The organism is Pseudomonas sp. So3.2b (assembly GCF_019464415.1).
Lineage (GTDB): Bacteria > Pseudomonadota > Gammaproteobacteria > Pseudomonadales > Pseudomonadaceae > Aquipseudomonas > Aquipseudomonas shahriarae.
The window spans coordinates 5,785,232-6,011,004 of record NZ_CP080494.1 but is presented as its reverse complement, the minus strand read 5'-3'; the positions used below and the strand labels follow the sequence as shown (position 1 = coordinate 6,011,004).

Genomic DNA, 225,773 nt, shown 5'->3' with positions numbered 1-225,773 from the left:
TGCTGTTCATCCTCGATGACCACGCTGCGCCGGCACGCGGCGCAGTCGATCAGCAGCTCGGCGATCAGGCGTGCGGCGCTTTGCTGGCGCGCCTGGCGTTGGGCCTCCTGGTCGAGAATCAGCCGCTCCAACTGTGGCCGTGAGCTTTCCAGCAACAGGGCCAGGCTTTCATACAGCCGCCGCTCGCCATCTTCTGGGGGCGCCACGCTGTCAAAGCGCACCAACGCATGCAGGCCCAGGCGGGCCAGGGCTTCGCGCCAGTCCGGCTCGCGGTGTTCGGCGCTGCTGACAAAGTTGAGCACCGGCAGCAGCGGTTTGCCGCAACTGGCCAGCACTTGCAGCTCGTCGCGGTACTTGGCCAGCACCGGTTCCCGGGCGTCGATCACGTACAGGCCGGCGTCGGACGCCAATAACTGGCGCAGCACCTTGGCCTCCTGCTCAAAGCGCTGGCGGGCTTCGCTGCCTTCGAGGAAGCGCGCCAGGCGGGCCGGGCCATCCAGGCGTTCGCCGGGGCGGTCGAGGCGCTCCAGGTAATCGAGCAGGGCGATGGCATCTTCCAGGCCCGGCGTGTCGTACAGCTCCAGCAAGGCTTCACCGTCCACCGACAGGCGTGCGCCTTCGACATGCCGGGTGGTGCTGGGGCGGTGGGACACTTCGCCAAAGCCCACGTCCCGGGTCAGGGTGCGCAGCAGCGAGGTCTTGCCGACGTTGGTGTGGCCGACCACGGCCAGTTTCAGGGGTTTAGTCATGGCCCGTCTCCAGCCAGGTGAGCGGCGCGCAGTCGGCGAAGGGGAGGTCCAGTTGCTGCAAGGCCGTGTGCCAATCGCCAAGGCGCTCGGCATCCAGCGCCTGGCCCGGTGGCGCTTGCAACAGCCAGACCCGGGTGGCGCTGGCGCTGCGGGCCAGCTCGCCAATCAGCGCGAGGCTGCCGCGATCCGGCGAGCGGCGCGGGTCGCAGGCGATCACCAGGCGTGCGGGTGGGAAGCGGGTCAGTTGCTCCAGTAGTTTGTGGCGAGACTCACGGCTGTCGAGGATGCCGGCGTCCTTGACCATGGCCGGAAGTTTGGGCGGCCAGGGGTGCTGGTCGTCGAGTTCGATGGCCACCAGCAGGGCGCCATCGCTGTGCAGTTCGCTGGCACCGCCGCTGACGTGGTGCAACTGCTCAGGCGCGGCATCGCTGACGCCAAGGCGTTCGCTGCTGGGCATCAAGGCATCGCGCAAGTGGCTGTAGCCGGGCAGGTTGAGGTCCAGGCCCAAGGCCGCGCGCCCGCGTTTCCAGCGCCATAGGCACAACAGGGCGAGAATCAACCGGGGCAGCAGGCCATAGACCAGCAACACCCCCACCAGCCACGCAGCCCAGGCCTGGCGGGCGCTTTCGATAGTCAGCGCCGAATCGCCGCTGGTGCGAATCATCTCCACGCTGGGCACGCTGAAGCCGAGCAGTGCGGGCAGGCTGCCCAGGGCCTGGGTCACGCTGACAAAGGTGTCGGCCCCGAGAATGGTGGTTTCCCAGACAAACCCGTAGCGCCGGGTGGCCATCAAGGTCAGCAGGATCACCAGCGCGCTGCACAGCGCCAGCAGCCACAGGCCATTGACCAGCACGCCGACCGCCCAGCGGTTGAGCTTCTGGCGTTGCAGCAGCAACAACAGCGCCGGCGCCAGTTGTGCGGCCTTGGCATCGCGGGCAAGTTTTTCGCTGAGCCACAACCACAGGCGGCCGAGGCTGGCGCTGTGTTCGCCGGCAAACAACAGGCCCAGGGCCCAGCTCAGCAGCAGGATCAGGTTCAAGCCCAGCAGGCTGCCCAGGGCCCAGAACACATTGACCGGGGCTTGGCCGTTGCCCAGGGCGGCGAAGGCCAGGCCGGCGCCGCTGACGATGGCCAGCACCATCAGCACCATCAGCGCCAGGCGTGCGCCTTGCAGCCAGTGGAGCAGGGCGGCGCGCAGGCCGTCACGTTCGGCCAGCCACAGTGCGCGGTTTTGAATGCGCGTCGGCAGATCGCCGCCGTGGCTGCGGGCCAGGCGATTGGCTTCCTGGTCTTCCAGGGGGCCAGCGTGTTCTTCACGCAGGCGCACGGTTTCCGTCAGCCAGAGTGTGTGCAGAGGTGTAAGTGCAGTCACGCGCCATCCTGTTGTGTCAGTGAGCCTGGAGCATAACCGCTGGCCCGCGCCTCTGGTATTCTCGTCGCCATGAAAAAAACTCTCCCTTTAAGCCTGATCGCAGCCCTCGGTGAAAACCGCGTGATCGGCGTCGACAACAGCATGCCCTGGCATTTGCCGGGGGATTTCAAATATTTCAAGGCCACCACCCTGGGCAAGCCGATCATCATGGGGCGCAAGACCTGGGATTCCCTGGGTCGACCGTTGCCGGGTCGCTTGAACATTGTGGTCAGCCGTCAGACCGATTTGGTGCTCGAAGGTGCGGAAGTTTTTCCGTCCCTCGATGCAGCCGTGGCGCGGGCCGAGGCCTGGGCGTTGGAGCAGGGCGTGGATGAGCTGATGCTGATCGGCGGCGCGCAGCTGTATACGCAGGGGCTGGAGCAGGCGGATCGCCTGTATTTGACGCGGGTGGAGTTGAGCCCGCAAGGGGATGCGTGGTTTCCGCAGTTTGATACCCGCCAATGGAAGCTGGTGTCGAATGTGCAGAATCCGGCTGAAGGTGACAAGCCGGCCTATAACTTCGAAGTTTGGGAAAAAGCCTAAAAGCATCGCGGGCAAGCCCACTCCCACAGTTGACCGATTTTTACTGAAGAAACCGGTTCAACTGTGGGAGCGGGCTTGCCCGCGATAGCGGTCTATCAGGCCTGCGCCAACTCAGCATGCTCATCGGCATTGAGCAGCTCTTTATCCGTCTGCTGCATGATCTGGCTGGTAATCGCCCCCGCCGTCATCGAACCATTCACGTTCAACGCCGTACGGCCCATGTCGATCAGCGGCTCCACGGAAATCAGCAGCGCCACCAACGCCACCGGCAAGCCCATGGCCGGCAGCACGATCAGCGCGGCAAACGTCGCACCGCCGCCCACGCCCGCTACACCGGCCGAGCTCAGGGTCACAATCGCCACCAGGGTGGCGATCCACAGCGGGTCCAGGGGGTTGATGCCCACAGTCGGCGCCACCATCACGGCCAGCATCGCCGGGTACAGGCCGGCACAGCCGTTCTGGCCAATCGTCGCACCGAACGAGGCGGCGAAGCTGGCGATGGACTGCGGGATGCCCAGGCGGCGGGTCTGCGCTTCGATGCTCAGCGGGATGCTCGCCGCGCTGGAGCGGCTGGTGAAGGCAAAGGTCAGCACCGGCCATACCTTGCGGAAGAAGCGCAGCGGGTTGATCCCGGCCAGGGACAGCAGCAGGCCGTGGACCACGAACATCAGCCCCAGCGCCAGGTAGGACACCAGCACGAAACTGCCGAGCTTGATGATGTCTTGCAGGTTGGAACTGGCGACCACTTTGGTCATCAGCGCCAGTACGCCGTAAGGGGTCAGCTTCATCACCAGGCGCACCAGGCGCATCACCCAGGCTTGCAGGGTGTCGATGGCGTTGACCACTTTCTGACCTTTTTCCACGTCGTCCTTGAGCAGTTGCAGCGCGGCAACCCCCAGGAACGCGGCGAAGATCACCACACTGATAATCGACGTCGGCTTGGCCCGGGCCAGGTCGGCGAACGGGTTTTGCGGGATAAACGACAGCAGCAACTGCGGGATATTCAGGTCGGCGACCTTGCCTGCGTAGTCACTCTGGATCACCTGCAGGCGCGCCAACTCCTGGGTGCCGGCCACCAGGCCTTCGGCGGTGAGGCCAAACAGGTTGGTCAGGCCGATACCGATCAGCGCCGCAATGGCGGTGGTGAACAGCAGCGTGCCAATGGTCAGGAAGCTGATCTTGCCCAGGGACGCGGCGTTATGCAGGCGGGCCACGGCGCTGAGGATCGAGGCGAACACCAGCGGGATCACGATCATCTGCAACAGTTGCACATAACCATTGCCCACCAGGTCGAACCAACTGATCGAGGCCTTGAGTACCGGGTGACCAGCACCATAAATGGTGTGCAGGATCACACCAAAAACCACCCCGAGCACCAGTGCCAGCAGGACCTTCTTGGCCAGGCTCCAGTGGCTGTGACGGGTTTGGGCCAGGCCTAGCAGTAACGCCAGGAACACCAGCAAATTGAGAATCAGCGGCAGATTCATTGAAGCTCCAATTAAATGGCTGCCAGTCGCCTGAGCGTGCGACTGCGAACCGGAAAGCCTAACAGCTTGAAATATATTGATTTAATACCTTTATGGAATGACTACTGTCGTTTTTGGAATAAGGCTTTGGCGCCCAGGCGTATGCCGGTGGCGGTATCAGGACGCAGACGGTCGTGCTGGTGCCGGGAACGGTCATAAGGATTTGTTAGCGTTTATGCCTTTCACTCAGGGAGAAAACGCACATGAAGCTCGCGCCGAGACTGTTTGCCGCCGCGCTATGCCTGGGGCTTGTCAGCCAGGTCATGGCCGCCACCGAGTTGAAACACTGGCCGGCACCCGCCGCCAAGCAACTCAACGAAATGATTGCCGCCAACGCCAACAAGGGCAATTACGCGGTGTTCGACATGGACAACACCAGCTACCGCTTCGACCTCGAAGAGTCACTGTTGCCGTACATGGAAAACAAGGGCCTGATCACCCGCGACAGTCTCGATCCGTCGCTCAAACTTATGCCGTTCAAAGACACTGCTGACCATAAGGAAAGTCTGTTCAGTTACTACTATCGCCTGTGCGAAGTGGACGACATGGTCTGCTACCCGTGGGTCGCCCAGGTGTTTTCAGGCTTTACCCTCAAGGAACTCAAGGGCTACGTCGATGAACTGATGGCCTCCGGCAAACCGGTGCCGGTCACCTACTTCGAAGGCGACGTGGTGAAGAACATGGAGGTGCAGCCGCCGAAAATCTTCACCGGCCAGACCGAGTTGTACAACAAGCTGATGGAAAACGGCATCGACGTGTACGTGATGACCGCTGCCTCTGAAGAGCTGGTGCGCATGGTCGCCTCGGATCCGAAGTACGGCTACAACGTCAAGCCGCAGAACGTCATTGGCGTCAGCCTGTTGCTCAAGGACCGCAAGACTGGCGAGCTGACCACCGCCCGCAAGCAGATCAGCGCCGGCAAATACGACGAAAAGGCCAACCTCGGCCTGGAACTGACCCCCTACCTGTGGACCCCGGCAACCTGGATGGCCGGCAAGCATGCGGCGATCCTCACCTACATCGACGAGTGGAAAAAACCGGTGCTGGTCGGCGGCGACACCCCCACTAGCGACGGCTACATGCTGTTTCACGATGTGGACGTGGCCAAGGGTGGCATCCACTTGTGGATCAACCGCAAGGACAAGTACATGACCCAGATTAACGGCATGATGGCCAAGCATGCGGCGGCCCAGGCCAAGGAAGGGTTACCGGTGACGGCGGATAAGAACTGGGTGATCGTCAAGCCGGAGGCGATTCAATAAGGCCCCGCCACAGAGTTGCCAGGCTTTACCGTTGGGTGTAGAAAGGACCATCACGCTTTAATGCATTGTATGCGGTGCATTTGAGTGATTTTTCATGTTTTGCATTGTATAGGATGCAATTTAGCGTGGATGAATTAGGTCTTTTAATCAAACAATTGCGTAAAGCCGCTGGCCTCTCACAGACCCAGCTTGCGCAACGGCACGGGATGAGTCGTGCAACCATCTCTGGGATCGAGAACAACAGCATCCCGGAAGTGGGGATTCGCAAGGTTGCCGCGATCCTTGAGGGCTTGGGATACGAATTGACCGCGACTCCCAGGCGTCGGCGCATGACGCTCGATGAGCTGAAATCAGGACGCATCCATGACCAGGCACAATGACCGACTGTCCATCGGCACTGGTGGTGTGGTGGCAGGAACACTCGGCCGGAGCGAAGAAAACAGGCACGATTCGGTTTTCTCGTATAACGATGCGGTGGCCGAAGAGAATGCCGTCTCCTTGACGATGCCGGTGCGCCTGGAGAGTTACAACTGGGAGTACGGCATCCATCCGCTGTTCGAGATGCACCTTCCCGAGGGGTATCTCAAAGACGAGCTCGTGCGGCGTTTCAGCAAGTCAGTACGCGGCTTCGACGACCTGGCATTGCTGGGTATCGTTGGGCCACACCAGCTTGGCCGAATCAGCATTGTCCACGCTGGCGGTGAGGCATCGCTGCCGCAGATCAACCTGTCTGAACTGTTGGTCCATGACGGGGCAAACGATCTCTTCAGTGACCTATTGCGAACCTACGCCGCCTACTCCGGGGTTTCGGGCGTTCAGCCGAAAGTGCTGGTGCGCGATATTGACGAGATGGCGCCTGATATGGCGCGGTTTACCCACCGGGGTGTCACGCACCTGGTGAAGGCGTTCAATGAACAAGACTTCCCTCAGTTGGCGGCCAACGAGTTTTTTTGCATGCGGGCGGCATTGCACTGCGGCCTTGAAGTGCCGGTTTTTCAACTGAGCAAAAACGCGAAATTCCTTGTTGTGCAACGGTTCGACGTCAGTGATGGCGCCTACCTCGGGTTTGAGGATATGTGCGTTCTGTCAGGGTTGGCGACGCGCAGGAAGTACGACGGGACTTACCAGGGATGCGCCAGGCTGATCAAGTCTTATGTCACGCCAAGCCGGGTAACCAAGGCGCTGGAAGATTTTTTCATGATGGTGGCGCTCTCTGCCGGTATCCAGAATGGTGACGGGCACCTGAAAAACTTCGGTGTGCTTTATGAGAACTGTGCCGAAGAGGCTGACATCTGGCTCGCGCCGGCCTACGACCTGGTGACCACCACGGTCTACCAGGGCAGCGACATCATGGCCCTCTTGCTGGACGGTTCTAAGGCCTGGCCCAAACGCAAGATGCTGGTCCAGTTCGGTCGCCGTTCGTGCAATCTGACAGAGGCGCGCTGCAATGAGTTGCTCGCCAGGGTGCAGGATGGCATGAGCCGCGCAATGACGGAGCTTTTGGCCTATCGAAGTACTCATCCCGCGTTTGAAGGGGTGGCAGACAAGATGGTTGCTGCATGGTCGGCAGGTTTGGCCAGGAGTATCGCCCCGGGGTAATTTGCGCGATTTCTTCGGCGCAAAAAAATGCCCCGCACTTGGCGGGGCATTTTTATGGGCGGGGCTTACAGGCCGTCGAGCATGGCCTTGTTACGCACTGCACCCTTGTCGGCACTGGTGGCCAGCAGGGCGTAAGCCTTCAGGGCGGTGGTGACTTTGCGCGGACGCTTCTCCACCGGCTTCCAGCCTTTCTTGTCCTGCTCGACCCGGCGTGCCGCCAGTTCTTCATCGCTGATCAACAGGTTGATCGAGCGGTTCGGAATGTCGATCAGCACCTTGTCGCCATCCTGCACCAGGCCAATCGCGCCACCGGCAGCGGCTTCTGGCGAAGCGTGGCCGATGGACAGGCCCGAAGTACCGCCGGAGAAGCGCCCGTCGGTCAGCAGCGCACAGGCTTTGCCCAGGCCCTTGGACTTCAGGTACGAGGTCGGGTAGAGCATTTCCTGCATACCCGGGCCGCCTTTCGGGCCTTCGTAGCGGATGATTACGATGTCGCCTTCTTTCACTTCGTCGGCGAGGATGCCGCGTACCGAGCTGTCCTGACTTTCGTAGATCTTGGCGCGACCTTCGAACACATGGATCGACTCATCCACGCCAGCGGTCTTCACCACGCAGCCGTCGAGGGCGATGTTGCCGTACAGCACAGCCAGGCCGCCTTCTTTGGAGTAGGCGTGTTCGACACTGCGGATGCAGCCATTTTCACGGTCGTCGTCCAGGGTGTCCCAACGGGTCGACTGGCTGAAAGCAGTTTGCGTCGGGATGCCAGCCGGGCCTGCCTTGAAGAAGGTGTGCACGGCTTCGTCGTCAGTCAGGGTGATGTCCCACTTGGCGATGCCCTCGGCCAGGGATTTGCTGTGCACGGTCGGCAGGTCGGTGTGCAACAGGCCGCCACGGGCCAGGGAGCCTAAGATCGAGAAGATCCCGCCGGCGCGGTGCACGTCTTCCATGTGGTACTTCTGGATGTTCGGCGCGACCTTGCACAACTGCGGCACGTGGCGGGACAGGCGGTCGATGTCGCGCAGGTCGAAGTCGATCTCGGCTTCTTGCGCTGCGGCCAGCAAGTGCAGGATGGTGTTGGTGGAACCGCCCATGGCGATATCCAGGGTCATGGCGTTTTCGAACGCCTTGAAGTTGGCGATATTGCGCGGCAATACCGACTCATCGTTCTCGGTGTAGTAACGCTTGCACAGCTCGACGATGGTACGGCCGGCCTGCAAGAACAACTGCTCGCGGTCGCTGTGGGTGGCCAGGGTCGAACCGTTGCCCGGCAAGGCCAGGCCCAGGGCTTCCACCAGGCAGTTCATCGAGTTGGCGGTGAACATGCCGGAGCACGAACCGCAGGTCGGGCAGGCGCTGCGCTCGTATTCCGCGACCTTCTCGTCAGAAGCGCTGGAATCGGCGGCGATGACCATGGCGTCAACCAGGTCCAGGCCGTGGGAGGCGAGCTTGGTCTTGCCGGCTTCCATCGGGCCGCCAGAGACGAAAATCACCGGGATGTTCAGGCGCAGGGCGGCCATCAGCATGCCAGGGGTGATCTTGTCGCAGTTGGAGATGCAGACGATGGCGTCGGCGCAGTGGGCGTTGACCATGTATTCCACGGAGTCGGCGATGATCTCGCGGCTCGGCAGGGAATACAGCATGCCGTCATGGCCCATGGCGATGCCGTCATCCACGGCGATGGTGTTGAATTCTTTTGCTACGCCGCCAGCACGTTCGATCTCGCGGGCGACCAGTTGGCCCAGGTCCTTGAGGTGGACGTGGCCCGGTACGAATTGGGTGAACGAGTTGGCAATCGCGATGATCGGCTTCTTGAAGTCGTCATCTTTCATCCCCGTGGCACGCCACAGTGCGCGGGCGCCGGCCATGTTGCGGCCATGGGTGGATGTTTTCGAGCGGTAATCTGGCATTGGAGCACTCCGGGCGGCTAATCAAGTACTAAAGGGGAGTGAGCTTCTAATTGACGACTGGAACACCCGAAAAATGGCCGTGTGTCCGGAAGTTGCCACTCGCGTCGCGGGATCGCCGCTTGCTTGGGCCTCGAGCTCATAAACCCGCCGGGGGATGACTGGCGATGAATAGGGTCGATTCTACACCGCTGGCGTCGGGAGGGAATGGCGAGAAGCATGTCCCGGGGCTTTATCGCCCGACCCTCGTATTTGTCAGCCAGCCCCAGAGGCTGAAGGCGATGAAGCTTGCGGCAATGGTCATCAGCAAATGCGTTCCGGTTTGCGCAAGGGCGGCGCTGCTGATCGCGGCCGTGAGGAACATGATGCTGTTGCCCGCCGAGGCGGCCGTGCCCGCGCTGCTTGAGAACAACAGCATCGCCGCCGAAATCGCCGCCGGGCGCACCAGGGTCACGGCCAGGGCGCTGATCAGCATCGGGATCAGCAGGGTTATGGTGGTGATGGCGTCAAGGCTGACGATCAGCATCAGTAGCACACCGGCCACCAGCAGTAACCCCAGGCCGATATTGATTTGCCGGGACAGCGAGATGCGTTTTTGCAGAAACGAGGCCACCACGCCGCCCAGCAGATAGGCCACGCCGTAGACCATCAGCACCAGGGCGTACTGGTATTCGGAGAGTTTCAGCCCATCCATGAACATCAGGGGGGTGACACTGATCAAGGCGAAGTAGCAGGCGAACACCAGTGCGGCGATCCACCAGTAGCGCAGGAAGTCCCGGTTGCCGGCCACGGCTTTCAAGGTGGCGATGATCGACACCGGTGCGCGATGGGGGCTGGCGGACTTGGACGGCAGGATGCACAGCGCATGGATCAACATGGCCAATGCCATCACTGCGAACCCGTAGAAGCTGCCTTGCCAGTCAAAGGTGGTTTGCAGCCAGGAGCCGATCAGCGGCGAAAGGGCGACGAACGAGCCGCTCAGGGTCATGTAATACAGGCGCACGCGAGCCCGGTCCTGCTCCTCGAACAGGTCTTCCACCAGGGCGTGGCCCAGCACGAAGAAGCCACAGCCCATGGCCTGCACGCTGCGAAACAGCAGGAAGGTCAGGTAGTCCGATGCCAGCGTGCAGCCTATCGCCCCGAGGATCGACAGTGTGATGCAGCCAAGCAGGACTTCCTTGCGCCCCCATTTATCCGAGAGTGGGCCGGCGATCAGTTGGGAGACCGAAAAAACCAGGGTAAACAGGCTGATGGACAGCGCGACATTGGCGCTGGGCGTGTCGAACCTGGCGGCGAGGGCCGGAAATGAAGGCAGCAGGATATTGATCGGGAAGAAGCTGATCAGGGCAATGCAGGTGATGAGGATGAAGCGGGAAAGATACTGGCGTTTGGCTGGGCCATCGAGGACGGGCGAGCAGGTGGAGTCAGACATTGTTTTTGTTTTCCGCAGTGAAGCCAGAAACCGATACTAGTCTGCAAAAAGTGGAATTCAATCAAAACCTTTGAAGGAAATTTCCTGGGGGCGCGTGGCTGGCGACGGTAGGAAAAATCTTTCTGACACTGCACAAAAAAAGGTGGGAGCTGGCAAGCCCACTCCCACCTTTGATCTGCATGTTACTTAGCTATTGGGCAACAACCGGCACGTAATGCTCTTGATGTAGCGCGTCTCGGCAATCGCCGGGTGCACCGGGTGGTCCGGGCCCTGGCCACCACGCTCCAGCATCTGGATATTGCGGTCCAGGTGGCGGGCGCTGGTCAGCAGGATGTTTTGCAGGTCGTCTTCCGGCAGGTGCATGGAGCACGAGGCGCTGACCAGGATGCCGTCCTTGCTGAGCAGGCGCATGGCTTGCTCATTGAGGCGGCGGTAAGCGCCTTCGCCGTTTTTCATGTCTTTTTTGCGTTTGATGAAGGCCGGTGGGTCGGCGACGATCACGTCGAAGCGCTCTTCGCTGGCTTTCAATTCTTTCAACGCTTCAAACACGTCGCCTTCGATGCAGGTCATCTTCTCGGCAACGCCGTTCAGCGCGGCGTTGCGCTCTACGCCATCCAGAGCAAAGGCCGAGGCATCGACGCAGAACACTTCACTGGCGCCAAACGCGGCAGCTTGCACGCCCCAGCCGCCGATGTAGCTGTACAGGTCGAGCACGCGCTTGCCTTTGGCATACGGGGCCAGGCGTGCACGGTTCATGCGGTGGTCGTAGAACCAACCGGTCTTCTGGCCCTGGATCACCGGGGCTTCGAATTGCACGCCGTTTTCTTCCAGGGCAACCCATTCAGGGACCAGGCCGAACACGGTTTCGACGTAGCGGTTGAGGCCTTCGGCGTCGCGCGCGGCGGAATCGTTCTTGAACAGGATGCCGCTGGGCTTGAGCACTTGGGTCAGCGCGGCGATCACGTCTTCTTTATGGGCTTCCATGGTCGCCGAAGCGATCTGCACCACCAGGATATCGCCGAAACGGTCGACCACCAGGCCCGGCAGCAGGTCGGAGTCGCCGTAGACCAGGCGGTAGAACGGCTTGTCGAACAGGCGGTCGCGCAGGGACAGGGCGACATTCAGGCGGTGCACCAGCAGCGACTTGTCCAGCGGCAACTTGATGTCGCGCGACAGCAGGCGCGCGCAGATCAGGTTGTTCGGGCTCATGGCCACGATGCCCAGGGTCTTGCCGCCGGCCGCTTCGAGGATGGCCTGGTCGCCTGCCTGGAAGCCGTGGAGTGGGGTGGCGGCCACGTCGATTTCGTTGCTGTAGACCCACAGGTGGCCGTTGCGCAAACGACGATCGGCGTTGGCTTTGAGACGCAGGCTTGGCAGGGACATGACGTCGCTCCGGAAAAAAGAGCGGGAGTATACCCTTTGCGCGCCCGTTCATGTGGGAGCTGGCTTGCCTGCGATGCAGACGGCGCGGTGTATCTGACGTACGGCGGCGATGCAATCGCAGGCGAGCCAGCTCCCCTATTGGATCGGGGTTCGGTTCGGGTTTTTGAGGTGTCGGTCAGCTTTGCTTAGAGGTTAGAATTCGCGCCTAGTCCAGAGTATGTACCTATGTCCCAAGAGCTTTCCGCCGAACAGATCCAGCAGGCCCTGCAAGGCATCAGCGTGCCGCCCCAACCGCAAATCATGGTGGATTTGCAGATGGAGCAGTACATGCCCGATCCGGACCTGGAGGTGATTGCGCGGCTGATCTCCCAGGACCCGGGCCTCTCCGGCTCGTTGCTGAAAATCGTCAACTCGCCGTATTACGGCCTGAGCAACAAGATTGCCTCGATCCAGCGCGCGGTGAACCTGTTGGGCAGCCGCTCGATCGTCAACCTGATCAACGCCCAGTCGATCAAGGGCGAGATGAGCGATGACACCATCGTCACCCTCAACCGGTTCTGGGACACCGCCCAGGACGTGGCGATGACCTGCCTGACCCTGGCCAAGCGCACCGGCTCCCAGGCGGTGGACGAAGCCTATGCCCTGGGGCTGTTCCACGATTGTGGCGTGCCGCTGATGCTCAAGCGTTTCCCGGACTACATGAGCGTGCTGGAAGATTCCTACGCCAAGGCGGGGCCCGATTGTCGGGTGGTCGACACCGAGAACCGCGCGTTCCACACCAACCATGCGGTGGTGGGCTATTACACCGCCAAGTCCTGGCGCCTGCCGGAGCATGTGACCAACGCCATCGCCAACCACCACAATGCCCTGGCGATTTTCAGCGATGAGTCGGCGCGTAACAGCCCGCTGAAAAACCTGCTGGCGATCCTGAAGATGGCCGAGCATATCTGCGCGTCCTATCGGGTACTGGGCAACCAGACGGTGGACCATGAATGGGACAGCATCGGCCACCTGGTGCTGGATTACGTGGGCCTGTCGGACTACGACTTCGAGAACCTGAAGTTGTCGATCCGCGAGTTGGGCGCGCACTAACCTTTCTATCGCGAGACGAATATGCCTGAGCTGCCAGAAGTCGAAACCACCCGGCGCGGAATTGCGCCGCACCTGGAAGGCCAGCGGGTCAGCCGCGTGGTGGTGCGTGAACGGCGCCTGCGCTGGCCGATCCCCGAAGACCTGGATGTGCGCCTGTCCGGGCAGCGCATCGTGCTGGTGGAGCGGCGGGCCAAGTACCTGCTGATCAACGCCGAAGTCGGCACCTTGATCAGCCACTTGGGCATGTCGGGCAATTTGCGCCTGGTGGAAGTCGGTCTACCGGCAGCCAAGCATGAGCATGTGGACATCGAACTGGAGTCGGGCCTGGCCCTGCGCTACACCGACCCCCGGCGCTTTGGCGCGATGCTCTGGAGCCAGGACCCGCACAACCACGAACTGCTGCTGCGCCTGGGACCGGAGCCGTTGACCGACCTGTTTGATGGCGAGCGCCTGTTCCAGCTGTCCCGTGGGCGCTCGATGGCGGTCAAGCCGTTCATCATGGACAACGCGGTGGTGGTGGGAGTGGGCAATATCTACGCGACCGAGGCGCTGTTTGCCGCCGGGATCGACCCGCGCCGGGAGGCCAAGGGCATTTCCCGTGGGCGTTACCTGAAGCTGGCGATCGAGATCAAACGCATCCTCGCGGCCGCCATCGAGCGCGGCGGTACGACATTGCGCGACTTTATCGGTGGCGATGGGCAGCCGGGGTATTTCCAGCAGGAACTGTTCGTCTACGGCCGGGGTGGCGAGGCGTGCAAGGTCTGCGGGAGCGAATTGCGCAATGTGATGCTGGGGCAGCGGGCGAGTGTGTTTTGCCCCAAGTGCCAGAGCTGATTGTGTGTGACGGCGGCTGCCGTCATCGCGGGCAAGCCCGCTCCCACATTTTGCTTTGTGAATACCTTCAAATGTGGGAGCTGGCTTGCCTGCGATGAGGCCCGCCCAGCCACCACAAGGTCTCAGGCCTTGCCGGTAATCAACCGGTACTTCTCCATCAACTGCTCTTCAGTCTCAGGGTGTGCCTCATCCAGGGGGATGCAATCGACCGGGCACACTTGCTGGCACTGGGGTTCGTCGTAGTGGCCGACACACTGGGTGCACAGGTTGGGGTCGATCACGTAGATCTCTTCACCCTGGGAAATGGCAGCGTTCGGGCACTCGGGTTCGCAGACGTCGCAGTTGATGCAATCGTCGGTGATGATCAGGGACATGGAAACTCCTGCCAGGGCGCTCTGCCAAGGCATCTGAAAAACTAATGCGCGCAATTGTGCCGCATTGGCGCCCGCAGTGCGAGCGGGCGCCGGTCGAGCGGTCTTACTTCTTGAAGCGCAGCGTCAGCGCATCGGCGACCGCAGGGTGCACAAACTTGGTGATATCCCCGCCCAATGCCGCGATTTCCCGGACCAGGGTCGAAGAAATGAACGAATAACGTTCCGACGGCGTAAGAAACAGGCTCTCAACGTCCGGCGCCAGTTGGCGGTTCATATTGGCCAGCTGGAATTCATACTCGAAGTCCGACACCGCCCGCAGCCCGCGCAGGAATACATTGGCGTTCTGCTCCTTGGCGAAGTGTGCCAGCAGCGTCGAAAAGCCCACCACTTCCACGTTAGGCAGGTGCTTGGTGACCTCACGGGCCAGCTCCACGCGCTGTTCCAGGGGAAACAGCGGGTTTTTCTTGGGGCTGGCCGCGACCGCGATGATCACATGGTCGAACAAGCGCGAGGCGCGTTCGACCAGATCGCCATGGCCTTTGGTAATCGGGTCGAAGGTACCTGGGTACAACACTCGGTTCATCGCGTCGTCCTGGCGGAGTCCGTTGGGGAACCGGATGGTATCGCAGCCATCCCGGTCGGCCAAGTCAACTTATTCAGAAGAAAGCACTATAGACACCGCGAATACCTGGTTTTTTCATGCTGTTTTCAGACGTTCGGCCAGCGCCGTCGCCAGTTGCGCGGTCAGGCCGTACACCGAAAGCTGGGGGTTGGCGCCGATACTGGTGGGGAACAGCGAGCCATCGTGGATCGACAGGTTGCGCAGTTGGTGATGCCGGCCAAGGCTGTCGGCCACGGCATTTTTCGGCTCTTCGCCCATGGCGCAACCGCCCATCACATGGGCGCTGCCCAGGCAGGTGCGATGCAGCTCCAGGTTCAGGCCGTCGATCAGGCTGCGGGCCTCGGCCAGTGTGCTGACGTAGCGCGCATCGTGGTGCAGTGGCTTGACCGACTTGGCGCCGGCGGCGAACTGGATCTCGGCCATGCTATGAAACGCCCGGCGCAGGCCGTCCCAGGCGTAGGGCGAGACCTCATAGTCGAGCACCGGCGTGCCATCGCCGCGCAGGCCGACGCTGCCGCCCTGGCTGTCGGGGTGGAAGCCGTCCCGCAGCAGCGCCAGCATCGCGTGGGTCTTGGGCAACTGGCTCATGTCCAGGGCGTTTTGCGTGCCATACCCCCCGAACAACGTGCTGGCCAGCGCCGGGTGCAAGGGTGGCGCTTCGAGCTTGTAGGACATTTTACCGGTGGTGCCGTCCTGCCATTGGAAGTGGTCGGAGTAGATCGACTGCGGCGCGCCGTAGAACGGGTTGATCACCTCATCGAACAGCCCCGCGGAAAAATTCACCAGATGCAGGAAGGTGCGCTTGCCCAGGCGCGAATGCGGGTCGGGTGCGTCCGAGCGCATCAACAGCGCCGGGCTGTTGATGCCGCCGCCGGCCAGCACGTAATGCTTGGCTTTGACCGTGATCTTGCGGCCGGTGGGCGCGACGCAACGGGAGTCCATGGCCACGCATTCGAGGCTGGTGATGGTATCGCCACTGAACTTCAAGCGCTCGGCGCGGGCCAGGTAGAGCAACTCGCCGCCTTGCTCCAGGGTCGAGGGAATGGTGGTCACCAGCATTGATTGCTTGGCGTTGACCGGGCAGCCCATGCCGCAATAGCCCAGGTTGAAGCAGCCGCGCACGTTGCGCGGGATCACATGCCAGCTGTAGCCGAGCTTTTCGCAGCCTTTGCGGATCACATCGTTGTTGGGGTTGGGCGGCAGGGCCCAGGGTGCGATGCCCAGGCGCTGCTCCATCTTTTCAAACCACGGCGCCATCTCGGCGCTGCTGTGGCCCTTGACCGCGTACTCGCTGGCCCAGTGAGCCAGGGTCGGGTCGGGCGTGCGAAAGCTCGAGGTCCAGTTGATCAGCGTGGTGCCGCCCACGGCGCGGCCCTGCAGGATGGTGATGGCGCCGTCCTTGCTCATGCGCCCGATGCCTTCCTGATACAGGCTGGCGTAGGCCTCGTCTTCCAGCAGCTTGAAATCGCTGCTGGTCTTGAGCGGGCCTTCTTCGATCAACAGCACTTTGTAGCCAGCGGCGCTGAGGATTTCTGCGGTGGTGCCACCGCCTGCGCCGCTGCCGATGATCGCGACATCGGCCTCCAGCACCAGGTCCTGGTCGAGGGCGGCGCCGTTATGGGTCTTCCAGCCGCGGGCCATGCCATCGCGGAACACATCAGGTACGGGCATCAGCTTGTTCTCTTATTGTTATGGCTACGGAGTGGCTATCAACGTGGGTTACCCAGGCTAGATCCTCGGTGGCCCGGGGTACCCGCAATGGGCCCAGGACTCGGGCCGGAAGTACCAGGCCATGATCACCAGCTTGAGCAGCGAGCCCTGGCCCATGCGCAGCAGGTTGAGGAAGCTGTTTTCCCAGCGATGCAGGAAGTTGCGGATCTGCTCGCTGCTGGCGTTTTCCCAACTGCCCCAGATGCCGGTCAGCGGGCCACGGGTGACGGCCATGCCCAGTACGTCGAACAACTGCTGGGTCAGCTTGAACATCTCCGGTGACAGGTGCTGCAGGCTGTAATCGAGTTTTTTCAGGGTGTCTTCAATGCCTGCCGCCACCACCTCGGCGCTGGCCGCGCCTTCGAGCAACACCGGGATCACTGCGCGCAAAAACGGCAGGTCGCTGTTGCGCAACATGGCAAAGCCGCTGGCGGGGGTACTGCTGGAGCAGCCGCTGAGGCTGGCGCCAAGGCCGGCGGTGGCCAGGAAGGCGCTGGCGCACAGGCCGATTTTCAAGACGCCGCGCCGCGACAGCGCGGGTGATTCAGTCAGGCTAGGGTTCATTTTTATTGTTGTCCCGGTGGTAACGGTTTTAGCGCACGAACAGCTTCTGGATCAGTTTCTGGATGGCTTTGCCATACGGCGGGTAAATCAGCTTGGCCGCATTCAGGCGCTGCTTGATCAGCACCCCCTTGGCCTTGCTGAAGGTGAGAAAACCCTCATGGCCATGGTAGTGGCCCATACCCGACGGGCCGATGCCGCCAAACGGCATATCGTCCTGGGCCACATGCAGCAGGGTGTCGTTCAGGCACACGCCGCCGGAATGGGTTTCGTGGAGTACGCGATTCTGTTCGGCCTTGTTGTAGCCGAAGTAATACAACGCCAGCGGGCGCGGGCGCTGGTTGATGTAGGCAAAGGCCTGGTCGATGCCGCGATAGGGCACGATGGGCAGCACCGGGCCGAAAATCTCGTCCTGCATCACGGTCATCTCATCGCTGACATTCAGCAGCAGGCTATGGGCCATGCGCCGGGCCTGGCCCTGGTCGTAGAGCGGCAACAGGGTCGCGCCCTTGTCGGTGGCGTCCTTGATGTAGGCATTGAGCCGGGCGAGTTGTCGCTCGTTGATGATTGCGGTGTAGTCCGGGTTGTCGGCCAGGGTCGGATAAAACCCGCGTACCGCCTGGGTGTAGGCCTCGACGAAACCGTCCACCCGGTCTTCGGGAACCAGCACGTAGTCCGGCGCCACACAGGTTTGCCCGGCATTCAGCGCCTTGCCGAATGCGATCCGTTCGGCGGCGTCTTTGAGTGGTACATCGGCCGAGACAATGGCTGGGGATTTGCCGCCCAGCTCCAGGGTGACTGGGGTCAGGTGCTCGGCGGCGGCGCGCATCACATGCTTGCCGATGCTGGTGGCCCCGGTGAACAGCAGGTGATCGAACGGCAGCTTGGAGAACGCCATGCCCACTTCGGCTTCGCCGAGCACCACGCACACCAGGTCGTCGGGGAAAATTTGCGCCAGCAGGGTCTTGAGCAGTTGGCCGGTGGCGGGGGTGGATTCGCTGAGCTTGAGCATCACCCGGTTACCCGCCGCCAGCGCGCCGACCAACGGCCCTATGGCCAGGTACAGCGGGTAGTTCCAGGGCACGATCACCCCGATAACGCCCAGGGGCTGATAGATCACTTTGGCAGATGCCGGCTGGAAGGCTATACCTACAGCGCGGCGCGATGGTTTCATCCAGCCTTTGAGGTGTTTGCTGGCGTAGTGAATGCCGTGCAGGCTGGGCATCAGTTCGGCGAATAGGGTTTCATCGGCGCTGCGATGGCTGAAATCGTTGCTGATGGCCTCGATCAGCGCCTGGCGCTCATCGCTGAGCAGGTCACGCAATGCCTTGAGCCACTGCTGGCGCTGCGCCGCTGGCGGCATCGGGTTGGCCGCGTAGGCGCGGCGCTGGGCAGCGAACAGGTCCTGGAGCTGGTCCAGCGCCTGGGAATCTTGCAGGTAGGCAACATTGGCAGACATGGCGCAGTTCCCGAATATTATTGGAGTACCTGGGTTTTTAGAGTCATTACTCTAATTTGTCAAATGCCTTCGCAGTAACATGCAGTTTTATCCTGGCAAGGATAGACCGTAAGATGTTTGCATCAGGATTCAAGAAGCCGATACCCCATGGCACCACGAGTAAAGACCAGCGAACGCATCGTGCAAACCAGCCTGGAGTTGTTCAACCAGCAGGGCGAGCGCAGCATCAGCACCAACCATATTGCCGCCCATATGGAAATATCCCCGGGCAACCTGTACTACCACTTCCCGAACAAGCAGGCGATTATCGCGGTGCTGTTTCGCGAGTATGAAGCCCTGGTGGACAGCTTCCTGCGCCCGCCCCAGGGGCGCGCCATGGTGGTCGAAGACAAGCGTTTCTACCTGCAGGCGGTACTGGCCGGCATGTGGCGCTACCGTTTTTTGCACCGTGACCTTGAGCATCTGCTGGAGAGCGACCCGGAGCTGGCCACCGGCTACCGGCGTTTCTCCCAGCGCTGCCTGATTCAGGGCGGCGCGATTTACCGGGGGTTTGTCGAGGCCGGGATCCTGAACATGGACCCGGTGCAGACCGAAGCCCTGACCCTCAATGCCTGGATTATCCTCACCTCCTGGGTGCGCTTTTTGTGCACCACCAACGAGAACTCCGCACACCTGAGCGCCGAGGCGATCAAGCGCGGGGTGTACCAGGTGCTGGTGCTGGAGGCGGGGTTTATCACGCCACAGGCCAAAGAAGCCGTGGACGCGTTGTTCAAGGAATTTTACGTGCCGTTAAGTCAGGCACTGGAAGAAGTGAAGTAGGCCCTTTCCCGAACGTATTTCCAGGAGTCCGTTATGCCGCTTGCACAACTGATCAGCCCGCAACAACTGGCCGAGCGCCAGCAGCACGCAGGCTTAGTCATCCTCGATTGCCGGTTTGCCCTGGAAGATCCGGATTACGGGCGTTGCAGCTATGCCGAAGGGCATATCGAGGGGGCACAGTATGCCGATCTGGAACGCCACCTCAGCGGGCCGGTGACTAAAGGCGTGACTGGACGCCATCCGCTGCCGGCACCCGAGGCGCTGGTCCAGCAGTTGCGGGCCTGGGGCATCCATGCCGACAGCGAAATCGTGCTGTATGACGATGGTCCTGGCGCATATGCCGCCCGTGCCTGGTGGCTGCTGGCCTGGTTGGGCAAGCGCGACGGGGTGTCGATCCTCGATGGTGGCCTGAAGGCCTGGCACAGCGCCGGTTTCCCTTTGAGCCTGGATGCGCCGGGCACCGAGCCGGGGACCTTTGCTGGCACTGCCGACTACGACCTGCTACTGGACGCAGAGCACCTGCAAAAACGCCTGGGCCAGCCGGGCCTGACACTGATCGACGCCCGGGCCTTGCCGCGCTTTCGCGGTGAGGTGGAACCCATCGACCCGATTGCCGGGCATATTCCCGGCGCGCAATGTGCGGCGTTCAGCGAGAACCTGGGCAGTGACGGGCGCTTCTTGCCGGTGGAGCAGCTCAAGCAGCGGTTTGCCGACAAGCTGCAAGGTCGTTCGCCGAATGAGTTGGTGGCGTATTGCGGCTCGGGCGTGACGGCGTGTCACAACCTGTTTGCCCTGAGCCTGGCGGGGTATCCGTTGGGCAAGTTGTATGCGGGGTCGTGGAGTGAGTGGATCAATGATCCGCAGCGGGCAATTGCTACTGGCGACTGATTTCACCAGGCAAGCCAGCCACATTATTTATCGAGTTGGGACAGCAGCCATTGCGGGATCCGCCGCTCCAGGTAGTACCCGGGCTGTTTCAGCGAACCATCGACAAACCCCACGTGCCCACCCTTGGCCTGCAATTCAAACTCGATGCAGTCCGACAGTTCACTGGCCTGGGGCAGGCTGTGGGCAAACACAAAAGGATCATCTGCCGCCTGGATGATCAGCGTCGGTGTGCGAATCGCCCCGAGGAAGTAACGGCTCGACGCCCGTCGGTAATAGTCCTCGGCACTCAGGTAGCCATGCAATGGCGCAGTGACGCGCCCATCAAAATCCCAGAACGTGCGCATCTTTTCCAGGGAGCCCAGCTCGGCCAGGGTTTTCAGTGCTTCTTCGCGACCATCCTGTAGGAATTGGCGCTGCTTGACCCGGATATAGCCGAGCATCTCGCGCATGAAGTGCTTCTGATAGACCCGTGAAAAGCCCAGGCCGATACGGTCGGCGCACTGGTCCAGGCGAAATGGTACCGACACCGCGGCCGCGCCTTGCAGGCCGGAGTTGTCGCCGGTTTCGCCCAAGTGCTTGAGCAACACATTGCCGCCCAGGGAGTAACCCACGGCATACAGCGGCGCCAATGGGCGCTTGGCCCGCAGGTGCGAGATGGCGGCCGCCAGGTCTTCACTGGCACCGGAGTGATAACTGCGGGCCAGCAGGTTGGGTTCGCCGGAACAACCACGCCAATTCAACGCGACACTGGCCCAGCCCTGACTGGCCAGGGCTTTTTGCAGGCCGGCGACGTAGGGCGAATTGGACGAGCCGGTCAGCCCATGCAGCACCAGCACCAAGGGCGCATGCGGGTCGTGGGGGCCGTGCCAGTCGAGGTCGAGGAAGTCGCCATCCTCCAGCCATAGGCGCTCGCGTTGGCGTTCGAGGTGGGTGGTGGGGCGCCAGAGCGGGCCCCACAACGTTTGCAGGTGAGGGTTGCCGAGGCCGAAGGCGGGGGTGAAGCGGTGGGAGGGTTGCGGCACGATGGGTGGTCTCGACACTGCTTTAATGTTGGCTGAGTATTTTGTGGCTGTGGCGGTGGCTGTGGCTATGGGGGTGGCTGTGGCGAGCGGGCTTGCCCGCGTTGGACTGCGCAGCAGTCCCATTTTCTAGGGTCGCTGCGCAACCCAACGCGGGCAAGCCCGCTCGCCACAGTAAAGTGGCTTGCCACGTTATTTAGTCAGCGGTCTGGACCGTACGTTGCCACAACGCGTAATACACCCGCCCGGATTTTTGTTCGCGGTGCAGGCGCCAGTTGCCCGGCAGGCCCAGGGTCGACGGCGCGGTTTCGCTTTCGGTGTAGACCCAGGCGTCATCGGCCAGCCACTGGCGCTCTTCCAGCAGCGCGCAGACGGTTGGCAACAGGTTCTGGTTGAACGGCGGGTCGAGGAACACCACGTCGAATGCACTGGCTGGCTGGGTTTCCAGGTAGCGCAGGGCATCGGCGGTTTGGACGTGACCGGTGGTGCAACGCAGGGTGCCCAGGTGTTCGCGCAGGCTGGAAACCGCCACGTTGCTCGCGTCCAGCGCCTGGCCCAGGGCGGCGCCACGGGACAGGGACTCGAGGAACAGCGCGCCGCTGCCGGCGAACGGGTCAAGCACCTTGGCCCCTTCGATGTACGGCGCGAGCCAGTTGAACAGGGTTTCGCGGACCCGGTCCGGGGTCGGGCGCAGGCCCACGACATCGGGGAAGCTCAGCTTGCGGCTGCGCCATTGGCCGCCAATGATGCGCAGCTGGCCCACACCGTTATGCACGTTATGGACAGGTTTTTTAGGGCGGGATGGACTAGCCATTAATGCTCCGGAACCCCGAGCGGCTGCTCGGCAGGTTTATCAGTGGGGGGCGGTAGTGGCTTTTGCGCGGTGGTGGGACCAGCGGTCACGATCACCATTTTATCGCTGCTCAAGTGCTTGTTCATTGCGGCCTTGACCTGTTCGGTAGTCAGGGCCTGGGATTGCTTCATGAAATCTTCCAGGTAGTTGAGCGGCAGGTTGTAGAAACCCATGGCGCCCAGTTGCCCGACGATATCGGCGTTGCTCGCAGTGGACAGCGGGAAGCTGCCGGCCAGTTCGCGCTTGGCGTCATCCAGTTCTTTTTGCGTCGGCCCGGTCTTGAGGTAGTCGGCCAGCACTTGCTCCACCAGGCGCAAGGTGCCGCCGCTCATCTCGGCGCGGGTCTGCAGGTTGATCATGAACGGACCACGCACCTGCATCGGCGAAAAGCCCGAGTACACGCCATAGGTCAGGCCGCGCTTCTCGCGCACTTCGCTCATCAAACGGGTGCCAAAGCCACCGCCGCCAAGGATCTGGTTGCCCAGGGACAGGGCCGCGTAGTCCGGATCGGCACGGTTGATGCCCAGTTGTGCGAACAACAGGTGCGTCTGCTTGGAGGGAAACTCGATGTGCCCCAGGCCGGCCTTGGGCTCGGTCGGCTCGGCGATCTTCGCCAGTGCCGGGCCCTTGGGCAGGGATGCGGACACCTTGGCTGCCATGGCTTCGGCGTCAGCACGGGACAGGTCGCCGACCATCGCGATCACCGCGTTACCGGCGGCGTAGGCCTTGGCGTGGAATGCCTTCAGCTGTGCCTGGGTAATGGCCGGAACGCTCTCGGGCGTGCCTTCGCTCGGGTGCGCATAGGGATGATCGCCGTACAGGCGCTTGAACAGCTCGATGCTCGCCAGCTTGCCCGGGTTCTGCTTCTGGTACTCGAAGCTGGCCAGCAACTGGTTCTTGATCCGCGCCAGGGAGTCGGCGGGGAAGGTCGGCTGGCCGATCACCTGGTCAAACAGCGTAATGGCGGCCTCGCGCTTGTCGGCGGCACTGAGGCTGCGCAGCGACACCAGCGCCATATCGCGGTAGGCGCCGTTGCTGAAATCCGCCCCCAGGCCTTCAAAACCGGCGGCAATCTGCCCCACATCCTTGCCCGGCACGCCTTCGTTGAGCATGGCGTTGGTCAGCAGGGCCAGGCCCGGCGTGTTGCCGTCCTGGCTGCTGCCGGCAGCGAACAGGATGCGCATGTCGAACATCGGCAGTTCGTGGGCTTCGACGAACAGCACCTTGGCGCCTTCGGCGGTGTTCCAGGTCTGCACGTTGAGCTGGCGGTTGGTCGGGTTCTTGCCGTCCAGTTCTGCCAGGGATTGCAGGGTCTTGCTGGACTTGGCCTGCTCCAGCGCCGGGCTGGCAACGGAGTCGTCCGGGCGACCGATATACACCGCGACTGCCGCCACCAGAGTCACGACGATCAGGCCAGGCAGCACCAGGCGGTTGTTTTTGCGATCACTCATGAGTGCTCTCCTGTGGCATGACATGGGCGACACTCAGGCGTTCGCGGGTGAAATACGTGCGCGCGGCCTTCTGGATGTCTTCGGGCGTCACGCTTTGCAGTTCGGCAAGCTCGGTGTCCATGAGTTTCCACGACAGGCCGACCGTTTCCAGGGAGCCAATGGCTGTGGCCTGGCTGGTGATGGAGTCACGCTCGTAGACCAACCCGGCAATGACCTGGGCGCGAATACGCTCCAGTTCCTCGGCGGTCGGTGGCTTGGCCTTGAGTTCATCCAGCAGGCGCCAGAGCCCGGCTTCGGCCTGGGCCACGGTTTTCTTCTTCTGCTGGTTGGGGGTGGCGCTCAAGGTGAACAGGCTGTCGCCGCGGGTGTAGGCGTCGTAGCTGGTCGAGGCAGCCGACACCAATTCTTCACCGCGTTCCAGCTGGCTCGGGATGCGCGCGCTGTAGCCGCCATCGAGCAGTGCCGAGATCAGGCGCAGGGCGTTGACCGAGCGCTTGTCTTCGGCGGTGGCCAGGCCCGGTACGTTGAAGCCGAGGATGACGCTCGGTAGCTGCGTCTGCACATGCATGGTCAGCAGGCGTTCGCCCGGCTCGGCCAGTTCCAGGGGCTTTTTCGCCGGTGGTACGTCACGCTTGGGGATCGGGCCGAAGTAACGTTGGGCCAGGGTTTTCACCTCGTCCGGGGTCACGTCGCCGACCACCACCAGGGTGGCGTTGTTCGGCACATACCAGGATTGGTACCAGTGGCGCAGTTCCTCGACCTTCATGCGGTCCAGGTCGGCCATCCAGCCGATGGTCGGCGTGTGATAGCCGCTGGCCGGGTAGGCCATGGCCTTGAAGCGTTCGAAGGCCTTGGACATCGGATTGTCATCGGTGCGCAGGCGGCGCTCCTCCTTGATGACTTCGATCTCGCGGCTGAATTCGTCGGCCGGCAGGCGCAGGGTGGCCATGCGGTCGGCTTCCAGCTCCAGGGCCACGCCCAGGCGGTCGCGGGCCAGCACTTGGTAGTAGGCGGTGTAGTCGTCGCTGGTGAAGGCGTTCTCTTCGGCGCCCAGGTCGCGCAGGATCAACGAGGCTTCGCCGGGGCCGGTCTTGGAGCTGCCCTTGAACATCATGTGTTCCAGGGCGTGGGACAAACCGGTCTGGCCAGGGGTTTCATAGCTGGAGCCGACCTTGTACCAGACCTGCGAGACCACCACCGGGGCGCGATGGTCTTCGCGCACGACGACCTTGAGGCCGTTGTCCAGGGTGAATTCATGGGTGGGTTGTGGGTCGGCAGCCAAGGCTGAAAGGGGCAGACAAACTGTGCTGAGCAGCAGGCCTGCGGCGCGGCGGGCTAGAGCATTCATTCGTTTTTAAACCTGTTGGGCTGCCCGCTTGGTCTTAGCGTCGGCGGGCGAGGAGGTGCTAGGATACTGATCCGTATTAGCGGCGGCCACTGCGGCTGTCATATCGTTTCGGATCCAGTCGTCGTAAAGATGGAGTTATCCGTGGGTTTCCCCGGTTTTAATTCGCTTTTCGCCGATTTTATCGCTTCAGTCCTATATTGAATCGATTTGTTGAGGCTGTATTCACGCCTCACAAAATGCTGCGCATGAACAAGCTGGCTAAAAAACAGTCTGTTGCGCATCGAATATTATTTACCGAGGCGCCTCCTTGGCGCGTCGCTACCGTGAGATAGCCGTCCTCCATGTTTGGTTCCAACGACGACAAGAAGAGCCCAGCTGCGGCTGGCGAGAAAAAAGGCCTGTTCGGATGGCTGCGCAAAAAGCCGCAGGAAACCGTCGTCGAACAGCCGCAAGTCCAACCCGAGCCGGTGCCTGAGCCTGTTCTGCAAGCGGAACCGGCGATTGAGCCCGTGGCCGAGCCTGTCGTCGAGACGCCAGCGCCGGTGGTGCTGCCTATCGCCGAGCCGGTCTTGCAGCCGGAGGTGGAGGCTGCGCCAGAGCCAGAGCATAAGCCGTGGCCGCCATTGCCGGTGGCTGAAGAACCTGTTGCGTTGGTCGAGGATGTGCAGGCCGAACATGTGACGCCGCCGATCCCTGTGGTGGTGGAGCCGGTCCAGGTCGCCGTCGAGCCCCAGCCCGTTGTCGTTGAGCCGGCGCCGTTGGTGGTCGAGCCAGTGGTTGCCGAGCCCGTTGCGGTGGTCGCCGAACCCGTCGCTGTACCTGCTGAAACCAGTAAGACCGGCTTCTTCGCCCGCCTCAAGCAAGGCCTGAGCAAGACCAGCGCGAGCATCGGCGAAGGCATGGCCAGCCTGTTCCTGGGCAAGAAGATCATTGATGACGAGTTGCTCGAAGATATCGAGACCCGCCTGCTGACCGCTGACGTGGGCGTCGAAGCCACTGCCGTGATCATCCAGAGCCTGACCCAGAAGGTGGCGCGCAAGCAGCTCACCGACGCCGACGCGCTTTACAAGTCATTGCAGGCCGAACTGGCTGCCATGCTCAAGCCGGTGGAAGCGCCGCTGGTGATTACCGAGAAAAAACCCTTTGTGATCCTGGTGGTCGGCGTCAACGGCGCCGGCAAGACCACCACCATCGGCAAGCTGGCGAAGAAGCTGCAACTGGAAGGCAAGAAAGTCATGCTCGCCGCCGGTGACACCTTCCGCGCCGCCGCCGTAGAGCAATTGCAGGTGTGGGGCGAGCGCAACAAGATCCCGGTGATCGCCCAGCACACCGGTGCCGATTCCGCCTCGGTGATCTTCGACGCAGTGCAGGCCGCCAAGGCCCGCAACATCGACGTACTGATTGCCGATACCGCTGGTCGCCTGCATACCAAAGACAACTTGATGGAAGAGTTGAAGAAAGTCCGCCGGGTGATGGGCAAGCTCGACGCCGACGCGCCGCACGAGGTGCTGTTGGTGCTGGACGCCGGTACTGGGCAGAACGCCATCAGCCAGGCCAAGCAATTCAACCAGACAGTCCAACTGACTGGCCTGGCGTTGACTAAGCTCGATGGCACGGCCAAGGGTGGGGTGATTTTCGCCCTGGCTAAACAATTCGGGCTGCCGATTCGTTATATCGGTGTAGGCGAAGGTATTGATGACCTGCGCACGTTTGAGGCCGAACCCTTTGTCCAGGCACTGTTTGCCGAGCGGGAGCGTTCATGATTCGTTTTGAACAGGTGGGCAAGCGCTACGCCAACGGGCATGTCGGCTTGCATGAGCTGAGTTTCCGGGTGCGCCGTGGCGAGTTCTTGTTTGTCACCGGTCATTCCGGGGCCGGCAAAAGTACGTTGCTACGCCTGCTGCTGGCCATGGAGCGCCCGACCACCGGCAAACTGCTGCTGGCAGGCCAGGACCTGGCCACCATCAGCAATGCGCAGATCCCGTTCCTGCGCCGGCAGATCGGCGTGGTGTTCCAGAACCACCAGTTGCTGTTCGATCGCACGGTGTTCAATAACATCGCCCTGCCATTGCAGATCCTCGGGCTGTCCAAGGCCGAGATCGTCAAGCGTGTGGATTCGGCCCTGGAGCGCGTGGCGCTGTCGGACAAGACCGACCTGTATCCCGGCGACCTGTCCACCGGCCAGCAACAGCGCGTCGGCATTGCCCGCGCCATCGTCCATCGCCCGGCCTTGCTGCTGGCGGACGAACCCACCGGTAACCTCGACCCGCGCCTGGCGGCGGAGATCATGGGGGTCTTTGAAGACATCAACCGCCTGGGCACCAGTGTGCTGATTGCCAGTCACGACCTGGCATTGATCGCGCGTATGCGCCATCGCATGTTGACCCTGCAGCGCGGGCGCCTGATCGGTGACGGGGAGGCTGGCGTATGAGTGCCACACGCAGCCCTAAAGTTTCCGAGCGCGTGGCGCCGAAAGCCGCCGACCCGCAACCGCAGAAAAAGAAACGCGACGATGATGACGGTCCTGACTTCAGCACCTTGCTGCACGCCTGGATCGAAAGCCATCGCGCCAGCCTGGTGGACAGCCTGCGCCGCCTGGGCAAGCAGCCGATTGGCAGCTTCTTCACCTGCCTGGTGATGGCCGTGGCGTTGAGCCTGCCGATGGGTTTGTCGTTGCTGCTGAATAATGTCGAGCGCCTGGGCGGTTCCTGGCAGCGCGCGGCGCAGATTTCCCTGTACCTGCAACTGGATGCCAGCGCCACTGAAGGCGAGGCCTTGCGCGAGCAGATCAAGAACCTGCCGGGTGTGGCGGATGCCGAGTACATCAGCCGCGACCAGGCGCTGGAAGAGTTCCAGCAACAGTCCGGCTTGGGTGAGGCGCTCAAGGAGCTGCCGCAGAACCCGCTGCCGGGGGTTGTGCTGGTCACGCCCAATGAAATCGACAAGACGGCCCTTGAAGCATTAAGACAAAAATTGGCTGAACTGCCCAAGGTGCAACAGGCGCAGCTTGATTTAGTGTGGGTCGAGCGTCTGGCGGCGATTCTCAAGCTGGGCGACCGGTTTGTCTTCGGCCTGACGGTGTTGCTGGTTTCTGCATTACTTTTGGTGATAGGCAATACCATTCGTCTTCATATTGAAAACCGCCGCACCGAGATAGAAGTGATTAAACTGGTCGGCGGCACAGACAGCTATGTGCGTCGTCCTTTTCTATATATGGGCGCGCTTTATGGCTTCGGTGCGGGGATTCTGTCCTGGGGCGTCCTGGCGTTTGGCCTGGATTGGCTGAACGACGCGGTAGTCGGCCTGGCCGGATTGTATGGCAGTGACTTTGCCCTGGCTGGCGTACCTGCGGCCGATGGTCTATCACTCTTGCTTGGCGCGGTGTTGTTGGGGTATATCGGTGCTTGGATTGCGGTCGCACGGCATCTACGTGAGCTGGCGCCGAAGTAGTTAATGTCAGATTAATGTGGTTTCGTTTGTATTGACCGTATCAGTGGTTTAGGGAACTTGTCCTACGGTTCCCGGTCAATTTTCGCAGTGCTGAACTGCACGAGTTATGTGAGTCGGAGGTTTTTTCGTATGACCACTTCTTTGCAACCTGCTTATGCTCTGGTCCCGGGTGCGAACCTGGAGGCTTATGTGCACACGGTCAACAGCATTCCATTGCTGACGCCTGAGCAGGAGCGTGAACTGGCCGAGAGTCTCTACTATGAGCAGGATTTGGGGGCGGCTCGGCAGATGGTGCTCGCCCACCTGCGTTTTGTCGTACATATCGCCCGTAGCTATAGCGGCTACGGCCTGGCCCAGGCTGACCTGATCCAGGAAGGCAACGTCGGCCTGATGAAGGCTGTAAAACGCTTCAACCCGGAAATGGGTGTGCGCCTGGTGTCGTTCGCTGTGCACTGGATCAAGGCGGAAATCCACGAGTTCATCCTGCGCAACTGGCGCATCGTGAAAGTGGCGACCACCAAGGCCCAGCGCAAGCTGTTCTTCAACCTGCGCAGCCAGAAGAAACGCCTGGCGTGGCTGAACAACGAGGAAGTCCACCGTGTGGCGGAAAGCCTCGGTGTGGAGCCTCGGGAAGTGCGCGAGATGGAAAGTCGCCTGACCGGCCATGATATGGCCTTCGACCCGGCCGCCGAAGCGGACGACGACAGCGCTTTCCAATCGCCGGCCAACTACCTGGAAGACCACCGGTACGACCCGGCGCGTCAACTGGAAGATGCCGATTGGAGCGACAACTCCAACCACAATCTGCACGAAGCGCTGGAAGTGCTGGACGACCGCAGCCGTGACATCCTCTACCAGCGCTGGCTGGCAGAAGAAAAAGCCACGCTGCACGACTTGGCGCAGAAGTACAACGTGTCGGCCGAGCGTATTCGTCAGCTTGAGAAGAGCGCGATGAATAAGCTGAAATTGTCGATCGCCGCCTAGCACGCTGCGAACGACCAAAAAAATGCCCCGATCGAAAGATCGGGGCATTTTTGTTCGTGCCCGAGAAACCTCAAGCCTTACGCGGTCCAGGGTGTAGGCGCTGGCTGGCCTGCGATCGCGGTGGGTCAGCCAGCCCTATTGGGTGGTGTCAGTTGGCCCTCGGCGCCTGCCGCGTACTGTTCAGCTCATTCAAATAGCCGGTACCACCCAACTGCCCCATCTGCTGACGAATCCAAGCCGCCCGCCGCGCCACATACGCCGTCGGATGGCTGGCACTCCACACCCGTGGATTAGGCAGTACAGCGGCCAGATAGCTGGCCTGCTGCCGCGAAAGTCCCTTGGCACCCACGCCAAAATGATGCCGCGCCGCCGCCTCTGCGCCAAATACCCCTTCATCCCACTCCACGCTGTTGAGGTACACCTCAAGGATCCGCTGCTTGGGCCACAGGATCTCGATCAACCCGGTAAACCAGGCTTCCAGGCCCTTGCGCAAATAACTGCGGCCGGCCCACAGGAACAGGTTCTTCGATACCTGCTGGCTCAGTGTACTGGCGCCGCGAATCGAACCACCGCGCTCGTTATGCAGCAAAGCGGCCTGGATCGCACCAAAGTCAAAGCCCCAATGCTGCGGGAAGCGCTGGTCCTCGCCGGCCATCACCGCGACTTTCAGGTCATCGGAGATCTCATCCCACGGCACCCAGGTCCGTTGCAGGTCAATGGGCTCGCTGTCGATCCAGGATTCGATCTTGCGCTCGACCATCAGTGCGGTGAACGGCGGCGGGACGACACGAAACAGCAGCACCAGCAAAACACTGCCGATGACAAACCATTTCACGACTTTGAGAAAACGACTGAAGAGGACACGCAGCATAGAGATGGCTTGGCCGAACCCGTTGAGCGGGCCATTATACAGACCCTGCCCAATGAGTCTGACTGGAGTTCCTCATGTTGCGTGGCTTTCTGATGCTGGCTGCCTTTTTCGGTTTTACCGGTGTTGCCCTCGGCGCATTTGCCGCCCATGGCCTGAAAAAGAGCCTGAGTGCTGAGTACCTGGCGATTTTCCACACCGGTGTGACCTACCAGTTGGTGCACGCCCTGGCGTTGTTTGGCGTGGCCTTATTGGCCGCGCATATGCCTGGGCGGCTGGTGCTGTGGGCCGGTGTGTCGTTCAGCATCGGTATCCTGTTGTTCTCCGGCAGCCTGTACCTGTTGACCACCATCGGCATCGGCAAACTGGGGATCATCACGCCGTTTGGCGGCCTGGCGTTCCTGATTGGCTGGCTGTGCCTGGGGCTCGCCGCCTGGCGCCTGCAACTGACCGCCTGACGCTTGTAGCTGACCTTCAGGTCACGATCAGGCTAGAATGCTGGCCCCTAAAAACGATGGCGGCCCGTGGCATGCGCATTCAATTGAACGGCGAATCCTATGAACTGCCCGACGGTGAAACCGTCGCGGCCCTGCTGACCCGTCTGGAACTGACCGGACGTCGCGTCGCAGTGGAGCTCAACCAGGATATCGTCCCGCGTAGCCAGCACACCGAAACCGCCCTCACCGAAGGCGACCAGGTCGAAGTGGTCCACGCCATCGGCGGCGGCTAGGCCCGGGGCAACTACCCGAATTCTGCAGAACCTCACCCCAACTCGAGGATTTCCCATGAGCATCGTTCGTAGCGACAAGCCCTTCGTCCTGGCCGGTCGTACTTACCAGTCGCGTTTGCTGGTAGGCACCGGCAAGTACCGCGACATGGAAGAAACCCGCCTGGCTATCGAAGCCTCGGGCGCCGAAATCGTGACAGTGGCCGTGCGCCGCACCAATATCGGCCAGAACCCGGGCGAACCGAACCTGCTGGATATCCTGCCGCCGGATCGCTACACCATCCTGCCGAACACTGCCGGTTGCTACGACGCCATCGAAGCCGTGCGCACCTGCCGCCTGGCCCGTGAGCTGCTCGACGGCCACAACCTGGTGAAGCTGGAAGTGCTGGCGGACCAGAAAACCCTGTTCCCCAACGTGATCGAAACCCTCAAGGCCGCCGAAACCCTGGTCAAGGAAGGTTTCGACGTGATGGTCTACACCAGCGATGACCCGATCATCGCCCGCCAACTGGCCGAGATCGGCTGCATCGCGGTGATGCCACTGGCCGGCCTGATCGGCACTGGCCTGGGGATCTGCAACCCGTACAACCTGCAGATCATCCTCGAAGAAGCCAAGATCCCGGTGCTGGTGGATGCCGGCGTCGGTACCGCGTCCGATGCCACCATTGCCATGGAGCTGGGCTGCGAAGCGGTGCTGATGAACTCGGCCATCGCCAACGCACAACAGCCGATCATGATGGCCGAAGCCATGAAACACGCGATTGTCGCCGGCCGCCTGGCGTATCTCGCCGGGCGTATGCCGAAAAAACTTTACGCCAGCGCCTCCTCGCCGCTGGATGGTCTGATCAAGTAAGAGCCATTGATGACTGAATCAAACGAAACGCCGAACCCCGTGGAAGAAGGCGACGAGTCCAAGCACCGCCGCATCAAGAGTTTTGTGATGCGTGCCGGGCGCATGACCGAAGGCCAGCAAAAGGGCCTCGACCAAGGCGCGCCGCTGTTCGTCCTGCCCCTGGCTGACGCGCCGGTGGACTTTGACCAGGTGTTTGGCCGTTCTGCCCCGCGCTCCCTGGAGATCGGCTTCGGCATGGGCCATTCCCTGCTGGAAATGGCTGCAGCGTCGCCCGAGCAAGACTTTATCGGTGTGGAAGTGCACCGTCCGGGCGTGGGCGCACTGCTCAACGGCGTGCTGACCCAGGGCCTGAAAAACCTGCGGGTCTATGACTGCGACGCGATCGAAGTGCTCAACCGATGCATCGCCGACAACAGCCTCGACCGCCTGATGCTGTTTTTCCCGGATCCATGGCACAAGAGCCGTCACCACAAGCGCCGTATCGTCCAGGCGTCCTTCGCGGAGCTGGTGCGCAGCAAACTCAAGGTCGGCGGCATCCTGCACATGGCCACCGATTGGGAACCGTATGCGGAGTACATGCTGGAAGTGATGAACGTCGCCCCTGGCTACCGCAACCTGGCCGAAGATGGTCAGTGCGTACCACGCCCGGCCGAGCGTCCGATCACCAAGTTCGAACGCCGTGGCGAGCGATTGGGGCATGGGGTTTGGGATTTGAAGTTCGAAAAGCTGGCGTAATCAGCTAGCAAGCTGAAATGCGATTAACTGCGGGAGCTGGCTTGCCGGCGATAGCATCACTTCGGTGTCACTGATACACCGAGGTGCTTGCATCGCAGGCAAGCCAGCTCCCACAGTTGTTTTGTGGTGGGCTTTGAGTCAGCGGCGGTCGGCAACCACGCCAATCAACACCAGCACCACCAACAGCACCGGTGCCAGGCTGTAGTTATTGAACTGGCTCAACCCCCGCACAATCCAGGGTGTGGCGTAGATCAGCGCAGCACCGCTGCCGATCATGCACAGCAGGGCCATCAACGGTACGCGCAAGGCGCCGGCGATGTTGCCCAGGCGTGCTTCGACCCAACCCTTGATATCGGCGCCGAATAGCACCAACAGGCAGCCTACCAGCGCCAGGGAGATTTCCGACAGGTTGCTACGGCTCCAGCGGGATACGGTGGCGAGCAGGTCGAGTACCAGATCCATTCGATTTCCTTAGAGCGATCAGCTCAAAAACTTCTGCAGCAGGTCATTGAGAAAGAGTTGCCCACGGTCCGTGGCCGCCAGGCGTGACGGTTCGACCTGCAATAAGCCACTTTGTTCGGCATCCCTGCGGGCTTGTTCCAGGCTGGCCAAGTCCAGGCCGGTGCGCTCGGCATACAGCCTGGCTTCGACGCCCTCGGTCAGGCGCAGGGCGTTCATCAGGAACTCAAAGGGCAATTCTTCATTGGTCAGCTCTTTCGACCCGGCCTGGAAGGTTTTTGCCGGGTTGAGGTAGTCCTTCGGTGCGCGGGTCTTCCAGGTGCGCACGATGCGCCCGTCTGGATGGCTGAGCTTGCCGTGGGCGCCGGCGCCGATGCCGATAAAGTCGCCAAAACTCCAGTAATTGAGGTTATGCCGCGCGGGCCGGCCCGGCTGGGCGTAGGCCGAGACTTCATATTGCGCGTAGCCGTGTTCGGCGAGCAGGGCCTGGCCGGCTTCCTGGATATCCCACAGGGTGTCGTCTTCCGGCAGCGTCGGCGGCTGGTTCCAGAACACAGTGTTGGGTTCCAGGGTCAGTTGGTACCACGACAGGTGGGTCGGCTTGAGCGCAATCGCCTGGCGCAGGTCGCCCAGGGCGTCGTCCAGGGATTGGTCGGGCAAACCGTGCATCAGGTCCAGGTTGAAGTTATCAAAGCCGGCCTGGCGTGCCATGCCGGCGGCGCGTACGGCTTCGTCGCCATTGTGGATGCGGCCCAGGGCCTTGAGCTTGTCCTGCTGGAAGCTCTGGATGCCAATCGACAGGCGATTGATCCCCAGCTTGCGGTAGGCGACGAACTTCTCTTGCTCGAAGGTGCCGGGGTTGGCTTCCAGGGTGATCTCGATGTCGCGGGCAAACCGGATACGTTGCTCCACGCCCTCCAGCAACCGCCCCAGCGCCGCAGCACTGAACAGGCTTGGCGTGCCGCCGCCAAAGAAGATCGAACTCAGCTCGCGACCATACACCGCGTGCAGGTCCTGATCCAGGTCCGCCAGCAACGCGTCGACATACTCTTCTTCCGGCAGCACCTTGCTGGCGGTGTGGGAGTTGAAGTCGCAATAGGGGCATTTACGCACGCACCACGGGATGTGGATGTACAGCGCCAGGGGCGGCAGCACTGGCAGGGCCGCCCGAGGTGTTTGCGCGCCACCGAGGATCAGGGGCTGCGCGGAGGTGTTCTGGGTCATTTCAAGCCCAGACGCTGGCGCAGCAAATCCATTGCGCGGGCGCGGTGGCTGATCTGGTTCTTGTCGGCGGGGCTCAGTTCGGCGCTGGACACATTGCGCTCCGGCACCCAGAACAGCGGGTCATAGCCAAACCCGTGCTCGCCGCTGGCCGCGTGCAGGATGCGCCCGTGCCACAAACCTTCGCAGAGAATCGGCAGCGGGTCGTCGGCATGCCGCACCAGGGCCAGCACACAGACAAACTGCGCGCCGCGCATCGCGTCCGGCACGTCCTTGAGGGCGTCCAGCAGCTTGGCGTTGTTCGCCGCGTCGCCTTTGCCGTCGGCATAGCGCGCCGAGTAGATGCCGGGGGCGCCGCCGAGGAAGTCCACGGCCAGGCCGGAGTCGTCGGCCAGTGCCGGCAGCCCGGAAATGCGCGCGGCATTGCGGGCCTTGAGGATGGCGTTCTCGACGAACGACAGGCCGGTTTCCTCCGGCTCCACCTGGCTGAACTCGCCAATCGAGCGCAGTTGCACCGATTCGCCGAGCATGGCCTGGAGTTCCTTGAGTTTGCCGGCGTTATGGCTGGCCAGTACGAGTTGTGTCAGGTTCATTATTCGGCCGGGAACAGTTCTTGGGTGAAACTGAAGCCGTGGGCTTTGCCACCGGTTTCAACATTGATGGTAAAGGTGCGGAACTCCTGCTGCGGCACCGAGTAGGGGGCGAGGTAGTAGATCGCGCCTTTTTCGGTGATTTGCTTGAAGGTCAGCATTTCACTCTTGCCGGTCAAGTCCTTGATCGTGCCGGTCACTTGGGCCGCCACGGGCTCCACGCCCTTGATCACCGAGACATTGATCATGCCCTTGTTCTTGCTGCGCACCACGCCCACGGCCTGGGCCGTCTCGGGTTGCAGGAAGCTGGAGGTGAAGGTGCTGTAGTGCACGGTGATATCACCAAACGCCTTCTGCCGATTGCTGTCGATAGGGCCGGCGGCCAGGGCGCTGGCGCCAAGGCAGGCGGTGAGTAGAAAAATAGCCAGGCGACTCATGATCGTCCTCCTCGAAAATGGTTAGACGGCAATCTGATGATCGGTCAGGCCAGGACTGCTGACCCGATAAATCCCGATTTCACCTAAAAGATTAGGCCATAGCTTACTTGCCCAGCCGTGGCGATGCTGTTGATCGACGGCAAGGCGGTTGATCACCTTGGCTTCGCGCCCGCTGCACAGTGCTTCGAAGTCCTCGAAGGTGCAGAAGTGAATATTGGGCGTGTTGTACCAGGTGTACGGCAGGAAGTCCGATACCGGCATCCGGCCCTTGGTGGCCAGGTACCAGCGGCAGCGCCAGTGGCCGAAGTTGGGGAAGGTGATGATGCACTGGCGGCCGACGCGCAACATTTCGTCGAGGATCCGGTCCGGGTAATGCACAGCCTGCAGGGCCTGGGTCATCACCACGATATCGAAGCTGTTGCTGGCAAAGTTGCCCAGGCCCTTGTCCAGGTCCTGCTCGATTACGTTGATGCCCTTGGCCACGCATTGGGCGATGTTGTCCGGGTCGTTTTCCAGGCCATAGCCGGTGACTTGCTTGTTGTCGCGCAGCCAGCTCAGCAGTTCGCCATCGCCGCAACCCAGGTCGAGCACGCGGCTGCCGGCGGGGATCCAGTCTTGGATGATTTCCAGGTCGGCTCTCATGGCGTTCTCACAAAGTTATGCGGTTCATGTAATTGCTGAAGGCCTGCAGATAGCGCGGGATCGGGATCAGGAAGGCATCGTGGCCCTGCGGTGCGTCGATCTCCAGGTAGCAGACGTCTTTGCGCGCAGCCATCAGCGCATCCACCAGCTCCCGCGAACGGGCCGGCGAGAAGCGCCAGTCGGTGGTGAACGACATCACGCAAAACTTGGCCGTGGCGCCTTCGAAGGTCTTCGCCAGGTCGTCATCAAAGTTTGCCGCCGGGTCGAAGTAGTCCAGGGCCTTGGTCATCAACAGGTAGGTGTTGGCGTCGAAACGCCCGGAAAACTCCTCGCCCTGGTAACGCAGGTAGCTTTCGACCTGGAATTCGACGCTGTGGAAGTCGTAGTTGAGCTTCTCGCTCTTGAGCCCACGGCCGAATTTTTCGCCCATGGAGTCATCCGACAGGTAGGTGATATGTCCGACCATCCGCGCCAGCATCAAGCCGCGCTTGGGGATCACCCCGGCTTCCTGGAATGAACCGCCGTGGAACTCGGGGTCGGTGAGGATCGCCTGGCGCGCCACTTCGTTGAAGGCGATGTTCTGTGCCGACAACTTGGGGGCCGAGGCGATGGCCAGGCAATGGCGCACGCGGTCGGGGTAGGTAATGGTCCATTGCAGGGCCTGCATGCCGCCCAGGCTGCCGCCGATCACCGCTGCCCATTGCTGGATGCCCAGCCGGTCGGCCAGGCGTGCCTGGCTGTGCACCCAGTCTTCCACGGTCAGTACCGGGAAGTCGGCGCCAAACGGCTTGCCGGTTTCCGGGTTGAGGCTGCTGGGGCCGGTGGAGCCGTTGCAGCCGCCGAGGTTGTTCAGGCTGACCACAAAGAACTTGTTGGTGTCGATGGGTTTGCCAGGGCCGATGCAGCTGTCCCACCAGCCGGGCTTGCGCTCGTCGGCGCTGTGGTAGCCGGCGGCGTGATGATGGCCCGACAGGGCGTGACAGATCAGCACGGCGTTGCTGGCCGTGGCGTTCAACGCACCGTAGGTTTCATAGATCAGGTCATAGGCTGGCAGCGACCGCCCGCAGGCCAGGGCCAGGGGTTCGCTGAAGTGCGCCACTTGGGGCACGACCAGTCCAACAGAATCGGGGGGAAAGGCAGTTGGCATCGACCCTGCTCTCGTTTAAATGAGGCGTAAGTCTAAAGAGCGGGGGGCCTAGCGGCAAGCGAAGGCCTGCATGGATTCACTTCAAGACACAGTTACAAAAATGTGGGGGCTTGCCTGCCCCCACATGTTGTCCTGCGCAGCCCGCAAACAGTCGTCAGATCAGCAAGCGCAGGATGTCCGGCATCATGGTCATTGCCGCCAGGTTGTTGATCACCAGCATGTCCAGGAGCTTGAGCACCATGAACGCGAGGATCGGCGAGATATCCAGGCCGCCGAGGTTCGGCAGGATCTTGCGGAATGGCGCCAGGGCCGGTTCGCAGATCTGGTTGACCAGTTCGGCGCCAGGGTTATGGCTGCCCGGTGCGACCCAGGACAGGATCACGCTGATGATCAGTGCAAAGAAGAAAATCTTCAGGAACAGCGCGGTCACGCCGATCAGGGCCCAGACCAGCAGTTGCAGGAAGTTGCCCATGGTGCCGTAGGTCAGCAGCAGCGTCAGGGCCATCAGCGCCAGTTGCACCAGGATCGCCAGCACCAGCGACGACATGTCCAGGCCGAAAAGGCTCGGGATTACCCGGCGCAGCGGCTTGAGCAGCGGCTGGGTGGCCTTCACGGCGAATTGGCAGAGCGGGTTGTAGAAGTTGGCGCGTACCAGTTGCAGGACAAAGCGCAACAGCACGATCAGCAGGTAAAGGCTGCCGAGGGTTTGCAGTACATAGACGGCAGCGGTGTTCAAACCAATCATATTGGCTCCTTATTGACCCAGTTGTTCGGCAAGTTCAGCCGAGCGGTGCGCGGCGGCACCCAGTGCTTTTTCGACCAGGGCTTCAAAGCCCCCGGCCTGGAATGATTCGATGGCCGCCTGTGTGGTGCCATTGGGCGAGGTCACGCGACGACGCAATTCGGCCGCATCCACATCGCTGGAGACCACCATATGTGCGGCGCCGAGGGCGGTTTGCTGGGTCAGTTGCTCAGCGATTTCCCGTGGCAGGCCCAGCTTCACGCCGGCGGCGGTCATGGCTTCGACCAGCAGGAAGAAATATGCCGGGCCACTGCCGGACACAGCGGTGACGGCGTCCAGTTGCTGCTCTTCTTCCAGCCACAGGGCCACACCCACGGCCGACAACAGCTCCTGGGCCTGCTCACGCTGGGCGGCGCTCACTTGGGCGGTGGCGTACAGGCCGCTGACACCCTGGCGCAGCAGCGATGGGGTGTTGGGCATGCAGCGCACGATGGGCTGGGCGCCGAGCCAGTTGTTCATGCTGGCGCAGTTGATACCGGCGGCAATCGACACCACCAGTTGCTGCGGCGCCAGGTTTGGGCGCAAGGCTTCGCACACGGCTTTCATGGCCTGTGGCTTGACCGCCAGTACGATCACGTCGACGCCCTGGATGGCTTCGGCGTTGTCGGCGAAGGTTTCGATACCGTGTTCTGCGCTCACCCGGGCACGGGTCTCGGCGCCCGGATCGCTGGCGCGAATCTGCGAGGCTTGCAGGCCCTTGGCCCGCAGGCCACCGATCAGGCTGGCCGCCATGTTACCGGCGCCGATAAAGGCTATACGCGTGCTGCTCATGACAGGTCCTTACTCAGATGGAAGTCAGCCATTTCATGGCTGGCCGTAGTCGCGGGCACCAAACAGCGCGGTACCGATCCGCACCCAGGTGGCCCCTTGGGCAATGGCCGACTCAAGGTCATGGCTCATGCCCATGGAAAGTGTGTCGAGCCCCAGGTCCAGGCTCGCTTGCAAGTCACGCACTGCGGCAAACGCCGCATCTTGCTGTGCACGGTCGTCAGTGGGCTCGGGGATCGCCATCAGGCCGCGCAGCTTCAAGCGGGGCAGGGCCTGGATCGCCTCGGCCAGCGCTGGCAGGTCGGCGGGTGTACAGCCGGACTTGCTGGCTTCGCCACTGACATTGACCTGAATGCAGATATTGAGCGGCGGCAGGTCGGCCGGGCGTTGTTCGGACAGGCGTTGGGCAATTTTCAGGCGGTCCACGGAATGCACCCAAGCGAAGTTCTCGGCGATAGCGCGTGTCTTGTTCGATTGAATGGGGCCGATGAAGTGCCAACTCAAGGGCAGATCGGTTAAATCGGCCTGTTTGCCCAGGGCTTCCTGCAGGTAGTTCTCGCCGAAGTCGCGCATCCCGGCGGCGTAGGCTTCGCGCACGGCTTGCGCGGGTTTGGTCTTGCTCACGGCCAGCAAGTGCACGCTGGTTTCATCGCGTTGCACGGCCTGGGCCGCGGCACGGATCCGCTCGGTAACCAGGCCGATATTGTCTGCTATGGTCGACATTAAAGTTGCGCCCGCGGATATGGAGTCCGCGGCATTCTACTGGAAATGGATAGCCCTATGGACATCACTGAACTGCTGGCCGCAAGCGTCAGCCAGGGCGCCTCCGACCTGCATCTGTCGGCAGGCTTGGCGCCGAGGATGCGCGTCGATGGCGAGGTACTGCCACTGGATTGGCCGGTGCTGAGTGCTACGCAAGTAGCGGACTTGCTCAGCCCGATCCTCCATAAACACCAGCAAAAGGATTTCGAAACATCTCTTGAAACGGATTTTTCCTTCGATTTGCCTGGCGTCGCGCGCTTTCGCGCCAACGTGTTCTGCCAGCACCGGGGGCTGGGGGCGGTGTTCCGTGCGATCCCCTCTCGGGTCCAGAGCCTGGAAGCCCTGGGGCTGGGGGACATATTCCGGCGCATCGCCGAATTGCCCAGAGGGCTGGTGCTGGTGACCGGTGCCACGGGCTCGGGCAAGTCCACCACCCTGGCGGCGATGGTCGATTACCTCAACAGCACCCGTCAGCAGCACATCCTGACCCTTGAAGACCCTATCGAGTTTGTCCACGAACCGCGTAAAGCGCTGATCAGCCAACGCCAGGTGCACCGCGACACCCACAGTTTCTCGACGGCCCTGCGTTCGGCGTTGCGCGAAGACCCGGATGTGATCCTGGTCGGCGAATTGCGCGACCTGGAAACCATCCGCCTGGCCCTGACGGCGGCGGAAACCGGGCACTTGGTGTTTGGCACCCTGCACACCAGTTCGGCGGCGAAAACCGTGGATCGGCTGGTGGATGTGTTTCCGGCGGGGGAAAAGGCCATGGTCCGCTCGATGCTCTCGGAATCGCTGCAGGCGGTGGTGTCCCAGGTGTTGCTGAAGAAAGTCGGCGGCGGGCGCGTGGCGGCCCATGAAATCATGCTCGGCACACCGGCGATCCGCAACCTGATCCGTGAGGACAAGGTGGCGCAGTTGTATTCGGCGATTCAGACGGGCGGGGCGCTGGGGATGAAGACGTTGGATATGAGCTTGAAGGGGTTGGTCAGTCAGGGACTGGTCAGGCTTGAAGAGGCCCGGGAGCAGGCGCGGGTGCCCGCAGATATATAGGATGTGGGAGCTGGCTTGCCTGCGATGCAGGCAACTCGGTGTGTCAGTCACACTGAGGTGATGCTATCGCAGGCAAGCCAGCTCCCACACAAGCCAGCATTCACATTTGCATTTACTGTCAGCGCTGCACAATCCGCAGGTTGTTCTGCTCTTTGGGCAGCACGCGCTTGGCAATCACGTAGTTCTTGTTCCAGAACGGCTTTTTCAGGGTGTCGATGCTGACCGACTTGCCACGGCGCGGTGCGTGGATAAAGCGGTCGTTGCCCAGGTAGATGGCAACATGGTTGACCTGGCGGCTCTTGAGCTTGAAGAACAACAGGTCGCCGGGCTTCAGATCCTTGCGATCGACCTTCTGCCCGTGGCCGCTGGCCATGGCGTTGGAGGTGCGTGGCAAATCCACTGCAGCCACATCATTGAAGGCGTATTTCACCAGGCCGCTGCAATCAAAGCCTTTACTTGGGCTACTGCCGCCCCAACGATAAGGGGTGCCGAGCACGTTGACGGCACGGCTCAAGACTTTGCTGCTTTGCTGGTTATTGCTCGCTACCAGGCCCGGAACTGCTTTAACGTTGGCCTTGCTCAGCTGAGTCGGGCGCTTGACGGTGAGCTTTGCCGATTTGGCGGAGGTGGTAGTGGCGTGAACTTTAGGGGTAAAACCATTAACGTTCGGAAGTCGTTGCTCACGATTGGTGGCGTGGGCGGCCAGTGGCATCAATAGGCAAATGGTTAGCCATGTCTTTAAAAATGGTCGCATAAGGCAGGCTCTTGTTGGTTTGCGCGCAACTTTATAACAGCTTTTAGTGTCTTTCTCAGGCCGTCTGTCGACTGAACCTTGACGTCAAAATCAGGAAAACCGCGACGAACTGTCGCAATTGTCCTACACAAGTCAGGCGGTATAAGGCTTTGAGGGAAGCGACGATAACATTTGCCGTACGTCGGGTGCCTGTAAAAAAGTCACAAAGAAACCAGAAATATTTATCTATCGAGGCTTAAGAGGTCATTCATGAACACCTATCGACAGGATGTTTCGCAACAGGACACCCATAGCAAGGTGATCGGTTACCTGCTCTGGATCTTCGGTTTTACCGGGGCGCACCGCTTTTACTACGGCAAGCCGGTGACCGGGACGATCTGGTTCTTCACCTTTGGTTTGCTGGGTATTGGCTGGCTGATCGACCTGTTCCTGATCCCGGCGATGGACCGTGAAGCCGACCTGCGTTTTACCGCCGGGCCGATCGAGTACAACGTGGCCTGGATTCTTCTGACGTTTCTTGGGGTGTTTGGCTTGCACCGCATGTATCAGGGCAAATGGCTCACCGGCCTGTTGTATCTGGTAACGGGCGGCTTGTTCCTAGTCGGCGTGCTGTATGACTTCTGGACGCTGAATACGCAGGTTTCGATCCGCAATGCCGAGCGGCTGGGCGGGCGCTAAGCCTGGCTAGGCTCATGTGGGCACGGTCAAATGTGGGAGCAGGCTTGCCTGCGATGCAGGCACTTCGGTATGTCAGTGGCACTGAGGTGATGCAATCGCAGGCAAGCCAGCTCCCACACAAGCTGGCTCCTACATTTTTGACCGTGCCCACTTTAGAGCGGATCAGGCCTGGTAGCTGATCCGTCCATCCACCAGGGTGTAGCGCACAGTCGCCGGCAAGCTATGGCCGATGAAAGGGCAGTTTTCACCCCGAGACAGCCACTGCTCGCCAGCCACGGTGGAGCTGGCCGGATCAAACAGCACCAGGTCCGCCGCAGAACCCACCGCCAGCTTGCCCGCCGGCAGGCGCAGCGCTTGGGCCGGGCCTGAGCTCAGGCGTGCCAGCAGCGTTGGCAAGTCCAGCAACCCATCTTCCACCAGGGTCATCGCCAGCGGCAGCAGCAACTCGACGCTGCTGATCCCAGGCTCTGTCGCGCCAAACGGGGCCAGCTTGGCATCCCGCTCGTGGGGTTGGTGATGGCTGGAGATCGCCGAAACCACCCCGGACTTCACCGCTGCGCGCAAACCGTCGCGGTCGGCGCGGGTGCGCAGTGGCGGTTGCACGTGGTACAGGCTGGAGAAGTCGATCAACGCCTCATCGGTCAGAATCAACTGGTACAACGCCACATCGGCGGTCACCGGCAAGCCGCGGGCCTGGGCCTGGGCGATCAGGGCCACGCCCCGGGCGCTGGTCAGTTGGCTGAAGTGCGCACGCACCCCGCTTTGTTCCACCAGCAGCAGGTCACGGGCCAGGGCTACGGTTTCTGCGGTTTCCGGGATGCCTGCCAGGCCGAGGAAGCTGGCGGTAGGGCCTTCATGGGCCAGGCCGCCTTCAGCCAGGTCGTGGTCCTGGGAGTGGAAGATCACCGTCAGGTCGAAGGTGGCTGCGTATTCCAGGGCGCGGCACAGGGTGCGGGTGCTGCGGAAGCTTTCCAGGCCATTGCCGAAGGCCACGCAACCCGCGTCGCGCAGGGCAATCAGCTCCGCCAGTTGTTCGCCATCCAGGCCTTTGCTCAGGGCGCCGATGGGGAACACTTTGCAATTGCCGGCCTCGCGGGCACGGTCAAGGATCAGCTCGGCCACGGCCGAGGTGTCCAGCACCGGTTTGGTCTGTGGCGGGCAGCACAGGCTGGTGACACCGCCGGCAGCGGCGGCGCGGGTTTCGCTGGCGATGCTGCCTTTGCGGCTGTAGCCCGGCTCGCGCAGGGCGACGTTCAGGTCTACCAGGCCGGGAGCAGCCACCAGGCCTTTGGCGTCGATGCTCTGAACCGGGCTGAAACCGCTGGGGGCGGCGCCAATGGCAATGATCTTGCCAGCTTCCAGGTGCAGATCAGTGACTTGATCCAGGCCGCTGGCCGGATCGATGACTCGGGCGCCGAGAATGCTGAGCTTCACTGGGCGTTCTCCTGCTCGAATTGACGTTGGGCGGTTTGCCCGCTCATGGCCATGGACAGCACGGCCATGCGTACGGCGATGCCGTAGGTAACCTGGTTGAGAATCACCGAGTGCGGCCCGTCGGCCACCGCCGACTCAATCTCCACCCCGCGGTTGATCGGGCCGGGGTGCATGACAATGGCATCCGGCTTGGCACCGGCCAGGCGCGCGGTGGTCAGGCCGAACAGGCGGTAGAACTCGCCTTCGCTGGGCAGCAGGCCACCGGCCATGCGCTCGCGTTGCAGGCGCAGCATGATCACCACGTCCACATCCTTCAGGCCCGTGGCCATGTCGGTGTAGACCTTCACCCCGTATTGCTCGATGCCTACCGGCAGCAGGGTTTTCGGTGCAATCACGCGGATATCCGGGCAGCCCAGGGTTTTCAGGGCCAGCATGTTCGAGCGCGCTACCCGCGAATGCAGGATATCGCCGACGATGGCCACCGAGAGGTTTTCAAAGCCACCCTTGTGCCGACGGATGGTGAGCATGTCGAGCATGCCCTGGGTCGGGTGGGCGTGGCGGCCATCGCCGCCGTTGATGATCGCCACCTGCGGGCACACGTGCTCGGCGATAAAGTGCGCCGCGCCCGAGTCGCCATGACGCACCACGAACATGTCGGCCGCCATGGCCTCCAGGTTACGCAGGGTGTCGAGCAGGGTTTCGCCCTTGCTCGCCGACGAGGTGGAGACGTTCAGGGTGATCACGTCGGCTGACAGGCGCTGGGCTGCCAGTTCGAAGGTGGTGCGGGTGCGCGTCGAGTTCTCGAAGAACACGTTGCAAATGGTTTTGCCGCGCAGCAGCGGGACTTTCTTCACCGCTCGGCCGCCGACTTCAAGGAACGAGTCGGCAGTGTCGAGGATTTCGGTGAGCAATTCGCGGGGCAGGCCGTCGAGGGACAGGAAGTGTTGCAGCTGGCCCTGAGCGTTGAGCTGCAGCGGGCGCTTGGCATCTAGAGGCGTCATCGCGGGGACTCTTTACAAGGCGGTTTAAAGGGCGAGGTCTTGCAGTTCGAGTTCGAGCGGCGTGGGACCGGACAATTTTACCCGCTGCTGGGCTGAAAGCGACAGGGTCGCGCCCACCACATCCGGGCTGATCGGCAGTTCGCCAGCCTCGAGGTCTAGCAGGCAGACCAGGGTGATGCTGGCCGGGCGGCCGTAGTCGAACAGCTCGTTCATGGCGGCCCGGATGGTGCGGCCGCTCATCAGCACGTCATCAATCAGCACTAGGTGCTGGCCTTCGATCTCGAACGGCAGGGCTGACGGGCGCACTTGTGGGTGCAGGCCGTTCTGGCTGAAGTCATCGCGGTAGAAGGACACGTCCAGGGTGCCCAGGGGCGAGTCACTGCCCAGCTCTTGCAGCAACGCCTGGGCGACCCACACACCGCCGGTGCGGATGCCGATGAAGCGCGGCTCGCTGATGGCGCGGTGTTGCAGGTGGGCCTTGAGGCGAATCGCCATCTGGCTGATCAGTTCGGCGGGATTGGGCAGGCTCATGGTGGCTCCTTCAAGGGCTCGGCCAGCGTGACGCTGACAAAGTCCGGGCTCAAACGTAAGAAGACGCGGCAAGCCGCGTCAGTCAGGATTCAAATAAAGCAGTGTTTTCATCCAGCCAGCCCTGCAACAGCAAGGCGGCGGCAATGGCGTCGACCGGGTTGTCGCGGTAGCTGCCTTTCTGCCCGCCACGGTCGCGGCGCTCACCCTTGGCCTCGAAGGTCGTCAGGCGCTCATCGTGGGTATAGAAGGGCAGGTTGTAGCGGCCATTGAGGCGACGGGCGAACTTCTCGGCGCGCAGGCACATGTCGCTGGGGGTGCCGTCCATGTTCAGCGGCAGGCCGACCACCACCGCGTCGGGCTTCCATTCCTTGATCAGGGCTTCGACCTGATTCCAGTCCGGAATGCCGTTTTGCGCCTTCAAGGTACACAGCTCGCGGGCCTGGCCGGTGATGACCTGGCCCACGGCCACGCCGATCTGCTTGGTGCCGTAGTCAAACCCGAGGATCAGTCGCAAGGCCATCAGGCGTGCCCCGCCTGGCTGGTCAGCAGGTTGAGGTTGACCCCCAACTGCTTGGCCGCGGCATTCAGGCGCAGTTCGCTGGCGGTATTGAACAGAATGTCGGCATCGAACGGGCAGGTCAGCCAGGCATTATTGGCCAGTTCTTCTTCCAGTTGCCCGGCTTCCCAACCCGCGTAGCCCAGGGTAATCAGGCTCTGCTGCGGGCCGACGCCATCGGCGATGGCAAACAGCACGTCCTGGGAGGTGGACAGCGACACGCCCTCCAGGTCGACAGTGGCCTGGAACGTCGGGCCGCTGGGATGCAGCACGAAACCCCGGTCCGTCTGCACCGGGCCGCCGAAATAGATCGGCACTGCCTGGCAACTGGCGGGCGGGTCGATCTCCGGGCGCAGTTGCTCAAGGATATCCGCCAGGTTCAGGCTTTGCGGGCGGTTGACCACCAGCCCCATGGCGCCATCGGCCGTGTGCTCGACGATATAGGTCAAGGTGTGCGCAAAGTTCGGGTCGGCCATATGGGGCATGGCGATCAGGAATTGGTGCTTGAGGTAAGTCGGGCTGACATTTTTCATGTCCGCTAGTGTGGCGTTGGAGGGGCGAACTGACAAGCTGGGGATGTGTAGGAATACGGTTAGCGGATTTGTTTCCCGTGTAGGCGCGAGCTTGCAGTGGTCAGTTGCTGGAAAGCCGGTCGCCTTTGGCAAAACGCCAGGTGCGGATGATTTCCAGGCGGTCGATATCGTTCAGGTCGCCGGTAAACGGGGCGAACGGTGCAGCCAGGCGCACGATGCGTTGCGCCGCCTGGTCCAGCAATGGCTGGCCGGAGGACTCCAGCACCAGCACTTCATACAGGGAGCCGTCGCGGTTGATCGACACCAGCAGGCGCAAGTTGCCGTAGATCTGCTGGCGACGGGCCTCGTCCGGGTAGTTCAAGTTGCCGATGCGCTCGACCTTCTTGCGCCATTCGTCCTTATACCAGGCGCCTTTGTCGCGCATGGTGGAGGCGGCATTGAGCCGGTAGATGCGCGGGCGCTTGGCGTACAGCTGTTGTTCGTTGGCCAGTTCGGCTTCCAGGCTGGAGATTTCGCTGGAAAGCTGCGAGCTGTCAAATGTGGGGGCGGGTTTGCTTGGCGTAGGCTCGGTCTTCACGGCTTCGCGCTGGGTCACGGCCTTCTGGGGTTTTGGCGCAACGGTGGCGACGGCGGCCTTGGGCGCGGCCTGCTTGACCTCAGGCTTGGCCGCTGGAGGCGGGGTGACCTTATTGATCTTGTTGTCCTGGAAGGGCGCCACTTCGGTGGTCTTGGGCACCGCCTTTTTATCCAGGGTGCCGCTGCCCTGCTGATTGTCCTGGGCCAGGAAGTCAGCCTTTTCGGGCTTTTTTTCACTTTTGAAGGTGGCGAGGGTGATTTCCAGGGTTTTGCTGATCTGCTGGGGTTCGACGAAGGTGAAGCCCAGGCCAAGGATCAACGCCAAATGAATCAGCGCTGCCAGGAACAGGGTAAATCCGAGCCGATCAGCCGGGCGTACGCCGCTATGGGTGAATTGGGGGGGCAGGTCGGACGGAAGCGTCATAACAGGAAAACCAACATCGCGCGTCTCACGGGTGGCGCATGATAGCGCAATGTTGGTTTACATCTGGCTGTTCTATGTCACTTGGCTTGTAGCTTGTCGGCAATCGCTGCCATGAGCATTTCGCCGATATTGGTGCCGAACGCGTTGTCTATTTCGCGGATACAGGTGGGACTGGTCACGTTGATTTCGGTCAGGTGCTCGCCAATTACGTCAAGGCCTACAAACAGCAGGCCCTTTTCCCGCAGGGTCGGGCCAACCTGGGCGGCGATCCAGCGGTCCTTGTCGCTCAGCGGTCGGGCTTCGCCACGACCACCGGCCGCGAGGTTGCCACGGGTCTCGCCGGCCGCCGGGATGCGTGCCAGGCAGTAATCCACCGGCTCGCCGTCGATCATCAGGATGCGCTTGTCGCCGTCCTTGATCGCTGGCAGGTAGGCCTGGCCCATGATCTGCTGGGTGCCGAGGGCGGTCAGGGTCTCAAGGATCACCGACAGGTTCGGGTCGCCCGCGCGGTGACGGAAGATCGAGGTGCCGCCCATGCCGTCCAGCGGCTTGAGGATCACATCGCCATGCTTGGCGGCAAATTCACGCAATACATCGGCGCGGCGGCTGACCACGGTCGGTGGCGTGCACTGCGGGAACAGGGTGGCGAACAGCTTTTCGTTGCAGTCGCGCAGGCTCTGCGGCTTGTTGACGATCAGCACGCCGGCGCGCTCGGCCTGCTCCAGCAGGTAGGTGGAGTAGACGAACTCCATGTCGAACGGCGGATCCTTGCGCATCAGGATCACGTCCAGGTCGCTCAGGGGGCTGTCGATCTCGTCTTGCAGCTCAAACCACTTCTCTGGGTTGGCGAACACCTGCAAGGGGCGCATCCGCGCCCGCGCCTCGCCGTCGCCCTGGTAAAGGTCGCGCTGCTCCATATAGAACAGGGTCCAGCCGCGGGCCTGGGCGGCGAGCAGCATGGCCAGCGAGCTATCCTTTTTATAGGAGATGCTGGCGATAGGGTCCATGACAATGCCGACGCGAACGCTCATGGGGAATTCCTCTAACAAATAAGGGCGCATAAAAGTGGCGTCAGAGTGGCGCTGCGGCTGTTGTGGGTCAAGGAAAAACCACCTTGCCGGTCGGCCGATAGATTGCCTTCCCAGTCTGTGCTAAAAAGGCTGCCATGGCGTGTCGGCCCTTGCACGGCAAGGGTTTTGGCGCTGGTCCCAGGCCGCACCCGGCAGTACACACCGAAAACCGATTCGCTGTGGCGATGGTAGAGCAGATATGGAACAGCATTCCAACGCCTTGAAAGTGATGGTGATCGACGATTCGAAAACGATTCGCCGCACCGCTGAAACGCTGTTGAAGAACGTGGGGTGCGAAGTCATCACGGCCATCGACGGTTTTGATGCCCTGGCCAGGATCGTTGACCATCACCCGCACATTATCTTTGTCGACATCATGATGCCGCGCCTGGATGGCTATCAGACCTGCGCCCTGGTCAAGAACAACCCGGCGTTCAAGGCCATTCCGGTGATCATGCTCTCGTCCAGGGACGGCCTGTTCGACAAAGCCAAGGGGCGCATCGTCGGCGTCGATCAATTTTTGACCAAGCCTTTCAGCAAGGAAGAACTGCTGAGTGCGATCAAGGCCTATGTGCCGGGTTTCGCTGCAGTAGAACAAGCACATTGACCCAGCCCCCGGGGCTTGCGTCAACCAATGTAGTGGGGAAAACCATGGCACGTGTTCTGATCGTCGACGATTCGCCGACTGAAATGTACAAACTGACCGGCATGCTGGAAAAGCACGGTCACCAGGTCCTCAAGGCCGAAAACGGTGCTGATGGCGTTGCCCTGGCCCGCCAGGAGAAGCCCGACGCCGTCTTGATGGATATCGTCATGCCCGGCCTCAATGGCTTCCAGGCCACGCGCCAATTGTCCAAGGAACCGGAAACCAGCGGTATCCCGATCATCATCGTCACCACCAAGGACCAGGAAACCGACAAGATCTGGGGCGCGCGCCAAGGGGCCAAGGCATACCTGACCAAGCCGGTGGAAGAAGACAAGCTGATTGAAGTCCTGAACTCGGTGCTCAAACCCTGACGGCACGTTCCCATGACCGAGTCGCAAACCGCCTTTGAGCTGCTGCTGGACATCGATCGCCGCTGCCGCCTGCTGGCCGCTGATTTGCCGTCCCAGGAAACCCGGTCGCACAGCTGGAGCGGCATCGGCTTTCGCCTGGGCGGGCATTGGTATGTGGCGCCCATGGGCGAAGTCGCCGAGGTGCTGCATGAACCGCGCTGCACCTTGATGCCGGGGGTCAAGCCCTGGGTCAGGGGCGTGGCCAACCTGCGCGGGCGCTTGCTGCCGGTGATCAACCTGTGTGGGTTTTTCGGCTATGAGCTTTCGGCGGCGCGCAAGCAGCGCCGGGTGCTGGTGATCGAGCACGAAGACACCTTTGTCGGCCTGCTGGTGGATGAAGTGGTCGGCCTGCAACACTTTGCCCAGGACCTGCTGCTTCCGGCATCGGCCAGCGTGCCCGCCGCCAGCGCCGCGTTTATCCAAGGCCAGTTCAGCGGCGACCCGCTGTGGCAGGTCTTCAGCCCCTTCGCCCTGGCCCAGGCCCCGGGCTTTCTGGATGTTGCCGCATGAGCACCGCCACCCCCGTCAAACCGCAGGAAGCCTCCCGTAGCCGTTCGCAGATCATCGTGCTGTTTATCGCGCTGATCATCTTCATCATGCTGCTGTTCGCCAACTTCGCGTACCTCAACACCCAGTCCACCTACGACAAGCAGTACATCGGCCACGCCGGCGAGCTGCGGGTGCTGTCCCAGCGCATTGCCAAGAACGCCACGGAGGCCGCCGCCGGCAAGGCCGCCGCGTTCAAGCTGCTGAGTGAGGCGCGCAATGATTTTGCCCAGCGCTGGGGTTACCTGAAAAAAGGCGACCCGGCCACCGGCCTGCCCGCTGCACCCGCTGCCGTGCGCAGCGAAATGCGCGCCGTGCAGCATGACTGGGAAGCCTTGCTGAAGAACACCGACGTGATCCTGGCCAGCGAGCAGACGGTGCTGTCCCTGCATCAAGTGGCGGCGACCCTGGCCGAAACCGTGCCGCAATTACAGATCGAGTCGGAAAAGGTCGTCGAGATCCTGCTGCAGCGCGGCGCGCCCGCCAGCCAGGTGGCGGTGGCCCAGCGCCAGTCGCTATTGGCCGAGCGCATCCTGGGAGCGGTCAACACGGTGCTGGCGGGAGATGACACGGCGGTCAAGGCCGCCGACGCCTTTGGCCGCGACGCCAACCGTTTTGGCCAGGTCCTGGCCGGTATGCTCCAGGGCAGTGCCGGCCTGAAGATCAGCGAGGTGCAAGACTCGGACGCCCGGGCGCGCCTGGCGGAAATTGCCGAGCTGTTCGAGTTTGTCTCCGGCTCCGTGGATGAAATCCTCGAAACCTCGCCACAACTGTTCCAGGTGCGCGCCTCGGCGAGCAACATCTTCAGCCTCTCGCAGACCCTGCTCGATGAAGCCTCGCAACTGGCCACCGGCTTTGAAAACCTGGCCGGCGGGCGCACCCTCGACACCATCGGCGGCTATGCCCTGGGCTTGCTGGCGCTGGCCTCGATTATCCTGATCGGCCTGGTGATGGTGCGCGAGACCAATCGCCAGTTGCGCGAAACCGCCGAGAAAAACGAACGCAATCAGAACGCGATCATGCGCCTGCTGGACGAAATCGAAGACCTGGCCGACGGCGACCTCACCGTGACCGCCTCGGTGACCGAAGACTTTACCGGCACCATCGCCGATTCCATCAACTATTCGGTGGACCAGTTGCGTGACCTGGTGGCGACCATCAACCTCACCGCCGGTGAAGTGGCCGGTGCGGTGCAGGAAACCCAGGCCACCGCCATGCACCTGGCCCAGGCCTCGGAGCACCAGGCCCAGCAGATCGCCGAAGCCTCCACGGCGATCAACCAGATGGCCCAATCCATCGACCAGGTATCGGCCAACGCCGCCGAGTCCTCGGCCGTGGCCGAACGTTCGGTGGAGATCGCCAACAAGGGCAACGAGGTGGTGCACAACACCATCCACGGCATGGACAACATCCGTGAACAGATCCAGGACACCGCCAAACGCATCAAGCGCCTGGGGGAATCGTCCCAGGAAATTGGCGATATCGTCAGCCTGATCGACGATATCGCCGACCAGACCAACATCCTTGCCCTCAACGCCGCGATCCAGGCGAGCATGGCCGGTGACGCCGGGCGCGGCTTTGCGGTGGTGGCCGATGAGGTGCAGCGCCTGGCCGAGCGCTCGTCGGCCGCCACCCGGCAGATCGAGAACCTGGTGCGGGCGATCCAGACCGACACCAATGAAGCCGTGATTTCCATGGAGCAGACCACCACCGAAGTGGTGCGCGGCGCGCGGCTGGCCCAGGACGCCGGGGTGGCCCTGGAAGAAATCGAAGGGGTGTCCAAGACCCTGGCCGCGCTGATCCAGAGCATCTCCAACGCGGCGCAGCAGCAAACCTCGTCGGCGGGGCAGATCTCCCTGACCATGAACGTGATCCAGCAGATCACCAGCCAAACCTCATCGGGCTCCACGGCCACCGCCGAAAGCATTGGCAACCTGGCCAAAATGGCCAGCCAGTTGCGCCGCTCGGTATCGGGCTTCACCTTGCCGCCCGTGCGCAAGACCGATGAATGACATGCCCTCTCAACACCTGCACAAAACCCCTGTGAGAGCTGGCTTGCCTGCGATAGCGGTGGGTCAGCTCCCACATTTGTATTGCGGTGTTAACTCACTCCGGAGTCGTTATGGTTGACCGGCACGACTACGTCGCCCTCGAATGGGTCAAGGGCGAGATCGCCGACACCCTGAAGCAGGCCCGTGCGGCACTGGACGCCTTTGCCGACGACGCCAGCGAGCAAGCCCTCGCGCAGTGCCTGGAGGGCATTCATCAGGTCCACGGCGCCCTGCAGATGGTCGAGTTCTACGGCGCGGCACTGCTCGCCGAAGAAATGGAGCACCTGGCCCAGGCCCTGCAAGCCGGGCACGTCAGCCAGCGCGAAGAAGGCATCCGCCTGCTGCAACAGGCCCTCGGGCAACTGCCGTTGTACCTGGACCGTGTGCACAGCGCCCGGCGCGACCTGCCCCTGGTAGTGTTGCCGCTGCTCAACGACCTGCGCAGCGTGCACGGCAAAAGCCTGCTCTCGGAAACCAGCCTGTTCAGCCCGCAACTGCTGGTGATCGCCCCGCTGCCCGATGACGCTCTGGCCCAGCGGGCACCGGCCGACTTTGCCGAGCAACTGCAGCACTGGCGGCAAATGCTGCAACAGGGCCTGGCCGGGCTGCTGCGTGAAGACCACGGCCCGAGCAACCTGGAAGACATGGCACGGGTCTTCGCCCAACTGGAAGCACTGTGTCACGGCGCGCCATTGCTGCCGTTGTGGCAAGTCACCTCGGCGCTGGCCGAAGGCATGCTCACTGGCGTGATCGCCAATAGCCCGGCATTGCGCAGCCTGCTCAAGAGCTGCGACAAGGTGCTCAAGCGCCTGCAAACCCAGGGCATCGAAGGGATCAACAGCCCGGCACCGGACCAGTTGCTCAAGAGCCTGCTGTTTTATATCGCCAAAGTCACCCGGCCGACGCCGCGCATGCAAAGCCTCAAGGAACGCTACGGCCTGGATGAAGCCTTGCCCGACAGCACCGTGGTCGATGCCGAGCGCGCGCGCCTGGCCGGGCCGGACCGCAATGCCATGGGCTCGGTGCTCGGCGCGTTGTGTGAGGAGTTGGTGCGGGTCAAGGAACGCCTGGACCTGTTTGTGCGCAGTGACCGCCAGCACATCGCGGACCTCGACAGCCTGTTGGCGCCCTTGCGCCAGATCGCCGATACCCTGGCGGTGCTTGGCTTTGGCCAGCCGCGCAAAGTCATCATCGACCAGTTGGCGGTGGTCCAGGGCCTGGCCCAGGGGCAGCGCGAGCCCAACGACGCGGTGTTGATGGATGTCGCCGGGGCCCTGCTTTATGTCGAAGCGACCCTGGCCGGGATGGTCGGCACTGTCGAGCCGCAAAACCGTGAAGACAGCCGCCTGCCCACCACCGACCTGACCCAGATCCACCAGTTGGTGATCAAGGAATCGTGCCAGTGCCTCAAGCAGGCGCGGGAGTTGATCATTGACTGCCTTGAGGCGCAATGGGATACACAACGTCTGGAATCCCTGCCAGAGCTGCTGACCCAGGTGCGTGGCGCCCTGGCAATGATTCCGCTGCCCCGTGCGGCGAGCCTGATGCGTGGTTTTAATGACTACGTGGATGAGCAGTTGATGGTCCAGGACACTGCGCCCTCTGCGGCACAACTCGAGCATCTTGCCGACGTGCTCACCAGCCTGGAGCACTACCTCGAACGCATGCTCCAGGACCCGGACGCGCCCGGCGAACGCGTCTTGGACATCGCTTACGAAGGCCTCGCGGCGCTGGGTTACGCGCCGCTGCAGGCCCAGCAGACCTGGCGCCAGGAGCGCTCGGCGTTGAGCGATGAAACCACGGATAACACCCAGACACTGGCACAGGCGCTCGCCAGCCCGACGCCGCGCCTCAACCCGCCGGCACTGCAACGCCCGGGCAGCCTGTTGCCGCCACCGGCCGACGAAGAGTCGGTGGATGATGAACTGCGCGAAGTGTTCCTGGAAGAAACCGCCGAAGTATTGGAAGTGCTGCAGCGCTTGATACCCCAAGGCGCTGCCAGCCTCGAAGACAAGACCGCCCTGAGCGATATGCGCCGTGCCTTCCATACCCTCAAGGGCAGTGGGCGCATGGTGCGAGCCCTGGTGCTGGCGGAGCTGGCGTGGGCCGTGGAAAACCTGCTGAACCGCGTGCTCGAGCGGGTGGTCGCGCCGGGTGCCGAGGTCCAGGCCGTACTGGATGATGTGCTGGTGCTCTTGCCGGCGCTGATCGCCGAGTTCGCCGCCGACGCCCAGCGCCAGCGCGATGATGTCGACCTGCTTGCCGCGCGCGCCCATGCCCTGGCCAGTGGCGCGCCGTTACCCGAAGCCATGGAGCCGGACGACAGCGCACTCGACCCGCTGCTGCTGGAAATTTTCCGCAACGAAGCGCAGAGCCACCTGGATAGCCTCAACCAGTTCTTGCACCAGGCCACCGAACAGATGCCGCTGCCCGTCAGCGATGAGTTGCAACGCGCCCTGCATACCCTCAAGGGCAGCGCCTACATGGCGGGGGTGCTGCCCATCGCCGAACTGGCGCGGCCGTTGGACCACCTGACCCGTGAATACAAGGCCCATCGCTTGCCGTTGGACCTGGATGAAATCGAACTGCTGCTGGAGGGCGAAGCCTTGTTCCAGCGCGGCCTGCGCCAGTTGGACAGCGATCCTTTGGTGCCCATCAACGGCGCAGCCGACTTGATCAAACGCACCCAGGCGCACCTCGACAGCCATCTCGAAGCGGTGCTCAATGCGCCGAGCGCCGGCCTGCGGGTCAAGCGCGACCCACACTTGATCAGCAACTTCCTGGCCCAGGGCATGGACATCCTGCTCGACGCCGAAAGCCTGCTGCGGCGCTGGCAGCAACACCCTGGCGAGCGCCAGGAACTCAGCGCATTGCTGGACGAGCTGACCACCCTGGGCGAGGGCGCGCATCTGGCCGACCTGCACCCGATGGATGAGCTGTGCGAAGCCTTGCTCGACCTCTATGGCGCAGTGGAAGAGAGCAGCCTGGCGGTCAGCGAGCGGTTTTTCCAGGAGGCCGAGCAGGCCCATGAAGCCCTGATCAATATGCTCGACCAACTGGCCGCCGGCCAGGAAGTCAGCCCGGCGCCGGCGCGCATGAAAGCCTTGCGCGAGTTGCTCGATGAAGGGCTGGACCCCAGCGCCACAGGCCTGATCAAAACCGACGGCAGCCGCGCATTGAGCATTGCCGAACTGGGTGCGGCCACCACGCAGTTGCAACAGGACTGGGCGGTGGACGATGAAATCGTCGAGATTTTCCTTGAGGAAGCGGTGGATATCCTCGACAGCGCCGGGCAATCCCTCAAGCGCTGGTTGCTGGAGCCCGACGGCGTGGCGCCGCTGTCGTCCCTGCAACGGGACCTGCATACCCTGCGCGGCGGCGCGCGCATGGCCGAAATCGGCCCGGTGGGCGATCTGGCCCAGGAGCTGGAAAGCCTTTACGAAGGCCTGGTGGACCGGCGCTACAGCTACTCCGGTGAAATAGCGCAAGTGTTGATGGACAGCCACGAACACCTGGCCTTGCAGTTGGAGCAGTTGCAAGAGCAGCAACCCCTGAGCGACTCCAACGCCCTGATCAGCCGCTTGCGCGAGGTGCGCCAGAACGCTGCGCCGGTCGCGGCGCCCACTGCACCCGAGGCGCAGGGGGCCGGCAGTGATCCCGAGCTGCTGGATATCTTTCTTGAAGAAGCGGCCGACATCCTCGACAGCTCCGGCGCCGCGCTGTTGCGCTGGCAGGCCGAGCCCCAGGGCCGTCAGGAAGTCGAGACCCTGCTGCGCGACCTGCACACCCTCAAGGGCGGCGCGCGCATGGTCGAAATCGGCCCGATCGGTGACCTGGCCCATGAGCTGGAGTTTCTCTACGAAGGCCTGTCGGCGGGCTTGCTGGCGCCCACCAGCGAGCTGTTCGCGCTGCTGCAAGGCTGCCATGACCGTCTGGCGCAGATGGTCGAGGCGGTGGCGGCGGGGTTGCCGGTCGGCTCGGTGGAACGCCTGATCGAACGCATCAAAAGCCTGGTCCAGCCCAGCGAAGACCAGGCGGTACCGGTCGCCATGGTCGCCAGCAAACCGGAAGCGCCGGCAGCCAGCGAGCCGGGCGCGGACATGGTGAAAATCTCTGCCGAGCTGCTGGATGATCTGGTCAACCTGGCCGGTGAAACCTCGATTTTCCGTGGGCGTATCGAGCAGCAGGTCAACGATGCCCGCGCCGCCCTCAGCGAGGTGGAAACCACCATCGAGCGTATGCGCGACCAACTGCGCCGCCTCGATACCGAGACCCAGGGGCGCATCCTCAGCCGTCAGCACGCCGAAACCGAGCGCCTGGGCTATGAAGAATTCGACCCGCTGGAAATGGATCGTCATTCTCAGTTGCAACAGTTGTCCCGTGCGTTGTCCGAGTCAGCCTCGGACCTGCTGGACCTCAAGGAGACCCTCGACCAGCGTAACCAGGACGCGCAAAACCTGTTGCAGCAACAGGCGCGGATCAACACCGAGTTGCAAGAGGGCCTGATGCGCACGCGCATGGTGCCGTTCGAGCGCATGCTGCCGCGCCTCAAGCGTATCGTGCGGCAAGTGGCCGGCGAACTGGGCAAGGACGTGGAATTCGTGGTCGGCAATGCCGAGGGCGAGATGGACCGCAACGTGCTGGAACGCATGGCCGCGCCCCTGGAGCATATGCTGCGCAACGCCGTCGACCATGGCCTGGAATCGCGGGATGCGCGGTTGTTGGCGGGCAAGCCGGAGAAGGGCCGGATCACCCTGGACCTGAGCCACGAAGGCGGTGACATCATCTTCGACATGCGTGACGACGGTGCGGGCGTGCCTCTGGATGCGGTGCGGCGCAAGGCGATCAAGCGCGGCCTGCTGGACCCGGAGATGGAGATCAGCGATCGCGACGTGTTGCAGTTCATCTTGCAGCCGGGCTTCTCCACCGCCGAAAAAATCACCCAGATTTCCGGGCGCGGCGTGGGCATGGACGTGGTGCATGAAGAAGTGCGCCAACTGGGCGGCAGCATGGTGATCGACTCCACACCGGGGCAGGGCGTGCACTTTCGCATTCGCCTGCCGTTTACCGTGTCGGTCAACCGGGCATTGATGGTGCAGTGTTTTGAGGATCAGTACGCGATTCCGCTGAACACCATCCAGGGCCTGGTGCGCGTGCTGCCCAATGAGCTGGAAGGGCATTACCAACTGGACCCGCCGGTGTATGAATACGCCGGCCAGCACTACGAGTTGTATTACCTGGGCGAGTTGCTGCACACCGTGGCCCGGCCCAAGCTGCTGGGGCAAAGCCAGCCGCTGCCGGTGCTGCTGATGCAGTGCAACGAGCGGTACATTGCGGTGCAGGTGGACGACATGGCCGGTACCCGGGAAATCGTGGTCAAGGGCCTCGGCCCGCAGTTTGCGGCGGTGCAGGGGCTGTCGGGGGCGACCATCCTCGGCGATGGCCGGGTGGTGTTGATCATCGACCTGCTGGCGCATATCCGCGCCCTGGCCCCGGCCTTGCCGGCCCAGGCGGCGGACACCGCATTGGCGGTCAACGAGCCGCAGAAAAAACAGCGGTTGCTGGTGCTGGTGGTGGACGATTCGGTGACCGTACGCAAAGTCACCAGCCGCCTGCTGGAACGCAACGGCATGAACGTACTGACCGCCAAGGACGGCATCGACGCCATCGCCTTGCTTGAAGAACACACCCCCGACCTGATGTTGCTGGACATCGAAATGCCGCGCATGGATGGTTTTGAAGTGGCGATCCAGGTGCGCAACGACCCGCGGCTCGCGCGCCTGCCGATCATTATGATCACCTCGCGCACCGGCCAGAAACACCGCGACCGGGCCATGGCGATTGGCGTCAACGACTACCTTGGCAAGCCCTATCAAGAGTCGGTGTTGCTCGAAAGCATCGCCTACTGGAGCCCGAAACATGCTTGACCACCGCACCAGTCAACTCACCGGCTTGCTGCTGCCCCTGGCCGACCGCCACCTGTTGCTGCCCAACGTGGCGGTGGCCGAGCTGATCGACTTCCAGCGCGGCGAACCGGCCAGCGACGCCCCGCCGTGGTACTTGCGGCCAGTGACCTGGCGCGACCAGCAACTGCCCCTGATCAGCTTTGAAGCGGCCTGCGGTGGCACCAGCGTCGTCAGCGAACGCGCACGAATCGTCGTGCTCAACGCCCTGGGCGGGCGCCCGACATTGAAGTTTATTGCGCTGGTGATCCAGGGCATTCCCCGCTCGTACAAGCTCGACAGCCAACTGAGTTATGTGGACGTCCCCCTGTCGCCGCTGGAACTGGCGGCGGTACAGGTCGGCGAGCATGTGGCGAAAGTACCGGACCTGATGGGGCTGGAAGCGCTGCTGGTCGAAGCTGGCCTGGCCTGAACCCCCGTTCTCAGCACCTCTGAAGACCCAATGTGTGGAGACCTCCCACAGCTAGCTGCGCACGAAAGCTTGAAGCAGGCCGTAATCGTTCAGATCGGCTGCGCGCAGTGCCTGGATGTAGCGCATACGGACTTCATTGGCGGCGATCAGGTTAGCGCTTCCCCAGGAGAAAAGTGCGAGCCCTTGTTGTCTGAGCAGGCAGTCAGCCATCAAGCGCGCGTGGCGACCGTTGCCATTGGGGAATGGGTGCAGTGAAACCAGTTGGTGATGGAAGCGGACAGCAACCTCTTCGCACGGGAATACATCGTGTTCCAGCCAATACGTTGTGTTGTCTAGAAGGTGACGTAGGTTGACTGAAATCTTCGTCCAGTCGCAGCCGATATTTTTGTCGGAGTGCCTGAATGTCCCAGCCCATTTCCATGTATCACTGAACATTCTGACGTGGAGTTGACGGCAGAAATGTTCATTCAAGACATCAAGCTTGTTTTGTCGCCCCAGCCAACGCATTGCCTTGAGGATGTTTGCAGCTTCCCATTCATCCAGCTCGCCTTGGGTGGTGATGTGCCTAGGCTTGAGCCCTGCTACTTCGTCGGGATCCAGGGGTGTTTGGCCGGGTTTCAGCTCAAGTACTATCGCCACAATCGAGCCCATGAGCCGCGGAGCAATTCCATACGGCGAGCGGCCACCTGACGCTCGACGAACGTATCTGACGGGCGCTGGTTTTCGAGGCCCATCGTATGAGCGACACCCATCACTTCTTGCCTGGCCAGTACCTCGGCGCGCGCCTGCACCATCTCGCGCAGCGGTTTTCTTGGCACCAGAGCGTAAACAAGCTCACAGTCCAGACCTGCCGCCAACTTACGCAACTGGGCGAGTGTGATGCGATCATCGGCTTCGGCCTGCTCCGACTGCTGCAACGTCGCAAAGGCAACGCCAAGCAGGGCTGCCTGGGACCTCAGCGATCGGCCCAATGATTCTCTGATCGAGCGCAGCCATCCTCCAGGCGGGGTGGATTTACCGCTTAGTGTTTCAAACGGCTCCAGGGCCTTTTCTACTTGGGCAAGGCGCAGTTCGTTGAGTGAGGAGGAGGTCATGGGGGCACCCGTATTTGCCTATCAGATGTTCACACCGCGAAATTGCGGATGTGTTTGCATCGTTGATCTTAATTTATCGAATGCCTATAGGCATACATTTTCAGGCTATATGTATGCCTATAGGCAGTCAATATTGAATGTTTTGTATGTCTATAGGCATTCATTTTTAGTGTGGGCAAGAGGGTTCGGATACAAAAGGCTAGTGAGGCGATGTCCGAGCAACAACCCCCAAAACCTGTAGGAATGATCGTGCGGCATGATGCCTTCAGATTTTTCCCGCACGTTTACGCGCCGCCCATGAACTTGTCGCTCGCCGCCTTCGCGCCTAGGCTTGGTCGGTCATCGCAAAAAACGGTGACACGGACGTGCAAGTCCGGTTACATATCGGCGCACCAACGCCCATAGCCATTCAACGGGCGTTTTTTTTGCCTGCTGTGTTTGTTATGGCGGCTGTGCGTGGGAGACCTTCGGGTCTGCCGGGGGCCGATATGCCCGGTCTTGCACACCTGCGCACAGCTGCCACCCGATTTGCGTGCAAGCAAGTGGTGTCAGTCTCCTTCACATATCGGAGATGTTCACCATGATCAAACCCACCCCCAACCCACCTACCTCATCCAGTATCTTCACCGTCAACCCACACCAGAACACCGAAACCCTGCTGGTCAACGCCAGCGAAACCCTCGCCTCCCTCAACGCCCTGACCTGCGCCCTGGCCTTTGAGCTCAACGGCGCCCAGCGCGGCGTACTCCTGGCCATCCAACAAATGACCGAACTGGGCCAACTGCTGGTCGAGCGTGCGCTGGAGCAAATATCGCCTGCGGCCGCTGCGTAAAACTTGATCAGTCCCAGAAAGGGACCGTTCGTTCCCTTTTTGGGACTGATGCCTGCTCGGGTAAAGCCCCACGTAAACCCGCCGATAACCCGAGGAGTCTTTCGGTGGAAGCAACAACACAATGTGGCTATTTGACGTATTTGCCTGGCTGTATAACCTCACCCCGTTTACCGGTGCTTTGCTGTTGTGGTTCCTGGTGTTGGTGCTCACTGCCTGCGCGACGATGAAGTACCCGACACGGCGCGGCAAGCTCGTAGGCTTCGGGATTTCGGTGGTGGGCGCGGTGTTTATTCTGGGGTACCTGGAAACCCTCGTGCTCAACGCCACAGGCAAAGAAATCAAGGGTGTTGTGATCAACCTAGTGGTCATGAGCCTCGGCGGTTTGGGCTCGGGCCTGCTTGCGGTGGCCATTTCGAAAAGGCCAAGCAAGGCCGAAATTGAACAGAGCCTTACAAGCATCCGGAACTGGGGCCTGACGGTTTTTGAATACCTGTTCGTGTTTATCCTGGTGTGTTCACTGGTGTTGGCTGCTATCTGCCTGCTCTTGTGGCTCCTGGATTGGCCCGTGGTGTCGGGGCAGGAAGTCACTGGCCTGTTGCTGGCTTTCCTGGGCGCAGCGTCGGGCTGTGCGATCGTCTCCTATTTGCGTCGGTTGATGAAGTGGGAACAGCTGGGCGTGGCCGCGTTGTTTGGGCTGTTGCTGTTTCTGCTGCCCGTGTACGTGCAGGCGATTTGGGGGCTGGTGAGCTGGAGCCTGGCGGCGGTGCTGGGGTTCCATGGCGTAGCGGGCATTGCGATGGGCTGGACCGTGTGGCGCCAGCGCAGGGAATGGCGGCGCTCCTGACCGTTACTCCAACCGTAACAGTCCACCACCGAGCTTGATTGATACCCCCCCGATTCACTCCTATGGTGAGCTCCACGACAGCGAACCCGTGGAGCGATCATGACAACAACAATAACCCCCGACTCGCGCTGGACGCGGCGCCGCGACGAGAAGCGGCGCCGGCTCGGGCTGGTGCAGGCGTTTGCCGATGGGGCGGTGCTGCCCAGCGACCGGATCGTCGAGGCCCTGCAAGCCCTGATCCTGCCCGGCGACCGGGTGGTGCTGGAAGGCAATAACCAGAAGCAGGCTGACTTTCTTTCGCGCTCCCTGGCCAAGGCCGACCCGGCCGTGCTCCATGACTTGCACATGATCATGCCCAGCGTCGGGCGTTCCGAGCACCTGGACCTGTTTGAAAAGGGTATCGCACGCAAACTCGATTTCTCGTTTGCCGGCACCCAATCCCTGCGCATCAGCCAGCTCCTTGAAGATGGCCTGCTGGAAGTCGGCGCGATCCACACCTACATCGAACTCTATGCGCGACTGGTCGTAGACCTGATCCCCAACGTGGTGCTGTCCGCCGGCTTTATGGCCGACCGCGCCGGCAATATCTACACCGGCCCCAGTACCGAAGACACCCCGGCGCTGATCGAACCGGCGGCCTTCAGCGATGGCATCGTCATCGTGCAGGTCAACCAATTGGTCGACGACGTCAGCGACTTGCCCCGTGTGGACATCCCGGCCAGTTGGGTGGATTTCGTGGTGGTGGCCGACAAACCCTTCTATATCGAACCGCTGTTCACCCGTGACCCCCGGCATATCAAGCCGGTGCATGTGTTGATGGCGATGATGGCGATCCGTGGCATCTACGAAAAACACAATGTGCAGTCGCTGAACCATGGCATTGGTTTCAACACTGCCGCGATTGAACTGATCCTGCCGACCTACGGCGAGTCCCTGGGCCTTAAAGGCAAGATCTGCCGCAACTGGACCCTCAACCCGCACCCGACGCTGATCCCCGCCATCGAAAGTGGCTGGGTCGAAAGCGTGCATTGCTTCGGCACCGAACTGGGCATGGAAAACTACATCGCCGCGCGCCCGGATGTGTTCTTCACCGGTCGCGACGGCTCGTTGCGCTCCAACCGGATGTTCTGCCAACTGGCGGGGCAATACGCGGTGGACCTGTTTATCGGCGCCACCTTGCAGGTGGATGGCAACGGTCATTCGTCCACCGTGACCCGTGGCCGGCTCGCCGGGTTTGGTGGCGCGCCGAATATGGGCCATGACCCGCGCGGGCGCCGCCACGGCACCCCGGCCTGGCTCGACATGCGCCATGACGACGCCCCCGAAGCCTTGCTGGAACGCGGCAAAAAACTGGTGGTGCAAATGGTCGAGACCTTCCAGGAGGGCGGCAAACCGACCTTCGTCGACACCCTCGACGCGGTGGAAGTGGCGCGCAAAAGCGGCATGCCCCTGGCGCCGATCATGATTTACGGCGACGACGTGACCCACTTGCTCACCGAAGAAGGCATCGCCTACCTGTACAAGGCGCGCTCCCTGGAAGAGCGCCAGGCGATGATCGCGGCGGTCGCCGGGGTGACTGCCATCGGCTTGCGCCACAACCCCAAGGACACCGCGCGCATGCGCCGCGAAGGCCTGATCGCCTTGCCCGAAGACCTCGGCATCCGCCGCACCGATGCCACCCGCGAACTGCTGGCGGCCAAAAGCGTGGCCGACCTGGTGGACTGGTCCGGTGGCCTGTACAACCCGCCCGCCAAGTTCAGGAGCTGGTAAATGCACGCACTCAAACTGCACACACTGACCCTGGCCGAGCAACTGGCGGACCTGGCGGTCGAGGCGCTGATCGACGAAGCGGACCTGTCGCCCAAACCGGCGCTGGTGGATCGGCGCGGCAATGGCGCCCATCAGGATCTACACCTGGGCCTGATGCACGCCTCGGCGCTGTCCCTGTGGCCGGCCTTCAAGGAAATGGCCGAAGCGGCGATTGCCCTGGGTGAAATTGGCCTGCCGCTGCGCGAAGCCCTCGGCCGTATCGGCCGCGAAGGCGAGCAGGCGATGCTCGCCACTACCCAGGGCGTGAACACCCACCGTGGCGCGATCTGGGCCCTCGGTCTGCTGGTGGCCGCTGCCGCGCTGGACCCCACCTCCCGTCACGCCAGTGCCCTGAGCCTGCGGGCTGCGCGCCTGGCCCTGCTCAATGACCGTTTTGCACCGCAACCGCTCAGCCACGGCGCGCAAGTCGCGCAACGCTATGGCGTGCGTGGCGCCCGCGAAGAAGCGCAACTGGGCTTCCCGCCGTGCTGCAACGCGGCCTGCCGCAACTGCATGCAAGCCGCCTGCAGCACCACGGCGAGCAGAACGCGCGCCTCGACGCACTGTTGGCGATCATGACCCAACTGGCCGACACCTGCGTGCTCTACCGCGCCGGCACCGACGGCCTGCAGGCCATGCAACTAGGCGCCCAGGCCGTGTTGGATGCGGGCGGCAGCGCGAGCCTGGCGGGGCGGCGTCGCCTCAATGAATTGGACCAGCAACTGCTGGCGCTGAATGCTTCCCCCGGTGGCGCCGCCGACCTGTTGGCCGCGTGCCTGTTTATCGACCGCATCGAGTCTTGCGACGGAGCGTTTTGATGGAAACCCTATCCTTTGAATTCCCCGCCGGGCAGCCGCCCAAAGGCCGTGCGCTGGTGGGTTGCGTCGGTTCCGGCGACCTTGAAGTGTTGCTGGAACCAGGCACGGCGGGCACCTTGAGCATCCAGGTGCAAACCTCGGTCAACGGCGCCGAGCAACGCTGGCAGCACCTGTTCCAGCGGATCTTCCAGGAACAGACCCCACCGGCCTTGAACATTCAGATCCACGATTTTGGCGCCACCCCCGGCGTGGTGCGTTTGCGCCTGGAGCAAGGTTTCGAGGAGCTTGGCCATGACTGATTTACTCAATAGGCACAGCTTCGTCGAACTCGGTGCCCGCCAGCGGGCCAAGGCCTTGCTGGATGCCGGCAGCTACCGTGAACTGATCGACCCGTTCCAGCGCGTGATGTCGCCGTGGTTGAGTCGCCAGGGCGTGGTGCCGCAGGCCGACGATGGGGTGGTGATCGCCAAGGGCACGCTCGACGGCCTGCCGCTGGTGATTGCGGCCATCGAAGGCAACTTCCAGGGCGGCAGCCTGGGTGAAGTGGGCGGCGCGAAAATCGCCGGCGCCCTGGAACTGGCCGCCGAGGACAACCGCAACGGTATTCCCACGCGTGCGGTGCTGCTGCTGGAAACCGGCGGCGTGCGCTTGCAGGAAGCCAACCTCGGGCTGGCGGCGATTGCCGATATCCACGCCGCGATTGTCGACCTGCGCCAGTACCAGCCGGTGATCGGCGTGGTGGCCGGCAGCGTGGGCTGTTTTGGCGGCATGTCCATTGCCGCTGGCCTGTGCAGTTACTTGCTGGTGACCCGCGAAGCACGCCTGGGCTTGAACGGCCCACAAGTGATCGAACAGGAAGCCGGCCTTGAGGAATACGACTCCCGTGACCGGCCCTTTATCTGGAGCCTGACCGGCGGCGAGCAGCGCTTCAACAGCGGCTTGGCCGACCGTTATGTGGCGGACGATGTGGCGCAGATCCGCCAGCAGATCAGTGAACTGTTGCAGCAAGGTTTGCCGGCAGCGCCGCGCAGCCGCCAGGCCGACTATTACCTGGCGCGCCTGGCTGCGTTGGACGCCGAACCGCAGATCGAACCGGCCACGGTTCGCGACCTGTATCAGGGAGAACGCCCATGAGAGGCTTGCAGTGGTTCAATGCATTGAGCGCCGGCGCAGCGCCAGTGGCGGGTTTGCCGGCGTCGTTGAAAGTCGCCGATGGGGTACTCGGCGAGCATGCCGTACGCTTTATCGCGGTGGTGCCGGATGCTGCCAACCGCTTCCCCCGGGCGCGCCAGGGTGAAGTCGGTCTGCTGGAAGGCTGGGGCCTGGCCAAGGCGGTGGATGAAGCCATCGCCAGCGGCGATCAACGCCCGATTGTTGCCATCGTCGACGTGCCCAGCCAGGCCTATGGCCGTCGCGAAGAAGCCCTGGGCATCCATCAAGCCCTGGCGGCGGCGGCAGACAGTTATGCCCGCGCGCGCCTGGCCGGGCACCCGGTGATCGGGTTGCTGGTGGGCAAGGCCATGTCCGGGCGTTTCTCGCCCATGGCTACCAGGCCAATCGCCTGATCGCCCTGCGCGACCCTGGGGTGATGGTGCACGCCATGGGCAAAGCCTCGGCGGCGCGGGTGACCCTGCGCAGCGTCGAAGAACTGGAAGCCCTGGCCGCCAGCGTGCCGCCCATGGCCTATGACATCGACAGCTATGCCAGCCTCGGCTTGCTCTGGGAAACCCTGACGGTCAGCCAGATCGAACAGCCGACCGTCGACGACCTGGCGCGGGTCAGGGATTGCCTGGTGCAGGCGATCAAGGATGTGCAGAACAGCGGCGTGCGCGATTTGCGCGGGCGCCTGGGCGCCGCCAACCGTGCCGCGTCCAGCCATGTGCGCCAACTGCTGCGGGAACAATGGTGAACGCCCACGACTTGCTCTGGGGCATGACCCCGGCGCACCTGCCTGCTGACGCACCGGCCTGGGTCCTGGCGGTGATCGGGGCGGGGCATCCGGTGGTGGTACGCCGGGCGCTGGTCGATCCGGGCTACGTGGCGGTGGGGGTGCGTGGGCGTTTGCGCGAGCAGCGTTTTGCGGCCGTGATGCCCTGGCGGCTGTGCAACGGCGAGTGACACCCGAGGCCCTGCGCGGGGTGATTTCGCCCCGGAATCTACCGGCGTTGCGCGCCCTCGATCAACTGCGGCCGGTGCTGGCGCAAGAGGCTTGGGGCGTGACCGGCAGCGCGGGGTTCGAGTTGGCCACGGGCATTGAAGCGCTGCATGCCCAGAGCGATCTGGACCTGCTGCTGCGCACTCCCGAGCGTCTTGATCGCGGCGATGCCGAGGGTCTGTTGGCGATTCTGAACACCGCGCCGTGTGCCGTGGACCTGCAATTGCAAACCCCTTATGGCGCTGTCGCCTTGCGCGAATGGGCCGGCCCCGCGCAACGGGTGCTGCTGAAAAACGCCAGCGGTGCGCACTTGGTCAGCGACCCTTGGCAGGCGGTGGCATGAGCAGCCTCTTGGTGTTTCCGGGGCAGGGCGCCCAGCGTCCGGGCATGCTCCAGCAACTGCCCGCCAGCGTCCTGGATGAGGCCAGTGATGCGTTGGTCGAAGATGTGCGCCAGCTCGATTCGGCGCACGCCCTGGCCAGCACCCGCGCTGTGCAACTGTGCCTGCTGATCGCCGGCGTGGCCCATGCCCGGCAATTGCAACGCATCCCGGATTACGTGGCGGGTCTGTCCATCGGGGCCTATCCGGCGGCGGTGATCGCGGGCGCCCTGGAGTTTGCCGATGCGCTCCGGCTGGTCAGCCTGCGCGGTGAACTGATGCAGCACGCTTATCCACAGGGCTATGGCATGACCGCACTGATCGGCCTGGAGTTATCCACCGTCGAAAGCGTGCTCGCCGAGGTCCACAGCACGCAAACCCCGGTGTACCTGGCCAATATCAATGCCGACAACCAGTGCGTGATTGCCGGCAGCGATACCGGCATGCAGCGTGTCGCGGATCGTGTCAAAGGCCAGGCCGTGGCCAAGCGCCTGGCCGTCAGCGTGCCGTCCCACTGCGCTCTGCTGGAGCAGCCGGCCGAGGCCCTCGCCGAGGCATTCGCCAAGGTTGCGCTCCATGCGCCGGCCATCACTTACCTGAGCAGTACCCGGGCGCGGCCGATCCGTGATCCCGCGCAGTTGCGCGACGACCTGGCGTTCAACATGTGCCGCATCGTCGATTGGCGCGGCACCGTGCAAAGCGCCTATGAGCGTGGTGTACGCCTGCAGATCGAACTGCCACCGGGCGCAGTCCTCACTGGCCTGGCGCGGCGTGTGTTTGAGCAAGGCACCGTGATCGCCTTCGAAGGCGCGCGCCTGGACACCTTGCAGGCCCTGCTGGAACAGGAGGGCCGCCACCACCGATAAAGCGTGAGCTTGGCTTTCGAAGCACAAAAACAACAATTTCGATCAAGCATCAAGAGGACTACCAGCATGATTATTTACGGTGTGGCGTTTCTGGCCTTGTGTACCCTTGCAGGCTTGTTTGTCGGCGAGCTGTTGGGCAAATGGATGGGCATTCCGGCCAACGTCGGCGGGGTGGGAATCGCGATGTTGCTGCTGATCGGCCTGGGCAGTTACCTCGGCAAGCGTGGCCTGTTTACCGGCAAATCCGAGCAGGGCGTGAGCTTCTGGGCGGCGGTGTACATTCCCATTGTGGTGGCCATGGCAGCCCAGCAAAACGTGTATGGCGCGATCAGTGGCGGCCCCATGGCGATCCTCGCCGGTGCTAGTGCGGTGGTGGTGGCATTTGCCCTGGTGCCGGTGCTGGTACGCATCGGCAACCGTGAGCCGGATGCGGTCGTTCCCACCAAGTCGGCAGGGTGAGCGCCATGTACGAATCCTTGATGAAAGTCATCACCGGCTACGGCCTGATCAGTGGTTTTGCGGTGATCGGCCTGACCATGTGGGTGTCCTACTGGATCAGCGACAACTTCACCAAAGGCCGCCTGCATGGCTCGGCCATCGCGATCCTGCTGGGGCTGGTGTTGTCCTATGTGGGCGGTGCGTTTACCGGCGGGGCCAAGGGCGTGGTGGATATCCCGCTGCTGTCGGGCATCGGCCTGCTGGGCGGGGCGATGCTGCGGGACTTTGCCATCGTCGCCACCGCGTTTGGTGTGAGCGTCGATGAACTCAAACGTGCCGGGTATGTGGGGGTGCTGGCGTTGTTTGTCGGTGTCGGTTCGTCATTTATCGCCGGCGTCGGGGTGGCCATGGCGTTTGGTTATACCGATGCGGTGAGCCTGACCACCATCGGCGCGGGTGCTGTGACCTATATCGTCGGGCCGGTGACCGGGGCGGCGATTGGCGCCAGTTCCGAGGTGATGGCACTGTCGATTGCGGCGGGGTTGATCAAGGCCATTTTGGTGATGGTAATGACCCCGTTCGTCGCGCCGCTGATCGGCCTGAACAGCCCGCGCAGTGCGGTGATCTTTGGCGGGTTGATGGGCACCTCCAGCGGTGTGGCTGGCGGGTTGGCGGCGACTGATCCGAAGCTGGTGCCTTATGGCTGCCTGACGGCGGCGTTTTATACGGCGCTGGGGTGTTTGTTGGGGCCTTCGTTGTTGTTTTTGATGATGCGGGGGTTGGTGGGGTAGGGCACAACATTTCGATTGAATGATCGGGCCTCATCGCGGGCAAGTCGCACCGCCGCCCCCGCATTTTGATGTGTGAATACATTCAAATGTGGGAGCTGCGGTGCGACGATTCGACTTGCCTGCGATGGCGGTTTCAAATTTGCCGATTGGCATACATCCGACACTCCGCCAACAACGCCAGCAAGTTCGGATCACGCTCCTTGGCCTTCAAGAACACCACGCCAATGTGCTGCTGCAACCGGTAGCGTGGCTGCAACGGGATCAGCTTGACCCGGTTCTCATACACCGCCGCAATCCTCCCCGGCAGCAGCGCATAGCCAACGCCCGAGCTGACCATGCTCAGCAGGGTGAAGATGTCGTTGACCTGCATCGCCACCTTCGGCTCGAAGCCCGCCTGCTTGAACACCCGCGCACCGTCCTGGTGGGTGGCGAAGCCTTGGGTCAGGGTGATGAAGGTGGCGTCGCGCACCTGGGCCAGATCGATTTCCTGTTCGCGGTCCAGGGGCGAGTCGGCGGGGGTGGCGAGGAAGATGTCGTCGGAAAACAGCTGAATCTGCGCGCAGTCCGGCTCGACGGCCTGGTCGTCGAGGGAGATCAGGATCGCATCCACTTCCATGTTCTTGAGCTTGTACATCAGGTCGACGTTGGAGCCCAGGATCAGGTCGATATTCAGCTCGCTGCGCCTGATTTTCAGGCCCATGATCAGTTGCGGCACGGTCTTGACCGTCAGTGAATACAAGGCGCCGAGCTTGAAACGTTCGGCAGAGAAACCGGCGGCTTCGCGGGTCAGGCGCACGCTGTCGACCACCTCTTGCACCAGCTTCTGTGCGCGTTCTTCGAGGACGTAGGCGCTTTCCAGCGGGGTGAGGTTGCGCCCTTCGTGTTTGAACAGCGGGCAACGCAGGGCGTTTTCCAGGGAGTGGATGGCCCGGTGCACGCTGACATTGCTGGTCTGCAACTCGGCGGCGGCGCGGGCCAGGTTGCCGGTGCGCATGAAGGCCAGGAAGATTTCCAGTTTCTTGAGGGTGAATTCTTCGTCGATCAGCATGGCGATGACTCTTATTCGAATGCGTTCGATTGTGCCCGCAAAACCCCGCTGCTCCCAGCCATGTAGCGCCATCTGTACCGCAGTCGTCATAACGGTCTTGCACTCTCGTCTGGCAGGCCTGAGCCTTATGGGGTAGACGCAGCAGTTTTGGAGGTCGGCGACACATGTATCACGGAGAACGATTCAACGCCTGGAGCCATTTGCTCGGCGCCGTGGCAGCCTTTATCGGCGCGGTGTGGATGTTGGTGGTGGCGAGTATGGACGGCAGCCCGTGGAAGATCGTCAGCGTGGCGATCTACGGGGTTACGCTGCTGGTGCTGTACAGCGCCTCGACGGTGTATCACAGCGTGCGCGGGCGCAAGAAAGCGATCATGCAGAAGGTCGACCACTTTTCGATCTACCTGCTGATCGCTGGCAGCTACACGCCGTTTTGCCTGGTGACCCTGCACGGGCCGTGGGGCTGGACGCTGTTCGGGATTGTCTGGGGGCTGGCGGTGATCGGGATCCTGCAGGAGATCAAGCCGCGTTCCGAGGCGCGCATATTGTCGATTGTGATTTATGCGGTGATGGGCTGGATTGTGTTGGTGGCGGTCAAACCGTTGATTGCCGCGCTGGGCATGGACGGGTTTATCTGGCTGGCGTCGGGTGGGGTGTTGTACACGGTGGGGATTATCTTTTTTGCCCTGGAACACCGGTTAAGGCATTCCCATGGGATCTGGCACTTGTTTGTGATTGGCGGCAGCCTGCTGCATTTTGTGGCGATCATGCGCTACGTGCTCTGAAACTGTAGCCGCTGGCTTGTGTGGGAGCTGGCTTGCCTGCGATAGCATCACTGCGGTTTAACTGATGAACCGAGGCGCCTGCATCGCAGGCAAGCCAGCTCTCACAAAAGCCCAGTCCCACATGGGTTTTGTGGTGTTTTAGAGACGGTCTAACTGCTCCTGGGCACGGCTGCCAAAGATCTCCAACAGGCTCGCCAACATATGCGGCGGCGGTTCGTCGGCGCGGGTCAGGGCATACAGGGTGATGGGCAGCGGCGGGGCCAGGGGGCGGATGCAGGTGCTGTCGGTGGATGCACCCAGCGCGGTGAAAGGGTCGATCACCGCCAGGCCGGCGCCGGATTCGACCATGGCGCGGGCCAGGGAATAGGTCTGCACCGAGATCCGCACGCGCGGCGGCGGCTCGACCGCTTCCAGGTAGCTATCGAGCCGCGCCGACAGTGGGTCGGCACTCGACAGGCCAATCAACGGCGCGCCCGCCAGGGCCATCAAGGGCAAGGGCTTGCCCAGTTCCGCTGCCGGCCAGAAGCCCCGTGGCGCCAGGGCCACCAACACGCCGTGGGCCAATGCCTGGGCCTTGAGCCCCGGATGGTCCGGGGACTTGAGGGTCAGCGCCACATCCATCTCGCGCATCAACAGGTTTTGCACCAGCTCACGGCTGTGGGCGCTGGACAGTTCGCAGGCGATGTCCGGGTAGCGCTGGGTCCATTCGCCAATCGCTGGCGGCAGCAGCGACAAGGCCAGGGCTGGCGTGGCGCCGATGCGCAGGCTTTGGCCGGGTGCGCGCCGCAGGTTCTGCGCCAGGCGCCGCACGCCTTGCAGGCTTTCGCTGACCTTATCGACTTCGCGCTCCAGGGCCAGGGCTTCCGGGGTGGGCTGCAGCTTGCCGCGGATGCGCAGGAACAGCGGGAAGCCCAATTGCAGCTCGGCATGTTGCAGCACCTTGGTCACCGCCGGTTGCGAGACATGCAGCAACTGCGCGGCGGCGCTGACCGAGCCGGTCTGGCGGATGGCCTGGAAGATTTCGATATGACGCAAGCGCATGACGAGTCCATAACCTTTGTTTATAGGTGGCCCATCTTTATTCATTGTCCGGCGCCTGTCACCTGCCCCTACCCTTGGACGCTCATTACAACGCTTGGGAATCGACATGGCTCAGCAGGTTTGCATCATTGGCGGTGGGGTCATCGGTCTGGCGAGTGCCTATGCCCTGGTGCGCGCCGGCATGGACGTGACGGTGGTCGAGGCCCGCGACAGCCTGGGCAGCGAGACCAGCTTTGCCAATGGCGGCCAGTTGTCCTATCGCTACGTTGCGCCGCTGGCGGACAAAGGTGTGCCGCTGCAAGCCATTGGCTGGCTGCTGCGCGGTGATTCACCCTTGAAGCTGCGCCCGCGCCTGGACCCGGCGCAATGGCGTTGGATGGCCTCGTTCCTCGGCGCCTGCCGGGCTTCGGTAAACAAGCGCAATGCCGGCCACTTGTTGCGCCTGGCCAGCCTGAGCCAGGGCATCTTGCAGCAGTGGCGCGAAGAAGACGGGCTGGACGGTTTCGACTGGAAACGCAACGGCAAGCTGGTGACGTTTCGCAGCCACCACACGTTTGAACACGCTCGCAATAAGGTGCTCGATCGCCTGCAACAGCAAGTGCTGTCGGCGGCCGATTGCACGCGCCTGGAACCGACCCTGGGGGCCACGGATTTTGTTGGGGGCATCTACACACCCAATGAAGAAGTGGCGGATTGTCATGGCTTCTGCCAGCAATTGGCGGCACGCCTGGAAGCGTCGGGTCGTTGCCGGTTTGTGCTGGGGCGCAAAGTCACGGGCATCCGCCATGCCAACGGCACGGTGCAGGCGATTGAGTTGGGTGGCGAGGTGATGCCGGTGCAGCACCTGGTGCTGGCGGCGGGGGTGCGCAGCCCCGAGTTGGCCTTGCCGGGCATTGCGTTGCCGCTGTATCCGCTCAAGGGCTACAGCCTGAGCGTGCCGATTGGCGAGCAGCACGCCGCACCGAAAATCAGCATCACCGACTATGACCGCAAGATCGTCTACGCGCGGATCGGTGAGCAACTGCGGGTGGCGGCGATGGTCGACATCGTCGGCTTTGATACGGGCCTTGAGCCCAAGCGCCTGGCCCTGATCAAGCGCCAGGCCAGTGAGACGTTCCCCTTGGCCGGCGATTACAGCCAGGCCATCGAATGGGCCGGCATGCGCCCGGCCACCCCCAGCGGCGTGCCGCTGATTGGCGTCAGTGTGTACCGCAACCTGTGGCTCAACCTTGGCCATGGCGCCCTGGGTTTCACCCTGGCCTGTGGCAGCGGCCAGCTGTTGGCCGAACTGATCGGCCGGCATACCCCTTCCATTGATATGCAGGGCCTCGCGCCCCGCGCCGCATAGGACACTGCAATGACCATCACCCGGATCAACAGCAATAGTCGCCTGTCGGGCGCCGTGACCTACCAGGACCTGGTATTCCTCTCCGGCCAGGTGCCGGGCGAGGGCCAGGACGTCGCCACCCAGACCCAAGAGGTGCTGGCCAAAATTGATGCGCTGCTGGCCGAAGCCGGCAGCGACAAGGATCATCTGCTCAACGCGACGATCTACCTGAAAAACATTCAGGAGGGCTTTGCGCCGATGAATGATGTCTGGTCCGCCTGGCTCACGCCCGGCCAGGCACCGACCCGCACCACCCTGCAGGCGGAGCTGGCACGCCCGAGTGTGCTGGTGGAAATCAGCGTCATCGCTGTGCGCCGCCCATAACAAGAAAACCAACGGAGAATAACAATGCAAAAAATCACGTTGATCGGCACTGCGCTGGGGCTGTTGTTGACTGCCCAGGCCCAGGCCAATGAAGCGCCGCTGACGGGCACCCTGGCCAAGGTCGCGAACGCCAAGAGCATCACCCTGGGCTATCGCGATGCGTCGGTGCCGTTTTCCTATGTCGGCGACCATACCGGCAAGCCCATGGGTTACTCGGTGGACCTGGCGAGCAAGATTGTCGAGCGTATCCAACAGAAGACCGGCGTGCCCCAGCTCAACGTGAAGTACAACCTGGTCACCTCCCAGACCCGTATTCCGTTGGTGATCAACGGTACCGTTGACCTGGAGTGCGGCTCCACCGGGGTGACGGCCGAGCGGCAGAAGCAGGTGGCGTTTTCCTATGGCTTTATCTATGTGAAGGGCCAGTTGCTCACTGCCAAGGACAGCGGTATCCAGCGCTTCGCCGACCTGCGCGGCAAGAATGTGGTGACCACTGCAGGCACCACCAACGAGCGCTTCCTCAAGAGCTACAACCACGAGCATAAGCTGGATATGTCGGTGATCAGCGCCAAGGATCACGGCGAAGCGTTCCAGATGCTGCAATCGGGCCGGGCCGTGGCGTTTTATATGGACGATGCGTTGCTCTACGGCGAGCGCGCCAAGGCCAAGGACCCGCACAAGTGGGTGGTGGTGGGCGAGGAGCAATCGCGGGAAATCTACAGCTGCATGGTGCGCAAGGACGACCCGCAGTTTCTGGCGGTGGTCAACGAGACCCTGGGCGAGCTTTACAGCTCGGGGGAAATCAATGGGATCTACCAGCGCTGGTTTGAACAGCCGATCCCGCCGAAGGGCTTGAACCTGGAATTCCCCATGACCAGCGAGCTGAAGGCGATTATTGCCAAGCCGGTCAGCGATCCGGTGGAGTAACCCACCCATCCCGATGTGGGAGCTGGCAAGCCAGCTCCCACCGTTTTGATTGGGTTTGCACAGTGGGGTTAGAAGTCGCCCCACAGTTGTTGCGCAACGGATAGCGCAACTACGGGCGCGGTCTCGGTGCGCAATACTCGCGGGCCCAGGCGTGCGGCGTGGAAGCCAGCATTTTGCGCGCTCTGGACTTCGCCATCGGTCAAGCCTCCCTCCGGGCCGATCAAAAACGCCAGGCTCGACGGTTTGGCATGACTCACCAGTGGCTCGGCCACCGGGTGCAGCACCAACTTCAAATCCGCCTCAGCCTGTTTCAACCAGTCGGCCAGCAACAACGGTGGGTGAATCACCGGCACCGTGGAGCGCCCGCATTGCTCGCAGGCGCTGATTGCGACCTGGCGCCAGTGCAGCAGGCGCTTGTCGGCGCGTTCGTCCTTGAGGCGCACTTCGCAGCGCTCGCTGAAAATCGGTGTGATGGCGTTGACCCCAAGCTCGGTGGCTTTCTGGATGGCCCAGTCCATGCGCTCGCCACGGGACAAGCCCTGACCCAGATGAATGTGCAAAGGCGACTCCACCTGGCCGGCGAAGGCTTCAGTCAGTTGCACCTTCACGCGTTTTTTCCCGACTTCCAGCAGGCTGCCGCGAAATTCCTGGCCAGAACCGTCGAACAGTTGCACGGCATCGCCTTCGTTCATGCGCAGCACGCGGCTGATGTAGTGCGCCTGGGCCTCGGGCAACTCGTGGTCGCCAAGGCTCAACGGGGTATCGGTGAAAAAGCGGGACAGTCTCATTTCTGTTCTCGGGAAAATGCAAAACCTGTGGGAGCCGGGCTTGCCCGCGATGCGGCAGGCCAGGCGCCAGATTAATGGGGTGGGTTCAATCAGCCGGGGTCGCGAAAGCCTGGGTGGAAGTCCTTGGGTACGGCCACGCTGACTGTGCTGTTGGTGGCGATATCAATGCCTTCAGTGGCCACTTCAGCGAGGAAGTCGATCTGTTCCGGGGTAATCACGTACGGCGGCAGGAAGTACACCACACTGCCCAGCGGGCGCAGCAATGCGCCGCGTTCCAGGGCGTGCTCGAACACCTTCAGGCCGCGCCGCTCCTGCCAGGGGTAGGCGGTCTTGGTGGCCTTGTCCTGGACCATCTCGATGGCCAGCACCATGCCGGTCTGGCGCACTTCCGACACATGGGGGTGGTCCACCAGGTGCGCGGTGGCCGTGGCCATGCGCTGGGCCAGGGCCTTGTTGTTCTCGATGACGTTGTCTTCTTCGAAGATATCCAGGGTCGCCAGGGCCGCCGCACACGCCAACGGGTTGCCGGTGTAGCTGTGGGAGTGCAGGAACGCGCGCAGGGTCGGGTAGTCGTCGTAGAAGGCGCTGTACACATCTTCGGTGGTGACCACGGCGGCCAGCGGCAGGTAGCCACCGGTCAGGGCCTTGGACAGGCACAGGAAGTCGGGACGGATGCCCGCCTGCTCACAGGCGAACATGCTGCCGGTGCGGCCGAAACCCACGGCGATTTCGTCGTGGATCAGGTGCACGCCATACCGGTCGCAGGCTTCGCGCAGCAGCTTGAGGTACACCGGGTGGTACATGCGCATGCCACCGGCGCCCTGGATCAGCGGCTCGACGATCACCGCGGCGACGCTGTCGTGGTGGTCCGCCAGGGTCTGTTCCATGGCCTGGAACATGTTGCGCGAGTGTTCTTCCCAGCTCATGCCTGTGGGGCGCTGGTAGCAGTCCGGGCTGGGCACCTTGATGGTGTCCAGCAGCAGGGCCTTGTAGGTCTCGGTGAACAGCGGCACATCGCCTACCGACATCGCGGCGATGGTTTCGCCGTGGTAGCTGTTGGTCAGGGTGACAAAGCGCTTTTTATTCGGCTGGCCGCGGTTGAGCCAATAGTGAAAGCTCATCTTCAACGCGACTTCGATGCACGACGAGCCATTGTCGGCATAGAAGCAGCGAGTCAGGCCTTCGGGGGTGAGCTTGACCAGGCGCTCGGACAGCTCGATCACCGGCTGGTGGCTGAAACCGGCGAGGATCACGTGCTCCAGTTGGTCCACTTGGTCCTTGATGCGCTGATTGATACGCGGGTTGGCGTGGCCGAACACATTGACCCACCACGAACTGACCGCATCGAGATAGCGCTTGCCTTCGAAGTCTTCCAGCCATACGCCTTCACCGCGCTTGATCGGCACCAGCGGCAGTTGCTGGTGGTCTTTCATCTGGGTGCAGGGATGCCACAGCACGGCGAGGTCGCGTTGCATCCACTGGTTATTCAAGCCCATCTTTTAGTCTCCTCGAAGCGCTGCCACTGCCTGCGCAGGCAAAACAATCGCGCAAGCCTATGCAATGGTGGGCTGTGTCACAACCCATGGGCGGTGAATTGGCAGTAAATGTAGGACGGTCTGTCACGTTTGTGCTGAATAGTCCTTAATCCCTAGTTAATTTACTGTTCATAGGCTCAATATCGGATAAGTCGATCTTTTGAAGCGAAATTTTCCGCTTTATGTCGATAAGTAAAACGCTAGTCTTGGGCACGGCTCTTACGGGATTTGGGGAATGCAACTACGAAACACATCGACCCGCTACGGCTGGGTCAGCATCGTTATCCACTGGAGTGTGGCGCTGGTGGTGTTTGGTTTGTTCGCGCTGGGCCTGTGGATGGTCGGCCTCGACTACTACAGCCTGTGGCGCAAAGACGCCCCGGACTTGCACAAAAGCATCGGTATTACGCTATTCGCCGTGATGCTGGTGCGGATTGTCTGGCGCCTGCTCAGCCCGCCGCCGCCCGCACTGGCCAGCTATAGCCGCATGACACGTATAGGCGCGGCGTTTGGCCATGGGTTCCTGTACGTCGGCTTGTTTGCCGTGATGATTGCCGGTTACCTGATTTCCACCGCAGACGGTGTCGGGATCCCGGTGTTTGGCCTGTTTGAAATTCCTGCCGTGGTTTCCGGTCTACCGGACCAGGCAGACGTAGCCGGCCTGGTGCATTTTTACCTGGCCTGGGTGCTGGTGGTGTTTGCCGGCCTGCATGGCGTGGCCGCGTTGAAACACCACTTCATTGATCGTGACGCGACCCTGGTTCGTATGCTGGGGCGCAAAGCCTGATGTTCAACCTCGACTCACAAGGAATAGAAAGCATGTTGAAAAAGACTCTCGCCGCTCTGGCAATCGGTACTGCTCTGCTGTCTGCCGGTCAGGTGATGGCTGCTGATTACAAGATCGACAAGGAAGGCCAGCACGCCTTCATCGACTGGAAAATCAGCCACCTGGGCTACAGCTACATCCACGGTACCTTCAAGGACTGGGATGGTACGTTCAGCTGGGATGCCGCTAAGCCTGAAGCCAGCAAAATCGCCGTCGACGTGAAAACCGCCAGCCTGTGGTCCAACCACGCTGAACGTGACAAGCACATCGCCAGCAAGGACTTCCTGGACGTTGGCAAGTTCGCCGATGCCAAGTTCGTTTCGACCGCAGTTAAACCAACCGGCGAAAAAACGGCTGACGTGACCGGCGACCTGACCTTCCACGGTGTGACCAAGCCTGTGACCTTCAAGGCCACGTTCAACGGTGAAGGCAAGGATCCGTGGGGCGGCGAACGTGCTGGCTTCAACGCCAAGACTACGCTGAACCTGAATGACTTCGGCGTCAAAGGCCCTGGCCCGACTTCCCAGACTGTAGACCTGGACATCACGCTGGAAGGTGTCAAAACGAAGTAAATTCGCAGGCTGCATAAAAAACCGGATCGTGAGATCCGGTTTTTTTTAGCCTGGAATACGCTCAATGTAGGAGCTGGCTTGCCTGCGATAGCGGCAGGTCAGCCACCTGCGATGCAGGCTGAAGTACCGTCATCGCAGGCAAGCCAGCTTCTGCAGTTGATCGTTGTCGAGCCCATAAAAATGCCCCGGATCTTTCGATGCGGGGCATTTTTCATGGCGCTTTGAAAATCAGCGGTTGCGGGTCAGCAACGCTGGTTTTTCACCACGAGGGCGGCCTGGCAGTTGATCCAACTGCTCAGGTGTCGGGAAGCGATCGCTTTTCGACTCCTTGTGGATGATCTTCGGCGTCGTGCCGCTGCGCGGGTTCTGCACGGCAGGTTCCGAGGCGCGTGGCTGCTCATCACGTGCAGGGCGGCGGTTGCGCGACTCTTCGCGACGGGCCTGGCCATCACGCGGTGCGCCGTTACGCGGACCATTGCGCTTGGCCGGTGGGGTGCCGGTGGTAGCGCCGTTGCTGCTGCGCGGACCGTTCTGGCGACCCTGTGGCTGGCCGCCGGTGCGCGGAGCGCCTGCACTAGCGCCCGGTGCCGGGGCACCTGGGCGACGACCACGGCCCTGGGCCGGTTTGGCCTGTGGCACGTAGTCCACGCGGTTACCGAAGTTATCCACGTCATCGTCGAGGAACTCGTCCGGTGCGCGGTCGGCTGCGGCGCGTGGCGGCTGGCTCGGCTGGCGCTGTTCGCGGGCCGGGGTGCCTTCGCGGGGCTTTTGCTCGCGGGCTGGGCGTTCGCCACGGCCGTTGGTAGGTGCCTTGTCTTTGCCACCCTTGTCCTTGCCTTTGTCGCGACGACCACCGCCACCACCGCCGCCGTTCGGGCCATCGCCCTTAGGACCACGTGGGTTGCGCGGGTTACGCACGTCCGGACGCTCGCGCACTTCCGGTTTTTCGGCTTCTACGGTGCTGGCATCGAAGCCCATCAGGTCGCCGTCGGCGATTTTCTGCTTGGTCATGCGCTCGATGCTTTTCAGCAGTTTTTCTTCATCCGGGGCGACCAGGGAAATGGCCTCGCCCGAACGACCGGCACGGCCAGTACGGCCGATACGGTGCACATAGTCTTCATCGACGTTTGGCAGCTCGAAGTTGACCACATGCGGCAGTTGGTCGATATCCAGGCCGCGGGCGGCGATATCGGTGGCGACCAGGATCCGTACGGAGCCGGCCTTGAAGTCGGCCAGGGCCTTGGTCCGCGCGTTCTGGCTCTTGTTGCCGTGGATGGCGACGGCGGTCAGGCCGTGCTTGTCCAGGTACTCGGCCAGGCGGTTGGCGCCATGCTTGGTGCGGGTGAACACCAGCACTTGTTCCCAGGCACCGGCGGTAATCAGGTGGGCCAACAGCGAGCGCTTGTGGCTGGCTGGCAGGCGGAACACCCGCTGCTCGATACGCTCGACCGTGGTGTTGGGCGGCGTGACTTCGATGCGCTCGGGGTTGTGCAGCAGCTTGCCGGCCAGGGCGGTGATGTCGTTGGAGAACGTTGCCGAGAACAGCAGGTTCTGACGCTTGGCCGGCAGGCGCGCGAGGACTTTCTTCACGTCATGGACAAAGCCCATGTCGAGCATGCGGTCGGCTTCGTCCAGCACGAGGATTTCCACGTGGGACAGATCGACGCTGCCTTGGCCACACAGGTCGAGCAAACGACCAGGGCAGGCGACCAGCACGTCAACCCCACGGGACATGGCCTGAACCTGTGGGTTCATGCCAACGCCGCCGAAGATGCAGGCACTGACGAACTTCAGGTCGCGGGCGTACAGCTTGAAGCTGTCATGCACTTGTGCGGCGAGTTCGCGGGTAGGGGTCAGGACCAGTACGCGGGGTTGGCGCGGGCCGTGACGCTGGGATTTGTCCGGGTGACCATTGGGGAACAACCGCTCCAGAATCGGGAGGGCGAAGCCGCCGGTTTTACCAGTACCTGTCTGAGCCGCGACCATCAGGTCGCGACCTTGCAACACGGCGGGAATAGCCCGCTGTTGCACCGGAGTAGGCTCGGTATAGCCCGCTGCCTCGATGGCGCGGACTAAAGCCTCGGAGAGACCGAGGGAAGCAAAGGACATGAGTAATCCTGTTTGTAGTTAGGGCTTGGCCCAAAGGGATAATCTTGCCGGGCGTGAATCGCGTTTAGAGGAACGCAACCCCGTCCGGTCCTGCTGGGGCTGGCAGGCACTCCAACGGCTCGCGCGGGCTGCAAAGCTGCGCAGTAGCGGGGTTGGATGCCTGTTATACGACCACAACGGCCGGGCGTAAGCCTGGCGGAAAGGCCGGAGTATAACAGAGCAATCACCGCGCGCCGCTTTCCTGCTGCTCAACGGTTTGCTCCAGCGGCGGCGAGGGGGCAGTTTTGGCACTGTTGCCGGCATATTTTGCACTCAGGGCGGCATAGGCGGGCTCTTGCTTGAAGCGCTTGAGCTCGGCACCAAAGCGCTGCACCAGCAAGTCCATGCCCGCGCCACGGCGTACGGCGAGGAATTGTTTCTGGCTGCTGATCACCGGCGACGCCTGGGTAACGTGGTGTTCCAGGCCTAACTCCTTGAGCACATGCTGGCCAACCCGGCGGTCGGTGATCACCAGATCAATCCGGCCACGGGCCAGTTTACCGAAGTTGGCCTCATGGCTGGGGGCCGGCTCGCGGGTAAACAGGGTGGATTCGCTGAACCCGGCGCTATACAGGTAGCCGGGGGAGGTGCCGATGGTCAGCCCTTTGAGGTCATCCAGGGTCTGGAACGGATGTGGGCGCTCGTTGGCGTAGAACATCACAAACTCAACCTGGGACAGCGGTTCGCTGGGATAAAGCAGCGCCGCGTCGCGTTCGTGGCTGTGGAAAATATCCAGCGCGCCATCGGCCAGGCCCTGGTCGAGCATGGCCAGGCAACGTTTCCAGGGCAGGAACTGCCATTGCACCTCGATCCCCAGGCGCTCGAACACGATGACGGTGGCCTCGTAGTCGAGCCCGCGCATCTGGCCGTTTTCTTCGTAGACGTAAGGGGCCCAGGGTTCGGTGACAATGCGCAATTTCTCGCCGTGGGCGGTCAGGCTCAGGCAAGTGAAAAGGACAGCGGTCAACAGCTGGAAAATGACGGGCATACCCTGAGGTTACGACTGTCGCAGGTTAAAGAGAAGCTCTGGATCGGGGATCTTCAGGTCGCAAACCTGAACTTTTATTGTGCCGCCGGGCCGGGAAGGAATCCCGGCTGGCGGTACAAAGGGGTAGCCTCAGCGTGGCAGCTTGAGGTTGTTCCAGATCGCCAGGCTCGGGTCAGCCTGGTTCAGGGTGTAGAAGTGCAGGCCCGGCGCGCCACCTTGCAGCAAGGTTTCGCACATTTCACTGATGACTTGCTCGCCAAAGGCCTGGATGCTTTTGACGTCATCGCCATAGGCTTCCAGCTGCTTGCGTACCCAGCGTGGGATTTCTGCACCGCAGGCGTCAGAGAAGCGCGCCAGCTTGCTGTAGTTGGTGATCGGCATGATGCCCGGCACGATTGGGATATTCACACCCAGGGCCTGCACGCGCTCGACGAAGTAGAAGTAGCTGTCGGCGTTGAAGAAGTACTGGGTGATCGCACTGTTGGCGCCGGCTTCGGCCTTGCGCACGAAGTTGCGCAGATCGTCTTCGAAATTGCGCGCCTGAGGGTGCATTTCCGGGTAGGCGGCTACTTCGATATGGAAGTGGTCGCCAGTCTCTTCACGAATGAAGCTCACCAGGTCATTGGCATAGCGCAACTCGCCGCTGGCCATGCCCATGCCGGATGGCAGGTCACCGCGCAGGGCGACGATACGCTTGATGCCGGCGGCCTTGTATTGGGTCAGCAGGCTGCGCAGGTCGGCCTTGCTGTCGCCTACGCAGGACAGGTGCGGCGCGGCGGGCACTTTGGCTTCGCTTTCCAGTTGCAGCACGGTGTTGATCGTGCGATCACGGGTCGAGCCGCCTGCGCCGTAGGTGCAGGAGAAGAAGTCGGGGTTGTAGCTGGCCAACTGCTTGGCAGTCGCCATCAATTTTTCATGCCCAGCATCGGTCTTGGTCGGGAAGAACTCGAAGCTGTAGCGACGGTCTTGGGACATGGTCATACCCTTGGAAACTCAAAAAACCGGAAGACATACACCGTCAATGTGGGAGCGGGCTTGCTCGCGAAAGCGGAGTTTCAGTCAACATACCTGATACTGAAACATCGCTTTCGCGAGCAAGCCCGCTCCCACAGAAGCCTGCCCTCCACATGGAGAGCAGGCAACAGGCCGATCAGTAGCGGTAGGCGTGCGGCTTGAACGGACCTTCAACCGTCACGCCGATGTAGTCGGCCTGGGTCTTGGTCAGTTGCGTCACGACGCCGCCGAAGCCGCGGACCATTTCCAGGGCCACTTCTTCGTCGAGTTTCTTCGGCAGTACTTCCACGGTCAGGCGCTCGGCTTTCTGGGCGGGCGACAGGTCGGCGTATTTCTGGCCGAACAGGAAGATCTGCGCCAGTACCTGGTTGGCGAACGAGCCATCCATGATGCGGCTTGGGTGGCCAGTGGCGTTACCCAGGTTTACCAGGCGGCCTTCGGCCAGCAGGATCAGGTAGTCATCGTTCTGTGGGTCGAAATCGCCAGCGCCGGTACGGTGAACCTTGTGCACCTGAGGTTTGACTTCTTCCCATGCCCAGTTCTTGCGCATGAAAGCGGTGTCGATCTCGTTGTCGAAGTGACCGATGTTGCACACCACGGCGCGCTTTTTCAGGGCCTTGAGCATGTTGGCATCGCACACATTGACGTTACCGGTGGTGGTCACGATCAGGTCGATCTTGCCCAGCAGGGCTTTGTCGATGCTCGCTTCGGTGCCGTCGTTCTGGCCGTCGATGAACGGCGAGACCACTTCGAAACCGTCCATGCAGGCTTGCATGGCGCAGATCGGGTCAACTTCGGAGACCTTGACGATCATGCCTTCCTGACGCAGGGACTGGGACGAACCCTTGCCCACGTCGCCGTAGCCGATCACCAGGGCTTGCTTGCCCGACAGCAGGTGGTCGGTGCCGCGCTTGATCGCATCGTTGAGGCTGTGACGGCAGCCGTACTTGTTGTCGTTCTTGCTCTTGGTCACCGAGTCGTTGACGTTGATGGCCGGGATTTTCAGCTCGCCCTTGGCCAGCATGTCCAGCAGGCGGTGTACGCCGGTGGTGGTTTCTTCGGTCACGCCATGGACGCGATCCAGGATGGCCGGGTACTTTTTGTGCAACAGCTCGGTCAGGTCGCCGCCGTCGTCGAGGATCATGTTGGCATCCCAAGGCGCGCCATCTTTCAGGATGGTTTGCTCCAGGCACCACTCGTACTCTTCTTCGGTCTCGCCTTTCCAGGCGAAGACAGGGATGCCAGCGGCTGCGATGGCGGCAGCGGCCTGGTCCTGAGTCGAGAAGATGTTGCAGGACGACCAGCGCACTTCGGCACCCAGGGCAACCAGGGTTTCGATCAGCACGGCAGTCTGGATGGTCATGTGGATGCAGCCGAGAATCTTCGCGCCCTTGAGCGGCTGTTCAGCGGCGTACTTGCGGCGCAGACCCATCAGGGCTGGCATTTCGGATTCGGCGATAAAGGTTTCGCGACGGCCCCAGGCAGCGAGGGACATGTCGGCGACTTTGTAGTCGGTAAAACCTGCAGGCGTGATTACAGCGCTCATGAAGAGCCTCCATTCGTAGTGTGCGAATGGGCGCCGTTGTGCGTTTAGTATCCAGCCAGGACAACCCGGCCGGGCAACGCCCCATCCGAGCCTGACAGGCCAGGGCCTGCTGCAGCGCCCCTCGGACAGGTGGCGGGAGAACGGTATCAATCACAGATGACCGTTTTGAAGCGGTGGCGATTATAGCTGCCTGCGCCTGACTTCCCAAGCCTTTCTGTCGGGGGCATGAAGATCGTTCATGGTGCTGATAGGCAATGGCTCATAGAGCTTGGGCCGGCGCTCTGCCATGATGTTGCCCATCATTCGGCAAGACGCTTTGGAGTGAACATGAACTTCCACACCCGCAAATGGGTAAAACCCGAAGACCTCAACCCCAACGGCACCCTGTTCGGTGGCAGCCTGTTGCGCTGGATCGACGAAGAAGCGGCGATCTACGCCATCGTTCAACTGGGCAACCAGCGCGTGGTGACCAAGTACATCTCCGAGATCAATTTTGTCAGCGCCTCGCGCCAGGGCGACATCATCGAGCTGGGCATCACCGCCACCGAGTTTGGCCGCACCTCCATCACCCTGACCTGTGAAGTGCGCAACAAGATCACGCGCAAAAGCATCCTCACCGTGGAAAAAATGGTCTTCGTCAACCTCGGCGAAGACGGTCTGCCGGCACCCCACGGGCGTACCGAGATCAAGTACGTGAAAGACCAGTTCCAGGATGACAACCTCACTGAGTAACCCCGGCCCGGCCTGATTTGATTTACCAAATCTGTCCGGGTGGATCGCTTCCAGGCTTTCTCTGCACTCAGGACCACATCCTGTAGAGAGAGCCCGCAATGAAAGTGACCGCCAACCCGGCTGCCAAGACTCAGCCGTCATCGCGGCAACCCCCGCCGCCCCCCGCCCAAGGCAACAAGACACCCTTGGTCGAGGGCGTCGGCCCGCGAAAGCTGAGCCTGTTTCGAGACAGCAAGGGGCAGGTGGAGGTGGTGCTGTCACCCCCTGCGGTCAGCCATCTGGTACTCAGCGGCGGTGGTGCCAAGGGCATCGCCTTCCCCGGGATGGTCCAGGCCCTTGAAGAAACCGGAACACTGCCAGGCATCTCTGCCATTTCTGGTTCATCTGCCGGTGCGATTTCTGCAGCGCTGCTGGCCAGTGGCATGGGAGCCAAGGCCTTCGGCACGCTCTCAAACAGCATTGATCTGCCCAGCCTGCTCAACAGCCCCAACCCTGTGACGGCCTGGCTGCAAAATGCCGGGGCGAGCCTCGGCAAACTTGCCGGGCGCCTGCCAGGCCCGGCGGGCAACATTTCCCAATTGCTGCTGACCATGATGCCGCGCCTGCAAACCCAGGCGCACTCGCTCGAAGACCTGATCCGTAACGAGTCACGCAAGTCGATCCTGGCCCATATTGCCGCCATGCCCAGGGCAGCCCGCCCCGACGAAGTGATGAAAATCGCCGACAGGCTGAGCGCCGGAGGGGCACCGACCTTTGCTGATCTTGACGTGCTGAGCAGGCATATCCCGGCGATCAAGCAACTGAACATCACGGGGACCGGCATGTTCGATGGTCGCCCGCAGTTGGTGGTGTTCAACGCCAGCCTGACCCCGGATATGGACATTGCCCGCGCCGCGCATATCTCGGGCTCCCTACCGGGACTGTTCAAAAGCCCTGCCGAGCAAGGCCATGGGTTTCAGGCGGTGGGTGAAACCACTTTTTTCCAGGACGGTGGCTTGTTGCTCAACACCCCGGCTCCCGGGGTGATCGAGCGCTCGTTTCCCGAGAGCCCGCTGAGCCAGCCGGAGTCGTTGATCGTCAAATTCGAGTCCCAGGCTCCTGCATCGCAGAAAAAGAGCGGCAGCGTCATAAGCGCTGTTGGGGACAAACTGACAGGCACTGCCCATACGGCTGCAGGCGCCTATCAACAGCAACGCCTCAAGGAATTTAACGAGCAAACCGTGGTGCTGCCGCTCAAATCCGCCAAAGGTGACTTTAGTGGCCTGCTCAGTGGCACGGTCAATTTCACCATGACCGCCGAGCAGAAAAAGCATTTGCAGGCCCAGGCCCGGCAAGCGGTGACACAGCACCAGGAGCAGCGCAGCAAGGTACGTGAGCGGCACTTGTTCGAGTCATTGGACGACGCGGTGCTGGCGATGGACGATGCAATGCTTGCCAGCGTGCAAGTGGCACTCCAGAAGGATCCCGCCGCGGCGAATGTGCTGCGTTTTCGCAAGCAGGCACAGCAGGCATTGCAAGCCCTGGACGCAGCGATTACCGAGGCCAACAAGGCAGGCAATACTTTGGTCTTCACGCCTGGGTTGCTCTCTGCGCTGCGTAACCTGGATGCACTGGTTACCCGGCCCCAGCATATCGAGTGGTTGGGGCGGCGGCTTAACGCCCCTGGGCAGCATAACTTCCAGCAACTGTTGCAGGTGGTTGCCAAGCACAATCAGGGGGCTTCCACGCCAACCTCCAAGGTCATGACCAGTGCCGTGGCTCAAATGCAGCGACGGGATATTGCCGTAAAAGCCGACAACTTCACCCGCGAAGTCATCTACCCCTCCCTCTACCGTGCAGGCCAGACGGCCGCCAACGTCGAGCTTCTGCAGCGGGCCGCGCGCGACCTGGCCACGGCAGCGACGCCGGCCGAGTTCAATCGGGTGCTCGACGACATCATTGAACACTATGGTGCGCGTAATAAACCCTGGTCCAAGCCACTGAGCTCGACCACCGTGGAAATGGCCAAGGCCTGGCGCATCCCGCTTTAGTTCTCCGGCCACTGAACAGCCACTGCGCCAGCGTGTCGTAGCTACAGGCACCCCTTGGACACTGGAACATCATGGCCACCCAAAAAGACGGCAAAACTCCCAACCTGTCGCAGGAAGAGCAGCAGGATGTGGACAAGAACCAACCGCCCAGGGCAGCGGTGCTGCATGAAATCATTCGCACCCAGGGCGACCAGGAACTGGAGCGCAGCGTCGCGGCGCTGTGGTGGTCGGCGCTGGCCGCCGGCCTGACCATGGGCCTGTCATTAATGGCCATGGGGCTGCTCAACTCACGCCTGCCGGGCGGTGAAGGCTTCAAGGTGATTGCCAGCTTTGGCTACTGCGCAGGTTTTCTCGCGGTGATCCTTGCGCGCCAGCAACTGTTCACCGAAAACACCCTGACCGCCGTGCTCCCGGTGATGAGCAAGCCGACCCTGGGCAATGCCGGGCGCCTGCTGCGGTTGTGGACGGTGGTACTGGTGGGCAACCTTTGCGGCACCTTGCTGGTGGCCTACGTGATGCTGCACCTGCCGATTTTCGACACCAAGACTGACCTGGCCTTCCTCGACATCGGGCGCAAGGTCATGGAGAACGACACGGGCCAGATGTTTGCCAAAGGCATCGTCTCCGGCTGGATGATCGCCACCATGGTGTGGATGATCCCGTCCATGGAAAGCGCCAAGATGTGGATCATTATCCTGATCACCTACCTGATGGCCCTGGGTGATTTCACCCACATTGTCGTCGGTTCGGCGGAGGTGTCCTATCTGGTATTTGCCGGCGAGCTACCGTGGAAGGACTTCTGGCTGGTATTTGCCGGGCCGACCCTGGCGGGCAATATCATCGGCGGCAGTTTTATCTTCGCGCTGATCAGCCATGCGCAGATTCGCAGCGAAGGCAGCCTGCCGGGCAAGCAGGCTGCGGACCCGAGGCATCCGCAGTCGATTGACAAGGATCAGTGATGTTCAGGCCTTGGAATAACAGGGAAAACGGCAGCGCCGTTACCATTACACCGATGGTGGGTGGCAGGCCGATAAAGCGGAAATTCACATAGGTGAGCAGGGTGGTGAGGCAAATGAAGGCTGCAACAAGTTCAAGCATCCGGGGGGCCATGGGATAGAGGGCGGGGTGCAGCGGGGTGGTTTTTAGTATAAACAGGTGCTGAAACATGAAGAATCAACTCTGACCATTCTGACAAGGGGCTCCCTGTGGTTGCGACAGCCTTGGTGCTGGTAGCGGCGCTGTTGCATGCGACGTGGAACACCTTGATCAAGTTCAGCGGCGAGCGCCTGTTGGTGATCGCCTGCATGGACAGCGTGGCCCTGTTGTTTGTTCTACTGGCAGTCGGATTTGTGTCGTTGCCGCCCCTGGAAATCTGGCCGTGGATCATCGCATCGGCCTTGTTCGAGTTGCTCTATCGCTACCTGCTGATCCAGGCCTACCGCGTTGGCGACCTGGGGCTGGTGTATCCGCTGATGCGCGGCTTATCACCGCTGGTGGTGCTGGCGTTGACCCTGGTGTTTGCCGGGGAAGTGCTCAGTACCCAGCAGATTGTCGGCATCCTGCTGATCCCGTTCGGCATGCTGTGCCTGCTGTGGCAGGGCGGTGGCGGGGAGCGGCTGCCCTGGTCGATGTTGCCGGTGGTCGCGCTGATCGGCCTGTGCATCGGCTGCTACACCTTCCTTGATGGCCAGGCGCTGCGGCGCTGGTCGCACCCGTTGGACTACCTGGTATGGCTGACCCTGCTCAGTGCCTGGCCCTTTCCCCTGCTGGCCATGGTGCGCAAGCGCGCGGCGTTCAGCCTGTTTTGGCGCACGCAATGGCGGTTGGGGCTGAGCGTGGGGTTGTGCGTGTTGTTGAGCTACGCTCTGGTGCTTTGGGCCATGCAGTTGGGCTCGATTGCCGAGGCCGCCGCGCTGCGAGAAGTCAGCGTGATCCTGGTGGTGTTGTTCGGTATGCGTTACCTGAAAGAACCTTTCGGCCGCTCCCGGCTCTTAGCCTGTGGGTTGGTACTGATCGGCATGCTCGTGATGAAACTCTAACCAGCGGATAAAACTAAAAAAGGAATGAGTGATGACTGTTGCTTTCTGGTGTGTGTTGATCGCAATTTTTCTGCCTTACCTGTGTACTGGCGTGGCCAAGTTCAGTGGTGGCAAATTCGGGCCCCGGCAGAACCATGACCCCCGGGCCTTCCTGGAAACCCTCGAAGGCTTTGCCAAACGCGCCCATAGCGCACAGCTCAACAGCTTTGAAGTGACCCCGGCGTTTGCCGCAGCGGTGATCATTGCCCACCTTGCGGGCAACGCGGAACTGGTGACCATCAACGTACTGGCGGTGCTGTTTATCACCAGCCGCCTGCTGTACATCATCTGCTACCTGGCGGACTGGGCGATCTTGCGTTCGCTGGTGTGGTTTGTGGGCATGGCGTTGATTGCGAGCTTCTTCTTCGTTTCGATCTAAGGCACGCAGCCAACCCTTGTGGGAGCTGGCATGCCAGCGATGGCGGATTTGAAACCGCCATCGCCGGTAAACCGGTTCCTACAAAGGCGCGTCCGGCACTTGAGGCAGCGCCGCACCCTTGGGCCACAGCATCCAGATCTGGCCTTGCTGCTTCATGTTCCCGGCCAGCTCGCCCGCTGCATCACCCGTGCCCCAGAACAGGTCTGCACGCACCTCGCCGACAATCGCGCCCCCCGTATCCTGGGCCGCTACCGGCCGTACGATCGGTGCGCCATCGGGACGGGTGGTGGACAACCACAGCAGGCTGCCCAGTGGGATCACCTTGCGGTCTACGGCCACGCTGTAGCCTGCGGTCAGCGGTACGTTCAGCGAGCCGCGCGGGCCTTCATTGCTGTCGGGCCGGGTGCTGAAGAACACGTAGCTGGGGTTGCTCGCCAGTAACTCCGGGATCCGCTCGGGATGGGCCTTGGCCCAGGCACTGATGGCGCCCATGCTCACTTCTTCTTTCTTCAACTCGCCTTGCTCCACCAGCCAGCGGCCGATAGGGCGGTAGGGGAAACCGTTCTGGTCGGCATAGCCCACGCGCAGTTGACGACCGTTCGCCAACTGGATGCGGCCCGAACCCTGGATTTGCAGGAATTGCAGGTCCATCGGGTGGGTCAGCCAGGCGATGGGCTTGGCGCTGGAGCCTTGCTGGTTGAGGGTGCCGGCATCGTCATAGGGCTTGAGTACCCGCCCTTCCAGGCGCCCACGCAGGCGTTTGCCCTTGAGCTCCGGGTAGATGCTTTCCAGGTTGACGATGATCAGGTCGTCCGGCACCCCGTACACAGGAACATGGGCGGTCTTGGTTTCGGTAAGGCTGCCGGGGTAGACCGGTTCGTAGTAGCCGGTGATCAGGCCATTGGGCGTGTTGTCTGCCGAGCGCAAGCCATACACCTCCAGCTGTTGCTTGAGGAAACCCCGGATATCACCGGCATTGCCCGGCACATTGGCCGCGGCAGCGCAGGTGGTGCCCCACACCGGATCGTTCTTCAGGCGTTGGCAGGCACTGCGCCAGGATTCGAAGCCGGCTTGCAGGTCAGTGTCCGAAACTTCCGGCAGGGCTTCCCAGGTGGCGCTGACATAGGTCGCCACGGAGTGGGGTTTTTCCGGCTCGGGCTTGGGGGTCGGGGCGTTGCCGCCGTCGCATCCGGCGAGCAGCGCGATCATCGGCAGAGCCCATGCCAGTCGGCGGCTCCAGGGGTTCAACAGGTTATTCATGCAAGTAATTCCCAAGGCGGTAGCCGGTACCGATTACGGCACAAGCGTCCATATTATTAATAGGGCTATTGGTCTTTCCGGGCGGGGCGGGGATACTGGCCGCCGTTTCCCGTGACCCTGAGCCACCATGACTTTTAAAAAACTGACTGTTGTATTGCTGGCCGCTTTGACGCTGACCGCCTGCGGCGGCGTGGATCCGAACTCGCCATTGGGCCAGCGCAAGGCCATCTTCAAGCAGATGCTCAAGACCGGCGAAGACCTGGGCGGGATGCTGCGCGGCCGTATTCCGTTCGACGGGGCGAAATTTGCCGAGGGTGCGGTCAAGCTCGACACCCTGTCCCATGAGCCGTGGAAGCACTTTCCAACGGTGCGCGAAGAAGATCACACCAGTGCCAAGGACGATGTATGGCAGAAACAGGCCCAGTTCCAGGAACTGGCGCGCAACCTTGAGGCGGCCACCGGTGAGTTGGTGATCGCCAGCCAGGTGCAGCCGTACAAAGCCAGTGACCTGAAGCCGGCCGTGCAGAAAGTCGAAGATGCGTGCAGCGCCTGTCATAAGCAGTTTCGCGACCATTGAGGCATCGGTCGGATGCGTCTTACTTGTCCAGGTCGTCGAGGGCTTGCTGTAGCTCTTTGCGCGACTCGGCGAGCTTGTCCTTACGCTTGTTGATCTTCTCGGAGTCGCCTTTTTTCATGGCCTTGTCGAGGTCAGCCTGACGACGGCTGACTTCGTGCTTGGCATCCAGCACCTTGTTCTCGCGTTCCTTTTTCAGGGAGGCGTCGGTGCAGTGGGCGGTGACTTCGCTCAAGGCTTTTTCCAGACCGGCTTGTTGCTCACTGTTGCCATGGGCCTTGGCTTGTTCGATCTGCAGGCTGATGGCCTGGCGCTTGGCAGCGCAACCGGTCAGTTGCGGGGCTGTCTCGGCAGCCAGCAAGGGAGTGGTCAGAAAACTGGTGACGGTCAACAGGGCAAGCGGTGCAAGAAACTTCATAAGAACTCCAAAATAAACAAGATCGTTGTCAGGTGGGCAGGATGATTTCTGCCGGTACCGATGAATGTAGCGGGCCGGGCCTAAAAGCCGTCGATCCCGGCAGCCCGTAGTGTTTCGCTCATGGCCACCACCTGAGGGTCGCGAAAAAAGGCGCTCAACTGCGCCGCGCGTCCCGGGCCGATTCCTGCCTCGGCCTGCCAGGCTTGCGTGTCGCGGGCGGCCAGGGCATGCCAGCCACCCACCAGGTTATTGCGGGCGGTCGGTGGAACCCCCAGCGCCATCAGCCATTGAGCGAACGGTCGCTGACGTGCGGTCTGCAGGCTCGCAAGCAGGCGCGTCGTGCTGCGGTCGCCGAATCCGTCAATGGTAGCAAGCTCTGTCTCATCAAGGTTCAACCAATCCACCAAACCGCTGATTTGACCGGCCTGGATCAAGGAGTTCCAGGTCTCGCGGCCAATGTGTGGCAGATCCAGCCCCTGCTTGCCACTGAGCCAGGTCAGTCGGGCCAGCAGTTGCTCCTCGCAGGCCGGGGCCAGACGCAAGCAGCTCAGGTGATGGAAGTCGCCCGCCACCGGGGCCGCGACATCGACCCGTGGATAGCTGCGCAGGATGACCTGGTCGAGCCTGGGAATCACTTGGCCGGCAAGGCTGATGGACACTTGGTCGCCGGGCCGGATATCGAGCTGTTGCCAGCGTTTCAACGAGCCGATGCTGACGCGCTTGATCTGGCGATCGTCGAGCATTACCGGGTGCAGTTCCAGGACCGGGGTGATACGGCCGGTGCGGCCGATCTTGAACTGCACCTGGCGCACATGGGCCAGGGCTGTGATGACCGGGTATTTCCAGGCAACAGCCCAGTAAGGCGTACTGGCCTGCCAGCGTTCGGCCGGGGCGCGCTGGCTTTGATGCAGCACCACGCCATCAGTGGCGAAGGGCAAAGGGTGCCCATGCCAGAACGCTCGCCAGTGACGGGCCTGCTCGAAGGTGTCGATGGGCTGGCTGTAGCGACGGCTGTCGGTAAAACCCCAGTGTGCAAGGGTGTCCAACTGCTGCTTGAGGTCCGCCGGCCCTTGCGGCCAGGCCCAGACAAACAGGCCGATGCCGGCGGCGTCGGCGTCATTGAGGTGTTGGCGGTTCATCAGCCCGGAGATTTTGCTGCGGGCATTCATGCCGCCCGTCTCCCCTTGTATATGGGCGTCCAGGCGCCAGTACAGCTCGCCCTGCAAGAGCAGGTCGATGGCCTCGGGCAGTTGTTGCACAAGGCCGGGGATCTTGCGGGCCGAGTCCGTCCAGTCATGGCCGGACAGGCCGTCGCCGCGGCTGATCACCTGGGCCAGGCGACCCCCACGATAGACCAGGCTCACGGCCACCCCATCGACCTTGGGTTGTATCCACAGGTCGCTGCGTGTGCCGATCCAGTCTGCCACGGCGCGGTCGTTGACCAACTTTTCAAGGCCCGTGTGCGGGACGGGATGGGCGACAGTGCCCCGCGAGCTGGCCAGGGGATTTTGCGCAGGTGACGGCGCCTGTGCAAAGCAAGTCCGCCATTGCTCCAGGCGCATGCGGGCCTGGTCATAGAGCTCGTCGCTGACCAGGGATTGGCCGAGTCGGTGGTAGCTGTCGTCCCAGAGGTCGATTTGTCGTTGCAGGGCGGTGATTTCGTCCCGGGCCTTGTCGGCTTGCCAGTCCGGGCAGCCCTGCGCCCAAGCGACGATAGGGAAGAGCATCAATAGCAGGTAGGTCAGCAGGCGTGGTGTCATCATGAGCATCCTTGCTCTGAAGGGGCGCCCAGCCTAAAGCAAGCAAACGCCCATAAAAAAGCCCCGCAGGCGCGAGGCTTTTTACCGGGTGTTTCTGCTTACTTGAACAGACCGCCCAGGGCTTTCACGGTGTCGTTGCTGTCAGCCTTGGCCTGCTGCTTTTGCGCGGTTTCGTCGAGCTTGCCTTGGGACTCGCCGACTTTTTTGCAACCTTTGTTTACCTGGTCCAGTGCTGCCTGCATGGCCTTCACTTTCAGGTCCTCGCCATTGGCTTTGGCGGCGTCGACTTTGGCTTGCAGCTCCTGGCTCTGTTTTTCGCAGTTGCCGGTAGCGCCGCCCAGTTGGGAAGTCAGGGCGCCAGTCAGGCCGCTCAGGTCAGCGGCTTGCACTGGCAGGGCGAACAGGCTGAGCAGTACGGCGGCAGGAGCGAAGGTGGAAATACGCATGAAAAACCTCAATGTTCGATTGCCTGCGCACTTGGCTGTCCCGAGCAGGCGCAGTGCAGTATCCAATGTGGTTAAGGGCTCGGGAGGGCGCGAATTCTAGTGGGCCATCATTTAGCCTGCAAGGTTTGGATCCAATAAATGTGAACTATTTGCCAGGTTCGCCGTCGCGCTAACCCCCGCCCGCAAAAAAGCGCAACAAAAAGCCCCACCGGGAAAACCCGGTGGGGCTTTGGGTGCTACGTGCTGCGATTACAGACCGGCAGCGGTGCGCAGGTCGTCGGCGCGGTCGGTTTTTTCCCAGGTGAACGTGGTGAAGGTGTCGTCGCCGACGGTCTTCTGTTCAGGGGTACGACCGAAGTGGCCGTAGGCCGCGGTTTCCTGATACATCGGGTGCAGCAGGTCGAGCATGGTGGTGATTGCGTACGGACGCAGGTCGAAGATCTCACGCACCAGCTTGACGATCTTGTCATCGCTGATCTTGCCGGTGCCGAAGGTGTTCAGCGAGATCGACGTAGGCTGGGCCACACCAATGGCGTAGGACACCTGAATCTCGCAACGCTCGGCCAGGCCAGCGGCGACGATGTTCTTGGCCACGTAACGACCGGCATAGGCTGCCGAGCGGTCAACCTTGGAGGGATCCTTGCCGGAGAACGCGCCACCGCCGTGACGGGCCATGCCGCCGTAGCTGTCGACGATGATCTTGCGCCCGGTCAGGCCGCAGTCGCCCACCGGGCCGCCGATGATGAACTGGCCGGTCGGGTTGATGTGGAACTGGGTGTCCTTGCTCAGCAGTTCGGCAGGCAGCACGTGCTTGACGATCAGCTCCATCACACCTTCGCGCAGGTCTTTGTAGGAGACTTCCGGATTGTGCTGGGTCGACAACACCACCGCGTCGATGCCCACCACTTTGCCGCCTTCGTAACGGCAGGTCACCTGGGACTTGGCGTCCGGGCGCAACCAAGGCAGCAGCCCGGATTTACGGGCCTCGGCCTGGCGCTTGACCAACTGGTGCGAGAAGGTGATCGGTGCAGGCATCAGCACGTCGGTTTCGTTGCTGGCGTAGCCGAACATCAGGCCCTGGTCGCCGGCGCCCTGGTCTTCTGGCTTGGCGCGGTCGACACCCTGGTTGATGTCGGGCGACTGCTTGCCGATGATGTTCATCACGCCGCAGGTCGCGCCGTCGAAGCCGACGTCAGAGCTGGTGTAGCCGATGTCGGTGATCACGTCACGGACGATTTGCTCCAGGTCGACCCAGGCCGACGTGGTGACTTCACCGGCGATGATCGCCACGCCCGTTTTCACCAGCGTCTCGCACGCCACGCGGGCGAACTTGTCTTCAGCAATGATGGCGTCCAGCACCGCATCAGAAATCTGGTCGGCGATTTTGTCCGGATGCCCTTCAGACACGGACTCGGAGGTGAAAAGGGAATATTCGCTCATCTCGATGTTTTCCTGATATTTACCGATGGTGAGTGTCGCCAGTTGGCCGCTGAAAGTGGCGGACCTGAATCTGGAAACCATTACGTAAGCCTACATACAGGCTTTCCCCGGGAACGAGTCCCGCAGCGGTGGCCCAACGGGCCAGATCGTCCTGTTCAAACCCCAACCATAGATCACCGCAGGCCTCCCTGGCCCAACTCTGGTTGTGGCTGCATAAATCAGTTACTAGCAGGCTGCCACCCGGTTGCAGCAAACCGGCCATCTGCCTGAGAGCATCGGCCGGCGCGGCAAAATGGTGAAGGACCATGTTCAACACCACGCAATCGGCTTGCAGCCCGACCTCATTCAAGGCATCGGCCAGTTGCAGGCGGACGTTGCCCAATTGTTCGCGCTCGCACAGCTGGCGCGCCAGTTCCAGCATGGCCGGGCTGTTGTCCAGCGCCGTCACCTGGTGGAAGCGTCGTGCCAGGTCCGGCAGGAACCCGCCGTCGCCCGGGCCGACTTCCAGCGCCGTGGCACCTGGGTTGAAGCCCAGTTTGTCGAGCAGCGCCAATACGCTTTCGCGGTATTGAGGCAACCCGGCAATCAGGTCCTGCTGGGCGCGGAACTTGTCCGCCACCCGGGAGAAAAAGTCCTGGCTGGCCGCAGCGCGTTGCCCGTGGACCTGGGCGATCCGCGACTGCACGTCAGCCGGCAGGGCCAGGTTGTCCACTTCTTCGAGCAATGCAGCGTGCAGCTTGCCACCCAGCAAATCGGTGTGGGGCAGGGCGCGACGGTAAAAAATCGCATTGCCTTCACGGCGGGTGGCCACCAGGTCGGCCTGGGCCAGCACTTTCAAGTGGTGGCTCATGCCGGACTGGCCAATGGCAAAGATCCGCGCCAGTTCCAGCACACCAAACGAGTCGTTGGCCAGGGCGCGCAGTACATTCAAGCGCAGCGGATCACCGCCGGCCTTGCACAGGGCCGCCAGCTCATCGCAATCGTCGGGGCGAATGGAAGGCGCAGGTAAGTTCATAAGGCCAGCAGTCTAGTGATGAGGTCAAATCCCCGCAAGGCCAATATCAAAAAGTTTTGATATTGGTCGATAATCGGTGGTTATAAGCAGGCGCTATAACCTTTAGACGAACGGCGGGAAGTGTTCTTGCCGCCAATGCAGTCCAAACCACAGGAAAAACCTACATAAGTCGGTATCTGTCATTGCCCCTGAGGCCTTGGCTGAGGGAAAATGCCGGTCCTTTTTTCCGTTTCTTTTATTCAACCTCCAGGAGATCAGCGATGCCCAGCCGTCGTGAGCGTGCCAACGCCATTCGTGCCCTCAGCATGGATGCCGTGCAAAAAGCCAACAGCGGCCATCCCGGTGCCCCAATGGGCATGGCGGATATCGCCGAGGTACTTTGGCGTGACTACCTGAAACACAACCCGAGCAACCCGTCGTTCGCCGATCGCGACCGCTTCGTGCTGTCCAACGGCCATGGCTCGATGTTGATCTATTCGTTGCTGCACCTGACCGGCTATGACCTGTCCATCGACGACCTCAAGCAGTTCCGCCAACTGCACAGCCGCACCCCGGGCCACCCGGAATTCGGCTACACCCCAGGCGTCGAGACCACCACCGGTCCCCTGGGCCAAGGCCTGGCCAACGCCGTGGGCTTCGCCCTGGCAGAAAAAGTCCTGGCGGCGCAGTTCAACCGTCCAGGCCACAATGTTGTCGACCACCACACCTACGTGTTCCTGGGTGATGGCTGCATGATGGAAGGCATTTCCCATGAAGTCAGCTCCCTGGCCGGCACCCTGGGCCTGGGCAAGCTGATTGCTTTCTACGATGACAACGGCATCTCCATCGACGGCGAAGTCGAAGGCTGGTTCACCGACGACACGCCAAAGCGTTTCGAAGCCTACAACTGGCAGGTGATCCGCAATGTTGACGGCCATGATCCGGAAGAGATCAAGACCGCCATCGAAACCGCGCGCAAAAGCGAACAGCCGACCCTGATCTGCTGCAAGACCACCATTGGCTTCGGTTCGCCGAACAAGCAAGGCAAGGAAGACTGCCACGGCGCCCCATTGGGTGACGCGGAAATCGCCCTGACCCGTGAAGCGCTGAAGTGGAACCATGGCCCGTTCGAAATCCCGGCTGATATCTACGCCGAGTGGGACGCCAAGGAAGCCGGTCGCGCCGCAGAAGCCGAGTGGGACCAGCGTTTTGCGGCCTACTCCGCAGAGTTCCCGGAGCTGGCCAACGAACTGGTACGCCGCCTGGCCGGTGACCTGCCTGCTGATTTCTCGGAAAAAGCCTCGGCCTACATCGCCGAAGTCGCGGCCAAGGGCGAGACCATCGCCAGCCGTAAAGCCAGCCAGAACACCCTGAACGCCTTTGGCCCGTTGCTGCCTGAGTTCCTCGGCGGTTCGGCTGACCTGGCCGGTTCCAACCTGACCCTGTGGAAAGGCTGCAAAGGTGTCTCGGCTGAAGACGCCAGCGGCAACTACATGTACTACGGCGTGCGCGAGTTCGGCATGAGCGCCATCATGAACGGCGTTGCCCTGCACGGCGGCCTGGTGCCTTACGGCGCGACCTTCCTGATGTTCATGGAATACGCGCGCAATGCCGTACGCATGGCCGCGCTGATGAAGAAACGTGTGATCCATGTGTACACCCACGACTCCATCGGCCTCGGCGAAGACGGCCCGACGCACCAGCCGGTCGAGCAACTGACCAGCCTGCGCACCACGCCGAACCTGGATTGCTGGCGCCCAGCCGACGCGGTGGAATCCGCAGTGGCCTGGAAGCACGCGATCGAGCGCAAGGATGGCCCTTCGGCGCTGATCTTCTCCCGTCAGAACCTGCAACACCAGGTGCGTACTGACGCGCAGATCGCCGACATCAGCCGTGGTGGCTACGTGCTCAAGGACTGCATCGGTGAGCCGGAGCTGATCCTGATCTCCACCGGTTCCGAAGTGGGCCTGACCGTTCAGGCCTACGACAAGCTGACCGCCCAAGGCCGCAACGTGCGCGTTGTGTCCATGCCGTGCACCAGCGTGTTCGAAGCCCAGGACGCCGACTACAAGCAATCGGTCCTGCCGTTGCAGGTCAGCGCGCGTATTGCCATCGAAGCGGCGCATGCCGACTACTGGTACAAGTACGTGGGCCTGGAAGGTCGCGTGATCGGCATGACCACCTACGGTGAGTCGGCGCCGGCGCCAGCGTTGTTCGAAGAGTTCGGTTTCACCCTGGAAAACATCCTGGGTCAGGCTGAAGAGCTGCTGGAAGACTAAGTCAGTCTGCGTTGTCTGTACTGGCGCCATCGCGGGCAAGCCCGCTCCCACATTTGGATCTCGGTCTAATGTGGGAGCGGGCTTGCCCGCGATAGCGATGGAACATTCAACACTGAACGAACATTGATCGAGAACCCCATGCCTCAACCCCGTCCCTACAAAGTTGCACTCAACGGCTACGGCCGGATTGGTCGTTGCGTCTTGCGTGCGCTGTTCGAGCGAGGGGCGGCGGCCGGGTTTGAAATTGTCGCCATCAACGATCTGGCCGACATGGCCAGCATCGAATACCTGACGCGCTTCGACTCCACCCACGGCCGGTTCCCCGGCGAAGTGCGGATCGACGGCGATTGTCTGCATATCAATGGCAACTGCGTGAAGGTTTTGCGCAGTGCCACGCCCGAGGGCATCGACTGGGCGGCGCTGGGCGTCGACCTGGTGCTGGAATGCTCCGGGGCCTACCACACCCGGGCCGATGGCCAGCGGTTCCTCGACGCCGGCGCGCCGCGCGTGTTGTTTTCCCAGCCGATGGCCAGCGAGGCGGATGTCGACGCCACCATCGTCTATGGGGTCAACCAGGACTGCCTGACCGGTGACGAGTTGCTGGTGTCCAACGCCTCCTGCACCACCAACTGCGGTGTGCCGTTGTTGCGCCTGCTGGACCAGGCGATTGGCCTGGAGTATGTGTCGATTACCACTATTCACTCGGCGATGAACGACCAGCCGGTGATTGACGCCTATCACCATGAAGACCTGCGCCGTACCCGTTCGGCGTTCCAGTCGGTGATTCCGGTGTCCACCGGCCTGGCTCGTGGTATTGAACGCCTGCTGCCGGAACTTGCCGGGCGAATCCAGGCCAAAGCAGTGCGCGTGCCGACGGTGAACGTGTCGTGCCTGGATATCACCATGCAGACTGTCAGCGACACCGACGCCAGCGAGGTCAACCGGATCCTGCGCGAGGCTGCCACCAGCGGCCCGCTCAAAGGCCTGCTGGCGTACACCGAGTTGCCGCACGCCAGTTGTGATTTCAACCACGACCCGCATTCGGCCATCGTCGATGCCAGCCAGACCCGCGTTTCCGGCCCCAGGTTGGTGAATATCCTGGCCTGGTTCGATAACGAATGGGGCTTTGCCAACCGCATGCTGGATGTTGCGGAGCATTATCTGCACATCGCTTCTTCAAAATTAGCCCTTCAAAATCAAGTAATTCAGGAACTGCGACCATGACCGTGTTGAAGATGACCGACCTCGATCTGCAAGGTAAGCGCGTACTGATTCGCGAAGACCTCAACGTCCCAGTCAAGGACGGTGTAGTCACCAGCGATGCGCGAATCCTGGCTTCGCTGCCGACCATCAAGCTGGCCCTGGAAAAAGGCGCGGCCGTGATGGTCTGCTCCCACCTGGGTCGTCCGACCGAAGGTGAGTTCTCCGCCGAAAACAGCCTCAAGCCTGTAGCCGATTACCTGAGCAAGGCCCTGGGCCGCGAAGTGCCGCTGGTGGCTGACTACCTGGGCGGTGTTGACGTCAAGGCCGGCGACATCGTGCTGTTCGAAAACGTGCGCTTCAACAAAGGCGAGAAGAAGAACAGCGACGAACTGGCCCAGCAATATGCTGCGCTGTGCGACGTGTTTGTGATGGACGCCTTCGGCACCGCGCACCGCGCCGAGGGTTCGACCCATGGCGTGGCCAAGTTCGCCAAGGTGGCCGCTGCTGGCCCGTTGCTGGCTGCCGAGCTGGATGCACTGGGCAAGGCCCTGGGCGCACCAGCCCAGCCAATGGCTGCCATCGTGGCCGGTTCCAAGGTGTCGACCAAGCTGGACGTGCTCAACAGCCTGAGCCAGATCTGCAACCAACTGATCGTGGGCGGCGGCATTGCCAATACCTTCCTGGCCGCTGCTGGCCATCCGGTAGGCAAGTCGCTGTACGAGCCGGACCTGTTGGACACCGCCCGTGCCATCGCGGCCAAGGTCAGCGTGCCGCTGCCGGTGGACGTGGTGGTTGCCAAGGAATTTGCCGAAAGCGCCGAAGCGACCGTCAAGCTGATCGCAGATGTGGCGGCTGACGACATGATCCTGGATATCGGCCCGCAAACGGCGGCCAACTTCGCCGAGCTGCTGAAAGCCTCCCGGACTATCCTGTGGAACGGCCCGGTCGGTGTGTTCGAGTTCGACCAGTTCGGCAACGGCACCAAAGTGCTGGCCAAGGCGATTGCTGAAAGCTCGGCATTCTCCATTGCCGGCGGTGGCGACACCCTGGCGGCCATCGACAAGTATGGCGTTGCTGAGCAGATCTCCTACATTTCTACCGGTGGTGGCGCGTTCCTTGAGTTTGTCGAAGGCAAGGTCCTGCCAGCCGTTGAAGTGCTGGAAAGTCGAGCCAAGGGCTGAGTCCCGCAGCCTGGAAAAGGAGCATTCCCATGATCAAGCCATTCGCGCTGGTGATTGCAGCAGGCCTGTTGGCTGGCTGCGGCAGCGCGCCCAAGGCGCCGGCAGACGACGCCCCAGGGGCTGCACCGCACAAGGGCTGCTACCAGGCCGACTGGCAGGCTGAAACCATGCCGGTGATCAGCAAGCGCATAGGGCCCGACGGTCTGGAGAAATACGATTCCCCGCCCAAAGGTAAGGAACAGGGTTGCCCTTGATGGGTCTGATTCACTAACCGACAGCAGTGGCGGCCTCGGGCCGCCGTTCGAGGATTGGCAATGAAAGGCGTTATCGCCCTGGCAGCACTGGCTCTATTGGCCGGTTGTGCCAACCTGAACATGTTCAACAAGGCACCAGCGCAGCAAGAACCATGGACCACCTGGGTATGCGACAGCCAGGCCCAGGTGAACTGGCGGTTTGTCGATACCGACCACAAGCAGGTGGATGTGCGCCTCGGCGGCTCCGACCTGGTGTATCGCCTCAAGGAAGATGTGGCCGCTTCCGGCGCGCTGTACAGCAATGAGCAACTGGCGTTTCACACAAAAGGTGAGGAAGGCCTGGTTTATTGGGTTGCCACCGATGATTTGATCGGCCGGGGCTGCAAGGCCCAGTAATACAGAGCACATGGGATCCGGTTCCAATTCGACAAAGATTGCGAACCGCACCCTGCAATAACGATTCAGCAGGCCAAGGCTCAACCCCTTGATCTGCAATAACTTGAATAGCAGCCGCCGCTACGGCAGGCTTGCACGATTAACGACCCTCGACCGGGAGAGAGACACAATGGCACTTATCAGCATGCGTCAAATGCTGGATCACGCAGCCGAGTTCGGCTACGGCGTCCCAGCCTTTAACGTCAACAACCTTGAGCAGATGCGCGCCATCATGGAAGCCGCTGACAAGACCGACTCCCCAGTGATCGTCCAGGCTTCGGCCGGTGCCCGCAAATACGCCGGCGCACCGTTCCTGCGTCACCTGATCCTCGCGGCAATCGAAGAATTCCCACACATCCCGGTGTGCATGCACCAGGACCACGGCACCAGCCCTGACGTATGCCAGCGCTCCATCCAACTGGGCTTCAGCTCGGTGATGATGGACGGCTCCCTCGGCGAAGACGGCAAGACCCCGACCGACTACGACTACAACGTGCGCGTCACCCAACAAACCGTGGCCCTGGCTCATGCCTGCGGCGTTTCGGTAGAGGGCGAGCTGGGCTGCCTGGGCTCCCTGGAAACCGGCATGGCCGGCGAAGAAGACGGGATCGGCGCCGAAGGCGTGCTGGATCACAGCCAGATGCTGACCGACCCGGAAGAGGCCGCTGACTTCGTCAAGCGCACCCAGGTCGACGCCCTGGCCATCGCCATCGGCACCAGCCACGGCGCGTACAAGTTCACTAAGCCGCCTACCGGCGACGTGCTGGCCATCGACCGCATCAAGGAAATCCACAAGCGCATCCCCAACACCCACCTGGTGATGCACGGTTCTTCCTCGGTACCGCAAGAATGGCTGGCGATCATCAACCAGTACGGCGGCGACATCAAAGAAACCTACGGCGTACCGGTTGAAGAAATCGTCGAAGGCATCAAGCACGGCGTGCGCAAGGTCAACATCGACACCGACCTGCGCCTGGCTTCCACCGGTGCGATGCGTCGCCTGATGGCCACCAACCCGAGCGAGTTTGACCCGCGTAAGTTCTTCGGCGCCACTGTGACTGCGATGCGTGATGTATGTATTGCGCGTTACGAAGCGTTCGGCACGGCCGGTAATGCTTCGAAGATCAAGCCTGTGTCGTTGGAAGCGATGTATCAGCGGTATTTGAAAGGTGAGTTGAACGCTAAGGTCAACTAAGCCTTAGCGTTTAGTCGCGTTGATGAGAAACCCGCCAAGAGGCGGGTTTTTCTATCTTTTCTTTAACTATTAGACGTTGCGCTCTTCGATTCGTAATGTAATATTTTTTCCCACAAGCCCGACGCTACCGCTCACTGTTCGAACAAAAGCGGACCATTGTCTGCCTGCGCTTGGTTCGAGTACGATTTTATTGTACAGTTCTATCTCGCCATCTTTGCAGATCATTTCCAAGTCAGAAACTACATTACCTGTAATGTCGCTAAGTGTTAGGTACTTTCCGTTTTTCTTAAAAGAAAATTGTTCTTTTTTTCTCTTGATTTATAAGCGTTTACGTGTCCGTGGCTGGTGATTCCCAAATAGTGGCCAGGGAAAAAATTACCGTCTGCGCTGGTGGTTATGTACTCCCCATTGCCCACATGTTCAAAGTTAAATACTACTGCGATGCTATGTTCGCCTGTGCTCGCACACAGGTGGTTTGTTTTTACATAGTTAAGCACTGGGAATGGTATTCCGTCGGCGTATTTGGCGTGATCACCGCTTTCATATGTGCCGTTTTCAATTTTTTGGAAACCCAGCCTACAAGTGAGGGGGTATCCGGAAGTGTACATACGAGCAGTGAGAGAGCCTTCCTTGTTCATGATGTACCTCAACCTATATAGATGGATGGCCTTGCTTAGGCCTAGGGTATGACCAATTTTAAATATGTATTTTTTTGGAGTTGCTGTCAGAAATGACAGTGTTTAATGAAGTTTTGCGATAGGTGTTATAAGTGAAATTTTTAATGTACTTAACGAAGGCTGACTGTAAAAGGGGGGCTATTTAACTGCAAAATAAATTTGTTGCTAATATCTCTCCCTCTCCACCCTCCGAGCGCTTAGGGAAACCTGCAGCGATAAGGTTTTTTATGGGTGAAGACTTTTCATTTGAAAGTTTGTGCGTTGAGTTAGGTGTGTGCAAATAGACTGTTTTAAGATTTGGATGAAATATCCTTTGTGTGTTTAATGACGGAAAGTTCTAGGTTTTGCAGGATTTGACAGGTTGAATTTAATGGTTGTTGGTTTATTTTTTATTGTGTGGTTTTTAGCGATTTAGGGCGAGCCATAGAATGTATTTATTTTATTAACTTGTTTGGCGAGGTTTTAAGTCATGGAGTATGATTTTGTAAATCCACCCGTTGTAAGTGCTGAAACTAAAAATGCTTTGGAACGCCGGAAGCATCTGGAATCGATTAAAGGCACGGTGTGGGAAAAATATCCGCCGTTTGAAGGTGGTATGTCGAATAAACCTTTAACCCCTGAGGAAACAAAGCTGCTTCAGCAGTATGACGAGGAGCAGGCTGAATTTGATAGTCGTCACTACTACTTCGAAGAGTCCCCCACAGACGATCAAAGAATCACCTATATAATCGGGCATCGCGGTGGAGACGAGTTCCCAGGTTTTAAAGGCTCGGTTAGCTATGAAGAGTTAGCATCTGGGGTCTTGTCGCAATTAAGAGCCGGTACTTATAAGCGGGGAAGTGGTGCTGCTTATTCCTTGGCTGAATTTGAGAATAATGTGAGGAAGGCCTATGAAAAAGAGTTGAAATTTGGTTGGCTGCGAAAAAATTGATTTTTCGCAGCGGCATCGCCTAGTGGTGATGGGAGCTTCGTGCTCTTATAAAAAGTTGGACTGTAAAGGGGGAGGAACGATTTTACTTTTAAATAGATCTGGCCTCTTTATCTCTTGAGGTTCGGGTTTTTGTACTCGGAATTTGCAGGCACTCACAAACCAATGTGGGAGCTAGCTTGCCCGCGATAGCGGTGTATCAGTCGATAAATGGATGACTGATACGCCCTCATCGCGGGCAAGCCCGCTCCCACATTTGGATGGTGTTCGGCTTATTTATCGACCAGTATTTTGGGGTTTGAATTCCCCCACACCGTATAAAGGTCAGCCAACAACGCCCCATTGATATCCTCTACCTCCGCCTGGGTGGTCTGGACATTCCCCTGCTTGCCAAACAGCACCACCTCATCTCCGCTCTTCACGGTTGGCACATCCGTCACATCCACCATCAGCGTGTTCATCGACACCTTGCCCACCACCGGCACCCGATGCCCGTTGATCAGCACGATGCCTTTATTGGTGAACGCCCGGCGATAGCCGTCGGAATAGCCCACGGTGATGTTGGCCAGTTTTGAATCGCGCTTCAGGGTGTAGGTGCGGTCGTAGCCGACGGTGTTGCCTTTCGGGTAGCTGTTGACCGAGGCCACGTGGGATTTGAACTGCATCACCCGCTTGTATTCGGTAAACGACGGCACGGTGTCGCCAAACAGCAGGCCGCCGGGGCGCACCATGTCCAGGCGGGACTCGGGCACTTCCAGGGTGGCGAAGGAGTTGGCCGCGTGCAGGGTGATTTTACTGCGGTCCAGTTGGGCGACGTCGATCAGCCAATTGGCCTGCTCGTTGAAGGCCTTGAGACCGGTGCGTACGTCGGCGGCGTCTTCGACGGCGAAGTGGGTCATGATCGCCTTCACTTCCAGGTTCGGCACCTTGGTGATGGCTACGGCGTCGCGGCGGCCCTGGGCTGTGGTCATTTCTACGCCATTGCGGCTCATGCCACTGGAGTTCAGGCCCAGGTGTACTACCAGCGGGCGGCCATGATGTTCGGCGATCAGGCTGGCGCGCACGGCGAAGTCGAGGTTGCCCACCAGTTCTTCGACGTTGTACGGCAGCGCCGCTTCCAGTTCGCTCAGGGCGGCAGTACGCACGCGGATCAGTTGACCCTTGAAGCCGCTTTCGCGCACGACGCGGGCTTCTTCATTGCTGGCCACGCCCACGCAAGGCACACCGAGCTTGATCACCGATGGCATCAGCAGGCCAATGCCGTGACCGTAGGCGTCGGCCTTGAGCACGGCGCAGATTTTCGACTTGTCGGCGAGGCTGGTTTGCAGGGTACGGATGTTGTGTTCAAACGCGGCTTTGCTGATCTCAACCCAGGCGTTGCTGTCCTGGATACTGACCTGGGCCACCCCGTCGGTCATCGATAAGGGCGGGGCAGCGAAGGCCGGGTTTTGCAGCAGAACCATACCCATGGACAGGGCGAGTAGGGTGCGAGTGAAGGGCATTGATGAGTCTCCATGACTTTCTTATAGGTAAGCATTGCGCATGCGCGGCGCCATACTCGAATTGTCCTACAAAAAAGTCGAGACCCTGGGTCGCGGTTCTGTCCTAAAGCGTCGTGAGAATGATCAGACTGTCAGTTGTGATCAATATCCAGCTTGGCAAATGTCACCTTGCCGCCTTCCTTGCTGTCGCCACTGTTGTCTTGCACATATACGCCGGCCTTGAAGTACAACGGCTTCTTGCCCCAGGCGGCACCGAGGCGTTCGTTCCATTGGCCGTTGGCGGCCTCGATGCTCAGCAGGCCGGCTTTGTTCAGGTGGATGACGTAGGTGAAGTTGCGCTGCAGGGGCACATTCTCGGCCACGATAATCACCCGGCCTTTGCTGTCATCGGGGCGCATGCGCACCTTGGCGACGATGTTGCCGGTCTGGGTTTTTTCCTTGTATTGATATTCGACTTTGACCAGCGGTTTCTGGCTGTCATAGGCGTGAATCTGACCGATCACGATCTTGCCCGAGGAGGGCACCTGGTTGATGGCCAGGGTGGCGCGCAGGTAGTTGTCGGCCTCTGGGTAGGTCCAGTTGCGCAGCCGGCCGTCGGCATAGGTTTCCCGCAGTTCGCTGCGCGGGTAGATGGCGTTTTCGGTACGGGTACCGGTGACGGGGGACCAGAATTGCACGCTGCTGCCTTCGGCCTGGAAGTATTTGCCATTGAAACCACTGAGCAGTTTGGGGGTGTCGATGGTGGCTGGCGGGGTGCCAACAGGGATGCTCAGGTTCCAGGTGGACAGATCAATCATTGAGTGCGCCTTTGCTGTACGAAAGAAGGGTCAAAAGGCTTTGGCCCAAGGGCTGGCGCGTTCTTTATAAGCGGCTGGTAACGGTTTGTTAATGATTTTATGGCGGTTTATTGGCGCCAGTGGTCTGTCAAAAAGCCATCCTTCCCGTAATCCGTGGGCTGTAGGCGCTGACCGTTAGTCGGTTGTGTGGCCTTTGGCGCAATGATGGCATCGGCGCACCTTCTGCTTTATGGGATCCAAGGCTAGAGTGACTCCACATTGAATGTCCGGTTTTGTCGCAAAAATGACCGGAATGAACCCTCAAGGAAGAGATGCAGCATGGAATGCGCTCCAACCCCGGCCGAAGGCTGCTCAGTGCTCCTGGTGGTCGATGACTACCCGGAAAACCTGATCAGCATGCGCGCGCTCCTGCAGCGCGACGACTGGCAGGTGGTGACGGCAGCCTCCGGCGAGGAGGCCCTGGGGCTTTTGCTCGAAACTGACGTGGACCTGGTGCTGCTGGATGTGCGGATGCCGGGTATGGACGGCTTTGAAGTGGCGCGCTTGATGCGCGGCAGCCAGCGCACCCGCATGACCCCGATCATCTTCCTGAGTGCCACTGAGCAATCGCCCGCCGCAGTGCTGGAGGGCTATGCCAGCGGCGCTATCGACTACCTGTTCAAGCCCTTCGACCCGCTGATCCTCAAGCCCAAGGTCCAGGCCTTGCTGGAGCATCAGCGCAACCGGCGGGCCTTGCAGCGCTTGAGTCATGACCTGGAGCTGGCCCGGGCCTTCAATGCCTCGGTGCTCGACAACGCCGCCGAGGGCATTCTCGTGGTGGGCGAAGACGGGGTGATCAGCTACGCCAACCCGGCTATTTCGCGACTGCTCAACGCCACGGTGGGCGAGTTGCAAGGCCAGGCGTTCCTGGGCTTCCTGCAAAAACCCCATATGCCCGACTGGTTTGCCTGCGAGTTGTACACCGGCTACCTGCGCGGTGAAACCTGGCGCCTGCACGACGCGATCCTGCGCACGGCGCCCGGCCAGCAACTGCCGGTGGCCATGTCCTGTGCGCCCTTGCCCCGCGAACAGAAGGCCATGGTGGTGACCGTGCAGGACATGTCGCAAGTGCGCCATCTGCATCAGCAACTGGAGTCCCAGGCCGTCACTGACCCCCTCACCGGTTTGCTCAATCGGCGTGGTTTCTATCAGACCGTGGAGACGATCCTGTTGCGCAACGAGCGCAGCGAGCATGCCACGGTGCTGCTGTATATGGACCTGGATGGCTTCAAGCGGGTCAATGATTCCGTAGGGCACGATGCCGGCGACCGGGTACTGCGCTGGGTCTCGGAGCAATTGGCGCTGTGCCTGCGCAGTTGCGACATTCTTGGCCGCCTTGGTGGGGATGAGTTCGTCGCGTTGCTGGAACTGGAATACCCGGAGCAGGCTGCCAAGCTTGCCGAACAGTTGATCGAGCGGGTGTCGATCTGCCAGCAAGTGGACGGCCTGGAGGTGATGCTGGGGGTCAGTATCGGCATTGCCATCTTCCCCGATTGCGGCCGCGACCTGAGCGGCCTGCTGCGCGCTGCCGATATCGCCATGTACGAAGCCAAGCGCGCCGGGCGTCAGCAATATCGCTATTACGATCAGGAAATGAACGGCCGGGCCCGCTCGCGCCTGATGCTTGAAAGCAGTGTGCGCGAGGCCATCGACCATAAGCAGGTGACCTTGGTGTACCAACCCCAGGTGTCCCTGGTGGACGGGCACTTGCGCGGGGTCGAAGCCTTGTTGCGCTGGCAGCACCCGAGTGTCGGCGATGTGCCGCCCGGGTTGTTCCTGCCCTTGCTGGAGGAGGCGCGCCTGATCAGTCAGCTCAGCAGTTGGATCTTCCACCAGGTGGCGCTGGCGCGACACGCCTGGGCCCCGGTCATGAGTGACGACTGGGTGCTGAGCGTGAGCCTGAGTAGCAGCCAGTTCAATATGCCCAACCTGGCGACCCAGCTGCAGCAGGCACTGGAGCGACATGGGTTGCAGGGGCGGCAACTGGAAGTGGAAATAGCCGAAGAAAGCCTGATGCACAATATCGAAGAGTCCACCAAGCAGCTCAAGCAACTCCGGCGCCTGGGGGTGCGAATAGCCCTCGATGACTTTGGCTCGGGCAACTGCTCCCTGGCGCATCTGCGTGACCTGGAGTTCGACACGCTCAAGCTCGACCCCGGCCTGGTTGCCCGCGTACTCAACTCGCCACGGGAGGCCGCGCTGGCTCGCAGTATTATCGAGCTGTGTGGGCACTTCGGCTTGCTGGTGATTGCCGAGGGCGTGGAAACCCTTGAGCAATGCCACTGGCTGCAGGCCAATGGCTGCCAATTCATCCAGGGCCCGCTGGTGGCCCCGTCGCTGATGGCCGACGATATTTCCCAGTGGCCGCAGCCTTTCGCGCTGCGCGCAGGCCCCTGCTGAATTCGCTACACTGGCGGCCTCACGCCCCTGCCGTTCGAACCCATGACTGCGCTGAAATACCTCCAGGCCTATCCCGCCGCCCTGCAAGAGCAAGTGCGCCAATTGATCGCCAAAGATCAATTAGGCGACTACCTGCACCAGCGTTACCCCGAGCGCCATGCGGTGCAGAGTGACAAGGCGCTGTACAGCTACGCCCTGGCCCTGAAGCAGGAGCACCTGCGCAATGCACCGGCCATCGACAAAGTGCTGTTCGACAACCGCCTGGACCTGACCCATCGCGCCCTGGGCCTGCACACCACGATTTCGCGGGTGCAGGGCGGCAATCTCAAATCCAAGAAAGAGATCCGCATCGCCGCGTTGTTCAAGGACGCGGCGCCGGAGTTCCTGAAGATGATCGTTGTCCACGAGCTGGCGCACTTCAAGGAATCGGACCACAACAAGGCGTTCTACAAACTCTGCGAATATATGTTGCCCGGCTACCATCAGGTGGAATTCGACCTGCGGGTGTACCTGACCTATCGCGACTTGCAGGGCGCAGCGCGGGATTGAACCAAGAGGAAGCGAGCATGGATGTGAGCAAGACCAAGAGCAGTTTCTACCGCCGCCTGTATGTGGCGTATCTGATCGACAGCCAATTGGCCAGCAGCGTCCCGGCGTTGACCGAAGTGACCGGCATGCCCCGGCGCACGGCCCAGGACACCATCGCCGCGTTGGCGGACCTGGATATCGTCTGCGAGTTCGAGCAGGAAGACGGCGCCCGCAATCATGCCGGGCGCTATCGGATTCGCGATTGGGGGGCGATTGACCGTGGCTGGATCGAGCGCAACCTGGTGCAGGTCAAGCAGGTGTTGGGTTATCCCTGAAACTGGGTTGGCAGGTCTGACGCTATCGCGGGCAAGCCCACTCCCACATTTGATCGCAATCAACCTGTGGGAGCGGGCTTGCCCGCGATAGCATCCTCAAGCGCGCCGCATCCCAATATGCGGAATATCATCCTCCAGGTATTCCTCACCCTCGACCTTGAACCCATATCTGCCGTAGTACCCCTGCAAATGCGCCTGGGCTGAAAGAAAAATCGGTGTCTGCGGCCAGATATCGTCGATCTGCTTGAGGGTTTCCTCCAGCATCTGGTGGCCCAGGCCAGTGCCCCGGGCTGCCTCGGCCACCAGCACGCGGCCGATAACCACGTCACCGCCATGCAGCTCCGGGTCCAGCAGGCGCAGGTAAGCCACCAATTGGTTGTCCTTCCAGGCCATCAGGTGGTGGGTGTCGCCCTCCAGATCCTGATCGTCGATGTCCTGGTAGATGCATTTCTGCTCGACGACAAATACCTCTGCCCGCAGACGCAAAATGGCGTAGAGCTGTTCCTTGCCCAGATCATTGTGGTGCTTGCAAACCCAATCGACAGTCATCGTTCCATCTCGCATAAAGACCTGGCCTGGATAGTAATGCCCTGGCCGGCAACTGTCTTGGGGGGTGGCATAAACACCTGTGAAACCTTATTTTTTGTGAATGACGTCAATTTGCCATCATTGAGTGCTTTCGCGGTTCAGTTCTTTGTGTAATCTGCTGTACACCGCGAGCGATAAGCTACAGTCAGGTGCCTGGGCATTGTTCTTCCAGACGCCATTGCCCGCAAGGAACTGCCCGCTGTGCAAGGACATTAAGCATGCTGCGACTGTCTCGTGCCGTTGCTTTGCTGGTATTGCTGTTGCTGGTCCCGACGGTGGCCGCAGAACGTTTGCGCCTGGTGGCAGATGCATGGCCGCCGTTTACCGATGCGACCCTGCTCAATGGCGGGCTGGCCACCGATATCGTCAGCACCGCCCTGGCGCGTGCCGGCTTTGCCAGCGATTTCGAGCAAGTGCCGTGGGCGCGGGCGTTGATGGGGGTGGGCGACGGGCGTTATGACGTGTTGATCAATGCCTGGTACGACGAGGCGCGTACGCAGTTGGGGCAGTTTTCCGACGAGTACCTGCTCAACCGCGTGCGTTTTATCAAGCGCCGTGATGATCCCATCGAGTTCCAGAACCTGCAGCAACTGCATGACTATCCCGTCGCCGTGGTACGCGGCTACGCCTATTCGGCCGAGTTCGATGCCGATCCCCAACTGCAAAAAGTCCCGGTGCATAACTTCGCCATGGCCGTGCGCATGCTCGCGGCCCGGCGCGTGCGGCTGACGGTCGAGGATGAGTATGTCGCGCGTTTTCACCTGGCGCGGGAATCACCCAGGGTGCGCAACGCGGTGGAGTTCCTGCCCAAGACCTTGAGCGAGAACAGCCTGCATATTCTGGTCAGCCTGAAAAACCCCAGGCATGAGCAGATTGTTGCCGGGTTTGATCGGGAGATTGCCCGGATGAAGGCAGATGGCAGTTATGCGCGTCTTCTCAAGCAACACGGGATGTAGTGTTCTTGAGGCCGCGATCGCGAGCATGCCCGTATTCGCAGATCAAAATGTGGGAGCGGGCTTGTTCGCGATAGGGCTCTAAGCCGCACTGGTTTCCTTGATCAAATGCGCCGCCAGCGTGCGCAACGGCCCCAACTGCCGACAGATCAATGCCAACTGCGTCTGTACCAGGCGCTGTGCTTCGTCGATCTCATCCGGCATCTGCTCCAGCTCCACTGCCAGCGCTTCCTCAGCATCGCTCTGCACCGCAATCGGCTGTTTGTTCGCCAACCCACTGGCGATTTCGTCGATGCTCGTGGCGAGGGTCTTGCCCGCGCCTTCGATCAGGTGCTCGCGCACATCGGCCGGTAGTTGGGTGTCGCGGTGGGCACCCAACCCCGACAGGTAACTGAGCAAGGTGTGGGACAGCACCAGGAAGCGGAAGCCAACGTCGGCTTCCTTACGGAAGTGCCCCGGCTCCATCAGCATATTGGCCAGGGTGGTGGACAGCGCGGCGTCGGCGTTGTGCGCATTGCGCCGGGCCAGGCGGTAGGCCAGGTCGTCGCTCTTGCCGGCGGCATATTGCTGCATGATCTGGCGCAAGTAGATGCTGTTGCAGGTCAGGGTATTGGCCAGCACTTTGTTCAGGCGCCGGCCTTGCCAGTCCGGCAGGAACAGGAATACCGCCAGTCCGGCGATCAGGCTGCCGAGCAAGGTATCGAACAGGCGCGGCAGGAACAGCCCATACCCATCGCCCACCTGGTTGAAGCAGAACAGCACCATCAGGGTAATGGCGGCGGTGGCCAGGGTGTAGCGGGTGGTGCGGTTGATAAAGAACACCAGCCCGGCGGCGATGGCGAACATCGACTGCACCAAGGGGTTAGGGAACAGATCGAACAGGGCCCAGGCCACCGTCAGGCCGATGGCCGTGCCGACGATCCGCTGGCCAAGCTTGCGCCGCGTGGCGCCGTAGTTGGGCTGGCAGACGAACAGGGTGGTGAGGATGATCCAGTAGCCCTGGGACGGGTGGATCAAATGCACCATGCCGTAGCCGACACTCAGCGCCAGGGGCAGGCGCAGGGCGTGACGGAACAGCAGCGAAGTCGGGGTCAGTTGGGTACGCAGGCGCGTCCACATTTCCTTGAGGTTGCGCGGCGAGCGGTCCAGCAGGCTGCTGTCGCTGGCATCTGCCAGGCTGTCTGGGTTGCTGGCGTCGCTGAGCAGGCGGTCGAGGGTCGACAGGTTGGCCGCCAGCGCGCGCAACGAACGCAGCAGGCCACGCCAGGCCGGGTTGCTCTGGATGCGCAGGTGTTCGAGGGAGGCATTCAGGTCGCCCAGGGCCTCGGCGAAGCTGGCGTCATAGACAAACGGCTGGCGCAGCTGGATCGACTCGGCGAGGGCCTGGCAGGCCTTGCCTTGCTGGCGCAGCAGGCGCTGGCAACGGAACAGCACATCGCTGTGGAAGAAGGCTTCGGCCAGGGCGTTGTAGGGGTAGTGGGAGGAACTGGCGCGCTCGTGGATGTCCTGGGCCAGGAAGTACAGCTTGAGGTAGCGACTGACCTTGGAACCCGGCCGGCCATTGCCGACACGGTGCAGGATGATTTCCTTGGCCGCATTGAGCGCCGCCACCACCCGGCCATTTTGTTGCGCCAGCTCCAGGCGCCGCGCTTCGACGTCCAGTTGGCGAATGGGCTCGAACAGCGATGACTTGAGCTTGAGGTAACGCCCCAGCTCGCGAAACAGCCGGGCCAGGCTCTGTTGAACCGGCTGGTTGGAAAACATTGCCTGCCACAGCACCGACAGCGCGCCGTACCAGGCGGCACCGGCCACCAGCAGCAAGGGTTCGTGCCAGAAGTCGGTGACGGCGCCGCCGCGCTGGTCCACGCCGATCATGGTGTAGACCGACAGAATCAAAGTGGCCGAGGCAATGGCGCCATAACGCTCGCCCAGGGCGCCGAGCATGGTCAGGCAGAAACTCGCCAGGGCGATGGCGATGGCAAAAATCCACGGGTAGGGAAACAGCAACTCCACCGACAGCGCCGCCACGCTGAAACACACCAGCGTCACCGCCAGCGCATTGAGGCGGCCCTGCCAGCTGTCATCGGTTTCGGCCAGGGCGCTGGCGATAATCCCCAGGAACAGCGGGATCAGCAGCGACATTTCATCCTGATACCAGCACAGCGCCATGCTGCCGGTGAGGGCGATAAACACCCGTACGCTGTAACTGAACTTATCCAGTGCCCAAAGGCGCCGCATGGACTGCTTGAACGAGGTCGAGGACATGAAGTCTGGGGTCTTCCGGGACGATGCCGCTAAATTGAGCCAGTAATGACGTCACGGCAAGCGTGGCGATCACATTCATAAGCAAAAATTGTTTTGGCACACCCCATCAAACTGTGGGAGCGGGCTTGCTCGCGAATGCGGAGTGTCAGTCGCTGAATGAGCTGACTGACCCACCGTATTCGCGAGCAAGCCCGCTCCCACAGTTGATCACATTACCGTTCAGGCGTACTGCGCCGCCGCATACCCCGAAGCCCAGGCCCACTGGAAGTTGAACCCGCCCAGGTGCCCGGTCACATCCAGCACTTCGCCGATAAAGTACAGGCCGGGGCTTTTCAGCGACTCCATGGTCTTGGACGACACTTCCCGCGTATCCACCCCGCCCAGGGTGACTTCGGCGGTGCGGTAGCCCTCGGTGCCGGCCGGGACCAATTGCCAACTGCCTAGCTTGGTAACGATATCCGCCAGTTCGGCGTGGGTGTACTGCTTCATCGGCTTGGACACAAACCACGTCTCGGCCAGCAGGTTGGCCATCTTCTTGGTGAATATCTCGCCCAGCAGGGTCTTGAGTTCGCTGTTGGGGCGCTCGGCCTGTTGCTGTTGCAGCCAGGCGTGGGCGTCGTGGTCGGGCAGCAGGTTGATTTCTACCGTGTCGCCGGGCTCCCAGTACGAGGAGATCTGCAAAATCGCCGGCCCGCTCAGGCCGCGATGGGTGAACAAAATGTTCTCGCGAAAGCTCTGGTCGTTGCAGCTGACCAGGCAATCGACCGAGGTGCCGGACAGCTCGCCACACAGTTCCTTGAGCTGATCGGTGATGGTAAACGGCACCAGGCCTGCACGGGTCGGCAGCAGTTCATGGCCGAACTGCTTGGCCACCTGATAACCAAAGCCGGTGGCGCCCAGGGTCGGAATCGACAGGCCACCGGTGGCAATCACCAGGGACTCGCAGCGCAGCTCGCCGAGGGTGGTCTGCAGTTGGTAGCCGCTGTCGAGCCTGGCGATCTCCTGGATCGAGGTGTCCAGGTGCAGGCTCACGCCGGTCTGGATGCACTCGTCGAGCAGCATGCCGAGGATGTCGCTGGATTTGTTATCGCAGAACAGCTGGCCGAGCTTCTTCTCGTGGTACGGCACGCCGTGCTTGGCCACCAGCCCGATGAAATCCCACTGGGTGTAGCGGGCCAGGGCGGATTTGCAGAAGTGCGCATTGTGCGAGAGGAAGTTGGCAGGCTCGGTGTACATATTGGTGAAGTTACAGCGGCCACCGCCGGACATCAGGATCTTCTTGCCGGCCTTGTTCGCATGGTCGATCAACATCACCTTGCGCCCACGCCCGGCGGCGGTCAGCGCGCACATCAAGCCTGCGGCGCCAGCGCCAATGATCACAACTTCGGTCGAGCGCAAAACGGTGTCCTCACAAAATATTGATCTCAAATGCAATCAGAAATGTGGGAGCGGGCTTGCTCGCGAATACGGACTGTCAGCCAACCCATCTGGCGACTGGTACACCGCATTCGCGAGCAAGCCCGCTCCCACATTGGATCTCCATTGAATCGAAGAGCTTTACAGGATCCGCACGCGCAACGAGCGGCCCTTGATCTTGCCGTCATTCAAACGCTGCAACGCCTGCTTGGCGACGCTGCGTTCCACTGCCACATAGGCCTGGAAGTCAAAGATCGCGATCTTGCCCACCTGGGCGCCCGGGATCCCGGCTTCACCGGTCAGCGCGCCGAGGATGTCGCCTGGGCGGACCTTGTCTTTACGACCGGCAGCAATGCACAAGGTGCTCATCACCGGCAGCAGTGGCGCGCCGCCCTGGGATTTGAGGTTGCTCAGTTGATCCCAGTTCAGCGGGGCCTTTTGCAGCAGTTCGATGGCCTGGGCACGGTGTGCCTCGGACGGCGCCACCAGGCTGATGGCGATCCCGGTCTCACCGGCACGCCCGGTACGGCCGACGCGGTGAATGTGGATTTCCGAATCGCGGGCCAGTTCGACGTTGATCACCATGTCCAGCGAGTCAATGTCCAGGCCTCGGGCCGCCACGTCGGTGGCCACCAGTACCGAAGTACTGCGGTTGGCGAACATTGCCAGCACCTGGTCACGGTCGCGCTGTTCCAGGTCGCCATGCAGGCCGACTGCAGAAATGCCCTTGGCGGTCAGGTGATCCACGGTTTCCTGCACTTGCTGCTTGGTAAAGCAGAAGGCCACGCAAGAGGCCGGACGGAAGTGCGACAGCACCTTGGTCACCGCGTCCATGCGCTCTTCCGGGGAGATTTCGTAGAAACGCTGCTCGATCTGCTCATCGGAGTGGAACGCTTCGGCCTTGACCTGCTGCGGCGCGCGCATGAATTTGGAGGCCAGTTGCTTGATGCTCACCGGGTAGGTGGCCGAGAACAACAGGGTCTGGCGACGGGCCGGGGTCTTGCTGATGATGTCTTCGATGGCGTCGTAGAAACCCATGTCGAGCATGCGGTCGGCTTCATCGAGGATCAGCGTGTTCAAACCGTCCAGCACCAGCGAACCCTTGCGCAGGTGTTGCTGGATGCGGCCCGGGGTGCCGACGATGACGTGGGCGCCATGCTCCAGGGAAGCGATCTGCGGGCCGAGGGACACGCCGCCGCACAAGGTCAGCACCTTGATGTTGTCTTCGGCGCGGGCCAGGCGGCGGATTTCCTTGGCCACCTGGTCAGCCAGCTCGCGGGTCGGGCACATCACCAGGGCCTGGCAACCGAAGTAGCGCGGGTTGATCGGGTTCAACAGGCCGATGCCGAAGGCGGCGGTCTTGCCGCTGCCGGTCTTGGCCTGGGCGATCAGGTCCAGCCCCTTGAGGATCACCGGCAAGCTTTGCGCCTGGATCTGCGTCATCTCGGCATAACCCAGCGAGTCAAGGTTAGCCAGCATGGCGGCGGAGAGCGGCAAAGTATTAAAAGCGGTGGCGATGGTGGTCACGGGACAGGCTCTGCAAAAACAAAATGTCGCGCAGTGTACCAGCCCCGTGGGAATTTCCCTGCAAGTTCTAGACGAGACGCCGCCTAATGCTCAATGTCGTGCTCGCGGCTGACCACTCGTTTGCCGTCTTTTGGCGACAATTGCAAGAAGATCGCCGCCGCCAGCATCGCCATGATGCCCACGGTGAGGAACGTCAACTGGAACGCCTCGAGCACGGTGTTGACCCCATCGTTACCGGCTTGGGCAGTAAACCCGCCAAGCAGGGCACCGGCGCAGGCCACCCCCAGGCTCAGGGCCAGTTGCGCCACCACCGACAGCAGGCTGTTGCCGCTGCTGGCCTGGGCATCGTCGAGGTCGATCAGGGTCACGGTGTTCATCGCGGTAAATTGCAGGGAGTTGATCGCCCCCAGTACCGCGAGCATCGCCAGCAACAGCGGGTAGGGCGTCTGTTCGCTGACCAGGCCCATGCTCGCCAGCATCATGCCCAGCAGCAGGGTGTTGCCGGTGAGCACGACGCGATAGCCCAGGCGTTCGATCAACGGCCGGGCGACCGACTTGGCGACCATCGCCGCTGCCGCCAGGGGCAGCATGCTCATCCCTGCCTGGGACGGCGAGTAACCCAGGGCGATCTGCAGCAGCAACGGCACGAGGAACGGCAGGGCGCCGCTGCCCAGGCGCGCGAACAGGTTGCCGAGAATGCCCACGGCAAAGGTCCGGGTCTTGAACAGCACCGGCGAGAACAGTGGGTTCTCGATATGCCCGGCGCGCAGCCAGTAGGCCGCCAGGCACGCCATGCCGCCGAACAGCAGCAACATCACGCGCAAGTGCGGCAGGTGCAGCTCGCCCAGGCCTTCCATGGCAATGGTGATCAGCACCATTGCCGCGCCAAACAGCAAAAAGCCCAGGCTGTCGAAGCGAGTACGCTCGCTGCCGCGCAGGTCGGGGATGAATTTCCACACGGCGTAGCAGCCGATCATGCCCACCGGCAGGTTGATCAGGAAAATCCAGTGCCAGGTCAGGTACTGCACCATCCAGCCGCCCATGGTCGGGCCGAGCAGGGGGCCGAGCAGGCCGGGAATGGTGATAAAACCCATGATCCGCACCAGCTCCGAGCGCGGGTAGGCGCGCAGCACCACCAGCCGGCCCACCGGCAGCATCAGCGCGCCGCCCAGACCCTGGATCACCCGTGCGCCCACCAGCATGCTCAGGCTGCTGGACAGGGCGCACAGCAGCGAGCCGATGCTGAACAGCATGATCGCGCCAAAGAAAATCTTCTTGGTGCCGAAACGGTCGGCGATCCAGCCCGAGGCCGGGATCAGCAAGGCCACGGTGAGCATGTAGGCGATGATCACGCCCTGCATGCGCAGCGGGTTTTCCGCCAGGTCCTCGGCCATGGCGGGCAGTGCCGTGTTGAGAATCGTGCCGTCGAGCGACTGCATGAAGAAGGCAATCGCTACCACCCAGGGTAACCAGCGGGCGGTCTTGGCATCGAGCACGACACGATTCGGCATGAGATCCCTTTTTGTTAGCAGGCTATGGGTTGCCGATTATGCGCCAACCTCTGCCGATTTTCCCACTGGCGGTTCGTCTATATCAGCGATGGCCACGTCCTTGCCCACCAGGAAGTCGATCAGCGCGCGATGCACCGCCAGCGCCGCCTCCCGCGACTCCAGGTCGAGCAAATGGCCGGTGTGCTCGGCGCTGGCAAAGCTGCTGCGGCCCACGTATTGCTTGAACAGTTGGGCTTCATTGGCCGGGGTGTATTCGTCCAGCGTGCCGTTGAGAAAATGCACCGGGGTTTCGATCTGGCGCAATTGCGGCAGGTAGTTACCATCGCCCAGGGCAAGCACCTGATGAATATGAAAGCGCGCCTGGCGGTACTCGGTGGTGGCCATGGTCGACAGGTGCCGATGGTTATTGCGCTTGAGCCGGCTGGAGAGGAATTTGCCGACGGTCTCATTGAGCAAGTGGCCGACGGCAGACTTGTCATCGGCCTCGATCAGCACCCGCACTCGCTCCACATATTCGAGCATTGCCGGGTTGAGATTGGGCGCCAGGGCCATCACCACCGAGCTTTCGATGGAAGGCGGGTTGCGCGCCAGGGTCAGCAGGGTCGAGATGCCACCCCAGGAGGCCGACACCAGGTGGTTGACCTGGAAACGCTCCACCAGCGCCCGCAGGATCTCGACTTCGTCGTCCTTGGTCACTAGGTCCAGATCGGTGTTGTGGGGGCGCGAATAGCCGGAAAACGGCAAGTCGAACATCAACACATTGAAATGCTCGGCCAGGCACTTGCTGGTGCGGGCGAATGAGCGGGTGGTGGACAGCGCGCCGTTGACCAACAGCACGGTCTTGCGTTGCGGATCGTTACCCAATTGCTCTACGTGAACGTTGTAGTGCTTGAACAACTTATCAATGACAAAACTTCCTTGGTACATGTCAACGCTCCGGCTCGCCCAGTCCCGGGCGAGGTCATGCATCATTTGCGAACAAATGGGTTGAGAGTGGCGGGATGCCACTAACCGTTATAACGAGGTTTTCGAGCGTCGACAACAGTCCGCCAACCAACGGGATGCTGCCAGGGAAGGTTCATCAGAACCCAGGGTATTCCCCTGTAGGAGCCAGCTTAAATTGTGGCAAGGCGCGCGCTTGTTGTGGCGAGAAGCCCCCTCGCCACAGCACAAGCCGGGCGTTTACAAGGTCAGGGTCAGGCGTTTTACCAACGCGCCCGGCAGCAGGTTGGACGAGGTGTTGCGCTCGCCATAGGTGCTGGCCGACAGCAGCAACTCGCGCTCGGCGGTCAGCGCTTCCAACTGCGACCCCAGCAGGTGGTAGACGCTATCGTCAAAGCGCATGGTGCTGACCGGTGCCTTGATCTCGCCGTCTTCGACCCAGAACGTGGCGAAGCGGGTCATGCCTGTCAGGCGCGCCGCCGGCTGGTCGGAGTAGTTCAGGTACCACAGGTTGCTGATATACAGGCCGGTGCCCAGTTGCTTGAGGATATCGGCCTGGGCCAGGCTGCCGGCGGCCATCTGCAAGGCGCTGGGGGACTCATCGCCGCTGGCGCCGTTGGTGCTCAAGCCGTATTCGGCGGCGCTGCGCGAGTTGACCAGTTGCCCTTGCGCCTGGCCATTGGCGATCAAGGTCACGTCGCTGCGCGGGTAACCGTCCCGGGAAAACGCCGGGCTCAGGGAGCCGGTGATCTGTTCGCCCATGCCCACCAGCGGGCTCAGGGCCTGGTCGCCAGCATACAGGCGCTGCAACGGGCTGCCCTTGCTGGCGATGGCCTGCGCAGAAAAACCACCCCAGGCGAGCATGCCGATGATTTCTTCCATGGCCGCCGGTGCCAGGTAGGCGCGGTATTGGCCGGGCGCCAGGGTGTGCAAGGGCCGGCCAAGAAACTCCAGTTGTTCGCGGGCTTGCTGCAAGCGCTGGGCAAATGCCGCGCTGTCCCAGGCATCGCCGGCGTAGCTGGCCTTGACCGCCTCGCCATTGGCATGGAACAGACTGAAATCAAAGTTGAAGCTATTGGCCTGGTGCCAGCCAAAAGCCCCCGACGAGCTGGCGAACCCGCGGCTGATCGGCCCGGCGGCATAGATGCCGACCAGGTCGAAACCTTGGGCGCCCTGGCTGATTTCGCCCAGGACTTGATCGAAGTCCGGCAGCGCCTGGGCCTGCTCGCTGCTGTTTTGCCAGGCCGTGTGATTGAGTAGCAGGTAAGGATCTTTGGGCAGCAAGGGCAAGGTGTCGCGCAATTGCTGCAGGCCCTCGGCCAGGCGCTGGCGGTCCACCTCGGGGGCGCCGGCCAGGGTGATGGCCAGGTCGGCGTGCCGGCCATCGTTGATCAGCTTGAGGTTGACGCTGGCCTGCTGTACCTGGCCGGCCTGGCGCACCTTGGCGTGGTTGAAACGCACGAATTCGGACGACTCCGCCGCGTAGCCCAGATGAAACTGTTCCCCATCGGCGATGGCCTGCTTTAGCCATTCCACCAGGTCCTTGAAAGCCTTCATCAGGAGTCTCCCCCAAACACATCCACATCGCTGAAGACACACGCCGGCGATGCATGGCCGACGCGGATCACTTGGTTCGGCTCGCCCTTGCCGCAGTTGGGCGTGCCCAGCACCTTGAAGGTGCTGGCATCGCCCACGGCACTGAGCTTGCGCCAGAACTGCGCGGAAATCGCCCGGTAGTTGGGGTTCTTCACCACGCCCTTGAGTTCGCCGTTCTCGATCAACTGGCCCCACTCGCAGCCGAACTGGAACTTGTTGCGCGCATCGTCGATCGACCAGGAACGGTTGGTCGACATCAGGATGCCGTGCTCGATGCCGCCGATCAGTTGCGCCAGGCTCTGGTCGCCAGCCTCGATATTGAGGTTGGCCATGCGGTCGATGGGTGCGCGGTTCCAACTGCTGGCGCGGCTGTTGGCTACGCCGCCCATGCCCGAGCGGTACTGCGACAGCGCCCCGCCCAGGGGCTTGAGCAGCAGGCCGTTACGGATCAGGAACTGCTTGTTGGCGGGCGTGCCGTCGTCGTCATGGGCGTAGCTGGCCAGTTGCTCGGGAATGTCCGGGTCAAAGGTCACGTTGAGCAGGTTGGAGCCGTATTGCAGGTGCCCGAAGTCGCTGGCCTTGACGAAGCTGGTGCCGGCGTAATTGCGCTCGTCGCCGAGAATGCGGTCCAGCTCCAGCGGGTGGCCGATGGATTCGTGGATCTGCAGGATCATCTGGTCGGGCATCAACAGCAGGTTCCGCGGGCCCTGGGGCGTGTTGGGGGCCAGCAGCAGTTGCAGGGCCTCGTCGGCCACCCGTGGCGCGGCGCCTACCAGGCCGAAGCGGCTGATCACATCAAAGCCGCCCTGCTGGCCAAAGTTGCTGCCGCCCAGGGTGCGGGTCTGGCTGTCGTTGCCGTGGTAGGCGGTCACATTGACGCCGGGGAACACAAAACGCTGGGCCTGGCGCAGTTGCGCGCCGGCGCTGTTGAGGTAGATCTGTTCAACGTGGGTGGTGCCCAGGCTGACTTCCCAGTTCACCAGGCGCTCGTCCCTGGGCACGGCCGCTGACTCTGCGCCGAGCAGTTGGTAGCAGTCGCTCAGGGACGGGAAGGCTTGATCGAGCTCTGGCGACAGGTAGTCGGCGATGTCGCTGGACACCGGCTGGTCGCGCAGGTCGAGCAGGGCATGGGGCTTGATCCGCCGGGCTTGCTGTTCGGCACGCTCGAGGGCCGCTTGCAGGCCGGCCAGGGAAATATCGTGGGTGGCCGCGTAGGCTTCGACACCGTTGAGGCGCACGGTGAGCATGGCGCCTTCGTTGCGGCTCAGGTGCGGCGGTTCGGCGACATTCTTGCGCACCGACAGGTACTGGCCGGACTCGCGCACGTAGCGCAGGGAGAAGAATTCGGCGCGGGTGCGCAGGGCGGCGAAATGTTGTTTGAGTTGCGGGTGTTTGTCGAACATGGGGCCTTCCTTGTGGGCGGTGATGGCTTTGAGGGCCCCATCGCAGGCAAGCCAGCTCCTACCTTTTGAATGTGCTCACAAATCAAAATGTGGGAGCAGGCTTGCCTGCGATGCTTTTGCCTTGGCTTTAGACCGGGCAACCCTTGGCGCGCAGGATGGCGTCAAAGCGGTCAGGGTCCAGGGTGCCGGCTTCGATGGCAGCCAGTGTGGCTTTCTCGCGGGCCAGCAGGTCATGGCAGCGCACCAGCAATTCCGGCAGTTCGCTGCGCGAGGCGGCGACCACGCCGTCGCCATCGCCGATCATCAGGTCGCCAGGGGCTACCAGCATGCCAGCGCAGGAGATCGGCACGTTGATCTCGCCGCCGCCGTCAGTGCTCGGGCCACGGTGTACGCCGCCGATGGCGTAGGCCGGCAGTTCGCCGGTTTGCCATTCGTCGAGGTCGCGCAGGGCGCCGTTGATCACCACACCGACAATGCCAGCCTTCAGGGCCATGGCGCGCATGATGCCGCCGAACACCGCGCGGGTCAGGTCGGCGCTGCCGTCGATCACCAGCACATCGCCCGGGCGGGCCATCTGCATGGCTTTGAGAATCATCAGGTTGTCACCGGGGCGCACCCGCACGGTGAGGGCGCTGCCGAGCATCGGTGCATTGCCGTGGAAGGCTTTCAGGCCCAGGCCACCGACGTTACGGCCCAGGCAGTCGCTGACGGCCGCCGCCGGGATCTTGCTGAATTCCTTCAGCCATTTCGGGTCCAGCGGTTCAACGTTTGGATTGATCAGGAAGCCGGTAGGCCATTTGCTCGAAGAAACGACATCAAACATGAGAAAGCCTCGTGGCCAGGCAGAAGCCGGCGTGTCGGTAGGAAGATGAAACGTTTGCGCGAGGGACTAGATTAGGCCGGCGCGGGGGGTGGGATCAAGGGCGGGGCAGTGTAGGAAGAGTCTGGGAAGATGGGTGTTGGCTGGTCGGGTCTTATCGGGAGCAAGCCCCCTCCCACATTTTGATGTGTGAATACGTTCAAATGTGGGAGCGGGCTTGCCTGCGATAAGAGCGCCGCGGTGTAGCGGTTACTGCGCGGTCGGACCCACTTCACGCAACGGCTTGCCACGCACCGGCGCATCGCCGGCCACGTAGTAGTCCGCGGTGCTGCGCGGCAACTGGCGACCACGCATCTTGTCGGCGATTTTCTCGGCGATCATGATGGTTGGCGCGTTCAGGTTGCCGGTGGTGATGATCGGCATGATCGACGCATCGACCACCCGCAGGCCCTGCATGCCATGCACGCGGCCTTCGCCATCGACCACAGCCATTTCGTCGGTGCCCATCTTGCACGAGCAGGACGGGTGGAACGCGGTTTCGGCGTGCTCGCGGATGAACTTGTCCAGTTGCTCGTCGGTTTGCACGTCGATGCCCGGGCTGATTTCACGGCCACGGAACGCGTCCAGTGCCGGCTGCTGCATGATTTCACGGGTCAGGCGGATGCCATCGCGGAACTCCTGCCAGTCCTGCTCGGTGGCCATGTAGTTGAAGAGGATGCTCGGGTAGTCCCGTGGGTTCTTCGACTTCACTTGCACGCGGCCACGGCTCGGCGAACGCATGGAGCCCATGTGCGCCTGGAAACCGTGCTCTTTCACACCGTTGCTGCCGTTGTAGTTAATCGCGACCGGCAGGAAGTGGTACTGGATGTTCGGCCACTCGAATTCTTCACGGGTGCGGATAAAACCGCCCGCTTCGAACTGGTTGCTGGCGCCGATGCCGGTGCCGTTGAACAGCCATTCGGCACCAATGGCTGGCTGGTTGTACCAGAGCAGCGAAGGGTACAGCGAGACCGGCTGGGTGCAGGCGTATTGCAGATACAGTTCCAGGTGGTCCTGCAGGTTTTCACCGACGCCTGGCAGGTCGTGGACCACCGGGATGTCGAGGCTTTCCAGGAGTTTGGCCGGGCCTACACCGGAACGTTGCAGCAATTGCGGCGAGGCGATGGCGCCGCTGCACACCAGCACTTCCTTGCGCGCGCGGGCTTCAACACGCTCTTCGGCGGCACCGATCAGGTAACGCACGCCGACCGCACGCTTGCCTTCGAACAACACTTTGTCGGCCAGGGCATGGGTGACGATGGTCAGGGTCGAGCGCTTCTTGGCGGTGTCCAGGTAGCCACGGGCGGTACTGGCGCGACGGCCGTTCGGCGTCACGGTACGGTCCATCGGGCCGAAACCTTCCTGCTGATAGCCGTTCAAGTCTTCGGTACGCGGGTAACCGGCCTGCACGCCAGCTTCAACCATGGCGTGGAACAGCGGGTTGTTACCGGCTTTAGGCGTGGTCACGCTGACCGGACCTTCGCCACCGTGGTAGTCGTTCGGGCCGATGTCGCGGGTTTCGGCCTTGCGGAAATACGGCAGGCAGTCGAGGTAGCTCCAGTCTTCCAGGCCTGGCAGTTTTGCCCAGTTGTCGTAGTCCATGGCGTTGCCACGGATGTAGCACATGCCGTTGATCAGCGACGAGCCACCCAGGCCCTTGCCGCGACCACATTCCATACGACGCCCGTCCATATGTGGCTCTGGATCGGTTTCGTAGGCCCAGTTGTAGCGGCGGCCTTGCAGCGGGAATGCCAGGGCGGCGGGCATCTGGGTGCGGAAGTCCAGGCGGTAGTCGGGGCCGCCGGCTTCCAGCAGCAAAACGGTGACGCCTTCGTCTTCGGTCAGACGGGTCGCCAGGGTGTTACCGGCGGAGCCGGCACCCACAATGATGTAGTCGTATTCTTGGGACATAAATGCACCCTCTTTGGAGTTGGTCAGGTCGGGCCCCATCGCAGGCAAGCCAGCTCCCACAATCAAAATGTGGGAGCCGGGCTCGCCCGCGATAGCGGCCCCGCAGGCAATACAGAACTCGGGTTTAGAACACCGAGGCGTAGTCGCCCAGCTCAACCTGTACCGATTTGATGCGGGTGAAGTTGTTCAGCGAGCTGATGCCGTTCTCACGGCCAACACCCGACTGCTTGTAGCCGCCAACCGGCATCTTCGCGTCGGACTCGCCCCAGGCGTTGATCCAGCAGATACCCGCTTCCAACTGATGAATCACGCGGTGGGCGCGGTTCAGGTCCTTGGTCACCAGACCAGCGGCCAGGCCGAAGTCGGTGTCGTTGGCACGACGGATCACTTCTTCTTCGGTCTCGTAGGTGAGGATGCTCATCACCGGGCCAAAGATTTCTTCACGCACGATGGTCATGTCGTCGGTGCAGTCAGTGAACACGGTCGGTGCCACGAATGCGCCCTTGGCGAAGTCGCCGTCGGTCAGGCGGTCGCCGCCGCACAGCAGGCGTGCGCCTTCTTCCTTGCCCTTGGCGATGTAGCCCAGCACGCTTTCCATGTGGGCGAAGCTGACCAGTGGGCCGAAGTTGGTGTTTTCGTCTTCTGGGTTGCCAACGCGGATGCGCGCAACACGCTCAACGATCTTGGCTTCAAAGGCGGCTTGCAGGTGCTTTGGAATGAACACACGGGTGCCGTTGGTGCAGACCTGGCCGGAGCTGTAGAAGTTGGCCATCATCGCGGTGTCGGCGGCGCGATCCAGGTCGGCGTCGTCGAAAATGATCAGCGGGGATTTGCCGCCCAGTTCCATGGTGACGTCTTTGAGCGAGGAGCTCGAAGCGCTGGCCATGACCTTCTTGCCGGTGTCGGTACCGCCGGTGAAGGAGATTTTCTCGATGCGTGGGTGCTCGGTCAGCCAGGTGCCGACTTCACGACCGCTACCGGTCAGAACGTTGAACACGCCATCCGGCACGCCAGCTTCGGTGTAGATTTCGGCCAGTTTCAGGGTGGTCAGCGAGGTGACTTCGCTTGGCTTGAAGATCATCGCGTTGCCGGCAGCCAGGGCTGGGGCGGACTTCCACAGGGCGATCTGGATCGGGTAGTTCCACGCGCCGATACCGGCGACCACGCCCAGCGGCTCGCGGCGGGTGTAGACGAACGAGGTGGTACGCAGCGGGATCTGCTCGCCTTCGATGGCGGGCACCAGGCCTGCGTAGTATTCCAGCACGTCGGCGCCGGTGACGATGTCGACGTACTTGGTTTCAGAGAAGGATTTACCGGTGTCCAGGGTTTCCAGGGCCGCCAGTTCATCGTTGCGCTCGCGCAGGATTTCCACGGCGCGACGCAGGATGCGCGAACGCTCCATGGCGGTCATGGCGGCCCAGATTTTCTGGCCCTTTTCGGCGCTGACCACCGCACGCTCAACGTCTTCGAATGTGGCGCGTTGCACGTTGGCGAGAACTTCACCGTTAGCCGGGTTGATGGCTTCGAAGGTGGCATCGCTGCCAGCGTCGCTGTAGCCGCCGTCAATGTAGAGTTTTTGCAGTTCGAAACGGGCCATAAAGTCCTCGCAAGTGCATAAGTGGTTGGCGTTAACCACCAAAAGGTGCAGCCATAAGGTTCTGGCAACACCGTTCAGTAGCCGTTCAGGGGTTGAGCGTTTATGTGTGCTCTAACTCACCTGCTTGGCCAATTGGAAATCCATGTATTCGTAAGCGATCCGTTGCGCCTGCTCCGTGTCGAAAGCGTCTCCCGACAGGGCGCCGCGCAACCACAAACCGTCGATCAAGGCCGCCAGGCCTCGGGCTGCGCTGCGTGCATCTTCCAGCGGCAGCACACGGCGGAACTGGCAGCACAGGTTGGAATACAGGCGGTGATCGTTGATCCGCTGCAACCTGTGCAAAGACGGGTGGTGCATGCTGGTGGCCCAGAAGGCCAGCCAGGTTTTCATTGCCGGGCCGTTGACCTGGCTGGCGTCGAAGTTGCCGCCGATAATCACTTGAAGGTGCGCCCGCGGGGTGTCTTCCTTCAATGCCTGCCGGCGTTCGTGGACATTCTCGATCAGCACATTCATCAGGTACCGCATCGTTGCGGCGATCAGGCCGTTCTTGTCCTGAAAGTAGTGACTGATGATGCCGTTCGAGACGCCGGCCAAACGGGCGATCAGCGCAATGCTGGCATCCCCCATCCCGACCTGATCTATGGCCGTCAATGTGGCTTCGATCAACTGCTGGCGGCGTATGGGTTGCATACCGACCTTGGGCATGTAGCACCTCTCCTTAGGCCTGCCGACGGGCGTAAACGTTCGTCGGCGTGAAGGCCAGTCTATTTTGTTTTGATTGAACGTTCAATCAACAAAGAATAAGATCTGCGACAAATGGTCGCTGCCTACAGGTATTTCCTACGTGTCGGCAGACGCATCTGACATCCGTAAAAACCCTTGAAACAGCCCATGACAGCGCGTTGCTGGGGTCTGGGGTTTTTCGGGATGTCTTTATAACACCCGTCCGTCGACTGCCGAAAAATCGATGGCGTGGGTCAAGCGCTGCCTTGTGTCCTCTCTCGCACTGCCCGGAGCCTCTGTGCCATGAGTTCTGCCTCTCTAATAAAGACCCCACCGGAAAAAGTGCGGGTCAACGGTTGGGTGTTCTACACCTCTACCGCGTTGATCCTGTTGTTGACCGCCGTTCTGATCATCGCCCCGCAAGAGGCCGGCAGAATGCTGGGAGTCGCCCAGACCTGGCTCTCGAAAAGCTTTGGCTGGTATTACATGGTGGTCATCGCCGCCTACCTGGTATTTGTGGTGGGCCTGGCGTTTTCGTCCTACGGCAAACTGAAGCTGGGCAGCAAGGCTGATACCCCGGACTTCAGTTACGGCGCCTGGGCCGGCATGTTGTTCTCCTCGGGCATCGGCATTTCGTTGCTGTACTTCGGCGCGTCCGAGCCGTTGGACCACTACTTCAACCCGCCCGAAGGCGCCGCCGCCACCCATATGGCCGCGCGCCAGGCGTTGCAGCTGACCTTCCTGCACTGGGGCCTGCATGGCTGGGCGATCTACGCGCTGGTCGGCCTGGCCGTGGCGTACTTCGCCTACCGCCATAACCAGCCGCTGGCCCTGCGTTCGGCGCTGTACCCATTGATGGGCGAGCGTTGGGTCAAAGGCGCGGCGGGTCACGCGGTGGACGGCTTCGGCATGTTCGTGACCCTGCTGGGCCTGGTGACAAACCTGGGGATTGGTTCGATGCAAGTGTCGTCCGGGTTGGAAAACCTGTTCGGCATGGAGCACAGCAATACCAACCTGCTGATCGTGATCATCGTGATGAGCACCGTGGCGACCATCGCCGCCGTGTCGGGCGTGGAGAACGGCATTCGTCGCTTGTCCAACCTGAACATCGTGCTGTTCAGCGGCCTGCTGATTTTTGTGCTGCTGTTTGGCCCGACCCTGCACCTGCTCAACGGCTTTGTGCAGAACATCGGCGACTACATGAACGGTCTGGTGCTGAAAACCTTCGACCTCTACGTGTACGAAGGCGATGGTGAGAAGTCCGAGCGCTGGATGGGCCTGTGGACCCTGTTCTACTGGGCCTGGTGGATTTCCTGGGCACCGTTCGTGGGCATGTTCATCGCGCGTATTTCCCGTGGCCGTACGGTACGCGAACTGGTGGCGGGCGTGCTGCTGATCCCGCTGGGCTTTACCCTGGCGTGGCTGTCGATCTTCGGCAACTCGGCCCTGGACCTGGTGCTCAACCATGGCGCCGTGGAGCTGGGCAAGACGGCGTTGGAGCAACCCTCCATGGCGATCTACCAGTTGCTGGAGTACTACCCGGCGTCGAAAGTGGTGATCGGCGTGTCGATCTTTGTGGGTTTTGTGCTGTTCCTGACGCCGGCGGATTCCGGCGCGGTGATGATGGCCAACCTGTCGTGCAAAGGTGGCAACGTGGATGAGGATGCGCCGCACTGGCTGCGGATCTTCTGGTCGGCGGTGATCACCCTGGTGACCATCGGCTTGCTGTTTGCGGGCAACTTTGAAGCCATGCAGACCATGGTGGTGCTGGCGGGCTTGCCGTTCTCGGTGGTGCTGATCTTCTTTATGTTCGGTTTGCACAAGGCCATGCGCCAGGACGTGGCCATCGAACAGGAGCAGGCGCAATTGGCCGAACGCGGCCGTCGTGGTTTCAGCGAGCGCCTGACTGCCCAGGACCTGCAGCCGAGCCAGGCCGTGGTGCAGCGCTTTATGGACAGAAAGGTCACCCCGGCGCTGGAAGAAGCCGCCGTGGCCCTGCGCGCCCAAGGGCTGGATGTGCAGACGCTGCTGGGTAAATCCAAGCGCTGCATTGGCGTGCGGATCGAGATGGAAGGCAACCCGTTTGTCTACGAGGTGAGCCTGGACGGCTACCTGGCGGCGCCGAGTGAGTCGATCGAGGCCGACGAGGAGCGTGCGCGCTACTACCGCGCCGAGGTTTACCTGCACAACGGCGGCCAGGAGTACGACCTGATGGGCTTCACCCAGGAGCAGATCACCCGGGATGTGCTCGATCAGTTTGAAAGCCATCGGCAGCTCCTTGGCCGTGTCTATAGCTGATGGTTGAAGGCGGGTGGTGTCGTCACTGACACCATCTGGTCAAAATGTGGGAGCGGGCTTGCTCGCGATTGCGGTGTATCAGTACCAGGTTCATTGACTGATACATTGCAATCGCGAGCAAGCCCGCTCCCGCATTTGTTTTGTGTTGCCTTTTAGCCCAGGTTCTTGCCCAGCAGGGCGTGGTACAGCTCGCTGTCCCCCAGAATCCCCACCACTTTGTTGTTGTCGTGCAGCACCAGCTTGTTGCCGGTCTGGTAGCGAATCTGCAAGGCATCGCGCATGCCGATATTCGAATCCACCAAGGTCGGTAGCCGCCCCAGGCCTTCCACGGCTTGCCCCGGCGCCCAGTTCTGCAGGTTCATTGCCACGCCATTTTGCCGTGCGCCCTGGATGGTGTTGCCTTCGGCCAGGTCCAGCCACGAATCGCCGCCCGGATCCAGGCATACCGAGCCGTTGACCCGCTTGCAGTTGTCCAGGGTGCGCATCAGGCTGCGGCCGCACAACACGTTCAGCGGGTTGGTATGGGCGACGAAGGTGCGCACATAGTCGTCCGCCGGGTTCAGCACAATCTCTTCCGGCACGCTGTACTGGATGATCTTGCCGTCTTTCATGATCGCGATCCGGCTACCCAGCTTCAGCGCCTCATCCAGGTCGTGGCTGACGAACACGATGGTCTTGCTCAGTTTGCGTTGCAGCTCCAGCAACTCATCCTGCAGGCCTTGGCGGATCAGCGGGTCGAGGGCCGAGAAGGGTTCGTCCATCAGCAGGATATCGGCGTCCATCGCCAGGGCGCGGGCCAGGCCGACGCGCTGTTGCATGCCGCCCGAAAGTTCGTCGGGCTTCTTGTTGCGCCATTGGGTCAGGCCCACCAGCTCAAGCTTCTCGTCCACCAGCTTGCGCCGTTCCTTTTCGGGGCGGCCCTGCATTTCCAGGCCAAAGCTGATGTTTTCACGCACGGTCAGCCAGGGCATCAGGGCGAACTTCTGGAACACCATGGCGATGCGCTTGGTGCGCATCATTTTCAGCTCTGCCGGGGTGCATGAGGCGATGTCGATCTGGCGTCCTTCATGTTCGACAAACAACTGGCCACGGCTCACGGTGTTAAGGCCGTTGATACAGCGCAACAGGCTGGATTTGCCGGAGCCGGACAGGCCCATCAGCACGCAGATCTCGCCTTTCTCGATATCCAGGCTGGCCTTTTCCACGCCGACGATCTGCCCGGTCTTCTTCAGGATTTCATTGCGGTGCATTCCCTCGTCCAGCAGCTTGAGGGCTTCGCGTGGGTCTTTGGAAAAAATCACATCGACATTGTCGAATCGGATAATGCTCATGCATCACCCCCTACTTTGGCGTCGGGTTGTTTGCAGATGCGGTCGAGCATGATGGCCAGCAGCACAATCGCCAGGCCGGCTTCAAAGCCCAGGGCAATGTCGGCGGTGTTCAGCGCGTTGACCACGGGTTTGCCGAGGCCGTCGGCGCCCACCAGGGCCGCGATCACCACCATCGACAACGACAGCATGATGCATTGGGTAATACCGGCAGCGATGCTCGGCATGGCGTGGGGCAGTTCGATGCGCGAGAGCAATTGGCGGCGCGAGCAGCCAAAGGCCTTGCCGGCATCCATCAACTCTTGCGGTACATCGCGGATGCCCAGGTAGGTCAGGCGGATCGGCGCGGCAATCGCGAACACCACCGTGGAGATCAGGCCAGGCACCACACCCAGCCCGAAGAGGGTCAGGGTCGGGATAAGGTAAACAAAGGTCGGCACGGTCTGCATCAAGTCGAGCACCGGGCGCATCACGGTGTAGAACATCGGTTTGTGCGCGGCAACAATGCCCAGCGGCACACCGATGACCACGCAGACCAGGGTGGCGAACAGCACCTGGGCCAGGGTCTCCATGGTTTCCTGCCAGTACCCCAGGTTGAGGATCAGCAGGAAGGAGGCAATCACAAATACAGTCAGCCCCCACTTACGTTGAATGTAGTGAGCAAGCAGCGCAATCAGACCGATCAATGCCAGCGGATTGAACCAGGTCAGCGCAAACGTCACGCCGTGGATCATCGTTTCCAGTGTCGATGCGATCGCGTCGAAATAATCGGCGCCGTTCTGCGTCAACCATTCGACGAAGGCAGCGATGTACTGGCCTAGTGGGATTTTCTGTTCAGTCAGCATGGTAGTGAATGTCCACATGCGAAGAGGGAAACATCCTGGGCCGGCGCGCCGGCCCAGGGTCAGCGGTTACTTGTCGAGGTAGGCTTTTACGGCGGCAAGTCCTGGTTTGCCATCAAGGGTGGTGACCCCGGCGAGCCAGGTGTCGAGCACTTGCGGGTTCTTCTTCAGCCAGGCCTTGGCGGCGGCGTCGGGTTTCATTTTGTCGTCGAGGACGTTACCCATCAGGGTGCTTTCCATGTCGAGGGTGAACACCAGGTTTTTCAGGAGCTGGCCGACGTTGCTGCACTCCTGCACGTAGCCCTTGCGGGTGTTGGTGTAGATGGTGGCCTGGCCGTAGTTGGGGCCGAATGAATCGTCACCGCCAGTCAGGTACTTCATCTTGAACCGGGTGTTCATCGGGTGCGGTTCCCAGCCCAGGAATACAATGGCCTGCTCCCGTTTGGTGGCGCGCTCGACTTGCGAGAGCATCCCCGCCTCACTGGACTCGACCACCTTGAAACCTGCGTCTTTCAAGCCGAACTGATTTTTGTCGATCAGGCTCTGGATCGTGCGGTTGCCGTCGTTGCCCGGTTCAATGCCATAGATCTTGCCGCCCAGCTCCTTCTTGAACTTGGCGATATCGGCAAAGTCCTTCAGTCCCTTGTCGTACAGCGCTTGTGGCACTGCCAGGGTGTACTTGGCGTTTTCCAGGTTGGCGCGCACGGTTTCCACGGTGCCGGCATCACGGTACTGCTTGATGTCGTTTTCCATGGTCGGCATCCAGTTGCCGAGGAAGATATCCATGTTTTTGCCATCAGCCAGGGACTTGTAGGTCACGGGCACGGAAATCATCGTGGTCCGGGGCTTGTAGCCCAGGCCCTTGAGGATTTCGCTGGTGGTGGCGGTGGTGACGGTGATATCGGTCCAGCCGACATCGGAGAAGTTGACGGTGCTGCACTGCTCGGGATCAGCAGCGTGGGCCGCAAAGGGAAGACTCAGCATGGCGGCCAACAACAACGGGGGGGAACCTTTCATGGGTTTGGACTCCTGGTGTTTTTCCGGCGGTGCGAGACCGCGCTTATAAGTGTTGCAGTTGGGGCGTGCGAGCAACGTGCAGCCTCGGTACCTTGCAAACGAGTCGAGACTGATCATGTACCAGTGAAAATCTGACGCCTACAGGGTGGGTCGCATCCAGTACAGGGATGGTCGTATCCAGTGTCGGTGACGTCGCATACAGGTTTTTCCACAGGCAAAACTGCACTTTTTCTCGATCTGCGCCGCAAAAAACGGCGATTACGCCCCATTGCGAGGGGACGACGCTGGTGAGCATGGGTATGTCGGTGTCAGACGCCGGACGGCGCAACGAAAGCTTGATGATGCCGCCATCTGGGCGACTTGAGCGTAGCAGCTCCGCCACCAGGCGTTACTGCGCCTGGCCTGTGCTATCGAGGAGTTTCGCGCAATGGCTATCAGCGTTTTCGACCTGTTCAAGATTGGCATCGGGCCGTCCAGTTCCCACACCGTCGGCCCCATGCGAGCCGCGGCGTTGTTCGTCCAGGACTTGCGTGAACGTGCTCTTTTGGAACAGGTGCAGCGCGTCGAAGTTCAGCTGTATGGCTCGTTGTCGGCCACCGGCATCGGGCATGGCAGCGACAATGCAGTGATCATGGGGCTGATGGGCGAGTGGCCGGATGCGATTGATCCGTCGCAGATCGGCCCGCGTATCGAGACCCTGCGTGAGACGCAGACGCTGCTGCTGGACAACCGTGTGCCGGTGCCCTTTGTGTGGTCGCGGGACATGCGCCTGATCGACGAAAACCTGCCGTTCCATCCCAATGCCATGACCCTGGTGGTCTACGGCGCCCAGACCGAGTTGCATCGCGATACCTACTATTCAGTGGGTGGCGGTTTTGTGGTGGATGAGGCCCAGGCGCGCAGCGGCGTGGCGGATATGGACCGCACCGAACTGCCCTATGATTTTTCCAGTGCGGTGGAGTTGTTGCAGTTGTGCAACACCCACAACCTGCGGGTTGCCGACCTGATGCTGGCCAATGAAAAGGTGTGGCGCTCCGAGGAAGAAATCCGCAGCGGCCTGATGAAACTCTGGCATGCCATGCAGGATTGTGTCGAGCAAGGTCTCAAGCATGAGGGCATCCTGCCCGGTGGCCTGAATGTGCGCCGCCGCGCCGCCAAGTTGCACCGCAGTTTGCAAGAGCTGGGCAAGCCGAATGTGATCGGCTCGACCTTGAGCGCCATGGAGTGGGTCAACCTGTTCGCCCTGGCCGTCAACGAAGAAAACGCCGCCGGTGGGCGCATGGTCACCGCACCCACCAATGGCGCGGCGGGGATCATCCCGGCGGTGCTGCATTACTTTATGAAGTTCAGCGAAGAAGTCACCGAGGCCAATGTGGTGGACTACTTTCTCGGTGCGGCGGCCATCGGCATCCTGTGCAAGAAGAATGCGTCGATCTCCGGCGCCGAAGTGGGTTGCCAGGGTGAAGTCGGTTCGGCCTGCGCCATGGCGGCGGCGGGGCTGGCAGAGATTCTTGGCGCCTCGCCGGAGCAGGTGTGCAACGCCGCCGAAATCGGCCTGGAACACAACCTGGGCCTGACCTGCGACCCGGTGGGCGGCCTGGTGCAAGTGCCGTGTATCGAGCGCAATGCGATTGCCGCGGTCAAGGCGATCAATGCCGCGCAGATGGCCCTGCGGGGCGACGGCCAGCACTTTATTTCCCTGGACCGGGTGATCCGCACCATGCGCGATACCGGGGCGGATATGCATGACAAGTACAAGGAGACCTCGCGGGGTGGGTTGGCGGTGAGTGCTGTCGAGTGTTAAGCGAACGCAATGCTCAAAGCAGTGAAGATCAAATGTGGGAGCGGGCTTGTCGGATCGCCGCATCGCCGCGAAGACGTCGGCCCAGCAAACATTGATGTTGACTGACCCACTGCTTTCGCGAGCAAGCCCGCTCCCACAGGAGATCTGCGTTTAACTGACTGGCATTGGGGCTTGCCCGCGATGGTGGTGTGTCAAACCCCACTGCTCATAAAGTGAACACTCCACCCCCGATACGCCACCTTTTAGCGCGTCGCAAACAGATAAGTAGCCCCCAAACGATTTCCCTTCCGACCACCCATCACCTGTGCGTGTGGTGACACACTTTTCCTACGCCCTGAAAGCGCCTTCCCACAAGTGCTACCGATCTGCTCACAGACCCTGAGTGTAGGCTTTTTCCGGGTCATATCCCCACGCCGGGCGCGGGCTTATATAGACACCTCAACAGGTCGTTTTCAGGAGTTATTGAATACCTATTCAACTTTAGGCATGGCATTTGCTCTATCAATTCAAAGCCTCTCTCCTGACGGATGACGAGCGCAATAACAAGAGCCTCGCCTGAGGCCATTACCTGCTTTGTGTGAGGAGATACCGCGATGACGTCGTTCAACTCCGGGGCCCAACCCCAGAACCGTGCGCCTCAATCCATCGGCTTTTTGCTGCTGGACAATTTCACGCTGATTTCCCTGGCGTCCGCAGTGGAACCACTGCGCATGGCCAACCAATTGTCCGGCCGCGAGCTGTATCGCTGGACTACCTTGAGCGTCGACGGCAACCAGGTATGGGCCAGCGATGGCCTGCAAATCACCCCCGATTGCTCCATGCACAAAGCCCCGGCCCTGGACACCGTGATTGTCTGCGGCGGCGTGGGTATCCAGCGCACCGTGACCCGTGAACATGTGTCGTGGCTGCAAAGCCAGGCGCGCCAGTCCCGCCGCCTCGGCGCGGTGTGCACCGGCAGTTGGGCCCTGGCCTGCGCCGGCTTGCTCGACGGGTTTGATTGCAGCGTGCACTGGGAATGCCTGGCGTCGATGCAGGAAGCCTTTCCACGGGTGTCGATGAGTACGCGCCTGTTCACCCTCGACCGCAATCGCTTCACCAGTTCTGGTGGTACCGCGCCGCTGGACATGATGTTGCACCTGATCAGCCGCGACCATGGCCGTGAACTGTCGGCGGCGATTTCCGAGATGTTCGTGTACGAACGTATCCGCAATGAGCAGGACCACCAGCGCGTGCCGCTCAAGCACATGCTCGGCACCAATCAGCCGAAGCTGCAGGAAATCGTCGCGCTGATGGAAGCCAACCTGGAAGAGCCGATCGACCTCGATGAATTGGCCGTCTATGTCGCCGTCTCGCGGCGTCAGCTGGAGCGGCTGTTCCAGAAATACCTGCACTGCTCGCCGTCGCGCTACTACCTCAAGCTGCGCCTGATCCGCGCCCGGCAGTTGCTCAAGCAAACGCCGATGTCGATCATCGAAGTGGCCTCGGTGTGCGGGTTTGTGTCCACGCCGCACTTCTCCAAGTGCTACCGCGAATACTTCGGCATTCCGCCACGGGATGAGCGCGTAGGTTCCAACACCACCCAGCAAGTGGCGATGATGCCGATTCCGCAGGCGCTGGTGTTGTCACCGCTGGCCGGGCCGATGTCGGCGTTGAGCCAGGCGCGCAATGAGTCGACGTTTGCCAGTGTAAGGCTGTAGGCCGAGGCGTCTGCATCGCCGGCACGCCAGCGCCCACATTTTGATCTGTGAATACCTTCAAATGTGGGAGCTGGCTTGCCGACGATAGCGATGTATCAGGCCCCGGAATTCTGTTTGAACTGCATCAGGGCCGGCAACAACTGCTTATCAATCGCCTGGCGCACCGCCGGCAGAATCGTCGCGCTGCTGGTGTACATCTGCTCGACCATACCCTTGAGTGCCTTGGCCCGCGCCTCACTCAAACCGCGTACCGCGCATTCACAGGCCTGCTCGGCGGTGGCGCCGCTGGACACCTCGAAACCCAGGGAGCGCAGTTGGCTCAGCAGGTCATCCTGATCAATCAAATCCGCGTGCATCATGATGTTCATCCTGGTTAGGGGAGCCTTTGATTCTGGTGGGCCGCCAGCGGGTCGGCAAGGGCTGAATGACGCGATGGCTGGAACGACTATGAGCAGGTCGTTTTCGGGCCAGTTGCCGAGGGTGGTTGCGGGCACACTGGTTTTCAAGCAAGCAGAATGAAGGTTTGGTCACCCTCGGCCCGCACGCTCGCACAAAGCACTCTGCCCCGATCCTGTCACGGCTTGATCGGGGCTTTTTTTATTTGCCGGGTAGGCCGATGACGCGACCGAGCAGGGCCGGCCGGGGCAGGTCTGATTGCTCGGTGCTGATGGCCGTCAACCGCTGTGCAACCCCCTCACTGAAGGGGGCCGAGCGTGGCCCCGCCAGGTCGACATGCAGCAGCATCTGCTCATTGCCCGCCAGCTCCCGCTCTTCGCCCACCAGGTGCAGGCTGTGATACAGATGCAGGCGCTTGTTGTCATGGGCGATCAACTGGGTATGCACTTCGACCTCGGCGCCGAGTTTCACTTCGTGCAGGTAATTGAGGTGCAGTTCCAGGGTGAACAGCGAGTGGCCACTGGCTTCGCGGTGGTCGCTGTCCAGGCCCAGGGTGTCCATCAATGCATCGGTGGCGTAGCTGAAGATCAGCAGGTAAAACGCATCGCGCAGGTGGCCGTTGTAATCGACCCAGTCAGGGAGGATGTTGGTGGTGTAGGTCGTCAGTGCGGGCATGTCGTCAATTCCAGATCTGTACTCGGTCAACTGCAGGAGCTGGCTTGCCTGCTCCCACAGATATCAACCGCCGTTATTCGGCGAAGCTCATGCCGTGTTTTTGCTTGGTGGTCTTCACCGCCTCCAGCACCGCCAGCAGGCAATCATCACGATAGCGTTCCAGCGCCGAAATGCTATGGCTGCCCAACTGCTCACGGGTGCCATCAACCACATCATCAATCAGTTTGTCGGTCAGTTCCGGCGCCGGCAGGTACGTCCACGGCAACTGCAGTGCCGGCCCGAACTGCGTCATGAAATGCCGCATCCCGGCATCGCCGCCGGCCAGGGTGTAGGTCAGGAATGTGCCCATGAACGACCAGCGCAAGCCGGCGCCAAAGCGGATCGCATCGTCGATCTCGCCGGTGGTCGCCACCCCATCGTTGACCAGGTGCAACGCCTCACGCCACAGCGCTTCCAGCAAGCGGTCGGCGATAAACCCCGGGACTTCCTTGCGCACATGCAGCGGGCGCATACCGAGAGATTGGTAGACCTTGATCGCGGCCTGGATTGCTTCGGGCGCGGTGTGTTTGCCACCGACCACTTCTACCAGCGGCAGCAGGTAAACCGGGTTGAACGGGTGGCCGACCACGCAGCGTTCCGGGTGCGTGGCGCCTTCATAAAACTCACTGGGCAATAGCCCCGAAGTGCTGGAGCCGATCAAGGCATCGGGTTTGGCCGCCGCGCTGATTTTGCTGTGCAGTTCCAGTTTCAGTTCCAGGCGTTCGGGGGCGCTTTCCTGGATGAAATCGGCGTCTTGCACGCATTCTTCGATGGTCGCGACAAAACGCAGACGCTCCTGGGAGGCGCCCGGCGCCAGGCCCTGTTGTTCCAGGGCGCCCCAGGCATTGGCGACGCGCTTGCGCAGGGCGGCTTCGGCGCCGGGCGCCGGGTCCCAGGCCACCACATCCAGGCCGTGGGCGAGGGCGCGGGACACCCAGCCGCTGCCGATCACACCGCTGCCCAGGGCGGCGAAGGTTTTGATTTCGGTGATAAAGCTCATTTTGGTAATTTCCAGTGCTAAAGAGGTTCATTGCGGGAGCCGGTTGCGGCAGGGGGATTAGCTGCGTTTGGTCAGGCCCATCTTGGTTCGGCCTTCAGCCGGGGTCAGCACTCGCGCGCCCAGGCGGCTGAGGATCTCCCCGGCCCGCTCCACCAGTTGCCCATTGGTCGCCAGTACGCCCTTGTCCAGCCACAAATTGTCTTCCAGGCCGACCCGCACATTGCCGCCCAGCAGCACCGCCTGCGCCGCCATCGGCATTTGCATGCGGCCGATGCCAAAGCCGGCCCACACCGCGTCGGCAGGCAGGTTGTCGACCATGGCTTTCATGGTGGTGGTGTCGGCCGGCGCGCCCCACGGGATGCCCAGGCACAGTTGGAACAACGGGTCATCGAGCAAGCCTTCCTTGATCATCTGCTTGGCGAACCACAGGTGGCCGGTATCGAAAATCTCCAGCTCGGCCTTCACTCCCAGTTCCTGGATGCGCTTGGCACCCGCACGCAACTGGGCCGGGGTGGACACATAAATGGTGTCACCATCGCCGAAGTTCAGAGTGCCGCAGTCCAGGGTGCAGATTTCCGGCAGCAGCGCTTCGACGTGGGCCAGGCGGGTCAATGGGCCGACCAGGTCGGTGTTGGGGCCGAACTCCATGGGGTGCTCGCCGCCGCCGATTTCCAGGTCGCCGCCCATGCCGGCGGTGAGGTTGACGATGATGTCGATGTCCGCCTCGCGGATGCGCTCCATCAGTTCGCGGTACAGCGCTACGTCGCGGCTGAATTTGCCGGTGTGCGGGTCGCGCACATGGCAATGCACCACGGTGGCGCCGGCTTTGGCCGCTTCTCCTGCTGCTGCAGCGATTTGCTTGGGGGTGACCGGCACGTGGGGGCTTCTGGCGGTCGTGTCGCCAGCACCGGTGAGTGCGCAGGTGATGATGACGTCGTGGTTCATGGGGCAGGTTCCTTACAGGCGGGCGTAGTGATGCCGTTCGCAGCCGGTATCAGCTGCGAAGCGGTGATTTGAAAGAGGTTATTTACTGCTCAGTTGCAGGTTTTGCGCAGCCGGCTTGCCATCGAAGGTGGTCACACCTTCCAGCCAGCGCTGCTGGTCCTGGGGGTGATCCTTGAGCCACTGCCTGGCGGACTCGAACGCATCCTTGTGCTCCAGCAGCGGCTGCATCATCCGGCTCTCGTCGGCGGCGGTGAAGGTCAGGTTGGTCAGCAGCTTGTGCACATTCGGGCATTGCTCGGCGTAGGTCGGGGTGGTGACGGTCCAGACCGTGGCCATACCTTCGTTGGGGCCCAGGGCGTCCTCGCTGCCGGACAGATAGGTCATCTGCACATTGACGTTCATCGGGTGCGGCGCCCAGCCGAAAAACACCACCGCTTCCTTGCGACGCACGGCGCGGTCCACGGCGGCGAGCATGCCGGCCTCGCTGGACTCCACCAGTTGGAATTTGCCCAGGCCGAACTGGTTCTTGGCGATCATCGCCTTGATCTGGGTATTGGCCCCCGAGCCGGGCTCGATGCCGTAGATCTTGCCGCCCAGCTCTTTCTGGAACTTGGCAATGTCGGCGAAGGTTTTCAGGCCCTTGTCTGCCAGATAGGTCGGCACCGCGAGGGTCGCGCGGGCGTCCTTGAGGCTGGGCGCGTCGAGGACTTTGACCTGCCCAGCGTCGACGAAAGGTGTGATGGTCTGGGTCATCAGCGGGTTCCAGTAACCGAGGAACAGGTCCAGGCGCTGGTCGCGAATGCCGGAGAAGATGATTTGCTGGGATGCGCTGGTCTGCTTGGTGCTGTAGCCGAGGCCGTCGAGCAGCACCTGGGTCATGGCGCTGGTGGCGATCACGTCGGTCCAGTTCACTACGCCCATGCGCACGTTTTTACAGGAGGCGGCATCGGCGGCCCAGGCGCTGGTGCTCAACACGGCGCCGAGTGCGAGCACGCAGCGGCTGATCAGTCGGTTCATGATGGATCCCTCGGCAGGTCGTTATTGTGGGTTCCGGCGTCTTTGTGCGCCGTGCAGCCAAGTTACCCAGCTTGCTGCCCGGTAAAACGCACGGCGGCGACCCACTTTTGCACTGCAGCGACCTTGTGCCCTTGAATGGGCGATGGAACTGGCGTATCACAGACCACGCTACCCGTCTCACGAGTGCGCACCATGTCCCAGGATTTCTACTTCCTGCTGATGCCGGGGTTCTCCGCCATCGGCTTTATCTCCGCCATCGAACCGCTGCGCGTGGCCAACCGCTTTCGCGGTGAACTGTATCGCTGGCACGTATTGAGCGCGGATGGCGGCGCGGTGTTGGCGAGCAATGGCATGTCGGTCAATGCCGACGCCGGGCTGGAGCCCCTGAAAAAAGGCGCGACCCTACTGGTGGTGGCCGGCTTCGAACCGCTGGAATTCGCCACTCCGGCCCTGGAGCACTGGCTGCGCCGTCTCGACCACGACGGCGTAACCCTGGGCGCCATCGACACTGGCAGCTTCGTCCTGGCCCAGGCCGGCCTGCTCGACGGCTACCGCCTGACCCTGCACTGGGAGGCCATCGACGCCTTCAAAGAGTCCTATCCCGCACTGGCCGTGACCCAGGAACTGTTCGAGATCGACCGCCGGCGCATCACCTGTGCCGGCGGCACCGCGTCCATCGACCTGATGCTCGACCTGATCAGCCAGGCCCACGGCCCGGAGCTGGCGATCCAGGTTTCCGAGCAGTTCGTGCTGGGCCGCATCCGCCCGCGCAAAGACCACCAGCGCATGCAGATCGCCACGCGCTACGGCATCAACAACCAGAAGCTGGTGCAGGTGATTGGCGAGATGGAGCTACATACCGAGCCGCCCCTGAGCACCCTGGTGCTGGCGCAGATGATCAAGGTTACGCGGCGACAACTGGAGCGCCTGTTCCGCCTACATCTGAACGACACCCCGAGCAACTTCTACCTTGGCCTGCGCCTGGAAAAAGCCCGGCAGTTATTGCGCCAGAGCGGCATGAGCGTGCTGGAAGTGAGCATTGCCTGTGGGTTTGAGTCGCCGTCGTATTTCACCCGCAGCTACCGGGCGCGGTTTGCCAAGTGCCCGCGGGAGGATCGGCGGCGGGAGGTGGTGTAAGTCTATTGGGCATATGCCGACCCCATGTGGGAGCTGGCTTGCCTGCGATCGCGGTGTATCAGTTGGCAGATAAGTTGCTGACCCACCGCTATCGCAGGCAAGCCAGCTCCCTCATGGGATGTGTGGTGGGGCTTATTTTTTTACCAAGGCCGAGCACGCGGCTTTAAACGCCTCATGCTGATACTTGTTCAGCGTCGCCGGCAATGCAAAGTCATGCTTCTTGTTCTGCGCATTGATGGTCTGCGGCGACAGCAGCGTCACTTCAACGCCGTCCAGCAACTGCAATACCCCTTCAATCTTGAACGTGGTCGGGCCGCCGGCGAATTCGCCTTTCTTGCTGCGTTTCTTGATCGCGATACGGGTGATGCCGTTGTCGCGCACAAACGCGGCCACCTGGCGGGCAAAGGCTTTGACGTTGGCGGCCTCGTCATCGTCCTCGAGGGCGATTTTCTTGGTGGCCAGGGCGACGTGGGTCAGGTCCTGGGCGGCAACGGCGATAATGGCTTCGCTGCCTTTGATTTCGATGCCGCAGAGAGTCATGGATAGCCTTGTTTCAGAGAAAAGGATGGGCGCGATTGTCGCTTATTCCTGGGCAATCGACTCCAAAAACTCCGACCGCTCATCACTCATCCGCGCCAGGCAGTCATTCTGCGCAATGGCATAGGCCTGGGTGCCGGTCACCGCCGGGAAGGTATCCACCGCGCAATCAGCATCCCGTAACTTTTCCCACTTCTGCTGGGCATCCTTCAGACGAGCGGTGATGTCTGCCAACTGTGCCTTGTTGCTGGCGTAGGTAGTGCCCATGCGTTCCAGCAAGCTCTGGTAGTTATCCTTGAGCAGCTGTTCGGCGGTGGTTTTGTTGTAGGAGGCGCATTCCAGGGTCTGTTTGTCGTTTTCGATGCCATCACACGGCGTGCTGTCGGTGTCTTCAGCCGCGTGGACGCCGGTGGCGAGGAGTACCAAAGCCAGGAAAATCGGTTTCATTGCGCCTTCTCATGTCAGGGGATGGGTCGAATTCTGGCTCAAGCGTAGGCCAAAGAACAGATGCAGGACAGACACGTCCGTGCACCCTTTGTCGTGGATTGACGCTTTCGGCAATTCCCCTGTCGTTTTTGCACCCGGCTCCGTCAGCCCCTGGGCATATGCTGGCCCCAAAGCGCCGGCAGACGATTCGGCGCATGAATCGCCAATAAGGGGACGCCTGATGAGCCCAGCCGAACTGCACGCCGACAGCATCGTTATCGACGGGCTGATCATTGCCAAGTGGAACCGCGACCTGTTCGAGGACATGCGCAAGGGTGGCCTGACCGCCGCCAACTGCACGGTGTCGGTGTGGGAAGGCTTCCAGGCCACGATCAATAACATCGTGGCCAGCCAGACCCTGATCCGCGAGAACAGCGACCTGGTGATCCCGGTGAAGACCACCGCCGATATCCGCCGCGCCAAAGAGCAGGGCAAGACCGGCATCATCTTCGGCTTCCAGAATGCCCATGCCTTTGAAGACCAACTCGGCTATGTCGAGATCTTCAAGCAGCTCGGCGTCGGCGTGGTGCAGATGTGCTACAACACCCAGAACCTGGTGGGCACCGGCTGCTACGAGCGCGACGGCGGCCTGTCGGGCTTCGGGCGTGAAATCGTCGGCGAGATGAACCGTGTCGGCATCATGTGCGACCTGTCCCACGTCGGCTCCAAGACATCCGAAGAAGTCATCCTCGAATCGAAAAAACCGGTGTGCTACTCCCACTGCCTGCCGTCCGGGCTCAAAGAGCACCCGCGCAACAAATCCGATGCAGAACTCAAATTCATTGCCGACCACGGTGGTTTTGTCGGCGTGACCATGTTTGCGCCGTTCCTGGCCAAGGGCATTGACTCGACCATCGACGACTACGCCGAAGCCATCGAGTACACCATGAATATCGTTGGCGAAGACGCCATCGGCATCGGCACCGACTTTACCCAGGGCCATGGCCAGGATTTCTTCGAAATGCTGACCCATGACAAGGGCTACGCCCGCCGCCTGACCAGCTTCGGAAAAATCATCAACCCGCTGGGCATTCGTACCGTGGGCGAGTTCCCCAACCTGACCGAGACCCTGCTCAAGCGCGGCCACAGCGAACGCGTGGTGCGCAAGATCATGGGTGAAAACTGGGTCAACGTGTTGAAAGACGTCTGGGGCGAATAAGCCATCGTTTTTTCTCCCCCGGCCATTCGCGCCGGGGCATTACCAAGAATTTTCTGGAGTTAAGTTTCCATGGCCAAGATCGCCCCGCAATTGCCTATCGAAGTCGACAGCGAAACCGGTGTCTGGACCTCCGACGCCCTGCCGATGCTGTACGTGCCGCGCCATTTCTTCGTCAACAACCATATGGGCATCGAGGAAGTGCTGGGCGCTGAAGCCTACGCCGAAATCCTCTACAAGGCCGGCTACAAGTCGGCCTGGCACTGGTGTGAAAAAGAAGCCGAATGCCACGGCCTGGAAGGCGTCGCGGTGTTCGAGCACTACATGAAGCGCCTGTCGCAGCGCGGCTGGGGCCTGTTCAAGATCCAGGACATCGACCTCGACAAAGGCACTGCCAGCGTCAAGCTCGAACACTCGGCCTTTGTGTATGTGTACGGCAAGGTCGGGCGCAAAGTGGACTACATGTTCACCGGCTGGTTTGCCGGCGCCATGGACCAGATTCTGCAAGCGCGCGGCAGCCAGATCCGCACTGTCGCCGAACAAGTCTACGGAGGCTCCGAAGAGGGCCACGATGACGGCTTGTTCACCGTCAAGCCGTTGTAAGCCGAGGACCGTGCCATGGCTTTCGAAGCAATGTTTGCGCCGATCCAGATCGGCAAACTGACCATCCGCAACCGCGTGCTCAGTACCGCCCACGCCGAGGTGTATGCCACCGACGGCGGGATGACCACCGAGCGTTATGTGAAGTATTACGAAGAGAAAGCCAAGGGCGGTATTGGCCTGGCGATCTGTGGCGGCTCCTCGGTGGTGGCGATCGACAGCCCGCAGGAGTGGTGGAGTTCGGTGAACCTGTCCACCGACCGCATCATCCCGCACTTCCAGAACCTGGCTGACGCGATGCACAAGCATGGCGCCAAGATCATGATCCAGATTACCCACATGGGCCGTCGCTCGCGTTGGGACGGCTTCAACTGGCCAACCCTGATGTCGCCCTCCGGCGTGCGTGAGCCGGTACACCGTGCGACCTGCAAGACCATCGAACCGGAAGAAATCTGGCGGGTGATCGGCAACTACGCCAGCGCCGCAGCTCGGGCCAAGGCCGGTGGCCTGGATGGCGTGGAACTGTCGGCGGTGCACCAGCACATGATCGACCAGTTCTGGAGCCCGCGAGTCAACAAGCGTACCGATGAATGGGGCGGCAGCTTCGAGGGGCGGATGAAATTCGGCCTGGAAGTGCTCAAGGCCGTGCGTGCAGAAGTCGGCCCGGATTTTTGCGTCGGCATCCGCCTGTGCGGTGACGAGTTCCACCCGGACGGCCTGTCCCACGAGGACATGAAGCAGATCGCCAAGTATTACGACGACACCGGCATGCTCGACTTTATCGGCGTGGTCGGCTCGGGGTGCGACACGCACAACACCCTGGCCAACGTGATCCCCAATATGAGTTTCCCGCCGGAGCCGTTCCTGCACCTGGCCGCCGGGATCAAGGAAGTGGTCAAGGTCCCGGTGCTGCACGCGCAGAACATCAAGGACCCGAACCAGGCCACGCGCATCCTCGAAGGCGGCTATGTGGACATGGTCGGCATGACCCGCGCGCATATGGCCGACCCGCACCTGATCGCCAAGATCAAAATGGGCCAGATCGACCAGATCAAGCAGTGTGTCGGCGCCAACTATTGCATCGACCGCCAGTACCAGGGCCTGGACGTGCTGTGCATCCAGAATGCCGCGACCTCCCGTGAATACATGGGCGTGCCGCACATCATCGAAAAATCCACCGGGCCCAAGCGCAAAGTGGTGGTGGTCGGTGCCGGCCCGGCCGGGATGGAAGCGGCGCGGGTCGCTGCCGAGCGCGGCCACGACGTGACCCTGTTGGAGAAAAAAGACTTTATCGGCGGGCAGATCACCACGGCGTCCAAGGCGCCGCAGCGCGACCAGATCGCCGGTATCACCCGCTGGTTCCAGCTGGAACTGGCGCGGCTGAACGTCGACCTGCGCCTGGGCGTGGCGGCCGATGCCGCGACCATCCTCGACCTGCGTCCCGATGTGGTGGTGCTGGCCGTGGGCGGGCACCCGTTCCTCGAGCAGAACGAACACTGGGGCGCGGCAGAAGGCCTGGTGGTCAGCAGTTGGGACGTGCTCGACGGCAAGGTGGCGCCGGGCAAGAACGTGCTGGTGTACGACACCATCTGCGAGTTCACCGGCATGTCGGTGGCGGACTTTTTGGCCGACAAGGGCTGCCAGGTCGAGATCGTCACTGACGATATCAAGCCTGGCGTGGCCATCGGCGGTACGTCATTCCCGACCTACTACCGCAGCATGTACCCCAAGGAAGTGATCATGACCGGCGACATGATGCTGGAGAAGGTCTACCGCGAGGGCGACAAACTCATCGCCGTGCTGGAGAACGAGTACACCGGCGCCAAGGAAGAGCGGGTGGTGGACCAGGTGGTGGTGGAGAACGGCGTGCGTCCGGACGAAGAAATCTACTACGCCCTCAAGCAAGGGGCGCGCAACAAGGGGCAGATGGACGTTGAGGCGCTGTTCGCGATCAAGCCGCAACCGTGCCTGAGCGAGCCGGGGGAGGGCTACTTGCTGTTCCGCATCGGCGACTGTGTGGCCCAGCGCAATACCCACGCTGCGATCTACGACGCCCTGCGCCTGTGCAAGGATTTCTGACCCAACACCGAACCAATGTGGACTCGGTCAAAAATGTGGGAGCGGGCTTGCTCGCGAAAGCGGTGTGTCAGTCGATACATCCGGTGGCTGATGCACCGCCTTCGCGAGCAAGCCCGCTCCCACATTAGACCTGTGTGGTCTGTGGGAGCTTCACCATGTTGAACACCTTGCTTCCTGTTCTTTTGTTCGCAGCGATGGGCCTCGCCGTCCTCGGCGCCCTGCGCCGGGTGAATATGTGGCGCCGTGGCCGTGCCGCCAAGGTCGACTTGCTGGGTGGCCTGCTGGCCATGCCCAAGCGCTATATGGTCGACCTGCACCACGTGGTCGCCCGCGACAAATATATCGCCAACACCCACGTCGCCACGGCCCTGGGCTTTGTGCTGTCGGCGTTGCTGGCGATCCTGGTGCACGGCTTCGGCCTGCACAACCGTATCCTCGGCTACGCCTTGCTGCTGGCATCGCTGCTGATGTTTGTCGGCGCCACCTTCGTCTATCTGCGCCGGCGCAACCCGCCGTCGCGGCTGTCCAAAGGCCCGTGGATGCGTCTGCCGAAAAGCCTGATGGCGTTTTCGGTGAGCTTCTTCCTGGTGACGTTGCCGGTGGCCGGGCTCCTGCCTGCCGACTTCGGTGGCTGGCTGTTGGCCGCGCTGCTCGGTGTGGGCGTGCTGTGGGGCGTGTCGGAAATGTTCTTCGGCATGACCTGGGGCGGGCCAATGAAACACGCCTTTGCCGGCGCCCTGCACCTGGCCTGGCACCGCCGCGCCGAACGCTTTGGCGGTGGCCGTTCCACCGGCTTGAAGCCGCTGGACCTGGCCGACAAGAACGCGCCCCTGGGCGTGGAAAAACCCAAGGATTTCACCTGGAACCAACTGCTCGGTTTTGACGCCTGTGTGCAGTGCGGCAAGTGCGAAGCCGCGTGCCCGGCCTTCGCCGCCGGCCAGCCGCTGAACCCGAAAAAGCTGATCCAGGACATGGTGGTCGGCCTGGCCGGCGGCACGGATGCCAAGTTCGCCGGCAGCCCGTATCCCGGCAAGCCCGTGGGCGAACACGGCGGCAATCCGCACCAACCGATCGTCAATGGCCTGGTGGACGCCGAGACATTGTGGTCGTGTACCACCTGCCGTGCCTGCGTCGAAGAGTGCCCGATGATGATCGAGCACGTAGACGCCATCGTTGATATGCGCCGCCACCTGACCCTGGAAAAAGGTGCCACGCCGAACAAGGGCGCCGAAGTCCTGGAGAACCTGATCGCCACCGACAACCCCGGCGGATTCGCCCCGGGTGGGCGGATGAACTGGGCGGCGGATTTGAACCTGCCATTGCTCGGCGACAAGCAAACCACCGACGTGCTGTTCTGGGTCGGTGACGGCGCCTTCGACATGCGCAACCAGCGCACTTTGCGCGCCTTCGTCAAAGTGCTGAAAGCGGCCAAGGTCGACTTCGCCGTACTGGGCCTGGAGGAGCGCGACAGCGGCGACGTGGCCCGGCGTCTGGGCGATGAGGCGACGTTCCAACTGCTGGCCGCGCGCAATATCCAGACCCTGGCCAAGTACCGCTTCAAGCGCATCGTGACCTGCGATCCCCATAGCTTCCATGTGTTGAAAAACGAATACGGCGCCTTCGACGGCAACTACCAGGTGCAGCACCACAGCACCTACATGGCCGAGCTGATCGACGCAGGCCTGCTGAACCTGGGCCAGCACAAGGGCAACAGCGTGACCTACCACGACCCGTGCTACCTGGGGCGCTATAACGGTGAGTACGAGGCCCCGCGCCAAGTGCTGCGGGCGCTGGGGATTGAGGTCAAGGAGATGCAACGTTCGGGTTTCCGTTCCCGTTGCTGCGGTGGCGGTGGCGGCGCGCCGATCACTGATATTCCCGGCAAGCAGCGCATCCCCGACATGCGTATGGAAGACATCCGCGAGACCGGCGCCGAGCTGGTGGCCGTGGGTTGTCCACAGTGCACGGCGATGCTCGAAGGGGTGGTCGAGCCCCGCCCACTGATCAAGGACATTGCCGAGTTGGTGGCGGATGCCTTGCTCGAAGAGGCCGCACCGGCCAAGAACACACGTGTGCCAGCGGAGGTCCACTGATGAGCGACATTATCCGCCGCGACCCACGGGCCGAATGGATCGCCCGCAACCGCTTGCACCCGCTGCATGCGGCGATGCAACCGGAGCAGCACAGCTGGATGGGGCCTAACGGCATCATCCGTAAAAATGTGCATGGCATCGGTTTTATCGGCCCCAACGGCATCAAGCGGATCGACCGCAGCGGCGCCCAGCAGGGCGGTGCGACCAAACGTACGGCCGCGGCGCAAGTGCAGTTGCCGCTGCACCAGGTGCCAGCCCCGACGTTTTACATCAACGTGGTGCCGGACATGGTCGGCGGCCGCCTGAGCAGCCACGACCGCGACTTGCTGGGCCTGGCGCGGCAACTGGCCGGCAGCGACGGTGCGGTGCTGGCGGTGGTGTTTGGCGAACATAAGGAAAGTGCCTTCGACACGGCCGGCGTGGATCGCCTGCTGGTGCTCGACGGCCACGAATTCGAGGGTTATTCACCGGAGCAGCGGGTCCATGGCCTGCGGGCTGTGGATAACCAGTTCCGCCCGCGTCATTGGCTGCTGCCCGACAGCCGCAGTGGCGGGGGTGAACTGGGGCGGCGCTTTGCCGCGAGCCTCAAGGAACGCCCGGCCACCCGGGTGTGGCAGATCAAGGGTAATGAGTGCATCGGCCGTGCCGGCGCGGGCCAGGAAGACCTGGCGCGCCCGCTGCCACGGCTGATCCTCGCTGCTGTGGAATGTGCCGATCCCGTCAGCGAAACGCGCCATGAAGTGTTGCCGGTGGAGTTATCCACAGCCCTGGCGCGCGGCTTGCCGCGTATTGAGGATCTGGGTGCGGTGGCAGTGGATCCCGGTGCGATTCCCATGGCCGAGGCCGAGTTTATTTTCTCCGGTGGCAATGGGGTCAAGGACTGGGACTTGTTCCATCAGACGGCCGCGGCCTTGGGCGCTACCGAAGGTGCGTCGCGGGTGGCGGTGGATGATGGCTTCATGGCTCGTGATCGCCAGGTGGGTGCCAGTGGTATCTGGGTCACCGCCCGGGTGTATGTGGCGGTCGGGATTTCCGGGGCGATCCAGCACCTGCAAGGCATCGGTGCCTGCGACAAGGTGGTGGCGATCAACCTCGATCCGGGTTGCGACATGATCAAGCGCGCCGACCTGTCGGTGATCGGCGACAGCGGCGACATTCTCCGGGCCTTGATTGCTGCGGTCCAGGCCCACCGTAACGGCGCCAAGCGCGATGCGGCTTAAACAAAGGATATGGCCATGACCACCCATGTAATCAGCCTGGTATCCATAGGCGCCCACCCGACCTCCGGCCGGCCACGCCGCGCCGAACAGGATGCGCGTGCCGTCGAGCTGGGGTTGCAACTGGCTGGGGATAACCTGCAAGTGCTGCATGCCGGCGATATCGCCGAGCCGACCCTGCGTGCTTACCTGGGCATGGGGCTGGCGCAGTTACACGTGCTGGAACAACCGGCCGGCGCCGATGCCCTGCCAGTGCTCGGCGACTACCTGCGGGACACTGGTGCGCAGGTGGTGCTTACCGGCAGCCAGGCCGAAACGGGCGAGGGCTCGGGGATGTTGCCGTTCCTGCTGGCCGAGCAACTGGGCTGGCCGCTGATTGTCGGCCTGGCTCAGGTGGAGTCCATCGACAGCGGCGTAGCCCAGGTACTGCAAGCGCTGCCTCGTGGTCAGCGGCGACGCCTGAAAGTGCGCCTGCCGTTTCTGGCCACGGTGGATAACGCCGGGCCCAAGCCGCGGCAAAGCGCCTACGGCCCGGCCCAGCGTGGCGTGCTGCAGGAGCACGACGTGGCGGTGGTGGACGATGAGTTATTCACAGGCGCCGTGCTGCAACCGGCCAAGCCTCGGCCCAAGCGGCTCAAGGTGATCAAGGCCAAGAGCGGCGCCGACCGCATGAAGGCCGCCACGGCCAAGGCCAGCGGCGGAGGTGGGCAGGTGCTGAAGGGGGTAAGCCCTGAGGCGGGCGCTGAGGCAATTCTCAAGCTGCTGATTGAGGAGGGTGTGGTTCGCTAGGGCTGAAATAATCGCACATACATACCGCGATGCCAGCCTTTGCCAGTGCCTGGGTGTGAGCTTAAATAAATAAATTTTCAGCCAAAGGATCCAGCCCCATGCCCGTCAACTTCCGTGCGGCAGTGCCCGCCGATGCCCGCGATATAGCGCGTCTGTTCCTGATCTCTTCAGAAGGAGCCGCGGCTTACATCTGGAGCCAGCTCGCAGAGCCAGGCCAGGAACTCCTGGACGTTGGCGCCAGCCGTTATGCGCGCTCGGGTGTGGATTTCTCTTATGAAAATTGCCTGATCGCCGAATCAGAGGGCGTGGTGGTGGGCATGATGCACAGTTATGTCATGCGCCATGATCCGGATGCAGAGCCGGTTACCGATCCAGTCCTTGCTCCCTACGCGGACCTGGAGATCCCCGATACCCTTTATATTTCCAGCCTGGCGCTGCACGAAGGTTGGCGCGGCCAAGGCTTGGGCGTGCAATTTCTCGCCCATGCCCGACAGCGGGCCGAGCACCTTGGGCTTATCGGCTTGAGCCTGATTGACTATGCGGCCAATACCGGTGCCCTGAGGTTCTATGAGCGCCATGGCTTTCGGATTGTCGACAGTTGCCAGATAACCCCTCACCCGATGCTAGGTGTCACCGGCAAAGCTTATTTGATGCAGTACCCGTAGTCCTCGACTGGGGGTTACCCACAATCCCTGTTGGCTCACCTGTGGATAACCTGTTCGCGGTTGTCCACACCCCAGTGAAATCAAGCCCTGCAGCCCTCTGTACGAAAAACAACCAACCTAAGCGACGGTTTTTGCTCGGCTTTTTCTGTGGATAAGGAAATAGCCTCGCTCAGAGTTGCCCCCAAAGTCTGTTGGTGCTTCTGTGGATAAGATGTTCGCTATCCGCTGCAAGCCATAGAGATAAAGGCTTGTAGTGAGCTGGTTGAAAAATGATCAATATCGCTGTTTCAACCGATCTACGCGCGTAAAGCCTCGATTTTGCTCGGTTGCAGGCGGTTTTCCACAGAAGGGGCAAAGTTGCCCCCAAAGTCTGTTGGCGCTTCTGTGGATAAGGTGTTTGCGTTCCTCTGCAGGCCATATAGAACGTGGCTTGTGAGCTTCTGGTTAAAAACTGATCAATGTTGGATAAAACCTGCTGCTTTGAATAAGTCACGGATTTTCTTGGTTTTATTTCGAGGGAACAGGGCAGTTGCCCACAATTGCTGTGGGTGGGTTTGTGGATAAGTTGTTGGGCGATGGCTGGAGGGCAGGGTAGTAGCGGGCTGGAGCAGTGATGGTCAATTTATGAACAGATGAGTATCAAAATGTGGGAGCAGACTTGCTCCCACATTTTTGATCTCTGGTGCGTCGGTTACTCGTGTGCGGCGACACCTTTGAGGTACGGCGCCGGTGCCGCCCCCAGGTTGTTCAGCATGCGCTCGCTGTACCAGTCCACAAAGTTCACCACGCCAAACTCATAGGTCTTGGAGTACGGCCCCGGCTGGTAAGCGGTGGAGTTGATCCCGCGCTGGTTCTCCTCGGCCAGGCGCCGGTCCTGGTCGTTGGTCGCGTCCCACACTTGGCGCATGCGCTCGACGTCGTAGTCCACCCCTTCCACAGCGTCCTTGTGCACCAGCCACTTGGTGGTGACCATGGTTTCCTGGGCGCTGATCGGCCATACCGTGAAGACGATGATGTGATCGCCCATGCAGTGGTTCCACGAGTGCGGCAGGTGCAGGATGCGCATCGAGCCGAGGTCGGGGTTCTTGATGCGGCCCATCAGTTTCTTGCAGCCCTGCTTGCCATCCAGGGTCATCGACACGGTGCCCTTGAGCAGCGGCATGCGCACGATGCGGTTGCGCAGGCCGAAGCTGGCGTGGGCGTAAGGGATCTTCTCGGCGTCCCAGGCGGCGGCTGAAGCGGCAACGTGGTCCTTGAAGGCCTGGTCGGCCCGTGGGTCGGTGACGTCGTCCCATTCCAGCAGGGTTTTCAGCAACTCGGGGTGGGAGGCGTTGCAGTGGTAGCACTCGCGGTTGTTTTCCAGCACCAGTTTCCAGTTGGCTTTTTCGAACAAGGTGGTCTGGATCGCCACCTTGGTGTTTTCCATGTCGTAGGGTTCCATGTAATGGTTCAGCGTCGACAAAAAGTCATCAATGGCCGGTGGGTTCTCGGCCAGGCTGATAAATATGTAGCCGCCGGCGGTCTTCACGTTCACCGGTTTGAGGCCGTACTGCTTCATGTCGAAGTCGGCGCCCATCTCGGTACCGGCGAACAGCAAGCGCCCGTCCAGTTCGTAGGTCCACTGGTGGTAATGGCACACCAGTTTGGCGACCTTGCCCTTGTCGCTGGTGCACAGGCGCGAGCCGCGATGGCGGCAGACGTTGTGGAAGGCATGCACCACGCCTTCGGGGCCACGAATCACGATGATCGGGTTCTTGCCGATCTGCAGGGTCAGGTAGTTGCCCTTGGCCGGGATTTCGCAGGTCATGCCGGCGATCAACCATTCCTTCTGGAAGATCTCTTGCATGTCGATATCGAACAGCCGCTGGTCAGAGTAAAACGGCTGGGGCAGCGAAAAAGTGCGCTCGCGCTCTTGCAGCATTTGCGCGGTGGCCTTGCGTGCGGGTTCCAGCGGATCGCCCAAGCTCAAGGTTGCGGTGACGTCCATTATGTGTGTCCTCAAGGCCATTCTGTGTGGCCGCGATAAGTGGCTGATCAGGTTTGCAGCAAGGCGTAAAGAAAGCGTCGTTGTTGGCTGCGAGTGTGGGCCCGGTGCTGCCCGCAACCTTATCCATTAACGACATGGCCCACTCTGTTCCCGACGCGCAACCCCAGTGGTATGGGGGCTGGTCGCGATAAGTATGCGAATGTCGCAGATAGGTAAATGGCAGGTCGCGGCGTTACGCAGAATCGCCAGCATCAAGCCGAACTACGGCCGTGGAGAACAGCATGTCCAACAGCTTCCTGAATCCTGTCACCACCCAGACCTGGGCCAATGGTCGGCACATCGTCCGTTGCGTCAAAGTCATCCAGGAAACCTGGGATGTGCGCACCTTCTGCTTTATGGCCGACCAGCCGATCCTGTTCTTTTTCAAGCCGGGGCAGTTCGTCACCCTGGAGCTGGAGATCGACGGCCAGCCGATCATGCGCTCGTACACCATTTCCAGCTCGCCATCGGTGCCCTACAGCTTCTCGGTGACGATCAAGCGCGTGCCGGGTGGCAAGGTCTCCAACTGGTTGCACGACACCCTGCACGAAGGCCAGGAGCTGGCGGTACACGGGCCGGTCGGGCTGTTCAATGCCATCGACTTCAGCAACCCCAAGGTGCTGTACCTCAGCGGCGGCGTGGGGATCACCCCGGTGATGTCCATGGCGCGCTGGTATTACGACACCAACGCCAATGTCGACATGGTGTTTGTGCACAGTGCCCGCTCGCCGAAAGACATCATCTACCACCGCGAGCTGGAACATATGGCGTCGCGCATCGACAACTTCAGCCTGCACCTGATCTGTGAGAAACATGGCCTGGGCGAGCCGTGGGCCGGTTATCGGGGTTACCTCAACCAGAAAATGCTCGAACTGATGGTGCCGGACTTCCTTGAGCGCGAAGTGTTCTGCTGCGGCCCTACGCCCTATATGAACGCGGTCAAGCGCCTGCTGGAAGCCAATGGCTTCGACATGAGCCGTTACCACGAGGAATCCTTCGGCGCCACGCCACCGGAGGCGCGGGCCGATGCTGTGGAACAAGCCGAACAGGCCGCCGATGCGCCGGAAATCGACCTGGCGGATCTGCACCAGGTGGAATTTATCTCGTCAGGCAAAAGCATTCGTGTGGCACCCGGGGAAACCGTGCATGCGGCAGCTGCCAAGCTGGGCCTGCTGATTCCCAAGGCCTGCGGCATGGGCATATGCGGCACATGCAAGGTGATGAAACTGGGTGGGGAAGTGGAGATGGAGCACAACGGCGGGATTACCGAGGAAGACGAAGCCGAAGGCTACATCCTGTCGTGCTGCAGCGTGCCGAAGGGCGATGTGCGGATCGAGTTCTAATACCCCCCCTGATCGTTCCCACGCTCCGCGTGGGAATGCCTCCCGGGACGCTCCGCGTCCCTTGTGTGCGATGTGACGCGGAGCGTCACAGGCTGCGTTCCCACGCAGAGCGTGGGAACGATCTTCAATACCAGCGCTGGATGTCGATCAACCCCTCCATGCCCAAATAGTTGCGAGCACTGGAGTACCTCCAGTGTTCAGCAAGGTCCACATAACCCCGCTTCACTGGGTTGTGGTGGATGTAATCAAGCTTCTGGCGCATCACCGCCTCGCTGTATACCAACTCGGCATGTGAGCCTTCCTGCCAGAGTTGATACACCCGATCTACCTTGTGTGCACGTCTGCAAAAGCGCAGACGTTGTAATGCCCGTTCAGCGCCTTTGCTGTGCAGGTCATCGATGATGGTTCGAGCTGTGAAGGATTTGAATTGGCTGACGCATTTGCTCAGGTCAGGCGCCTGAGCGACGAAGTGCAGGTGGTTTTCCAGGACGACGTAGCCATAAAGGTTGAGGGCGTGGTGGTTTTGTTGATATCGCCAACAATCCAGAAGATGACTGACGAGGTAGTCACGGGTGAACAGTGGTAGCCACTCCATGACGGTACATGTCAGGAAGTGTGGTTTTTCGGGTTCGGTGATGACGTAGCGGCTTCTACCCATAGGCTCATCCTTGAGGGGGCGCAGAGCGTCCTGGGAGGCGTTCCCACGCAGAGCGTGGGAACGGTCAGGAAGTTAGCGGGCGTAGATATGAATCGCGAATTGCTCGCCTGAAGCTGTCGGTTCGAAGACTTTTTCGGTGATTCTCAAGGTCTGGCCAGGTTCCTGGATGATGTCACCGACCTTCGCCAGTTTGCGGAATTCATCCCAGCCGACGAGGGTGGTCGAGAGTTGGGTATCGCTTTGCAGGATGTTGCCGAAGGTTTGATTTTCCATGGTGCAGTCCTCTGCTGGATTTCCGTTTCCGGCCGATAGTTCGGCAGGCAGTGTGGCCCGCAAGGTGGCCTGTGCAGTGGCCTTTCCTTGCGGGTTCCAAGAGGCTAGCCCATGAAGAGCAGGCTGGGTGCTGTCAGAAATATCAAAAAATAGTCTCGGCATTCCGCCAGTATCAGGCCCACACCGGCAAGCCGGATGAGATCAGGCGCCCATCACCTCACGAATATCCGCTGCCAGTTCACGCACCCGTTCTTCCTCGGTATCCCACGCACACATGAAGCGCGCACCGCCCTTGCCGATGAAGGTGTAGAAGCGCCAGCCCTTGGCCGTCAGCGCCGCGATGGCCGGTTCCGAGAGTTGCAGGAACACGCCGTTGGCCTGCACCGGGAACATCAATTCCACGCCGGGAATATCCGCTACCAGGCTGCTGAGCAACTGGGCGCAGTGGTTGGCGTGGCGTGCATGTTTGAGCCAGGCGTCGTTTTCCAGCAGGCCGACCCAAGGGGCGGAAAGGAAGCGCATTTTCGACGCCAGTTGGCCGGCCTGTTTGCAGCGGTAATCGAAGTCTTCCGCCAGCTTGTGGTTGAAGAACAGGATCGCTTCACCCACCGCCATGCCGTTTTTGGTGCCGCCAAAACACAGCACATCCACACCGGCTTTCCAGGTCAGGTCGGCAGGCGAGCAGCCGAGGAAGGCGCAGGCGTTTGAGAAGCGTGCGCCGTCCATGTGCAGGTTCAGCCCCAGTTCCTTGCAGGTGGCGCTGATGGCGCGGATTTCATCCGGGGTGTACACGCTGCCCACTTCGGTGGCCTGGGTCAGGGTCACGACGCGGGGCTTGGGGTAGTGGATGTCCTGGCGCTTGAGGGCGATCTCGCGGATGGATTCGGGGGTCAGCTTGCCGTTTTCGGTGCGCGCGGTGAGCAGCTTGGAGCCGTTGGAGAAAAACTCCGGCGCGCCGCATTCGTCGGTCTCGACGTGGGCGGTTTCCGAGCAAATCACGCTATGGTAGCTCTGGCACAAGGAAGACAGGGCCAGGGAGTTGGCCGCTGTTCCGTTGAAGGCGAAGAACACTTCACAGTCGGTTTCGAACAGTTTGCGGAAACCGTCGGCGGCGCGGTGGGTCCATTCATCATCGCCATAGGCGCGTTGATGGCCCTGGTTGGCGAGCTCCATGGCGGCCCAGGCTTCCGGGCAGATACCGGAATAGTTGTCACTGGCAAATTGTTGGCTCTTGTCGGTCATGGCCCGTTCCTGTGGTCGATGTTGGTGCGCACTTTAACCAAGAATATCCGGCGCGCGCACGCACTGTTAATGCAAAGTCTCTGGGGAATTATGCACGGTACTGAAACGATTCCTTTACAGCGCGAGCGCGATGGCGCGCTGGACCTGCTCAAATGGCTGGCGCTATTGAGCATGGTGCTGGACCACTTGCGCTATGTCGGTTTAAGCCTCGATGGCCTGTACGTGCCGGGGCGCCTGGCGTTCCCGTGGTTTTGCCTGGCGATTGCGGCCAATTTGCAGCGGGTCCGTGATGCACCCGTCACCGGGCAATGGCGTTACCTGGGGTGGCTGCTGCTGTTCAGCGTGATCAGCGAGGTGCCGTATCGGCTGTTTATCGACAATGCCGATACATTGAATGTGCTGCCGACCCTGGCGCTGGGTTTGCTGGTTGCCCGAGGATGGCAGCAAAAGACGCTTTTTGACCGCGGATTGGCGCTGATTGCCCTGCTGGCCGGCGCTGTGTTCTCGGCGCAACTGATGTTCGGCTTTTTTGGTGTATTGCTGCCGCTGGCGATGTTGTTGGTGTTTAGTCGCCCCTGGTATTTCAGCGTGTTGCCGGGGTTGGTGTGTGTAGCTGCCAATCAATGGCAGGTCTTACTCAATAGCGGCAATCTCGTCGCGATGTTCGGGTTGGCCACCTGCCTGATTGCGCCACTGGCCGGATTGGTCTTGTTGCGCCATGCCCAAGGCGCCTCGCCCCCGGCCATGCGCCGCTGGGCGTATGCACTTTATCCCGCGCATTTCTTACTGCTGCTACTCCTTCGAAAGGTCATCACATAGCCCCTGTGGGAGCGGGCTTGCTCGCGAATGCGGTGGCCCAGCCAATGCATGTGCTGCCTGACACACCGCATTCGCGAGCAAGCCCGCTCCCACATTTGTTCAGTGTTGTTCTGGCCATGTCGTAAACGCACCTTTGCGTGGCGTGCGTAGGCATTTGACCTGCCTGCGCCAGCCCTACCATCGCATCAAAGGGCCCTGCACGGGCCTCAACAATACGAAAGGCTGGGAGAGACGCGATGTTCAGCAAACAAGACCAGATCCAGGGATATGACGACGCACTGCTGGCGGCCATGAATGCCGAGGAGCAGCGCCAGGAAGATCATATCGAGCTGATCGCGTCGGAGAACTACACCAGCAAGCGTGTGATGCAGGCCCAGGGCAGTGGCCTGACCAACAAGTACGCCGAAGGCTACCCTGGCAAGCGCTACTATGGCGGCTGCGAGCATGTGGATAAAGTCGAGGCCCTGGCCATCGAGCGCGCCAAGCAACTGTTCGGCGCCGATTACGCCAACGTGCAGCCGCACTCCGGTTCGTCCGCCAACAGTGCGGTGTACCTGGCGCTGATCAATGCCGGTGACACCATCCTCGGCATGAGCCTGGCCCACGGCGGTCACCTGACCCACGGCGCCAAGGTGTCGTCCTCGGGCAAGCTGTACAACGCGGTGCAGTACGGCATCAATACCGACACCGGGCTGATCGACTACGACGAAGTCGAGCGCCTGGCCGTGGAACACAAGCCGAAGATGATCGTTGCCGGCTTCTCCGCCTATTCCAAGACCCTGGACTTCCCGCGTTTTCGCGCCATCGCCGACAAGGTCGGTGCGCTGCTGTTCGTTGACATGGCTCACGTCGCCGGCCTGGTGGCTGCGGGTCTGTACCCGAACCCGCTGCCTTACGCCGATGTGGTCACCACCACCACCCACAAAACTTTGCGCGGTCCACGTGGCGGCTTGATCCTGGCCAAGTCCAACGAAGAGATTGAGAAAAAACTCAACTCCGCTGTATTCCCCGGCGCCCAGGGCGGCCCGTTGATGCATGTGATCGCGGGCAAGGCGGTGTGCTTCAAGGAGGCAATGGAGCCAGGCTTCAAAGCGTATCAACAGCAGGTGATCGACAACGCCCAGGCCATGGCCAGCGTGTTTATCAAACGCGGCTACGATGTAGTGTCCGGCGGCACCGATAACCACCTGTTCCTGGTCAGCCTGATCCGCCAGGGCCTGACCGGCAAGGACGCAGACGCCGCCCTCGGTCGCGCCCACATCACCGTCAACAAGAACGCCGTGCCCAATGACCCGCAGTCGCCGTTCGTGACTTCGGGCCTGCGCATCGGTACCCCGGCGGTGACCACCCGTGGTTTCAAGGTGACGCAATGCGTGGAGCTGGCGGGCTGGATCTGCGACATCCTCGACAACCTCGGTGACGCCGATGTCGAGGCCAATGTGGCCAAGCACGTGTCTGCGCTGTGCGCTGATTTCCCGGTTTATCGCTGAGCGCGGTTTTGGAGTAATGCCTATGCAACGCTACTCAGGCTTCGGCCTCTTCAAGCACTCCCTCAGCCATCACGAAAACTGGCAGAAGATGTGGCGCACGCCGACCCCGAAAAAGGTCTACGACGTGGTCATCGTCGGCGGCGGCGGGCATGGTCTGGCCACCGCTTACTACCTGGCCAAGGAGCACGGCATCACCAATGTGGCCGTGGTCGAGAAAGGCTGGCTGGGCGGCGGTAACACCGCACGCAACACCACCATTGTGCGTTCCAACTACCTGTGGGACGAGTCGGCGCATCTCTATGAGCATGCGATGAAGCTCTGGGAAGGTTTGTCCCAGGACCTGAACTACAACGTGATGTTCTCCCAGCGTGGCGTCTACAACCTGTGCCACACCCTGCAGGACATCCGTGATTCCGAGCGTCGCGTGAGCGCCAACCGCCTCAACGGTGTGGACGGTGAGCTGCTGAATGCCAAGCAGGTCGCGGACGAGATTCCGTACCTCGATTGCTCGAAAAACACCCGCTACCCGGTACTGGGTGCCACCGTGCAACGGCGCGGCGGCGTGGCCCGTCACGATGCTGTGGCGTGGGGCTTTGCCCGTGCTGCCGATGCCTTGGGCGTGGACCTGATCCAGCAGACCGAAGTCATCGGTTTTCGCAAGGAAAACGGCGTGTGCATCGGCGTGGAAACCAACAAGGGCTTTATCGGCGCCAAGCGCGTCGGGGTGGTCACAGCCGGTAACTCCGGGCATATGGCCTCGCTGGCCGGGTTCCGCCTGCCTATTGAATCCCACCCGCTGCAAGCGTTGGTGTCGGAGCCGATCAAGCCGATTATCGACAGCGTGATCATGTCCAACGCCGTGCACGGGTACATCAGCCAGTCCGACAAGGGCGACCTGGTGATCGGCGCCGGTATCGACGGCTATAACGGATACGGCCAGCGTGGCTCGTACCCGGTGATCGAGCACACCATCCAGGCCATCGTCGAGATGTTCCCGGTGCTGTCGCGGGTGCGCATGAACCGTCAGTGGGGCGGCATCGTCGACACCACGCCGGACGCCTGCCCGATCATCTCCAAGACCCCGGTACCGAACATGTTTTTCAACTGCGGCTGGGGCACCGGTGGCTTCAAGGCCACCCCCGGTTCAGGCAACGTGTTTGCCGCGAGCCTGGCCAAGGGTGAGATGCACCCGCTGGCGGCACCTTTCTCCATCGACCGTTTCCACAACGGTGCGCTGATCGACGAACACGGCGCTGCGGCCGTCGCCCACTAACAGGAGAAATTCCCTATGTTGCATATCTTCTGTCCTCACTGTGGCGAACTGCGCTCCGAAGAGGAATTCCATGCCTCCGGCCAAGCGCATATCCCGCGCCCGCTGGACCCGAATGCCTGCACCGATGAAGAGTGGGGCGACTACATGTTCTTCCGCGATAACCCCCGTGGCCTGCACCACGAACTGTGGATCCATGCCGCCGGTTGCCGCCAGTACTTCAACGCGACCCGCGACACCCTGACCTACGAAATTCTTGAAACCTACAAGATCGGTACCCAGCCGCAATTCACCGCCAAGGCTTCTGGAGAGAAGGTATGAGCCAGATCAATCGCCTGTCCAACGGTGGCCGCATCGACCGTAATAAAGTCCTGACGTTTACCTTCAACGGCCAGAGCTATAAAGGCTTTGAAGGCGACACCCTGGCTGCCGCCTTGCTGGCCAACGGTGTGGATATCATCGGCCGCAGCTTCAAGTACTCGCGCCCGCGCGGCATCTTCGCCGCCGGCGCCGAAGAGCCGAACGCGGTGCTGCAGATCGGTGCCACCGAAGCCACGCAGATCCCTAACGTGCGCGCCACGCAACAGGCGCTGTACCAGGGCCTGGTCGCCACCAGCACCAATGGCTGGCCGAGCGTGAACAACGACATGATGGGCATACTCGGCAAGGTCGGCGGCAAGCTGATGCCGCCGGGTTTCTACTACAAAACCTTCATGTACCCGCAATCGTTCTGGATGACCTACGAGAAGTACATCCGCAAGGCCGCCGGGCTTGGCCGCTCGCCGACCGAGAACGATCCGGACACCTACGACTACATGAACCGCCATTGCGACGTGCTGATCGTCGGCGCCGGCCCTGCCGGCCTGGCAGCGGCCCTGGCCGCTGCGCGCAGTGGCGCGCGGGTGATCATCGCTGATGAGCAGGAAGAGTTCGGCGGGTCGTTGCTCGATTCGCGCGAAAACCTCGACGGCAAGCCGGCGACCGAATGGGTCGCCAGTGTGATCGCCGAGCTCAAGGCCCTGCCAGACGTGGTGCTGCTGCCTCGCGCTACCGTCAATGGTTACCACGACCATAACTTCCTGACCATCCATGAGCGCCTCACCGATCACCTCGGTGACCGTGCGCCGATTGGCGTGGTGCGCCAGCGTATTCACCGTGTGCGTGCCAAGCGTGTGGTGCTGGCGACCGGCGCGTGTGAGCGTCCACTGGTGTACGGCAACAACGATGTGCCGGGCAATATGCTCGCCGGTGCAGTTTCGACCTACGTGCGCCGTTACGGCGTGGCGCCGGGTAAAAAACTGCTGCTGTCGACCAACAACGATCACGCTTACCGTGTGGCGCTGGATTGGTTCGACGCTGGCCTCACCGTGGTCGCGGTGGCCGATGCACGCCACAACCCACGCGGCGCGCTGGTGGAAGAAGCGCGCGCCAAAGGCATTCGCATCCTCACCGGCAGTGCCGTGATCGAAGCCCGTGGCAGTAAGCATGTGACCGGCGCCCGTGTGGCCGCCATCGACGTCAAAGCACATAAGGTCACCAGCCCCGGCGAGTGGCTGGACTGCGACCTGGTGGCCAGCTCCGGCGGCTATAGCCCGGTGGTGCACTTGGCTTCGCACCTGGGCGGCAAGCCGACCTGGCGTGAAGATATCCTCGGTTTTGTACCGGGCGAAGCGCCGCAGAAACGTGTGTGCGTGGGGGGGATCAACGGTGTCTACGGCTTGGGTGACTCCCTGGCCGATGGCTTTGAAGGCGGCGTGCGCGCGGCCAGCGAGGCTGGGTTTGCTCCGGTGGAAGGTACGCTGCCCAAGGCCCTGACGCGCTTGGAAGAGCCGACCCTGGCCCTGTTCCAGGTGCCTCACGAAAAAGCCACTGCACGGGCGCCCAAGCAATTTGTCGACCTGCAGAACGACGTCACCGCCGCCGCCATCGAACTGGCGACCCGCGAAGGGTTCGAGTCGGTGGAGCACGTCAAGCGCTACACCGCGCTGGGCTTCGGCACCGACCAGGGCAAGCTGGGCAACGTCAACGGCCTGGCCATCGCGGCCCGCTCGCTGAACGTGACCATCCCGCAGATGGGCACCACCATGTTCCGCCCCAACTACACGCCGGTAACCTTCGGCGCGGTAGCGGGCCGGCACTGTGGGCACATCTTCGAGCCGGTGCGCTACACCGCGCTGCAAGCCTGGCACGTGAAAAACGGCGCCGAGTTTGAAGATGTCGGCCAGTGGAAACGCCCGTGGTACTTCCCGCGCAACGGTGAAGACCTGCATGCGGCAGTCAAGCGCGAATGCCTGGCCGTGCGCGACAGCGTCGGCCTGCTGGACGCTTCGACCCTGGGTAAAATCGACATTCAAGGCCCGGATGCCCGCGAGTTCCTCAACCGCATCTACAGCAACGCCTGGACCAAGCTCGACGTGGGCAAGGCGCGCTACGGCCTGATGTGCAAGGAAGACGGCATGGTCTTCGACGACGGCGTGACCGCCTGCCTTGCCGACAACCACTTCCTGATGACCACCACCACTGGCGGCGCCGCCCGCGTGCTGCAGTGGCTGGAAATCTACCAGCAGACCGAGTGGCCGGACCTCAAGGTGTACTTCACCTCGGTCACCGACCACTGGGCGACCATGACCTTGTCCGGGCCCAACAGTCGCAAGCTGTTGAGCGAAGTCACCGATATCGACCTGGACAAGGACGGCTTCCCGTTCATGACCTGGAAAGAAGGTTTGGTGGGCGGCGTGCCGGCGCGGGTGTTCCGTATCTCGTTTACCGGTGAGCTGTCCTATGAAGTCAACGTGCAGGCCGACTACGCCATGGGCGTGCTGGAACAGATTGTCGAGGCTGGCAAACAGTACAACCTGACCCCGTATGGCACCGAGACCATGCACGTACTGCGGGCCGAGAAGGGCTTCATTATCGTCGGCCAGGACACCGACGGCTCGATGACCCCGGACGACCTCAACATGGGCTGGTGTGTGGGCCGCACCAAACCGTTCTCGTGGATCGGCTGGCGCGGGATGAACCGCGAAGACTGCGTGCGTGAAGAGCGCAAGCAACTGGTGGGCCTGAAGCCGATTGACCCGAAAGTGTGGCTGCCTGAGGGCGCGCAGCTGGTGTTCGATCCGAAGCAGAGCATCCCGATGAAGATGGTCGGCCACGTGACCTCCAGCTATGCGCACAACTCCCTCGGCTATTCGTTTGCGATGGCGGTGGTCAAGGGCGGCTTGAAGCGTATGGGCGAGCGGGTGTTCTCACCGCAGGCGGATGGCAGTGTGATCGAAGCGGAGATTGTGTCTTCGGTGTTCTTTGACCCGAAAGGCGAGCGCCAGAACATCTGATAGACCGAGGTGCGGCCTTCGCGAGCAAGCCCGCTCCCACTGGGGAAATGCATTCCGAAATGTGGGAGCGAGCTTGCTCGCGATGGCGGCAGAAGCCGCACAACAGAATTCAAGAAAGGTGCTTTATGACCGCAGCCAATGTGTACCAACAACGCCCCACCACCGGCGCCAAGGCCGAGTCGTCGCTGCACCATGCCGACCTCGCCAGCCTGGTCGGCAAGGGGCGCAAGAACGCCGGCGTGATCGTGCGTGAAAAGAAACTCCTCGGCCACCTGACCCTGCGCGGCGATGGCCACGATGCCGCGTTCGCCGCCGGCGTGCACAAGGCCCTGGGCATCGAACTGCCGGGTGCCCTGAGCGTGATCGTCAAAGGTGAAACCAGCCTGCAATGGCTCGGCCCGGATGAATGGTTGCTGATCGTGCCGAGCGGTGAGGAATTTGCCGCCGAGCAAAACCTGCGCGCGGCCCTGGGGGATTTGCATATCCAGATCGTCAACGTCAGCGGCGGCCAGCAGATCCTCGAACTGAGCGGCCCGAACGTACGCGATGTGCTGATGAAATCCACCAGTTACGACGTGCACCCCGACAACTTCCCGGTGGGCAAGGCCGTGGGCACGGTGTTCGCCAAGTCGCAACTGGTGATCCGCCATACCGCTGAAGACACCTGGGAACTGCTGATTCGTCGCAGCTTCTCGGACTATTGGTGGTTGTGGCTGCAGGATGCCTCGGCCGAATACGGCCTGAGTGTCCAAGCCTGAGCAGATGGGCTGTTGTGGCGAGGGGGCTTGCCCCCGTTGGAGCGCGCAGCGGTCCCGGTAAGGTCACTGCAGTTTTTCTGAAAGAACCGAGTGGCTGATTTCAGGGCTGCTTCGCAGCCCAACGGGGGCAAGCCCCCTCGCCACAAAGGCCTGAGGATTCAAGTATGAGCCGCGCACCCGATACATGGATTTTGACCGCCGACTGCCCCAGCGTGCTCGGCACGGTGGACGCGGTCACCCGCTATCTGTTCGAGCAGGGCTGCTACGTCACCGAGCACCATTCGTTCGATGACCGCCTCTCCGGGCGTTTTTTTATCCGCGTGGAATTCCGCCAGCCCGACGACTTTGACGAGCAAGGTTTCCGCGATGGCCTGGCCACCCGCGGCGAAGCCTTTGGCATGATCTTCGAGCTGACGGCGCCGAACTACCGGCCAAAAGTGGTGATCATGGTGTCCAAGGCCGATCACTGCCTCAACGATCTGTTGTACCGCCAACGCATCGGCCAATTGTCGATGGACGTGGTCGCAGTGGTGTCCAACCACCCCGATCTCAAGCCATTGGCCGACTGGCACCAGATTCCTTACTACCATTTCCCCCTCGACCCCAATGACAAACCGTCCCAAGAGCGCCAGGTGTGGCAAGTGATTGAAGAGACGGGGGCCGAACTGGTGATCCTTGCGCGCTACATGCAAGTGCTGTCGCCGGAGCTGTGCCGCAAGTTGGATGGCAAGGCGATCAATATCCATCACTCGTTGCTGCCGGGCTTCAAGGGCGCCAAGCCGTATCACCAGGCATACAACAAAGGGGTGAAGTTGGTTGGCGCCACTGCGCATTACATCAATAACGACCTGGACGAAGGCCCGATCATCGCCCAGGGCGTGGAAGTGGTGGATCACAGCCACTATCCCGAGGACCTGATTGCCAAGGGGCGGGATATCGAGGGACTGACATTGGCGCGGGCGGTGGGGTACCACATTGAGCGACGGGTGTTCTTGAACGCCAATAGAACGGTGGTGCTCTGACTGACGCCATCGCAGGCAAGCCAGCTCCCACCGGGTGATATGTGAACCCTGTGGGAGCGGACTTGCCCGCGATGAGGCCCTCACAAACAACGCAAAAACAGCATCTGTAACCCGAGCACTCAAACGCGCTGCCCATCCAAAGGGGCAACGCAGTTCCATAAAAACAACAGCGAGGTGAAAGCATGTCTGGTAATCGTGGTGTCGTGTATCTCGGCAACGGTCAGGTCGAAGTACAGAAAATCGACTATCCCAAAATGCAGGACCCCCGTGGCAGGAAGATTGAACACGGCGTTATCCTGCGCGTGGTCTCCACCAATATCTGCGGCTCCGACCAACACATGGTGCGCGGCCGTACCACCGCCCAGACCGGCCTGGTGCTCGGTCACGAAATCACCGGCGAGGTGATCGAGAAGGGCAGCGACGTCGAGAACCTGAAACTCGGCGACCTGGTGTCTGTGCCGTTCAACGTTGCTTGCGGCCGCTGCCGCTCCTGCAAGGAACAACACACCGGCGTATGCCTGACCGTCAACCCGGCCCGTGCCGGTGGTGCCTACGGCTACGTGGACATGGGCGACTGGACCGGCGGCCAGGCCGAGTACGTGCTGGTGCCCTACGCCGACTTCAACCTGCTGAAACTGCCGGATCGCGACAAGGCCATGGAGAAAATCCGTGACCTGACCTGCCTCTCCGACATCCTGCCCACCGGCTACCACGGCGCCGTCACTGCGGGCGTTGGCCCTGGCAGCACCGTGTACATCGCCGGCGCCGGTCCCGTAGGCCTGGCCGCTGCCGCTTCCGCACGCTTGCTGGGGGCGGCGGTGGTGATCATCGGTGACGTCAACCCGATCCGCCTGGCCCACGCCAAGGCCCAGGGCTTTGAAATCGCCGACCTGTCCACCGACACCCCGCTACACGAGCAAATCGCCGCGCTGCTTGGCGAGCCGGAAGTGGACAGCGCCGTTGACTGCGTGGGCTTTGAAGCCCGCGGCCATGGCCATGACGGCGTCAAGGCCGAAGCCCCGGCCACGGTGCTCAACTCACTGATGGGCGTGGTGCGTGTGGCGGGCAAGATCGGTATTCCCGGCCTGTACGTCACTGAAGATCCAGGGGCGGTGGATGCCGCCGCAAAAATGGGCAGCCTGAGCATTCGTTTCGGTCTGGGCTGGGCCAAGTCCCACAGCTTCCACACCGGCCAGACCCCGGTGATGAAGTACAACCGCCAGTTGATGCAGGCGATCATGTGGGACCGCATCAACATTGCGGAGATCGTGGGTGTGCAGGTGATCAGCCTGGACGACGCGCCGCGTGGTTATGGCGAGTTCGATGCAGGTGTGCCGAAGAAGTTTGTGATTGATCCGCACAAGCTGTTCAGCGCGGCTTAACAGCAACAACCACTCGCCAATGTGGGGGCTGTGGGAGCTGGGCCCCCACATTGGCGATTGGGTGTCTGGGGATCAGCGGATCGCCAGCGCACCCTGGTACACCATCGGGCCGGTAGGCTGCTTGCTCACCGAGCCACCCTTGGTTTCCGAACTGACCATCAATTCCACCGGCTGGCTGATAGTTTCCTGCTGACGTGGGTTGAGGCCGATGATGCCTTTGCCATCCTCCGGCAACAGGCCCAAAGACACCGGCGTGCCGCCTGCAGGCAGGGCCCACAGTTCGAGGCTGCGGTCCGGTTCCGGCGCAGTGGCCGCAATCGGTTGGACTTCCAGGTAATCCTTGTGCGCCATGATTTGCGCCGCCGGCTGTTGGGTGCTGCTGACCAGGGTCGCTGCAGACTTGACGCTGTCCTGGGTGTAGAGCGCGCCGCCGATACCGGCAACCACCACCACGCAGACGCTGATGAACAGGCGCGGGCGGGTCCAGAATGAGGGCTTGTGCTCGATCACTGGGGGTTGGGACGCAGTCATAAGGCTCTTCCTGACAAGTTTTGTAGTGTGTTGATTGACCCTGTGGCTGGCGATGGGTTCCTAGTGGCAGTTTGATGGTGTCGGTTTTTGGGGCTTTTCTGAACAAATCTGTGAGCTGGAACAACCGGTGGGATGCTGGGTCAAACGGCTGCTTTAGCTCCTACATTTACGAGGTTGTCTCGATGAAGATTTCACGCGGTTTTGCCCTGTCCTGCCTCCTGACCGTGGCGGCCAGCCCGGTATTTGCAGCAGGCTTCAGCCTGGGTGATGTGGCCAACGCCGTTGCTGGCGCCCAGGGCACCAACAAGGCCGCCGCCTCTGCGCCGAGCGCACAAACCGCAGGTTTGCTGGGGGCGTTGACCAAACAGTTGAATGTCACCCCGGAGCAGGCCGTCGGTGGCACCGGTGCGATGTTGGGCCTGGCCAAGAACCAACTCAGCAGCACTGATTATTCGCAGTTGGGCAAAAGCGTGCCGGGCCTGGATAAGCTGTCGGGTGGCAACGCTTTGGGCAGCCTTGGGGCCTTGAGCGGCATGCTCGGCCAAACCGGTGGCAGCAAGACCAGCGGCCTCGATGGCCTGTTGGGGAACGTCAAGGACACCAACGACCTGAACACTGCGTTCAGCGCCTTGGGCATGGACAGCGGCATGATCGGCCAGTTTGCCCCGGTGATCCTGCAGTACCTGGGTGGCCAGGGTGCCGACAGTTCAGTACTGGGCAAGCTAGCCGGCATCTGGGGAGCGGGGAGCTGAAAAACACCTCGGTGTGAAGTCATCCAGGGAACTGAGCGGTCGGCTCTAACCACTGATCTACACCCGCCTGGAACTCGGCCTTCTCCTCCCCCAGCGAGGGGGCTCCAGACCGGGTGTCGTTCCCTTTAAGGAGATCTTCCAATGAGCGAATCAACAATATCGCGCAATTCATTCCCGGTATTTGGCAAACCCCCGGTCGACTACAGCAAGATGACCAGGGAGGAGTTCGAGAAGGCTGCAGGCATGAAGTTCATGTCTTACGATGAAATGATCAACGGCAATAAGCCTGACTCGGAAACGGGTCGTGTCTCCGGCGGCGCGGACGCCTCCGGGAGCGTTGCCGGTGTGGGTTTTAGTGCCGGTGCCGGGGCATCGATCAAGTTTTAAATGAACCAGCCTGCCAGGTGGCCGTCACGGGCTGCGACGAGTCACCTGATAAGCTCATCAAGGCGCGCATCCTTCTCCAGCCAGAGCTGGTTGACCCAGTTCTGGACGCTCTGGCGAAACGCCGGATCATTCTCGTAATCCCCCTGCCACAACGCCGGATCCAGCTCGCGGGTGCGGATATCAACAATCACCCGGGGCACCGCGCCGCTGATCAAATCCCAGAATCCTGGAATCCTGTCCTGTGGATAGACCACGGTCACGTCGAGGATCGCATCCAACTGCTCGCCCATGGCCGCCAGTACAAATGCCACGCCACCGGCCTTGGGCTTGAGCAGGCGAGTGAACGGTGAGTTCTGCTGGGCCCGCTTGGCTTCGGTAAAGCGCGTGCCTTCCAGGTAGTTGACCACCGTCACCGGCTGGCGCTTGAACAGCTCGCAGGCCTGTTTGGTGATCTTCAGGTCCTGGCCCGCCAGTTCCGGATGCTTGGCCAGGAATGCCTTGGTGTAGCGCTTCATGAACGGGTAATCCAGGGCCCACCAGGCCAGGCCCAGGAACGGCACCCAGATCAGCTCCTTTTTCAGGAAGAATTTGAAAAATGGCGTGCGCCGGTTGAGGGTCTGGATCAGCGCCGGGATATCCACCCAGGATTGATGGTTGCTGATCACCAGGTACGAGGTATCGACCCTCAGCCCGGTATCGCCGCGAATATCCCATTGGGTGGGGATACACAGGGCAAAGATCAGCTTGTCGATCTCGGCCCAGGTCTCGGCAATCCACATCACGGCCCGGGAGGCATAGTCCCGTGACCGCCCGGGCGCCACCAGCTTGAGCAGGGCGAAGACCATCAGCGGGCCGATCAGGATCAGCGTGTTGAGTAACAGCAGCAGTGTGACGAAACAGCCGGTGAGCAGGCGGCGCATAAGGAACTCTTGCAAACGGTTGGACGGGCCATGATAAGCAGCTTGAGTCTAGAGGCCAAATCGCAATTGACCTGACGAATGTTTCACTTTGTGTTGCGTATGCTGGGTAACGATCCAACTTCGGGCTGTGTTTGCAGTCTAGTATTGGCCTACTTACCTTCAAGGAAACCTCCTACGTGAAATCCCTCCTTGCCCTGTTAGCCGTGGTTGCCCTGCCCGTGATGGCCGCCGAGCCGACCCTGTACGGGCGCTACGAATATATCCAGTTGCCGGAAATCGGCGAGACCTTCAAGGCCAAGATGGACACCGGCGCGCTGACCGCCTCGCTGTCGGCCCGCGACATCCAGACCTTCACCCGCGATGGCGAGGACTGGGTGCGGTTCCGTCTCAGTGGCAAGGATGTGAGCAACAAGGTCTATGAACACAAAGTGGCGCGCATCAGCAAGATCAAGAACCGCGCCGACGAAGACGAAGACAAGGAAGACAGCGGCGTGGCCAAGCGCCCGGTGGTGGAGCTGGAAATGTGCCTGGGCAACGTCAAGCGCACGGTGGAGGTCAACCTCACCGACCGCAGCAGCTTCAACTACCCGCTGCTGATCGGCGCCAAGGCGCTGCGCGAGTTCGGCGCTGCGGTGAACCCGGCCCGGCGCTACACCGCCGACAAACCTGACTGCTGATTGACGCCGCACAAGGCATGGGGCACCGTTCACCTTTAGCTCCCAGTGCTCGGACGCCATGCCCCATATCCTGATTGTCGAAGACGAAGCGGCGATAGCCGATACGCTGATTTTTGCCCTGCAGGGCGAAGGCTTCACCACCACCTGGCTGACCCTCGGCCAGGCCGCGCTGGAGCATCAGCGGCAGACCCCGGCAGACATGCTGATCCTCGACATCGGCCTGCCGGACATCAGCGGCTTTGAAACCTGCAAGCAACTGCGCCGCTTCAGCGAAGTGCCGGTGATGTTTCTCAGTGCCCGCGACGGCGAGATCGACCGCGTGGTGGGCCTGGAAATCGGCGCCGACGACTATGTGGTCAAACCCTTCAGCCCACGGGAAGTGGCGGCGCGGGTCAAGGCGATCCTCAAGCGCGTGGCACCGGTGGCAGTGCCGGCCAGCGGCGGGCTGTTCCAGGTGGACCACGAGCGGGTGCAGATCCAGTATCGCGGCCAGTTGCTGGGCCTGACTCGCCATGAATTCCGCCTGCTCAATTGCCTGCTGGAACAGCCCGAACGGGTGTTCAGTCGCGAGCAGTTGCTGGATGCGGTCGGCGTGGCCGCCGATGCCGGCTACGAGCGCAATATCGACAGCCATATCAAAAGCCTGCGCAGCAAGCTGCGGGGCGTGGTTGCCGAGGCCGAGCCGATCCAGACCCATCGCGGCCTGGGCTACAGCTACAGCCCGAGCCACGCCTGATGCGCCTGGGGCTGCGGATTTTCCTGGTGTATGCGCTGTTTATCGGCCTGACCGGCTACTTTGTGCTCAACACCGTCATGAAGGAAATCCGCCCCGGCGTGCGCCAGTCCACCGAAGAAACCCTGGTGGACACCGCCAACCTGCTGGCGGAAATCCTGCGTGACGATGTGAAGAACGGCACCCTTGGCCAAAGCCTCTGGCCCACCGTGCTCAAGGCCTACGGCGAGCGCCAGCCGGGGGCAACCATCTGGGGCCTGGCGAAAAACCAGGTCAACCACCGCATCTATGTGACGGACGCCAAGGGTGTCGTGTTACTGGATTCCAGCGGTACGGCAGTGGGCCAGGACTACTCGAAATGGAACGATGTGTACCTGACCCTGCGCGGTGAGTACGGCGCCCGCTCGACCCGCAGCGATGCCGATGACCCGGCGTCCTCGGTGATGCACGTGGGCGCGCCGATCCGCGATAACGGGCAGATCATAGGCGTGGTTACGGTGGCCAAGCCCAACAGCTCGCTGCAGCCTTATGTCGACCGTACCGAGCGCCGTCTGCTGTGGTACGGCGCCGGTCTGGTGGCGCTGGGCTTGCTGTTGGGGGCCCTGTTGTCCTGGTGGTTGAGCGCGGCGTTACGGCGCCTGACCACCTATGCCCAGGCGGTCAGCGAAGGGCGTCGCGCCGAGTTGCCGCATTATCGTGGCGGCGAGTTGGCGCAGTTATCCACCGCTGTGGAGCACATGCGCACGCAACTGGAAGGCAAGGCCTATGTCGAGCGTTATGTGCACACCCTGACCCACGAACTGAAAAGCCCGTTGGCGGCGATTCGCGGTGCGGCGGAACTGTTGCAGGGGGAAATGACAGTCGCCCAGCAGCAGCGGTTCGTCGGCAATATCGCCAGTGAAAGCGCGCGCTTGCAGCAGTTGATCGAACGCCTGCTGAACCTGGCCCAGGTCGAGCAGCGCCAGGGCTTGGAGCAGCAGATTTCGGTACCGTTGGCCGCCTTGGTCGATGAGGTCCTCAAGGCGCAATGCGCGCGGATCGAGCAGGCCGGGTTGCAGGTCGAACGTCTGATCGAAGCCGACGTAAAGCTGTTTGGCGAGCCGTTTCTGCTGCGTCAGGCCCTGGGCAATCTGCTGGAAAATGCCCTGGACTTTACCCCGCCCGGCGGCACGCTGCGTTTCAGCGCCCAGGTGCGGCACCATGCTGTGGATGTGCGCCTGTTCAACCAGGCCGAACCGATCCCCGAATACGCCCTGCCACGCCTGAGCGAGCGTTTCTATTCCCTGCCGCGTCCGGTCAGTGGCCGCAAAAGCACCGGCCTGGGCCTGAACTTTGTCGAAGAAGTGATGAAGCTGCACGGCGGCTCCTTGCAGATCGGCAACGTGCCGGGTGGCGTGGAAGTGGTGCTGCATCTCCACACAGTCTCCACATTGCCCTCATAAATCCCCCACAGGCCGCCGCCAGACTCTCCCCATCAAAACAGGGAGAGACCCATGAACCGCAGCCTGCTATTCAAACTGGGCGCCATCGCGCTGCTGATCCTGCTATTGCTGATTCCGTTGCTGATGATCAACGGCATCATCAACGAGCGCCAGGAACTGCGCGACGGCGTCGTGATGGACATTGCCCGCAGCTCCAGCTACAGCCAGCAGGTCAGCGGGCCATTGATGGTGGTGCCGTTTCGCAAGACCGTGCGTGAGTGGAAGCTCAACGAAAAACTCAACAAACGCTATGAAGTGCTCAGTGAAGAACAGGGCCGCCTGTACTTCCTGCCGGAGCAGTTCGAGCTCGATGGGCAGGTGCAAACCGAACTGCGGGCGCGAGGAATCTACCAGGCGCGGTTGTTCCATGCCGACAACCGCATCAGCGGCCGCTTTGTGCTGCCGGCGCAAATGGGCATCAAGGAGGACTTTGCCGATTACAAGTTTGGCCAGGCATTTTTGGCGGTCGGTATCAGCGATATCCGCGGCATTGAAAACGCCCTGAAACTGGAGCTGGGCAGCCAGCGCCTGGAGTTTGCCCCGGGCACCCAAGTGAGCTTTCTCGGCGCTGGCGTACACGTGATGTTGCCGACCCAGGACAGTAAGAACCCCGCGCCGCTGGATTTTGCCTTCGACCTGCGCCTGCAGGGTACCGAGCAACTACAGGTACTGCCGGTGGGCAAGACCAGCAAGGTCAAGCTGGCCTCCAACTGGCCCCATCCGAGCTTTGTCGGCAACTTCCTGCCGGCCCAGCGTGAGATCAACGACCAAGGCTTCAGCGCCAACTGGCAGACCTCGTTCTTCTCCACCAACCTTGAGGAATCGTTGTACGGCTGTGTGGTTGGCAGTCGCTGCGAGGACTTCAACGAACGCAGCTTTGGCGTGAACTTTATCGACCCGGTGGACCAGTACCTCAAGAGCGACCGCGCGATCAAATATGCGCTGCTGTTCATCGCCCTGACGTTCGCCGGTTTCTTCCTGTTTGAAGTGCTCAAGAGCCTGGCGGTGCACCCGATCCAGTATGCGTTGGTGGGGGTGGCCCTGGCGTTTTTCTACTTGCTGTTGCTGTCGTTGTCCGAGCATATCGGCTTTGCCCTGGCGTACCTGATCTCGGCCAGTGCCTGTGTGTTGTTGATCGGTTTTTACGTGTGCCATGTGCTGCGCAGCGTGGCCCATGGGCTGGGGTTTTCGACGGGGTTGGCGGCACTGTATGGCTTGCTGTACGGGTTGTTGAGTGCCGAGGACTACGCGCTGTTGATGGGCTCGCTGTTGCTGTTCGGGCTGCTGGGTACGGTGATGGTGCTGACACGCAAACTGGACTGGTATGGGGTGGGCAAGCGTAAGGCGGCCGAGTTGGAGGTGATGCAATGATCGGGCTACGGGAGGATCAGCGGGAGAAGGCACAACTGGTGGGGAAAATTAACGCGCTGTTTCCGGAGTGGCGCGACACCTTTGTGGCTAATGGCCTTGTTGTGGCGAGGAGGCTTGCCCCCTCGCCACAACAAGCCTCGCTCGCCACCCATAACGGGTTGCTACAGGAATCAGGCCGGCGGCTGGGTCGCCAACATTGACGGCCGCTGACTGACCTCGGCGTACCAGGCGGCCAGTTTGGGATTGCTTGAACGCCACTGCAGGTCGGGGTGGCGGAAGTCCACATACGCCAGGGCGCAGGCGACGCTGATCGCGGCGATGTCGAAATGGCTGGCCAGTTCAGCGATAGCGTCCTGTTCCAATTCGGCCAGGGCGCGGCGGATTTTGTTGCGCTGCTCCTGCAGCCAGCTATCCCAGTGTTTGTCGGCCGGGCGCATGGCGGTTTCATAGCGTACCAATACGGCCGCGTCCATGATCCCGTCGGCCATCGAGGCCAGGGTCAGGCGGCGCCAGCGGGCCGAACCGTCCCGGGGGATCAGCGGGTTGCCGACATGTTGGTGGTCGAAGTAGTCGAGGATCACCCGGCTGTCGTGCAACACATTGCCATCGGCCAGGCGCAGGGCCGGGATCTTGCCCAGCGGGTTGCCTTCGTTCAACGCGGTGATCGGGTTGACCGGCGTGACCAGCACAGTCTCCAGGACAACGCGGTCTTGCTGGCCGGTTTCGTGGAGCAGCACCAGGACTTTGCGGACAAACGGCGAGGCAGGGTTGTGGAACAAGGTCATGCTGGGCGCGAACATGGGCAATCCTCGGAAAGGGTCGGCCATAGACTAGACAGTTGCGAGGTGACTGGCGAGGGGGATCTTGGTTGTTTTTGCGGGCCTCATCGCAGGCAAGCCAGCTCCCACATTTTGATGTGTGAACACTGCCAACTGTGGGAGCTGGCTTGCCTGCGATGGCGTCCTCACGGCCGCCGCAGCAACCCCCAGACACCGATTACCGACGGGATCCCCAGTCCAATCCAGCTCAGGGAATCCCAACCCCCATCCCCCAGCAACGCCGCAAACAGTCCGGCAGCACTGAGCAGCCCGATCCCCAGCGGCACCCCGAACACCTTCCAGAAATTCGATTGCCTTGGCCTCATGACTTGGCCGCCTTGCGCCGCACCAGCCACAGGTATACGCCGCTGCCCAGCACGATGATGGTCAGCACATCCAGCACCGCCCAGAGGATTTTCATCGGCATGCCGCCATAGTCGCCAAAGTGCAGGGGCTGGGACATGCCCATGGCGTCCATGTACCACGGCCGCCCGGCCACGGCGGTGACGCTCAGGTCGCTGGCGTCGATCAGCACCGGGGTCAGCAGGTGCGAGGTCAGGTGCGTGCTGCCTTTCATAAACACTGCGTAATGGTGCTCGCTGGAAAAGCGCGTACCGGGGAACGCAATAAAGTCTGGGGTCATGCCCGGCGCGGCCTGCTCAGCAATTTTCAGCAGGTCGGTGGCCGGCGCACGCGAGGTCAGCGGTGGCGCGTTCTTATAGGGCTCGATCATCGCGGTGAGGCTGTCACTGCGCCATGCGGCGATGATCAAGTCGGCACTGGCGCTGATCACCCCGGTGACGCCCACCACCAGGGCCCAGGTCAGGGTGACAACGCCGATCAGGTTATGCAGGTCCAGCCAGCGCAGGCGTGTGGACTTGTCCTGGCGCACCGTGGCGAACTTCAAGCGCCGCATAAAGGGCAGGTACAACACCGTGCCGGAAACAATCGCCAGCACAAACAGCACGCCCATAAAGGCCAGCAGCAACTTGCCCGGCAGGCCGGCGAACATATCCACATGCAGGCGCAGCAGGAACATCGTCAAGCCGCCATTGGCCGACGGCATCTCCACGCTTTCCCCGGTGCGCGCATCGAGCATAAAGGTGTGGGACGAATTGGGCTCGGTGCCGGCGGTGGCCGCCATGATCGCAACCACCCCGTTCTTGTCGTCCTCATCCCAGGCCAGGTACTGCATGGCTTCGCCCGGGCGATGGGCCTGGGCCTTGGACACCAGTTGCTCAAGGTTGAGCTGCGGAGTATCGGCCGGCATCTGCTTGAGCTCGGGTTCGTTGCCCAGCAGGTGATCGATCTCGTGGTGAAAGATCAACGGCAAGCCGGTCAGCGCCAGCATCAGCAGGAACACGGTGCAGATCAGGCTGGTCCAGGTGTGGATGAAGGACCAGCGGCGGATGGTTGTGCTTTTCATTTTCTAGCCTTCAGACACACCAAAGCCGCCCACGGGGCGGCCTGGTTGTTAACTCAGCCGATTACCACTGGTAAGTGGCACTGGCGACGACGCTGCGCTGATCACCGTAGTAGCAGTAGGAGGCATCACAGGTGGAGATGTACTGCTTGTCGAACAGGTTGGTGGCGTTCAGTTTTACCGAGGCACCTTTGAGGCTGTTGTCCAGGCGGCCGAGGTCGTAATGCACCGCACCGTCGAATACGGTGTAGGCATCAGCCTTGCCTAGCCAGGTATTGCCTTGGTCGCCGTAGGTGTTGCCGGTGTAGCGGGCCCCAAAGCCGATACCGAAACCGTCGAGCACACCGTCGTGCCAGGTGTAGTCGGTCCACAGGGAGGCTTGCTGGTTGGGTATCAGTTGCAGGCGGTTGCCTTTGTAGATGCCTGTTTGCACCTCGGATTTGGCCAGGGTGTAGGCGGCGATGACCTTGAGGTTCTCGGTCACGTCAGACACCGCTTCCAGTTCCAGGCCCTTGACCTTGACTTCGCCGGCCTGGTCGGTGATCGACTCGCCAGCCGAGCCGAATCGAGTGACCAGCACGTTTTTCTGGGTCAGGTCATAGACCGCCGCGCTAAGCAGGGTATTGGAGCCAGGTGGCTGATACTTGACCCCCAGTTCCCACTGCTTGCCTTCGGTAGGTTTGTACGACTTGACCGGGTCGACGCTGGCGTTGCTCGCTGGCTGGAATGATTCGGCGTAGGACAGGTACGGTACAAAACCTGAGTCGAACACATAACTCAGTGCCGCGTTGCCACTGAAGTTCTTGCTGCGGTCGGTGTTGGTCGCGTCGCTCTTGTTGAGGTACGTGGTGCCTTGATGCACCCAGTCTTCACGGCCGCCCAGGGTCAGGCGCCATTTGTCCAGGGCCATCTGGTCTTGCACGTAGAGGCCGGTCTGGACGGTTTTTTGGTCGTAGTCGTAGTACGCATCTTTGCGCGCCGGGCGCTCAATTGGCTGCCCATAAACTGGTTTGTAGATGTTAACGGTCCCGGCGCCGCCGAAAATGGACAGATAGGAGGAATTAGTGCGCTGATGATCCAGGCCTATCAGCACAGTGTGGTTGATATTGCCGGTAGCGAAGTCGGCCTGGAAATTGTTGTCCACTGCAAACTGAGCGATGTCCTCGTCCACATTGGTCGAGGAACGGCTGATGTTGCCCTCAGCATCTACCTGGGACCAGCCGTGGGCACCGACAGTCAGCTGCTGAAACGACAACTCCGACTTGGTGTAACGCAGGTTTTGCTTGAACTGCCAGGTATCGTTGAAACGATGTTCAAAGGCATAGCCCAATGCGTAATAGGTACGGTCGTAGAACTCGTAGTCCGGGTCACCCAGGTTCTTATGGTGCGAGACCTCACCCAGCGGTGATTTGATCTTGGTGCCCACGATCGGCAGGAACTGGCTGGTGGCGCCGGTATCGTCGCGAGTGAACTGCGAGAGCACGGTCAGCTTGGTATCGGGATCAATGTTCCAGGTCAGGCTGGGCGCAATGTTGTAGCGCTTGTTGTCGATGTGATCGACCTGGGTGCCGGCATCGCGCACCACGCCGCTTAGGCCATAAAGAAACTGACCTTCATCGTCAATCTTGCCGGTGCTGGCGAAGTTGATCTGGCGATAGTTGTCGCTGCCGTATTGCACCTGGATGGCATTGCTCGATTCCGCGCTGGGGCGCCGGCTGACCATATCCAGCAGACCGCCTGGCGGGGTCTGGCCGTAGACCGACGAGGCCGGGCCGCGCAGTAGGGCGAGACGATCAAGGTTCCAGGTTTCCGCTTTCGGGTTGGCGTACACACCGCGAGGCAATGGCAGGCCATCGAGGAAATGGGTGGGTTCGAAGCCACGCACACGCATCCAGTCGTAGCGGGTATCACTGCCGTAGCTGGCGGACACGATTCCCGGCATGTATTTGACCGCGTCATCCAGGTTCTGAACGTTGCGGTCCAGCATTTGCTGGCGGGTGGCCACGGAAATCGAGCGGGGTGCTTCTACCAGGGCCGTATCAGTCTTGCTCCCCGCCGCCGTCCGCGTAGCAACATAACCCTCCACCGGCCCCCACGCGCTCTCGTAATTCCCCTGCCCGGTGATATTGGTCTCCGGCAGCGACACCACACCCTCTGGAATTGCCACCAGGGTGTAGGTGCCTGCGCTGCTCTGCTCCAACTGCAACCCCGTCCCACGCAGGGCCTCGCGCAGTGCGCCCGGTGCATCGAACTGGCCCTTGACCGGGGCCGAGGTCTTGCCGGCGGCCAGTGCTGGGCTGAGGGTCAGGGGGAGGCCGGCCTGGCTGGCGATCTGGTTCAGGGTGCTGGCCAATGGCGCAGCCGGCAGGTTGTAGGCGCGCACACTGGACGCCTGTTCGGCGGCGAACAGCGAGGTGCTGGTCAGCGGGGCGCTGAGGGCGATGGCCACGGCTAGCAGGCTGGGGCGCAACAAGGTGTCTAATGTGCGGGACATAGGGCGGCTCCGGAATGGAAATATTTCTCAATTGCCTAGGTGCCGGACGAGAATCAAAAAGTGATAGGGCCAAGTGAAAATAAATCTGTGAATGCTCACGCGCTCTTCGTAGCTTTTGCAGTCGGCGAAGCGATTGAGGTTGAGTGCACCGGCCACCCCGCAGCGCAGTCGGCATTCAGCGACCAGCGCCTCGGTAGCGGGGGCGCAGAGGGCTTTGTTTTCGACATTGCCTTTATTCAATTATTGCTAACGGAACCGTCTGGCACGGGCCTGGCGGCCACGTTAATCCACCACGGCGTATGTTGCTCGATCTGCACCGGCAGGGTCGGCAGCAGCGCGTTAAGCGCCAGCGTGGTGTCGTGCAGCGGGAAGCTGCCGGTGATGCGCAGGTCGGCGACGTTTTTATCCACACCCAGGTAGCCGGTGCGGTAGCGCGCCAGTTCCTCGACCACATCCCCCAGCCGCGCGTTGTCCACCACCAGCATGCCGCGGGTCCAGGCGTCGGTGCCGGGGGTTACGGCCAGCGACGGGCCGAGGCTGTTACGGCGCATCAGCACTTGCTGGCCTTCCTTGAACACCTGCTCCTGGTGCAACGCCTCGGGCTGCGCCGCAACCGCCGACTGCAACACGCTGAGCCGCGTGCCGTCGTCCTCGCGCTTGACGATAAACCGCGTACCCAGGGCGCGCAGGCTGCCGTCGCGGGTTTCGACAACAAAGGGGCGCCCATCGTTGTGCCCGGTTTCGACGAAGATCTCACCTTCCTGCAGCACGATTACTCGGCGCTTTTCGTCAAAACGCACGTCAATGGCGCTGTGGGTGTTGAGGTTGATCAGGGTGCCATCTGCCAGTTTCAGCGTGCGCTGTTCACCGGTGGCGGTGCGTTGGTCGGCCAGCCAGTAGTTGATCGGCACGTAGCGCTGGCCGGCGAACACCGCCAGGCCGCAGACCAGCACCACACTGGCCAGGCCGCTGCCGAGCTTGCGCACCCGTTGCCGAATGCCTTCGCGCGATTGCAGCAGCGCCGCCCGTGCCGGGCCGCTGGCCACGCTGAAGCGCTGGTCGAGCATGCCCAGTTGGCGCCAGGCGCGGGCGTGTTCTTCGCTGCTGGCCAGCCATTTGTTGAATGCTTCATGCTCCACGGCGCTGCTGTCCCCGGAGTCCAGGGACAGTTGCCAGGCAATCGCCGCATCCAGCACCCGTGCGCTGACCGGTCTGGAACTGACCTGGCTCACAACGGCTGGCCATACAGGGCGATGTAGCACTGGCGGATCCCCTGAGCCAGATATTGCCGTACCCGGGGCACCGACACGCCGAGGCGCTGGGCGATCTCGGCATGGCCCAGGCCGTCCAGGCGGTTATAGAGGAACGCGGCGCGGGCCTTGCTGGACAGCTTGCCAAGCAGGCGGTCGATGGCTTTGAGGTCTTCGAGGATCAGGTGCTGTTCTTCCGGGGAAGGCTGTTCGCTTTCCGGGATCAGCATCAGTTCGGTGAGGTAGGCCTGTTCCAGCGCGGCGCGGCGAAAGTAGTCGAACAACAGGCCCTTTGCGACAGCCACCAGAAACGCCCGGGGTTCGCGGGGTTCACGCAGTTCTTCACGGCCCAGCAGGCGCATGAAGGTGTCCTGGCTCAGGTCCTCGGCACGACTGGGGCAGGCCACGTTGCGCCGCAGCCACGCCAGCAGCCAGCCGCGATGGTCACGGTACAACGTGCCAACAAGCTCACTGTGGGGACTTTGGGCTGACGACAAGGCATCACCAATCGAGATGTTTAAACTAACGAGAATTATTCGCGATTGTGGCAGAGGTGGCGGATGGGTGCAATTGGCGTTGGTCGGGCGGGACGGATGTTGCTGAGGGGGCTTGCTCCCGTTTCAGGGCCGCTTCGCGCCCCAACGGGAGCAAGCTCCCTCGCCACAGGTTACCGATTGCCTCTCTTAACTGAGCGGCAGCCGTTAGAAGGAAGGGGCTTGTTTGCGACGTTTCCACTGGCTCAGGCGTTGTTGCAACGCGGCAGGGCTGTCCAGCCCTTGCTGGCGGGCACGGCTGAATAGAATCAACATCAACTCTGCGGTGGCCAGGGCATCGGCGCTGGCGTGATGGCGTTCGCCCACTTGCAGGTTGAAATGGGCAATCCAGTCATCCAGGCCGGCTTCGCGGATATGCGCCTGGGGGCACAGCATGGGCGCCAGGTCTGCCACGTCGAGGAACGGATGGGTCAGGCGATAACCCAGGCTGTCCTTGAGCGCTCGGCCAAGCATGTGCTGGTCGAATGGTGCGTGGAACGCCAGCAGCGGGCTGTCGCCGACAAAGTCCATGAAGTCCAGTAACGCCTCGGCTGGATCGCATCCGGCAGCGATCGCACTGGGGCCCAGGCCATGGATCAGCACGCTGGGGCTGATTTTGTTGTCGGCCCGTTGCAGGGTACGTTCGAACTGCTGGGAAAAGTCGACCGCGCCGTCTTCGATCACCACCGCGCCAATCGACAGCACCTGGTCGCGATTGAGGTTCAGGCCGCTGGTTTCCAGGTCCAGTACCACCCAGCGCTGCTCGCGCAGACTGTGTTCGCCGAGTGCCTTGGGGGCAGCCAGTTGTTGCAGGCGCGCCTGTTGCTGGGCATTCAGGCCTGGCCGGGCAGGGCGCAGCCAACTGAACAGGCTCACAGCTGATACCTCAGGGCCAGGCTGCTTTGCAGGCGTTGGGCCTGGCGCAGGGACTCACGCAGGATGCGCCGGTCCAGGTGGTTGAGGCTGTCGGGGTCGACCCGGTTGGAGTAGGGCTGGTTCTCGCGGGTTTGCAACTGGTGCTGCTGCATACGGGTTTGCTGGATAAAGTGGTAGGCCTCTTCATAGGCCGCGCCGTCCAGGCGTTCGATCACCTCTTTATCCACCAGCTGACGCAAGCGCTCCAGGGTGTTGTTGGTGGCGATGCCATTGGCCAGGGCCAGCAGGCGGGCACCGTCGACGAAGGGCGTGAGGCCCTGCACCTTGAGGTCGAGGGTGGCCTTGTCCGAGCCTTTGCGCGTCAGCACGAAGTCACGGAAACGCCCCACCGGCGGGCGCTGGCGCAAGGCGTTCTCGGCCATCATCCGTTGGAACAGGCGATTGTCCGCCACTTGCTCAAGCATGCCCTGGCGCAGTTGCTCGCAGCCTTGCTCATCGCCCCACACCACCCGCAGGTCGAAGTAGATGCTGGACTTGAGCAGGTTCTCTGGCGTCGCTTCGCGGATAAATGCGGCAAAGCGCCGGGCCCATTCGGCACGGGACAGGCACAGCTCGGGGTTGCCGGCCATGATATTGCCCTTGCACAGGGTGAAACCGCACAGCGCCAGGCTTTGATTGATTTGCTGCGCCAGGGGCAACAGCAGGCCACGAATCTCGGCGGCGTGGGCGGCATCGCGGGCATCGAACAGGATGCCGTTGTCCTGGTCGGTGTGCAGCGTCTGCTCACGGCGGCCTTCGCTGCCAAAACACAGCCAACTGAATGGCACGCCGGGGTCGCCCTTGTCTGCGATGCTCAGCTCGATGACCCGGCATACCGTGTGATCGTTGAGCAGGGTGATGATATGGGTGATCTGGGTCGAGGACGCGCCGTGGGCCAGCATGCGCTCCACCAATTGGCTGATCTCGCCACGGATCGCCACCAGGTTTTCCACCCGTGGTGCATTGCGGATGGTGCGTGCCAGGTGGACCAGGTCAACCCGTTGCAGGGAAAACAGATCGCGCTCGGACACCACTCCACACAGGCGCCGGTCCTTGACCAGGCACACATGGGCGATATGCCGTTCGGTCATGGCAATCGCCGCGTCGAAGGCGCTGTGATCCGGGCTGAGGAAGAAGGGCGCCTGGGTCATATGCTGTTCGATGGCCTGGGTGAAATCGCTGGTGCCTTCGGCCACGACATGGCGCAGGTCACGCAGGGTGAAAATCCCCAGGGGCGCCTTGTGTTCATCGACCACCACAATGCTGCCGACCTGCTGCTCATGCATCAGTGTGACCGCCTCACGCAGCGGCGTCCGCGGTCTGCAGGTCACGGGGTGACGCATGGCCAGCTCGCCCAGGCGGGTGTTCAACGAATACTGGGTGCCGAGGGTTTCCACGGCCTTTTGCTGGACTTGCTGGTTGACCTGGTCCAACAGGCTGCTGACCCCACGCAAGGCAAAGTCGCGAAACGGTCCGGACAGGGCAAACAACTTGATAAACGCCGGCTTGTTCAATTGCAGGCAGAACGTGTCTTCGGCGGCCTTGTGCTCAGTTCGCGTCGCCCGTTCCCCCAGTAGCGCGGCCAGGGGGAAGCATTCGCCGGTGGTGATTTCGAAGGTGGTTTGCGCCGAATCCGGCCGCTCGCCGATCACCCGCCCCTGTTTGACGATGTAGAAGTGCTCCACAGGGCCTGCCGACGGTTTGAGAATGCTCTCGCCGGGGCCGTAGAAGCGCAACTGGCACTGCTCCACCAGAAACGCCAGGTGGGCGTTTTCCATCTGATTGAACGGAGGGAAGCGTTGCAGGAATTGCAGGGTGCCGTGAATGTTCTGCAATACCGCAGTTTTCCCTGCCTGGGTGAAAGCATCAGCTTTACTCATAACCATGACCGCAGTTTTTTTGTCGTTATCGTCCCTCATGGTCGACCCCCACGCGGCGGGTGCCCATTGGACGTAAGTCTAGGTAGCTATCCGGCCTTCAATGACTAGGGAAAAACCTTACATGAATATCGTCCAGACCCCGTAGAACGCCCACTAGGAAAACTATCCGACGAAGTGCACATTGTTCGCCCTTCCGGTGATGTCTGACTTCTGTGCTGGGAGATTGAGTGCAACTGCTGAGAAATATATGCCCGACCAAGATATTTTGAGCGATGCCGAGCGCGAGGCGTTAAGCGCCGTGATGCTGGAGCCTGATCTACCGCCGCAGCGGGTACTGATCGTTGATGACGATAAAGATGCCCGTGAACTGTTGGCGGAGATTCTTGGGCTGGATGGCATTCGCTGCATGACGGCAGACAGCGGCGAGGCGGCCTGGGAACTCTTGAATGCCAGCACATCCATTGGTTTGTTGATCACCGATTTGCGCATGGCGCCCAGCAACGGCCTGGAACTGATCCGCAAAGTACGCGAGTCCACCCGGGCTGCGTTGCCGATCATCATCATGTCGGGGGATGCCGAGGCACCGGACGTGATCGACGCGATGCACCTGAGCGTGGTGGACTTTTTGCTCAAGCCGATTGATAGCGTGAAGTTGGCGAAGATGGTCAAACGCGAGCTGGGGATGGCGCAGTAGGGGGTGTTTTTACCGTTGGTCAGTACTGTCAGATTTCACAGTATCGGCGGTTTGAGTGGCGCTTGTTTAATCGTTGGGAGGGAGCTGGTTTGGGATCAGCGCCTCTAAATGACGCGAACAGGAGTTCATTATGAGTACTGAAAAAAACAACCCGCAACACAGCGCTAATATTCACGCCTCTATCAATGGTCAGCAGGAGGTATTTTCTCCGAATCAGTTTTTTGGTATCCCTTCCCAGGTCAGAATGGACACAGATATTACTACCCACCTGACAATTAATTACGGCCAGGACCTGAAGAACGGGACTCATACCCTGACGCATACTCAGTTTGGAATTGAATATTTAGATGCAACCGGAAGCACATTCACTCATCCAGTTGCAGGCACCATCGTTGTGAAAGTCGTCGGTAATAACCATACCGGTCAGTTGATCGGCTTGAAGGTTGACGGAACGGGCTCAGGGCAAGGCAGTAAGTTGGAGCTGTCGGGTAGTTACCTGATTGTGGTTTCAGGTTAAGCCTTGCAACATAAAAAAGCCCCGGTCATAGGACCGGGGCTTTTTCATTTCAATGACCAGTTACAAACCATTCTTGGCCTTGAACTCCCGCCGCCGACGATGCAACACCGGCTCGGTATAACCATTGGGCTGCTTGGTCCCTTCAATCACCAACTCCACCGCGGCCTGGAACGCGATATTGCTGTCGAAATCCGGTGCCAGCGGGCGGTACAGCGCATCACCGGCATTCTGCCGATCCACCACCGGCGCCATGCGCTTGAGGCTTTCCATGACCTGGGCTTCGCTGACCACGCCATGGCGCAGCCAGTTGGCAATGTGCTGGCTGGAAATACGCAGGGTGGCGCGGTCTTCCATCAGGCCCACATCGTTGATGTCTGGTACTTTCGAGCAACCCACACCCTGGTCGATCCAGCGCACCACATAGCCGAGGATGCCCTGGGCGTTGTTGTCCAGTTCGTTGCGGATTTCTTCCTCGGACCAGTCGGTATTCTGCGCCAGGGGGATGGTCAGGATGTCGTCCACCGACGCGCGTTCGCGCTTGGCCAGTTCGGCCTGGCGGGCGAATACATCGACCTTGTGGTAATGCAGCGCGTGCAATGCCGCGGCGGTCGGCGACGGCACCCAAGCGGTGTTGGCACCGGCCAGCGGGTGCGCGATTTTCTGCTCGAGCATGGCCGCCATCAGGTCGGGCATGGCCCACATGCCTTTACCGATCTGCGCACGGCCTTGCAGGCCGGTGCTCAGGCCGATATCGACGTTCCAGTTCTCGTAGGCGCCGATCCATTTTTCGGCCTTCATGGCAGCTTTGCGCACCATCGCGCCGGCTTCCATGGAAGTGTGGATTTCGTCGCCGGTACGGTCGAGGAAGCCGGTGTTGATAAACACCACGCGCTCGCTGGCCGCCTTGATGCAGGCCTTGAGGTTGACCGTGGTACGGCGCTCCTCGTCCATGATCCCGACCTTGAGGGTGTTGCGCGGCAGGTTCAGTACGTCTTCGATGCGGCCGAACAGCTCGTTGGTGAACGCCGCTTCTTCCGGGCCGTGCATCTTCGGTTTAACGATGTACACGGAGCCGGTGCGGCTGTTCTTGCGGCTGTTGTTGCCATTGAGGCTGTGGATCGCCGCCAGGCTGGTGATCAAGCCATCGAGGATGCCTTCGGGCACTTCATTGCCCTGGGCGTCGAGGATCGCGTCGATGGTCATCAGGTGGCCAACGTTACGCACGAACAACAGCGAACGACCATGCAAGGTCACGGCATTACCATCGACACCGGTGTAGGTGCGGTCGGCGTTCATGGTGCGGGTGAAGGTCTTGCCGCCCTTGGCCACTTCTTCGGCCAGGTCGCCCTTCATCAGGCCGAGCCAGTTGCGGTAGATCACCACTTTGTCATCGGCATCGACGGCGGCAACGGAGTCTTCGCAGTCCATGATGGTGGTCAGCGCGGCTTCCATCAGGATGTCTTTGACGCCGGCGGCGTCGGTCTGGCCGACCGGGGTGCTGGCGTCAACCTGGATTTCGAAATGCAGGCCGTTGTGCTTCAACAAGAGTGCGATGGGCTGGGCGGCGTCGCCCTGGTAGCCGATCAACTGGGCGTCGCTGCGCAGGCCGCTGTTGCTGCCGCCCTTGAGGCTGACCACCAGCTTGCCGTCGACGATCTTGTAACCGGTGGAGTCAACGTGGCTGCCGGCGGTCAGCGGTGCGGCTTCGTCGAGGAAGGCACGGGCGAAGGCGATGACTTTGTCGCCACGCACCTTGTTGTAGCCCTGGCCTTTCTCGGCGCCGTTGGCTTCGCTGATGGCGTCGGTGCCATACAGTGCGTCGTACAGCGAGCCCCAGCGCGCGTTGGAGGCGTTGAGGGCGAACCGCGCATTCATCACCGGCACCACCAGCTGCGGGCCGGCCATGCGGGCGATTTCGTCATCGACGTTTTGGGTGGTCGCCTGGAAATCCGCCGCTTCTGGCAGCAGGTAGCCGATATCTTGCAGGAAGGCTTTGTAGGCCACCGCGTCGTGGGCCTGGCCGGCATGGGTCTGGTGCCAGGTATCGATTCGCGCTTGGAAATCGTCGCGTTTGGCGAGTAGGGCTTTGTTCTTCGGTGCCAGGTCGTGGATGACCTTGTCGGCACCGGCCCAGAACTGGTCGGCGGTCAGGCCGGTACCGGGAATGGCTTCGTTGTTCACGAAGTCGAACAGGACTTTGGCGACCTGCAGGCCACCGACTTGAACGTGTTCAGTCATTGCTTGCCTCACTCTGCGGAGCTAATTCGCTTTTCAGCTTTTCAATTTACCAATGAAGCCTCTGGCCATTTAAACCACAAACCCGGCACCAGTACATGCCATCACGGCGGCTGGGTGGTTCCAATCAACGGCGCAAGGCTTGCTGACGGGGTGTTCGGGGTTACGACGGCGCCTGGGCAGACATCGACCTAACGTTATGTAGTGCGCGCCGAGGCATACTACATGATGAGTTGCGGTTGTGAAAATTAGACTAAATACGTCGTTTAGCGACCCACTTTGGTTGTACGGTCACAGCGGGGTATGGGATGTTCTCAAAAAACCAATGGATTGTTCCAGATAAATATAAAAATGGTACACGATTTGTTTTTCCTCACCGCCATGCGATCAATGTGGGAGCTGGCTTGCCTGCGATGGCCTCTACACCGCAGCACCCGCATCGCCGGCAAGCCAACTGCCACATGAGCCAACCGATACCCGTATCTGCCTATACTGGCTAATCCACAACAAGAGGGCTGTTGCCATGGACCATCTCGTACTCACCGTGATCGCCGCCGACAAACCCGGCGTGGTCGAACGTGTTGCCCACTGCATTGCCGAGCGCGGCGGCAACTGGCTGGAAAGTCGCATGGCCCATATGGCCGGGCAATTTGCCGGGATCCTGCGGGTCAGTGTGCCGATGGAAAACCGCAGTGAGTTGGTCAGCGCCCTGGAGGACCTGTCCACCCATGGCATCCGCGTGCTGGTGGGCGAGAGCAGCGGCGCGCAAGCCTCGGCGAGCAAACCGATCCTGATGACCCTGGTGGGCAATGACCGGCCGGGGATCGTGCGCGAGATCACCGCGCTGTTGAGCAAGCAAGGGGTCAACCTGGAACGCCTGAGCACCGACGTGCGTCCGGCGCCCATGAGCAGTGACCCGTTGTTTCACGCCGAGGCCGCGTTGGCGGTGCCGTCCAGCCTGGCACTGGACACGCTGCAAGCCGCCCTGGAAACCCTGGCCGATGATTTGATGGTGGAACTGCAACTGCGCAGCGAGGAATAACCGTCCACAGGGTTGTTCATCTAAATCTTGCATGGGCCTGTGGATAAGCTGTAGAGACCCGGCGCCAGGCCACGCCGGCCGCGGCGTGTAGTGTATTGAGCAAAAAACGAGCAATTTCAACGGCTTGTGCACAAACGCCGGGGATCAGGTTGTGGATAACCTTGGGGTGAAACCCTGTAAGCCACGCCGGCCGTGGTCTACAGGGTTTTGTACGTTATTTGATCAGCGTTTGCGCAGGCTCAGCCATGCATCAACGCTATACACCGCCAGCCCGGCCCAGATAAACACGAACGCCACCAGGCTGGCGGGGCTCATGTGTTCGTCGAACAACAGCACCGCTTGCAGCAGCACCAGGGTCGGCGCCAGGTACTGCAAAAAGCCCAGGGTGGTGTAGGGCAGATGCCGTGCCGCAGCGTTGAAGCAGACCAGGGGAATCAATGTCACCGGGCCTGCGGCCACCAGCCACCAGGCCTCGGAAGTACTCCAGAATGCCAGGTTGGCGCTATGGGCTGTGGGGTTGAGCAGCAGCCACGCCAGGGCAATCGGCACCAGCATCCAGGTTTCCACCACCAACCCGGGTAGCGCCTTGACCGGCGCTTGCTTGCGGATCAAACCATAGAAACCAAAGGTCAGCGCCAGCACCAGCGACACCCACGGCAAGCTGCCGACCTGCCACACCTGTTGCGCAACGCCCACGGCGGCCAGCCCGACGGCCACCCACTGCAAGCGCCGCAGGCGTTCGCCGAGGAGCAGCATGCCCAGTAGTACGTTGACCAGCGGGTTGATGTAGTAACCCAGGCTGGCCTCCAGCATGCGCCCGCTGTTGACCGACCACACATAGGTCAGCCAGTTGCCCGCGATCAATGAGCCGCTCAACGCCAGGATCGCCAGGCGCTTGGGGTTGTCCCGCAGTTCGCGCCACCAGCCGGGGTGTTTCCACACCAGCAACAGCAAACCGCCGAACAGCGCCGACCACAGTACGCGGTGGACGATGATTTCGGCCGCCGGGACGCTGGCGATGGCTTTGAAGTAGAGCGGGAACAGGCCCCAGATGACGTAGGCACTCAGGCCCAGAATGTACCCGCGACGCGGGTTGGCGGCTTGCATGCAGAATCCTTGCTTAGGCAGCTAACAATGCCGCAATTGTAAGGATGTTTGTCAGGAAATGCGTGCTGACTTTTTGTGGCGAGGGCACAAGCCCCTCGCCACAGCGAGGCCAGTGTCAGAACAGTTTCAGGGGCTCTTCGTTGAGCGCCGACAATTGCTCGCGCAGCGCCAGCACCTGGTCCCCCCAATACCGCTCGCTGCCAAACCACGGGAAGCTGTGCGGAAATGCCGGGTCATCCCAGCGCCGTGCCAGCCACGCGCTGTAGTGCATCAGGCGCAGGGCGCGCAGCGGTTCGATCAGCGCCAGTTCGCGGGGATCGAAGTCGTGGAATTCCTGGTAGCCATCCATCAGCTCCGACAACTGCCCCAGGCATTCCTGGCGATCACCAGCAAGCATCATCCACAAATCCTGCACCGCCGGGCCCATGCGACAGTCGTCGAGGTCGACGATATGGAACATCTCGTCGCGGCACATCATGTTGCCGGGGTGGCAGTCGCCATGCATGCGGATGTTCTTGTGCGGCGTGGCGCTGTACACATCCTCCACACGCTTGAGCAGGTCACGGGCCACGGATTCGTAGGCAGGCAACAGGCTCTTGGGGATGAAATTGCCTTCAAGCAGGGTGTTCAGGGAGTCGTGACCGAAGTTCTTCACGCCCAGGGCTTCGCGGTGCTCGAAAGGGCGGGTGGCGCCGACCGCATGCAAGCGCCCGAGCAACTGCCCGAGGCGGTACAGCTGATCGAGATTGCCCGGCTCCGGCGCCCGGCCACCACGACGGGGGAACAGGGTGAAACGAAAGCCCGCGTGTTCGAACAGGCTTTCACCGTTATGGATCATCGGGGCGACGACCGGGACTTCGCACTCGGCCAGTTCGAAAGTAAAGCGGTGTTCTTCGAGGATCGCCTCGTTGGTCCAGCGCTGGGGGCGATAGAACTTGGCGATCAATGGCTCGGAGTCTTCGATGCCGACCTGATAGACGCGATTTTCGTAGCTGTTGAGCGCCAATACGCGAGCATCGCTGAGGAAACCGATGCTTTCGACAGCATCGAGAACCAGATCGGGGGTCAATGTTTCAAACGGGTGGGCCATGCGAACTCCTGCGCGCAGCAGGTCGCCGCGTCCGGCCGGGTATGGTATCGCACCGGGCCTTGGATAGGTGGCGCGTGTCCCATCGCTATCGCGGGCAAGCCCGCACAATGTTTCTGTGTACACCGCTCAAATGTGGGAGTGGGCTTGCCCGCGATGAGGCCCTAAAGATCACCTAAACCGGCGTACCCAACAGCACATTGCTCGGCGCAAACTGCACCTGAACCCGCGTGCCTTCACCCGCCCCCAGCGCCTTGAGCTGCTCGGGCGCCGCCAGCGCACACAGCACCAGGCCATTGGGCAAGGCAATGCGCACCTCACTGGGGCCATCCTCTGCATCAAGAACCGCCTCGACCTGGCCGCCCATGCAGTTAAACCCAGGCACCGGCGCCTGGTCGGCAGCGATCAGCTCCAGCCAGCCGGCCTTGATCAATGCCACCACTTCAGTGCCGATTTCCAGCTCCAGGCGCAGCGTGCTGTCGTGGGTGATCTGTGCATCGAGGGTCAAGCCACCGGCCAGTTCCAGGCGCACCCGGTCATTGCGACCATGGCTATCCATGGCGATCACCTGGCCATGCAATTGGTTACGCGCACTGGTGCGCAGCATCAGGCGGCCCAGCAGGTTGAAGTCGCTGGCGTCTTCGGCGGCCTCCAGCACCTGGGCCTGCAGGGTTTGCAGGCGCTGATACAGGCGCAACACCCGCTCGCCCTCTGCCGAGAGTCGCGCACCGCCGCCGCCCTTGCCGCCGACGCTACGTTCGACCAGCGGTTTCTGCGCCAGGTTGTTCAGTTCATCAATGGCATCCCACGCGGCCTTGTAACTCAAACCCGCGCTTTTCGCCGCCCGGGTGATGGAGCCCTGTTCGGCGATGTGTTGCAGCAAGGCGATGCGTTGCGGGCGACGGACAATATGTTGGCTCAACAGCGACGGTAAAGGCATGGCGAACGGCTGCACACTGGCTTGGAATGCACCGGACGTTGCGGGCAGGCGGCGCCAGAGTCAAGTCATGTGCCGGGCTTGGGCGTGCGCGCCAGGCAGTACACGTCGACCCGGCGCGCGCCGGCGTGCAGCAGCAGGCGGGCCAGGCTGTGGGCGGTGGCGCCGGTGGTCAGCACATCGTCCACCAGCGCCAGGTGCTGGCCACGCACCTGTGCGTCGGGGGCCAGGGCAAACGCCTTGAGTAAGTTGCGCTGGCGTTGTTTGGCTGCCAATTGTTGCTGGGCGATGGTGTCTTGAGGGCGCAACAGCATGTGTTCATCCAAGGCCAGGTCGAGGTCTTGGCTTAGCCAGCGGGCGAGCATGGCGGCTTGGTTATAGCCGCGCTGGCGCAGGCGTTTGGCGGCCATCGGTACGGGAAGCAGGCGGTCGGGGCGGGTCAGTTCGGCGTTGTCGAAGCCGTCTTGCAGGCATTGCCCCAATAGATTGGCCAACAGATGGCCCAGAGGCCATTTGCCCTGATGCTTGAAGCGGCTGATCAGGCTGTCCACCGGGAAGCTGTAGGTCCAAGGTGCGGTCACCTGATGGAACGCCGGCGGTGAGCGCTGGCATTCGCCGCAGATCAGCCCGCTCATCGGCAGCGGCAGGGCGCACACGCGGCAGCCGTCCGTCAGCCACGGCAGATCGAGTTCGCAGGCGTTGCACACCGTTGAGGGCGAGTCGGTGGCTTCATCACAGATCAAGCAGGTTTGGTTGCTTTTTGACCAGATGTAAACTTCATGTTTGTGCCTGGGTTGACAGTGCATGAATCTTCCTTAAATATGCCGAGCATCCGTGTCGTGCCTGTGGGTATTGCCCTGCCCACAGCGCTTGCCCAAGCATAAACAAGGAATCGCCCATGAGCGCCAGCCTCACTGCCACTCTGCGTCACGACTGGTCTTTGGCCGAAGTCAAAGCCCTGTTCGTCCAGCCGTTCAATGACTTGTTGTTCCAGGCGCAGACCGTGCACCGCGCGCATTTCGATGCCAATCGGGTGCAGGTGTCGACGTTGCTGTCGATCAAAACCGGTGCCTGCCCGGAAGATTGCAAATATTGTCCGCAGTCGGGCCACTACAACACCGGCCTGGAAAAAGAAAAACTGATGGAAGTGCAGAAAGTCCTCGAAGAGGCTGCACGCGCCAAGGCCATCGGTTCGACCCGTTTCTGCATGGGCGCGGCCTGGAAGCACCTGTCGGCCAAAGACATGCCTTATGTGTTGCAGATGGTCAAAGGGGTGAAGGCCATGGGCCTGGAAACCTGCATGACCCTTGGCCGTCTCGACCAGGACCAGACCGAGGCCCTGGCCCAGGCCGGCCTCGACTACTACAACCACAATCTGGACACCTCGCCGGAGTTCTACGGCTCGATCATCACCACCCGCACCTACAGCGAGCGCCTGCAAACCCTGGCGTATGTGCGTGATTCGGGGATGAAGATCTGCTCGGGCGGCATCCTCGGCATGGGCGAATCCCTGGACGATCGCGCCAACCTGCTGATCCAACTGGCCAACCTGCCGGAGCATCCGGAGTCGGTGCCGATCAACATGCTGGTCAAGGTGGCCGGTACGCCCCTGGAAAATGCCGAGGATATCGACCCGTTCGACTTTATCCGCATGCTCGCCGTGGCGCGCATCCTGATGCCGAAATCCCACGTGCGCCTGTCCGCCGGCCGCGAGGCAATGAATGAGCAGATGCAGGCCCTGGCGTTCTTTGCCGGTGCCAACTCGATTTTCTACGGTGACAAATTGCTGACCACCGCCAACCCGCAGGCGGACAAGGACATGCAACTGTTCTCGCGCCTGGGCATCCTGCCGGAAGCCCGCGAAGAGCATGCCGATGAAGTGCACCAGGCGGCGATTGAGCAGGCGTTGGTCGAGCAGAAAAGCAGCGAGCAGTTCTACAACGCCGCCGTCTGACCCCCATCTCCCTGTTGGAGTGCAATCCAAATGTGGGAGCAGGCAAGCCAGCTCCTACAGTGGGTCGAGTCCAACCTGATCTACCGAGGCCAGCATGTCTTTCGATCTCGCCGCGCGCCTCGCTGCCCGCCGTACAGACCATCTCTATCGCCAGCGCCCGCTGCTGCAGAGCCCCCAGGGGCCGCAGGTGGTGGTAGACGGCAAGCCGCTATTGGCCTTTTGCAATAACGACTACCTGGGCCTGGCCAATCATCCGCAAGTCATCGAAGCCTGGCAGGCCGGGGCTTCCCGCTGGGGCGTCGGCGGCGGGGCTTCGCACCTGGTGGTCGGTCATAGCACCCCGCATCATGAGTTGGAGGAGGCCCTGGCCGAGTTCACCGGGCGCCCGCGTGCCTTGTTGTTCACCACCGGATATATGGCCAACCTCGGCACCGTCACCGCATTGGTGGGGCAGGGCGATACGGTGCTCGAAGACCGCCTCAACCACGCGTCCCTGCTGGATGCGGGTTTGCTCTCCGGCGCACGATTCAATCGCTATCTGCACAACGATGCGCTCAGCCTGGCCAAGCGCCTGGAAAAAGCCAGCGGCAATACCCTGGTGGTCACCGACGGTGTGTTCAGCATGGACGGCGACCTGGCGGACCTACCGGCGCTGGCCCGCGAAACCCGGGCCAAGGGCGCCTGGCTGATGGTGGATGACGCCCATGGCTTCGGCCCGTTGGGCGCCACGGGGGGCGGGATTGTCGAGCATTTCGGCCTGAGCCAGGAGGATGTGCCGGTGTTGGTCGGCACCCTGGGCAAGGCCTTCGGCACCGCCGGGGCGTTTGTGGCTGGCAGTGAGGAACTGATCGAAAGCCTGATCCAGTTCGCCCGCCCATACATCTACACCACCAGCCAACCGCCGGCGCTGGCCTGTGCGACCCTGAAAAGTCTGGAGCTGCTGCGCAGCGAGCACTGGCGACGCGAGCATCTGTGCACGCTGATCCGTCAGTTCCGCCAGGGCGCCGAGCAGATCGGCCTGGAGCTGATGGACAGCTTCACGCCGATCCAGCCAATCATGATTGGCGACAGTGCCCGGGCGATGCGCCTGTCTCAGATGCTGCGCGAACGCGGGATCATGGTCACGGCCATCCGCCCGCCCACGGTGCCGGCCGGCAGCGCGCGCTTGCGCGTGACCTTGACCGCCGCCCACAGCGAGGCGCAGGTACGACTATTGTTAGACGCATTGGACACGTGTTTGCGTTTGTCAGGCCGGGAGTCCGACCATGCGTGATCGACTGATATTGCTCCCCGGCTGGGGCCTGGGTGTCTCGCCGCTGGAGCCTTTGGCCGCCGCCTTGCGCGGTTTGGACGAGCACCTGCGGGTAGATATCGAACCGTTGCCGGCGCTGGCGGGCAGCGACCTCGACGAATGGCTCGACGAACTTGACGCCACCTTGCCCGATAACGCCTGGCTGGGCGGCTGGTCGTTGGGCGGGATGCTCGCCTCTGAGTTGGCGGCACGGCGTGGCGAGCGCTGCTGCGGCCTGCTGACTTTGGCCAGCAATCCATGTTTTGTGGCGCATGAGGGCTGGCCCAGCGCGATGCCGGCGCAGACTTTCGATGCATTCCTGGCCGGTTGCCATGCCGACTCGCAAGTCACCCTCAAACGTTTCGGCCTGCTGTGCGCCAAGGGCACGCAAGACCCACGGGGCATTGCGCGCTTGCTGGTCAGCAGCGCGCCGGCTACCCCCTCCAGTGTGCTGATGACCGGCCTTGAACTGCTCGCGCAACTGGATACTCGCGAGGCCTTGCAGGCCTTTCGTGGCCCGCAGTTGCATCTGTTTGCCGGCCTGGATGAGTTGGTGCCCTGTGAGGCGGCTATTGAGTTGTTGAAGTTGCTGCCAGATGTCGAAGTCGGTCTGATTGAACAGGCCGGCCACGCTTTCCTACTGGACAACCCCCACGGAGTGGCGGGGGCGATCCAGGCTTTTTTGCATGAGTGCGGTGATGACTGATTTGTCCCATCCTCCACTGCCGGGCGCCTTGCCCGACAAGCGCCAGGTCGCGGCGTCGTTTTCCAGGGCGGCGGCCAGTTATGACAGCGTGGCCGCGTTGCAGCGTGATGTGGGCGGCGAACTGCTGTCCCGTCTGCCGTCAGCCTTGCTTCCCCAGCGCTGGCTGGACCTGGGGTGCGGCACCGGGTATTTCAGCCGCGCATTAAACAGTGTATTCCCCGAGGGCCAGGGCCTGGCGCTGGATATCGCCGAAGGCATGCTTAATCACGCCCGGCCATTGGGCGGTGCTGAGTACTTTATTGCCGGGGATGCCGAGCGCTTGCCGTTACAGGATGCAAGCTGCGAGTTGATCTTCTCCAGCCTGGCAGTGCAGTGGTGTGCCGATTTTGCCGCGGTGCTCAGTGAAGCCCGGCGCGTGCTGCAGCCTGGCGGTGTGCTGGCGTTTGCCAGCCTGTGCGTCGGCACCCTGGACGAACTGCGCGAAAGCTGGCGGGCGGCGGATGGGATGGTGCACGTCAATCGCTTCCGCCCGTTCAGTACTTATCAACAGCTGTGTGCGGACAGTGGCTTGCGTGTGGTCAGCCTGGAGCAACGTGCCCATGTGTTGCATTACCCGGATGTGCGCAGCCTGACCCACGAATTGAAAGCATTGGGCGCGCACAATCTGAACCCGGGGCGCCCCGGTGGCTTGACGGGCCGGGCACGGGTTGTTGCACTGGTGCAGGCCTACGAGCAGTTTCGCCAGACCCAGGGGCTGCCGGCAACCTATCAAGTCGTGTACGCCGTATTGGAGAAACCATTATGAGCGCCGCCTATTTCATCACCGGCACGGACACCGATGTCGGCAAGACCACCGTCGCCGCAGGCCTGCTGCATGCCGCACGGCAAGCGGGCAAGAGCACGGCTGCCGGCAAGCCGGTGGCCTCGGGCTGCGAAGTGACCTCCCGTGGCTTGCGCAACGCCGATGCCCTGGCCTTGCTGGCCGAGTGCTCGTTGCCGCTGGCTTATGCCGAGGTCAATCCACTGGCCTTCGAGCCCGCCATCGCGCCGCACCTGGCGGCCCGTGAAGCTGGTGTGGCGTTGACCGTGCAAGCGCTGCTCAAGCCAATGCGGCACATCCTCGATAAACACGCGGACTTCACCTTGATCGAAGGCGCAGGCGGCTGGCGCGTGCCACTGGCCGATCAGCACAACCTCTCCGACCTGGCCAAGGCCTTGGGGCTGCCGGTGATCCTGGTGGTGGGCGTGCGTCTGGGCTGCATCAATCATGCATTGTTGAGCGCCGAAGCCATCGCCCGGGACGGTTTACCGCTGGCGGGGTGGGTGGCCAATATCATCGACCCGAAGACCTCCCGTCTGGAAGAAAACCTCGCCACCTTGGCCGAACGCCTGCCGGCGCCCTGCCTGGGCCGAGTGCCAAGGCTCAAGCAGCCCACGGCCGAAGCAGTGGCCGGGTACCTGCAACTGGACTTGCTTGATTAGTTTTTCCTAGCGATAAGGCATTATGCCATTAGTGTTATTGACGGGCCTTTTGCCAGATTGTCTGCTTCAATAAGGGTTCACGATTTATTGCAAGGCAGGTTCGCCATGGAAATCTCTGGAAACAGTGCGTTTTATTCAGGCCTGAGCACTATTCAGGCCGGGCAGAACCGCGTCGACCAGGCCGCCGGCAAAATCGCCAGTGCCGCCACCGGCCAGCCTTCGGATGCCCAGAATGATCGCTTGCAGGCGGTCAATCGCGGCCAGCCGACCGACTCGGCGAGCAATATGGTGGAACTGGCCGAAGGCAAGTTTCAGGTGGAGCTGGGCGCGAAAGTCGCCAAGGCTTCCGACGAAATGCTCGGCACGTTGATCGACACCTACGCTTGATCCCCTCTCGCCATATGGCGGGTGCTTTTCCTGTGGCGAGCGGGCTTGCCCGCGTCGGGCTGCGCAGCAGCCCCACACCAGCAATGCAATTCATCTGATACACCGCCAGTGCCTTTCTGGGGCGCTGCGCAGCCCAACGGGGGCAAGCCCGTTCGCCACAAACGCCTGATTCTCCCATCTTCCCATTGTTGAAACGCCGTGCGGCATCACGCTGCAGGCCTCGTCGCGCCTGGCGTTGACCTGCGTCATGACAAACGGCATCCGCTGGGCGCTTGACAAGGATTGGGCGTAAACGTATGTTTCAAACAACTGTTTGACCGCTACAACAAATCCACGCGGTTGTTCATTCCAGGATTCATCAGCAGAGGTTTATCGCTATGCCTGACTACAAGGCCCCCTTGCGTGATATTCGCTTCGTTCGTGACGAACTGCTCGGCTACGAAGCGCACTATCAGAGTCTGCCGGCTTGCCAGGACGCTACCCCAGACATGGTTGACGCCATTCTCGAAGAAGGCGCCAAGTTTTGTGAGCAAGTGCTGGCCCCGTTGAACCGCGTCGGTGACATCGAAGGGTGCACCTGGAGCGAGTCAGGCGTTAAAACCCCTACTGGTTTCAAAGAAGCCTACAAGCAATTCGTCGAGGGCGGCTGGCCGAGCCTGGCCCACGACGTCGCGCACGGCGGCCAAGGCTTGCCGGAATCCCTGGGCCTGGCCGTCAGCGAGATGGTCGGTGAAGCCAACTGGTCGTGGGGCATGTACCCAGGCCTGTCCCATGGCGCGATGAACACCATTTCCGAGCACGGTACCCCCGAGCAGCAGGATGCCTACCTGACCAAACTGGTCTCGGGCGAGTGGACCGGCACCATGTGCCTGACCGAACCGCACTGCGGCACCGACCTGGGCATGCTGCGCACCAAGGCCGAGCCTCAGGCCGACGGTTCCTACAAAGTCTCCGGGACCAAGATCTTCATCTCGGCCGGTGAACACGACATGGCCGATAACATCGTCCACATCGTACTGGCCCGCCTGCCGGATGCTCCGGCTGGCACCAAAGGCATTTCGCTGTTTATCGTGCCTAAGTTCCTGCCCAACGCCGATGGTTCGGTGGGTGAGCGCAACGCGGTGTCCTGTGGTTCCCTGGAACACAAGATGGGCATCCACGGCAACGCCACCTGCGTAATGAACTTCGACGCGGCCACCGGCTACCTGATCGGCCCGGCGAACAAAGGCCTGAACTGCATGTTCACCTTTATGAACACCGCTCGTCTGGGTACCGCACTGCAAGGCCTGGCCCACGCCGAGATCGGTTTCCAGGGTGGCCTGAAATATGCGCGTGACCGTCTGCAGATGCGCTCCCTGACTGGCCCGAAAGCGCCGGACAAGGCCGCTGACCCGATCATCGTGCACCCTGATGTACGCCGCATGCTGCTGACCATGAAAGCCTTCGCCGAAGGCAACCGTGCGATGGTGTACTTCACCGCCAAGCAAGTGGATATCGTCAAATACGGCACCGACGACGAAGCCAAGAAACAGGCAGATGGCCTGCTGGCGTTCATGACCCCGATCGCCAAGGCGTTCATGACCGAAGTCGGTTTTGAGTCCGCCAACCACGGCGTACAGATCTACGGCGGCCACGGTTTCATCGCCGAGTGGGGCATGGAGCAGAACGTTCGCGACAGCCGCATTTCGATGCTGTACGAAGGCACCACGGGCATCCAGGCCCTGGACCTGCTCGGCCGTAAAGTGCTGATGACCCAGGGCGAAGCGCTCAAGGGCTTCACCAAGATCGTGCACAAGTTCTGCCAGGCCAACGAAGGCAACGCAGCGGTCAGCGAGTTTGTCGCACCGTTGGCTGCCCTGAACAAGGAATGGGGCGAGTTGACCATGAAGGTCGGCATGGCTGCCATGAAGGACCGTGAAGAAGTCGGTGCCGCGTCCGTGGACTACCTGATGTACTCCGGTTATGCCTGCCTGGCGTACTTCTGGGCCGAGATGGCGCGCCTGGCTGCTGAAAAACTGGCTGCCGGCACCAGCGAAGAAGGCTTCTACACCGCCAAGCTGCAGACTGCGCGCTTCTACTTCCAGCGCATCCTGCCGCGCACCCGCACCCACGTAGCCACCATGCTGTCGGGCGCCAACAACCTGATGGACATGAAAGAAGAGAACTTCGACCTGGGCTACTAAGCCCCGGCGGGTTCCCTGCCAAGCCGCCGCTCTTTCGGGAGCGGCGGCTTTTTTGTGGGCGCATGAAAAAACCTGAGTAGCGCGCTCAGGGATTGCGCCTGGCTGCCGTTACAGTGGTGGCAATGTGATACAGGTCACATTGAGTGTGCTTAACTGTGTTCAGTGAAGGCACTATGCCATCTTTTTTGTGGGTCGGAGCTTTACCCTTGTCGCGCGCGTCTGCTGTACGTTTCAGTCATTTCCTACCGTCGTTGCTGTTATTGCTGGCGGGGTTGTCGGCTGCTTACGTCAAGGACCTCAACGTCTTCTTCACCTCCTTGTTCAATGTCCTGCCGACCTTGGTGCTGTTGCTCGGGGGGGCCTATTGCACGGTGTACCGTCGCCAGCGTGAGCTGTTCTTGATGGTGACGGTGTATGTCGCCTACTTCCTGCTGGACACCCAGACCGATTTCTACCGCGACCATGGCCGTGTGCGCGAAGACGCCGCCGTGGTGTTCCATCTGGTGTGCCTGCTGTTGCCGATGCTGTTCAGCATTTATGCCCTGTGGCAGGAGAAAACCCACCTGTTCCGCGACTTTGTCGCACGCTGCGCGGTGCTGCTCGCCGTAGGCAGCGTGGCCCTGGGCCTGGAGCAGAGTTACCCGGGGCCGTTGCTCAACTGGCTGGCGGAAATTCGCTGGCCGGCATTGCATGGCGCGTGGATGAGCTTGATCCAACTGTCGTACCCGATGTTCCTGCTGGGCTTTGTCGCACTGGCGGCCCAGTACTGGCGCGAACCGCGGCCGTTGCATGCGGCACAGCTGGTGGGATTGCTGGGGATGTTCTGGATGTTGCCGCAGACCTTTATCCTGCCGTTCACCCTGAACATCATGTGCAGCCAGGTGATGTTGATGATTGCTGCAGGTGTGTCCCACGAGGCCTATCAGATGGCCTTTCGCGATGAACTCACCGGCCTGCCCGGACGCCGCGCCCTCAACGAGCGTATGCAGCGCCTGGGGCGCAACTATGTGCTGGCGATGAGCGACGTCGACCACTTCAAGCGATTCAACGACACCCATGGCCACGACGTCGGTGACCAGGTGCTGCGGCTGGTCGCCAGCAAACTGTCGAAAGTCAGCGGCGGCGGCCGGGCCTATCGGTATGGCGGCGAAGAGTTTGCCGTGGTGTTTGCCGGCAAGACCCTGGATGAATGCCTGCCGCACCTGGAAGAAATCCGCGAGATCATTGCCAACTACCACATCAAGTTGCGTAACCCCGACAGCCGCCCCCAGGACGATCACCAGGGGCGCCAGCGCCGTTCGGGCACGGGGGCGAATAGTGTGTCGGTGACCGTGAGCATCGGCGTCGCCGAGCGCCAGGCCGAGCAGCGCACCCCCGAAGAAGTGCTCAAGTCCGCCGACCAGGCGCTGTACAACGCCAAGGGCGCCGGGCGCAACTGTGTGGTGGCGGCCGGCCAGAACCGCCGTGGCGCGGTGCGCATGCAGGGCGCTGCCGGTTGAGTGATGGTGGTGTATTCAGCGTCTGTACAGTGATTGTCCGGGGCTCCTGGCGGCAGTAGGTTTGAGTCATCTGCCGCCGGAGACATCACCATGCCTGCCTATAAAGCTCCCCTGCGCGATATGCGCTTTCTGATTGATCACGTGTTTGATTTCCCCGCTCACTACGCTGCTTTGGGCGCCACCGAGGCCAGCCCGGACATGGTCAGCGCAATCCTCGAAGAAGGCGCGAGGTTCTGCGAGAACGTGCTGGCGCCGTTGAACCGTCCGGGGGACGAAGAGGGCTGCCATTTCGACAATGGCGTGGTGACCACACCCAAAGGTTTCAAGGAAGCGTTCGCGCAATACGTCGAAGGCGGCTGGCACGGCCTGGCGGCGGATCCGGCCTACGGCGGGCAGGGCTTGCCGTCTTCCCTGGGCTTGGTGCTCAGCGAGATGATCGGCTCCAGCAACACCTCCTGGGGCATGTACCCCGGCCTGACCCACGGCGCCATGTCGGCGATCCACGCCCATGGCACTCAAGAGCAGAAAGACACCTACCTGACCAAGCTCACCGCCGGCCAGTGGACGGGCACCATGTGCCTGACCGAAGCCCACTGCGGCACTGACCTTGGCATCATCAAGACCCGCGCCGTGCCCCAGGCCAATGGCAGCTACGCGGTGACCGGCAGCAAGATCTTCATCTCGGCCGGCGAGCACGACATGAGTGAAAACATCATCCACCTGGTGTTGGCCAAGTTGCCGGATGCGCCTGCTGGCACCAAGGGTATTTCGCTGTTTATCGTGCCCAAGTTCCTCGCCGATAGCGGGGCGCGTAATGGCGTCAGTTGCGGCTCCATCGAGCACAAGATGGGGATCAAGGCTTCGGCCACCTGCGTGCTGAATTTCGATGGTGCCGAGGGCTACCTGATCGGCGAGGCCAATAAAGGCCTCAATTGCATGTTCACCATGATGAACCACGCGCGCCTGGGCACCGGCATGCAGGGGCTGTGCCTGGGTGAAGCGAGCTTCCAGGGCGCGATCAAGTACGCCAACGACCGCCTGCAGATGCGCGCCCTGACCGGCGCCAAGGCCCCGGACAAACCGGCGGACCCGATCATCGTGCATCCCGATGTGCGGCGCATGTTGCTGACCATGAAAGCCTTCAACGAAGGCAACCGCGCCCTGACGTACTTCACCGCGCAACTGCTGGACACCGCACACCTGAGCGACGACCCGCAGCAACGCCAGGAAGCCGAGGATTTGCTGGCGTTCCTCACCCCGATCTGCAAAGCCTTTATGACCGAGACCGGCCTGGAAGTGACCAACCACGGCATGCAGGTGTTCGGCGGCCACGGTTTTATCCGCGAGTGGGGCATGGAACAGTTGGTGCGCGATTGTCGCATCGCGCCGATCTATGAAGGCACCAACGGCATCCAGGCCCTGGATTTGCTGGGGCGTAAGGTGCTGGGCAGCCAGGGCAAGTTGCTGCGCGGCTTTACCAAGATTGTGCATAAGTTCTGTGCGGCGAATGCCGAGCACCCGCAACTCAAGGCCCAGGTTGCACAGCTCAACGAGCTGAACCAGCAATGGGGCGAGTTGACCACCAAGGTCGGCATGGCCGCGATGAAAAACCCTGATGAAGTCGGCGCCGCCGCCCTGGATTATTTGATGTACAGCGGTTACATCATCCATGCCTACCTGTGGTTGCGCATGGCCCTGGTGGCCCAGGCGCAATTGGATGCGGGCAGTGGCGATGGGGATTACGCCCGGGGCAAGCTGGTGACCTGTGAGTTTTATTTCAAGCGCCTGTTGCCGCGCACCAGTGCCCATCGTGCGGCGGTGGAGGCGGGCAGTGATTGCCTGATGAGTTTGCCCGCCGAATTGTTCGCCTTATAACTGTTGGTGTGACTGTAAAATACCAATTGGTCACAAGCAGACCCTATGTGTCACAAAAGTTGTTCGGTTACACTCTGGGTCTGTGAAACCGATCCTACCGAATCACTTTTAACGTTCTCACGAGGTTTGCCATGGCTGACTACAAAGCGCCGCTGCGCGATATGCGCTTCGTCCTCAACGAAGTATTCGAGGTTGCCAAGCTGTGGGCGCAATTGCCGGCCCTGGCCGAGACCGTGGATGCTGAAACCGTCGAGGCGATCCTTGAGGAGGCCGGTAAAGTCACCGCCAAGACCATCGCCCCGTTGAGCCGGAATGGCGACGAGGAAGGTTGCCGCTGGGACAACGGCGTGGTCACCACCCCGGCCGGGTTCCCCGAGGCCTACAAGACCTACGCCGAAGGCGGCTGGGTGGGCGTTGGTGGCGATCCTGCCTACGGCGGCATGGGCATGCCCAAGGCGGTCTCGGCCCAGGTCGAAGAGATGATCAACTCCTCGGGCCTGGCGTTTGGCCTGTACCCGATGCTGACGTCCGGCGCCTGCGTGTCGATCAACACCCACGCCAGTGACGAACTGAAAGCCACTTATCTGCCGAATATGTACTCGGGTGTGTGGGCCGGTTCCATGTGCCTGACCGAGCCCCATGCCGGTACCGATCTGGGGATTATTCGTACCAAGGCCGAGCCGCAGGCGGACGGTTCCTACAAGGTCAGCGGCACCAAGATCTTTATCACCGGTGGCGAACACGACCTCACCGAAAACATCATCCACCTGGTGCTGGCCAAGCTGCCGGACGCCCCGGCCGGGCCGAAGGGCATCTCGTTGTTCCTGGTGCCCAAGTTCATGGTCAATGCCGATGGCAGCCTGGGCGCGCGCAACCCGGTGACCTGTGGCTCGATCGAGCACAAGATGGGGATCCAGGCCTCCGCGACCTGTGTAATGAACTTCGACGAAGCCGTTGGCTATCTGGTTGGCGAGCCGAACCGTGGCTTGGCGGCGATGTTCACCATGATGAACTATGAGCGCCTGGGTGTCGGTATCCAGGGCCTGGCGACCGGCGAGCGCTCTTACCAGAACGCGGTCGAATATGCGCGTGACCGCCTGCAAAGCCGCTCGCCGACCGGCCCCAAGGCCAAGGACAAGATCGCCGACCCGATCATCAACCACCCTGACGTGCGTCGCATGTTGCTGACCATGAAGGCCGCGAACGAAGGCGGCCGGGCGTTCTCCACTTACGTGGCGATGCAACTGGACACCGCCAAGTTCAGCGAAGACGCCGCGACCCGCAAGCGCGCAGATGACCTGGTGGCGCTGCTGACCCCGGTTTCCAAGGCGTTCCTCACCGACCTGGGCCTGGAAACCACCGTGCACGGCCAGCAGATTTTCGGTGGTCATGGCTATATTCGCGAGTGGGGTCAGGAGCAGTTGGTGCGGGATGTGCGCATCACTCAGATCTACGAAGGCACTAACGGCATCCAGGCGCTGGACTTGATGGGGCGCAAGATCGTTGGCAGCGGCGGGGCGTTCTACACCCTGTTCGCCGATGAGATCCGCCATTTCATCGCCACTGCCAACAGTGACCTGGCCGAGTTCATTCAGCCGCTGAGTGCTGCGGTGGACGAACTCGACACCTTGACTGCCTGGGTCCTGGACCGCGCCAAGAGCAACCCGAATGAAATCGGTGCGGCCTCGGTGGAGTATCTGCACGCCTTTGGCTACATGGCCTACGCCTACATGTGGGCGCTGATGGCCAAGGCCGCCTTGGGCAAAGAGGCCGAGGAGGACTTCTACGCCAGCAAACTGGGGACGGCGCGCTTCTACTTTGCCCGCCTGCTGCCGCGTATCCACTCTTTGAGTGCTTCGGTGAAGGCCGGCAGTGAATCGCTGTTCCTGCTGGACGAAGCGCAGTTCTAAGCCGAAGAGGGCGTGTAAGCATTCTCTTACATGACGTGCTGCTAATCGTCCTCTATCGCCAGATTGGATCCACAGCTAATCTACTTCACATGGACGTCGCGCAGGAAGCGCAAAGCAACAACAGGGACACGTAGGATTCTGCCAGGATGGCGGAGTGAAATGGATGTCAGGGAAACAGTCTGCAAAGCCCCGCTTCGGCGGGGTTTTCTTATTGCCCGCGAAAAAGTTCAGGCCAGCCCGTCTACCGTGGCCGTCGGCCCATGTGGACCATTCATCACGTCTTCGAGCAAGGTGCGCAGCAATGCCAACGTTGCCTGCTGACGTTGTACATCCCGGCACACCAACCCCACCTTCAGCGGCACCCGTGGCTCACTCAAGGGCTTCCATAGCAGCGCCTGGCTGCTGTGTTCGTCCTGTGATCGGCCGGGCAGTACCGTCGCCAGTTTGGTATGGGGCAGGCTGTCGAGAATCCCCACCATAGTGTTCAGCTCGGCTTGCACCTGGGGCCGACGTCCCAGGTTCGCCAGTTGCGCTTGCCAGATCTGCCTGACCTGGAACTCTTCGCCCAACAACAGCATGGGCAACTCCGCCGCCTGCTTGAGGGAGACCTTCTTGAATTCACGCAAGGGATGGTCGGCCGGGATGACCACTTTCAGTTCATCTTCATACAGCAGCACACCGTGCAAACCGGGCTGGCGTGCCGGCAGGTAGCTGATGCCAATGTCCAGCGAGCCATTGAGCAGGCGGCGTTCGATCTCAAGGCCCGTCAGCTCGTAGATCTGCACCACCAGGTGCGGCTGGGCCTTGCGTACCCGCTCCAGCATCTGCGGCACCAGGCTGGTATGCACGGTTTGCAGCACGCCGATGGCCAGGGTGCGCAGCGCCTGGCCCTTGAAATGCCGCAGGGCCTCGACGGCTTGCTGCATACCATCGAGCAGCGGCAGGGCGTGGTTGTACAAGGTGTGGGCGGCCAGGGTTGGCAACAGGCGCTTGCTGCTGCGTTCGAACAGGCTCACATCCAGGTGCTGCTCCAACTGGCGGATCTGCTGCGACAGCGCCGGCTGGGAGATCGACAGGCGCTCGGCAGCCCGGCCGACATGGCCCTCTTCGTACACCGCGACGAAATAACGCAGTTGCTTGAAATCCATAAGTAATGCTTATCGAAAAAGCTGGAAAATCGAAATGGCTGTACGCCCCCAAGGCGCCTAGTCTAGCGCCTATTCACAAGGCTTACAGGGCCAGAAAGCGCGATGAATACCGTTTACAGCGATGGTGTTTACATAGGCAAGGCAAAAAACGACTTGCCGGGCTTCCGTCAATCGAGGGTTGCCAACAGCCTGCGGGGTGTGCAGGCATGAATCTGTTCAACTTGCGCCGCCCGGCACCGAGCCTGGATGACCTGTTACTGGACGCGAAAAAACCGATGCTGCGCGATGAGCTTTCCAGCCAATCCCTGATGCCCACCGTGGCCCGTCCGCCACAGGTTTTCGTACGCGGCCAGGGCTCCTGGCTGTGGGACAGCGAAGACCGTGCCTACCTGGACTTTACCCAGGGCGGCGCAGCCAACAGTCTCGGCCATAGCCCCTCGGTACTGGTGCGTGCGCTGGCTGACCAGGCGCAAGCGCTGATCAACCCTGGCATCGGGCTGCACAACCGCAGCCAACTGAACCTGGTGGACCGACTGTGCCACAGCACCGGTAGCGACCAGGCCTACCTGCTCAACAGCGGTGCAGAAGCCTGCGAAGCGGCCATCAAGTTGGCGCGCAAGTGGGGCCAACTGCATCGTGGCGGCGCCTATCGCATCATCACCGCCAGCAACGCTTGTCACGGCCGCAGCCTGGCGACACTGGCGGCCTCGGCAGGTGCTGGCGACAATCGTTTCGAGCCGCAACTGCCGGGCTTCTGCCACGTACCGTTCAACGATCTGCCGGCCTTGCATGCCGCCGTTGATGCGCAAACCGTGGCGATCATGCTGGAGCCGATCCAGAGCGACGCCGGCGTCGTTCCGGCCACCGAGCATTACCTCAAGGGGGTGGAGCGGCTGTGCCGGGAGCTGGGGATCCTGCTGATCCTCGATGAAGTGCAGACCGGGATCGGGCGTTGCGGCACCTTGCTGGCGGAACAGCGCTACGGTGTGCGCGCCGATATCGTCGCCCTGGGTAAAGGCCTTGGGGGCGGAGTGCCATTGGCGGCGTTGCTGGCCCGTGGCAAAGCCTGTTGTTTCGAACTGGGTGAGCTCGAAGGCACCCATCATGGCAATGCGCTGATGGCTGCGGCCGGCGTCGCCGTGCTCGATAGCGTGTTGGGGCACGGCTTCCTCGAACACGTACGTGATACCGCACAGTACCTGGGCGAAGGCCTGGCCCGTGTTGCTCACCGCTATGGACAGGGCGAACTGCGAGGCCAGGGCCTGTTGTGGGGCCTGACCTTGTCGGATGATTCGGCAGATGCCGTGGTAAAGGCGGCGCTGTACGAAGGCTTAATCCTCAATGCCCCACAACCCGACTGCCTGCGCTTTACCCCGGCGCTGACGCTAAGCAAGAGCAATATTGACGAAATGCTGCTGCGTCTGGCCCGCGCGTTTTCCCGCGTGCACACCGCCCAACTGCAATGCCGCAAGGGCATCGCTGTTTAACCCTTACTCCTGAACCGTCTCGCGTTATACGCGGCGCCTCCAGCCTGATTTTTTTGGCTGGGGGCGTTTTTTTGTGTGTCATTTTTGGATTGAAAAGGAGGCTTGAGATCCGTCGAAAAAAATGGCTTTTTTGCAGGCGCCGGCAGGGAGTGCCGGTAGGGTGCAGAGATTTTTGTGTGTGCCCTATTTTTAATGTCTACCACTGGGTGGTATGTTTGTGGGGAAGGGATGCCTATGAAGCTCAGACTGTTCAAAAGCCGGCATTTTGCTGATGCCGCCAGCAAAGCCTGGATCTGCGATTCGGAATTGGGGGAGGCATTTGGCGAAATGCTCGGGGGCCAGGCGGATAACTTGGGCGGTGGAGTCTGGAAGAAACGCCTCAATCACAACCGGCATCGTTCCATCGTTTTGGCAAAGGGCAGGCATTACTGGGTTTATCAGTTTCTGTTCGCCAAGCAAGATCAAAGCAATATCAGCCACAAGGAATTGGCTGGGTTTAGGGCATTGGCAAAGGCCTATGAAGGCTTAAACGAAATACAGATCCAGCAATTACTGGATCTCAGGGAGTTTGTGGAGATAGATCATGCGCAAAAAATATGAAACTGAAGCGCTGGAGTCCATTCACCAATCGGCCAGCGCGCTGCATTCGATTGGCGCCATCAGCAAGACCACCCTTCGGCAGTTCGATGAGCTATGCATTGCACCTGTGCCGGCGCAGATACCTGCCGCCCAGATCAAGCAGCTGCGCGAACGTAGCCATGTCAGCCAGCCGGTGTTCGCCCGCTACCTGAACACCAGCGCCTCGACAGTCAAGCAATGGGAGTCCGGCGAGAAGCAACCCAGTGGTATGGCGCTCAAGCTATTGAGCATTGTGCAAAAGCACGGGTTGGACATCCTCGCCTGAGGAGGATGGCCCGGTGCCAGATTCCACTGAACCCTCACGCGCGGCCAGGGTCGATTAGCTGTACGGCTCACACGAGCCGATTTTTTGGAGCTGACCCATGGACTTCATTCGTATCATCATCGCCATTCTGTTGCCGCCCTTGGGTGTGTTCCTGCAAGTGGGCTTCGCCGGCGCATTCTGGCTGAATCTCCTGTTGACCCTGTGCGGCTACATCCCAGGTATCGTGCATGCGGTGTACATCATCGCCAAGCGCTGAGCCGTCAGCCTTTGGCGATCAGCCGTGAGTTTCGCTCATTGCGAAAAGCCAATTGCTCGATGGTCTGCGTGGCGTGCTCGGCTTCGAGGCGGGCATTAAGGATGATGCCGTGATCGGCAGACTTGCTGCACACCGGGTCGGCGTTGCTGGCGTCACCGGTCAGCATGAACGCCTGGCAGCGGCAGCCGCCGAAGTCCTTTTCTTTCTCGTCGCACGAGCGGCACGGCTCGGGCATCCAGTCGTAGCCGCGAAAGCGGTTGAAGCCAAACGAGTCGTACCAGATGTGCTGCATGCTGTGGTCGCGCACATTGGGAAACTGTACCGGCATCTGTCGGGCGCCATGACAAGGTAGGGCGGTGCCGTCTGGCGTTACTGTCAGAAAGATACTGCCCCAGCCATTCATGCAGGCCTTCGGGCGTTCTTCGTAGTAGTCCGGTGTGACAAAGATCAGCTTGCACGGATGACCTTGCGCTTCCAGCTTGGCGCGGTATTCGTTGGTGATGCGCTCGGCGCGGGTCAGTTGTTCCTGGGTAGGTAGCAGGCCGACGCGGTTGAGCTGGGCCCAGCCATAGAACTGGCAGGTGGCAAGCTCGACAAAGTCCGCCTCAAGGGCGATACACAGCTCGATGATGCGGTCGATCTTGTCGATATTGTGTCGATGAGTGACGAAGTTCAGCACCATCGGATAACCATGGGCTTTCACTGCCCGGGCCATTTCCAGCTTCTGCGCGAAGGCCTTTCTGGAGCCAGCCAGCAGGTTGTTCACCTGTTCGTCGCTGGCCTGGAAGCTGATCTGGATATGGTCCAGGCCGGCCTTTTTGAAGTCGCTGATCTTCTGCTCGGTCAGGCCGATGCCGGAGGTGATCAGGTTGGTATAGAACCCCAGCTTGCGGGCTTCACTGATCAGCTCGGCGAGGTCCTGGCGCACCAGCGGCTCACCTCCGGAAAACCCCAATTGTGCCGCGCCCATTTCCCGGGCCTCGCGAAACACCTTGATCCATTGTTCGGTGCTCAACTCCTTGCCCTGCTCGGCGAAGTCCAGCGGGTTGGAGCAATACGGGCATTGCAGCGGGCAGCGATAGGTCAGCTCGGCGAGCAACCAGAGCGGCAGGCCAATCTCGGGCTTGTCAGGCAAGTTCGATCCAGTGCTCTGCACGTGCGACCTCCATGAATTGCTCGATGTCTTCACCGAGTTCGGGCACGCCGGGGAATTGCTGCTCCAGCTCGCCAATGATGGCCGCCACACTGCGCTCACCGTCGATCAAGCCACCAATCAACGCCGCACTGTCGTTGAGCTTGATCATGCCTTCGGGGTACAGCAACACATGGCCCTTTTGCGCCGGCTCGTACTGGTAGCGATAACCCTGGCGCCACGTCGGTTTTTTGCTGCGGTCGAAACTCATAGGGTGATCCCTTTATGCCAGACCCGCTGCGCGGTCACGCTGTGATAGGGCGGGCGGTTCAGTTCGTAGGCCATGCTCATGGCATCGAGCATGCTCCAAAGGATGTCCAGTTTGAACTGGAGAATCTCCAGCATCCGCTCCTGGCCGGCGCGGGTGGTGTAGTGCGTAAGCGTGATCGCCAGCCCGTGTTCGACATCGCGCCGGGCCTGGCCCAGGCGGGTGCGGAAGTATTCGTAGCCGGCAGGGTCGATCCACGGGTAATGCTGGGGCCAGCTATCGAGGCGCGATTGGTGGATCTGCGGGGCGAACAGCTCGGTCAGCGAGCTGCTGGCGGCTTCCTGCCAACTGGCCCGGCGGGCGAAATTGACGTAGGCATCCACGGCAAAGCGCACGCCGGGCAGCACCAGTTCCTGGGAGCGCAGTTGATCCGGGTCCAGGCCCACTGCCTGGCCCAGGCGCAGCCAGGCTTCGATGCCGCCGTCTTCGCCGGGGGCGCCGTCATGGTCGAGCAAACGCTGGATCCACTCGCGGCGGATTTCCCGGTCCGGGCAGTTGGCCAGGATCGCGGCGTCCTTCAGTGGGATATTCACCTGGTAGTAGAAGCGGTTGGCGACCCAGCCCTGGATCTGCTCGCGGGTGGCCCGGCCTTTATACATCGCCACGTGGTAGGGATGGTGGATATGGTAGAAGGCACCCTTGGCCCGCAAGGCCTGTTCAAACTCGGCGGGGTTCAGCGGTGTATCGGTCATTGGGGCTCTCCTACAGTTCAATGCTCATGCCGTCGTAGGCTACTTCTACATTGCGCCGGGCCAACTCGGCGCGCTCGGGCGAGTCTTCGTCGAGGATCGGGTTGGTGTTGTTGATGTGGATAAGCACCTTGCGCTGCTGGGGCAGTTGCTCCAGGACCTCTAGCATGCCGCCGGGGCCGTTCTGGGCCAGGTGGCCCATTTCGCGGCCGGTGCGGGTGCCGACGCCACGGCGCTGCATTTCATCGTCATCCCACATCGTGCCGTCCACCAGCAGGCAGTCGCTGCCGGCCATGATTTCCAGTAGCGGCGCGTCCACTTTGCCCAGGCCCGGGGCATAGAACAGTTTGCCGCCGGTGCGCAGGTCTTCGACGATCAGGCCGATATTGTCACCGGGGTGCGGGTCGAACCGATGGGGCGAGTAGGGCGGCGCGGCACTGCGCAGGGGCAGCGGGGTGAAGCGCAGGTTGGGGCAGGCGGGAATGGTGAAGCTGGCATCCAACTCGATGCGTTGCCAATCCAGGCCGCCATTCCAATGGGTCAGCATGGTGAACAGCGGGAAACCGGTGCTCAGGTCTTCATGGACCATGTCGGTACACCACACCTGGTGCGGGCAGCCTTCGCGCAAGCTGAGCAGGCCGGTGGTGTGGTCGATCTGGCTGTCCATCAAGATGATTGCGCTGATCCCGGTATCGCGCAATGCCCGGCCTGGTTGCATCGGTGCAAAGCCCTGCAATTGGGCGCGGATATCCGGCGAAGCGTTGCACAGCACCCAGTTCACGCCGTCATCGGAGAGGGCGATGGACGATTGGGTGCGCGCCTGGGCACGCAGGCTGCCGTCGCGAAAGCCGGCGCAGTTCACACAGTTACAGTTCCACTGCGGGAAGCCACCACCGGCGGCTGAACCTAGAATCTGGACAAACATCGCCGCTCCTTCACACAAGACTCAAAATAAAAACGCCCCGGCGAGCCGAGGCGTTGCATTGCAATACAAAAGCAATCAGCGGCTGGCGAAGTACATGGTGACTTCAAAACCGATACGCAGATCAGTGTAAGCAGGTTTGGACCAAGTCATATTCATACTCCTACGAAGGGATGGGACGTTTACTACCAAGTAATACATATAGTCCACCTCCTGGCGGAGATGTTCAGATGTGTGTGGGAATATTACCCATTTCTCGCCGAGCTAGCGCTGTCTTGGCAGAAAAAGCCTGTTGCAGCATCGGCAACGATTGGCTTCATTGCTGCCAGTAATCGCCCACCGCCGCACCATTGGCCAGGCACTGCCAGCCGCCGGCGGCTTGCTTGAGTTGCTGCGCCGCATCGACGAGGTTCTGACGGTTGCGGGCCTGGATCAGCTGTTGCAGTTGCTCAAGATAGTCCGCGCCATGCCCCGCCAAATGCGCCTGCCAGAGCAACTCGGCGGCTTGGGCGTTGGGCAGTGTCTGTGGCGAGAACTGCTGGGCCAGGGTGGTGTTGCCCAGGTCGTCGTTCCCCTTGATCAAGGCTGGCAGTTGTGTGAGGAAGGCCTGGATGTGTTCGAGCAGGCCCGCAAGCGCGACATTGGGCGACTGCACGCCAAACAGCAGGCCGGTTTGCCCATTGAACTGTCGGATGCCACTGAATACTGCGTAGCCCACTTGCAACTCGACACGTAGGCGTTGGTAAAACGGGACCTGCGCCAGGTGGGCGAGCAACCGCCAGTCGGCTTCGTCTGCGAGGGATTGGCTGGGGGCCGGGCAAAACAGCAGCAAGGCGGCTTCGTCGCCATCGGTTGTGACGGTTTGCCAGCGATGTTGGCCGTTGATGGGCAGGGCTTTGTGTTCACTGTCGGTGCAGTGTCCGGGTAGACGTGCCGCCGCATTTTTGATCGCCATTTCGCACGCAGCCGGCAGGCCAATGCCCAAGCCTTGCCAGCGAGCGGTGGCCCACCGGTCAGGTAGCGCGTTGCCGTTAGCGGTGTCGGCAAAACAGGTCGGTAGTACCTTGAGCAGTTCGCGAATGGCCATCTGCGGCGCCGGGCTGGCGAGTGCGTTGTGCCAAAGGTTGGCAGCGGGCTGGGTCAGGTCCCGTGCCAGTTGCTCGACGATGGCCGGCATCGGTTCATGCAGCCCGTTCATTTTCAGCAGCCAGTCATTGCCTACGGCTTCGAAGGATAATTCCACGCCGGCCTGACGGGCGTTGGTCCGCAGTGTTTGCAGGCTGTTGCCCAAGCCCTGCGCGGGCGAATCCAGTTGCCAGCGCAGGTAAAGGGCGCCTTCGTCGCTATCGGCAGGCAATGCTTGGCTGAACGACAGGCCTGGCAGTTCGCGCCGGCCACGGGAGCGGTCCTGGGCAAAAGTACGCAAGCCGCGATGGGCGCTGGTCTGGCCACGAATCAGTCCGGGACGTTGTTCCTGGGGTGCCCGTTGCAGGAATGGATTGCTCGGCGGCAGTTGCCAGGCCCGTTGCGCGGGTGTCGGTTGCAGCGTATTCAGCATGGCCTTGAGGGCTTGGCAGTGGGGCTCGGAAAGTTGCGCCTCGAGGTGTTCACTGTCCTGGCGCGCCAGAGCCAGGGCACCCCGGACTTGTCGCTGGCGGTCGACCAGCAGGGCGTACTCTTCACGCAGCGCGGTCCAGTCGCTGTGAGCGAAAAAGCCCAGCCAGTCGTTTAACAGTGCTTCAATGGCCAGGGCCTGTTGTGAACCCTTTGGCCCCAGGGTGAATTCGATATCCAGCAACGCCTGCCCGGCGAATTGGTACAGCACCTTGGCATGTAGCGCGCTTGCCCATTCCCGGCTTTTTAGCTCGGCGAGCAAACTGCCGGCCGCTTCGGCATTCAGCCAGGTGCAGAGGAACTCCAGGGCTTCACGGGGTGCATTACAGGCGATGAGGTGGTGCAGATGCTGTTTGTCGAGGTGTTGATAGCGATGTTGATCGCCGTCCATCAATGCCGGTGGCGCCTGCTGCGGGCGTAGGTGGCCTGAGGGCAGGCTGTCGGCAAAGCACTGGGCCAGGGCTTGCAGCTCCTCGAGCGACTGTGGGCCGGCAAGGCTCAAGGTCATTTGCCCGGCTTGATAGAAGTCTTGATAAAACCCGCGCAACCCTTGTTGGAAATCCTCCTGTGGCACCGGCAGACTGTCGCGATTACCCGCATGAAACCCCCGCAGCGGATGCCCAGTTGCCAGGCCTTCAAGTATCGCGACTTGAAGCTGTGCCTCGGCATCCTGGGACCAGGCGACAAACTCCGCCTGTAACACCTCACGCTCGCGCAGTTGCTCGTCCATGGCCAGGCGTGGGTGGGCGAGCATATCGCCCAGGCGCTGCAGCGCGTCGCCGAACACCGGGGTGGGCACTTCAAAGAAGAAGTCGGTGGTGCGCTCGCGAGTACTGGCGTTGACCTGCCCGCCGTGGCGCTGCACGTAAGCCATCAAACCGTCGGGTGCAGGAAAAGCCTCGGTGCCGAGAAACAACAGGTGCTCGAGAAAATGTGCCAGCCCCGGCCAGGCCAACGGCGCGTCATGGCTGCCAGCCGCTACCCGCAAGGCTGCTGCACAGCGCTTGAGGCGTGGGGCATGACGCAGGGAAACCCGCAGGCCATTGGCCAGGGTCAGTTGTAAATAATGAGGGTGGGCCGGCACAGGCATGAGCACTTCCAGAACGTAGGAAGTGCCTATGCTAGCGCAAAGCGCGGCGGTCAGTGCTTGTGCAGCGCTGCGTATAGCTCGGGGCGCCGGTCTGCCAAGTAGTGATTGGCCGCTTGCGCGTCGCGCATCGCCTGGCGGTCGAGGGTGGCGACGATCAGCGCTTCATCCAGGCCGGCCTGGGCGACACGTTGGCCATTCGGCGCCGCGATGCTGCTTTGCCCGCAATACTGGATCTGGTCCTCATGCCCGCAATAGTTGGCGTAGGCCACATAGCACTGGTTTTCAAAGGCCCGTGCCCGCACGGTGACATCCGCGACGAAGTCGAAGGGCACCATGTTGGCCGTCGGTACCAGGATCAACTCGGCGCCGGCCAGGGCCAGACGCCGGGTGTTTTCCGGGAACTCCAGGTCGTAGCAGATGAGGAATCCCAGCTTCCAGCCGTTCAACTCGACGATAGGGAATTCGTCGCCGCCGGCGCTGAACATCGAGTGATCGAGATCACCGAACAAGTGCGTCTTGCGGTAGTTGCACAGGCGCTGGCCATTGGCGTCGATCAGTTGCACGGCATTGTAGATCTGCCCATCTTCGGCGCGCTCCGGGTAGCCGTACAGAATTGCCAGGCCCGCGTTCTGTGCCAGTTCGGCAATGGTTTGTGCCGATGGCCCATCTTGCGCTTCGGCCAGCGCGCCCACTGCTTCAACACCGATGTTGTAGCCGGTGAGGAACATCTCCGGCAGCACCAGCACATCTGCATCGGACGCCTCATGGGCGACGCTATGCAGGCGCTTGAGATTGCCGGCCACATCCAGCGGCAATGGCGGGCATTGGTACAGGGCGACACGCATGGCTTGACTCCTTATTCGGCCAGGGCGATGGGGCCGATCTCATCGAATACATCCCCAGGCCCCGGGTTTTGCGGGTGGGTACTGCCACCGAAGTGGGTCATGATGCCCCAAACCGCGTTCAGTGAGGTCTGCACTGCGCCTTCGACCCAGGCTGGGGTCCAGGATACGTCGTCGCCGGCAATGAAAATCCCGCGCTGCTCGGCCGGCATATCCTTTTGCATGAAGTGCGCGTACATGCGCTGGTTATAGCGGTAGTGGCCCGGCAGCGCGCCCTTGAACGCGCCGAGGAAGTGCGGGTCGGCCTCCCAGGAGACGGTGATCGGGTCGCCAATGATCCGCGCCTTGAGGTCGACTTTCGGGTAGATTTTTTTCAGCGCATCGAGGGCCAGCTTCACCCGTTTATCAATGGGCTGCGGCAGCATTTTCAGGGCGTCGCTCATCCACGAGTAGGACAGGCAAATAACCCCCGGCTTGTCGTCGCCGTTGTCGAACAGATAGGTGCCACGGGTCAGGCGGTCGGTGAGGGTCATGCTCATCAGGTCGCGGCCGGTTTCCGGGTCTTTGTCCTTCCAGAAAGGCCGATCGACCATGACAAAGGTTTTCGACGACTGCATATAGCGCGTGCGATCCAGAGCCATCCACATTTTTTGCGAGAACAGGCTTTCGTCGCATTCGATCTGAGTGGTCAGCAGCCAGCTCTGGCAGGTGGTCAGCACGGCGGCGTATTCCCGGGTGTCGCCGTAATTGTCGGTGACCGCGAAACGCCCGTCGGCAGCATGGGCAATGCGCTTGACCCCAGCCCGTGGCGCGCCATGGTGCAGGGAGCTGAGGCTGGTGCCGGCTGGCCAATGGGCGCAACGCTCCGGCACGTGGCGCCAGATCCCCATGGGCACCTGCGCCACGCCACCGACCACCAGGTGCTGGTGGTCGTCGCAATTGGTCATCACCACCCGGAAGATTTCCAGCATCGAGTTGGGGAAGTCCGAGTCCCAGCCACCGGTGCCGAAACCTACCTGGCCGAACACCTCGCGGTGATGGAACGACAGCTTGGCGAACGCCTTGGACGTGGCGACGAAGTCGTAGAAGGTGCGGTCATCCCACAGCGGCACCAGGGTGTTCCACAGCTCTTTGAGCCGTGGTACATCGCGGTCGCGAATGGCTTGCTGGATATCGCTGAACTGCGAACCGGCCTCCAGGGCGTCGGCCCAGGCGTCAGCCACTTCCTGGAACAGCGCAGGAAGATCGGCGAGTTTCTGTGCGTAATGGGTCTGGCCTTCCAGGTCGATCACGGTACTGCCGGAGGCCGGCGTCAACGGGTTGGGGAAGGGCTTGGTTTCCAGCCCCAGCTTATCTACATAGTGGTAGAACGCCGTCGACGACACCGGGAAACGCATGCCGCCCAGTTCGGCGATGATGCCTTCGGCTCCTTCAAACGCCTGGGAGCGCAGGCGCCCGCCCATTTTCGAGGCTTCATACACCACCGGCTTGAGACCGAGCTTCATCAGCTCGTAGGCGGCCACCAGCCCGGCAATACCCGCGCCGACAATCGCCACTTCGGCGCCGTGGTTGGCGGCAGGAATACTGCCCAGCCCGGCCGGGTGTTCGATCCAGTCATCGAAGGCGAACGGGAAGTCCGGACCAAAGATGGTGATAGGCTTTTTACCGTCTGCAGGGTGGCGATTGTTCTTGTGAGTGGCGTTCATGGCTGACCTTGCTGGCAACTCCGCGGGGCACGACCCGTGAAGTATAGGAAAAGATGGCAGCCATTCTAGGGAGCGTAGCGCTCGTTAATAAGACGCAATGTGTCGTCGGTTTGATTTGTTTTTAGTCGAAGTGACGAAGCTGGCGGTCAGATTGGCTGGCCGCGATCCAATTTGCTGCTGAGGATGATCGAGGTGGTGGTCTTTTCTACCCCATCGACACTGCCGATTTGGTCCAGCAGTTGATCCAGCTGCTCCGGCGAGTCGGTGCGCAGCCAGGCTACATAGTCAAACTCACCACTGACCGCACACAATTGCTGGACCTGAGCCATGGCACTGAGTCGGCGCAGCACTTCCTTGCCGGAACGCGGTTGCACCGTGATCCCCACATACGCCTGCAGCCCCCCATCCACCACCCGCTGGCCAAGGCGCACGCCATAACCGGTAATCACCTGAGTCTTTTCCAGACGCGCCAGGCGCGAGGTCACCGTGGTGCGGGCAATCCCCAATTGCCGAGCAAGCATTGCCACGCTTTCACGGGCGTTGAGCTGCAAGGCGGCGATTAGTTGGCGGTCGATTTCATCGAGAACGGGAGGGCGGGTGGCGGACAAGATGGGCTCCGGCGTGGGCGGCAATGGGGGAGCATGTTACAGGCTCATGGCCAGTGGTGCTTGGGGGGACCGCCAGAAACGCGAAAGCCGCGCAGTGCGCGGCTTTTAGAGATGGTGGGCCCAGTAGGACTCGAACCCACGACCAAGGGATTATGAGTTGGCTCGCAATTCTGCTAGCCAAGCAAAATTTGGCGTAGGTTAGCATAGGTACAACGAGCTGAGGCCCCGTATTCAAAGGGCTTTACCGCATTTAGCCGCAATCAGTAACAGCTACGCGGTGTACCTGTCATGTACCTAAGAAAGGTGCCCTATGAACGCACCTCCATGGGCCTAAACCAGATATTTCGGTTGCTAGCCAAGCGAGTCGTGGTCTTGTACAGCGCGTTGATACGCCCCGCCGCGTAGACAGCTGGAGTAGCTCAGCGGTAGCATCACTTTGCTATCTACCCTTTATGGGGTTTTTGGATAGTGGTTTTTTACTAGCGTGTCGGCTTTTTCAGGCCACTGGTCATAATGGATGGATTTGCAGATGAAGGATCTCGTTGCGTCAAGCGCTCTATCCACGTGTATAGCTTTGATCGTGGTGCTGGCAGTTCTTCATTTTGCTCCAGTGTCAGATATTTTAATTAGCCATTCTCAATATGTCCCCTCTCGAGAGATGAAAGAGTTGGATAGTTATGAGCAGTTAGTAATCGAGCGGATGGTTAAAGAGAAAACCTTAATATCGGTTGATACGTTATGGTCTCTACAAGTTTCCTTTTACCAAACTATGATCAGTATACTGATTGCGTTGAACGCTGCTATCGTTGGTGGTGCGTTTGTTATTATCAGAAGCTCTTCCAGAGCTGAAGTTGTTAAAGAGTCTAAAGCGCACTTCGACGAGTTTTCAAAGACTGGCGGACTTGCCAAGATAGTTGAGCGTAAAGCAAAGAAGGAACTTAACAAGCTGAATGCTACTTATGGAGATTTGTTTGATGGTCTATCCGTTCAAGGCGCTGTAGTTACGGATCACGAAACTAGAATAAAGTCATCCGAAGATGCTATAATTCAGGTTAGTAGCCGGTTGGCGGAGCTTGATAAAGCTGAAAGCTGCGTTGACGGCAAGATTACTGAGTAGGTAAGCAAATGGCTTTTATCCGGAAGAGTGTTAAATCAAAGTCGACCGAAGCTTCACTCCAAGGTGAAAGCTCATCGGTGGATGAAAGATTTACAGTTGACCAGCTGCTTGCCCTAGCGAAGCAACACAGTGTTGATACTTCTCCCTTAGATGTGAAAGCTCTGCTGTCAGTGTTAGGCATTGGACTTATCAGTGTTCCAATGCATGACGATATTTCAGGAACTTTGAGTCTTGCTGACAACGGCAAGGACTGGGTGGTGAAAGTAAATGCGCTTCATCATCCTAATAGACAACGCTTCACGATTGCGCATGAAATCGCGCATTTCTCTCGGCATAGGTTCCAGCAAGCCGAATTTAAAGACTTAAATTTTTTCAGGAATGGTGAACGCAACCCAATGGAGGTTGAGGCCAACCGATTCGCTAGCGAACTTCTAATGCCCGAGTTGGCTTTTAGAGATAAAGTTAAAGTGTTTTCCGGCAGTATTGAAGAAATTGCACAGTACTTTAAGGTCTCAACCTTGGCCGTGCGCGTCCGAGCAAAAAATTTAGGGATGAAGGGTCATGGATTGGAATAGTTTAGTTTATTTTCCCGTACTAAAAACTAAAGATGCTGAGTTGAGAGCTATTTCAGCTGTCGATGTATCTTATAGAAAGAATATGCTACCTGTCTATGAAATCACAAAGTCGAGAATTACGAAAAAAGATTCGCTAGGTGATGTCGTCAAGCGACTTGATCAGATAAAAAACATTCAAGGTAAACTCCCGTATATTTTGGATGTTACAACTGATCCCAAGCAAAAGAACTCCCAGATAGAAAGTATCCTCTCACCTGCTAATGGTTATGAGTCTTGGAAAAGTTGGCTGGAGTTTAATTGTGGGGAGCAGATAGTTCCTATGATTCACGTAAACTTCGAGTTGGATGAGGACTTGATAGAAGCCCGAGCTTTTGTCGCTTCAGTGACTGGAAAGTACAAGAAAATGGCTTTGCGCTTGCCTGCTGATTTGGAAGATGATGAGTACGAGCAAGTAATCACCGATATCGTTTCAGAGTTGGTTGATACTCGGCTGTATATTCTTTTAGATGAGGGGTGCATTAGAGATAGAGTCAAGCTTTCGGGCTTGGCACCTATTACAGATATTTTTCAGAGAGCGTTCAAAAAAATATCTTCATTGAGCAATACCGATGTTTGGCTAGAAAAAATTGTTTGTATTTCGGGTTCTTTTCCTTATCTGGTATCTGCTGAAGGTAAGGATGATGAAGGGAATTTTGATATTTATGAGCATTCGCTGTACTTGTCCCTTAAGCATAATCGGCCAATGTTGCAATTTGGAGACTATGCTTCTATCAATATCAAGCAAATTGAAATGCGAGGTGGTACATTCGTTCCGCGTGTAGATTTTTGCAATGCTTCAAAATTTTATTACTATCGAAAGCGTCGTGACGCTGGTTCATATGTGTGGTGTGCGAAGAAAGTCGTAGTAGACCCGAACTACGTCTCGAACACTAGCTGGGGCGATGATGAAATTGCTAGTGCCGCTGCTGGAAGTCCTTCAGGCATTAGCCCATCTTTCTGGATCTCCGTTCGGGCATGCAATTATATGATTCGTAGGGTTAAAGAACTAAGGGTTTAGTCTGTTTGGCGCTAAGCTTAAAGAAAATACATCATCTAAGGTTAGTAGTTCGCTGATCTCGGTTTTTATGTGGTTGGTCTGGCTACCGTATTTTTGGATGATGTATTTTCTAAAAAAATATTTTATATTCTCTCGTTTATATTTTCGAGAGATAGCTTCGCAAGTTTCAAGTTTAGATTTTTCTACAATTTTGAACTCTCTGCGTAACGCTTCAATTGGTGTGGCATCTAGAGTTACAACGCTGTTGAAATTTTTTATTTGTTTGGCTTTGCGTAGCCTCTTCAAGCCATTTGATGAACATAGGTAGATTCCAACTCTCTCAGGCGCTATTTTTCGTATAGCAGTAATGTGTTTGCTGTCACATACGATATATACGTAATCAAAAAGCTGCTCGTATGATTTCAGTTGCTCTGCCAGTCTGTCGATCCGATCATAAGCTGACTTAATTTCATAGCCAATAATCATGCCATCTTCTGCCGATATTATATCTGCGCGGCGCCGTCCGAAATGAAATGGGTACTCAAAAAAAACCACTTCCGTACCTTCTAGCTTTAGAAGGTGGTAAGCGGCGATTCGTTTTATTTCGGCTTCTTTCATATTTCTCACGAATTACATATTTTGGCGCTTGCTTAGCGCTGTGTGAGTTGCATTATAAGTTTGTTTATTATTTTATATTGTACATGGGTCGAAAAAAATAGTCAGTAGCAAGTTTTTTGTTTTGTGAAACATATTCTTGCTTTTTCAATTTTGCGCGTGAGGTCGCGTCACTGGCGTTGGCTCGGATGATGGATTTATAAAAAACAATCATCTAATTTTATTTAATATAGTATATATCGTTTAGTTTTGGTTAGTGATTTATGTTTTATAAAATGCTAGATTTGTGATGTGCTTTTTTCATAGCTTCATTCTGGCTATTATTTTGCCGTTGTTGGATTGTTTTGGTTTGGAAAGTTCTGAAGCTAATTTACATTGACCTGTTTTTAGTTGCGAAGGCTGTCACCATATTATTTTAATTGAGCGACAGCTTGAGTAAGCAACGCTCGATCCCTAGATGACCGTTTACCTTGGCCAGTGTAGTGAGGTTGGTGAGAGCTACAGCTGAAGGTGTTATAGGTTTCCTGCCAGCCGCTCTTAGATACGCGGGTAGAAACATATTAACTTATTAGGTGCTGAGCTCTATATCGACGCAATTATCTTTGGGAACTCAGACTTCCACATGACGCAGATTTCTCTTTGTATAAGTTTTAGCGCTTGTAGCGTTCGGCCCGTCCCACGCCCCCCTCGCTCCTCCGTCACCCGTTTCAGCTCGGCACGTAGACGACGAACCTCAGCGCTTTGATCATCCTCCTCAACGCGCTGTTCTTGGGGCTTGGTGTAGCGCTTAACCCAGGCATAGAGGCTGTGCACAGACACACCCAATCGTGCAGCCACCTCCGAGACAGGAAGCTGCTTTTCGGTCACTTGCTTGACCGCCTGGATTTTGAATTCTTCGGGATATCGCTGGTTGCTCATGGCACCTCCTAATGGGCCTCATTTTAAGGCTTGGAGGTGTCTACGAAACTAGGGGGTGATTCAGGTGCTCCTAGGCGGCTGGCGAACCAGCACTGTACCTAAATTGTACCCTTGGACCATAGGACTGTATCTGAGATGGTTCCGCCAGAAACACGAAAGCCGCGCAGTGCGCGGCTTTGAGTGTGGTGGGCCCAGTAGGACTCGAACCTACGACCAAGGGATTATGAGCCCGAATAAAAGACCAGTCCCTATTGGGTAAACCCCGTAAATCTTAGATTTTATTGTGCTTTTGTTCATATTTGCCGAATAGGTTTACGGCTAGTGTGGACGCATTGTGGACGGTCATCTGTACCGTCCATTGCACTCCTTTGCAAAACCTCTCACACCGTGCAATTACCATTAACCCATGAAGCCCCACGGCCGGCCTGGCCTGAAGCCTTGATTGCACCACCCTAATGGTTTGCACAAAAAACCAACGCAAAGCCCGTCGGCGGGAGGGGGATAAGTGCTTTTTTACGTATTTTTTTCCCCACTCCCGTCAGATTGAACGAGACTGTCAGTGAGCGGGCCCTTATGGAGAGCCGTTTCAATTCTGGCGTTTATTGAAATAAACGAAGGCTTCGAGTAATCTCATTTCAAATTTAGAGACTTTTGAAATGGATATGATTAAATCCCCTCCTAAAGAAATTGCAGCCCCATTCAAGGTGATCATCGAGCAGCACGCAGATCAGATCAGTAAATATTTGGATCTCGCTCACTCATTAGACCCGAAAGGTCGCTATCTCCATTTTGACAAGCTGAGATTCCGCCTTCCAAAGGATCTAGATCCCGCGCTAGCGTGGGCGGTAATTAAGTCTGCGAGAAACAAACAGCTAACCCCTGCGATCCTCCTTGGAGAACCAGAGAAGGAATGCTGCTACCTCTATACCCCAGCAATGCATTTAGCGATTTCTTCCTGCGACCAGCATACGACGACAGCAGCGTTGGAGTGGATGTGCTCAAAAATCGGCGAAGGAAAACACCTTCAATATCTATTGAAGGACTTAATCGAAGACGAAGCGATTAGCAGCAGCCAGTTAGAAGGTGCTGCAACCACGACTAAAGCAGCCAAGGAGCTACTAAAAAGAAAAAAAGGACCGCGTTCTATAGATGAAAAAATGATAATTGGCAATTTCAAGATGATGAATCTTGCTTGGGAGAATAGAGACAAAAACTTAAGCGTAGAGCTTATACAAGAGTTACATCAAATCGGAGTCGACGGTATTGATGACGAAAAGTATCATCCGGGAGAATTAAAAAATACCGATGATGTAGTTGTTGAAGGCGGAGGTGAAATTGTGCATCAGCCTCCACCTGTTGCAGGACTTGAAAAAAGATTGGCGAAATTTTGTAAGTGGGTAAACCAAGATCACACGGATGCGTTGAGTAAAGATTATATGCATCCTTTGGTCAAGGCGATAATAATCCACTTTACAATTGGGTACGAGCACCCCTTCCACGACGGAAATGGCCGGGTGGCACGTTCCCTGTTCTACTGGTTCATGTTTAAAAAAGGTTTTAGCGCATTCCGTTATATTGCGATTAGCACTTTGTTAAAAGCAGCTCCAATACAATATGGAAAAAGCTACCTCTATACTGAAACAGACAATATGGATTTAACGTACTTCCTTGACTACCAGTGCAGAGTCATTGCTAGATCAATTAGTAAATTTAAGAAAACTTACGAGCAAACTGTTGATGGAATTATGGAATTTAACACATTCCTTTATAGTTCCGGCCTCTACTCAAAACTATCTGAAAAGCAGCGGGTAGTATTTAATGTCGCCAAGCAAGGCGTTGCATCACAATTCACAATAACAAATGTAAAAGAAAACTTAAACTGTGCATATAACACAGCCGCCACCGTACTAAATGGGCTTGTAGAGCTAGGGCTATTCCAAAAAGAAAAGCACGGAAACGAATGGGTATTCAGTATGTACAACAGTGATAAAATTATGAAAAGCTGGAAAGGAGGCTTATAATTTTATCGAAGCGTTATCAGGCTCATGGACTTGATAAGCCTCAAGCTTTCACCCGCGTACCCAGCGAAATCCCCAGCATTATTAGGTGCTGGGGTAATTCCATGAGTATGGATAGCTAACTGGGTGTTCATCTGCTGCACCAGGTCGAGCAGATCGCACAGCACCTGCAGTACGTTCACCCCTTCGGACCCCAACCAGGTCTTGGGCGCGACCAGTCGCTGGCTGACCGCCGCAACGCTCCTGCGCAGCCCTTCTATCCTTTCCTCCATGTCGCCACCTACCGTGGCGTTGTGCTTCTGCCCCACCACCAGGTTCAAGTCGCGCCCGGTCGCTTGGTGCAGATCATCCATTGCCGCCAGGCTGGCAGATCCGCCCGACAACAGCTTGAGCGCGCCCAGAGCTTCCAAGGTCTTGATGCCCCCCACCGACTCGGTGGAATGGTCGTCTACCGTCCTGGTGTGGTTCTGATAGCGCTCCGTGTTGCCCATAGCCTCCACTTCCCGCTCGATCGCCTTATCCAGGATCTTGCCGTCAGTCTGGCGCAGCCAGTTGCCGTCGGCATCGACACGCTGCTGGCACGCCTCGCTGTGTTGCCACACCTGGTCACCCTTCGGCACGCTGGGCATGCTCAGGCCGTGGGGCAGGATAGTTTGGATATAGGGCTTGTGTGGCAGGCCGTAGGCAAAGCACACCACCACCTGGGTGCCTTCCTCGGGAAAGGCATAGATGCCCATTTCCTCGCCACCAGTGGGCAGTGGCAGGGGCACACCGGCCAGGATCGGCAGCTTGCTGTCTGGCTCGCCATCCGGCCCCAGTACTTCGATATCAACTGCATAGCGCGGCCGGAAGTCATCACAGATCCCTGCGCCGGCCGGGGCGTCGGCCACGGCGACCACCCGGGCAAAGCGCGGCAGGTGGTAACCGCCGGTGAGTTCGGGGAATTGTCGTTCTACGCTACGGCGGATTGCGTCGTCCATCGGATGGCCATCTGGTTATCGACGAGGGCCACACTGGTGATGCGCTCGCCGTGATTTATCGTTGCACCTGGTCGTAGCCCGGGAAGGGCTGCAATCATCGCGCTTTGGTTGCCCTGGTAGTCGTCGAACAGTTCCGCCGGCAGCTGCAGCGGCGGGCGAACGCCAAAGAAGCTGTCAGCCCAACTGCCTACGAACACCTCCCCATCACCCTGCTGCTGCCAGATGAAGTCGGGGATGTTGAACACCCGGGCCAGGCTGTCCATCGCTTGATAGCCGGCGGCCAGGCTGTAGAAGAACGGCGCCTTAACCCCGGCATAGGGCTTGTCTGGTACGCGAAAGCGCAGGCCGGTGTGCTGGCTGATCTCGACCAGGACGGCGCGCAGATCGACGTGGCGCAGGTTCAGCGGCAGCGGGTTGGCCAGAATCGCCGCCAGCTCGCGGCAGAACAGCACCTGCTGGGTGCTGCTTGCCGTGCTGCAGCGTTCGACGTAGCCAATGAAGTGGCGCTGCAGCGTGCTGTCGTTGTAGCCGATATCGAGTGTCACCAACCCTTTGACCGGCGCTGTGGCCTGGATGGTGAAGGTCGCCCGGCCGGGGCTCTTGGCGTCCAGCCGCACTTCGTTTTTGACCAGGACATAGGGCACACCACCGATGGCCAACACCTTGTGCAGTTTCATGGGGTGCTACTCCCGCCCAGCCAGCCATCTACCTTTTTCAGCGTGGCTTCGAAGCCCGTCAGCTCTTCGGGGGCTTCGCTGGAGCCCCCACCACCACCGGTGCCGCCCACTGCCCCACCTGGGCCGGACTGGGCCGCCACCTTGTTACCCGGGCGCCGGCCTTCGACTTTCTCAGGGTTGGACAGCTTCTCGGTCAGGGTGAACTGGATCAGCCAGGCGCGCAGGCTGTCGTCTTCCCGGGCGCTCACGCCTTCAGTGAACGTCACCTGGCGCATGCCAAACGCGGCGGCCGTGTCGTTAACGATGCGGTACGTCTTGAGCTGGCCACCGCCGGCGGTCGCTTCCACCAGGCGCATCAGGTCGCGCAGTTGCACCTGGTCAACAAAAGGAATCATCAGCGTGACCGTTAGGGTCTTGGGCTTGAAGCCCTTGTGGCCCTTGTCGGTGTTGCTGGTCTGGCCTGACAGATCGTCGCTCTCAATGCGCAGATTGCCGGTGACCTTGAGGTTCTTCCCGCGTACCTCTTGCCCGTCGAGTAGTAGCGTCATAGCCCCACCAACTCACGAACAAAGCTCAGGCCCTGCTCAGATCCCACCAGCAGCGCGCCGGCGCACAACACCCACTCATGCCCGGGGGCCTCGCCTTGCAACAGCGCCTGGCGCAGCTCGGTGGCGTTGCCCGGGCCGATCAGGCGCGCGCGCATGCTGCTGTCGGGGTTGCCGTTGGCCAGTAGGGCTTTCAGGTCGTCCAGTTGTTTGTCGCGGCTCTGTTGCTGGGCGGCTTTGCGTGTGGCCAAAGCCGCAAGGGCTGGCGAAAGTGTCTACCTCATGGAGGGGCCCAGCAGACAAGCCGAAGAAGTTCTGAAGATACGGATTGGATCGCTTGTTCAGGTGCTGGATAGCGCCGAGAAGTCGTGGCTCTATGTGTCTGTGGTCTTAGATGACGAGTTGTACGAGGGTTGGATTCTTCGTCGCTACACAAAGAGAATTGAGTAATTGGCATTGTGGTGTGGACGTTTTGTGGACGTAACACCTTTTTTGAAAAGGGAGTGCTTCAGTTTTTCAGGCGTAAAAAATGATAAAAGCCGCGCAGTGCGCGGCTTCTAGAGATGGTGGGCCCAGTAGGACTCGAACCTACGACCAAGGGATTATGAGTCCCCTGCTCTAACCAACTGAGCTATAGGCCCTCAGTAGGTCGCGGATTATAACGATGGTTTCTCCACTGTGCTATCCGAAAAATCCGAATGGGTCATGTGAAGGAAGGTCGCGGCGAATATGTCGGGGGGCAGGGGCAGGCTGACGATGTAGCCTTGCATTTGTTCGCAGCCTTCGTCAGTGAGGAAGGCCTGTTGGGCGAGGGTTTCTACGCCTTCGGCGATGATGGTGAATTGCATGCTGTGACCCAGGGCGATGATGGCGCGCACGATGGCGGCGTCGTGGGGGTCATCGGGCAGGCCGCGGACGAAGGACTGGTCGATTTTCAGGAAGTCCAAGGGCAGGCGCTTGAGGTAGCTTAAGGATGAATAGCCGGTGCCGAAGTCGTCGATGGCCAGCTGTACGCCCAGGCGCTTGAGTTTATGCAGTACTTCCAGGGCTTCTTCGGCCTGGCTCATGATGAAGTTTTCGGTGATTTCCAGTTGCAGGCAACCGGGCTCCAGGTGGTTGTCCCGGAGCAGTTGCTCGATGCGCCCCAGCAGGTTGGGATGGCGCAGTTGGGCACCGGCGAGGTTGACGGAGAGTGGGCCAAAGTAGTCATAGGACTTGCGCCACTGGTGCAGTTGTCGGCAAGCCTGTTCCAGGACCCAGTCGCCGATTTGCAGGATCATGCCGTTTTCTTCGGCCAGGGCGATGAAGTGTTCGGGGGGCACGTCGCCGAAGGTCGGGTGGCGCCAGCGGATCAGGGCTTCGGCGCCGATCAGTTGTTGGGTCTCCAGGCTCAGCTTGGGTTGGTAATACAGAAACAGTTCTTCGCGCTCTAAGGCGCGCCGCAGTTCGTGTTCGAGGGCGACGCGCTCGTTGGCCTGGGCGGTGAGGTCCTGGGTGTAGCGTTCGACCCGATTGCGGCCCTTGGCTTTGGAGCGGTACATGGCGGCATCGGCGTTTTTGACCAGGGTGGCAACGTCGATGCCATCTTGGGGATAGAAGCTGGTGCCGATGCTGGCGCTGATAAAGAACTCGTGCTCGCCCGCCTGGAAGGGCGGGGTGAAGCAGGCCAGCAGTTTATTGGCCAGGTGCTGGGCGTCGCTGGCTTGTTGCAGGCCGGGTAGCAGGATGATGAATTCGTCACCGCCCAGGCGGGCCACGGTGTCGATATCGCGCAACTGCTCCTTGAGGCGCACGGCAATGTCCTTGAGCAGCAGGTCGCCAATCGGGTGGCCGAGGCTGTCGTTGATGTGTTTGAAGCGGTCGAGGTCGAGAAACAGCACCGCGCCCTGGCTGCCGGTTTCCTGTTGGTTATTGAGGGCGGCCTGCAGGCGATTCTCAAACAGAGTGCGGTTGGGCAGGCCGGTGAGTGGGTCGTGGTGCGCCTGGTAGTCAAGCCGCGCCTGGGCGTGCTTGAGGCTGGAGATATCGGCA

At 61.0% G+C, this 225,773-nt stretch carries 210 protein-coding genes, 1 tRNA gene, 6 pseudogenes and 1 riboswitch (2 of these 218 running past the window's edge); of the genes and pseudogenes, 105 read left to right on the top strand and 112 right to left on the bottom strand.

Annotation, left to right across the window (positions count from 1 at the left end; genetic code table 11):
* Both K1X80_RS27250 and K1X80_RS27245 read right to left on the bottom strand, forming a co-directional pair.
* Positions 1-749, bottom strand: the 5' portion of a protein-coding gene (locus K1X80_RS27250; RefSeq protein WP_057440398.1) for a DUF3482 domain-containing protein. The gene continues 619 nt to the left of window position 1, outside the view; only the first 749 of its 1,368 coding nucleotides appear in the window; its start codon is at positions 747-749; the stop codon falls past the left edge of the window.
* A complete protein-coding gene (locus tag K1X80_RS27245; protein ID WP_170059526.1) occupies positions 742-2,121 on the bottom strand; it encodes a DUF2868 domain-containing protein in 1,380 nt (459 codons plus the stop codon). The genes K1X80_RS27250 and K1X80_RS27245 overlap by 8 nt, the downstream gene beginning before the upstream one ends.
* Before the next feature lie 69 nt (positions 2,122-2,190).
* Here K1X80_RS27245 and K1X80_RS27240 point away from each other — a divergent pair, with 69 nt between their 5' ends.
* On the top strand, positions 2,191-2,703 hold the full coding sequence (locus K1X80_RS27240) for a dihydrofolate reductase (RefSeq protein WP_057440396.1): 513 nt from the start codon (positions 2,191-2,193) through the stop codon (positions 2,701-2,703).
* A 95-nt stretch (positions 2,704-2,798) separates the two neighbouring features.
* Here the strand turns inward: K1X80_RS27240 and K1X80_RS27235 are convergent, their stop codons facing one another.
* Complete coding sequence (locus tag K1X80_RS27235; protein ID WP_057960902.1) at positions 2,799-4,190, bottom strand: L-cystine transporter; 1,392 nt, start codon at positions 4,188-4,190, stop codon at positions 2,799-2,801.
* 242 nt (positions 4,191-4,432) lie between these two features.
* On the opposite strand from K1X80_RS27235, the gene K1X80_RS27230 reads away from it, so the two are divergent.
* From K1X80_RS27230 to K1X80_RS27220, 3 genes are all read left to right on the top strand, one after another.
* Positions 4,433-5,491, top strand: a complete 1,059-nt coding sequence (locus K1X80_RS27230; protein ID WP_057960901.1) for a phosphorylcholine phosphatase — start codon at positions 4,433-4,435, stop codon at positions 5,489-5,491.
* Positions 5,492-5,616: 125 nt separating this feature from the next.
* The gene (locus tag K1X80_RS27225) at positions 5,617-5,871 is read left to right on the top strand and encodes a helix-turn-helix transcriptional regulator (protein WP_057960972.1); all 255 of its coding nucleotides are present in this window, start codon (positions 5,617-5,619) and stop codon (positions 5,869-5,871) included.
* The gene (locus tag K1X80_RS27220) at positions 5,855-7,090 is read left to right on the top strand and encodes a type II toxin-antitoxin system HipA family toxin (protein WP_057960900.1); all 1,236 of its coding nucleotides are present in this window, start codon (positions 5,855-5,857) and stop codon (positions 7,088-7,090) included. Before K1X80_RS27225 ends, K1X80_RS27220 begins: the two co-directional genes overlap by 17 nt.
* A 65-nt stretch (positions 7,091-7,155) precedes the next feature.
* Here the strand turns inward: K1X80_RS27220 and ilvD are convergent, their stop codons facing one another.
* From ilvD to K1X80_RS27205, 3 genes are all read right to left on the bottom strand, one after another.
* Positions 7,156-8,997, bottom strand: a complete 1,842-nt coding sequence (gene ilvD, locus K1X80_RS27215; RefSeq protein ID WP_057440393.1) for a dihydroxy-acid dehydratase — start codon at positions 8,995-8,997, stop codon at positions 7,156-7,158.
* A 229-nt stretch (positions 8,998-9,226) separates the two neighbouring features.
* Positions 9,227-10,426 carry an MFS transporter gene (locus K1X80_RS27210; protein WP_057960899.1) on the bottom strand — a complete coding sequence of 400 codons (1,200 nt, stop codon included), beginning with the start codon at positions 10,424-10,426 and terminating at the stop codon, positions 9,227-9,229.
* Between the two features lie 186 nt (positions 10,427-10,612).
* The gene (locus tag K1X80_RS27205) at positions 10,613-11,809 is read right to left on the bottom strand and encodes a class I SAM-dependent rRNA methyltransferase (protein WP_057960898.1); all 1,197 of its coding nucleotides are present in this window, start codon (positions 11,807-11,809) and stop codon (positions 10,613-10,615) included.
* A gap of 279 nt (positions 11,810-12,088) precedes the next feature.
* On the opposite strand from K1X80_RS27205, the gene K1X80_RS27200 reads away from it, so the two are divergent.
* A complete protein-coding gene (locus tag K1X80_RS27200; RefSeq protein WP_198799508.1) occupies positions 12,089-12,901 on the top strand; it encodes an HDOD domain-containing protein in 813 nt (270 codons plus the stop codon).
* 21 nt (positions 12,902-12,922) lie between these two features.
* A complete protein-coding gene (mutM, locus tag K1X80_RS27195) occupies positions 12,923-13,735 on the top strand; it encodes a bifunctional DNA-formamidopyrimidine glycosylase/DNA-(apurinic or apyrimidinic site) lyase (RefSeq protein ID WP_057440389.1) in 813 nt (270 codons plus the stop codon).
* A gap of 122 nt (positions 13,736-13,857) precedes the next feature.
* On the opposite strand, the gene K1X80_RS27190 is transcribed toward mutM, so the two are convergent.
* From K1X80_RS27190 to K1X80_RS27170, 5 genes are all read right to left on the bottom strand, one after another.
* Entirely contained in the window at positions 13,858-14,109 is a 252-nt protein-coding gene (locus tag K1X80_RS27190; RefSeq protein ID WP_003213796.1) for a YfhL family 4Fe-4S dicluster ferredoxin, read from the bottom strand.
* Positions 14,110-14,212: 103 nt separating this feature from the next.
* Positions 14,213-14,692, bottom strand: a complete 480-nt coding sequence (gene coaD / locus K1X80_RS27185) for a pantetheine-phosphate adenylyltransferase (RefSeq protein ID WP_003176711.1) — start codon at positions 14,690-14,692, stop codon at positions 14,213-14,215.
* 114 nt (positions 14,693-14,806) lie between these two features.
* The gene (locus tag K1X80_RS27180; RefSeq protein WP_057960897.1) at positions 14,807-16,402 is read right to left on the bottom strand and encodes a GMC family oxidoreductase; all 1,596 of its coding nucleotides are present in this window, start codon (positions 16,400-16,402) and stop codon (positions 14,807-14,809) included.
* Positions 16,403-16,459: 57 nt separating this feature from the next.
* Positions 16,460-17,005 carry a hypothetical protein gene (locus K1X80_RS27175; RefSeq protein WP_057960896.1) on the bottom strand — a complete coding sequence of 182 codons (546 nt, stop codon included), beginning with the start codon at positions 17,003-17,005 and terminating at the stop codon, positions 16,460-16,462.
* Between the two features lie 28 nt (positions 17,006-17,033).
* Positions 17,034-18,461 (bottom strand): coniferyl aldehyde dehydrogenase, encoded by a 1,428-nt coding sequence (locus K1X80_RS27170; RefSeq protein WP_057960895.1) that lies wholly within the window; start codon positions 18,459-18,461, stop codon positions 17,034-17,036.
* A 147-nt stretch (positions 18,462-18,608) separates the two neighbouring features.
* Here K1X80_RS27170 and K1X80_RS27165 point away from each other — a divergent pair, with 147 nt between their 5' ends.
* Together K1X80_RS27165 and K1X80_RS27160 are read left to right on the top strand one after the other, a co-directional pair.
* On the top strand, positions 18,609-19,280 hold the full coding sequence (locus K1X80_RS27165) for a TetR/AcrR family transcriptional regulator (protein WP_029300622.1): 672 nt from the start codon (positions 18,609-18,611) through the stop codon (positions 19,278-19,280).
* A 33-nt stretch (positions 19,281-19,313) separates the two neighbouring features.
* The gene (locus tag K1X80_RS27160; RefSeq protein WP_057440387.1) at positions 19,314-20,168 is read left to right on the top strand and encodes a sulfurtransferase; all 855 of its coding nucleotides are present in this window, start codon (positions 19,314-19,316) and stop codon (positions 20,166-20,168) included.
* A gap of 23 nt (positions 20,169-20,191) precedes the next feature.
* On the opposite strand, the gene K1X80_RS27155 is transcribed toward K1X80_RS27160, so the two are convergent.
* The 4 genes from K1X80_RS27155 to K1X80_RS27140 form a co-directional block, all read right to left on the bottom strand.
* Positions 20,192-21,190, bottom strand: a complete 999-nt coding sequence (locus K1X80_RS27155) for a hydrolase (RefSeq protein ID WP_169989452.1) — start codon at positions 21,188-21,190, stop codon at positions 20,192-20,194.
* A gap of 193 nt (positions 21,191-21,383) precedes the next feature.
* Complete coding sequence (rsmD, locus tag K1X80_RS27150) at positions 21,384-22,001, bottom strand: 16S rRNA (guanine(966)-N(2))-methyltransferase RsmD (protein ID WP_057960893.1); 618 nt, start codon at positions 21,999-22,001, stop codon at positions 21,384-21,386.
* On the bottom strand, positions 22,001-23,491 hold the full coding sequence (locus tag K1X80_RS27145) for a pitrilysin family protein (RefSeq protein WP_128593390.1): 1,491 nt from the start codon (positions 23,489-23,491) through the stop codon (positions 22,001-22,003). Before K1X80_RS27145 ends, rsmD begins: the two co-directional genes overlap by 1 nt.
* Positions 23,484-24,839, bottom strand: a complete 1,356-nt coding sequence (locus tag K1X80_RS27140) for a pitrilysin family protein (RefSeq protein ID WP_057440385.1) — start codon at positions 24,837-24,839, stop codon at positions 23,484-23,486. Before K1X80_RS27140 ends, K1X80_RS27145 begins: the two co-directional genes overlap by 8 nt.
* Before the next feature lie 341 nt (positions 24,840-25,180).
* On the opposite strand from K1X80_RS27140, the gene ftsY reads away from it, so the two are divergent.
* From ftsY to rpoH, 4 genes are all read left to right on the top strand, one after another.
* Entirely contained in the window at positions 25,181-26,602 is a 1,422-nt protein-coding gene (gene ftsY / locus K1X80_RS27135; RefSeq protein WP_220172589.1) for a signal recognition particle-docking protein FtsY, read from the top strand.
* Entirely contained in the window at positions 26,599-27,270 is a 672-nt protein-coding gene (gene ftsE, locus K1X80_RS27130) for a cell division ATP-binding protein FtsE (protein WP_003213784.1), read from the top strand. Before ftsY ends, ftsE begins: the two co-directional genes overlap by 4 nt.
* Positions 27,267-28,289: a permease-like cell division protein FtsX gene (gene ftsX / locus K1X80_RS27125; RefSeq protein ID WP_057440383.1), complete on the top strand. Its 1,023-nt coding sequence runs from the start codon at positions 27,267-27,269 to the stop codon at positions 28,287-28,289. Before ftsE ends, ftsX begins: the two co-directional genes overlap by 4 nt.
* Positions 28,290-28,418: 129 nt before the next feature.
* The gene (gene rpoH / locus K1X80_RS27120) at positions 28,419-29,273 is read left to right on the top strand and encodes an RNA polymerase sigma factor RpoH (protein WP_003176698.1); all 855 of its coding nucleotides are present in this window, start codon (positions 28,419-28,421) and stop codon (positions 29,271-29,273) included.
* A 148-nt stretch (positions 29,274-29,421) separates the two neighbouring features.
* On the opposite strand, the gene mtgA is transcribed toward rpoH, so the two are convergent.
* Positions 29,422-30,144, bottom strand: coding sequence for a monofunctional biosynthetic peptidoglycan transglycosylase (gene mtgA, locus K1X80_RS27115; protein WP_057960890.1), 723 nt, complete (start codon positions 30,142-30,144; stop codon positions 29,422-29,424).
* A gap of 74 nt (positions 30,145-30,218) precedes the next feature.
* Here mtgA and K1X80_RS27110 point away from each other — a divergent pair, with 74 nt between their 5' ends.
* The 4 genes from K1X80_RS27110 (at position 30,219) to trmB (ending at position 32,456) form a co-directional block, all read left to right on the top strand.
* The gene (locus K1X80_RS27110; RefSeq protein WP_057440381.1) at positions 30,219-30,599 is read left to right on the top strand and encodes a DUF423 domain-containing protein; all 381 of its coding nucleotides are present in this window, start codon (positions 30,219-30,221) and stop codon (positions 30,597-30,599) included.
* Positions 30,600-30,670: 71 nt separating this feature from the next.
* Positions 30,671-30,871 (top strand): sulfur carrier protein ThiS, encoded by a 201-nt coding sequence (thiS, locus tag K1X80_RS27105; RefSeq protein WP_162947777.1) that lies wholly within the window; start codon positions 30,671-30,673, stop codon positions 30,869-30,871.
* Between the two features lie 55 nt (positions 30,872-30,926).
* Positions 30,927-31,721: a thiazole synthase gene (locus K1X80_RS27100; protein WP_017845016.1), complete on the top strand. Its 795-nt coding sequence runs from the start codon at positions 30,927-30,929 to the stop codon at positions 31,719-31,721.
* 9 nt (positions 31,722-31,730) lie between these two features.
* Positions 31,731-32,456, top strand: a complete 726-nt coding sequence (trmB, locus tag K1X80_RS27095; RefSeq protein ID WP_057440379.1) for a tRNA (guanosine(46)-N7)-methyltransferase TrmB — start codon at positions 31,731-31,733, stop codon at positions 32,454-32,456.
* Positions 32,457-32,594: 138 nt separating this feature from the next.
* Here trmB and K1X80_RS27090 read toward each other — a convergent pair whose 3' ends face one another.
* From K1X80_RS27090 to K1X80_RS27050, 9 genes are all read right to left on the bottom strand, one after another.
* On the bottom strand, positions 32,595-32,918 hold the full coding sequence (locus tag K1X80_RS27090; RefSeq protein ID WP_029300493.1) for a DUF3392 domain-containing protein: 324 nt from the start codon (positions 32,916-32,918) through the stop codon (positions 32,595-32,597).
* Between the two features lie 18 nt (positions 32,919-32,936).
* Positions 32,937-34,139: a radical SAM family heme chaperone HemW gene (hemW, locus tag K1X80_RS27085; protein WP_225923823.1), complete on the bottom strand. Its 1,203-nt coding sequence runs from the start codon at positions 34,137-34,139 to the stop codon at positions 32,937-32,939.
* On the bottom strand, positions 34,136-34,732 hold the full coding sequence (rdgB, locus tag K1X80_RS27080; RefSeq protein WP_027606096.1) for an RdgB/HAM1 family non-canonical purine NTP pyrophosphatase: 597 nt from the start codon (positions 34,730-34,732) through the stop codon (positions 34,136-34,138). The genes hemW and rdgB overlap by 4 nt, the downstream gene beginning before the upstream one ends.
* Complete coding sequence (locus K1X80_RS27075) at positions 34,729-35,163, bottom strand: DUF4426 domain-containing protein (protein WP_057960887.1); 435 nt, start codon at positions 35,161-35,163, stop codon at positions 34,729-34,731. The genes rdgB and K1X80_RS27075 overlap by 4 nt, the downstream gene beginning before the upstream one ends.
* A 21-nt stretch (positions 35,164-35,184) precedes the next feature.
* Positions 35,185-35,805: a methionine biosynthesis protein MetW gene (gene metW, locus K1X80_RS27070; RefSeq protein WP_029300485.1), complete on the bottom strand. Its 621-nt coding sequence runs from the start codon at positions 35,803-35,805 to the stop codon at positions 35,185-35,187.
* A gap of 7 nt (positions 35,806-35,812) precedes the next feature.
* Entirely contained in the window at positions 35,813-36,952 is a 1,140-nt protein-coding gene (locus K1X80_RS27065; RefSeq protein ID WP_120734289.1) for a homoserine O-acetyltransferase, read from the bottom strand.
* A 154-nt stretch (positions 36,953-37,106) separates the two neighbouring features.
* Positions 37,107-37,697: a YggT family protein gene (locus K1X80_RS27060; RefSeq protein ID WP_057440376.1), complete on the bottom strand. Its 591-nt coding sequence runs from the start codon at positions 37,695-37,697 to the stop codon at positions 37,107-37,109.
* A gap of 9 nt (positions 37,698-37,706) precedes the next feature.
* A complete protein-coding gene (gene proC, locus K1X80_RS27055; RefSeq protein WP_057960886.1) occupies positions 37,707-38,525 on the bottom strand; it encodes a pyrroline-5-carboxylate reductase in 819 nt (272 codons plus the stop codon).
* A gap of 33 nt (positions 38,526-38,558) precedes the next feature.
* Positions 38,559-39,245 carry a YggS family pyridoxal phosphate-dependent enzyme gene (locus K1X80_RS27050; RefSeq protein ID WP_057960885.1) on the bottom strand — a complete coding sequence of 229 codons (687 nt, stop codon included), beginning with the start codon at positions 39,243-39,245 and terminating at the stop codon, positions 38,559-38,561.
* Between the two features lie 57 nt (positions 39,246-39,302).
* On the opposite strand from K1X80_RS27050, the gene K1X80_RS27045 reads away from it, so the two are divergent.
* The gene (locus K1X80_RS27045; RefSeq protein WP_057960884.1) at positions 39,303-40,337 is read left to right on the top strand and encodes a type IV pilus twitching motility protein PilT; all 1,035 of its coding nucleotides are present in this window, start codon (positions 39,303-39,305) and stop codon (positions 40,335-40,337) included.
* A gap of 118 nt (positions 40,338-40,455) precedes the next feature.
* Here K1X80_RS27045 and K1X80_RS27040 read toward each other — a convergent pair whose 3' ends face one another.
* A complete protein-coding gene (locus K1X80_RS27040; RefSeq protein WP_057440373.1) occupies positions 40,456-41,091 on the bottom strand; it encodes a C40 family peptidase in 636 nt (211 codons plus the stop codon).
* Between the two features lie 249 nt (positions 41,092-41,340).
* Here K1X80_RS27040 and K1X80_RS27035 point away from each other — a divergent pair, with 249 nt between their 5' ends.
* Complete coding sequence (locus K1X80_RS27035; protein ID WP_057440372.1) at positions 41,341-41,769, top strand: TM2 domain-containing protein; 429 nt, start codon at positions 41,341-41,343, stop codon at positions 41,767-41,769.
* 162 nt (positions 41,770-41,931) lie between these two features.
* Here the strand turns inward: K1X80_RS27035 and K1X80_RS27030 are convergent, their stop codons facing one another.
* The 7 genes from K1X80_RS27030 to gshB form a co-directional block, all read right to left on the bottom strand.
* Positions 41,932-43,203 (bottom strand): dihydroorotase, encoded by a 1,272-nt coding sequence (locus K1X80_RS27030; protein WP_057440371.1) that lies wholly within the window; start codon positions 43,201-43,203, stop codon positions 41,932-41,934.
* A complete protein-coding gene (locus K1X80_RS27025) occupies positions 43,200-44,204 on the bottom strand; it encodes an aspartate carbamoyltransferase catalytic subunit (protein ID WP_057440370.1) in 1,005 nt (334 codons plus the stop codon). The genes K1X80_RS27030 and K1X80_RS27025 overlap by 4 nt, the downstream gene beginning before the upstream one ends.
* Positions 44,205-44,228: 24 nt before the next feature.
* Complete coding sequence (pyrR, locus tag K1X80_RS27020) at positions 44,229-44,735, bottom strand: bifunctional pyr operon transcriptional regulator/uracil phosphoribosyltransferase PyrR (protein ID WP_057444186.1); 507 nt, start codon at positions 44,733-44,735, stop codon at positions 44,229-44,231.
* Between the two features lie 82 nt (positions 44,736-44,817).
* Positions 44,818-45,255 carry a Holliday junction resolvase RuvX gene (gene ruvX, locus K1X80_RS27015; protein WP_005792259.1) on the bottom strand — a complete coding sequence of 146 codons (438 nt, stop codon included), beginning with the start codon at positions 45,253-45,255 and terminating at the stop codon, positions 44,818-44,820.
* Positions 45,255-45,824, bottom strand: a complete 570-nt coding sequence (locus K1X80_RS27010) for a YqgE/AlgH family protein (protein ID WP_057440369.1) — start codon at positions 45,822-45,824, stop codon at positions 45,255-45,257. The genes ruvX and K1X80_RS27010 overlap by 1 nt, the downstream gene beginning before the upstream one ends.
* A 100-nt stretch (positions 45,825-45,924) precedes the next feature.
* Complete coding sequence (locus tag K1X80_RS27005) at positions 45,925-46,824, bottom strand: energy transducer TonB (protein WP_115129202.1); 900 nt, start codon at positions 46,822-46,824, stop codon at positions 45,925-45,927.
* A gap of 77 nt (positions 46,825-46,901) precedes the next feature.
* Positions 46,902-47,855, bottom strand: coding sequence for a glutathione synthase (gene gshB / locus K1X80_RS27000; protein WP_029300457.1), 954 nt, complete (start codon positions 47,853-47,855; stop codon positions 46,902-46,904).
* A 238-nt stretch (positions 47,856-48,093) separates the two neighbouring features.
* Between gshB and pilG the strand changes: the two genes are divergently transcribed.
* The 6 genes from pilG to K1X80_RS26970 all read left to right on the top strand — a co-directional run bounded on the left by pilG (position 48,094) and on the right by K1X80_RS26970 (position 57,922).
* Positions 48,094-48,501, top strand: a complete 408-nt coding sequence (gene pilG / locus K1X80_RS26995) for a twitching motility response regulator PilG (protein ID WP_032858786.1) — start codon at positions 48,094-48,096, stop codon at positions 48,499-48,501.
* 44 nt (positions 48,502-48,545) lie between these two features.
* The gene (gene pilH / locus K1X80_RS26990) at positions 48,546-48,911 is read left to right on the top strand and encodes a twitching motility response regulator PilH (protein WP_057440367.1); all 366 of its coding nucleotides are present in this window, start codon (positions 48,546-48,548) and stop codon (positions 48,909-48,911) included.
* Between the two features lie 12 nt (positions 48,912-48,923).
* Entirely contained in the window at positions 48,924-49,460 is a 537-nt protein-coding gene (locus K1X80_RS26985; RefSeq protein ID WP_057960881.1) for a chemotaxis protein CheW, read from the top strand.
* Positions 49,457-51,508, top strand: a complete 2,052-nt coding sequence (locus K1X80_RS26980) for a methyl-accepting chemotaxis protein (RefSeq protein WP_057960880.1) — start codon at positions 49,457-49,459, stop codon at positions 51,506-51,508. Before K1X80_RS26985 ends, K1X80_RS26980 begins: the two co-directional genes overlap by 4 nt.
* Positions 51,509-51,618: 110 nt before the next feature.
* On the top strand, positions 51,619-57,474 hold the full coding sequence (locus K1X80_RS26975) for an Hpt domain-containing protein (protein ID WP_169989449.1): 5,856 nt from the start codon (positions 51,619-51,621) through the stop codon (positions 57,472-57,474).
* Positions 57,467-57,922 carry a chemotaxis protein CheW gene (locus tag K1X80_RS26970; protein ID WP_057440365.1) on the top strand — a complete coding sequence of 152 codons (456 nt, stop codon included), beginning with the start codon at positions 57,467-57,469 and terminating at the stop codon, positions 57,920-57,922. Before K1X80_RS26975 ends, K1X80_RS26970 begins: the two co-directional genes overlap by 8 nt.
* Positions 57,923-57,973: 51 nt before the next feature.
* Here the strand turns inward: K1X80_RS26970 and K1X80_RS26965 are convergent, their stop codons facing one another.
* Together K1X80_RS26965 and K1X80_RS26960 are read right to left on the bottom strand one after the other, a co-directional pair.
* Positions 57,974-58,573 (bottom strand): mobile mystery protein B, encoded by a 600-nt coding sequence (locus K1X80_RS26965; protein ID WP_162947776.1) that lies wholly within the window; start codon positions 58,571-58,573, stop codon positions 57,974-57,976.
* Positions 58,552-59,016: a mobile mystery protein A gene (locus K1X80_RS26960; protein WP_057440363.1), complete on the bottom strand. Its 465-nt coding sequence runs from the start codon at positions 59,014-59,016 to the stop codon at positions 58,552-58,554. Before K1X80_RS26960 ends, K1X80_RS26965 begins: the two co-directional genes overlap by 22 nt.
* A gap of 580 nt (positions 59,017-59,596) precedes the next feature.
* On the opposite strand from K1X80_RS26960, the gene K1X80_RS26955 reads away from it, so the two are divergent.
* The 11 genes and pseudogenes from K1X80_RS26955 to madM all read left to right on the top strand — a co-directional run bounded on the left by K1X80_RS26955 (position 59,597) and on the right by madM (position 67,948).
* Positions 59,597-59,848, top strand: a complete 252-nt coding sequence (locus K1X80_RS26955; RefSeq protein ID WP_057960971.1) for a DUF6124 family protein — start codon at positions 59,597-59,599, stop codon at positions 59,846-59,848.
* A 121-nt stretch (positions 59,849-59,969) separates the two neighbouring features.
* Complete coding sequence (locus tag K1X80_RS26950; RefSeq protein WP_200659948.1) at positions 59,970-60,692, top strand: hypothetical protein; 723 nt, start codon at positions 59,970-59,972, stop codon at positions 60,690-60,692.
* 99 nt (positions 60,693-60,791) lie between these two features.
* Positions 60,792-62,462 (top strand): malonate decarboxylase subunit alpha, encoded by a 1,671-nt coding sequence (gene mdcA, locus K1X80_RS26945; RefSeq protein WP_220172588.1) that lies wholly within the window; start codon positions 60,792-60,794, stop codon positions 62,460-62,462.
* A pseudogene (locus K1X80_RS26940) lies at positions 62,463-63,319 on the top strand (triphosphoribosyl-dephospho-CoA synthase).
* The gene (locus K1X80_RS26935) at positions 63,319-63,618 is read left to right on the top strand and encodes a malonate decarboxylase subunit delta (RefSeq protein ID WP_057960874.1); all 300 of its coding nucleotides are present in this window, start codon (positions 63,319-63,321) and stop codon (positions 63,616-63,618) included. Before K1X80_RS26940 ends, K1X80_RS26935 begins: the two are co-directional and overlap by 1 nt.
* On the top strand, positions 63,611-64,453 hold the full coding sequence (locus tag K1X80_RS26930; protein ID WP_120734281.1) for a biotin-independent malonate decarboxylase subunit beta: 843 nt from the start codon (positions 63,611-63,613) through the stop codon (positions 64,451-64,453). Before K1X80_RS26935 ends, K1X80_RS26930 begins: the two co-directional genes overlap by 8 nt.
* Positions 64,450-65,228 (top strand): annotated as a pseudogene (mdcE, locus tag K1X80_RS26925) (biotin-independent malonate decarboxylase subunit gamma). The gene K1X80_RS26930 and the pseudogene mdcE overlap by 4 nt, the downstream one beginning before the upstream one ends.
* Positions 65,222-65,817, top strand: a pseudogene (locus K1X80_RS26920) (malonate decarboxylase holo-ACP synthase). The pseudogenes mdcE and K1X80_RS26920 overlap by 7 nt, the downstream one beginning before the upstream one ends.
* Positions 65,814-66,719: a malonate decarboxylase subunit epsilon gene (gene mdcH, locus K1X80_RS26915; RefSeq protein ID WP_057960870.1), complete on the top strand. Its 906-nt coding sequence runs from the start codon at positions 65,814-65,816 to the stop codon at positions 66,717-66,719. The pseudogene K1X80_RS26920 and the gene mdcH overlap by 4 nt, the downstream one beginning before the upstream one ends.
* A 66-nt stretch (positions 66,720-66,785) precedes the next feature.
* Positions 66,786-67,178: a malonate transporter subunit MadL gene (gene madL / locus K1X80_RS26910; protein WP_057960869.1), complete on the top strand. Its 393-nt coding sequence runs from the start codon at positions 66,786-66,788 to the stop codon at positions 67,176-67,178.
* 5 nt (positions 67,179-67,183) lie between these two features.
* Positions 67,184-67,948, top strand: coding sequence for a malonate transporter subunit MadM (gene madM, locus K1X80_RS26905; protein WP_057960868.1), 765 nt, complete (start codon positions 67,184-67,186; stop codon positions 67,946-67,948).
* 133 nt (positions 67,949-68,081) lie between these two features.
* Here the strand turns inward: madM and K1X80_RS26900 are convergent, their stop codons facing one another.
* On the bottom strand, positions 68,082-68,996 hold the full coding sequence (locus K1X80_RS26900; RefSeq protein WP_057440356.1) for a LysR substrate-binding domain-containing protein: 915 nt from the start codon (positions 68,994-68,996) through the stop codon (positions 68,082-68,084).
* 164 nt (positions 68,997-69,160) lie between these two features.
* Between K1X80_RS26900 and K1X80_RS26895 the strand changes: the two genes are divergently transcribed.
* Entirely contained in the window at positions 69,161-69,778 is a 618-nt protein-coding gene (locus K1X80_RS26895) for a PAQR family membrane homeostasis protein TrhA (protein WP_057960867.1), read from the top strand.
* 138 nt (positions 69,779-69,916) lie between these two features.
* Here K1X80_RS26895 and K1X80_RS26890 read toward each other — a convergent pair whose 3' ends face one another.
* Positions 69,917-70,819, bottom strand: a complete 903-nt coding sequence (locus tag K1X80_RS26890; protein WP_057960866.1) for a LysR family transcriptional regulator — start codon at positions 70,817-70,819, stop codon at positions 69,917-69,919.
* Positions 70,820-70,925: 106 nt separating this feature from the next.
* Here K1X80_RS26890 and K1X80_RS26885 point away from each other — a divergent pair, with 106 nt between their 5' ends.
* Genes K1X80_RS26885 through K1X80_RS26875 form a run of 3 tightly spaced genes read left to right on the top strand, consistent with a single transcriptional unit; the run spans position 70,926 to position 73,457 of the window.
* Entirely contained in the window at positions 70,926-72,167 is a 1,242-nt protein-coding gene (locus K1X80_RS26885) for a D-amino acid dehydrogenase (protein ID WP_057960865.1), read from the top strand.
* Between the two features lie 9 nt (positions 72,168-72,176).
* On the top strand, positions 72,177-72,530 hold the full coding sequence (locus tag K1X80_RS26880) for a RidA family protein (RefSeq protein WP_057444181.1): 354 nt from the start codon (positions 72,177-72,179) through the stop codon (positions 72,528-72,530).
* A 24-nt stretch (positions 72,531-72,554) separates the two neighbouring features.
* Entirely contained in the window at positions 72,555-73,457 is a 903-nt protein-coding gene (locus K1X80_RS26875; protein ID WP_057960864.1) for a transporter substrate-binding domain-containing protein, read from the top strand.
* Positions 73,458-73,525: 68 nt separating this feature from the next.
* Here K1X80_RS26875 and K1X80_RS26870 read toward each other — a convergent pair whose 3' ends face one another.
* Positions 73,526-74,245, bottom strand: a complete 720-nt coding sequence (locus K1X80_RS26870) for a 16S rRNA (uracil(1498)-N(3))-methyltransferase (protein WP_220172587.1) — start codon at positions 74,243-74,245, stop codon at positions 73,526-73,528.
* Between the two features lie 89 nt (positions 74,246-74,334).
* Entirely contained in the window at positions 74,335-75,741 is a 1,407-nt protein-coding gene (locus K1X80_RS26865; protein ID WP_220172586.1) for an adenosylmethionine--8-amino-7-oxononanoate transaminase, read from the bottom strand.
* A gap of 274 nt (positions 75,742-76,015) precedes the next feature.
* On the opposite strand from K1X80_RS26865, the gene K1X80_RS26860 reads away from it, so the two are divergent.
* Positions 76,016-76,567, top strand: a complete 552-nt coding sequence (locus K1X80_RS26860; RefSeq protein WP_120734276.1) for a cytochrome b — start codon at positions 76,016-76,018, stop codon at positions 76,565-76,567.
* Between the two features lie 32 nt (positions 76,568-76,599).
* A complete protein-coding gene (locus K1X80_RS26855; protein WP_057440349.1) occupies positions 76,600-77,178 on the top strand; it encodes a YceI family protein in 579 nt (192 codons plus the stop codon).
* 228 nt (positions 77,179-77,406) lie between these two features.
* Here K1X80_RS26855 and K1X80_RS26850 read toward each other — a convergent pair whose 3' ends face one another.
* From K1X80_RS26850 to ahcY, 4 genes are all read right to left on the bottom strand, one after another.
* The gene (locus K1X80_RS26850) at positions 77,407-79,287 is read right to left on the bottom strand and encodes a DEAD/DEAH box helicase (RefSeq protein ID WP_120734275.1); all 1,881 of its coding nucleotides are present in this window, start codon (positions 79,285-79,287) and stop codon (positions 77,407-77,409) included.
* A 223-nt stretch (positions 79,288-79,510) separates the two neighbouring features.
* A complete protein-coding gene (locus K1X80_RS26845) occupies positions 79,511-80,314 on the bottom strand; it encodes an ABC transporter substrate-binding protein (protein WP_057960862.1) in 804 nt (267 codons plus the stop codon).
* A gap of 129 nt (positions 80,315-80,443) precedes the next feature.
* Entirely contained in the window at positions 80,444-81,289 is an 846-nt protein-coding gene (metF, locus tag K1X80_RS26840) for a methylenetetrahydrofolate reductase [NAD(P)H] (protein WP_057440341.1), read from the bottom strand.
* Positions 81,290-81,464: 175 nt separating this feature from the next.
* Complete coding sequence (gene ahcY / locus K1X80_RS26835) at positions 81,465-82,874, bottom strand: adenosylhomocysteinase (RefSeq protein WP_038444076.1); 1,410 nt, start codon at positions 82,872-82,874, stop codon at positions 81,465-81,467.
* Between the two features lie 21 nt (positions 82,875-82,895).
* Positions 82,896-83,003: riboswitch (S-adenosyl-L-homocysteine riboswitch) on the bottom strand.
* Between the two features lie 198 nt (positions 83,004-83,201).
* Here ahcY and K1X80_RS26830 point away from each other — a divergent pair.
* The 3 genes from K1X80_RS26830 to K1X80_RS26820 all read left to right on the top strand — a co-directional run bounded on the left by K1X80_RS26830 (position 83,202) and on the right by K1X80_RS26820 (position 86,595).
* Positions 83,202-83,606: an acyl-CoA thioesterase gene (locus K1X80_RS26830; protein ID WP_057440220.1), complete on the top strand. Its 405-nt coding sequence runs from the start codon at positions 83,202-83,204 to the stop codon at positions 83,604-83,606.
* Positions 83,607-83,704: 98 nt separating this feature from the next.
* Positions 83,705-85,636 carry a patatin-like phospholipase family protein gene (locus K1X80_RS26825; RefSeq protein ID WP_220172585.1) on the top strand — a complete coding sequence of 644 codons (1,932 nt, stop codon included), beginning with the start codon at positions 83,705-83,707 and terminating at the stop codon, positions 85,634-85,636.
* A gap of 71 nt (positions 85,637-85,707) precedes the next feature.
* Positions 85,708-86,595 carry a formate/nitrite transporter family protein gene (locus tag K1X80_RS26820; RefSeq protein WP_057440222.1) on the top strand — a complete coding sequence of 296 codons (888 nt, stop codon included), beginning with the start codon at positions 85,708-85,710 and terminating at the stop codon, positions 86,593-86,595.
* A gap of 1 nt (position 86,596) precedes the next feature.
* Here K1X80_RS26820 and K1X80_RS26815 read toward each other — a convergent pair.
* A pseudogene (locus K1X80_RS26815) lies at positions 86,597-86,734 on the bottom strand (sodium:proton antiporter); the annotation flags it as partial.
* Positions 86,735-86,841: 107 nt separating this feature from the next.
* Between K1X80_RS26815 and K1X80_RS26810 the strand changes: the two are divergent.
* On the top strand, positions 86,842-87,675 hold the full coding sequence (locus K1X80_RS26810; protein ID WP_057440225.1) for an EamA family transporter: 834 nt from the start codon (positions 86,842-86,844) through the stop codon (positions 87,673-87,675).
* Between the two features lie 31 nt (positions 87,676-87,706).
* Positions 87,707-88,093: an MAPEG family protein gene (locus K1X80_RS26805; protein WP_057960859.1), complete on the top strand. Its 387-nt coding sequence runs from the start codon at positions 87,707-87,709 to the stop codon at positions 88,091-88,093.
* Between the two features lie 78 nt (positions 88,094-88,171).
* On the opposite strand, the gene K1X80_RS26800 is transcribed toward K1X80_RS26805, so the two are convergent.
* The gene (locus K1X80_RS26800) at positions 88,172-89,353 is read right to left on the bottom strand and encodes a murein transglycosylase A (protein ID WP_220172584.1); all 1,182 of its coding nucleotides are present in this window, start codon (positions 89,351-89,353) and stop codon (positions 88,172-88,174) included.
* 127 nt (positions 89,354-89,480) lie between these two features.
* Here K1X80_RS26800 and K1X80_RS26795 point away from each other — a divergent pair, with 127 nt between their 5' ends.
* Complete coding sequence (locus K1X80_RS26795) at positions 89,481-89,930, top strand: cytochrome c (protein ID WP_057440228.1); 450 nt, start codon at positions 89,481-89,483, stop codon at positions 89,928-89,930.
* Positions 89,931-89,949: 19 nt separating this feature from the next.
* Here the strand turns inward: K1X80_RS26795 and K1X80_RS26790 are convergent, their stop codons facing one another.
* From K1X80_RS26790 to K1X80_RS26770, 5 genes are all read right to left on the bottom strand, one after another.
* A complete protein-coding gene (locus tag K1X80_RS26790) occupies positions 89,950-90,345 on the bottom strand; it encodes a DUF1090 domain-containing protein (protein WP_057440229.1) in 396 nt (131 codons plus the stop codon).
* 80 nt (positions 90,346-90,425) lie between these two features.
* Complete coding sequence (gene ligB, locus K1X80_RS26785) at positions 90,426-92,105, bottom strand: NAD-dependent DNA ligase LigB (RefSeq protein WP_370694593.1); 1,680 nt, start codon at positions 92,103-92,105, stop codon at positions 90,426-90,428.
* Between the two features lie 98 nt (positions 92,106-92,203).
* Positions 92,204-92,551 carry a DUF1090 family protein gene (locus tag K1X80_RS26780; protein ID WP_057440231.1) on the bottom strand — a complete coding sequence of 116 codons (348 nt, stop codon included), beginning with the start codon at positions 92,549-92,551 and terminating at the stop codon, positions 92,204-92,206.
* Positions 92,552-92,800: 249 nt separating this feature from the next.
* Positions 92,801-93,991, bottom strand: coding sequence for a methionine adenosyltransferase (gene metK / locus K1X80_RS26775; RefSeq protein ID WP_057960856.1), 1,191 nt, complete (start codon positions 93,989-93,991; stop codon positions 92,801-92,803).
* A gap of 19 nt (positions 93,992-94,010) precedes the next feature.
* Complete coding sequence (locus tag K1X80_RS26770) at positions 94,011-95,006, bottom strand: metalloregulator ArsR/SmtB family transcription factor (RefSeq protein WP_057960855.1); 996 nt, start codon at positions 95,004-95,006, stop codon at positions 94,011-94,013.
* A 260-nt stretch (positions 95,007-95,266) separates the two neighbouring features.
* On the opposite strand from K1X80_RS26770, the gene tkt reads away from it, so the two are divergent.
* The 6 genes from tkt to fba all read left to right on the top strand — a co-directional run bounded on the left by tkt (position 95,267) and on the right by fba (position 101,532).
* Complete coding sequence (gene tkt, locus K1X80_RS26765) at positions 95,267-97,264, top strand: transketolase (RefSeq protein ID WP_057440233.1); 1,998 nt, start codon at positions 95,267-95,269, stop codon at positions 97,262-97,264.
* Between the two features lie 138 nt (positions 97,265-97,402).
* On the top strand, positions 97,403-98,488 hold the full coding sequence (gene epd, locus K1X80_RS26760; protein ID WP_057960854.1) for an erythrose-4-phosphate dehydrogenase: 1,086 nt from the start codon (positions 97,403-97,405) through the stop codon (positions 98,486-98,488).
* A complete protein-coding gene (locus K1X80_RS26755) occupies positions 98,485-99,648 on the top strand; it encodes a phosphoglycerate kinase (RefSeq protein WP_057440234.1) in 1,164 nt (387 codons plus the stop codon). The genes epd and K1X80_RS26755 overlap by 4 nt, the downstream gene beginning before the upstream one ends.
* A gap of 29 nt (positions 99,649-99,677) precedes the next feature.
* Positions 99,678-99,902: a hypothetical protein gene (locus K1X80_RS26750; protein ID WP_057440235.1), complete on the top strand. Its 225-nt coding sequence runs from the start codon at positions 99,678-99,680 to the stop codon at positions 99,900-99,902.
* A gap of 60 nt (positions 99,903-99,962) precedes the next feature.
* Positions 99,963-100,298, top strand: a complete 336-nt coding sequence (locus K1X80_RS26745) for an MliC family protein (RefSeq protein WP_057960853.1) — start codon at positions 99,963-99,965, stop codon at positions 100,296-100,298.
* Positions 100,299-100,467: 169 nt separating this feature from the next.
* Positions 100,468-101,532 carry a class II fructose-bisphosphate aldolase gene (gene fba, locus K1X80_RS26740; RefSeq protein WP_029297347.1) on the top strand — a complete coding sequence of 355 codons (1,065 nt, stop codon included), beginning with the start codon at positions 100,468-100,470 and terminating at the stop codon, positions 101,530-101,532.
* Positions 101,533-101,798: 266 nt separating this feature from the next.
* On the opposite strand, the gene K1X80_RS26735 is transcribed toward fba, so the two are convergent.
* Complete coding sequence (locus tag K1X80_RS26735) at positions 101,799-102,170, bottom strand: hypothetical protein (RefSeq protein ID WP_198830338.1); 372 nt, start codon at positions 102,168-102,170, stop codon at positions 101,799-101,801.
* A gap of 508 nt (positions 102,171-102,678) precedes the next feature.
* Here K1X80_RS26735 and K1X80_RS26730 point away from each other — a divergent pair.
* Entirely contained in the window at positions 102,679-103,140 is a 462-nt protein-coding gene (locus K1X80_RS26730) for a hypothetical protein (protein WP_169990365.1), read from the top strand.
* Positions 103,141-103,409: 269 nt separating this feature from the next.
* Here K1X80_RS26730 and alr read toward each other — a convergent pair whose 3' ends face one another.
* Both alr and K1X80_RS26720 read right to left on the bottom strand, forming a co-directional pair.
* Positions 103,410-104,639 carry an alanine racemase gene (alr, locus tag K1X80_RS26725; RefSeq protein WP_120734271.1) on the bottom strand — a complete coding sequence of 410 codons (1,230 nt, stop codon included), beginning with the start codon at positions 104,637-104,639 and terminating at the stop codon, positions 103,410-103,412.
* 131 nt (positions 104,640-104,770) lie between these two features.
* On the bottom strand, positions 104,771-105,436 hold the full coding sequence (locus K1X80_RS26720; RefSeq protein ID WP_057440238.1) for a polysaccharide lyase family 7 protein: 666 nt from the start codon (positions 105,434-105,436) through the stop codon (positions 104,771-104,773).
* 318 nt (positions 105,437-105,754) lie between these two features.
* Here K1X80_RS26720 and K1X80_RS26715 point away from each other — a divergent pair, with 318 nt between their 5' ends.
* The 3 genes from K1X80_RS26715 to K1X80_RS26705 are packed head-to-tail and all read left to right on the top strand — an operon-like array spanning position 105,755 to position 108,738.
* Positions 105,755-107,875 carry a bifunctional diguanylate cyclase/phosphodiesterase gene (locus K1X80_RS26715; RefSeq protein ID WP_186624956.1) on the top strand — a complete coding sequence of 707 codons (2,121 nt, stop codon included), beginning with the start codon at positions 105,755-105,757 and terminating at the stop codon, positions 107,873-107,875.
* Between the two features lie 42 nt (positions 107,876-107,917).
* Positions 107,918-108,424, top strand: a complete 507-nt coding sequence (locus tag K1X80_RS26710) for a M48 family metallopeptidase (protein WP_057440240.1) — start codon at positions 107,918-107,920, stop codon at positions 108,422-108,424.
* Positions 108,425-108,441: 17 nt separating this feature from the next.
* Positions 108,442-108,738, top strand: a complete 297-nt coding sequence (locus K1X80_RS26705) for a helix-turn-helix domain-containing protein (protein WP_038444032.1) — start codon at positions 108,442-108,444, stop codon at positions 108,736-108,738.
* Positions 108,739-108,834: 96 nt separating this feature from the next.
* Here the strand turns inward: K1X80_RS26705 and K1X80_RS26700 are convergent, their stop codons facing one another.
* Positions 108,835-109,287 (bottom strand): GNAT family N-acetyltransferase, encoded by a 453-nt coding sequence (locus K1X80_RS26700; protein ID WP_057960849.1) that lies wholly within the window; start codon positions 109,285-109,287, stop codon positions 108,835-108,837.
* A gap of 257 nt (positions 109,288-109,544) precedes the next feature.
* On the opposite strand from K1X80_RS26700, the gene K1X80_RS26695 reads away from it, so the two are divergent.
* The gene (locus tag K1X80_RS26695) at positions 109,545-110,282 is read left to right on the top strand and encodes an ABC transporter substrate-binding protein (RefSeq protein ID WP_057440242.1); all 738 of its coding nucleotides are present in this window, start codon (positions 109,545-109,547) and stop codon (positions 110,280-110,282) included.
* 78 nt (positions 110,283-110,360) lie between these two features.
* Here K1X80_RS26695 and yccS read toward each other — a convergent pair whose 3' ends face one another.
* From yccS to betI, 11 genes are all read right to left on the bottom strand, one after another.
* The gene (gene yccS, locus K1X80_RS26690; protein ID WP_057440243.1) at positions 110,361-112,544 is read right to left on the bottom strand and encodes a YccS family putative transporter; all 2,184 of its coding nucleotides are present in this window, start codon (positions 112,542-112,544) and stop codon (positions 110,361-110,363) included.
* Between the two features lie 219 nt (positions 112,545-112,763).
* Positions 112,764-113,942 carry an NAD(P)/FAD-dependent oxidoreductase gene (locus tag K1X80_RS26685; protein ID WP_220172583.1) on the bottom strand — a complete coding sequence of 393 codons (1,179 nt, stop codon included), beginning with the start codon at positions 113,940-113,942 and terminating at the stop codon, positions 112,764-112,766.
* 159 nt (positions 113,943-114,101) lie between these two features.
* Complete coding sequence (gene dbpA / locus K1X80_RS26680) at positions 114,102-115,439, bottom strand: ATP-dependent RNA helicase DbpA (RefSeq protein ID WP_232545553.1); 1,338 nt, start codon at positions 115,437-115,439, stop codon at positions 114,102-114,104.
* Positions 115,440-115,570: 131 nt separating this feature from the next.
* On the bottom strand, positions 115,571-116,998 hold the full coding sequence (gene mdtD / locus K1X80_RS26675) for a multidrug transporter subunit MdtD (protein WP_057960848.1): 1,428 nt from the start codon (positions 116,996-116,998) through the stop codon (positions 115,571-115,573).
* Positions 116,999-117,034: 36 nt separating this feature from the next.
* On the bottom strand, positions 117,035-117,925 hold the full coding sequence (locus tag K1X80_RS26670) for an alpha/beta fold hydrolase (protein ID WP_220172582.1): 891 nt from the start codon (positions 117,923-117,925) through the stop codon (positions 117,035-117,037).
* A gap of 255 nt (positions 117,926-118,180) precedes the next feature.
* Positions 118,181-119,497: a TldD/PmbA family protein gene (locus tag K1X80_RS26665; RefSeq protein WP_186624954.1), complete on the bottom strand. Its 1,317-nt coding sequence runs from the start codon at positions 119,495-119,497 to the stop codon at positions 118,181-118,183.
* Complete coding sequence (locus K1X80_RS26660) at positions 119,497-120,939, bottom strand: TldD/PmbA family protein (protein WP_186624952.1); 1,443 nt, start codon at positions 120,937-120,939, stop codon at positions 119,497-119,499. Before K1X80_RS26660 ends, K1X80_RS26665 begins: the two co-directional genes overlap by 1 nt.
* 127 nt (positions 120,940-121,066) lie before the next feature.
* Positions 121,067-121,762, bottom strand: a complete 696-nt coding sequence (locus tag K1X80_RS26655) for an RraA family protein (protein WP_029297314.1) — start codon at positions 121,760-121,762, stop codon at positions 121,067-121,069.
* A gap of 246 nt (positions 121,763-122,008) precedes the next feature.
* Positions 122,009-123,709 carry a choline dehydrogenase gene (gene betA / locus K1X80_RS26650; RefSeq protein ID WP_057440344.1) on the bottom strand — a complete coding sequence of 567 codons (1,701 nt, stop codon included), beginning with the start codon at positions 123,707-123,709 and terminating at the stop codon, positions 122,009-122,011.
* A gap of 124 nt (positions 123,710-123,833) precedes the next feature.
* Positions 123,834-125,306 carry a betaine-aldehyde dehydrogenase gene (gene betB, locus K1X80_RS26645; RefSeq protein WP_057444317.1) on the bottom strand — a complete coding sequence of 491 codons (1,473 nt, stop codon included), beginning with the start codon at positions 125,304-125,306 and terminating at the stop codon, positions 123,834-123,836.
* 111 nt (positions 125,307-125,417) lie between these two features.
* A complete protein-coding gene (betI, locus tag K1X80_RS26640) occupies positions 125,418-126,011 on the bottom strand; it encodes a transcriptional regulator BetI (RefSeq protein WP_057440248.1) in 594 nt (197 codons plus the stop codon).
* Positions 126,012-126,389: 378 nt separating this feature from the next.
* Here betI and K1X80_RS26635 point away from each other — a divergent pair, with 378 nt between their 5' ends.
* Entirely contained in the window at positions 126,390-128,327 is a 1,938-nt protein-coding gene (locus K1X80_RS26635) for a BCCT family transporter (RefSeq protein ID WP_225923893.1), read from the top strand.
* Between the two features lie 152 nt (positions 128,328-128,479).
* Here the strand turns inward: K1X80_RS26635 and choV are convergent, their stop codons facing one another.
* The 3 genes from choV to K1X80_RS26620 form a co-directional block, all read right to left on the bottom strand.
* Positions 128,480-129,658, bottom strand: coding sequence for a choline ABC transporter ATP-binding protein (gene choV, locus K1X80_RS26630; protein ID WP_029300678.1), 1,179 nt, complete (start codon positions 129,656-129,658; stop codon positions 128,480-128,482).
* Positions 129,655-130,500, bottom strand: coding sequence for a choline ABC transporter permease subunit (gene choW, locus K1X80_RS26625; RefSeq protein ID WP_057440251.1), 846 nt, complete (start codon positions 130,498-130,500; stop codon positions 129,655-129,657). Before choW ends, choV begins: the two co-directional genes overlap by 4 nt.
* A gap of 66 nt (positions 130,501-130,566) precedes the next feature.
* A complete protein-coding gene (locus K1X80_RS26620; RefSeq protein WP_057960844.1) occupies positions 130,567-131,514 on the bottom strand; it encodes a choline ABC transporter substrate-binding protein in 948 nt (315 codons plus the stop codon).
* A gap of 427 nt (positions 131,515-131,941) precedes the next feature.
* On the opposite strand from K1X80_RS26620, the gene K1X80_RS26615 reads away from it, so the two are divergent.
* Together K1X80_RS26615 and K1X80_RS26610 are read left to right on the top strand one after the other, a co-directional pair.
* Positions 131,942-133,318: an L-serine ammonia-lyase gene (locus tag K1X80_RS26615; RefSeq protein ID WP_128593313.1), complete on the top strand. Its 1,377-nt coding sequence runs from the start codon at positions 131,942-131,944 to the stop codon at positions 133,316-133,318.
* Between the two features lie 593 nt (positions 133,319-133,911).
* On the top strand, positions 133,912-135,015 hold the full coding sequence (locus tag K1X80_RS26610; protein ID WP_029300670.1) for a GlxA family transcriptional regulator: 1,104 nt from the start codon (positions 133,912-133,914) through the stop codon (positions 135,013-135,015).
* A gap of 95 nt (positions 135,016-135,110) precedes the next feature.
* Here K1X80_RS26610 and K1X80_RS26605 read toward each other — a convergent pair whose 3' ends face one another.
* The 5 genes from K1X80_RS26605 to K1X80_RS26585 all read right to left on the bottom strand — a co-directional run bounded on the left by K1X80_RS26605 (position 135,111) and on the right by K1X80_RS26585 (position 139,087).
* On the bottom strand, positions 135,111-135,374 hold the full coding sequence (locus K1X80_RS26605) for a hypothetical protein (RefSeq protein WP_057440253.1): 264 nt from the start codon (positions 135,372-135,374) through the stop codon (positions 135,111-135,113).
* 238 nt (positions 135,375-135,612) lie between these two features.
* A complete protein-coding gene (locus K1X80_RS26600; protein WP_057440254.1) occupies positions 135,613-136,086 on the bottom strand; it encodes a thioesterase family protein in 474 nt (157 codons plus the stop codon).
* A gap of 73 nt (positions 136,087-136,159) precedes the next feature.
* Entirely contained in the window at positions 136,160-137,125 is a 966-nt protein-coding gene (locus K1X80_RS26595; protein ID WP_200661401.1) for an L-carnitine dehydrogenase, read from the bottom strand.
* 57 nt (positions 137,126-137,182) lie between these two features.
* On the bottom strand, positions 137,183-138,070 hold the full coding sequence (locus K1X80_RS26590) for a 3-keto-5-aminohexanoate cleavage protein (protein WP_220172581.1): 888 nt from the start codon (positions 138,068-138,070) through the stop codon (positions 137,183-137,185).
* 78 nt (positions 138,071-138,148) lie between these two features.
* Positions 138,149-139,087, bottom strand: a complete 939-nt coding sequence (locus K1X80_RS26585; RefSeq protein WP_057440257.1) for a choline ABC transporter substrate-binding protein — start codon at positions 139,085-139,087, stop codon at positions 138,149-138,151.
* Positions 139,088-139,279: 192 nt separating this feature from the next.
* On the opposite strand from K1X80_RS26585, the gene K1X80_RS26580 reads away from it, so the two are divergent.
* Positions 139,280-140,224 carry a GlxA family transcriptional regulator gene (locus K1X80_RS26580; protein WP_120734267.1) on the top strand — a complete coding sequence of 315 codons (945 nt, stop codon included), beginning with the start codon at positions 139,280-139,282 and terminating at the stop codon, positions 140,222-140,224.
* Between the two features lie 132 nt (positions 140,225-140,356).
* Here K1X80_RS26580 and K1X80_RS26575 read toward each other — a convergent pair whose 3' ends face one another.
* Complete coding sequence (locus tag K1X80_RS26575) at positions 140,357-140,764, bottom strand: DUF3010 family protein (protein WP_057960842.1); 408 nt, start codon at positions 140,762-140,764, stop codon at positions 140,357-140,359.
* A 42-nt stretch (positions 140,765-140,806) separates the two neighbouring features.
* Positions 140,807-141,208 carry a lysozyme inhibitor LprI family protein gene (locus tag K1X80_RS26570; RefSeq protein WP_057440260.1) on the bottom strand — a complete coding sequence of 134 codons (402 nt, stop codon included), beginning with the start codon at positions 141,206-141,208 and terminating at the stop codon, positions 140,807-140,809.
* Between the two features lie 220 nt (positions 141,209-141,428).
* Here K1X80_RS26570 and K1X80_RS26565 point away from each other — a divergent pair, with 220 nt between their 5' ends.
* The 7 genes from K1X80_RS26565 (at position 141,429) to K1X80_RS26535 (ending at position 149,846) form a co-directional block, all read left to right on the top strand.
* A complete protein-coding gene (locus K1X80_RS26565; RefSeq protein WP_032858660.1) occupies positions 141,429-142,406 on the top strand; it encodes a dipeptidase in 978 nt (325 codons plus the stop codon).
* A 69-nt stretch (positions 142,407-142,475) separates the two neighbouring features.
* Positions 142,476-143,006, top strand: a complete 531-nt coding sequence (locus K1X80_RS26560; protein ID WP_027606002.1) for a DUF5943 domain-containing protein — start codon at positions 142,476-142,478, stop codon at positions 143,004-143,006.
* A 15-nt stretch (positions 143,007-143,021) separates the two neighbouring features.
* Positions 143,022-145,082: a dimethylglycine demethylation protein DgcA gene (gene dgcA, locus K1X80_RS26555; RefSeq protein ID WP_057960840.1), complete on the top strand. Its 2,061-nt coding sequence runs from the start codon at positions 143,022-143,024 to the stop codon at positions 145,080-145,082.
* Positions 145,083-145,237: 155 nt separating this feature from the next.
* Positions 145,238-147,175, top strand: a complete 1,938-nt coding sequence (dgcB, locus tag K1X80_RS26550) for a dimethylglycine demethylation protein DgcB (protein WP_220172580.1) — start codon at positions 145,238-145,240, stop codon at positions 147,173-147,175.
* Positions 147,175-148,395, top strand: coding sequence for an electron transfer flavoprotein subunit alpha/FixB family protein (locus K1X80_RS26545; protein WP_057960838.1), 1,221 nt, complete (start codon positions 147,175-147,177; stop codon positions 148,393-148,395). The genes dgcB and K1X80_RS26545 overlap by 1 nt, the downstream gene beginning before the upstream one ends.
* 15 nt (positions 148,396-148,410) lie before the next feature.
* The gene (locus K1X80_RS26540) at positions 148,411-149,181 is read left to right on the top strand and encodes an electron transfer flavoprotein subunit beta (protein ID WP_057440263.1); all 771 of its coding nucleotides are present in this window, start codon (positions 148,411-148,413) and stop codon (positions 149,179-149,181) included.
* A 98-nt stretch (positions 149,182-149,279) separates the two neighbouring features.
* Positions 149,280-149,846, top strand: a complete 567-nt coding sequence (locus K1X80_RS26535; RefSeq protein WP_057960837.1) for a GNAT family N-acetyltransferase — start codon at positions 149,280-149,282, stop codon at positions 149,844-149,846.
* Positions 149,847-150,537: 691 nt separating this feature from the next.
* On the opposite strand, the gene gbcA is transcribed toward K1X80_RS26535, so the two are convergent.
* On the bottom strand, positions 150,538-151,833 hold the full coding sequence (gbcA, locus tag K1X80_RS26530; protein ID WP_220172579.1) for a glycine-betaine demethylase subunit GbcA: 1,296 nt from the start codon (positions 151,831-151,833) through the stop codon (positions 150,538-150,540).
* Positions 151,834-152,114: 281 nt separating this feature from the next.
* Between gbcA and gbcB the strand changes: the two genes are divergently transcribed.
* Entirely contained in the window at positions 152,115-153,215 is a 1,101-nt protein-coding gene (gene gbcB / locus K1X80_RS26525; RefSeq protein WP_057440266.1) for a glycine-betaine demethylase subunit GbcB, read from the top strand.
* Positions 153,216-153,339: 124 nt separating this feature from the next.
* On the opposite strand, the gene K1X80_RS26520 is transcribed toward gbcB, so the two are convergent.
* The 3 genes from K1X80_RS26520 to K1X80_RS26510 form a co-directional block, all read right to left on the bottom strand.
* A complete protein-coding gene (locus K1X80_RS26520) occupies positions 153,340-153,873 on the bottom strand; it encodes an REP-associated tyrosine transposase (protein ID WP_220172578.1) in 534 nt (177 codons plus the stop codon).
* Positions 153,874-153,945: 72 nt separating this feature from the next.
* Positions 153,946-154,146 carry a hypothetical protein gene (locus K1X80_RS26515; protein ID WP_057960834.1) on the bottom strand — a complete coding sequence of 67 codons (201 nt, stop codon included), beginning with the start codon at positions 154,144-154,146 and terminating at the stop codon, positions 153,946-153,948.
* 201 nt (positions 154,147-154,347) lie between these two features.
* Positions 154,348-155,388 (bottom strand): low specificity L-threonine aldolase, encoded by a 1,041-nt coding sequence (locus tag K1X80_RS26510; protein WP_032858640.1) that lies wholly within the window; start codon positions 155,386-155,388, stop codon positions 154,348-154,350.
* Between the two features lie 90 nt (positions 155,389-155,478).
* On the opposite strand from K1X80_RS26510, the gene K1X80_RS26505 reads away from it, so the two are divergent.
* From K1X80_RS26505 to fdhA, 8 genes are all read left to right on the top strand, one after another.
* Positions 155,479-156,207 carry a TraX family protein gene (locus K1X80_RS26505; protein ID WP_120734261.1) on the top strand — a complete coding sequence of 243 codons (729 nt, stop codon included), beginning with the start codon at positions 155,479-155,481 and terminating at the stop codon, positions 156,205-156,207.
* A gap of 236 nt (positions 156,208-156,443) precedes the next feature.
* Entirely contained in the window at positions 156,444-157,697 is a 1,254-nt protein-coding gene (locus K1X80_RS26500; RefSeq protein WP_057440269.1) for a serine hydroxymethyltransferase, read from the top strand.
* Between the two features lie 22 nt (positions 157,698-157,719).
* Entirely contained in the window at positions 157,720-158,970 is a 1,251-nt protein-coding gene (locus tag K1X80_RS26495) for a sarcosine oxidase subunit beta (RefSeq protein WP_010207084.1), read from the top strand.
* A 15-nt stretch (positions 158,971-158,985) separates the two neighbouring features.
* Complete coding sequence (locus K1X80_RS26490) at positions 158,986-159,288, top strand: sarcosine oxidase subunit delta (protein WP_057440270.1); 303 nt, start codon at positions 158,986-158,988, stop codon at positions 159,286-159,288.
* Positions 159,285-162,302 (top strand): sarcosine oxidase subunit alpha, encoded by a 3,018-nt coding sequence (locus K1X80_RS26485; RefSeq protein ID WP_120734260.1) that lies wholly within the window; start codon positions 159,285-159,287, stop codon positions 162,300-162,302. Before K1X80_RS26490 ends, K1X80_RS26485 begins: the two co-directional genes overlap by 4 nt.
* A gap of 125 nt (positions 162,303-162,427) precedes the next feature.
* Positions 162,428-163,060, top strand: coding sequence for a sarcosine oxidase subunit gamma (locus K1X80_RS26480; RefSeq protein WP_057440271.1), 633 nt, complete (start codon positions 162,428-162,430; stop codon positions 163,058-163,060).
* A gap of 164 nt (positions 163,061-163,224) precedes the next feature.
* Entirely contained in the window at positions 163,225-164,082 is an 858-nt protein-coding gene (gene purU / locus K1X80_RS26475) for a formyltetrahydrofolate deformylase (RefSeq protein ID WP_057960830.1), read from the top strand.
* A 182-nt stretch (positions 164,083-164,264) separates the two neighbouring features.
* Positions 164,265-165,464 (top strand): formaldehyde dehydrogenase, glutathione-independent, encoded by a 1,200-nt coding sequence (gene fdhA, locus K1X80_RS26470; protein ID WP_032858631.1) that lies wholly within the window; start codon positions 164,265-164,267, stop codon positions 165,462-165,464.
* 72 nt (positions 165,465-165,536) lie between these two features.
* Here fdhA and K1X80_RS26465 read toward each other — a convergent pair whose 3' ends face one another.
* Complete coding sequence (locus K1X80_RS26465) at positions 165,537-165,995, bottom strand: anti-sigma factor domain-containing protein (protein WP_220172577.1); 459 nt, start codon at positions 165,993-165,995, stop codon at positions 165,537-165,539.
* A gap of 182 nt (positions 165,996-166,177) precedes the next feature.
* On the opposite strand from K1X80_RS26465, the gene K1X80_RS26460 reads away from it, so the two are divergent.
* Together K1X80_RS26460 and K1X80_RS26455 are read left to right on the top strand one after the other, a co-directional pair.
* Positions 166,178-166,747 carry a DUF2780 domain-containing protein gene (locus K1X80_RS26460; RefSeq protein ID WP_200655941.1) on the top strand — a complete coding sequence of 190 codons (570 nt, stop codon included), beginning with the start codon at positions 166,178-166,180 and terminating at the stop codon, positions 166,745-166,747.
* Between the two features lie 141 nt (positions 166,748-166,888).
* Positions 166,889-167,134 (top strand): hypothetical protein, encoded by a 246-nt coding sequence (locus K1X80_RS26455; RefSeq protein ID WP_057960828.1) that lies wholly within the window; start codon positions 166,889-166,891, stop codon positions 167,132-167,134.
* Positions 167,135-167,175: 41 nt separating this feature from the next.
* Here the strand turns inward: K1X80_RS26455 and K1X80_RS26450 are convergent, their stop codons facing one another.
* Positions 167,176-168,054 carry an acyltransferase gene (locus tag K1X80_RS26450; protein ID WP_057960827.1) on the bottom strand — a complete coding sequence of 293 codons (879 nt, stop codon included), beginning with the start codon at positions 168,052-168,054 and terminating at the stop codon, positions 167,176-167,178.
* A gap of 176 nt (positions 168,055-168,230) precedes the next feature.
* Here K1X80_RS26450 and K1X80_RS26445 point away from each other — a divergent pair, with 176 nt between their 5' ends.
* The 4 genes from K1X80_RS26445 to creD are packed head-to-tail and all read left to right on the top strand — an operon-like array spanning position 168,231 to position 172,316.
* Positions 168,231-168,731, top strand: coding sequence for an ATP-dependent zinc protease (locus tag K1X80_RS26445; RefSeq protein WP_057960826.1), 501 nt, complete (start codon positions 168,231-168,233; stop codon positions 168,729-168,731).
* Positions 168,732-168,789: 58 nt separating this feature from the next.
* On the top strand, positions 168,790-169,467 hold the full coding sequence (gene creB / locus K1X80_RS26440; protein ID WP_057440276.1) for a two-component system response regulator CreB: 678 nt from the start codon (positions 168,790-168,792) through the stop codon (positions 169,465-169,467).
* Positions 169,467-170,906, top strand: coding sequence for a two-component system sensor histidine kinase CreC (gene creC, locus K1X80_RS26435; RefSeq protein WP_057960825.1), 1,440 nt, complete (start codon positions 169,467-169,469; stop codon positions 170,904-170,906). The genes creB and creC overlap by 1 nt, the downstream gene beginning before the upstream one ends.
* A gap of 51 nt (positions 170,907-170,957) precedes the next feature.
* Positions 170,958-172,316 carry a cell envelope integrity protein CreD gene (gene creD, locus K1X80_RS26430; RefSeq protein ID WP_057440277.1) on the top strand — a complete coding sequence of 453 codons (1,359 nt, stop codon included), beginning with the start codon at positions 170,958-170,960 and terminating at the stop codon, positions 172,314-172,316.
* Between the two features lie 170 nt (positions 172,317-172,486).
* Here creD and K1X80_RS26425 read toward each other — a convergent pair whose 3' ends face one another.
* The 8 genes from K1X80_RS26425 to K1X80_RS26390 form a co-directional block, all read right to left on the bottom strand.
* Positions 172,487-173,116 (bottom strand): glutathione S-transferase, encoded by a 630-nt coding sequence (locus tag K1X80_RS26425; protein WP_057440279.1) that lies wholly within the window; start codon positions 173,114-173,116, stop codon positions 172,487-172,489.
* A 164-nt stretch (positions 173,117-173,280) separates the two neighbouring features.
* Complete coding sequence (locus K1X80_RS26420; protein WP_057440280.1) at positions 173,281-173,460, bottom strand: hypothetical protein; 180 nt, start codon at positions 173,458-173,460, stop codon at positions 173,281-173,283.
* Positions 173,457-174,560, bottom strand: coding sequence for a PepSY domain-containing protein (locus K1X80_RS26415; RefSeq protein WP_200655940.1), 1,104 nt, complete (start codon positions 174,558-174,560; stop codon positions 173,457-173,459). The genes K1X80_RS26420 and K1X80_RS26415 overlap by 4 nt, the downstream gene beginning before the upstream one ends.
* A gap of 61 nt (positions 174,561-174,621) precedes the next feature.
* The gene (locus K1X80_RS26410; RefSeq protein WP_115129156.1) at positions 174,622-177,051 is read right to left on the bottom strand and encodes a TonB-dependent siderophore receptor; all 2,430 of its coding nucleotides are present in this window, start codon (positions 177,049-177,051) and stop codon (positions 174,622-174,624) included.
* Between the two features lie 236 nt (positions 177,052-177,287).
* Positions 177,288-178,283 carry a FecR domain-containing protein gene (locus tag K1X80_RS26405; RefSeq protein ID WP_057960820.1) on the bottom strand — a complete coding sequence of 332 codons (996 nt, stop codon included), beginning with the start codon at positions 178,281-178,283 and terminating at the stop codon, positions 177,288-177,290.
* Positions 178,280-178,798: an RNA polymerase sigma factor gene (locus K1X80_RS26400; RefSeq protein WP_057440283.1), complete on the bottom strand. Its 519-nt coding sequence runs from the start codon at positions 178,796-178,798 to the stop codon at positions 178,280-178,282. Before K1X80_RS26400 ends, K1X80_RS26405 begins: the two co-directional genes overlap by 4 nt.
* 204 nt (positions 178,799-179,002) lie before the next feature.
* Entirely contained in the window at positions 179,003-179,710 is a 708-nt protein-coding gene (locus K1X80_RS26395; protein ID WP_120734256.1) for a PolC-type DNA polymerase III, read from the bottom strand.
* Positions 179,707-181,629, bottom strand: coding sequence for a putative nucleotidyltransferase substrate binding domain-containing protein (locus K1X80_RS26390; RefSeq protein WP_169990378.1), 1,923 nt, complete (start codon positions 181,627-181,629; stop codon positions 179,707-179,709). Before K1X80_RS26390 ends, K1X80_RS26395 begins: the two co-directional genes overlap by 4 nt.
* Before the next feature lie 247 nt (positions 181,630-181,876).
* On the opposite strand from K1X80_RS26390, the gene K1X80_RS26385 reads away from it, so the two are divergent.
* Together K1X80_RS26385 and K1X80_RS26380 are read left to right on the top strand one after the other, a co-directional pair.
* Positions 181,877-182,323: a response regulator gene (locus K1X80_RS26385; RefSeq protein ID WP_057440286.1), complete on the top strand. Its 447-nt coding sequence runs from the start codon at positions 181,877-181,879 to the stop codon at positions 182,321-182,323.
* A 130-nt stretch (positions 182,324-182,453) separates the two neighbouring features.
* A complete protein-coding gene (locus K1X80_RS26380) occupies positions 182,454-182,840 on the top strand; it encodes a hypothetical protein (protein WP_057960818.1) in 387 nt (128 codons plus the stop codon).
* A 60-nt stretch (positions 182,841-182,900) separates the two neighbouring features.
* On the opposite strand, the gene K1X80_RS26375 is transcribed toward K1X80_RS26380, so the two are convergent.
* Positions 182,901-185,078, bottom strand: coding sequence for a malate synthase G (locus tag K1X80_RS26375; protein ID WP_057440287.1), 2,178 nt, complete (start codon positions 185,076-185,078; stop codon positions 182,901-182,903).
* Positions 185,079-185,598: 520 nt separating this feature from the next.
* On the opposite strand from K1X80_RS26375, the gene K1X80_RS26370 reads away from it, so the two are divergent.
* Positions 185,599-186,117: a glycine cleavage system protein R gene (locus tag K1X80_RS26370; RefSeq protein WP_057440288.1), complete on the top strand. Its 519-nt coding sequence runs from the start codon at positions 185,599-185,601 to the stop codon at positions 186,115-186,117.
* A 222-nt stretch (positions 186,118-186,339) separates the two neighbouring features.
* Here the strand turns inward: K1X80_RS26370 and rarD are convergent, their stop codons facing one another.
* The 4 genes from rarD to K1X80_RS26350 form a co-directional block, all read right to left on the bottom strand.
* Entirely contained in the window at positions 186,340-187,224 is an 885-nt protein-coding gene (gene rarD, locus K1X80_RS26365) for an EamA family transporter RarD (RefSeq protein WP_057960816.1), read from the bottom strand.
* A 115-nt stretch (positions 187,225-187,339) separates the two neighbouring features.
* Positions 187,340-188,314, bottom strand: coding sequence for a serine/threonine protein kinase (locus K1X80_RS26360; protein ID WP_032858595.1), 975 nt, complete (start codon positions 188,312-188,314; stop codon positions 187,340-187,342).
* A gap of 172 nt (positions 188,315-188,486) precedes the next feature.
* Positions 188,487-189,251 carry a TOBE domain-containing protein gene (locus K1X80_RS26355; RefSeq protein ID WP_128593319.1) on the bottom strand — a complete coding sequence of 255 codons (765 nt, stop codon included), beginning with the start codon at positions 189,249-189,251 and terminating at the stop codon, positions 188,487-188,489.
* A 65-nt stretch (positions 189,252-189,316) separates the two neighbouring features.
* Positions 189,317-190,054 (bottom strand): ComF family protein, encoded by a 738-nt coding sequence (locus K1X80_RS26350; protein ID WP_120734252.1) that lies wholly within the window; start codon positions 190,052-190,054, stop codon positions 189,317-189,319.
* 92 nt (positions 190,055-190,146) lie between these two features.
* Between K1X80_RS26350 and bioB the strand changes: the two genes are divergently transcribed.
* The 10 genes from bioB (at position 190,147) to K1X80_RS26300 (ending at position 202,535) form a co-directional block, all read left to right on the top strand.
* Positions 190,147-191,202, top strand: coding sequence for a biotin synthase BioB (gene bioB / locus K1X80_RS26345; protein WP_220172576.1), 1,056 nt, complete (start codon positions 190,147-190,149; stop codon positions 191,200-191,202).
* 94 nt (positions 191,203-191,296) lie between these two features.
* Entirely contained in the window at positions 191,297-192,475 is a 1,179-nt protein-coding gene (gene bioF / locus K1X80_RS26340; protein ID WP_169990393.1) for an 8-amino-7-oxononanoate synthase, read from the top strand.
* On the top strand, positions 192,468-193,199 hold the full coding sequence (locus K1X80_RS26335; RefSeq protein ID WP_198800066.1) for an alpha/beta fold hydrolase: 732 nt from the start codon (positions 192,468-192,470) through the stop codon (positions 193,197-193,199). The genes bioF and K1X80_RS26335 overlap by 8 nt, the downstream gene beginning before the upstream one ends.
* Positions 193,192-194,004: a malonyl-ACP O-methyltransferase BioC gene (bioC, locus tag K1X80_RS26330; RefSeq protein ID WP_128593321.1), complete on the top strand. Its 813-nt coding sequence runs from the start codon at positions 193,192-193,194 to the stop codon at positions 194,002-194,004. The genes K1X80_RS26335 and bioC overlap by 8 nt, the downstream gene beginning before the upstream one ends.
* Positions 194,001-194,681, top strand: coding sequence for a dethiobiotin synthase (bioD, locus tag K1X80_RS26325; RefSeq protein WP_057440293.1), 681 nt, complete (start codon positions 194,001-194,003; stop codon positions 194,679-194,681). The genes bioC and bioD overlap by 4 nt, the downstream gene beginning before the upstream one ends.
* A 105-nt stretch (positions 194,682-194,786) precedes the next feature.
* A complete protein-coding gene (locus K1X80_RS26320; RefSeq protein ID WP_198800067.1) occupies positions 194,787-195,068 on the top strand; it encodes a pyrroloquinoline quinone biosynthesis protein PqqE in 282 nt (93 codons plus the stop codon).
* A 377-nt stretch (positions 195,069-195,445) separates the two neighbouring features.
* A complete protein-coding gene (locus K1X80_RS26315) occupies positions 195,446-197,251 on the top strand; it encodes a phenylacyl-CoA dehydrogenase (protein ID WP_057440295.1) in 1,806 nt (601 codons plus the stop codon).
* Positions 197,252-197,457: 206 nt separating this feature from the next.
* Positions 197,458-198,750 (top strand): diguanylate cyclase, encoded by a 1,293-nt coding sequence (locus tag K1X80_RS26310; protein ID WP_057960809.1) that lies wholly within the window; start codon positions 197,458-197,460, stop codon positions 198,748-198,750.
* A 90-nt stretch (positions 198,751-198,840) separates the two neighbouring features.
* Positions 198,841-200,625 carry an acyl-CoA dehydrogenase C-terminal domain-containing protein gene (locus K1X80_RS26305; protein ID WP_115129147.1) on the top strand — a complete coding sequence of 595 codons (1,785 nt, stop codon included), beginning with the start codon at positions 198,841-198,843 and terminating at the stop codon, positions 200,623-200,625.
* Between the two features lie 131 nt (positions 200,626-200,756).
* The gene (locus K1X80_RS26300) at positions 200,757-202,535 is read left to right on the top strand and encodes an acyl-CoA dehydrogenase C-terminal domain-containing protein (RefSeq protein WP_057960807.1); all 1,779 of its coding nucleotides are present in this window, start codon (positions 200,757-200,759) and stop codon (positions 202,533-202,535) included.
* 227 nt (positions 202,536-202,762) lie between these two features.
* On the opposite strand, the gene K1X80_RS26295 is transcribed toward K1X80_RS26300, so the two are convergent.
* On the bottom strand, positions 202,763-203,683 hold the full coding sequence (locus K1X80_RS26295; protein WP_057960806.1) for a LysR family transcriptional regulator: 921 nt from the start codon (positions 203,681-203,683) through the stop codon (positions 202,763-202,765).
* A gap of 206 nt (positions 203,684-203,889) precedes the next feature.
* Between K1X80_RS26295 and K1X80_RS26290 the strand changes: the two genes are divergently transcribed.
* From K1X80_RS26290 to K1X80_RS26275, 4 genes are all read left to right on the top strand, one after another.
* Positions 203,890-205,170, top strand: coding sequence for an aspartate aminotransferase family protein (locus tag K1X80_RS26290; protein WP_057440297.1), 1,281 nt, complete (start codon positions 203,890-203,892; stop codon positions 205,168-205,170).
* A gap of 234 nt (positions 205,171-205,404) precedes the next feature.
* On the top strand, positions 205,405-205,770 hold the full coding sequence (locus tag K1X80_RS26285) for a type II toxin-antitoxin system RelE/ParE family toxin (RefSeq protein WP_169990390.1): 366 nt from the start codon (positions 205,405-205,407) through the stop codon (positions 205,768-205,770).
* Positions 205,754-206,074 carry a DNA-binding transcriptional regulator gene (locus K1X80_RS26280; protein WP_057440299.1) on the top strand — a complete coding sequence of 107 codons (321 nt, stop codon included), beginning with the start codon at positions 205,754-205,756 and terminating at the stop codon, positions 206,072-206,074. Before K1X80_RS26285 ends, K1X80_RS26280 begins: the two co-directional genes overlap by 17 nt.
* A gap of 97 nt (positions 206,075-206,171) precedes the next feature.
* Complete coding sequence (locus tag K1X80_RS26275) at positions 206,172-206,330, top strand: YqaE/Pmp3 family membrane protein (RefSeq protein ID WP_081044318.1); 159 nt, start codon at positions 206,172-206,174, stop codon at positions 206,328-206,330.
* Between the two features lie 4 nt (positions 206,331-206,334).
* On the opposite strand, the gene pqqE is transcribed toward K1X80_RS26275, so the two are convergent.
* From pqqE to K1X80_RS26230, 9 genes are all read right to left on the bottom strand, one after another.
* On the bottom strand, positions 206,335-207,486 hold the full coding sequence (gene pqqE / locus K1X80_RS26270) for a pyrroloquinoline quinone biosynthesis protein PqqE (RefSeq protein ID WP_198800070.1): 1,152 nt from the start codon (positions 207,484-207,486) through the stop codon (positions 206,335-206,337).
* Positions 207,458-207,733: a pyrroloquinoline quinone biosynthesis peptide chaperone PqqD gene (gene pqqD / locus K1X80_RS26265; RefSeq protein WP_032858571.1), complete on the bottom strand. Its 276-nt coding sequence runs from the start codon at positions 207,731-207,733 to the stop codon at positions 207,458-207,460. The genes pqqE and pqqD overlap by 29 nt, the downstream gene beginning before the upstream one ends.
* Positions 207,730-208,482 (bottom strand): pyrroloquinoline-quinone synthase PqqC, encoded by a 753-nt coding sequence (gene pqqC / locus K1X80_RS26260; protein ID WP_220172575.1) that lies wholly within the window; start codon positions 208,480-208,482, stop codon positions 207,730-207,732. Before pqqC ends, pqqD begins: the two co-directional genes overlap by 4 nt.
* Before the next feature lie 10 nt (positions 208,483-208,492).
* Entirely contained in the window at positions 208,493-209,404 is a 912-nt protein-coding gene (pqqB, locus tag K1X80_RS26255) for a pyrroloquinoline quinone biosynthesis protein PqqB (RefSeq protein WP_057440302.1), read from the bottom strand.
* Between the two features lie 75 nt (positions 209,405-209,479).
* Complete coding sequence (pqqA, locus tag K1X80_RS26250) at positions 209,480-209,554, bottom strand: pyrroloquinoline quinone precursor peptide PqqA (protein WP_003194766.1); 75 nt, start codon at positions 209,552-209,554, stop codon at positions 209,480-209,482.
* A 163-nt stretch (positions 209,555-209,717) separates the two neighbouring features.
* Positions 209,718-212,105: a pyrroloquinoline quinone biosynthesis protein PqqF gene (gene pqqF / locus K1X80_RS26245; RefSeq protein ID WP_220172574.1), complete on the bottom strand. Its 2,388-nt coding sequence runs from the start codon at positions 212,103-212,105 to the stop codon at positions 209,718-209,720.
* Positions 212,106-212,155: 50 nt separating this feature from the next.
* Entirely contained in the window at positions 212,156-212,950 is a 795-nt protein-coding gene (locus tag K1X80_RS26240) for a carbon-nitrogen hydrolase family protein (protein ID WP_057440304.1), read from the bottom strand.
* Positions 212,951-212,961: 11 nt separating this feature from the next.
* Entirely contained in the window at positions 212,962-214,653 is a 1,692-nt protein-coding gene (locus K1X80_RS26235) for an NAD(P)/FAD-dependent oxidoreductase (protein WP_057960801.1), read from the bottom strand.
* Between the two features lie 146 nt (positions 214,654-214,799).
* Complete coding sequence (locus K1X80_RS26230) at positions 214,800-215,261, bottom strand: Lrp/AsnC family transcriptional regulator (protein ID WP_057440306.1); 462 nt, start codon at positions 215,259-215,261, stop codon at positions 214,800-214,802.
* Between the two features lie 529 nt (positions 215,262-215,790).
* Here K1X80_RS26230 and K1X80_RS26225 point away from each other — a divergent pair.
* Genes K1X80_RS26225 through K1X80_RS26215 form a run of 3 tightly spaced genes read left to right on the top strand, consistent with a single transcriptional unit; the run spans position 215,791 to position 218,010 of the window.
* The gene (locus K1X80_RS26225; RefSeq protein ID WP_220172573.1) at positions 215,791-216,378 is read left to right on the top strand and encodes a hypothetical protein; all 588 of its coding nucleotides are present in this window, start codon (positions 215,791-215,793) and stop codon (positions 216,376-216,378) included.
* An 8-nt stretch (positions 216,379-216,386) separates the two neighbouring features.
* Positions 216,387-216,953, top strand: a complete 567-nt coding sequence (locus tag K1X80_RS26220; RefSeq protein ID WP_220172572.1) for an ImmA/IrrE family metallo-endopeptidase — start codon at positions 216,387-216,389, stop codon at positions 216,951-216,953.
* Entirely contained in the window at positions 216,940-218,010 is a 1,071-nt protein-coding gene (locus tag K1X80_RS26215) for a beta family protein (protein WP_220172571.1), read from the top strand. The genes K1X80_RS26220 and K1X80_RS26215 overlap by 14 nt, the downstream gene beginning before the upstream one ends.
* Here the strand turns inward: K1X80_RS26215 and K1X80_RS26210 are convergent.
* On the bottom strand, positions 217,999-218,607 hold the full coding sequence (locus tag K1X80_RS26210; RefSeq protein ID WP_220172570.1) for a sce7726 family protein: 609 nt from the start codon (positions 218,605-218,607) through the stop codon (positions 217,999-218,001). The two genes, K1X80_RS26215 and K1X80_RS26210, sit on opposite strands and share 12 nt — an antisense overlap.
* Positions 218,608-219,270: 663 nt before the next feature.
* Positions 219,271-219,522 (bottom strand): annotated as a pseudogene (locus K1X80_RS26205) (transposase); the annotation flags it as partial.
* Positions 219,523-220,184: 662 nt separating this feature from the next.
* On the opposite strand from K1X80_RS26205, the gene K1X80_RS26200 reads away from it, so the two are divergent.
* Positions 220,185-221,543 (top strand): Fic family protein, encoded by a 1,359-nt coding sequence (locus tag K1X80_RS26200; protein WP_220172979.1) that lies wholly within the window; start codon positions 220,185-220,187, stop codon positions 221,541-221,543.
* Positions 221,544-221,545: 2 nt separating this feature from the next.
* Here the strand turns inward: K1X80_RS26200 and K1X80_RS26195 are convergent, their stop codons facing one another.
* The 6 genes and pseudogenes from K1X80_RS26195 to K1X80_RS26170 all read right to left on the bottom strand — a co-directional run.
* Positions 221,546-222,520 carry a hypothetical protein gene (locus tag K1X80_RS26195; RefSeq protein WP_220172569.1) on the bottom strand — a complete coding sequence of 325 codons (975 nt, stop codon included), beginning with the start codon at positions 222,518-222,520 and terminating at the stop codon, positions 221,546-221,548.
* Entirely contained in the window at positions 222,493-223,197 is a 705-nt protein-coding gene (locus K1X80_RS26190) for a hypothetical protein (protein WP_220172568.1), read from the bottom strand. The genes K1X80_RS26195 and K1X80_RS26190 overlap by 28 nt, the downstream gene beginning before the upstream one ends.
* Positions 223,194-223,745 (bottom strand): DNA-binding protein, encoded by a 552-nt coding sequence (locus tag K1X80_RS26185; protein WP_220172567.1) that lies wholly within the window; start codon positions 223,743-223,745, stop codon positions 223,194-223,196. Before K1X80_RS26185 ends, K1X80_RS26190 begins: the two co-directional genes overlap by 4 nt.
* Positions 223,742-224,002, bottom strand: a pseudogene (locus tag K1X80_RS26180) (hypothetical protein); the annotation flags it as partial. The gene K1X80_RS26185 and the pseudogene K1X80_RS26180, both read right to left, overlap by 4 nt.
* 304 nt (positions 224,003-224,306) lie before the next feature.
* Positions 224,307-224,383: transfer RNA gene (locus tag K1X80_RS26175), tRNA-Ile, on the bottom strand.
* A gap of 15 nt (positions 224,384-224,398) precedes the next feature.
* Positions 224,399-225,773: the 3' portion of a bifunctional diguanylate cyclase/phosphodiesterase gene (locus K1X80_RS26170; RefSeq protein WP_198792497.1), read on the bottom strand. It continues 2,369 nt past the right edge of the window; 1,375 of the gene's 3,744 nt are visible here — the last part of the coding sequence; its start codon lies off the right edge, out of view; its stop codon occupies positions 224,399-224,401.

What these genes read in the sequence shown, in the direction of transcription:
- K1X80_RS27240 (WP_057440396.1), top strand. Translation starts at nt 2,191, where the DNA reads ATGAAAAAAACTCTCCCTTTAAGCCTGATCGCAGCCCTCGGTGAAAAC.
- K1X80_RS27235 (WP_057960902.1), bottom strand. Translation starts at nt 4,190, where the DNA reads ATGAATCTGCCGCTGATTCTCAATTTGCTGGTGTTCCTGGCGTTACTG.
- K1X80_RS27230 (WP_057960901.1), top strand. Translation starts at nt 4,433, where the DNA reads ATGAAGCTCGCGCCGAGACTGTTTGCCGCCGCGCTATGCCTGGGGCTT.
- K1X80_RS27220 (WP_057960900.1), top strand. Translation starts at nt 5,855, where the DNA reads ATGACCAGGCACAATGACCGACTGTCCATCGGCACTGGTGGTGTGGTG.
- ilvD (WP_057440393.1), bottom strand. Translation starts at nt 8,997, where the DNA reads ATGCCAGATTACCGCTCGAAAACATCCACCCATGGCCGCAACATGGCC.
- K1X80_RS27210 (WP_057960899.1), bottom strand. Translation starts at nt 10,426, where the DNA reads ATGTCTGACTCCACCTGCTCGCCCGTCCTCGATGGCCCAGCCAAACGC.
- K1X80_RS27205 (WP_057960898.1), bottom strand. Translation starts at nt 11,809, where the DNA reads ATGTCCCTGCCAAGCCTGCGTCTCAAAGCCAACGCCGATCGTCGTTTG.
- mutM (WP_057440389.1), top strand. Translation starts at nt 12,923, where the DNA reads ATGCCTGAGCTGCCAGAAGTCGAAACCACCCGGCGCGGAATTGCGCCG.
- K1X80_RS27190 (WP_003213796.1), bottom strand. Translation starts at nt 14,109, where the DNA reads ATGTCCCTGATCATCACCGACGATTGCATCAACTGCGACGTCTGCGAA.
- coaD (WP_003176711.1), bottom strand. Translation starts at nt 14,692, where the DNA reads ATGAACCGAGTGTTGTACCCAGGTACCTTCGACCCGATTACCAAAGGC.
- K1X80_RS27180 (WP_057960897.1), bottom strand. Translation starts at nt 16,402, where the DNA reads ATGCCCGTACCTGATGTGTTCCGCGATGGCATGGCCCGCGGCTGGAAG.
- K1X80_RS27175 (WP_057960896.1), bottom strand. Translation starts at nt 17,005, where the DNA reads ATGAACCCTAGCCTGACTGAATCACCCGCGCTGTCGCGGCGCGGCGTC.
- K1X80_RS27170 (WP_057960895.1), bottom strand. Translation starts at nt 18,461, where the DNA reads ATGTCTGCCAATGTTGCCTACCTGCAAGATTCCCAGGCGCTGGACCAG.
- K1X80_RS27165 (WP_029300622.1), top strand. Translation starts at nt 18,609, where the DNA reads ATGGCACCACGAGTAAAGACCAGCGAACGCATCGTGCAAACCAGCCTG.
- K1X80_RS27160 (WP_057440387.1), top strand. Translation starts at nt 19,314, where the DNA reads ATGCCGCTTGCACAACTGATCAGCCCGCAACAACTGGCCGAGCGCCAG.
- rsmD (WP_057960893.1), bottom strand. Translation starts at nt 22,001, where the DNA reads ATGGCTAGTCCATCCCGCCCTAAAAAACCTGTCCATAACGTGCATAAC.
- K1X80_RS27145 (WP_128593390.1), bottom strand. Translation starts at nt 23,491, where the DNA reads ATGAGTGATCGCAAAAACAACCGCCTGGTGCTGCCTGGCCTGATCGTC.
- K1X80_RS27140 (WP_057440385.1), bottom strand. Translation starts at nt 24,839, where the DNA reads ATGAATGCTCTAGCCCGCCGCGCCGCAGGCCTGCTGCTCAGCACAGTT.
- ftsY (WP_220172589.1), top strand. Translation starts at nt 25,181, where the DNA reads ATGTTTGGTTCCAACGACGACAAGAAGAGCCCAGCTGCGGCTGGCGAG.
- ftsE (WP_003213784.1), top strand. Translation starts at nt 26,599, where the DNA reads ATGATTCGTTTTGAACAGGTGGGCAAGCGCTACGCCAACGGGCATGTC.
- ftsX (WP_057440383.1), top strand. Translation starts at nt 27,267, where the DNA reads ATGAGTGCCACACGCAGCCCTAAAGTTTCCGAGCGCGTGGCGCCGAAA.
- rpoH (WP_003176698.1), top strand. Translation starts at nt 28,419, where the DNA reads ATGACCACTTCTTTGCAACCTGCTTATGCTCTGGTCCCGGGTGCGAAC.
- mtgA (WP_057960890.1), bottom strand. Translation starts at nt 30,144, where the DNA reads ATGCTGCGTGTCCTCTTCAGTCGTTTTCTCAAAGTCGTGAAATGGTTT.
- K1X80_RS27110 (WP_057440381.1), top strand. Translation starts at nt 30,219, where the DNA reads ATGTTGCGTGGCTTTCTGATGCTGGCTGCCTTTTTCGGTTTTACCGGT.
- thiS (WP_162947777.1), top strand. Translation starts at nt 30,671, where the DNA reads ATGCGCATTCAATTGAACGGCGAATCCTATGAACTGCCCGACGGTGAA.
- K1X80_RS27100 (WP_017845016.1), top strand. Translation starts at nt 30,927, where the DNA reads ATGAGCATCGTTCGTAGCGACAAGCCCTTCGTCCTGGCCGGTCGTACT.
- trmB (WP_057440379.1), top strand. Translation starts at nt 31,731, where the DNA reads ATGACTGAATCAAACGAAACGCCGAACCCCGTGGAAGAAGGCGACGAG.
- K1X80_RS27090 (WP_029300493.1), bottom strand. Translation starts at nt 32,918, where the DNA reads ATGGATCTGGTACTCGACCTGCTCGCCACCGTATCCCGCTGGAGCCGT.
- hemW (WP_225923823.1), bottom strand. Translation starts at nt 34,139, where the DNA reads ATGACCCAGAACACCTCCGCGCAGCCCCTGATCCTCGGTGGCGCGCAA.
- K1X80_RS27075 (WP_057960887.1), bottom strand. Translation starts at nt 35,163, where the DNA reads ATGAGTCGCCTGGCTATTTTTCTACTCACCGCCTGCCTTGGCGCCAGC.
- metW (WP_029300485.1), bottom strand. Translation starts at nt 35,805, where the DNA reads ATGAGAGCCGACCTGGAAATCATCCAAGACTGGATCCCCGCCGGCAGC.
- K1X80_RS27065 (WP_120734289.1), bottom strand. Translation starts at nt 36,952, where the DNA reads ATGCCAACTGCCTTTCCCCCCGATTCTGTTGGACTGGTCGTGCCCCAA.
- K1X80_RS27060 (WP_057440376.1), bottom strand. Translation starts at nt 37,697, where the DNA reads ATGATTGGTTTGAACACCGCTGCCGTCTATGTACTGCAAACCCTCGGC.
- proC (WP_057960886.1), bottom strand. Translation starts at nt 38,525, where the DNA reads ATGAGCAGCACGCGTATAGCCTTTATCGGCGCCGGTAACATGGCGGCC.
- K1X80_RS27050 (WP_057960885.1), bottom strand. Translation starts at nt 39,245, where the DNA reads ATGTCGACCATAGCAGACAATATCGGCCTGGTTACCGAGCGGATCCGT.
- K1X80_RS27045 (WP_057960884.1), top strand. Translation starts at nt 39,303, where the DNA reads ATGGACATCACTGAACTGCTGGCCGCAAGCGTCAGCCAGGGCGCCTCC.
- K1X80_RS27040 (WP_057440373.1), bottom strand. Translation starts at nt 41,091, where the DNA reads ATGCGACCATTTTTAAAGACATGGCTAACCATTTGCCTATTGATGCCA.
- K1X80_RS27035 (WP_057440372.1), top strand. Translation starts at nt 41,341, where the DNA reads ATGAACACCTATCGACAGGATGTTTCGCAACAGGACACCCATAGCAAG.
- K1X80_RS27025 (WP_057440370.1), bottom strand. Translation starts at nt 44,204, where the DNA reads ATGACGCCTCTAGATGCCAAGCGCCCGCTGCAGCTCAACGCTCAGGGC.
- pyrR (WP_057444186.1), bottom strand. Translation starts at nt 44,735, where the DNA reads ATGAGCCTGCCCAATCCCGCCGAACTGATCAGCCAGATGGCGATTCGC.
- ruvX (WP_005792259.1), bottom strand. Translation starts at nt 45,255, where the DNA reads ATGGCCTTGCGACTGATCCTCGGGTTTGACTACGGCACCAAGCAGATC.
- K1X80_RS27010 (WP_057440369.1), bottom strand. Translation starts at nt 45,824, where the DNA reads ATGAAAAATGTCAGCCCGACTTACCTCAAGCACCAATTCCTGATCGCC.
- K1X80_RS27005 (WP_115129202.1), bottom strand. Translation starts at nt 46,824, where the DNA reads ATGACGCTTCCGTCCGACCTGCCCCCCCAATTCACCCATAGCGGCGTA.
- gshB (WP_029300457.1), bottom strand. Translation starts at nt 47,855, where the DNA reads ATGAGCGTTCGCGTCGGCATTGTCATGGACCCTATCGCCAGCATCTCC.
- pilG (WP_032858786.1), top strand. Translation starts at nt 48,094, where the DNA reads ATGGAACAGCATTCCAACGCCTTGAAAGTGATGGTGATCGACGATTCG.
- pilH (WP_057440367.1), top strand. Translation starts at nt 48,546, where the DNA reads ATGGCACGTGTTCTGATCGTCGACGATTCGCCGACTGAAATGTACAAA.
- K1X80_RS26985 (WP_057960881.1), top strand. Translation starts at nt 48,924, where the DNA reads ATGACCGAGTCGCAAACCGCCTTTGAGCTGCTGCTGGACATCGATCGC.
- K1X80_RS26980 (WP_057960880.1), top strand. Translation starts at nt 49,457, where the DNA reads ATGAGCACCGCCACCCCCGTCAAACCGCAGGAAGCCTCCCGTAGCCGT.
- K1X80_RS26975 (WP_169989449.1), top strand. Translation starts at nt 51,619, where the DNA reads ATGGTTGACCGGCACGACTACGTCGCCCTCGAATGGGTCAAGGGCGAG.
- K1X80_RS26970 (WP_057440365.1), top strand. Translation starts at nt 57,467, where the DNA reads ATGCTTGACCACCGCACCAGTCAACTCACCGGCTTGCTGCTGCCCCTG.
- K1X80_RS26965 (WP_162947776.1), bottom strand. Translation starts at nt 58,573, where the DNA reads ATGGGCTCGATTGTGGCGATAGTACTTGAGCTGAAACCCGGCCAAACA.
- K1X80_RS26960 (WP_057440363.1), bottom strand. Translation starts at nt 59,016, where the DNA reads ATGACCTCCTCCTCACTCAACGAACTGCGCCTTGCCCAAGTAGAAAAG.
- K1X80_RS26955 (WP_057960971.1), top strand. Translation starts at nt 59,597, where the DNA reads ATGATCAAACCCACCCCCAACCCACCTACCTCATCCAGTATCTTCACC.
- K1X80_RS26950 (WP_200659948.1), top strand. Translation starts at nt 59,970, where the DNA reads ATGTGGCTATTTGACGTATTTGCCTGGCTGTATAACCTCACCCCGTTT.
- mdcA (WP_220172588.1), top strand. Translation starts at nt 60,792, where the DNA reads ATGACAACAACAATAACCCCCGACTCGCGCTGGACGCGGCGCCGCGAC.
- K1X80_RS26935 (WP_057960874.1), top strand. Translation starts at nt 63,319, where the DNA reads ATGGAAACCCTATCCTTTGAATTCCCCGCCGGGCAGCCGCCCAAAGGC.
- K1X80_RS26930 (WP_120734281.1), top strand. Translation starts at nt 63,611, where the DNA reads ATGACTGATTTACTCAATAGGCACAGCTTCGTCGAACTCGGTGCCCGC.
- mdcH (WP_057960870.1), top strand. Translation starts at nt 65,814, where the DNA reads ATGAGCAGCCTCTTGGTGTTTCCGGGGCAGGGCGCCCAGCGTCCGGGC.
- madL (WP_057960869.1), top strand. Translation starts at nt 66,786, where the DNA reads ATGATTATTTACGGTGTGGCGTTTCTGGCCTTGTGTACCCTTGCAGGC.
- madM (WP_057960868.1), top strand. Translation starts at nt 67,184, where the DNA reads ATGTACGAATCCTTGATGAAAGTCATCACCGGCTACGGCCTGATCAGT.
- K1X80_RS26900 (WP_057440356.1), bottom strand. Translation starts at nt 68,996, where the DNA reads ATGCTGATCGACGAAGAATTCACCCTCAAGAAACTGGAAATCTTCCTG.
- K1X80_RS26895 (WP_057960867.1), top strand. Translation starts at nt 69,161, where the DNA reads ATGTATCACGGAGAACGATTCAACGCCTGGAGCCATTTGCTCGGCGCC.
- K1X80_RS26890 (WP_057960866.1), bottom strand. Translation starts at nt 70,819, where the DNA reads ATGCGCTTGCGTCATATCGAAATCTTCCAGGCCATCCGCCAGACCGGC.
- K1X80_RS26885 (WP_057960865.1), top strand. Translation starts at nt 70,926, where the DNA reads ATGGCTCAGCAGGTTTGCATCATTGGCGGTGGGGTCATCGGTCTGGCG.
- K1X80_RS26880 (WP_057444181.1), top strand. Translation starts at nt 72,177, where the DNA reads ATGACCATCACCCGGATCAACAGCAATAGTCGCCTGTCGGGCGCCGTG.
- K1X80_RS26875 (WP_057960864.1), top strand. Translation starts at nt 72,555, where the DNA reads ATGCAAAAAATCACGTTGATCGGCACTGCGCTGGGGCTGTTGTTGACT.
- K1X80_RS26870 (WP_220172587.1), bottom strand. Translation starts at nt 74,245, where the DNA reads ATGAGACTGTCCCGCTTTTTCACCGATACCCCGTTGAGCCTTGGCGAC.
- K1X80_RS26865 (WP_220172586.1), bottom strand. Translation starts at nt 75,741, where the DNA reads ATGGGCTTGAATAACCAGTGGATGCAACGCGACCTCGCCGTGCTGTGG.
- K1X80_RS26860 (WP_120734276.1), top strand. Translation starts at nt 76,016, where the DNA reads ATGCAACTACGAAACACATCGACCCGCTACGGCTGGGTCAGCATCGTT.
- K1X80_RS26855 (WP_057440349.1), top strand. Translation starts at nt 76,600, where the DNA reads ATGTTGAAAAAGACTCTCGCCGCTCTGGCAATCGGTACTGCTCTGCTG.
- K1X80_RS26850 (WP_120734275.1), bottom strand. Translation starts at nt 79,287, where the DNA reads ATGTCCTTTGCTTCCCTCGGTCTCTCCGAGGCTTTAGTCCGCGCCATC.
- K1X80_RS26845 (WP_057960862.1), bottom strand. Translation starts at nt 80,314, where the DNA reads ATGCCCGTCATTTTCCAGCTGTTGACCGCTGTCCTTTTCACTTGCCTG.
- metF (WP_057440341.1), bottom strand. Translation starts at nt 81,289, where the DNA reads ATGTCCCAAGACCGTCGCTACAGCTTCGAGTTCTTCCCGACCAAGACC.
- ahcY (WP_038444076.1), bottom strand. Translation starts at nt 82,874, where the DNA reads ATGAGCGCTGTAATCACGCCTGCAGGTTTTACCGACTACAAAGTCGCC.
- K1X80_RS26830 (WP_057440220.1), top strand. Translation starts at nt 83,202, where the DNA reads ATGAACTTCCACACCCGCAAATGGGTAAAACCCGAAGACCTCAACCCC.
- K1X80_RS26825 (WP_220172585.1), top strand. Translation starts at nt 83,705, where the DNA reads ATGAAAGTGACCGCCAACCCGGCTGCCAAGACTCAGCCGTCATCGCGG.
- K1X80_RS26820 (WP_057440222.1), top strand. Translation starts at nt 85,708, where the DNA reads ATGGCCACCCAAAAAGACGGCAAAACTCCCAACCTGTCGCAGGAAGAG.
- K1X80_RS26805 (WP_057960859.1), top strand. Translation starts at nt 87,707, where the DNA reads ATGACTGTTGCTTTCTGGTGTGTGTTGATCGCAATTTTTCTGCCTTAC.
- K1X80_RS26800 (WP_220172584.1), bottom strand. Translation starts at nt 89,353, where the DNA reads ATGAATAACCTGTTGAACCCCTGGAGCCGCCGACTGGCATGGGCTCTG.
- K1X80_RS26795 (WP_057440228.1), top strand. Translation starts at nt 89,481, where the DNA reads ATGACTTTTAAAAAACTGACTGTTGTATTGCTGGCCGCTTTGACGCTG.
- K1X80_RS26790 (WP_057440229.1), bottom strand. Translation starts at nt 90,345, where the DNA reads ATGAAGTTTCTTGCACCGCTTGCCCTGTTGACCGTCACCAGTTTTCTG.
- ligB (WP_370694593.1), bottom strand. Translation starts at nt 92,105, where the DNA reads ATGACACCACGCCTGCTGACCTACCTGCTATTGATGCTCTTCCCTATC.
- K1X80_RS26780 (WP_057440231.1), bottom strand. Translation starts at nt 92,551, where the DNA reads ATGCGTATTTCCACCTTCGCTCCTGCCGCCGTACTGCTCAGCCTGTTC.
- metK (WP_057960856.1), bottom strand. Translation starts at nt 93,991, where the DNA reads ATGAGCGAATATTCCCTTTTCACCTCCGAGTCCGTGTCTGAAGGGCAT.
- K1X80_RS26770 (WP_057960855.1), bottom strand. Translation starts at nt 95,006, where the DNA reads ATGAACTTACCTGCGCCTTCCATTCGCCCCGACGATTGCGATGAGCTG.
- tkt (WP_057440233.1), top strand. Translation starts at nt 95,267, where the DNA reads ATGCCCAGCCGTCGTGAGCGTGCCAACGCCATTCGTGCCCTCAGCATG.
- epd (WP_057960854.1), top strand. Translation starts at nt 97,403, where the DNA reads ATGCCTCAACCCCGTCCCTACAAAGTTGCACTCAACGGCTACGGCCGG.
- K1X80_RS26755 (WP_057440234.1), top strand. Translation starts at nt 98,485, where the DNA reads ATGACCGTGTTGAAGATGACCGACCTCGATCTGCAAGGTAAGCGCGTA.
- K1X80_RS26750 (WP_057440235.1), top strand. Translation starts at nt 99,678, where the DNA reads ATGATCAAGCCATTCGCGCTGGTGATTGCAGCAGGCCTGTTGGCTGGC.
- K1X80_RS26745 (WP_057960853.1), top strand. Translation starts at nt 99,963, where the DNA reads ATGAAAGGCGTTATCGCCCTGGCAGCACTGGCTCTATTGGCCGGTTGT.
- fba (WP_029297347.1), top strand. Translation starts at nt 100,468, where the DNA reads ATGGCACTTATCAGCATGCGTCAAATGCTGGATCACGCAGCCGAGTTC.
- K1X80_RS26735 (WP_198830338.1), bottom strand. Translation starts at nt 102,170, where the DNA reads ATGAACAAGGAAGGCTCTCTCACTGCTCGTATGTACACTTCCGGATAC.
- K1X80_RS26730 (WP_169990365.1), top strand. Translation starts at nt 102,679, where the DNA reads ATGGAGTATGATTTTGTAAATCCACCCGTTGTAAGTGCTGAAACTAAA.
- alr (WP_120734271.1), bottom strand. Translation starts at nt 104,639, where the DNA reads ATGCCCTTCACTCGCACCCTACTCGCCCTGTCCATGGGTATGGTTCTG.
- K1X80_RS26720 (WP_057440238.1), bottom strand. Translation starts at nt 105,436, where the DNA reads ATGATTGATCTGTCCACCTGGAACCTGAGCATCCCTGTTGGCACCCCG.
- K1X80_RS26715 (WP_186624956.1), top strand. Translation starts at nt 105,755, where the DNA reads ATGGAATGCGCTCCAACCCCGGCCGAAGGCTGCTCAGTGCTCCTGGTG.
- K1X80_RS26710 (WP_057440240.1), top strand. Translation starts at nt 107,918, where the DNA reads ATGACTGCGCTGAAATACCTCCAGGCCTATCCCGCCGCCCTGCAAGAG.
- K1X80_RS26705 (WP_038444032.1), top strand. Translation starts at nt 108,442, where the DNA reads ATGGATGTGAGCAAGACCAAGAGCAGTTTCTACCGCCGCCTGTATGTG.
- K1X80_RS26700 (WP_057960849.1), bottom strand. Translation starts at nt 109,287, where the DNA reads ATGACTGTCGATTGGGTTTGCAAGCACCACAATGATCTGGGCAAGGAA.
- K1X80_RS26695 (WP_057440242.1), top strand. Translation starts at nt 109,545, where the DNA reads ATGCTGCGACTGTCTCGTGCCGTTGCTTTGCTGGTATTGCTGTTGCTG.
- yccS (WP_057440243.1), bottom strand. Translation starts at nt 112,544, where the DNA reads ATGTCCTCGACCTCGTTCAAGCAGTCCATGCGGCGCCTTTGGGCACTG.
- dbpA (WP_232545553.1), bottom strand. Translation starts at nt 115,439, where the DNA reads ATGCTGGCTAACCTTGACTCGCTGGGTTATGCCGAGATGACGCAGATC.
- mdtD (WP_057960848.1), bottom strand. Translation starts at nt 116,998, where the DNA reads ATGCCGAATCGTGTCGTGCTCGATGCCAAGACCGCCCGCTGGTTACCC.
- K1X80_RS26670 (WP_220172582.1), bottom strand. Translation starts at nt 117,925, where the DNA reads ATGTACCAAGGAAGTTTTGTCATTGATAAGTTGTTCAAGCACTACAAC.
- K1X80_RS26665 (WP_186624954.1), bottom strand. Translation starts at nt 119,497, where the DNA reads ATGAAGGCTTTCAAGGACCTGGTGGAATGGCTAAAGCAGGCCATCGCC.
- K1X80_RS26660 (WP_186624952.1), bottom strand. Translation starts at nt 120,939, where the DNA reads ATGTTCGACAAACACCCGCAACTCAAACAACATTTCGCCGCCCTGCGC.
- K1X80_RS26655 (WP_029297314.1), bottom strand. Translation starts at nt 121,762, where the DNA reads ATGTTTGATGTCGTTTCTTCGAGCAAATGGCCTACCGGCTTCCTGATC.
- betA (WP_057440344.1), bottom strand. Translation starts at nt 123,709, where the DNA reads ATGTCCCAAGAATACGACTACATCATTGTGGGTGCCGGCTCCGCCGGT.
- betB (WP_057444317.1), bottom strand. Translation starts at nt 125,306, where the DNA reads ATGGCCCGTTTCGAACTGCAAAAACTCTACATTGACGGCGGCTACAGC.
- betI (WP_057440248.1), bottom strand. Translation starts at nt 126,011, where the DNA reads ATGCCCAAGGTCGGTATGCAACCCATACGCCGCCAGCAGTTGATCGAA.
- choV (WP_029300678.1), bottom strand. Translation starts at nt 129,658, where the DNA reads ATGAGCATTATCCGATTCGACAATGTCGATGTGATTTTTTCCAAAGAC.
- choW (WP_057440251.1), bottom strand. Translation starts at nt 130,500, where the DNA reads ATGCTGACTGAACAGAAAATCCCACTAGGCCAGTACATCGCTGCCTTC.
- K1X80_RS26620 (WP_057960844.1), bottom strand. Translation starts at nt 131,514, where the DNA reads ATGAAAGGTTCCCCCCCGTTGTTGTTGGCCGCCATGCTGAGTCTTCCC.
- K1X80_RS26615 (WP_128593313.1), top strand. Translation starts at nt 131,942, where the DNA reads ATGGCTATCAGCGTTTTCGACCTGTTCAAGATTGGCATCGGGCCGTCC.
- K1X80_RS26610 (WP_029300670.1), top strand. Translation starts at nt 133,912, where the DNA reads ATGACGTCGTTCAACTCCGGGGCCCAACCCCAGAACCGTGCGCCTCAA.
- K1X80_RS26605 (WP_057440253.1), bottom strand. Translation starts at nt 135,374, where the DNA reads ATGATGCACGCGGATTTGATTGATCAGGATGACCTGCTGAGCCAACTG.
- K1X80_RS26600 (WP_057440254.1), bottom strand. Translation starts at nt 136,086, where the DNA reads ATGCCCGCACTGACGACCTACACCACCAACATCCTCCCTGACTGGGTC.
- K1X80_RS26595 (WP_200661401.1), bottom strand. Translation starts at nt 137,125, where the DNA reads ATGAGCTTTATCACCGAAATCAAAACCTTCGCCGCCCTGGGCAGCGGT.
- K1X80_RS26590 (WP_220172581.1), bottom strand. Translation starts at nt 138,070, where the DNA reads ATGAACCACGACGTCATCATCACCTGCGCACTCACCGGTGCTGGCGAC.
- K1X80_RS26585 (WP_057440257.1), bottom strand. Translation starts at nt 139,087, where the DNA reads ATGAACCGACTGATCAGCCGCTGCGTGCTCGCACTCGGCGCCGTGTTG.
- K1X80_RS26580 (WP_120734267.1), top strand. Translation starts at nt 139,280, where the DNA reads ATGTCCCAGGATTTCTACTTCCTGCTGATGCCGGGGTTCTCCGCCATC.
- K1X80_RS26575 (WP_057960842.1), bottom strand. Translation starts at nt 140,764, where the DNA reads ATGACTCTCTGCGGCATCGAAATCAAAGGCAGCGAAGCCATTATCGCC.
- K1X80_RS26570 (WP_057440260.1), bottom strand. Translation starts at nt 141,208, where the DNA reads ATGAAACCGATTTTCCTGGCTTTGGTACTCCTCGCCACCGGCGTCCAC.
- K1X80_RS26565 (WP_032858660.1), top strand. Translation starts at nt 141,429, where the DNA reads ATGAGCCCAGCCGAACTGCACGCCGACAGCATCGTTATCGACGGGCTG.
- K1X80_RS26560 (WP_027606002.1), top strand. Translation starts at nt 142,476, where the DNA reads ATGGCCAAGATCGCCCCGCAATTGCCTATCGAAGTCGACAGCGAAACC.
- dgcA (WP_057960840.1), top strand. Translation starts at nt 143,022, where the DNA reads ATGGCTTTCGAAGCAATGTTTGCGCCGATCCAGATCGGCAAACTGACC.
- dgcB (WP_220172580.1), top strand. Translation starts at nt 145,238, where the DNA reads ATGTTGAACACCTTGCTTCCTGTTCTTTTGTTCGCAGCGATGGGCCTC.
- K1X80_RS26545 (WP_057960838.1), top strand. Translation starts at nt 147,175, where the DNA reads ATGAGCGACATTATCCGCCGCGACCCACGGGCCGAATGGATCGCCCGC.
- K1X80_RS26540 (WP_057440263.1), top strand. Translation starts at nt 148,411, where the DNA reads ATGACCACCCATGTAATCAGCCTGGTATCCATAGGCGCCCACCCGACC.
- K1X80_RS26535 (WP_057960837.1), top strand. Translation starts at nt 149,280, where the DNA reads ATGCCCGTCAACTTCCGTGCGGCAGTGCCCGCCGATGCCCGCGATATA.
- gbcA (WP_220172579.1), bottom strand. Translation starts at nt 151,833, where the DNA reads ATGGACGTCACCGCAACCTTGAGCTTGGGCGATCCGCTGGAACCCGCA.
- gbcB (WP_057440266.1), top strand. Translation starts at nt 152,115, where the DNA reads ATGTCCAACAGCTTCCTGAATCCTGTCACCACCCAGACCTGGGCCAAT.
- K1X80_RS26520 (WP_220172578.1), bottom strand. Translation starts at nt 153,873, where the DNA reads ATGGGTAGAAGCCGCTACGTCATCACCGAACCCGAAAAACCACACTTC.
- K1X80_RS26515 (WP_057960834.1), bottom strand. Translation starts at nt 154,146, where the DNA reads ATGGAAAATCAAACCTTCGGCAACATCCTGCAAAGCGATACCCAACTC.
- K1X80_RS26510 (WP_032858640.1), bottom strand. Translation starts at nt 155,388, where the DNA reads ATGACCGACAAGAGCCAACAATTTGCCAGTGACAACTATTCCGGTATC.
- K1X80_RS26505 (WP_120734261.1), top strand. Translation starts at nt 155,479, where the DNA reads ATGCACGGTACTGAAACGATTCCTTTACAGCGCGAGCGCGATGGCGCG.
- K1X80_RS26500 (WP_057440269.1), top strand. Translation starts at nt 156,444, where the DNA reads ATGTTCAGCAAACAAGACCAGATCCAGGGATATGACGACGCACTGCTG.
- K1X80_RS26495 (WP_010207084.1), top strand. Translation starts at nt 157,720, where the DNA reads ATGCAACGCTACTCAGGCTTCGGCCTCTTCAAGCACTCCCTCAGCCAT.
- K1X80_RS26490 (WP_057440270.1), top strand. Translation starts at nt 158,986, where the DNA reads ATGTTGCATATCTTCTGTCCTCACTGTGGCGAACTGCGCTCCGAAGAG.
- K1X80_RS26485 (WP_120734260.1), top strand. Translation starts at nt 159,285, where the DNA reads ATGAGCCAGATCAATCGCCTGTCCAACGGTGGCCGCATCGACCGTAAT.
- K1X80_RS26480 (WP_057440271.1), top strand. Translation starts at nt 162,428, where the DNA reads ATGACCGCAGCCAATGTGTACCAACAACGCCCCACCACCGGCGCCAAG.
- purU (WP_057960830.1), top strand. Translation starts at nt 163,225, where the DNA reads ATGAGCCGCGCACCCGATACATGGATTTTGACCGCCGACTGCCCCAGC.
- fdhA (WP_032858631.1), top strand. Translation starts at nt 164,265, where the DNA reads ATGTCTGGTAATCGTGGTGTCGTGTATCTCGGCAACGGTCAGGTCGAA.
- K1X80_RS26465 (WP_220172577.1), bottom strand. Translation starts at nt 165,995, where the DNA reads ATGACTGCGTCCCAACCCCCAGTGATCGAGCACAAGCCCTCATTCTGG.
- K1X80_RS26460 (WP_200655941.1), top strand. Translation starts at nt 166,178, where the DNA reads ATGAAGATTTCACGCGGTTTTGCCCTGTCCTGCCTCCTGACCGTGGCG.
- K1X80_RS26455 (WP_057960828.1), top strand. Translation starts at nt 166,889, where the DNA reads ATGAGCGAATCAACAATATCGCGCAATTCATTCCCGGTATTTGGCAAA.
- K1X80_RS26450 (WP_057960827.1), bottom strand. Translation starts at nt 168,054, where the DNA reads ATGCGCCGCCTGCTCACCGGCTGTTTCGTCACACTGCTGCTGTTACTC.
- creB (WP_057440276.1), top strand. Translation starts at nt 168,790, where the DNA reads ATGCCCCATATCCTGATTGTCGAAGACGAAGCGGCGATAGCCGATACG.
- creC (WP_057960825.1), top strand. Translation starts at nt 169,467, where the DNA reads ATGCGCCTGGGGCTGCGGATTTTCCTGGTGTATGCGCTGTTTATCGGC.
- creD (WP_057440277.1), top strand. Translation starts at nt 170,958, where the DNA reads ATGAACCGCAGCCTGCTATTCAAACTGGGCGCCATCGCGCTGCTGATC.
- K1X80_RS26425 (WP_057440279.1), bottom strand. Translation starts at nt 173,116, where the DNA reads ATGTTCGCGCCCAGCATGACCTTGTTCCACAACCCTGCCTCGCCGTTT.
- K1X80_RS26420 (WP_057440280.1), bottom strand. Translation starts at nt 173,460, where the DNA reads ATGAGGCCAAGGCAATCGAATTTCTGGAAGGTGTTCGGGGTGCCGCTG.
- K1X80_RS26415 (WP_200655940.1), bottom strand. Translation starts at nt 174,560, where the DNA reads ATGAAAAGCACAACCATCCGCCGCTGGTCCTTCATCCACACCTGGACC.
- K1X80_RS26410 (WP_115129156.1), bottom strand. Translation starts at nt 177,051, where the DNA reads ATGTCCCGCACATTAGACACCTTGTTGCGCCCCAGCCTGCTAGCCGTG.
- K1X80_RS26390 (WP_169990378.1), bottom strand. Translation starts at nt 181,629, where the DNA reads ATGAGTAAAGCTGATGCTTTCACCCAGGCAGGGAAAACTGCGGTATTG.
- K1X80_RS26385 (WP_057440286.1), top strand. Translation starts at nt 181,877, where the DNA reads ATGCCCGACCAAGATATTTTGAGCGATGCCGAGCGCGAGGCGTTAAGC.
- K1X80_RS26380 (WP_057960818.1), top strand. Translation starts at nt 182,454, where the DNA reads ATGAGTACTGAAAAAAACAACCCGCAACACAGCGCTAATATTCACGCC.
- K1X80_RS26375 (WP_057440287.1), bottom strand. Translation starts at nt 185,078, where the DNA reads ATGACTGAACACGTTCAAGTCGGTGGCCTGCAGGTCGCCAAAGTCCTG.
- K1X80_RS26370 (WP_057440288.1), top strand. Translation starts at nt 185,599, where the DNA reads ATGGACCATCTCGTACTCACCGTGATCGCCGCCGACAAACCCGGCGTG.
- rarD (WP_057960816.1), bottom strand. Translation starts at nt 187,224, where the DNA reads ATGCAAGCCGCCAACCCGCGTCGCGGGTACATTCTGGGCCTGAGTGCC.
- K1X80_RS26360 (WP_032858595.1), bottom strand. Translation starts at nt 188,314, where the DNA reads ATGGCCCACCCGTTTGAAACATTGACCCCCGATCTGGTTCTCGATGCT.
- K1X80_RS26355 (WP_128593319.1), bottom strand. Translation starts at nt 189,251, where the DNA reads ATGCCTTTACCGTCGCTGTTGAGCCAACATATTGTCCGTCGCCCGCAA.
- K1X80_RS26350 (WP_120734252.1), bottom strand. Translation starts at nt 190,054, where the DNA reads ATGCACTGTCAACCCAGGCACAAACATGAAGTTTACATCTGGTCAAAA.
- bioB (WP_220172576.1), top strand. Translation starts at nt 190,147, where the DNA reads ATGAGCGCCAGCCTCACTGCCACTCTGCGTCACGACTGGTCTTTGGCC.
- bioF (WP_169990393.1), top strand. Translation starts at nt 191,297, where the DNA reads ATGTCTTTCGATCTCGCCGCGCGCCTCGCTGCCCGCCGTACAGACCAT.
- K1X80_RS26335 (WP_198800066.1), top strand. Translation starts at nt 192,468, where the DNA reads ATGCGTGATCGACTGATATTGCTCCCCGGCTGGGGCCTGGGTGTCTCG.
- bioC (WP_128593321.1), top strand. Translation starts at nt 193,192, where the DNA reads ATGACTGATTTGTCCCATCCTCCACTGCCGGGCGCCTTGCCCGACAAG.
- bioD (WP_057440293.1), top strand. Translation starts at nt 194,001, where the DNA reads ATGAGCGCCGCCTATTTCATCACCGGCACGGACACCGATGTCGGCAAG.
- K1X80_RS26320 (WP_198800067.1), top strand. Translation starts at nt 194,787, where the DNA reads ATGGAAATCTCTGGAAACAGTGCGTTTTATTCAGGCCTGAGCACTATT.
- K1X80_RS26315 (WP_057440295.1), top strand. Translation starts at nt 195,446, where the DNA reads ATGCCTGACTACAAGGCCCCCTTGCGTGATATTCGCTTCGTTCGTGAC.
- K1X80_RS26305 (WP_115129147.1), top strand. Translation starts at nt 198,841, where the DNA reads ATGCCTGCCTATAAAGCTCCCCTGCGCGATATGCGCTTTCTGATTGAT.
- K1X80_RS26300 (WP_057960807.1), top strand. Translation starts at nt 200,757, where the DNA reads ATGGCTGACTACAAAGCGCCGCTGCGCGATATGCGCTTCGTCCTCAAC.
- K1X80_RS26295 (WP_057960806.1), bottom strand. Translation starts at nt 203,683, where the DNA reads ATGGATTTCAAGCAACTGCGTTATTTCGTCGCGGTGTACGAAGAGGGC.
- K1X80_RS26290 (WP_057440297.1), top strand. Translation starts at nt 203,890, where the DNA reads ATGAATCTGTTCAACTTGCGCCGCCCGGCACCGAGCCTGGATGACCTG.
- K1X80_RS26285 (WP_169990390.1), top strand. Translation starts at nt 205,405, where the DNA reads ATGAAGCTCAGACTGTTCAAAAGCCGGCATTTTGCTGATGCCGCCAGC.
- K1X80_RS26280 (WP_057440299.1), top strand. Translation starts at nt 205,754, where the DNA reads ATGCGCAAAAAATATGAAACTGAAGCGCTGGAGTCCATTCACCAATCG.
- K1X80_RS26275 (WP_081044318.1), top strand. Translation starts at nt 206,172, where the DNA reads ATGGACTTCATTCGTATCATCATCGCCATTCTGTTGCCGCCCTTGGGT.
- pqqD (WP_032858571.1), bottom strand. Translation starts at nt 207,733, where the DNA reads ATGAGTTTCGACCGCAGCAAAAAACCGACGTGGCGCCAGGGTTATCGC.
- pqqC (WP_220172575.1), bottom strand. Translation starts at nt 208,482, where the DNA reads ATGACCGATACACCGCTGAACCCCGCCGAGTTTGAACAGGCCTTGCGG.
- pqqB (WP_057440302.1), bottom strand. Translation starts at nt 209,404, where the DNA reads ATGTTTGTCCAGATTCTAGGTTCAGCCGCCGGTGGTGGCTTCCCGCAG.
- pqqF (WP_220172574.1), bottom strand. Translation starts at nt 212,105, where the DNA reads ATGCCTGTGCCGGCCCACCCTCATTATTTACAACTGACCCTGGCCAAT.
- K1X80_RS26240 (WP_057440304.1), bottom strand. Translation starts at nt 212,950, where the DNA reads ATGCGTGTCGCCCTGTACCAATGCCCGCCATTGCCGCTGGATGTGGCC.
- K1X80_RS26235 (WP_057960801.1), bottom strand. Translation starts at nt 214,653, where the DNA reads ATGAACGCCACTCACAAGAACAATCGCCACCCTGCAGACGGTAAAAAG.
- K1X80_RS26225 (WP_220172573.1), top strand. Translation starts at nt 215,791, where the DNA reads ATGAAGGATCTCGTTGCGTCAAGCGCTCTATCCACGTGTATAGCTTTG.
- K1X80_RS26220 (WP_220172572.1), top strand. Translation starts at nt 216,387, where the DNA reads ATGGCTTTTATCCGGAAGAGTGTTAAATCAAAGTCGACCGAAGCTTCA.
- K1X80_RS26215 (WP_220172571.1), top strand. Translation starts at nt 216,940, where the DNA reads ATGGATTGGAATAGTTTAGTTTATTTTCCCGTACTAAAAACTAAAGAT.
- K1X80_RS26210 (WP_220172570.1), bottom strand. Translation starts at nt 218,607, where the DNA reads ATGAAAGAAGCCGAAATAAAACGAATCGCCGCTTACCACCTTCTAAAG.
- K1X80_RS26200 (WP_220172979.1), top strand. Translation starts at nt 220,185, where the DNA reads ATGATTAAATCCCCTCCTAAAGAAATTGCAGCCCCATTCAAGGTGATC.
- K1X80_RS26195 (WP_220172569.1), bottom strand. Translation starts at nt 222,520, where the DNA reads ATGGACGACGCAATCCGCCGTAGCGTAGAACGACAATTCCCCGAACTC.
- K1X80_RS26190 (WP_220172568.1), bottom strand. Translation starts at nt 223,197, where the DNA reads ATGAAACTGCACAAGGTGTTGGCCATCGGTGGTGTGCCCTATGTCCTG.
- K1X80_RS26185 (WP_220172567.1), bottom strand. Translation starts at nt 223,745, where the DNA reads ATGACGCTACTACTCGACGGGCAAGAGGTACGCGGGAAGAACCTCAAG.